This is a genomic window from Microbulbifer maximicatervae (SeqCode), from assembly GCF_052467065.1.
The window spans coordinates 1,699,720-1,930,405 of record NZ_CP174299.1; the positions used below are offsets into that span (position 1 = coordinate 1,699,720).

Annotated in this window: 200 protein-coding genes and 1 tRNA gene (1 of these 201 cut by a window edge); 109 read left to right on the forward strand and 92 right to left on the reverse strand. The window is 49.8% G+C overall.

Annotated features, from left to right (window positions below):
* Positions 1-131: 131 nt before the first annotated feature.
* Positions 132-1,184 carry a PstS family phosphate ABC transporter substrate-binding protein gene (locus tag ACJJI1_RS07560; protein ID WP_282930607.1) on the reverse strand — a complete coding sequence of 351 codons (1,053 nt, stop codon included), beginning with the start codon at positions 1,182-1,184 and terminating at the stop codon, positions 132-134.
* A 183-nt stretch (positions 1,185-1,367) separates the two neighbouring features.
* On the opposite strand from ACJJI1_RS07560, the gene ACJJI1_RS07565 reads away from it, so the two are divergent.
* From ACJJI1_RS07565 to ACJJI1_RS07575, 3 genes are all read left to right on the forward strand, one after another.
* Positions 1,368-1,940 (forward strand): TRAP transporter small permease subunit, encoded by a 573-nt coding sequence (locus tag ACJJI1_RS07565; protein WP_444892395.1) that lies wholly within the window; start codon positions 1,368-1,370, stop codon positions 1,938-1,940.
* Positions 1,937-3,301 (forward strand): TRAP transporter large permease, encoded by a 1,365-nt coding sequence (locus ACJJI1_RS07570; RefSeq protein ID WP_444958987.1) that lies wholly within the window; start codon positions 1,937-1,939, stop codon positions 3,299-3,301. The genes ACJJI1_RS07565 and ACJJI1_RS07570 overlap by 4 nt, the downstream gene beginning before the upstream one ends.
* A gap of 185 nt (positions 3,302-3,486) precedes the next feature.
* A complete protein-coding gene (locus tag ACJJI1_RS07575) occupies positions 3,487-3,876 on the forward strand; it encodes an acyl-CoA thioesterase (protein WP_108735392.1) in 390 nt (129 codons plus the stop codon).
* A gap of 69 nt (positions 3,877-3,945) precedes the next feature.
* On the opposite strand, the gene ACJJI1_RS07580 is transcribed toward ACJJI1_RS07575, so the two are convergent.
* Both ACJJI1_RS07580 and uvrD read right to left on the reverse strand, forming a co-directional pair.
* Positions 3,946-5,079, reverse strand: coding sequence for a TRAP transporter substrate-binding protein (locus ACJJI1_RS07580; protein WP_444934515.1), 1,134 nt, complete (start codon positions 5,077-5,079; stop codon positions 3,946-3,948).
* A gap of 209 nt (positions 5,080-5,288) precedes the next feature.
* Positions 5,289-7,493 carry a DNA helicase II gene (gene uvrD / locus ACJJI1_RS07585; protein WP_282930603.1) on the reverse strand — a complete coding sequence of 735 codons (2,205 nt, stop codon included), beginning with the start codon at positions 7,491-7,493 and terminating at the stop codon, positions 5,289-5,291.
* 139 nt (positions 7,494-7,632) lie between these two features.
* Here uvrD and hexR point away from each other — a divergent pair, with 139 nt between their 5' ends.
* Both hexR and ACJJI1_RS07595 read left to right on the forward strand, forming a co-directional pair.
* Positions 7,633-8,487: a transcriptional regulator HexR gene (hexR, locus tag ACJJI1_RS07590; RefSeq protein ID WP_282930602.1), complete on the forward strand. Its 855-nt coding sequence runs from the start codon at positions 7,633-7,635 to the stop codon at positions 8,485-8,487.
* A gap of 117 nt (positions 8,488-8,604) precedes the next feature.
* Entirely contained in the window at positions 8,605-9,864 is a 1,260-nt protein-coding gene (locus ACJJI1_RS07595; RefSeq protein WP_282930601.1) for a multidrug effflux MFS transporter, read from the forward strand.
* Positions 9,865-9,874: 10 nt separating this feature from the next.
* On the opposite strand, the gene gstA is transcribed toward ACJJI1_RS07595, so the two are convergent.
* Both gstA and ACJJI1_RS07605 read right to left on the reverse strand, forming a co-directional pair.
* Positions 9,875-10,480, reverse strand: coding sequence for a glutathione transferase GstA (gene gstA / locus ACJJI1_RS07600; protein ID WP_413663847.1), 606 nt, complete (start codon positions 10,478-10,480; stop codon positions 9,875-9,877).
* A gap of 114 nt (positions 10,481-10,594) precedes the next feature.
* Positions 10,595-10,990 carry a DoxX family protein gene (locus ACJJI1_RS07605; protein WP_413663848.1) on the reverse strand — a complete coding sequence of 132 codons (396 nt, stop codon included), beginning with the start codon at positions 10,988-10,990 and terminating at the stop codon, positions 10,595-10,597.
* 519 nt (positions 10,991-11,509) lie between these two features.
* On the opposite strand from ACJJI1_RS07605, the gene ACJJI1_RS07610 reads away from it, so the two are divergent.
* Together ACJJI1_RS07610 and ACJJI1_RS07615 are read left to right on the forward strand one after the other, a co-directional pair.
* Complete coding sequence (locus ACJJI1_RS07610) at positions 11,510-12,811, forward strand: cation:proton antiporter (protein WP_444958988.1); 1,302 nt, start codon at positions 11,510-11,512, stop codon at positions 12,809-12,811.
* 13 nt (positions 12,812-12,824) lie between these two features.
* The gene (locus tag ACJJI1_RS07615) at positions 12,825-14,681 is read left to right on the forward strand and encodes a monovalent cation:proton antiporter-2 (CPA2) family protein (protein WP_444958989.1); all 1,857 of its coding nucleotides are present in this window, start codon (positions 12,825-12,827) and stop codon (positions 14,679-14,681) included.
* Positions 14,682-14,695: 14 nt separating this feature from the next.
* Here ACJJI1_RS07615 and ACJJI1_RS07620 read toward each other — a convergent pair whose 3' ends face one another.
* The 11 genes from ACJJI1_RS07620 to glmU all read right to left on the reverse strand — a co-directional run bounded on the left by ACJJI1_RS07620 (position 14,696) and on the right by glmU (position 27,651).
* Entirely contained in the window at positions 14,696-15,046 is a 351-nt protein-coding gene (locus ACJJI1_RS07620) for an AraC family ligand binding domain-containing protein (RefSeq protein WP_444940377.1), read from the reverse strand.
* A 44-nt stretch (positions 15,047-15,090) separates the two neighbouring features.
* Positions 15,091-16,710: a Na+/H+ antiporter gene (locus ACJJI1_RS07625; protein ID WP_444958990.1), complete on the reverse strand. Its 1,620-nt coding sequence runs from the start codon at positions 16,708-16,710 to the stop codon at positions 15,091-15,093.
* A 188-nt stretch (positions 16,711-16,898) separates the two neighbouring features.
* Positions 16,899-17,663 (reverse strand): class II aldolase/adducin family protein, encoded by a 765-nt coding sequence (locus tag ACJJI1_RS07630; protein WP_444959369.1) that lies wholly within the window; start codon positions 17,661-17,663, stop codon positions 16,899-16,901.
* 361 nt (positions 17,664-18,024) lie between these two features.
* Complete coding sequence (locus ACJJI1_RS07635; protein ID WP_444958991.1) at positions 18,025-19,041, reverse strand: zinc-binding alcohol dehydrogenase family protein; 1,017 nt, start codon at positions 19,039-19,041, stop codon at positions 18,025-18,027.
* Between the two features lie 156 nt (positions 19,042-19,197).
* Positions 19,198-20,076: an alpha/beta fold hydrolase gene (locus ACJJI1_RS07640; protein ID WP_444958992.1), complete on the reverse strand. Its 879-nt coding sequence runs from the start codon at positions 20,074-20,076 to the stop codon at positions 19,198-19,200.
* A 24-nt stretch (positions 20,077-20,100) separates the two neighbouring features.
* The gene (gene glmS / locus ACJJI1_RS07645) at positions 20,101-21,930 is read right to left on the reverse strand and encodes a glutamine--fructose-6-phosphate transaminase (isomerizing) (protein WP_444915136.1); all 1,830 of its coding nucleotides are present in this window, start codon (positions 21,928-21,930) and stop codon (positions 20,101-20,103) included.
* A gap of 2 nt (positions 21,931-21,932) precedes the next feature.
* Positions 21,933-22,757, reverse strand: coding sequence for a DeoR/GlpR family DNA-binding transcription regulator (locus ACJJI1_RS07650; protein WP_444959370.1), 825 nt, complete (start codon positions 22,755-22,757; stop codon positions 21,933-21,935).
* Positions 22,758-22,875: 118 nt separating this feature from the next.
* On the reverse strand, positions 22,876-24,081 hold the full coding sequence (locus ACJJI1_RS07655; RefSeq protein ID WP_444958993.1) for a dihydrolipoamide acetyltransferase family protein: 1,206 nt from the start codon (positions 24,079-24,081) through the stop codon (positions 22,876-22,878).
* Complete coding sequence (locus tag ACJJI1_RS07660; RefSeq protein ID WP_444958994.1) at positions 24,078-25,073, reverse strand: alpha-ketoacid dehydrogenase subunit beta; 996 nt, start codon at positions 25,071-25,073, stop codon at positions 24,078-24,080. Before ACJJI1_RS07660 ends, ACJJI1_RS07655 begins: the two co-directional genes overlap by 4 nt.
* Complete coding sequence (pdhA, locus tag ACJJI1_RS07665) at positions 25,073-26,164, reverse strand: pyruvate dehydrogenase (acetyl-transferring) E1 component subunit alpha (RefSeq protein ID WP_444906817.1); 1,092 nt, start codon at positions 26,162-26,164, stop codon at positions 25,073-25,075. Before pdhA ends, ACJJI1_RS07660 begins: the two co-directional genes overlap by 1 nt.
* A 125-nt stretch (positions 26,165-26,289) precedes the next feature.
* A complete protein-coding gene (glmU, locus tag ACJJI1_RS07670; RefSeq protein WP_444958995.1) occupies positions 26,290-27,651 on the reverse strand; it encodes a bifunctional UDP-N-acetylglucosamine diphosphorylase/glucosamine-1-phosphate N-acetyltransferase GlmU in 1,362 nt (453 codons plus the stop codon).
* 226 nt (positions 27,652-27,877) lie between these two features.
* Between glmU and ACJJI1_RS07675 the strand changes: the two genes are divergently transcribed.
* Positions 27,878-31,231: an amidohydrolase family protein gene (locus ACJJI1_RS07675; protein ID WP_444958996.1), complete on the forward strand. Its 3,354-nt coding sequence runs from the start codon at positions 27,878-27,880 to the stop codon at positions 31,229-31,231.
* Positions 31,232-31,302: 71 nt separating this feature from the next.
* Here the strand turns inward: ACJJI1_RS07675 and ACJJI1_RS07680 are convergent, their stop codons facing one another.
* Genes ACJJI1_RS07680 through ACJJI1_RS07700 form a run of 5 tightly spaced genes read right to left on the reverse strand, consistent with a single transcriptional unit; the run spans position 31,303 to position 39,997 of the window.
* The gene (locus tag ACJJI1_RS07680; protein WP_444958997.1) at positions 31,303-32,541 is read right to left on the reverse strand and encodes a glycosyltransferase family 2 protein; all 1,239 of its coding nucleotides are present in this window, start codon (positions 32,539-32,541) and stop codon (positions 31,303-31,305) included.
* Complete coding sequence (locus ACJJI1_RS07685) at positions 32,538-34,640, reverse strand: glycosyltransferase (RefSeq protein ID WP_444958998.1); 2,103 nt, start codon at positions 34,638-34,640, stop codon at positions 32,538-32,540. Before ACJJI1_RS07685 ends, ACJJI1_RS07680 begins: the two co-directional genes overlap by 4 nt.
* Positions 34,641-34,653: 13 nt before the next feature.
* Positions 34,654-37,785 (reverse strand): glycosyltransferase family 4 protein, encoded by a 3,132-nt coding sequence (locus tag ACJJI1_RS07690; protein ID WP_444958999.1) that lies wholly within the window; start codon positions 37,783-37,785, stop codon positions 34,654-34,656.
* Positions 37,775-38,752 carry an NAD-dependent epimerase/dehydratase family protein gene (locus ACJJI1_RS07695; RefSeq protein ID WP_444959000.1) on the reverse strand — a complete coding sequence of 326 codons (978 nt, stop codon included), beginning with the start codon at positions 38,750-38,752 and terminating at the stop codon, positions 37,775-37,777. The genes ACJJI1_RS07690 and ACJJI1_RS07695 overlap by 11 nt, the downstream gene beginning before the upstream one ends.
* 15 nt (positions 38,753-38,767) lie before the next feature.
* Positions 38,768-39,997, reverse strand: coding sequence for an NAD-dependent epimerase/dehydratase family protein (locus ACJJI1_RS07700; protein ID WP_444959001.1), 1,230 nt, complete (start codon positions 39,995-39,997; stop codon positions 38,768-38,770).
* Positions 39,998-40,406: 409 nt separating this feature from the next.
* Between ACJJI1_RS07700 and ACJJI1_RS07705 the strand changes: the two genes are divergently transcribed.
* The gene (locus ACJJI1_RS07705) at positions 40,407-41,753 is read left to right on the forward strand and encodes a methyltransferase (protein ID WP_444895620.1); all 1,347 of its coding nucleotides are present in this window, start codon (positions 40,407-40,409) and stop codon (positions 41,751-41,753) included.
* Positions 41,754-41,778: 25 nt separating this feature from the next.
* Complete coding sequence (locus ACJJI1_RS07710; protein ID WP_282930579.1) at positions 41,779-42,777, forward strand: hypothetical protein; 999 nt, start codon at positions 41,779-41,781, stop codon at positions 42,775-42,777.
* A 78-nt stretch (positions 42,778-42,855) separates the two neighbouring features.
* Here ACJJI1_RS07710 and ACJJI1_RS07715 read toward each other — a convergent pair whose 3' ends face one another.
* Together ACJJI1_RS07715 and ACJJI1_RS07720 are read right to left on the reverse strand one after the other, a co-directional pair.
* Positions 42,856-43,494 carry a glutathione S-transferase family protein gene (locus ACJJI1_RS07715; RefSeq protein ID WP_444959002.1) on the reverse strand — a complete coding sequence of 213 codons (639 nt, stop codon included), beginning with the start codon at positions 43,492-43,494 and terminating at the stop codon, positions 42,856-42,858.
* Positions 43,495-43,609: 115 nt separating this feature from the next.
* Positions 43,610-44,038: a VOC family protein gene (locus tag ACJJI1_RS07720; RefSeq protein WP_282930577.1), complete on the reverse strand. Its 429-nt coding sequence runs from the start codon at positions 44,036-44,038 to the stop codon at positions 43,610-43,612.
* A gap of 239 nt (positions 44,039-44,277) precedes the next feature.
* On the opposite strand from ACJJI1_RS07720, the gene guaD reads away from it, so the two are divergent.
* Positions 44,278-45,672 carry a guanine deaminase gene (guaD, locus tag ACJJI1_RS07725; RefSeq protein WP_444959003.1) on the forward strand — a complete coding sequence of 465 codons (1,395 nt, stop codon included), beginning with the start codon at positions 44,278-44,280 and terminating at the stop codon, positions 45,670-45,672.
* A gap of 1 nt (position 45,673) precedes the next feature.
* Here guaD and ACJJI1_RS07730 read toward each other — a convergent pair whose 3' ends face one another.
* The 19 genes from ACJJI1_RS07730 to rpmH all read right to left on the reverse strand — a co-directional run bounded on the left by ACJJI1_RS07730 (position 45,674) and on the right by rpmH (position 63,446).
* A complete protein-coding gene (locus ACJJI1_RS07730) occupies positions 45,674-46,660 on the reverse strand; it encodes a hypothetical protein (RefSeq protein ID WP_444959004.1) in 987 nt (328 codons plus the stop codon).
* Positions 46,661-46,840: 180 nt separating this feature from the next.
* Entirely contained in the window at positions 46,841-47,260 is a 420-nt protein-coding gene (locus ACJJI1_RS07735) for a F0F1 ATP synthase subunit epsilon (protein ID WP_108735087.1), read from the reverse strand.
* 18 nt (positions 47,261-47,278) lie between these two features.
* Positions 47,279-48,682 carry a F0F1 ATP synthase subunit beta gene (atpD, locus tag ACJJI1_RS07740; RefSeq protein ID WP_282930574.1) on the reverse strand — a complete coding sequence of 468 codons (1,404 nt, stop codon included), beginning with the start codon at positions 48,680-48,682 and terminating at the stop codon, positions 47,279-47,281.
* Between the two features lie 53 nt (positions 48,683-48,735).
* On the reverse strand, positions 48,736-49,596 hold the full coding sequence (gene atpG, locus ACJJI1_RS07745) for a F0F1 ATP synthase subunit gamma (RefSeq protein WP_282930573.1): 861 nt from the start codon (positions 49,594-49,596) through the stop codon (positions 48,736-48,738).
* A 77-nt stretch (positions 49,597-49,673) separates the two neighbouring features.
* On the reverse strand, positions 49,674-51,218 hold the full coding sequence (atpA, locus tag ACJJI1_RS07750) for a F0F1 ATP synthase subunit alpha (RefSeq protein WP_108735090.1): 1,545 nt from the start codon (positions 51,216-51,218) through the stop codon (positions 49,674-49,676).
* A gap of 48 nt (positions 51,219-51,266) precedes the next feature.
* A complete protein-coding gene (locus ACJJI1_RS07755) occupies positions 51,267-51,803 on the reverse strand; it encodes a F0F1 ATP synthase subunit delta (protein WP_108735091.1) in 537 nt (178 codons plus the stop codon).
* A 12-nt stretch (positions 51,804-51,815) separates the two neighbouring features.
* Entirely contained in the window at positions 51,816-52,286 is a 471-nt protein-coding gene (locus ACJJI1_RS07760; protein WP_282930571.1) for a F0F1 ATP synthase subunit B, read from the reverse strand.
* Between the two features lie 52 nt (positions 52,287-52,338).
* Positions 52,339-52,584: a F0F1 ATP synthase subunit C gene (atpE, locus tag ACJJI1_RS07765; protein WP_020413895.1), complete on the reverse strand. Its 246-nt coding sequence runs from the start codon at positions 52,582-52,584 to the stop codon at positions 52,339-52,341.
* A 59-nt stretch (positions 52,585-52,643) separates the two neighbouring features.
* Positions 52,644-53,570, reverse strand: a complete 927-nt coding sequence (gene atpB, locus ACJJI1_RS07770; RefSeq protein ID WP_282930570.1) for a F0F1 ATP synthase subunit A — start codon at positions 53,568-53,570, stop codon at positions 52,644-52,646.
* Positions 53,571-53,619: 49 nt separating this feature from the next.
* Positions 53,620-53,982, reverse strand: coding sequence for an ATP synthase subunit I (locus tag ACJJI1_RS07775; RefSeq protein WP_282930569.1), 363 nt, complete (start codon positions 53,980-53,982; stop codon positions 53,620-53,622).
* 202 nt (positions 53,983-54,184) lie between these two features.
* On the reverse strand, positions 54,185-55,087 hold the full coding sequence (locus tag ACJJI1_RS07780) for a ParB/RepB/Spo0J family partition protein (RefSeq protein WP_444959005.1): 903 nt from the start codon (positions 55,085-55,087) through the stop codon (positions 54,185-54,187).
* Between the two features lie 12 nt (positions 55,088-55,099).
* Positions 55,100-55,909, reverse strand: coding sequence for a ParA family protein (locus tag ACJJI1_RS07785; RefSeq protein ID WP_444926317.1), 810 nt, complete (start codon positions 55,907-55,909; stop codon positions 55,100-55,102).
* A gap of 126 nt (positions 55,910-56,035) precedes the next feature.
* Positions 56,036-56,665, reverse strand: a complete 630-nt coding sequence (rsmG, locus tag ACJJI1_RS07790; protein WP_444959006.1) for a 16S rRNA (guanine(527)-N(7))-methyltransferase RsmG — start codon at positions 56,663-56,665, stop codon at positions 56,036-56,038.
* An 85-nt stretch (positions 56,666-56,750) separates the two neighbouring features.
* Positions 56,751-58,640, reverse strand: a complete 1,890-nt coding sequence (gene mnmG, locus ACJJI1_RS07795) for a tRNA uridine-5-carboxymethylaminomethyl(34) synthesis enzyme MnmG (RefSeq protein WP_444940363.1) — start codon at positions 58,638-58,640, stop codon at positions 56,751-56,753.
* An 890-nt stretch (positions 58,641-59,530) separates the two neighbouring features.
* Positions 59,531-60,907 (reverse strand): tRNA uridine-5-carboxymethylaminomethyl(34) synthesis GTPase MnmE, encoded by a 1,377-nt coding sequence (gene mnmE / locus ACJJI1_RS07800; protein ID WP_444959007.1) that lies wholly within the window; start codon positions 60,905-60,907, stop codon positions 59,531-59,533.
* Positions 60,908-60,986: 79 nt separating this feature from the next.
* On the reverse strand, positions 60,987-62,657 hold the full coding sequence (yidC, locus tag ACJJI1_RS07805; RefSeq protein WP_444892426.1) for a membrane protein insertase YidC: 1,671 nt from the start codon (positions 62,655-62,657) through the stop codon (positions 60,987-60,989).
* Between the two features lie 8 nt (positions 62,658-62,665).
* A complete protein-coding gene (gene yidD, locus ACJJI1_RS07810) occupies positions 62,666-62,899 on the reverse strand; it encodes a membrane protein insertion efficiency factor YidD (protein ID WP_108735100.1) in 234 nt (77 codons plus the stop codon).
* Positions 62,896-63,282, reverse strand: a complete 387-nt coding sequence (rnpA, locus tag ACJJI1_RS07815) for a ribonuclease P protein component (protein WP_413663877.1) — start codon at positions 63,280-63,282, stop codon at positions 62,896-62,898. Before rnpA ends, yidD begins: the two co-directional genes overlap by 4 nt.
* 29 nt (positions 63,283-63,311) lie before the next feature.
* On the reverse strand, positions 63,312-63,446 hold the full coding sequence (gene rpmH, locus ACJJI1_RS07820; RefSeq protein WP_020413885.1) for a 50S ribosomal protein L34: 135 nt from the start codon (positions 63,444-63,446) through the stop codon (positions 63,312-63,314).
* Between the two features lie 511 nt (positions 63,447-63,957).
* On the opposite strand from rpmH, the gene dnaA reads away from it, so the two are divergent.
* From dnaA to gyrB, 4 genes are all read left to right on the forward strand, one after another.
* Positions 63,958-65,589 carry a chromosomal replication initiator protein DnaA gene (gene dnaA / locus ACJJI1_RS07825; protein ID WP_444959008.1) on the forward strand — a complete coding sequence of 544 codons (1,632 nt, stop codon included), beginning with the start codon at positions 63,958-63,960 and terminating at the stop codon, positions 65,587-65,589.
* 33 nt (positions 65,590-65,622) lie between these two features.
* On the forward strand, positions 65,623-66,729 hold the full coding sequence (gene dnaN, locus ACJJI1_RS07830; protein WP_444895604.1) for a DNA polymerase III subunit beta: 1,107 nt from the start codon (positions 65,623-65,625) through the stop codon (positions 66,727-66,729).
* Positions 66,730-66,846: 117 nt separating this feature from the next.
* On the forward strand, positions 66,847-67,953 hold the full coding sequence (gene recF, locus ACJJI1_RS07835; RefSeq protein ID WP_444959009.1) for a DNA replication/repair protein RecF: 1,107 nt from the start codon (positions 66,847-66,849) through the stop codon (positions 67,951-67,953).
* Positions 67,954-67,971: 18 nt separating this feature from the next.
* On the forward strand, positions 67,972-70,392 hold the full coding sequence (gene gyrB, locus ACJJI1_RS07840; RefSeq protein ID WP_444940358.1) for a DNA topoisomerase (ATP-hydrolyzing) subunit B: 2,421 nt from the start codon (positions 67,972-67,974) through the stop codon (positions 70,390-70,392).
* Between the two features lie 258 nt (positions 70,393-70,650).
* Here gyrB and ACJJI1_RS07845 read toward each other — a convergent pair whose 3' ends face one another.
* Positions 70,651-71,544, reverse strand: a complete 894-nt coding sequence (locus ACJJI1_RS07845) for a LysR family transcriptional regulator (protein WP_444959010.1) — start codon at positions 71,542-71,544, stop codon at positions 70,651-70,653.
* A 97-nt stretch (positions 71,545-71,641) separates the two neighbouring features.
* On the opposite strand from ACJJI1_RS07845, the gene ACJJI1_RS07850 reads away from it, so the two are divergent.
* The gene (locus tag ACJJI1_RS07850) at positions 71,642-72,148 is read left to right on the forward strand and encodes an SRPBCC family protein (RefSeq protein ID WP_444892433.1); all 507 of its coding nucleotides are present in this window, start codon (positions 71,642-71,644) and stop codon (positions 72,146-72,148) included.
* A 223-nt stretch (positions 72,149-72,371) separates the two neighbouring features.
* On the opposite strand, the gene ACJJI1_RS07855 is transcribed toward ACJJI1_RS07850, so the two are convergent.
* Together ACJJI1_RS07855 and ACJJI1_RS07860 are read right to left on the reverse strand one after the other, a co-directional pair.
* Positions 72,372-73,052: a phosphoadenosine phosphosulfate reductase domain-containing protein gene (locus tag ACJJI1_RS07855; protein WP_282930558.1), complete on the reverse strand. Its 681-nt coding sequence runs from the start codon at positions 73,050-73,052 to the stop codon at positions 72,372-72,374.
* A gap of 139 nt (positions 73,053-73,191) precedes the next feature.
* Complete coding sequence (locus ACJJI1_RS07860) at positions 73,192-73,638, reverse strand: GNAT family N-acetyltransferase (RefSeq protein ID WP_444959011.1); 447 nt, start codon at positions 73,636-73,638, stop codon at positions 73,192-73,194.
* A gap of 231 nt (positions 73,639-73,869) precedes the next feature.
* Between ACJJI1_RS07860 and ACJJI1_RS07865 the strand changes: the two genes are divergently transcribed.
* Complete coding sequence (locus tag ACJJI1_RS07865) at positions 73,870-76,050, forward strand: TonB-dependent receptor family protein (protein WP_444959012.1); 2,181 nt, start codon at positions 73,870-73,872, stop codon at positions 76,048-76,050.
* Between the two features lie 71 nt (positions 76,051-76,121).
* On the opposite strand, the gene ACJJI1_RS07870 is transcribed toward ACJJI1_RS07865, so the two are convergent.
* Complete coding sequence (locus tag ACJJI1_RS07870) at positions 76,122-77,312, reverse strand: class I SAM-dependent rRNA methyltransferase (RefSeq protein ID WP_444959013.1); 1,191 nt, start codon at positions 77,310-77,312, stop codon at positions 76,122-76,124.
* A gap of 270 nt (positions 77,313-77,582) precedes the next feature.
* On the opposite strand from ACJJI1_RS07870, the gene ACJJI1_RS07875 reads away from it, so the two are divergent.
* Positions 77,583-78,578, forward strand: a complete 996-nt coding sequence (locus ACJJI1_RS07875; protein WP_444959014.1) for a GlxA family transcriptional regulator — start codon at positions 77,583-77,585, stop codon at positions 78,576-78,578.
* Positions 78,579-79,004: 426 nt separating this feature from the next.
* Positions 79,005-80,279 carry a serine hydrolase domain-containing protein gene (locus tag ACJJI1_RS07880; RefSeq protein ID WP_444959015.1) on the forward strand — a complete coding sequence of 425 codons (1,275 nt, stop codon included), beginning with the start codon at positions 79,005-79,007 and terminating at the stop codon, positions 80,277-80,279.
* Positions 80,280-80,345: 66 nt separating this feature from the next.
* Here ACJJI1_RS07880 and ACJJI1_RS07885 read toward each other — a convergent pair whose 3' ends face one another.
* The 4 genes from ACJJI1_RS07885 to glyQ all read right to left on the reverse strand — a co-directional run bounded on the left by ACJJI1_RS07885 (position 80,346) and on the right by glyQ (position 87,275).
* Positions 80,346-83,327, reverse strand: coding sequence for a S8 family serine peptidase (locus ACJJI1_RS07885; RefSeq protein WP_444959016.1), 2,982 nt, complete (start codon positions 83,325-83,327; stop codon positions 80,346-80,348).
* A 302-nt stretch (positions 83,328-83,629) separates the two neighbouring features.
* Complete coding sequence (gene gmhB, locus ACJJI1_RS07890) at positions 83,630-84,181, reverse strand: D-glycero-beta-D-manno-heptose 1,7-bisphosphate 7-phosphatase (protein ID WP_444906790.1); 552 nt, start codon at positions 84,179-84,181, stop codon at positions 83,630-83,632.
* A gap of 56 nt (positions 84,182-84,237) precedes the next feature.
* Positions 84,238-86,319 carry a glycine--tRNA ligase subunit beta gene (gene glyS / locus ACJJI1_RS07895; protein WP_444959017.1) on the reverse strand — a complete coding sequence of 694 codons (2,082 nt, stop codon included), beginning with the start codon at positions 86,317-86,319 and terminating at the stop codon, positions 84,238-84,240.
* Entirely contained in the window at positions 86,319-87,275 is a 957-nt protein-coding gene (glyQ, locus tag ACJJI1_RS07900; protein ID WP_282930551.1) for a glycine--tRNA ligase subunit alpha, read from the reverse strand. The genes glyS and glyQ overlap by 1 nt, the downstream gene beginning before the upstream one ends.
* A 159-nt stretch (positions 87,276-87,434) precedes the next feature.
* On the opposite strand from glyQ, the gene ACJJI1_RS07905 reads away from it, so the two are divergent.
* Entirely contained in the window at positions 87,435-88,322 is an 888-nt protein-coding gene (locus ACJJI1_RS07905; protein WP_444895588.1) for a lysophospholipid acyltransferase family protein, read from the forward strand.
* A 33-nt stretch (positions 88,323-88,355) separates the two neighbouring features.
* Here the strand turns inward: ACJJI1_RS07905 and ACJJI1_RS07910 are convergent, their stop codons facing one another.
* The 9 genes from ACJJI1_RS07910 to def form a co-directional block, all read right to left on the reverse strand.
* Entirely contained in the window at positions 88,356-89,543 is a 1,188-nt protein-coding gene (locus ACJJI1_RS07910; protein WP_444959018.1) for an ABC transporter permease, read from the reverse strand.
* 63 nt (positions 89,544-89,606) lie between these two features.
* The gene (locus ACJJI1_RS07915) at positions 89,607-90,767 is read right to left on the reverse strand and encodes an ABC transporter permease (RefSeq protein WP_282930548.1); all 1,161 of its coding nucleotides are present in this window, start codon (positions 90,765-90,767) and stop codon (positions 89,607-89,609) included.
* Positions 90,764-91,459, reverse strand: a complete 696-nt coding sequence (locus tag ACJJI1_RS07920) for an ABC transporter ATP-binding protein (RefSeq protein WP_282930547.1) — start codon at positions 91,457-91,459, stop codon at positions 90,764-90,766. Before ACJJI1_RS07920 ends, ACJJI1_RS07915 begins: the two co-directional genes overlap by 4 nt.
* Before the next feature lie 46 nt (positions 91,460-91,505).
* Positions 91,506-92,537: an efflux RND transporter periplasmic adaptor subunit gene (locus ACJJI1_RS07925; RefSeq protein WP_108731210.1), complete on the reverse strand. Its 1,032-nt coding sequence runs from the start codon at positions 92,535-92,537 to the stop codon at positions 91,506-91,508.
* 97 nt (positions 92,538-92,634) lie between these two features.
* The gene (locus ACJJI1_RS07930) at positions 92,635-94,086 is read right to left on the reverse strand and encodes a TrkH family potassium uptake protein (RefSeq protein ID WP_282930546.1); all 1,452 of its coding nucleotides are present in this window, start codon (positions 94,084-94,086) and stop codon (positions 92,635-92,637) included.
* 86 nt (positions 94,087-94,172) lie between these two features.
* Entirely contained in the window at positions 94,173-95,558 is a 1,386-nt protein-coding gene (gene trkA / locus ACJJI1_RS07935; RefSeq protein ID WP_282930545.1) for a Trk system potassium transporter TrkA, read from the reverse strand.
* Positions 95,559-95,588: 30 nt separating this feature from the next.
* Positions 95,589-96,896: a 16S rRNA (cytosine(967)-C(5))-methyltransferase RsmB gene (rsmB, locus tag ACJJI1_RS07940; protein ID WP_413663893.1), complete on the reverse strand. Its 1,308-nt coding sequence runs from the start codon at positions 96,894-96,896 to the stop codon at positions 95,589-95,591.
* 2 nt (positions 96,897-96,898) lie between these two features.
* On the reverse strand, positions 96,899-97,846 hold the full coding sequence (fmt, locus tag ACJJI1_RS07945) for a methionyl-tRNA formyltransferase (protein WP_413663894.1): 948 nt from the start codon (positions 97,844-97,846) through the stop codon (positions 96,899-96,901).
* A 75-nt stretch (positions 97,847-97,921) separates the two neighbouring features.
* Positions 97,922-98,428, reverse strand: coding sequence for a peptide deformylase (gene def / locus ACJJI1_RS07950; protein ID WP_282930542.1), 507 nt, complete (start codon positions 98,426-98,428; stop codon positions 97,922-97,924).
* A gap of 183 nt (positions 98,429-98,611) precedes the next feature.
* On the opposite strand from def, the gene ACJJI1_RS07955 reads away from it, so the two are divergent.
* The 9 genes from ACJJI1_RS07955 to ACJJI1_RS07995 all read left to right on the forward strand — a co-directional run bounded on the left by ACJJI1_RS07955 (position 98,612) and on the right by ACJJI1_RS07995 (position 107,334).
* Positions 98,612-99,682: a LysM peptidoglycan-binding domain-containing protein gene (locus tag ACJJI1_RS07955; protein WP_413663895.1), complete on the forward strand. Its 1,071-nt coding sequence runs from the start codon at positions 98,612-98,614 to the stop codon at positions 99,680-99,682.
* A 78-nt stretch (positions 99,683-99,760) separates the two neighbouring features.
* The gene (dprA, locus tag ACJJI1_RS07960; protein WP_444959019.1) at positions 99,761-100,927 is read left to right on the forward strand and encodes a DNA-processing protein DprA; all 1,167 of its coding nucleotides are present in this window, start codon (positions 99,761-99,763) and stop codon (positions 100,925-100,927) included.
* A gap of 127 nt (positions 100,928-101,054) precedes the next feature.
* A complete protein-coding gene (locus ACJJI1_RS07965) occupies positions 101,055-102,497 on the forward strand; it encodes a catalase (RefSeq protein WP_413663897.1) in 1,443 nt (480 codons plus the stop codon).
* 95 nt (positions 102,498-102,592) lie between these two features.
* Positions 102,593-103,801 (forward strand): hypothetical protein, encoded by a 1,209-nt coding sequence (locus ACJJI1_RS07970; RefSeq protein WP_444959020.1) that lies wholly within the window; start codon positions 102,593-102,595, stop codon positions 103,799-103,801.
* Positions 103,802-104,107: 306 nt separating this feature from the next.
* Entirely contained in the window at positions 104,108-104,674 is a 567-nt protein-coding gene (locus tag ACJJI1_RS07975; protein WP_413663899.1) for an L-threonylcarbamoyladenylate synthase, read from the forward strand.
* A gap of 27 nt (positions 104,675-104,701) precedes the next feature.
* On the forward strand, positions 104,702-105,607 hold the full coding sequence (gene hemF, locus ACJJI1_RS07980; protein WP_444911848.1) for an oxygen-dependent coproporphyrinogen oxidase: 906 nt from the start codon (positions 104,702-104,704) through the stop codon (positions 105,605-105,607).
* Between the two features lie 30 nt (positions 105,608-105,637).
* Positions 105,638-106,087: a DUF6841 family protein gene (locus tag ACJJI1_RS07985; protein WP_413663901.1), complete on the forward strand. Its 450-nt coding sequence runs from the start codon at positions 105,638-105,640 to the stop codon at positions 106,085-106,087.
* On the forward strand, positions 106,084-106,917 hold the full coding sequence (gene aroE / locus ACJJI1_RS07990; RefSeq protein ID WP_444959021.1) for a shikimate dehydrogenase: 834 nt from the start codon (positions 106,084-106,086) through the stop codon (positions 106,915-106,917). Before ACJJI1_RS07985 ends, aroE begins: the two co-directional genes overlap by 4 nt.
* 15 nt (positions 106,918-106,932) lie before the next feature.
* On the forward strand, positions 106,933-107,334 hold the full coding sequence (locus tag ACJJI1_RS07995; RefSeq protein ID WP_282930533.1) for a hypothetical protein: 402 nt from the start codon (positions 106,933-106,935) through the stop codon (positions 107,332-107,334).
* A gap of 32 nt (positions 107,335-107,366) precedes the next feature.
* Here the strand turns inward: ACJJI1_RS07995 and ACJJI1_RS08000 are convergent, their stop codons facing one another.
* The 3 genes from ACJJI1_RS08000 to ACJJI1_RS08010 form a co-directional block, all read right to left on the reverse strand.
* Positions 107,367-107,885, reverse strand: coding sequence for a carboxymuconolactone decarboxylase family protein (locus ACJJI1_RS08000; RefSeq protein ID WP_444959022.1), 519 nt, complete (start codon positions 107,883-107,885; stop codon positions 107,367-107,369).
* 85 nt (positions 107,886-107,970) lie between these two features.
* Positions 107,971-108,885: a LysR family transcriptional regulator gene (locus tag ACJJI1_RS08005; RefSeq protein WP_444959023.1), complete on the reverse strand. Its 915-nt coding sequence runs from the start codon at positions 108,883-108,885 to the stop codon at positions 107,971-107,973.
* A gap of 19 nt (positions 108,886-108,904) precedes the next feature.
* Positions 108,905-109,459 carry a gamma carbonic anhydrase family protein gene (locus ACJJI1_RS08010; RefSeq protein ID WP_444959024.1) on the reverse strand — a complete coding sequence of 185 codons (555 nt, stop codon included), beginning with the start codon at positions 109,457-109,459 and terminating at the stop codon, positions 108,905-108,907.
* 65 nt (positions 109,460-109,524) lie between these two features.
* On the opposite strand from ACJJI1_RS08010, the gene ACJJI1_RS08015 reads away from it, so the two are divergent.
* Genes ACJJI1_RS08015 through ACJJI1_RS08025 form a run of 3 tightly spaced genes read left to right on the forward strand, consistent with a single transcriptional unit; the run spans position 109,525 to position 112,714 of the window.
* Entirely contained in the window at positions 109,525-111,573 is a 2,049-nt protein-coding gene (locus tag ACJJI1_RS08015) for a M3 family metallopeptidase (RefSeq protein ID WP_444959025.1), read from the forward strand.
* Positions 111,574-111,608: 35 nt separating this feature from the next.
* Positions 111,609-111,887 (forward strand): YheV family putative zinc ribbon protein, encoded by a 279-nt coding sequence (locus ACJJI1_RS08020; RefSeq protein ID WP_282930528.1) that lies wholly within the window; start codon positions 111,609-111,611, stop codon positions 111,885-111,887.
* A complete protein-coding gene (locus tag ACJJI1_RS08025; RefSeq protein ID WP_444959026.1) occupies positions 111,884-112,714 on the forward strand; it encodes a hypothetical protein in 831 nt (276 codons plus the stop codon). The genes ACJJI1_RS08020 and ACJJI1_RS08025 overlap by 4 nt, the downstream gene beginning before the upstream one ends.
* Positions 112,715-112,925: 211 nt before the next feature.
* Here ACJJI1_RS08025 and ACJJI1_RS08030 read toward each other — a convergent pair whose 3' ends face one another.
* Positions 112,926-114,212 (reverse strand): MATE family efflux transporter, encoded by a 1,287-nt coding sequence (locus ACJJI1_RS08030; RefSeq protein ID WP_444959027.1) that lies wholly within the window; start codon positions 114,210-114,212, stop codon positions 112,926-112,928.
* 953 nt (positions 114,213-115,165) lie between these two features.
* Here ACJJI1_RS08030 and coxB point away from each other — a divergent pair.
* Genes coxB through ACJJI1_RS08050 form a run of 4 tightly spaced genes read left to right on the forward strand, consistent with a single transcriptional unit; the run spans position 115,166 to position 119,354 of the window.
* Positions 115,166-116,311 (forward strand): cytochrome c oxidase subunit II, encoded by a 1,146-nt coding sequence (coxB, locus tag ACJJI1_RS08035; protein WP_444906770.1) that lies wholly within the window; start codon positions 115,166-115,168, stop codon positions 116,309-116,311.
* A 20-nt stretch (positions 116,312-116,331) separates the two neighbouring features.
* Positions 116,332-117,882 carry a cytochrome c oxidase subunit I gene (gene ctaD, locus ACJJI1_RS08040; protein ID WP_282930524.1) on the forward strand — a complete coding sequence of 517 codons (1,551 nt, stop codon included), beginning with the start codon at positions 116,332-116,334 and terminating at the stop codon, positions 117,880-117,882.
* A gap of 3 nt (positions 117,883-117,885) precedes the next feature.
* Entirely contained in the window at positions 117,886-118,458 is a 573-nt protein-coding gene (locus ACJJI1_RS08045) for a cytochrome c oxidase assembly protein (RefSeq protein WP_444906769.1), read from the forward strand.
* Positions 118,459-118,463: 5 nt separating this feature from the next.
* Positions 118,464-119,354 (forward strand): cytochrome c oxidase subunit 3, encoded by an 891-nt coding sequence (locus tag ACJJI1_RS08050; protein WP_282930522.1) that lies wholly within the window; start codon positions 118,464-118,466, stop codon positions 119,352-119,354.
* Between the two features lie 45 nt (positions 119,355-119,399).
* Here the strand turns inward: ACJJI1_RS08050 and ACJJI1_RS08055 are convergent, their stop codons facing one another.
* A complete protein-coding gene (locus ACJJI1_RS08055) occupies positions 119,400-119,639 on the reverse strand; it encodes a DUF2909 domain-containing protein (RefSeq protein ID WP_444911855.1) in 240 nt (79 codons plus the stop codon).
* A 17-nt stretch (positions 119,640-119,656) separates the two neighbouring features.
* Between ACJJI1_RS08055 and ACJJI1_RS08060 the strand changes: the two genes are divergently transcribed.
* From ACJJI1_RS08060 to ACJJI1_RS08100, 9 genes are all read left to right on the forward strand, one after another.
* Entirely contained in the window at positions 119,657-120,433 is a 777-nt protein-coding gene (locus tag ACJJI1_RS08060; RefSeq protein ID WP_282930521.1) for an SURF1 family protein, read from the forward strand.
* On the forward strand, positions 120,420-121,058 hold the full coding sequence (locus ACJJI1_RS08065; RefSeq protein ID WP_444906767.1) for a redox-active disulfide-containing membrane protein: 639 nt from the start codon (positions 120,420-120,422) through the stop codon (positions 121,056-121,058). Before ACJJI1_RS08060 ends, ACJJI1_RS08065 begins: the two co-directional genes overlap by 14 nt.
* A gap of 25 nt (positions 121,059-121,083) precedes the next feature.
* Positions 121,084-122,175: a COX15/CtaA family protein gene (locus ACJJI1_RS08070; protein ID WP_444959028.1), complete on the forward strand. Its 1,092-nt coding sequence runs from the start codon at positions 121,084-121,086 to the stop codon at positions 122,173-122,175.
* 37 nt (positions 122,176-122,212) lie between these two features.
* A complete protein-coding gene (gene cyoE / locus ACJJI1_RS08075) occupies positions 122,213-123,106 on the forward strand; it encodes a heme o synthase (protein ID WP_444959029.1) in 894 nt (297 codons plus the stop codon).
* 7 nt (positions 123,107-123,113) lie between these two features.
* Positions 123,114-123,782 carry an SCO family protein gene (locus ACJJI1_RS08080; protein WP_444959030.1) on the forward strand — a complete coding sequence of 223 codons (669 nt, stop codon included), beginning with the start codon at positions 123,114-123,116 and terminating at the stop codon, positions 123,780-123,782.
* A gap of 20 nt (positions 123,783-123,802) precedes the next feature.
* The gene (locus ACJJI1_RS08085; protein ID WP_444959031.1) at positions 123,803-124,630 is read left to right on the forward strand and encodes a CPBP family intramembrane glutamic endopeptidase; all 828 of its coding nucleotides are present in this window, start codon (positions 123,803-123,805) and stop codon (positions 124,628-124,630) included.
* Between the two features lie 197 nt (positions 124,631-124,827).
* The gene (locus ACJJI1_RS08090; protein ID WP_444959032.1) at positions 124,828-126,024 is read left to right on the forward strand and encodes a dipeptidase; all 1,197 of its coding nucleotides are present in this window, start codon (positions 124,828-124,830) and stop codon (positions 126,022-126,024) included.
* Positions 126,025-126,109: 85 nt separating this feature from the next.
* Positions 126,110-126,346 carry a hypothetical protein gene (locus tag ACJJI1_RS08095; protein WP_444906761.1) on the forward strand — a complete coding sequence of 79 codons (237 nt, stop codon included), beginning with the start codon at positions 126,110-126,112 and terminating at the stop codon, positions 126,344-126,346.
* A 194-nt stretch (positions 126,347-126,540) separates the two neighbouring features.
* Entirely contained in the window at positions 126,541-126,711 is a 171-nt protein-coding gene (locus tag ACJJI1_RS08100; protein WP_444906760.1) for a hypothetical protein, read from the forward strand.
* 86 nt (positions 126,712-126,797) lie between these two features.
* Here ACJJI1_RS08100 and ACJJI1_RS08105 read toward each other — a convergent pair whose 3' ends face one another.
* From ACJJI1_RS08105 to znuC, 3 genes are all read right to left on the reverse strand, one after another.
* Entirely contained in the window at positions 126,798-129,437 is a 2,640-nt protein-coding gene (locus tag ACJJI1_RS08105; protein ID WP_444959033.1) for a TonB-dependent receptor, read from the reverse strand.
* 202 nt (positions 129,438-129,639) lie between these two features.
* On the reverse strand, positions 129,640-130,440 hold the full coding sequence (locus ACJJI1_RS08110; RefSeq protein ID WP_413663923.1) for an iron chelate uptake ABC transporter family permease subunit: 801 nt from the start codon (positions 130,438-130,440) through the stop codon (positions 129,640-129,642).
* On the reverse strand, positions 130,441-131,232 hold the full coding sequence (znuC, locus tag ACJJI1_RS08115; RefSeq protein ID WP_444959371.1) for a zinc ABC transporter ATP-binding protein ZnuC: 792 nt from the start codon (positions 131,230-131,232) through the stop codon (positions 130,441-130,443).
* Between the two features lie 121 nt (positions 131,233-131,353).
* On the opposite strand from znuC, the gene ACJJI1_RS08120 reads away from it, so the two are divergent.
* Entirely contained in the window at positions 131,354-132,256 is a 903-nt protein-coding gene (locus ACJJI1_RS08120; protein ID WP_444959034.1) for a metal ABC transporter substrate-binding protein, read from the forward strand.
* Between the two features lie 55 nt (positions 132,257-132,311).
* Here the strand turns inward: ACJJI1_RS08120 and ACJJI1_RS08125 are convergent, their stop codons facing one another.
* Entirely contained in the window at positions 132,312-132,605 is a 294-nt protein-coding gene (locus ACJJI1_RS08125; protein WP_444959035.1) for a hypothetical protein, read from the reverse strand.
* Positions 132,606-132,939: 334 nt separating this feature from the next.
* Between ACJJI1_RS08125 and polA the strand changes: the two genes are divergently transcribed.
* From polA to ACJJI1_RS08145, 4 genes are all read left to right on the forward strand, one after another.
* Positions 132,940-135,678 carry a DNA polymerase I gene (gene polA, locus ACJJI1_RS08130; RefSeq protein ID WP_444959036.1) on the forward strand — a complete coding sequence of 913 codons (2,739 nt, stop codon included), beginning with the start codon at positions 132,940-132,942 and terminating at the stop codon, positions 135,676-135,678.
* Positions 135,679-136,088: 410 nt separating this feature from the next.
* Positions 136,089-137,057 carry a ribose-phosphate diphosphokinase gene (locus ACJJI1_RS08135; RefSeq protein ID WP_444959037.1) on the forward strand — a complete coding sequence of 323 codons (969 nt, stop codon included), beginning with the start codon at positions 136,089-136,091 and terminating at the stop codon, positions 137,055-137,057.
* Positions 137,058-137,792: 735 nt separating this feature from the next.
* The gene (locus ACJJI1_RS08140; protein ID WP_444915080.1) at positions 137,793-138,251 is read left to right on the forward strand and encodes a hypothetical protein; all 459 of its coding nucleotides are present in this window, start codon (positions 137,793-137,795) and stop codon (positions 138,249-138,251) included.
* A 13-nt stretch (positions 138,252-138,264) separates the two neighbouring features.
* Positions 138,265-138,477 carry a hypothetical protein gene (locus ACJJI1_RS08145; RefSeq protein WP_444915079.1) on the forward strand — a complete coding sequence of 71 codons (213 nt, stop codon included), beginning with the start codon at positions 138,265-138,267 and terminating at the stop codon, positions 138,475-138,477.
* A gap of 75 nt (positions 138,478-138,552) precedes the next feature.
* On the opposite strand, the gene yihA is transcribed toward ACJJI1_RS08145, so the two are convergent.
* Positions 138,553-139,212 (reverse strand): ribosome biogenesis GTP-binding protein YihA/YsxC, encoded by a 660-nt coding sequence (gene yihA, locus ACJJI1_RS08150; RefSeq protein ID WP_444906753.1) that lies wholly within the window; start codon positions 139,210-139,212, stop codon positions 138,553-138,555.
* A 124-nt stretch (positions 139,213-139,336) separates the two neighbouring features.
* Between yihA and ACJJI1_RS08155 the strand changes: the two genes are divergently transcribed.
* The 9 genes from ACJJI1_RS08155 to ACJJI1_RS08195 all read left to right on the forward strand — a co-directional run bounded on the left by ACJJI1_RS08155 (position 139,337) and on the right by ACJJI1_RS08195 (position 147,536).
* A complete protein-coding gene (locus ACJJI1_RS08155) occupies positions 139,337-139,996 on the forward strand; it encodes a c-type cytochrome (RefSeq protein ID WP_444959038.1) in 660 nt (219 codons plus the stop codon).
* Positions 139,997-140,225: 229 nt separating this feature from the next.
* Positions 140,226-140,912 carry a thiol:disulfide interchange protein DsbA/DsbL gene (locus tag ACJJI1_RS08160; RefSeq protein WP_413663932.1) on the forward strand — a complete coding sequence of 229 codons (687 nt, stop codon included), beginning with the start codon at positions 140,226-140,228 and terminating at the stop codon, positions 140,910-140,912.
* A gap of 123 nt (positions 140,913-141,035) precedes the next feature.
* Positions 141,036-142,232: a biotin/lipoyl attachment domain-containing protein gene (locus ACJJI1_RS08165; protein WP_444959039.1), complete on the forward strand. Its 1,197-nt coding sequence runs from the start codon at positions 141,036-141,038 to the stop codon at positions 142,230-142,232.
* A 44-nt stretch (positions 142,233-142,276) separates the two neighbouring features.
* The gene (locus tag ACJJI1_RS08170; RefSeq protein ID WP_444926362.1) at positions 142,277-142,741 is read left to right on the forward strand and encodes an ecotin family protein; all 465 of its coding nucleotides are present in this window, start codon (positions 142,277-142,279) and stop codon (positions 142,739-142,741) included.
* A 265-nt stretch (positions 142,742-143,006) separates the two neighbouring features.
* Positions 143,007-143,486: a hypothetical protein gene (locus ACJJI1_RS08175; RefSeq protein ID WP_282930498.1), complete on the forward strand. Its 480-nt coding sequence runs from the start codon at positions 143,007-143,009 to the stop codon at positions 143,484-143,486.
* A gap of 45 nt (positions 143,487-143,531) precedes the next feature.
* A complete protein-coding gene (locus tag ACJJI1_RS08180) occupies positions 143,532-144,206 on the forward strand; it encodes a hypothetical protein (protein WP_282930497.1) in 675 nt (224 codons plus the stop codon).
* Between the two features lie 359 nt (positions 144,207-144,565).
* Entirely contained in the window at positions 144,566-144,976 is a 411-nt protein-coding gene (locus ACJJI1_RS08185) for an ACT domain-containing protein (RefSeq protein WP_444911866.1), read from the forward strand.
* Positions 144,977-144,990: 14 nt separating this feature from the next.
* A complete protein-coding gene (locus ACJJI1_RS08190; RefSeq protein WP_444906748.1) occupies positions 144,991-145,734 on the forward strand; it encodes a hypothetical protein in 744 nt (247 codons plus the stop codon).
* Between the two features lie 176 nt (positions 145,735-145,910).
* On the forward strand, positions 145,911-147,536 hold the full coding sequence (locus tag ACJJI1_RS08195; RefSeq protein ID WP_444959040.1) for a M28 family metallopeptidase: 1,626 nt from the start codon (positions 145,911-145,913) through the stop codon (positions 147,534-147,536).
* Positions 147,537-147,562: 26 nt separating this feature from the next.
* Here ACJJI1_RS08195 and ACJJI1_RS08200 read toward each other — a convergent pair whose 3' ends face one another.
* Positions 147,563-148,282 (reverse strand): 4'-phosphopantetheinyl transferase family protein, encoded by a 720-nt coding sequence (locus ACJJI1_RS08200; protein ID WP_444906746.1) that lies wholly within the window; start codon positions 148,280-148,282, stop codon positions 147,563-147,565.
* A gap of 356 nt (positions 148,283-148,638) precedes the next feature.
* Here ACJJI1_RS08200 and ACJJI1_RS08205 point away from each other — a divergent pair, with 356 nt between their 5' ends.
* From ACJJI1_RS08205 to ACJJI1_RS08295, 19 genes are read left to right on the forward strand one after another with little or no spacing between them, the layout of a single operon-like run.
* A complete protein-coding gene (locus ACJJI1_RS08205) occupies positions 148,639-149,364 on the forward strand; it encodes a beta-ketoacyl synthase chain length factor (RefSeq protein WP_444959041.1) in 726 nt (241 codons plus the stop codon).
* Positions 149,354-150,139, forward strand: a complete 786-nt coding sequence (locus ACJJI1_RS08210) for a lysophospholipid acyltransferase family protein (RefSeq protein ID WP_444959042.1) — start codon at positions 149,354-149,356, stop codon at positions 150,137-150,139. Before ACJJI1_RS08205 ends, ACJJI1_RS08210 begins: the two co-directional genes overlap by 11 nt.
* Positions 150,136-150,393 carry an ApeE family acyl carrier protein gene (locus ACJJI1_RS08215; protein ID WP_444906743.1) on the forward strand — a complete coding sequence of 86 codons (258 nt, stop codon included), beginning with the start codon at positions 150,136-150,138 and terminating at the stop codon, positions 150,391-150,393. Before ACJJI1_RS08210 ends, ACJJI1_RS08215 begins: the two co-directional genes overlap by 4 nt.
* Before the next feature lie 11 nt (positions 150,394-150,404).
* Positions 150,405-150,659, forward strand: coding sequence for an acyl carrier protein (locus tag ACJJI1_RS08220; RefSeq protein ID WP_413663941.1), 255 nt, complete (start codon positions 150,405-150,407; stop codon positions 150,657-150,659).
* Positions 150,660-150,679: 20 nt separating this feature from the next.
* Complete coding sequence (locus ACJJI1_RS08225; RefSeq protein ID WP_444906742.1) at positions 150,680-151,207, forward strand: COG4648 family protein; 528 nt, start codon at positions 150,680-150,682, stop codon at positions 151,205-151,207.
* 9 nt (positions 151,208-151,216) lie between these two features.
* The gene (locus ACJJI1_RS08230) at positions 151,217-152,923 is read left to right on the forward strand and encodes an ApeI family dehydratase (protein ID WP_444918693.1); all 1,707 of its coding nucleotides are present in this window, start codon (positions 151,217-151,219) and stop codon (positions 152,921-152,923) included.
* Positions 152,916-153,656, forward strand: coding sequence for a glycosyltransferase family 2 protein (locus tag ACJJI1_RS08235; protein ID WP_444918694.1), 741 nt, complete (start codon positions 152,916-152,918; stop codon positions 153,654-153,656). The genes ACJJI1_RS08230 and ACJJI1_RS08235 overlap by 8 nt, the downstream gene beginning before the upstream one ends.
* Complete coding sequence (locus ACJJI1_RS08240; protein ID WP_157953838.1) at positions 153,653-154,576, forward strand: lysophospholipid acyltransferase family protein; 924 nt, start codon at positions 153,653-153,655, stop codon at positions 154,574-154,576. The genes ACJJI1_RS08235 and ACJJI1_RS08240 overlap by 4 nt, the downstream gene beginning before the upstream one ends.
* Positions 154,573-156,132, forward strand: coding sequence for an HAL/PAL/TAL family ammonia-lyase (locus ACJJI1_RS08245; RefSeq protein WP_444959043.1), 1,560 nt, complete (start codon positions 154,573-154,575; stop codon positions 156,130-156,132). The genes ACJJI1_RS08240 and ACJJI1_RS08245 overlap by 4 nt, the downstream gene beginning before the upstream one ends.
* Complete coding sequence (locus ACJJI1_RS08250) at positions 156,122-156,556, forward strand: acyl-CoA thioesterase (RefSeq protein ID WP_444906738.1); 435 nt, start codon at positions 156,122-156,124, stop codon at positions 156,554-156,556. Before ACJJI1_RS08245 ends, ACJJI1_RS08250 begins: the two co-directional genes overlap by 11 nt.
* Before the next feature lie 2 nt (positions 156,557-156,558).
* Entirely contained in the window at positions 156,559-157,173 is a 615-nt protein-coding gene (locus tag ACJJI1_RS08255) for a LolA family protein (protein ID WP_444959044.1), read from the forward strand.
* 4 nt (positions 157,174-157,177) lie between these two features.
* Entirely contained in the window at positions 157,178-159,442 is a 2,265-nt protein-coding gene (locus tag ACJJI1_RS08260) for an MMPL family transporter (protein WP_444959045.1), read from the forward strand.
* A gap of 3 nt (positions 159,443-159,445) precedes the next feature.
* Positions 159,446-160,675, forward strand: coding sequence for an NAD(P)/FAD-dependent oxidoreductase (locus ACJJI1_RS08265; RefSeq protein WP_444959046.1), 1,230 nt, complete (start codon positions 159,446-159,448; stop codon positions 160,673-160,675).
* 35 nt (positions 160,676-160,710) lie between these two features.
* Positions 160,711-161,211, forward strand: coding sequence for an ApeN family LolB-like membrane protein (locus ACJJI1_RS08270; RefSeq protein ID WP_444959047.1), 501 nt, complete (start codon positions 160,711-160,713; stop codon positions 161,209-161,211).
* Between the two features lie 2 nt (positions 161,212-161,213).
* A complete protein-coding gene (locus tag ACJJI1_RS08275; RefSeq protein ID WP_444959048.1) occupies positions 161,214-162,374 on the forward strand; it encodes a beta-ketoacyl-ACP synthase in 1,161 nt (386 codons plus the stop codon).
* 5 nt (positions 162,375-162,379) lie between these two features.
* Entirely contained in the window at positions 162,380-162,826 is a 447-nt protein-coding gene (locus tag ACJJI1_RS08280; RefSeq protein ID WP_413663951.1) for a hotdog family protein, read from the forward strand.
* Positions 162,827-163,555 carry a 3-oxoacyl-ACP reductase FabG gene (fabG, locus tag ACJJI1_RS08285; protein ID WP_282930472.1) on the forward strand — a complete coding sequence of 243 codons (729 nt, stop codon included), beginning with the start codon at positions 162,827-162,829 and terminating at the stop codon, positions 163,553-163,555. It begins immediately after the preceding gene.
* The gene (locus ACJJI1_RS08290; protein WP_444959049.1) at positions 163,555-164,781 is read left to right on the forward strand and encodes a beta-ketoacyl-ACP synthase; all 1,227 of its coding nucleotides are present in this window, start codon (positions 163,555-163,557) and stop codon (positions 164,779-164,781) included. The genes fabG and ACJJI1_RS08290 overlap by 1 nt, the downstream gene beginning before the upstream one ends.
* Before the next feature lie 36 nt (positions 164,782-164,817).
* The gene (locus ACJJI1_RS08295; RefSeq protein WP_444959050.1) at positions 164,818-165,351 is read left to right on the forward strand and encodes an acyloxyacyl hydrolase; all 534 of its coding nucleotides are present in this window, start codon (positions 164,818-164,820) and stop codon (positions 165,349-165,351) included.
* A gap of 54 nt (positions 165,352-165,405) precedes the next feature.
* On the opposite strand, the gene ACJJI1_RS08300 is transcribed toward ACJJI1_RS08295, so the two are convergent.
* The 3 genes from ACJJI1_RS08300 to ACJJI1_RS08310 form a co-directional block, all read right to left on the reverse strand.
* Positions 165,406-165,804, reverse strand: a complete 399-nt coding sequence (locus ACJJI1_RS08300) for an ApeA family protein (protein ID WP_444959051.1) — start codon at positions 165,802-165,804, stop codon at positions 165,406-165,408.
* Between the two features lie 23 nt (positions 165,805-165,827).
* Positions 165,828-166,319 (reverse strand): hypothetical protein, encoded by a 492-nt coding sequence (locus tag ACJJI1_RS08305; protein WP_444959052.1) that lies wholly within the window; start codon positions 166,317-166,319, stop codon positions 165,828-165,830.
* 274 nt (positions 166,320-166,593) lie between these two features.
* On the reverse strand, positions 166,594-167,475 hold the full coding sequence (locus ACJJI1_RS08310; protein ID WP_444959053.1) for a LysR family transcriptional regulator: 882 nt from the start codon (positions 167,473-167,475) through the stop codon (positions 166,594-166,596).
* Positions 167,476-167,599: 124 nt separating this feature from the next.
* On the opposite strand from ACJJI1_RS08310, the gene ACJJI1_RS08315 reads away from it, so the two are divergent.
* Both ACJJI1_RS08315 and ACJJI1_RS08320 read left to right on the forward strand, forming a co-directional pair.
* Entirely contained in the window at positions 167,600-168,376 is a 777-nt protein-coding gene (locus ACJJI1_RS08315; protein ID WP_444959054.1) for a ferredoxin--NADP reductase, read from the forward strand.
* A gap of 139 nt (positions 168,377-168,515) precedes the next feature.
* Positions 168,516-169,079: a lipocalin family protein gene (locus tag ACJJI1_RS08320; protein ID WP_444959055.1), complete on the forward strand. Its 564-nt coding sequence runs from the start codon at positions 168,516-168,518 to the stop codon at positions 169,077-169,079.
* Here the strand turns inward: ACJJI1_RS08320 and ACJJI1_RS08325 are convergent.
* The 10 genes from ACJJI1_RS08325 to ACJJI1_RS08370 all read right to left on the reverse strand — a co-directional run bounded on the left by ACJJI1_RS08325 (position 169,068) and on the right by ACJJI1_RS08370 (position 183,301).
* Positions 169,068-170,759, reverse strand: a complete 1,692-nt coding sequence (locus ACJJI1_RS08325; protein WP_444959056.1) for a hypothetical protein — start codon at positions 170,757-170,759, stop codon at positions 169,068-169,070. The genes ACJJI1_RS08320 and ACJJI1_RS08325 overlap by 12 nt on opposite strands.
* Positions 170,756-172,984: a hypothetical protein gene (locus ACJJI1_RS08330; RefSeq protein WP_444959057.1), complete on the reverse strand. Its 2,229-nt coding sequence runs from the start codon at positions 172,982-172,984 to the stop codon at positions 170,756-170,758. Before ACJJI1_RS08330 ends, ACJJI1_RS08325 begins: the two co-directional genes overlap by 4 nt.
* A complete protein-coding gene (locus ACJJI1_RS08335; RefSeq protein WP_444959058.1) occupies positions 172,977-174,182 on the reverse strand; it encodes a BatA domain-containing protein in 1,206 nt (401 codons plus the stop codon). Before ACJJI1_RS08335 ends, ACJJI1_RS08330 begins: the two co-directional genes overlap by 8 nt.
* A 1-nt stretch (position 174,183) precedes the next feature.
* Entirely contained in the window at positions 174,184-175,086 is a 903-nt protein-coding gene (locus ACJJI1_RS08340) for a DUF58 domain-containing protein (protein ID WP_444959059.1), read from the reverse strand.
* A gap of 5 nt (positions 175,087-175,091) precedes the next feature.
* A complete protein-coding gene (locus ACJJI1_RS08345; protein ID WP_444959060.1) occupies positions 175,092-176,090 on the reverse strand; it encodes an AAA family ATPase in 999 nt (332 codons plus the stop codon).
* 2 nt (positions 176,091-176,092) lie between these two features.
* Positions 176,093-176,818 (reverse strand): DUF4159 domain-containing protein, encoded by a 726-nt coding sequence (locus ACJJI1_RS08350; RefSeq protein WP_444899365.1) that lies wholly within the window; start codon positions 176,816-176,818, stop codon positions 176,093-176,095.
* Positions 176,819-177,032: 214 nt separating this feature from the next.
* Positions 177,033-178,664, reverse strand: a complete 1,632-nt coding sequence (locus tag ACJJI1_RS08355; protein WP_444959061.1) for a TldD/PmbA family protein — start codon at positions 178,662-178,664, stop codon at positions 177,033-177,035.
* A gap of 27 nt (positions 178,665-178,691) precedes the next feature.
* On the reverse strand, positions 178,692-180,023 hold the full coding sequence (locus ACJJI1_RS08360) for a TldD/PmbA family protein (RefSeq protein ID WP_413663965.1): 1,332 nt from the start codon (positions 180,021-180,023) through the stop codon (positions 178,692-178,694).
* A 35-nt stretch (positions 180,024-180,058) separates the two neighbouring features.
* On the reverse strand, positions 180,059-181,690 hold the full coding sequence (locus ACJJI1_RS08365) for a TldD/PmbA family protein (protein ID WP_444959062.1): 1,632 nt from the start codon (positions 181,688-181,690) through the stop codon (positions 180,059-180,061).
* Positions 181,691-181,888: 198 nt separating this feature from the next.
* Positions 181,889-183,301: a nicotinate phosphoribosyltransferase gene (locus tag ACJJI1_RS08370; protein WP_444959063.1), complete on the reverse strand. Its 1,413-nt coding sequence runs from the start codon at positions 183,299-183,301 to the stop codon at positions 181,889-181,891.
* A 736-nt stretch (positions 183,302-184,037) separates the two neighbouring features.
* Here ACJJI1_RS08370 and ACJJI1_RS08375 point away from each other — a divergent pair.
* From ACJJI1_RS08375 to ACJJI1_RS08405, 7 genes are all read left to right on the forward strand, one after another.
* Entirely contained in the window at positions 184,038-184,700 is a 663-nt protein-coding gene (locus ACJJI1_RS08375) for a PspA/IM30 family protein (RefSeq protein WP_444959064.1), read from the forward strand.
* Entirely contained in the window at positions 184,700-185,353 is a 654-nt protein-coding gene (locus ACJJI1_RS08380) for a YqiJ family protein (RefSeq protein ID WP_444918720.1), read from the forward strand. The genes ACJJI1_RS08375 and ACJJI1_RS08380 overlap by 1 nt, the downstream gene beginning before the upstream one ends.
* Positions 185,354-187,063, forward strand: coding sequence for a flotillin family protein (locus tag ACJJI1_RS08385; RefSeq protein ID WP_444959065.1), 1,710 nt, complete (start codon positions 185,354-185,356; stop codon positions 187,061-187,063).
* 120 nt (positions 187,064-187,183) lie between these two features.
* A complete protein-coding gene (locus tag ACJJI1_RS08390; protein ID WP_444959066.1) occupies positions 187,184-187,747 on the forward strand; it encodes a TFIIB-type zinc ribbon-containing protein in 564 nt (187 codons plus the stop codon).
* A gap of 310 nt (positions 187,748-188,057) precedes the next feature.
* Entirely contained in the window at positions 188,058-188,426 is a 369-nt protein-coding gene (locus tag ACJJI1_RS08395) for a hypothetical protein (protein ID WP_444906718.1), read from the forward strand.
* Positions 188,427-188,667: 241 nt separating this feature from the next.
* Entirely contained in the window at positions 188,668-189,639 is a 972-nt protein-coding gene (locus ACJJI1_RS08400; RefSeq protein WP_444959067.1) for a DnaJ C-terminal domain-containing protein, read from the forward strand.
* Between the two features lie 5 nt (positions 189,640-189,644).
* Complete coding sequence (locus ACJJI1_RS08405; RefSeq protein ID WP_413665909.1) at positions 189,645-189,965, forward strand: chaperone modulator CbpM; 321 nt, start codon at positions 189,645-189,647, stop codon at positions 189,963-189,965.
* A gap of 6 nt (positions 189,966-189,971) precedes the next feature.
* On the opposite strand, the gene ACJJI1_RS08410 is transcribed toward ACJJI1_RS08405, so the two are convergent.
* Positions 189,972-190,958 (reverse strand): glycerophosphodiester phosphodiesterase family protein, encoded by a 987-nt coding sequence (locus ACJJI1_RS08410; protein ID WP_444959068.1) that lies wholly within the window; start codon positions 190,956-190,958, stop codon positions 189,972-189,974.
* A 138-nt stretch (positions 190,959-191,096) separates the two neighbouring features.
* Positions 191,097-192,077: a calcium/sodium antiporter gene (locus tag ACJJI1_RS08415; RefSeq protein WP_413663970.1), complete on the reverse strand. Its 981-nt coding sequence runs from the start codon at positions 192,075-192,077 to the stop codon at positions 191,097-191,099.
* Between the two features lie 348 nt (positions 192,078-192,425).
* Between ACJJI1_RS08415 and ACJJI1_RS08420 the strand changes: the two genes are divergently transcribed.
* The 10 genes from ACJJI1_RS08420 to ACJJI1_RS08465 all read left to right on the forward strand — a co-directional run bounded on the left by ACJJI1_RS08420 (position 192,426) and on the right by ACJJI1_RS08465 (position 204,095).
* Positions 192,426-192,677, forward strand: coding sequence for a hypothetical protein (locus ACJJI1_RS08420; protein WP_413663971.1), 252 nt, complete (start codon positions 192,426-192,428; stop codon positions 192,675-192,677).
* 274 nt (positions 192,678-192,951) lie between these two features.
* Positions 192,952-194,031 (forward strand): 4-hydroxyphenylpyruvate dioxygenase, encoded by a 1,080-nt coding sequence (gene hppD / locus ACJJI1_RS08425; protein ID WP_413663972.1) that lies wholly within the window; start codon positions 192,952-192,954, stop codon positions 194,029-194,031.
* A gap of 14 nt (positions 194,032-194,045) precedes the next feature.
* Positions 194,046-194,606: a VOC family protein gene (locus tag ACJJI1_RS08430; RefSeq protein ID WP_252084079.1), complete on the forward strand. Its 561-nt coding sequence runs from the start codon at positions 194,046-194,048 to the stop codon at positions 194,604-194,606.
* Positions 194,603-195,610 (forward strand): fumarylacetoacetate hydrolase family protein, encoded by a 1,008-nt coding sequence (locus ACJJI1_RS08435; RefSeq protein ID WP_444959069.1) that lies wholly within the window; start codon positions 194,603-194,605, stop codon positions 195,608-195,610. The genes ACJJI1_RS08430 and ACJJI1_RS08435 overlap by 4 nt, the downstream gene beginning before the upstream one ends.
* 642 nt (positions 195,611-196,252) lie before the next feature.
* Positions 196,253-196,990 (forward strand): YopT-type cysteine protease domain-containing protein, encoded by a 738-nt coding sequence (locus ACJJI1_RS08440; RefSeq protein WP_444959070.1) that lies wholly within the window; start codon positions 196,253-196,255, stop codon positions 196,988-196,990.
* 616 nt (positions 196,991-197,606) lie between these two features.
* Positions 197,607-198,344, forward strand: coding sequence for a YopT-type cysteine protease domain-containing protein (locus ACJJI1_RS08445; RefSeq protein WP_413663975.1), 738 nt, complete (start codon positions 197,607-197,609; stop codon positions 198,342-198,344).
* Positions 198,345-198,549: 205 nt separating this feature from the next.
* Positions 198,550-200,334, forward strand: a complete 1,785-nt coding sequence (locus ACJJI1_RS08450) for a DUF885 domain-containing protein (protein ID WP_444959071.1) — start codon at positions 198,550-198,552, stop codon at positions 200,332-200,334.
* Between the two features lie 251 nt (positions 200,335-200,585).
* The gene (locus ACJJI1_RS08455) at positions 200,586-201,629 is read left to right on the forward strand and encodes a DUF5700 domain-containing putative Zn-dependent protease (protein ID WP_444959072.1); all 1,044 of its coding nucleotides are present in this window, start codon (positions 200,586-200,588) and stop codon (positions 201,627-201,629) included.
* Positions 201,630-201,888: 259 nt separating this feature from the next.
* Entirely contained in the window at positions 201,889-202,872 is a 984-nt protein-coding gene (locus ACJJI1_RS08460; protein WP_444959073.1) for a glycosyltransferase family A protein, read from the forward strand.
* Complete coding sequence (locus ACJJI1_RS08465; RefSeq protein WP_444959074.1) at positions 202,869-204,095, forward strand: glycosyltransferase family 2 protein; 1,227 nt, start codon at positions 202,869-202,871, stop codon at positions 204,093-204,095. Before ACJJI1_RS08460 ends, ACJJI1_RS08465 begins: the two co-directional genes overlap by 4 nt.
* Positions 204,096-204,179: 84 nt before the next feature.
* Here ACJJI1_RS08465 and ACJJI1_RS08470 read toward each other — a convergent pair whose 3' ends face one another.
* From ACJJI1_RS08470 to rtcR, 3 genes are all read right to left on the reverse strand, one after another.
* Positions 204,180-204,962 (reverse strand): TSUP family transporter, encoded by a 783-nt coding sequence (locus tag ACJJI1_RS08470; protein WP_444959075.1) that lies wholly within the window; start codon positions 204,960-204,962, stop codon positions 204,180-204,182.
* Between the two features lie 88 nt (positions 204,963-205,050).
* Positions 205,051-206,541 (reverse strand): C13 family peptidase, encoded by a 1,491-nt coding sequence (locus tag ACJJI1_RS08475; protein WP_444959076.1) that lies wholly within the window; start codon positions 206,539-206,541, stop codon positions 205,051-205,053.
* Positions 206,542-206,601: 60 nt separating this feature from the next.
* Positions 206,602-208,200, reverse strand: coding sequence for an RNA repair transcriptional activator RtcR (rtcR, locus tag ACJJI1_RS08480; RefSeq protein ID WP_444959077.1), 1,599 nt, complete (start codon positions 208,198-208,200; stop codon positions 206,602-206,604).
* 218 nt (positions 208,201-208,418) lie between these two features.
* On the opposite strand from rtcR, the gene ACJJI1_RS08485 reads away from it, so the two are divergent.
* The 4 genes from ACJJI1_RS08485 to rtcA all read left to right on the forward strand — a co-directional run bounded on the left by ACJJI1_RS08485 (position 208,419) and on the right by rtcA (position 212,505).
* Positions 208,419-209,648 carry an RtcB family protein gene (locus ACJJI1_RS08485; RefSeq protein ID WP_444959078.1) on the forward strand — a complete coding sequence of 410 codons (1,230 nt, stop codon included), beginning with the start codon at positions 208,419-208,421 and terminating at the stop codon, positions 209,646-209,648.
* Positions 209,649-209,837: 189 nt separating this feature from the next.
* Positions 209,838-209,909: transfer RNA gene (locus ACJJI1_RS08490), tRNA-Ser, on the forward strand.
* 369 nt (positions 209,910-210,278) lie between these two features.
* Positions 210,279-211,439 carry a slipin family protein gene (locus ACJJI1_RS08495; RefSeq protein ID WP_444959079.1) on the forward strand — a complete coding sequence of 387 codons (1,161 nt, stop codon included), beginning with the start codon at positions 210,279-210,281 and terminating at the stop codon, positions 211,437-211,439.
* Between the two features lie 46 nt (positions 211,440-211,485).
* A complete protein-coding gene (gene rtcA, locus ACJJI1_RS08500; protein WP_444959080.1) occupies positions 211,486-212,505 on the forward strand; it encodes an RNA 3'-terminal phosphate cyclase in 1,020 nt (339 codons plus the stop codon).
* 201 nt (positions 212,506-212,706) lie between these two features.
* Here the strand turns inward: rtcA and ACJJI1_RS08505 are convergent, their stop codons facing one another.
* A complete protein-coding gene (locus ACJJI1_RS08505) occupies positions 212,707-213,150 on the reverse strand; it encodes an SRPBCC family protein (protein ID WP_444959081.1) in 444 nt (147 codons plus the stop codon).
* A 378-nt stretch (positions 213,151-213,528) separates the two neighbouring features.
* Here ACJJI1_RS08505 and ACJJI1_RS08510 point away from each other — a divergent pair, with 378 nt between their 5' ends.
* Positions 213,529-214,728: an alginate export family protein gene (locus ACJJI1_RS08510; RefSeq protein WP_444959082.1), complete on the forward strand. Its 1,200-nt coding sequence runs from the start codon at positions 213,529-213,531 to the stop codon at positions 214,726-214,728.
* Between the two features lie 96 nt (positions 214,729-214,824).
* On the opposite strand, the gene ACJJI1_RS08515 is transcribed toward ACJJI1_RS08510, so the two are convergent.
* On the reverse strand, positions 214,825-215,502 hold the full coding sequence (locus ACJJI1_RS08515; RefSeq protein WP_444959083.1) for a CHRD domain-containing protein: 678 nt from the start codon (positions 215,500-215,502) through the stop codon (positions 214,825-214,827).
* A 481-nt stretch (positions 215,503-215,983) separates the two neighbouring features.
* Positions 215,984-217,834, reverse strand: a complete 1,851-nt coding sequence (locus ACJJI1_RS08520; RefSeq protein ID WP_444959084.1) for a histidine kinase — start codon at positions 217,832-217,834, stop codon at positions 215,984-215,986.
* A gap of 320 nt (positions 217,835-218,154) precedes the next feature.
* Here ACJJI1_RS08520 and ACJJI1_RS08525 point away from each other — a divergent pair, with 320 nt between their 5' ends.
* From ACJJI1_RS08525 to ACJJI1_RS08555, 7 genes are all read left to right on the forward strand, one after another.
* Positions 218,155-221,925: a nitrate reductase subunit alpha gene (locus ACJJI1_RS08525; RefSeq protein WP_444959085.1), complete on the forward strand. Its 3,771-nt coding sequence runs from the start codon at positions 218,155-218,157 to the stop codon at positions 221,923-221,925.
* Between the two features lie 2 nt (positions 221,926-221,927).
* Positions 221,928-223,475, forward strand: coding sequence for a nitrate reductase subunit beta (gene narH / locus ACJJI1_RS08530; RefSeq protein ID WP_444918740.1), 1,548 nt, complete (start codon positions 221,928-221,930; stop codon positions 223,473-223,475).
* Positions 223,476-223,494: 19 nt separating this feature from the next.
* Positions 223,495-224,217, forward strand: a complete 723-nt coding sequence (gene narJ, locus ACJJI1_RS08535; protein WP_282930423.1) for a nitrate reductase molybdenum cofactor assembly chaperone — start codon at positions 223,495-223,497, stop codon at positions 224,215-224,217.
* 4 nt (positions 224,218-224,221) lie between these two features.
* Positions 224,222-224,911, forward strand: coding sequence for a respiratory nitrate reductase subunit gamma (gene narI / locus ACJJI1_RS08540; RefSeq protein WP_444959086.1), 690 nt, complete (start codon positions 224,222-224,224; stop codon positions 224,909-224,911).
* A gap of 54 nt (positions 224,912-224,965) precedes the next feature.
* A complete protein-coding gene (locus tag ACJJI1_RS08545; protein ID WP_444959087.1) occupies positions 224,966-225,790 on the forward strand; it encodes a peptidylprolyl isomerase in 825 nt (274 codons plus the stop codon).
* Between the two features lies 1 nt (position 225,791).
* Entirely contained in the window at positions 225,792-226,439 is a 648-nt protein-coding gene (can, locus tag ACJJI1_RS08550) for a carbonate dehydratase (protein ID WP_282930420.1), read from the forward strand.
* Between the two features lie 1,136 nt (positions 226,440-227,575).
* Positions 227,576-228,040 (forward strand): PraA/PraB family alkane oxidation protein activator, encoded by a 465-nt coding sequence (locus ACJJI1_RS08555; protein ID WP_444906692.1) that lies wholly within the window; start codon positions 227,576-227,578, stop codon positions 228,038-228,040.
* A 521-nt stretch (positions 228,041-228,561) separates the two neighbouring features.
* Here the strand turns inward: ACJJI1_RS08555 and ACJJI1_RS08560 are convergent.
* Positions 228,562-230,686, reverse strand: partial view of a TonB-dependent receptor gene (locus ACJJI1_RS08560; protein WP_444959088.1) — the 3' portion only. The gene runs 971 nt beyond the window's last position; 2,125 of the gene's 3,096 nt are visible here — the last part of the coding sequence; the start codon falls outside the window, past its right edge — the gene reads right to left on this strand; it ends in the stop codon at positions 228,562-228,564.

Genomic DNA, 230,686 nt, shown 5'->3' on the forward strand with positions numbered 1-230,686 from the left:
GCATTATCCAGACTTTATCCCCGCGTTCCATCACAGGGGGGCGACAATTTGTGAGTCTTCTTATAAAGAACGGCCAAGCCCTTTCGAGCTTGGCCGTCAATTCCCTTTGACAGTACAACTCCAGAATTTTTTTACTTGGCTGCGAGATTACTCAGTGCGTTCAGCTTGCGCACATCAGTAGCAATCTTTTGACGCTTCTCGGTGGGCAGAGGAATCATGCCTTTGTCAGCCAGGTAGCCATCTTCACCCCAAGCTCGCTCATTGGTGAATTCAGCCAGGAATTGCTTAACACCGGGAACCACGTCAGCGTGCTGCTTCTTAACGTAGATAAACAGCGGACGGGAAACTGGGTAGCTCTGGTCAGCGATGGAGTCGAAAGTGGGGGCCTGATCTTCGATCAGGGAGCCCTGTACCTTGTCAGCATTCTGGTCGAGGAAACTAAAGCCGAAGATACCCAGGGCGTTCGGGTTGGCAACCAGCTTGTTCACGATCAGGTTGTCGTTCTCACCGGCCTCAACATAAGCGCCGTCTTCGCGAACGTTGTGACAGATCGCTTTATAAGCGCTCTTGTCTGTTTTCTTCATGGCTTTGATCCAGCCAAACTTCTTACAGCCACCTTCCATTGCCAGCTCGGCAAAAGCATCGCGAGTACCGGAAGTGGGGGGCGGACCCAAAACTTCGATTTTGGTGTTGGGCAGAGCTGGGTTTACGTCCTTCCAGGTCTTGTAGGGGTTGGCTACCAGAGTTTCAGAACCGTCTGGGTTAGGAACTTCCTTAGCCAGGGCCAGGAAGATGTCCTTGCGAGTCAGCTTAAAGGGAGCTGCTTTCTTAGCATTCGCAAGAACGATGCCGTCGTAACCGATTTGCACTTCAACAACATCAACACCGTTGCTGTTACACATTTCCAATTCGGATTGCTTGATGCGACGGGAGGCACCGGTGATATCCGCAGTACTTTCTCCAACACCCTGGCAGAACAACTTCATGCCACCACCAGTACCAGTGGACTCAACGACTGGAGTTTTAAACTGGGTTGCGCGGCTAAAACGCTCCGCCACAGTCGTAGTAAACGGGTAAACAGTAGAGGAACCTACAACACTAATGTAGTCGCGCGCCGCCATAGCAACCTGTGAAGTTGCCAGGGTCAGGGCTGCCAGAGAAGTCGCCAGAATTTGCTTGTTCATTGTGTAACTCCGATGAGTGTTTTTATTTCACGCGGCGATGCTAGGAACAACGGGTGACGATTCTATGAATAAAAGATTACAAAAAGGTTACAGCTGTATTTTTACCCTGCTGGCATGAGAGCGGGCAAAGGGTTAACCTTCGAGCAACATAAATAACAATAAGATGTAAAGAGAGAAGCCCCCATGCGTTTTCTGCTGTGCAGCGCGCAGGCACTCGAGCGCCTGACCAGTCATACCGGGCAACTGCTGTCCTGGTTCACCTGGGCCATGGTCCTGTTACAAAGCTGTGTTGTGGTGATGCGCCACGGCTTCAATACCGGTTCTATCGCCCTACAGGAATCCGTGATTTACCTGCACGGTGCCGCCTTTATGCTGGGGCTGGCCTATGCGTTGCAGACCGATGCCCATGTGCGGGTGGATGTCTTCTACCGCAGGATGAGCGCCAGGGCCAAAGCCTGGATCAATGCAATTGGCTATCTGATATTCCTCTTACCGCTTTGCGTCTTTCTATTTATAAGCAGCTGGCACTTTGTACTGAATAGCTGGTCAGTTTTTGAAGACAGTGCGAACGCCGGCGGCCTGCCCGGGGTATTTTTACTGAAGAGCCTGATTCCTCTGTCCGCCGTCACCCTGGCTCTGGCGGGGCTGGCCCAGTTTATTCGCGCGCTGGTGCAATTGATGCTGCCCCAACAACAGTCCATTCCAATGTCGTCGTCAAAAGCAGTACTGAAGCAGGTAGAAGGGGCCGAAGTGTGATTGAGCTAATCCCCTTTCTGATGTTTGCAGCCGTCTGCGCTCTGCTTATGTTCGGCTACCCAGTAGCTTTTACCCTCGCGGGTACCGCCCTGCTATCAGCGGGCCTGGGTATTGTGTATGGTGTATTTGATGCTGAGTTGCTGCGCGCCTTCCCCGATCGCCTCTACGGCATTATGCAAAACGGCACTCTGGTTGCCGTTCCGCTATTTGTGCTGATGGGGGTAATACTGGAGCGAGCCAAGATTGCCGAGGATTTGTTGGTTAATCTGAGCAAAGCCTTTATGGGGGCTCCCTCGGGACTCGCTATTTCTGTGGTGGTAGTGGGCGCGCTGCTCGCCGCCAGTACTGGCATCGTCGGTGCAACTGTAGTCACCATGGGACTGATGTCACTGCCCACCATGTTAAAAAATGGCTACTCCCCCAAACTGGCCACCGGCACTATCTGCGCCACTGGTACCCTCGGGCAAATCATTCCACCCTCTATTGCCCTGGTTCTACTGGGTGATACCCTCTCCAATGCCTATCAACAGGCACAATTGTCTGCAGGCATTTTCAATCCCAAGCCAGTCAGCGTAGGGGATCTGTTTGTAGGGGCAATTATTCCCGGCTTACTGCTGGTGGCCGCCTATATCATTTATCTATTATTTATTGCTCGTCGCCCCAAACCCGTGGAGAGCAGCGAGCCTCCAGAAGTGGATAAGGCCCAGCTGCTTCGCAGTCTTTTGCCCCCGATTGCCTTAATGCTGATTGTGCTCGGATCAATCATCGTTGGTGCTGCCACCCCTACAGAAGCGGCCGCCGTCGGCGCACTGGGGGCGGCGTTACTGGCATCCAGTCGCGGAGCACTAAGCTTTAAGCGCGCCGGGGAAATCGGCCGCAGTACACTTCAGGTCTCGGCAATGGTTTTCGCCATATTGATTGGCGCTTCATTATTTTCTCTGGTATTTCGCGGTTACAACGGTGAAGAGTTGGTGACAGGATTTTTCCACAGCTTGCCCGGAGGGGTAATCGGCGCGACCCTGTTGGTGATGCTGGTAATCTTCCTGCTGGGCTTTATCCTCGACTTTATCGAAATCACTTTTGTAGTGGTACCAATTGTGGGCCCGGTACTGCTGGCAATGGGCGTCGATCCGGTGTGGCTCGGCATTATGATTGCCATCAATTTGCAAACCTCTTTCCTAACGCCTCCATTTGGGTTTGCTCTCTTTTACCTGCGCGGGGTGGCCCCCAGTTCTGTGGCCACATCGGCCATCTATCGCGGGGTCGCGCCTTTTATTGCCATCCAACTTTTACTGCTGTGCCTGCTGGCGATTTGGCCGGCCCTGGCCACTTGGCTGCCGGGAGTAGTTCAACAACAGTGATCTGCGACATGTGGAGAGCCGTCCATAGACTGAGAGGCAGCACCAACGGCCAAAAACGCGTCTGCGGTCGACTAAAGGCCGAAATTTATTCTGGTCAATTACTGGCCAAATTGTGCTAGAATGCGCCACCATTCCAGTAGTGGAAACCAATAACTCTAACAATCTGTGAGTACCCGATGTCCGCACTGTCAGCTCTCGATGAAGATCCGCAACCCACTGGCACGCTAACCCTGCAAACCCTGGCTATGCCCCGCGATACCAATCCGCAGGGGGATGTTTTTGCCGGTTGGCTGATGTCGCAGATGGACCTCGCTGGCGCCATTCTCGCGCAAACCATGGCGCGCGGCCGTGTCACAACTGTTGCGGTGGGCAGCATGGTTTTCCTGCGCCCGGTTCCGGTTGGCTCAACAGTCAGCTGCTATGCGGAAGCCATTGAAGAAGGGCGCTCCTCAATTCGTACCATGGTTGAAGTTTGGCTGACACGGGTGGATTCCGGTGAGCAGGTCAAGGTTACCGAGGGTGAGTTTGTATTTGTCGCGATCGACGATGCCGGCCGCACCAGGCCGCTGCCCTGATTGTAGATTTCGAGTTCGCCGGCTGTAGAGCAACACAGCCGGCAATATCATCGGCCCAGTGGTTGGGCGCTAATCTTCCTTTAACTCTCTCGCCTGGTAGTAAGCCTCTTCACTGATCTCGTGGTAGGGCTTCACATCCCGTTCAAATTCCTTAAAGGCTTTGTAAACACGGGCAAACTCCGGGTCCCGCTGCGCCGTCTCCTGCATAATTTCGTTGTTGATCTTCTTCAGGTGAGACAGAACATCCTCCGGCAAGCGCTCCACTTTTACCCCGTGCTCTTCTACCAGCTCCTTGAGGGCCCGGTTATTGCGTGCCGTATATTCGTCCAGCATATCCTGGTTAGCTTCACGGGCGGCGACTCGCACTATTTCCTGCAAATCAGCAGGCAGTTTTTCGAACGCCTTTTTATTAACGATAAATTCCAGGATAGAGCCCGGCTCATGCCACCCGGGGTAGTAGTAATACTCAGCGACCTGGTGGAAACCAAAAGCGAGATCGTTGTAGGGCCCCACCCATTCGGTAGCATCGATCACTCCAGTCTGGAGGGCGGTGTAGAGTTCTCCACCGGGAATGGTCACCGCAGTGCCGCCTGCGCGGTTTAAAACCTCACCACCCAGGCCGGGAATACGCATCTTTAGGCCCTTTAAATCCTTCACCGACTCAATCGGTTTGTTAAACCAGCCCGCCATCTGTACACCGGTGGAGCCCCCCGCAAGTGGGATCAGGTTAAAGGGCTCGTAGATCTCCTCCCAGAGTTCGAGACCACCGCCGTGGTGCAACCAACCATTCATTTCCTGGGCGTTCAATCCGAATGGCACTGCGGTAAAAAACTGGGCTGCGGGCACCTTGCCTTTCCAGTAATAGGCCGCGCCGTGTCCCATTTGCGCCGCGCCTTCCGATACAGCACCAAATACGCCCAGGGCAGGTACCAACTCACCGGCACCGTACACTTTGATCCTGAGACGCCCGGCTGACATCGCCTCGACTTTCTTGGCAAAACGCTCCGGCGCACTGCCGAGGCCAGGGAAATTCTTGGGCCAGGTAGTAACTAATTTCCACTCGAACAGCTCTTTATTGCCCTCTGCGGAAAAGTGCTGGGCAGGGCCCATCGCTGCACGGGAAGCTACCAGGGCGGCGAAGGTAATGGCGAGCAGGGCTAAGAGCCCGAGAATGATGGCCGGGTACCAATTGAGTTTTTTCATTGCTACTAATTTATCGTTATTTTTGTATTGTACAAATTATCGGCAGACGCTTTGGTCGCCAACTTAGGTCTTCAGGGGAAGTCCTCTGTGATCTGACCCTGGTATTTTGGATGGATTCCCGCTATCTAACTTTCAATTCTGCATGCCTCTCAGTACCGACATGCTCCGGCACTCAGTATTTAATGCTTAGTGCCAGCTCAAGCCATCACTTAAAGCGGCTGCAACTTGGCCATTGAAAGTATCAGCCTCTTGTCGCCAACATCGTCAAAATTAACCAGCACCCGCATTCGAGGACCCGTTCCCTCAAACTCAATGACAGTTCCTTCACCAAACTTGGCATGGTCCACTCGCCCGCCCAGGACCAGCGGGGGCAAATCATCGAAGTCTGGCGCCGGGTCGGAAAACTGGCCTACCTTGCCGTAGTCCGCCTGATAGAGAGGACGGGAAATTTCGGTCTTCAGGCGCACTTCTTGCACCAAATTAGGTGGAATTTCGCCGATAAAGCGGGAAGGGCTGTTATAGGTTTCACTGCCAAACAGACGCCGGTTTTCCGCGTAGGTAATGTATAGCTTGCGCATGGCGCGGGTGATACCCACGTAGCAGAGGCGTCTCTCCTCCTCCATGCGGCCGGGCTCCTGCGCCGACATCTTGTGGGGGAACAGGTTTTCCTCCACACCCGCCATAAATACCAGGGGAAACTCCAAGCCTTTGGCGGAGTGCAGGGTCATCAGCTGGACGGCATCCTCAAACTCATCCGCCTGACCTTCACCGGCATCGAGGGCAGCGCTATCGAGGAACTGGTTAAGAAGCGGGATTTCCTCCTCATCTTCCTCTCCCTCGGGCAGACCTGCACCGGTAAAGCCGCGACAGGCAGTGACCAGTTCCTGCAAGTTCTCCACCCGTGTTTGACCTTTCTCGCCTTTCTCTTTGCCGTGAAACTCCAACAAACCGCTGTTTTCGATCACATCCTCAGCAATAGCATCCAACTCTTTATCTTCTGCATTCGCTGCCAGCTGGTTAATCAGGTCCAGGAAGCTCTGCAGGGCATTGCCGGCGCGAGCAGCCAATACCCGCTGCTGCAACATCAGCTTGGCCGCCTGCCACAGGGAGCAGCCCTGCTCCCGAGCATAAGAGCGAACCATCTCTACAGTGCGCGCGCCGATGCCACGGGTGGGCGTATTCACCACCCGTTCAAACGCAGTATCATCATCTCGGTTGGTAATCAGGCGTAAATAAGACAGGGCATTCTTGATTTCCAGGCGTTCGTAGAAGCGCTGGCCGCCATAGATACGGTAGGGAACCTGCTCGCGCAAAAGCCCCTCTTCAAGTACCCGGGATTGGGCATTGGAGCGGTAGAGGATGGCGATGCTATCGCGGCGATTACCGTCGCGCACCCAGTCATTGATACGCTCGACAATAAAGCGCGATTCATCCTGTTCGTTGTAGGCCGCGTAGACGGCGATGGGCTCACCCTCTTCACCCTTGGTCCACAACTCCTTGCCTAGGCGACCACTGTTATTGGCGATCACCGCATTTGCCGCGTTCAGAATGGTGGAGGTGGATCTGTAGTTCTGCTCCAGTCGCACCGTCTGCACTTCTCGTAAGTCTGTGGAAAAGTGCTGGATATTCTCGATCTTGGCACCGCGCCAACCGTAGATAGACTGGTCATCGTCACCCACGGCGGTGATATGGCACTGCTCACCGGCGAGTAAGCGCAGCCAGGCATATTGAATCGTGTTGGTATCCTGGAACTCATCCACCAGGATATGGGGGAAGCGCCGACGGTAGTGGGCCAGAATAGCGTCGTTATTCAGCCAAAGCTCGTGAGCGCGCAGCAGCAGCTCGCCGAAATCCACCAATCCGCCGCGCTGACAGGCCTCTTCATAGGCGAAATAGATTCGCACCATGGTCTGCAACCAGGGATCGGCGCCGGCATTGATATATTGCGGACGCAGACCTTCATCTTTCTGCGCGCCAATCCACCACTGGGTTTCACGCGGTGACCACTTTTTATCATCCAGCCCCAGATCTGCCTGTACCCGCTTGATCAGGCGAAGTTGGTCGTCGGAATCCAGGATCTGGAAGTTCTGCGGCAACTTGGCTTCTTGCCAGTGAGCCTTGAGCAGGCGATGGGCCAGGCCGTGGAAGGTGCCCACCCACATGCCAAAGGTATTCACCCCCAGCAGCTCTTCGATACGGGCGCGCATCTCGCGGGCCGCCTTGTTGGTAAAGGTTACCGCCATAATGGAGTAGGGCGAGGCGCCCTCCACCTGCATCAGCCAGGCGATGCGGTGTACCAGCACCCGGGTCTTGCCCGAGCCGGCACCGGCCAGAACCAATTGATTGCCGGGCGCGGCAGCTACTGCTTCGCGCTGGGCGTCGTTGAGGGGGTCTAAAATCTGAGATACGTCCATGGGCGAAGATTGTACCAGAGCTGATGCACAAGACCTGTGTAAATAAACAGGATTTTGCCCTGCCTGACAATGTAATGTCGCTCGCCAGCGGAGGGCACAGCGGCTAAACTGCGCCATCTGGCATAGAGAAGGAAGTCCTGTGAAACCGGCGGAAGTAACGCAACGAATCAGTGAACAACTGTCATCCATGCGCAAATCAGAGCGCAAGGTGGCGGAGTATATTCTCGCCAACCCCGATGAAATCATTCATATGCGCATCGTCGACCTGGCTACTGAAGCCCAGGTGAGTGAACCGACCGTGGTGCGCTTTTGCCGCGCCGTGGGCTGCTCCGGATTCCAGGAGTTCAAGCTGAACCTGGCGCAGCAGCTGGCTTCCAGCCCCAGCTTCGGCCAGATTGCGGTTACGGAAACGGATACCATTGCCGAATACAAGCGCAAGGTTTTCGACTCCACGGTGGATACCCTGCTGAAAGTCCGCGATAGAATTGACGACCGTGCCCTCGAGGCCGCTGTCACTGCGATGGCCGCTTCCAAGCGGGTGGAATTCTTCGGTTTTGGCGCCTCCGGTGCCGTCGCCGCCGATGCCCAGCACAAGTTCTTCCGCCTACAGTTGGCCACCGCTGCCCACTCGGACCACCACATCCAGAATATGTCGGCCATGTCCATGCAAGCGGGGGATGTAGTAGTAGCTATCTCCCAGAGCGGTCGCACCAAGGCGTTACTTCGCTCCATGAGCATGGCAAAAGAGCAGGGCGCTCTGGTGGTTGGTCTGGCACCCAGCGGCTCGCCGGTAGCACAGCAAGCCAGCATCCCACTGGAAGTGGATGTGGAAGAGGATATTGAGATCTATACGCCGCTGTCCTCGCGCATCGCCCACCTGGTGGTAATCGATGTCCTCGCTATCGGCGTAGCCCAGCGCAAAGGTCCTCAGCTACAGGAGCACCTGTTGAAACTGAAACAGGGACTGTACACATTGCGGGAAGACAAGCACTAAACTCCCTGATATCCAAAGCGGGCAAGGGACAATGTGCCCGCCCGTTTCTACCAAAGCCATTTCCCGCCAACTGGGCTTTGCCGGGAAGATCCTTCCAGGCTGTACCTGAGCAACATAATGACATCCATCGCTTCTAACCCGGACGAGAAAGCCCCGCGCTGGCTAGTGGTGTGGCTGGCCGCACTCGTTTCCCTGACACCTTTTTCCATCGACAGCTACCTGCCGGCCATTCCGGCGATGGCGGCGGCCCTGGATACAGAAGTCGAGCGGATGCAGTACTCAGTGTCCAGTTTTCTGCTGGGCTTTGCCCTCGGGCAACTGTTTGGCGGGCCGTTATCGGATCGCTGGGGACGGCGCCTTGTAGGAACTATCGGCCTCAGTATCTATATAGCCAGCTCCCTGTTGGTCCTGTTTACCGATCATGTAGACCAACTGATTATCCTGCGCTTCTGCCAGGCAGTTGGCGGCGGTTTTGCCACAGTAATCTGTGCTGCCATAGTGCGCGACCTACACAGTGGCCGCGAGGCGGCAAAAATTATTTCCCTGATCAGCACTATCATGCTGATTGCACCGCTGATCGCCCCGGTGATCGGCTCTGCACTGCTGGCCGTCGGTGGCTGGCAGAGTATCTTCGTCTTTTTGTTACTGTACGCTCTGGCAATGCTCGTACTAGTACAGCTGCTGCTACCGGAGACTGTCTCCCGCTTTACCCGCGCGCGCCGCCAGATGATGCCGCTAAAGTCTCTCGTGGGCAGCTACGGCCAGGTTTTGCGCAATCCCCGCGCTATTGGATTCCTAATCGCACAAGCCTGTGTCAGCGGTTCGATGTTTATCTACATCACTACCGCGCCCTTTGTGTTTATGGATTACTTCGGTGTTAGCGCGAATCAGTTCCCACTTTTTTTTGGTATCTGCGTACTCGGGCTAATTTGCATGGTTCAGGTGAATATCCGCCTACTGAACTTTTTTGAGCCGCGCAATATCCTGCTGGCGGGTATTGTGTTGCAACTATTGGGCTGCGGCCTGCTGCTGCTGGGAACTATGACAGGTGTCAAAGAACTGACCCTGTGGATGATTCCCCTGGTACTGGTGATGAGTTGTATCGGTATTACCGGTCCCAATGCCGCCGCCTGTTATTTGGAGTTCTTCCCCAAAATCAGCGGTAGTGCCAACGCGCTATACGGCGCCGCTCTTTTTATTACCGGGGGGATACTGGGTGGACTGGCGAGCAGCCTGCACACCGGGACCCTGACACCTATTGCAGGATCTATGGCGGGCTGTGCTTTTGTGGCACTACTCTCTGCACTCTTTGTCGCGAAGGTTCGCCAACCGATCGAGTCCGATATCCCTGCAACCCGGCGCTTTACCCCGCGTTAATGGCAGCTCTTTACACCGGCTCTAAACTTTCCTCCTGAAGCGCCCGCTGCACTGCAGGCCTTTCTTCCATTCTCTTTTGGAATGCTTGAAGCCGGGGCCACCGGGGCATATCAAACTGCTGATGTTTCAGCCAGCGAGAGAGAACATACAGATAAGCATCGGCAACCGTGAAACCGTCTCCCATTAAGTAGTCCTTATCAAGCTGCCCTTCGATATAGTCAAACCAACGGATAAGCCTAACTCGGGAATCCTCCTGCTCTTCTTCTGTACCATGCCAGAACAGTGGTTTAAATAGCTTGTGGACTTCAGCACTGAGGAAGTTGAGCCATTCGAGAAGCCGGTAATGGGCCAGGGTGCCCACTGGTGGCGCCAGTTGCGCGTCGGGCTTTTGCTCCGCCAAAAACTGGACGATTGCCGGACCTTCTGTCAGTACTTCTCCGCCTTCCAGTTGCAGTGCCGGCACGTACCCTTTAGGACTAATCCTTGTAAAGTCGTCGCCGTTTTCCAGCTCGTGGGTTTTTAGATTGACCTTTTGCAGGCCCAGATTGATCCCTGCTTCACAAGCAACAATATGAGGCGATAGAGAGCAAACACCCGGTGCATAAAAAAGCTTCATGGTAATCCTGTAGAGTCATTACCTATATCCCAGCAGTATAGGCCCGGCTTATTTCTCCCCACTGAAGCTCGATTGAAACTGGCTTGAATTCCTCTATACAACTGTTGCTGAAATCTACTTACCACGTATCCAATGGTCCAGGCTAAAGCGACCGGCACCGGCACAGGTAAGAATCAGGAAACCACCGGCAATCGTGATATTTTTCATAAAGCTGGTCATTTCTGTTGCATCACCAGGGGACAGGTGTACCAGGAAGGCCGAAGCGAGACAGAACAGGAAAAGGACAAAAGCAGAAATTCGAGTGAATATCCCCAGTAACACCGCGAGTCCTCCCACCAACTCTATAACGATGACCAGGGGCAAAATGAAGCCGGGTATCCCCATGGAAACCATAAAGGCCTCTGTCATTTCGTAGCCGCCAATTTTATTCCAGCCGGCAAATATAAAGATCAGCGACATCAGCACCCGACCGATCAGCTTTGAGGTGTCGCACAACATCGAATGCTTCACTACTACTTCCTCAATTGCGCATTTATGGGTATGGACTATCAACCAGTGTAGACACTGTCGTGAAAATTCATGAGATAGTCGGTAGCTGCCTTTACTCAGGAGGGATAAAAACCACTAGATTGGCGTGACAATCATCCTTTTTATTTTCAATAGTCAGTAGGAATCTACTAATTGGCAGTTAGAAAGTAGTGAAGTAATGTTTAAAAAGCTAAGGCATTAATGAATTTTAGTGGGTAAGGGAAGTCGATCCGTTTGAGCGCAAAACTGAAAAATGCAGTTGTGTGGCGCCCTAGAGCCGCTACAATTGCGCGCCCATATAAAAGGGAGTTGGCCGCTTGTGCCTGCGCGGCCCGCCCCGGTGTAATCCTGTTGCCCTAGATCCACTCCAAGGGAAATCGAGCAGCCTCTGCACGACTACAATAACGGCACACTCACCATCATATAAATTGCCGCCGGGGCGCTCCCCAAAATGGCATTAAACCATCCGAGAATATTTCAGCGCTGGAGTCCACACACGGCATGGAAGTTTATTACACCTTTTGTTTTCTTGCCGCCGTATCAGTTTTTCTGGGCTTCTTGAACCAATACGTATTGCGCGCCCAAAACACAATCGCTATTACCGCCGGTGCCCTGGCACTATCACTATTGGTCACCGCCCTGGGCAAGTTGGGGGTGGTAGAGTTGCGCACCTGGGCAGATCAGCTTCTGCCGCTGCTCAACCTTGAGGATATTCTGCTCAAGGGAATGCTCGGGTTTCTGCTTTTTGCCGGCAGTTTGCATATCGATCTGTTGGAGCTGCGCAACCAGAAACTGGAGATCGGTCTTCTCGCCATTGTCGGTACCCTCATTTCCACCTTTGTGGTCGGGGCCCTTCTTTACTGGTTCCTGATGCTGATCAATATGCCGGTGGCTTTTGTTTACTGCCTGTTATTTGGTGCATTGATCTCTCCCACCGACCCTATCGCCGTACTGGCAATTATGAAAAACCTGAAGGCCCCGGAGCAGGTTTCCATTCAGGTGGAAGGTGAGTCCCTGTTCAACGATGGCTTCGGTATCGTGATCTTCGCGGTGATTTACGCACTCGCTTTTGAAGGCGGCCAACCCACGGTACCGGCAGTGGCAGAGCTATTCGCTATCGAAGCACTTGGGGGCATATTACTGGGACTGATTATTGGTGGAGTTTTCCACTGGGCCATTTGTTGTACCAATGATCACAGCCTGGAATTGATGCTGACCATGGTTATTCCCACCGCCGGTTTTTCCCTGGCCAATGTACTCGGAGTCTCCGGCGCCCTGGCAATGGTGGTGAGTGGCATTATTATTGGCAACTTTACCCGCGAGCGCGGCTTTTCCCGGGTGAGCCAACACGAGTTGGATAATTTCTGGAGTATCACCGAGGACTTCCTCAACGGTTTGCTCTTCCTGTTGGTGGGCCTGTTCCTGATTACTATCGACCTGCGCCCCTCCGACTACCTGCTGATGGCAGTGGGCATTGTCATTGTTCTTACCGCCCGGGTTTTCGCTGTCGGCATACCCTTCCTGTATTTAAAAAGTCGCCGCAAGTACCACCCCTATACCAACCGGATTTTGATCTGGGGAGGGCTGAAAGGTGGTCTGGCATTAGCGCTGGCGATGTCTATTCCCGCCGGCAGTGCCTTCGTCCAAGGGCAGGACCTTCGCTACCTGTGGGTGGTCATGACCTATGGCGTGGTGCTCTTTTCTATCGTCGTACAGGGCTCTACCATAGCGCCATTGATTCGTCGCAGCCGGGAGTTTTCTGAGCCCGAACGCGACGAGCCCCAACAACCGACAGCCAAATAGCGATAACGATTAAATGGAACACTCCGGCTTCCTTATTGAGGCAGTAATTTTCATGGCTGCCGCAGTGATTGCGGTACCCATTGCCACCCGCCTGGGCCTGGGCTCAGTCCTCGGTTACTTACTCGCCGGTGTGGCCATAGGCCCAAGTGCCCTAGGCTTAGTCGGCGATGCCAGCGATGAAATGCACGTTGCCGAGTTTGGTGTTGCACTCATGCTGTTCCTGATCGGCTTGGAACTGCAGCCGAAGAAATTGTGGAAAATGCGCGGTGCTATCCTCGGCACCGGCAGTGCCCAACTACTGTTTTCCGCTGCGGCCATCGCTGGATTGGTTCTCGCCTTTTCCGAAATGGACTGGCGCTCTTCGGTGGCTATCGGGCTGATCCTGGCACTGTCCTCAACTGCGATCGTATTGCAGTCCCTCAGTGAAAAGGGCCTGCTAAAAAGCCAGGGGGGGCGCGCTGCATTTGCGGTACTACTGTTCCAGGATATCGCGGTTATTCCCATCCTTGCGCTATTGCCACTGCTGGCAGGTACCGCTGCCAGCCCCCATGAAAGCGGCTTGAGTGGTTGGTATTACGCATCGGCAGTTATCGGCACCATGCTGGCTTTTATTTTCGCCGGACGTTACCTGCTCGGTCCCTTACTGCGTCTAATGGCAGGCAGCCAAGTTCGCGAACTGTTTACCGTGAGCGCGCTACTCATCGTATTTGCCGCAGCTGCGGTAATGACCTGGCTGGACCTATCGCCGGCACTGGGTACTTTCCTCGCCGGGGTACTGCTGGCCGAGAGCGAGTTCCGCCATGAGCTGGAAGCGGATATACAGCCTTTTAAGGGCCTGCTGTTGGGTCTCTTCTTTATCGCCGTGGGTGCCAGCCTGAATTTCTCCCTGATCGCGGACAACCCGCTAGTGCTAATCGGATTGGCACTGGCATTGGTGCTGGTTAAATTTACCGTGCTGTTTGCCCTGGCGCGCACCTTGCGAATGTCAAAGGGCGAGGATTGGTTGTTCGCTCTGTCATTGGCGCAAGCCGGTGAATTCGGTTTTGTACTGGTGGCATTCTCTACCCAGCTTCAGGTCCTGAGTGCGAACATCGGCAATCTGTTAGTAGCTCAAATTGCTCTGACCATGGCCCTGACACCAGTGCTGCTGCTGATCTACGAGCAGTTTATCCAGCCGCGGTTTGTCACCGGCCCAGAGGTTCCCGCCAACATAGATACATCACCGCCTGTGGATTCCGGCTCACCGGTAATCATTATCGGCTATGGGCGCTTCGGGCAAATCGCCGGGCGACTTCTAAATGCCTGCGGTTTCAATACCACTTTGCTCGAGCGCAATGCAGAACAACTGGACCTGGTGCGCCGCTATGGTATCAAGGCTTACTACGGGGATGCCTCGCGAGAGGATCTGCTGCGCGCCGCCGGAGCCCAAAATGCAAAGCTGGTTATCCTGACCTTGAGCGACCAGGCCGCCTGTTTGGAAATTGTGGCCCAGCTGCAAAAACACTTCCCCAATGTGACCATCCTCGCCCGGGCCCGCAACCGTATGCATCAATATGCTTTGATGGAAGCCGGGGTCCGCTATATCTTCCGCGAGACCGTGGACTCGGCCCTGACCATCGGCGAAAAGGCGCTGGAACTATTGGGACTCAGTCCCATACAGGCGCGCCGCGCCGCCTTGAAATTCAAGCAGCACGACCAGCGTATGCTGGAGGCACTTTTCCCCTACTGGCGCGATGAGTCCCAGCATATTGCGCAAAGCCGAATCTATCGCGAGCAGCTGCTACAGGCGTTACAACAAGACCGCCGCGACAAGGACCTGCACTTGGATCACTATTGGGAAGAAGCCAAGCCCGAGATGGAAAAACAATAGGCCAGTTATTGGCCCTAGGGGCTGTCATTAAGCACGACAATGGCAGCCCTGCCCGGACTCAGACTCTCGCTGATATGCCCCTCTCCGTGTAAATCATTGGCTAATAAGATATCTCCGGGAGCAAAGATATATTGTTCACCGGAGCTGGTTGTGAGCTTCACCCTGCCTTCAAGATAAAGAATAAACTGCGCCTGCGGGGCACAGTGCCAATCAAAACGCTGCCCCTCACTAAACTCCCGGAACTGCACCTGCTTGGCGGGATAGGGGATTGAGTAATTACCCAGGGGCTCGCGCTGGGGACTGTCTATTTTTCTTTTCTGAAAACGGGACACCCCATTAACTGAACACAGCTCTACAAACTCCATATCAAGTTTTCACCAATTTAAGCGTGTCTATTACAAGAGAAAATTTATTCTTTGTTAATTAAGCTCGCCTCTACCAGATCGACCTCCAAAACCAATTTGCGGTGGAGTTCATCATCAATCTTCCTGGAGACACGCAATTCCAACAGTTGTTCGCGCTCAGCAGAAAGTGCGGCAAGGTGGTAATGACGCTCAACCCTGGAACGCATCCAGATAATATCCTCGCTTTCATCTTCTCCTAGGGTTATGCGTCGCCGATAAATAGCCAAAAGGTGATCCACCGCCTCAAAATCGAGATCGCGATCTTTTTCGCCTCGATCAATATCATGACGCATATTCATTAGTTGATTCACTGCTGCTGTGGCAGCAGATATTCGCGCACCTTTTTCATCACCGATAGCGGCAAAATTGGGGGCTTCGGGTAAACGGCGCAGTAGAACAGGCAATAAAAAACTTGCCAGCAATAAGGAAAGCAAGATAACGCCCATTGCAATAATCAGGGCTAAATCACGGCCGGGCAACGGCTTTCCATCTGTCATAGCGAGGGGAAGGGAAAAGGCTCCCGCCAATGTAATCGCCCCTCTTACCCCAGCGATAGTCAACACGCTAACCAATAAAAAATGGGTACCAAAAGATTCTACTTTCTGCCCAAAACGTGAGAGATATAGTGAGACCCATACCCACACAAATCTCAGGAGAAGTAGTACAACAAATATTGCCAGGACATAAAAAATAATTGTTAAGTCACCGGTGTGGCGCGCGCCGGAGAAATCGGCTCCGGTAATTCGAACCAATTGCTCTCCCAACAAAACAAAAATAATACCGTCAAGAACTGCTTGTACTGTTTTCCATACTGCACGGCGGTCCATCCGTGTAGTCGACATTTCCGCGCCGTGTAAGGTGGTATAGTGAGTCGCAATTCCAGCACTGGCAGCCGCCAAAATACCCGATACCTGTAAAGTATGGGCGGCGATATATGCCGCAAAGGGCACTAATAAGCTCACTAGAACTTGTACAGTAGTGTCCTCACCGCCAATTCTGACCAGCAGGCGCAAAATATATCCACAAGCAAATGCCGCTCCAGCACCAATAACCACACCGCCGATAGCGACCCAGAAAAAACCAGCCAGTGCGTGGGGAAATGAAAAGGTCCCAGTGAGGGCAGCAATCACTGCAAAACGGAAAATATCCAATCCCGAGGCATCATTAAACAGGGACTCTCCGGCGAGGATATGCTCCAGCCGTGGTGGCATAGAAGTTCCACCGTGTACCACCGATACCGCCACGGGATCGGTCGGTGCCAAAATTGCCGCTACTGCAAAAGCCACCGCCATTGGCATGACCGGCACCAGCCAGGAAATAAAATATCCCATACCCACAACGGTAAAAAGCACCAATCCAATAGCCAAGGTAACAATGGCACCGATATCTCGAAACAGGGCGCCTTTCGGTATCCGCCAACCGGCAATAAACAATAAGGGCGGAACAAACAGCAGGAAAAAAATTTCTGGCTCGAGGGGTATTTCGATTCCCAAAAAGCTACCCAGTATTGCTCCCGCAGCAATTTGCAATAGAGGCAGTGGAATAGGTAAAGGCAACAGGCGTGCAATAACCAGGGTAATGGCCACAACTAACAACAGCACCAGCGCAATAACCAGATAGTGCATTACTCGCTACAGTTCCCTGTGACGCCTTATTGAAATAGATCTCTATCGAGCAACTATTGCTGCTCACTCAATATCAGGAAGTTTATGCGAGAATAGAAAACAGGGAATAAATTCTGAGAAAAAGTACCGGCACTTTGCGGCGCTCCAAAAAATTACTCTACAAATTTGGCAGAGTTTTTGGAGTTTCTTTACTCAAACATGTCCGGCTGTTCTTTTGCAATTACATTGTAAAGAGGCTGAAAGCTAAATAATCCCGCCAGTTCAGTTCCCACAACCGCCCGGGTTCGTATTGCCACTTCTGGATCGATCAAAATAGGCTGCCCAGCTGCTTCCGCCAGTAACTGAGCCTGGCAGCTTTTTTCCATAGTGATATACCACCAGGCAGCTTCATCGACGGATTTACCCACCGTCAGTAAGCCGTGATTCTGCAATATCAGTGCTTTGTGGTTACCCAAGGCTTTAGCAAGGGCTGCGCCTTCTCCCATTTCCAATACCACGCCGGAAAAAGTATCCAGCAAACCGTGATCCCGATAAAAGGCACAAGCATCCTGGGTAATGGGATCTAGAAGGCGCCCGAGAGTAGACCAACTTTTCCCATAAAGGGAATGGGCGTGCGCAGCGGCTACCACATCCGGGCGGGTTTTATGAATGTGAGAATGAATAGTAAAGGCTGCGCCATTAAGGTAACCCTCCCCCTCAACCACCTCTCCTTGATGATTGACCAGCAACAGTTGTGACACCGTCATCTGTTTAAAGGAAACCCCCATAGGGTTGACCCAAAAATGATCGTCATATTCCGGGTCACGGACAGTGATATGACCGGCTACGCCTTCATCAAAACCAAATTTTCCAAACAGCCGAAAAGCCGCCGTCAGCTTCCTCTTACGCTCTTCACGAACTTGTTCTGGCGGCTGGGTTGGCTCGCCAAGCAACATATTGATGTCGCCATTCATAACAGCAGCATCAATACCGGTTTTTGTTTTATTTTTTTCTGTCGTAGCCACCTAGCGGCCCTCTCATCTTTGGAAAATGCCGAGGCATGGTTATAGCATGACTTTTATTTTTTATGCGAGGATTAATAACTTAATAAAATGGTGACTGCTTAATGCGGAAAAATATAAAAGTGACTTTGATGTCTTTTCTATCAGTTTATTTTCGCCCGGTAGAAATATAAGAAAAAATTTACTGCCAAATAATGAAAAATAGGTATCTTGTACTTAGTTTCTTTTATCGAATAATTAGTACTGCTTACTCAAAGTAAATTCCTACCCAGATGTCATAGATATGACTCTGGGTAGGAGAGAGTTTACTTTATCAAAAACCTTCTAGGACTATCTTTCCTTTTGCAGCCTGGGATTCGATGAGCTGATGCGCTTTTAAAAGATTATTTGCGTTTATTTTCCCAAAATTCTGCCCCATAGTGGTTTTAATTAATCCCTGGTCAATTAATTCCGCAAGCTCATTCAATAGAACATGCTGGGCAACCATATCCTCGGTAGAAAACAGCGCGCGAGTAAACATAAACTCCCAGTGAAGAGACACACTCTTCTGCTTCAGTGCCATAACATCCAAGGAGACGGGGTCATCAATCAAACCAAACTTCCCTTGAGGTCTGATACTTTTGATAATTTCCGCCAAGTGCTCTTCGGTATTAGTGAGGCTAACAACATAGTCGACGCCATCGATACCCTCGCGACTTAACTGTTCGCTAAGAGACTGCCGATGATTGATCACATGGTGGCTTCCAAGCTCTTCAAGCCAGCTTTTGGTTTCGGGGCGGGAGGCGGTACCTATCACAGTCAAATTGGTCAGACGACGGGCCAACTGGACCATAATCGAACCCACGCCACCAGCGGCACCAATGATCAGCAGTGACTTGTTGTTTGCCCCTTTACCCACCGCAACTTGCAGGCGGTCAAATAGCATTTCCCAAGCGGTAATCGCAGTGAGAGGCAGCGCCGCCGCCTCGGCACAGCCAACCGTCTTGGGGGCAGTACCAACGATTCTCTCATCCACCAGCTGGTACTGGGCATTGCTGCCGGAACGGGAGATATCGCCCGCATACCAAACCCGATCGCCAACCTTAAAGAGTCCCGCTTCCGGGCCTACCGCTTTCACTATGCCCACAGCATCCCAGCCAAGTACCTTCCACTGACCGGTATCCGGGCTGGCCCGCTGCCTCACTTTAGTATCTACCGGGTTAACCGAAACGGCCTGTACTTCTACCAGCAGATCCCGGCCGGAGACTTGCGGTATGGGGAGGCTTATATCCTGTAGCGCTTCTTTATCACTGCTTGGCAGAGACTGTTGATAACCGACGGCCTTCATCATCAGTTTTATCCTTTTCCAATGGGGTAACGGGTGTGAAGGTATCTTAAAAAGGAATATCCACAGGAAAAACTGCCTTCTCGCAGAAGCTGTTTCAACTATTTTTTTAAATTCCAGTAACTATGGATAACTCTATCCACAGTTATCCACAAAACTGAGCTAGGGCAAGGGGAAATGGCTATCTGTGGAAAACTTGAGAAGAAATTTACTCACCAAGGCATTAAATCTTTGTGCTGCTTCCAGAAATAGGAAATGGCTTCCTCCTTCCGCCACGTCAAAGATCTCAAGCCTGGAACCCGCAACTTGCTGGTGAATCCACTGCTGGCACTCTATTGGGTGTGGACTGGCACGACCGAAAGCCACTAGCGTCGGCTTATCAATCCTGGGGATAAAATCCCGCCAGTCCTTTGTTACGTTATCCACAAAAAGCTTTGCAGCCCAGCGACGGGGACACTGCAGGTTAACCGCAACCAGCTCATCCCGTTGGGTTTTCCCCATTAAAGGCGTGACCATAGACATAAGAATTTGGCGGGTGGCCTCAGCACCTTTTTTTCCAACCAAGTTATCCACAAACTGGAAGAGGCTCTCCGGGGTCAGTATGCCTCCAGCTGCCAATCGCTCCGCTTCACTCCAGGCGGGATCTGCCAGTAGACAGGGGGGTTCATCGATTAGCACTAGTGCACTGACCCTATCCCCACCAAACATTTCCAGGTAGCTCCATATCACCGAGCAGCCGGCGGAGTGGCCGAGTAAATGAAGGGGTTCCTGTTGCAGACTTGAGATCAGCTCTTGCAAGTCCTTGGCGAGGCGGGAAATTCGATAGCCATGATTGGGCTTGTCAGACTGACCATGACCACGCATATCCAGCGCGATCACACGAAACTGATCGCTGAGCCCTGCGAGCTGATGTTTATACAACACCGCCCCCTGGGACCAGCCGTGTAGCATCAATAATATGGGGCCGCTGCCGGCCTCTAGATAGCGCAGGGTGACGCTATCAGAGGTAGTAAATTCACACAGCTTTACTCGCTTGTGCATAAACCTTTTGCGGCAGGTGAACGGTTATTCAACCGTGACTGATTTAGCCAGGTTTCTGGGTTGATCCACATCCGTACCTTTTAGCAACGCCACATGGTAACTCAATAGCTGCAGCGGCACGGTGTAGAGAATCGGCGCCAGACTCTCTGGGGAATCTGGAACTTCCACCACGGTAACACCTTCTTCACTGGTAAATCCGGCCTTGGGGCTGGCGAAAACAAACAGTTGCCCACCCCGCGCACGGACTTCCTGTAAATTGGATTTGAGTTTTTCCAGCAGCTCATCATTGGGGGCAACGACAACCACGGGCATATCGCCGTCCACCAGTGCCAGGGGGCCGTGCTTCAATTCACCGGCGGGATAGGCCTCTGCATGGATATAGGAAATTTCCTTCAGTTTTAGAGCGCCTTCCAGAGCAATGGGGAATTCGACACCACGCCCCAAGAAAAGCGCGTGATTCTTCTCTGCAAAGGCCTTGCTGGTGTTTTTAACCACCTTATCCAGACCGGTAAAACTCTCCATAAGCTCAGGTAACTGGTGCAAGGCGCTGACCAGTTCAGCTTCACGCTCCGCCGACAGGCCGTTGACCTTGGCGAGGGCGATACAGAACAGTTGTAAGGCTACCAATTGGGTCGTAAAGGCCTTGGTTGAGGCCACACCAATCTCAGGGCCCGCCTCAGTCATTAGCGATAGCTCAGATTCTCGCACCAATGAGCTATTGGGCACATTGCAGATGGTCATGGAGGCCAGGTAGCCCAGGTCCTTGCCCTGGCGCAGGGCGGCGAGGGTATCGGCCGTTTCCCCGGATTGGGAAATACTCACAAACAGCGTTCCCGGACGCACCACTTTCTTGCGATAGCGCAGTTCACTGGCCACTTCCACCGAGCAGGGAATACCGGCCCAGTCCTCCAGCCAATAGCGGGCTACCATGCCCGCATGGTAACTGGTGCCACAGGCTACTATTTGTACCTGCTGCACCTTGGGCAAAATCTCTTGGGCGCGGGCACCAAGGGCCTGGGCCAACACTGAGCGCTCACCGATACGGCCCGCCAGAGTGGCTGCGACCACCTGGGGCTGCTCGAAAATCTCTTTCTGCATAAAGTGGCGATAGCGCCCTTTATCGGTAGCTTCATGACCGCCGGTCAATTTGTGCACCGGGCGACTGACTTCCTCTCCCAACTTGTCTCGAACTGCGATGCCACCGCGACGTACTTCCGCCACATCGCCCTCTTCGAGGAATATAAAGCGATCAGTCACCTGTCGCAGGGCCATGGGATCAGATGCAATAAAGTTCTCTTCAATGCCCACCCCCAGGACCAGCGGACTACCAGAGCGGGCACAGGCCAAAACTTCTGGCTCTTCATGACTAACAACCGCGAGGGCGTAGGCACCTTCCAGTATATGCGTGGCTTCAGTCACAGAGTCGACCAGGCTGCGGCCCTCAGAACTTAATGAGTGAATAAGGTGAACCACAACTTCAGTATCGGTTTCAGACTCAAACTCATAACCTTTTCCCTGAAGCTCTGAACGCAATTCCTGATGGTTTTCGATAATGCCGTTGTGAACCAGAGCGATATGGCCAGACAGATGGGGATGGGCATTTTCATCGGAGGGAACACCGTGGGTAGCCCAACGGGTATGGGCAATGCCAATATGACCCTCGGCGCTCTCCTCACTCAATTTGGCTTCCAAATCTGCGACCTTGCCCAGGCTTTTGCGCAATTGCAGCTGGCCATCTCCACTGCTTAAGCAGACTCCGGCTGAGTCGTAACCGCGATACTCCAAGCGGCGCAGCCCTTCCAGAAGAATCCCCGTCACATTGCGCTGTGCCAGCGCACCTACGATTCCGCACATAATTATTTCCTCATTAACCCGGGAGTCTTGCCGCCCATTAACATTTCAGGCTGAGCGCCTCTGCTCCTGTCTTCAGCGGCACAAATGAGCTGGATACCCAGCTGCTCCAGTTTTTGGCTCACGGCATCCGCCAGGCCATCATCAGTTACCAGGATATCGACCTGCTCCCAGGACAATTCCAGATTGGGAATCCGCTTCCCCACTTTACTGGACTCCGCCAATACAACCACTTCCCGCGCAACTTCCGCCATTACGCGGGAGAGGCCGATTTGTTCATTAAATGTACAGGTACCGCGTTGCAAATCGATTCCATCGGCACCAATAAAAGCGCGATCGAAGTCGTATCCTCTTAGTACCTGTTCTGCAACCTGCCCTTGGAAGGCCTCAAAGTGTGGGTCCCAGGTGCCTCCGGTCATCAACAGCGTCGGTTCGTTTTCAAGTTCGCGCAGTGCATTGGCCACATGCAGCGAGTTAGTCATCACCACAAGGCCGCGCTTGATTTCAAGCTCAGGAATCATTGCCGCCGTGGTGCGACCGTAATCGATCACAATTCGATGGTGATCCGGTATCAGTTCAGCAGCGGCTCGACCAATGGCCCGCTTGCTCCCTGAGGGCCCTTCTTCATTGACCAACTCCCTCGGCACTGGGATAGCACCACCGTGGCGGCGCAGCAACAAGCCGTGATTTTCCATTGCCGTCAGATCCTTTCGAATCGTAACTTCCGAAGTTCCGAACTGCCGCGCCAATTGCTCGACACTGGTCTCTCCTACTTCATTTAGCATGTGGAGAATGCCGTGGCGGCGCTGTTGGGTGTTGCGTTTGGACATAGGCATACAAGTTTCGTTTCGAAACTTAAAGATAGCAAAACGAAACTAAAGTTCCCACAATTTTTATCAAAAACCATTACTCAACTGATTAGATACCGGTATAGGACTCACCAGGCTGTTAGAGGGACAAAGTTTCCAACATTGTCTGAAGAAAGCGCGCCAACTCTCCACCGGTAACGGCCCGGTGATCGGCACTGATAGAGAGAGGGAGTAGGGGGCGAAGTGCCGGCCATCGATTGACCACCACAACTCCCTGGCACACCCGCCCGGCACCGACAATGGCAACAGTGGGCGGCATGACTACCGGAGTGGCATAACGACCGGCTATGGAGCCGAAGTTGGAGAGAAGTATGCTTGCCCCCTGAAGGTCTCGCTGGGCGATCCCCGTCTCGCGGGCCTGGTGTTTAAAGTCCGCCACCTGCTGGAGCAGATCTTCATCAGTACGCTGGGCGACATCCCTTAGTACCGGCACATAGAGCCCTCGTGGAGAGTCCACTGCCAAGCCAATATTGATACTGCCCTGTGGCACCAGCTTCTCATCCTGATACAGGGCATTGAGGGTAGGTTCCGCCTCACAAGCTTCCTGTACTGCACGAATCAATCGCAGCAGCGCCGGAGCACTACCCCACCAGTTGGAAATATCCGCATCGTCACACAGCGTTATCTGCTTTACCTCATCCCGCGCTCGGCTCATGGACAAACCCATTGCGCGACGTGCAGGCGTCATGACTTCAGACTCAGAATCGAATTGGGGTGCAACGGCTGTAGTTCGTTCAGCAGAAGCGCGGGCAGGTGATGGATGCTGCCCCTTCGCCACAGCTCCCGGCCCCGCCGCAGTGCGTACCTGAGCTTCCGTTACCAGTGCACCCGCTGGTGATATTGACTGTAAATTTACCCCCAAACGCCTGGCCAGGGCCCGTACTCTCGGGGTGGCCAGTCGCTTCAAGCCCATCTCCGGCCCCCGCTCAGCCCCCAACACACCTTGCCCTTGCTCTATTTTTCCCACCACCGTGCCGCTGTCGGCCCGAGGACTAATCTCTTGTTCCGATTCTTCAGCTTGAGTGGGCGGGCTTTCAACTGCGACTTCTCCCTCGGCCATAAATCCCACCAGGGGATCGCCAACATTCACAGTCTCATCCACTGCCGCAAATAGCTTCTCAATAGTGCCGCCCCAAGGAGCCGGCACTTCCACCAAGGCCTTAGCGGTTTCCACTGTCACCAGAATTTCATGGGCGGCTATGGTGTCTCCCTCTTTGACATGCCACTCCCGCACTACCGCATCGGGCAGACCTTCGCCGAGATCCGGAAGGGTAAAAGTCTTCATTGTGGCCCTCCGTTGGCGTAGTCCAGCACTTCCTTTACGGCCGACAAAATACGCGGCATTCCGGGTAGATACTCATCCTCCAGTTGATAGTAGGGCATCACCGTATCGAAACCGGTCACCCGCTGTACCGGTGCCTTTAAAAGATCGAAGGCATACTCATTAATCTGTGCGATCACCTCGGCACCCAGGCCACAAAACCTGGCCGCCTCGTGCACAACGACACAGCACCCGGTTTTCTCCAGGGAGTCTATTACCGTGTGGATATCCAGGGGTTTTAGGGTGGCCGGGTCGATAACCTCAGCCTCTACCCCTTCCTCTGCGAGCTGCTCTGCGGCTTGCAGGGTCTCTTTGAGGGAAGCGCCCCAGGCGATAAGCGTAATATCGCGGCCTTCCCGCAACACAAAGGCGCGATCCAGTGGCAGAGCCTCGCCAGTGTCGGGCACTTCCTGGCGAACGGCTCGGTAAATACGTTTGGGTTCCAGGAAAATTACCGGGTCCGGGTCTCTAATTGCCGCCAATAGTAAACCGTAAGCCCGTGCAGGAGAGGAGGGCACCACAAGGCGCAGACCTGGAATATGGGCGAACAGGGCCTCGGTGCTCTCAGAGTGATGCTCCGGTGCATGGATTCCACCTCCATAGGGGGCCCGATAGACAATCGGACAGGAGAGGCGGCCGCGAGTGCGATTGCGATAGCGCGAGGCGTGGCTGAGGATCTGATCGAGACCGGGATAAATAAAACCCATAAACTGGAATTCGGCCACCGGTCGCAGGCCCTGCACCGCCATACCGACAGCCATTCCGGCAATCATGGTCTCGGCTAAGGGGGTATCCATCACCCGGTCCCGGCCAAACCTGGCCTGCAACCCCTCGGTAGAGCGAAATACGCCACCGTTCAGACCAACATCTTCACCAAATAGAACCACCATCGGGTCTGCTTGCATCTCGTAATCCAGAGCCTGGGTGACAGCCTCGACCAAAGTTATCTCAGCCATTAGCTATCTCCCTGCAACTGTTGATACTGCTCCAGAAAAGGCTCCGGCAACTTTGCATAGAGGTGGTCGAATATTGCTGTAGCGGCATCTCTGGGGGTTTCCCGGTAGATGTGGACCGCTCTCTCCAGCTTCTGCGTCAGCTCCCGTTGCATCTCTTCTTCCTGCGCATCATCCCAGGCACCACAGTTTTCCAGGTAGGATCGCAGGCGCCGCAAAGGCTCTCGGGACCATGCTTCACTGACATCTTTTTTGGGCTGGTAGCGACTGGCATCATCGGCGGTGGTGTGGTCACACAGGCGATAGCTGATCGCCTCGATCAGAGCTGGGCCAGCACCACTGCGCGCCCGCTCCACGGCATCACCCACCGCCTCACGAACGGCAATCACATCGTTGCCGTCTACCTGCAAGCCGGGTATTCCGGCGGCAATAGCCTTCTGTGCCAGAGTCTTACAGGCAGTTTGCTCATCTCGCGGTAGGGAAATAGCCCATTGATTGTTGTTGATAACGATCACTAAAGGCAGGTGCCAATCCCCAGCCAGGTTTATCGCCTCGTAAAAGTCTCCCCGCGAAGTAGATCCATCGCCCCCGGTCGAAACAGCGACGCGCATGGGTTCACCGAAATGCTCATGTTTATATTTCAGGGCAAAGGCTACACCGGCACCGTGCAACATCTGGGTGGCTATAGGCACACTCAAGGGCAAATCTTCGCGGCTATGGCGAAAGTTCTGCCCCCGTTCATCGCCCCCCCAGATCGCGTAGATCTCCTCGATAGTGACGCCCCGCTCCAGAAGAGCGCCTGTCTCCCGGTAATTGGGGCAGTAGATATCCTCTTTGGCCATGGCGGCTGCGAGACCAACACCAATAGCTTCCTGGCCGAGGCTGGAGGGATAGGTGCCAAGTTGACCGGTACGCTGCATTTTTACCGCGCGATCATCCACCATACGAGCCAGCGTCATCTGGCGGTAGTAAGCAATCAGGGTATCCGGGGTGGCAAATTCCGGTAGGGCTTGGGTCGTCTGTCCCTGTTCATCCAAATATTGCAGCGAGGCAATATCAAAACTGGCAAGCAGCTGTAATCTGGGCTTGTGCATCGGGCCATTCCTTTTGTTCCCGAAGCGCAAGTTTAATGGATAGGGTGGCTATCAACAGGCGTGGAGAGGGAAGGCCCGCCGGAATTATAGTTTCCGAGGGGCAATCCAATTACGGTAAGGGTTATTTAGCTTTTCTTGGTCGGACGCTGCCAGCCGTTAATATTGCGCTGCTTGCTACGCGCTACCGCCAACTCTTTGCTCCCCACAGCCTGGGTAATGGTGGAGCCAGCACCCACTGTGGCTCCGGCGCCCACAGTTACTGGGGCTACCAGAGCGGTGTTAGAACCTATAAAGGCATTGTCGCCGATCTCGGTCAGGGACTTGTTCACACCGTCGTAATTACAGGTAATGGTGCCAGCACCGATATTGACCGCTTCGCCCACCAGGGCATCACCGACATAAGAGAGATGATTAACCTTACTGCCCTCACCAATTTTGGCTTTTTTGGTTTCGACAAAGTTACCCACCTTGGCACCAGTGGCCAGCTCTGTGCCCGGACGCAAACGTGCAAAGGGACCAATAGTGCAAGCCTCACCAATCTCAGCGCCTTCGATAATGGAATTGGCCTCTACTTTGGTGCCATCTGCCAGACGACAGTTTTTTAGCAGGCAATTAGGTCCAATTTGTACCCCCTTACCCAGTGAAACTGTCCCTTCGAAAATGCAATTGATATCAATAGAGACATCGGTATCGCACTCCAGGCTGCCGCGAACATCTATACGCATGGGGTCCAATAAAGTCACCCCCGCATTCATAAGACCGGTCGCATGGTTATGCTGCAAAGCGCGCTCCATCTGTGCCTGCTGCGCACGGCTATTTACTCCCGCCACTTCCAGTGGATCACTGGCAATTACGCCCGTTACAGGAATACCCTCACTGACCGAACGACCGATAATATCGGTCAGGTAGTACTCACCTTGAGCATTGTCACAGGACAACTCCGGCAACCAGCGAGCCAACAGTGCTCCAGGAGTCGCCAAAATGCCGGTATTAACCTCACGGATAGCCAGGGTATCCGCATCGGCATCCTTTTCCTCAACGATCGACTGCACACAGCCGCTGTTATCCCTCACGATGCGCCCGTAACCGGCGGGATTTGCCATTTCAACTGACAGCAGGGCAGGTCCGTGATCCGCTGCCGATAGCAGTGATTGCAAACTGCCGGCCCTGACCAGAGGCACATCACCATAGAGCACCAAAACGGTGGCTCCTTCGCGGAAATAGGGCACCGCCTGGGCCACGGCATGCCCGGTACCCAATTGCTGTTCCTGCTCCACAAACCTGACACCACGATCAGCAAAGCGGTCACGTATCAGGTCTGCGCCATGCCCGATTACCACGGTAATCTGTACCTCTCCCAACAACATGGCGGTATCAATTACCCGCTCAAGCATGGGAATACCGCCAATAGGATGCAGCACTTTAGGCAGGTCAGAGTGCATGCGGGTGCCTTTTCCAGCGGCCAAAATCACAACATCGATAGTCATAACGGGTCGATATTCCAATCGTCTACAAAATTTGAGTGCATTGTGGCCACTAGACCCGGTTTACTCAAGCGAACAACAGTTCGCCCCGGGGCCCTGGTATTCAACGCATTAAGATTGCTGCGCCGCTTTGATCCCGGTAATTTACCCCCTGTGAAATCAACCGGTTACTCAACCCAACAAAACAAATATAGCCGCCAAACACAGAATCGGGCGGAGGGATATTTCAATGAACACCACCAAGCAGAACAAGCCGCGCCACCATTTGTTGGCTCTGGCTGTCCTGGCACTGACCCTGCCGATGGGTGCTGTGGCAGAAGCCGAAAGCGCTCTCGAAGCTACCAAAGAAAAGGAAGTAGAAAAGGCGGAAGCCCAATCCTGGGATATCAACAAGCCACCCTACGAATTCAAACCGATCCAGTTAGACACCCGCGAGACCACCTGGAGCAACCTGGATATCAGCCCAGATGGCAAAACCATCCTGTTCGATATGCTCGGCGATATCTACACAGTGCCGGTAGCAGGCGGCGAGGCGGTAGCCCTGACCAATGAAATCGCCTGGAATATGCAGCCGCGCTTCAGCCCGGATGGCAAGACCATCGTATTTATCAGCGACCGTGACGGCGCCGACAACATCTGGTTGATGGATCGCAATGGCGACAACCTTCGCCAGCTCACGACAGAGAAGGAAAACTTGCTGCACTCACCTAACTGGAGCCCCGATGGCCAGTACCTGGTAGCGCGTAAAGGCTTTATGTCTGGCCGCAGTATCCCCGCCGGTGAAATCTGGATGTACCACTACGGTGGGGGTGAAGGTCGCCAACTGAAAGAGCGCATCGGTGGCGATATCGCCCAGAAAAATATTGCCGATCCAGCTTTCTCTCCAGATGGACGCTATGTCTATTACTCCATCGATACCACCCCCGGCACCGTGTGGAAGTACAACAAAAACTCCACCCAGGAAATTTTTGCCATCAACCGCTATGACCTCCAGGACGGTGAAGAGGAGACCTTTGTCTCCGGTCCCGGTGGCGCAGTGGCACCTGTACCATCCCCGGATGGCAGTAAACTGGCCTTCATTCGCCGCCAGGACAACCAGACCTCCCTGTTCCTGAAAGATTTGGATACAGGACTGGAAACACCGGTTTACTCCGGCCTCGAACGCGACCTGCAGGAAATCTTTGGCCCCCATGGCAACTACGTTCAATATGACTGGATGCCCGATGGTGAATCATTGGTCGTTTGGACTGGCGGTAAATTCCTGCGCATCTCCATCAACGGCGACAGCGTCGCACCGATTGCGGCCCATGTGAAAGTTGAGAAACAGGTAGCGGATGCGGTGCGCTTCCCGGTAGACGTAGCGCCGGAAACCTTCGATGTGAAGATGATTCGCTGGGCGCAGAAATCCCCCAACGGCAAGCAGGTCGCTTTCCAGGCATTGGGCAAGATTTATATTCAGGATGTCGCCAGTGGTGAGCGTCGTCGTCTGACCCGCCAGGACGACCACTTTGAGTTCTATCCCAGCTGGTCCCGCGATGGTCGCGAGATCACCTATGTCTCTTGGGACGACCAAAACCTGGGCCATGTGAGGGTAGTTTCCGCTCGTAACGGTCGCGGTAAAAACATCACCAAGCAGCCGGGCCTATACGTTGAACCAAGCTTTTCTCCAAGTGGTGACGCAGTGGCCTACCGTCGCTTTACCGGCGGCTATCTGCTCAGCCCCGAGTACTCCCTGGAACCGGGCATTTACCTGGCAGACGCCGACGGCGACTGGCAGCGCCGGGTCGTGAAGTCTGGCTATGAGCCTCATTTCGGCGCCAGCGAAGATCGTATCTACTTCTCCGAGTACCAAAACGCTGACGGCGGCAAGCGCGTGCTGAAGAGCACCAACCTGGAAGGCAAGGATGAGCGCGAGCACCTGCACGGCGCTGAGATTACTTCCTTCCGCCTGTCTCCAGACGGCAAGTGGGTTGCCTTCACCCAGGACTTCAAAGCCTTTGTCGCGCCCTTTATGCATACTGGCAAATCCGAGGTTATCGGCCCCGATAGCAAAGCAGTCAAAGTCACCCAGGTATCCAAGCGCGCCGGTGAAAACCTGCATTGGTCTGCCGATAGCGACACTTTGGGCTGGGCACACGGCCCCAAACTGTTCGAGCGAGAACTGAAGGACGCCTTCGAATTTGTCGCCGGCGCTCCGGAGGAACTGCCAGAGCCAGTTTCTGAAGGCATCGACCTGAGCTTTGAACAGTCCTTCGACAATCGCGCAGGTCTCGTTGCCCTCACAGGCGGCAAGGTTGTCACTATGCGCGATGCGGAAAACACCCGTGAAATTATCGACAATGGTGTGGTTCTGTTCCGGGGCAACCGTATTGTCGCCGTGGGACCCGCAGCGGAAGTGGAGATTCCCACCGAAGCGAAGCGTATCGATATCACCGGCAAAACCGTTTTACCGGGGCTTATTGACGCTCATGCCCACGGTGCTCAGGGTCGCGAAGAGATTATCCCGCAGCAGAACTGGAACCTGTTCTCCAGCCTGGCATTTGGAGTGACTACTATTCACGACCCCTCCAATGACAGCAGCGAGATCTTCTCCGCCGCTGAAATGCAAAAGGCCGGCCTGATTACTGGGCCGCGTATTTTCTCCACCGGCACCATCCTCTATGGCGCCAAAGGTCCAGGCTACAAAGCCAAGATCAACTCCCTGGAGGACGCTCAGTTCCACGTGAACCGCCTCAAGGAAATGGGCGCCATCTCAGTGAAGAGCTACAACCAGCCCCGCCGCAACCAGCGCCAGCAAGTACTGCAGGCAGCCCGCGAAGCCGGCATTATGGTAGTGCCCGAGGGCGGCGGTAAGTACCAGCACAATATGAACATGATTGTGGACGGGCACACCGGTATTGAGCACTCACTGCCGATCGCCAATGTCTACGGCGATGTGGAGCAGCTGTGGAGCCAAACCCAAGTGGGTTATACACCGACCTTCGTCGTGGCCTACGGCGGTCTCTGGGGTGAGGAGTACTGGTATGACCGCACCGAGGTATGGAAGAACGAGCGCCTGACCCGCTTTACCCCCGATTTTATCGTTAACCCCCGCTCTATCCGTCGCCCCACTGCGCCGGATGCCCACTACAACCACTTTAATGTGGCCCGTCAGGCCAAGCAGCTGCGCGACGAAGGTGTCACCGTACATATCGGCGCCCACGGCCAGCGCGAAGGACTTGGAGCCCACTGGGAGATGTGGATGATGGAGCAGGGCGGTTTTACTCCTTGGGAAGCCTTCCGTGCCGGTACTATCGATGGTGCCCGCTACTTGGGTATGGACGGTGATATCGGCAGTATTGAAGCTGGTAAGCTGGCTGACCTGATCGTGGTTGACGGCAACCCCTTGGATAACCTCCGCCTGTCAGAGAACATTACCTACACGGTAATTAATGGCCGGGTGTTTGAGGCGGAGACCATGAATGAAGTAGGGGCTGGCGAACGCTTGGCATTCTTCCACGAACGCCTGCCTATCAGCGCTATGCCCGCTCCTACGGCAGAAGCGGTACAGGAGAAGATGGAACGCCACCACTGGGTACACTAACCTCAGGCACAAACTGAGATGTAAACAAAAGGCCGGGGACAAACCTCCCCGGCCTTTTTTATTTTAAAGCCCTACCTGGTCCGGCGACGTCCTCCCAGCTTATGCCAGAGAATGGCACGATAGATTGCGACAGGCAGTCTAAAGATTCCCGTAATCAGCCACCAAAATGACTCATAGATGGCAATCGTCTGATCCACTAATGGATGATCCTGGTCGAGCCTTTCTGGATAGTGATCGTGTCGTAATATGCCTCGATGAAACAGAAATCTGCGTAAAGGCCGGCTCAGTCGCCAACTAAAAGACTTGGTTATACGGTTTAAGTTATCGGCGAGAAAGCTCTCAGAGGCTATCTTTTGCTGTGTGAGCAGTTCGAAATAGTGGCTTTTGGACTTATTTTCGTTCTGCCAATCAGTATCAAAATCCATCTTTGTTAGCCAATCGCTTTCCCCGAATCCATCTATCTTGCGCAGATCCGATGTGTATTGAGGGATAGTTATCTGATTTTTAATGATGGCCTTGGAAATACGATATACATCAGCATTCATCCGGTCAGGGTTCTGCAATTCCCGAATCAGCCTTTGCTGAAAGCCTGACCGAAATTTGAAATGGAGAAGATGAGCGCAATTTTTACTGAGAGGAACCGGCGTACATGAGTGGGTTGAACGTAAATATTGAAAACCCGTCCGCCAATAAACCAGCGGAATTTTATAGGATTTAACAAAGTAATCAGAAATACCAGATATTTGCGCTCTGGCTTTGGAGCGAATTTCAAAAAAAGGAAAAGCTAATATGCTTTTTTTCTTAAAGCTTTTATAAGATACATAGTTAGGCGTTGATTCCATTAACTCGGAAAGATTTCTTATATCATATGTATTCCCTTGAAGGTTGTCGCTAAAGAAATCTATTAGTGGAGTATATAGAGCAAAAGCTAATTCACCCTGCATAAGCTGAGTCATAACTTTCAGGGAAGTTTTACCTGAAACTTCAGGTAACCAGAGAAACTCATCAGCATCAACCACAAGAGTCCATTTTCCCTGGCAATAGTTCCGGGCAATTCGGTTAACCCAATCTACACCTGCGTTTGCCTGGGGGTAGCCACAATCAACTTCGTATAGCTGGACATCATTCTGCTTCAGTAGATAGCTTACCGAGTTATCGCTACTTCCCGTATCCACCAAATGGAAACATGTCACACCTAAAGACCGGTAATGGTCAAGAAAAGCTGGGAGAATATCCAATTCATCTCGGAAGATACAAATAAGAGGGAAGCGTGTTTCACTAGCACTTTCAATGTACTTAACTACTTTCAAACTTTCACCCTAGCGAATTTACGCAGCCTTCGAATCGTTCGCTTTAAAAACCCTGGCTTATATTTTCCCCCTTTATTTTTTTTCGCTTCTTTTTGCTGTTTTCTTAGTAGTAGGAGACTTTTCTCTTCCGAGTCGAGCCCTTCAAGGTAAGGACTTATTTGCCTGAAATCTCCTTCTTCTTGAAGGTGATTTCTGGATTTCATAGAATTGTCACCGGTGCGATAGTAATATAAAGGATCAGGATAATAGGATACATTTTCCTTTGCTAAAATTAGCTTGCTATAGAATTCAATATCATCCTTACCTGTTCTATATCTCTCTGTATAACCTCCGTGATCTCTAAACTTAGTAGCTTTTATCAGACACGTCGCATCACCGACTATATTTACTTTCGTTGCCCAAGCTCTAGCTGGCCCCATAAAACGAATTTGAGTTCCGAGCTTACCTTCTGGAGTATTAGGTGCCCCCTTGCCGCTGAATCGGATAGAGCTACAAGTCAGGCAATCAATATCTGCAAAAGTTGCAGCGCTAACCAACTTGTCTACCATTTCCGGCATCATGACATTGTCATCGTCAAAAAAAAGTAGATAATCTCCACTTGCATTTTGTGCTGCAGTATTTCTAGCAGCCCCTACATATCGGTTTTCCTGGTATACAAACTGCCATCCATTCTTCTGATAGTGACTTTCTATAATTTCCAGCGCGTGTAGCGCTTCTTGTGAATGGCTACCATCATCAACCACAATAACTTCTATGTTCTTATAGGTCTGATCTTCAATGCTTTTTAATGCTTGATAGAGAAAGTCTGGACGCTCAAAATGAGTTACGCATATAGAAACTAAGGGATCATGTCTATTGGAAGATCGGGCGTTTTTAATAATTGAATGCTCTTGGCCATGCCATTTATTCCATACATCTAACGACTTCTTAAGCCTCTGGTGTTTTATACCCGGCGCGGGCAGTTTCTTTGCATGTAATTCTAACTTTCTCGCTAAAGCAATATGATTTGGCTTGAAGAGGATTTTTTTTCCATTTTCGTCATCAAGTAATTCTCGAGTACCACCAGTATCAGCAGCAATAAATGGTACTTTAGTTGCAAGGCATTCGTAGACAGAAATCGGAGAATTCTCTAACAAAGCTGGGATCACAGCCAAACGTCCTTCTCCACTCAAATACTCTACAGCCTGTATAGCATTACAATCACTTATAAAGGAGACATCTGTACTCCAATGCTTCTGGTTTTCCTCTATGAATTTTCGAGCATCAAATCGATAAGAGTACCCTCCCAAAAAAGTAATCGATGGTAATCTAACTCTTCTTTTAGCAAGAGTGTTTAATGCATTCACAAAAAGAATAATCCCCTTACGAGGCTCAAGACGCCCGAAAAACACCCATTCTTTTGTCTCTAAGTTACTATTTTTTATGGCTTCATTATCAGGTAATAGATCGTCCAAAAATACATTTGGCCAATAGTAACTGCGCTCAGGCAGGCGGTATTTATTATTTTTCATCCAGCAGACTAAATGCTGACTCCCACAGATCAGAGTATCTGCCATCTCGGCACTTCTACGCTCCATAAATACCCACCCCAATTGCCGTTCCTCTTTAAGGAATTGTTGATTACCTTCGGCAGACCAGAGTGTTGGGGAAGAACCTTTAACAGCAAAATGTATATCTTGGAATGCAATACCAAGACTCTTGGCAAGTAATGCTATATAACCCATTCCACGCCATTCTGAAACATGGACAATATCAAAGCGATCATTTCGCTTGAGCCACTCATAGGCTGCATAGGGCATTGCCATAGTGCGAGCCATTGTCGTTTTAGATAGTGCCTGCGGTGCAACACCATGAAATTCAACATTAAGTTTTGCAAAAAAATTTTTTGTGATTTTCATTTTCACAGGATTTTTTGCTAAACCATTAACGAAACAGATGGTGACTTTGTGACCAGATCTCTGTAGAAAAACAGCCAAATGAAAGTAAGCCGTTCCAATGCCACCATTTTTTATTGGACCAAACATATCCTCCGTTAGGATGCATATACGTTTAGGCTTCTGAACAGCTTCAAGGCGTAAATCCTCGTGAAGCTCTTTCATTATTCAAGTCACCTTAGATCGCAACTAGCATTTGTTTAAGATAACGCAATCGGCCATTTCGTAAGACAAGTCCATTTTCCTTAACACGTACGGTAATCTCTGAGTTTTCCTGCTTTATTTCAGGGGTTAATGAGAACCGGAATCCATACCAAGCTAGTTTCGGGTTTCGAGTACCGAAACGTTCCACATAACGATTCGCCGTGGCTTCAGCTACAATGTTTCCATTCACCTCTAAGACAATCACTAAATTTTTAGCTATATTGCTTCTATCCCATGCCCATCCCTCAAGAACCCGTGGATCGAGTGCAAAAAGCTCTCGTGGTGGAATTGACCCCTTAATAGGTGAGCCAGTATATCCCTTAAATATACGTTGCAAGGTAGTACCTGATTTTTGAATCACAGCCTGAAAACTAAACTTGGGTTTAAATTCAGTTTCATTGATTTTTCCCTGCTCATGGATAATTTTTGCAATATCATGTTCAGGCTCATCCTTACCTTCTACTGTATAATCCTTGTCTACAAACTCTCCTACCTCTGCGTGATCTTGCCCATATAAAGTGGTATCTTCAGTATCTACCCCTTGAATGTTTTCAGGTGTGTTATTTTCTGATTTAGAGAAGAAACTCCAGGTATATTTTTGGTTAAATATCTCCTCAACAGCTACCTCATTAAGTATTGGGCTTCCAGAGATAGCTGCAAATACATTTTTAGAAAGTTTTATAACCCGTATAAAACGGGTGTAAGTCATTTCTTGATCTTCTAAAAGAAACTTAATATTAAATTTTTCACCTTCTTCCCATTTATCTGGAATTGGGAATCTATGTAAAGTAAGTTCATTATCTTGTAGCTCCAAAGAAATTGACTGGGGCTCGCCATTAACGATTAATTGCCTATTTCCCGGACCTTTGGCTACACAGAGCAAATGGGAATTTCTCTCGTCCAAACCAACAACCACCCTCGGATTACGGTTTTTCATTTTACGAGGCCGGTCGGCATGTAAAAGCCACACAGGTTCCTCATCCAAACGATTCTTATCCCGATAAAGTGCTGGTCTTAATTTAGCTCCAATAGGCTGAGCTGAAGGAAGAAGGGCTAGTTTACGATAGGCAATATTATCATTTTCAATCAACGACATTGAGCGAAGGTAGACTGAGTTAGCGTTATTTCGAGATTCTTCCAATTCCTCTAAATAGTAATCACTCCGAAGATGGCACTCAGGAATAACCATCAATTCAAACCCAAATTCTTTGTTCGCCCTTAAAATATATTCTTGTACCAAACCGTAGCGAATATCATAAGGGAGTATTGACCCCACCTTGCTTGATACCAGTTTTGGGATACAAATAATATTTGTGCCTATTGCATTTCCAAAGCTGATCTCAGACACGATATCTCCACCTATCGGCATTACCACCTTGTTTTCAGGTAGAGATAAAAAGCTAGTGATTATGAATTCATGATTTATTTGAAGAGCTTTGCGTAACTCACCACAAAATTTTCCACCTAATCGAGAGGATGTACCATCACAGAGAATGCAAGCATCTAGAGTACTTTCAGAAAGACTTTTTGCCAGTGCAATCCCTGCTGGAAATCCAATGAAATCCACCAAACTACAATTGAGACCGGCTTCCAATAGAAAGTTAGAAGCTCTCTCAGCAATATTTTCAAGATAGGGATCAATTAATAAAAATTTGATGGAGTCGGGTCTATCAACTAAAAGTGCCTCAGAAAATTCCATAACACTCTCAGTATCCCGCAATAGAACAACTACTTCTAGGGTCGGTAGCTCCATCTCATTAGAAACTGTTAAGGTGGGAGAGCCTGTAATCTTAGTGATCGCTTCAGCGCCACCATACTGCTTAAAAAGATCTGCTAAGTAGGCATGAAAACCATACCAAACTTGAAGGTTATAATTGTTATCAAAACTGGAATGCGCAATCCTATGCCCACTCTTCAGTACCTCTTCTAGCCTTTTCGCAAGCTCAAATGCGTAGGGTGCGATAAGACAACTTTCATGGTCTTCTTTTGCGATAAGCTCTGGAGTTCCCCCTACTCGCGTTGCAATAAAAGGAATATTATTCTCCAGTGTTTCATATACTGCCATGGTGGAGTTTTCAATCAGGGAGGGCATTACCGCTATCATATCCCTGGAACATAAAAACGAGAGAGCTTCCGGCTGGTTATAATCTGTGATGCAATTGACTTCAAAACTCCAAGTAGATGCTTTTCGCTCAATATAGTCCGCAACCTTCTCATTGTTTTGATTAGGTAAGGCTTCACCATATTTACCTAGGAAATTAACTCTGGTAGGACAATTCCCCGTCCGCTCAAGTAAATCCAGAGCCGTACAAAAGAGCTCCAGTCCCTTCCGCATTTCCAAACGACCAAAGAAGGTCAATTCGTTAGTGCGAACTATATCACCAGGCTTTCGATTAATGCGTTTATCATCAACAGGAACTTCAGAAAAATCGAGAATATTTGGCTGAACATAAGTTGATGTTGGCAGCTTATAGCCGACATAGCGCATAAAGCAAAGTAGGTGTGCGCTACCACCAATTACCATATCGGCAAATTCAACACATTTCTGCTCAGCAAAACTCGCTGGTAACAGCTCCCTTTTTACCAATGGCTGCATTTGATAATGACGATTCCAGAGGTGCGGGGACGATGTCTTTACAATAAATAAAGTATCTTTAAACGCCAAACCCAATTTCTTAACCATCAACGCATAAATTAATCCACCTCGCCATTCGGAAGTGTGGATAACATCAAAACGTCTCTGTTCAATTAACCAGCGGTATGCCGCACTATATCGTCGCTGCCAACTCTGTGAGGGGCCGATTATTGTTTCATCCGTGTGCACCAAGTAGTGCAGTGAAACACCAAAATTGGAATATTCCTCAACCCAATACTCAGGTGTTTCATTCTCAACTGTTTCACCTTTTAAGTAGAGCACATGTACTTCATGCCCATGTGCTGCCAGTCCTTTCGCTAGGTGATAGTAGGTTGAAGCAATCCCTCCATTTCTCACCGGACCTAGGATTTCTTCTGTGGCTATACAAACTCTGAGCTTCTGGTCCGACTCAAAACCTGCATAAGTATTTAAATCAGGGAATGATTCTACTGAAAATTTGTCAATCTGCATTCTGTAGGGCCCTCTGCGAGAGGCTAGGCTTCAGAACATCCTCCTTATTGACAAAGTAATCCCATGTAATTTGAATACCATCCCTTAATGATACCTCCGGCCTAAAGCCCAAGTACTGTTTTGCTTTAGTAATATCCGTATAGTTATGGCGCACTTCACCTGCCCTGAAAGGGTGGTTAGCTATTTCAAGATCTTCATGGCAGCCTGAGACGTCCCTAAGTAAACTAATTACTTCGTTAATTGACGTCGGCTGGCCGCTACCCAGCTGAAATACCCCATTTTCTCTCTTTTTCAGAGCCCTAATTATTCCCTGGCAGAGATCGCCTACAAAAATAAAGTCTCTAGTCTGATAGCCATCTCCGTAGACATCACAGACCTGTCCTTTCAGAATATTTTTAATAAAGGCTGCTATCACACTTCCTTTGTGAAAGGAAAGCGGACCATAAACATTAGAGAATCGTAAAGAAGTTATTGATAATCCATAACTTTGAGAATATGCAGAACAGTAGGCCTCTGCTGCAGCCTTAGACGCACCATAAGCCGATGCGGGATTCATTGGCATTAATTCATGTACTGGTGGATCAGCTTCTCCAATGATCGCCCCACCTGTAGAAGCATTAATAAGATGTCTAACCTCATACCTTCGCATTGCTTCCAGAAGATTGACAGTTCCCTGTACATTTACTTCAAAATTATAGACAGGGTTATTTATTGAATTAATAACACGTGTATCTGCAGCTAAATGTATAACAGCATCAGCTTGCTTTACAGCTTCATCTACATCCCGTTGGTTTCTAACATCTCCTCTAATAAATTGGTGAGGTATTCCGGCTAATGCTGCGGTAGTGCCAGTGACCTCATTATCTAAAACTAAAATTTCGTCATATAAACTCAAAGTACTGAGATATTTGACTAAATTTGAACCTATAAATCCACATCCACCAGTAATAAGGATTCGCGTAGACATAGCTAAAGCTACCCACTAGGAAATGGTTTCAGTAACTTCACTAGTTTTTTCCCGATAGGAAATATCGGCAAGTTTATTACCTTTTGTCCAATAAGAAACGCAAGGTATTTTTGTATGATCAGCCCGATCTTGATATTGCATTGTTATATCTGTAATTTCTTGCAGAAGACTATCTTTAATACGAATCGGCTGCCATCCAAATGAACGAAGTAAATCATTTTTTACATTGAGATCATTTCTCTCTGCCTCCTTCCTCGGGTTTGGCAGATAACTTATTTCACAGTCTGTCAGTGATTGAACTAATTGTGCAAGATCGGAAAGTGTTTGCGTTTCCGCCATCTGATTGAGAATCAGTGGCCGTTCACCGAGCTCCGGTGGATGTAAAAGTGCCTGCTCAATACATTTGCAAGTATCAGTGATATGGATAAATGCGCGAGTTTGACCACCTGTGCCATGAACAGTCAGTGGGAAACCGACAGTCGCTTGCATTAGAAATCTATTTAGGACTGTGCCGTAGTCCCCGTCATAATCAAAACGATTTATCAGACGCTCATCCAAACTAGAGAGTTCAGTCTGCGTTCCCCAAACAATCCCCTGGTGAAGGTCAGTAATACGAAGCCTGTCATTTTTCGCATAATACTGAAACATCTGCGAATCCATCGTCTTAGTCATATGGTAAATGGAGCCGGGATTAGGCGGATAAACGATAGAGTCTGAAATTTGACGATTATCAACTGTCTCTATTTTTACATCCAAGTAACCTTCAGGTATTGGTATGGGCTCCTCATGGCCGTAACCATACACTCCCATTGTACCTAGGTGAACCAAGTGGATATCAAGCTGCGTTTCTACAATCGCATTGAGAATATTATGAGTACCACAAATATTATTAGCGATCGTATAATTTTTAGTAGCGCTGCTTTTCATCGAATAGGGGGCAGCGCGCTGCTCACCAAAATGAACTATACTATCTGGCTTTTCCTCCTCTAGGAAATTTACAAGATCGTTAAATTTCTGGGAAACATCCAACTCGACAAAGCGAATAACCTTTCCCGTTAACTCAAACCAAGTATCAATACGTTCTCTCAGTTCTCGAATCGGTGTTAATGATTCTACATTGAGCTCACTATCAATTTTTCTTCTAGAAAAATTGTCAATAATAATAACTTCATGACCTAAATTACTCAGATGTAATGAGGTTGGCCATCCACAAAAGCCATCGCCACCGACTATTATCAGTTTCAAAGAGCCACCTCCGCAAGTTTTGCCAACCAGACCGTTGGCAGATCAATTTATTCAGGATTGAGGTGTTATCGTCTGCTGCTTAATTGGATAACGTGAACCTTACAAAATCCAATTTATAACACAGGCTTTCCGGCTTTACCGATTATACGAGTTAGCATCCGCGCCAACTTTTGTAGATTGCACCTTGAATAGTTTTCTCAGAGAAAATAAATTTATTATTTGACAGCTCCAACTTTCACATTTATGAATATTTTCATAGCTTAAGAAAATCAGTGCTAGCTGCGAGCATGTACTCAATAATAAGCAATCTTATTATATTTGATTTAAATCGAGCGCAACTGCACCTATTTGCAGCATGCAAGTCAATATCCACGCCAAAAAACCTGGTTACCATTACTTGGAAAATTAAATGTCTACTTTAGAAATCAATCAGCTGGATAACTTTGAACAAGGGAAGCAAGCTGCATTAGCTGGAGAAATAGACCTGGCGAGAGAGTTATTGCGTCCAATTGCCGATCTCAACCCTTTTCATCCGGCTACTTATTTTCTGTGCTATGCCGAATCAAAAAATGGTTCGATTCTAAATTGTGATAAGTATGCGCTGACCTTCATCTCAAGACATCCACACCATGTAGGCATGAGAATAATCTCCGCTATGCTAAATATAGCTAAAGGAGACATAGATCAAGCTGAAAAAGATATAAAAATAGCAATCAAGTGTAACCCAGAACATAAACGAGCTCTGAAAGTCTTTGACCAAGTCAAACTGATACGAATCGAAAATAATGCCAGGGAAGCGATTGAAATTTTAGACACTTCCCGTTCTCACCCTGCATTTTCAAAACTTTCCCGCTCAAAGGCAGCAAAACAACTGAAGAAAATAGAACCTTTAGAAGATTGGGACAATCATGAATTACAGGCTAAAATCGCATTTTTCCACAACTGCACTAATATACGCCACGCACTAAAGAATTTTGATTCGGATCTCATCACTAGTGCCGTTGAACTCGGCTACTGCTCATGGCCAAGAAAATTACATAAATATGTACAAGGGTGCAATGTTTTAGATGTCGGTTGTGGTTTTGGCGGCTATGCCATGGGCTACCTCTGTGCTGGGGCAAATAGTTATACCGGTGTAGACCCTGCAATGTCTTTAGACTCCAGGAGAGTTCGCAATAAAAGGATAAGAAAGTGGGTTAACGCTCCAATGTCCGGCCAGGACATCATGGATTTGATCCCGGATATTGATCTACGCCAGTGCTCTACCCGCGATCTCGTCGGTATAAAAACCTTTGATACGGTTTGCCTACACAATGTCACTGAGCACCTATTGGAAATAGAAGGTGTGTTTGAAGATATTGCGGGGTTGTTAACCAAAGGAGGGAAAATTATATTTCTGCATCACAACTTTTATGGCTGGAGTGGGCACCATATGCCTCCTCATAATCCATCAGTCTTGGATGAAGGGAATCCAGATCATCTTAAGTTTTGTGATTGGAACCATATTAATATTGTTCGCCATTTGCCACACGACCACTATTTACACACACATCTAAATCGCATTCGAATCGATGAATTACGCGCATTAACACGTAAGTATTTTAATATCGATACCTGGGAACTACAGCCTTCACATAGTAATGTTTTAGAACGTTTAACTCCGGAAATAGAGACCAGAGTAAGAGAAGAAATTCCTGATATTACACTGGATGAAATGAAGACAAATGTTGTTTTTTGTGTAGCTTACGCTAAGTAATTAATTTTCTTTCCGGAGCAAAATAATGTACGAAATTGAAGATGCGGAAATTGCAAGGGGTTGTTATGTACACCCAGAAATATCATTCTCTAAAACTGAAGTCCCCCAGAGCGTATTTGAGACGCCAGGAATGGTTTCGATTGCGGAACGCAAATTACTCTATTCATTGGCGTCAAAAAATTTCCAGCAAAAAGGATATATTGTTGATGCAGGAAGCTTTATGGGAGCTTCTGTAGTTTCTCTCGCGCATGGATTGATGAGTAATTCAAATTTTTCAAACAACGTAAATTCAAATATATTGAATAGTAAGCCTATTAGTAGTTATGAATTGGGTTTTCTACCTAAACCTGCAAATGGTTCGGATCGTGTTTGGGAGTGTGACTCACTGACCTATAAGTTTGGTGAATCTTTTGTTCCAATATTAGAAAATAGTATTTCTCCATTTCAGTCATTGATTGAACTAAATATCGGTGATTTTAATGAGTTTTCCTGGCCTGATAATCCAATTGAAATTTGTTTTATTGATGTATGTAAAACTCAGGACCTAAATAAACATGTTTCAGCAGAGTTTATGCCAAAGCTTATTGAGCGCGAATCATTTTTCATTAATCAGGATTTTTTCTTTGATCGTTTACCATGGATTAAAGTAACCATGGGATATCTTGAAGATTATTTCGACTGGTATGGGCAAGTATTTTCAAGCTCAATCTATAAGTGTAAAAAACCAATTCCTAAGGAAGTAGCTGAATACGACCCATTCACCGAAGCTAGCCTAGAGGAATGCTTGAAGCTCCACGATAATCATCCTAAAGAACATCTAACAGATGCTCATAAATTAAGAATGTGCTTGTCTCGCTCATACCTTATTGCAATGAAAGGGGATAAAGATGAAGCACTAGATTATCTCAAAGTAGTTGAAAGTGATTATGAGCATATGATGGATGAAAATACTTCTATAGACAGAAATGATCGTTTTCGATTCAACAGAGCTGTCCGGCAAATAAAAAGCGGAATTTTTAGTTGAAAACTAGTATTTGGGATAAATCAAAAAGGTCAGGAATATAGTTTCTGACCTTTTAGTTCAAACAAAATATATTTAAATTTAAGCTGGGCTTATATTCATGTCTTTTTCCAAAGCTGCATCAAGTTCTTGAGCTCGTTGAAATGCTTTACGTTGAGATAAACGATTTACATACTCCTGATACTCTTCACGTCCATCTATAGTTCCAAACTGTAACCCCCACCCCAGCTGTGCACCAATATATACATCTGCTGCTGTAAAACGTTCTCCAACAATATACGGGTTTGATTTTATTGCACCAGATAGCGTATCTAGTGCAAGTTTATAATTACCGTAACCCAACATTTGCTGTTTATCTTTAGCCACATCTTCATCAAAGATATATTTATTCACAATGGCGGACTCTAGAGGTCCAGCCGAATAAAACATCCACCGGTAATAATTGGCACGCTCTTCGTTATTTATCGGAGACAAACCTGAATCGGAAAACACATCAGCCAAGTAGACACATATTGCTGCTACTTCAGTTATTATTTTGTTGTCGTGCACTAGTGTTGGAACTTTCCCCATGGGATTCAAAGCAAGATACTCTGGCGATTTCATGTCTTCGCCATATTCAAGTACTTTGGTTTGATAGGGTACTGATATCTCCTCTAACATCCATCGAACAATACAGCCTCTCGACTGAGGATTCGTATAAAAGATGATTTCATTTGCCATGTCAATATCTCGAATTTATGTGGAGACATAAATTTTAGTTAGGCAAGTATGATTTCTTCGAGAGATTTACATGTCAAGTTATTAAGTAAAAGTACTATCTATGTACTTGGATAATTCACTCGGCTAATTCAACAGTTATATTCTCTGGCCCCAAGAGAAAAGCTAATTTTTTATCTTGATACTCCAATATTCCGCTTCTTGTACTAATTCCTTGCTTCGATAAATACTCTAAAGCTTCATTCAAATTATCTACCTTTAAACACAGATGGTTATAACCGGGCCTTGCCAAGTCAATTAGTGATGGATTAGTTTTAACCACTGGATTTCGGTAGTGAAGTAGCTGTATCTCAAATTTCGGAGATGACTGCTTTAGTACCATCGTAAAGTGATCTGCTTCTACATTATCCACCTGGAGATACCGTGACGCTTTCTCGCCAGTTAGAAAATTTTTGAGTAGAAGCTCAAAACCCAGCAATTCAAAAAAACTGACACTTTCCTCTAATTTCGTAACAACTACTGTTACGTGATCAGGATGTTTAAACATGGATTGAGAGCCTTCAATCTAGATTTAAGTACAAGTTTAGATGGAATTTATTAAGTTTTTTCCAAATACAAAATATACAAATCAAATTTCTGTATTTTTAAGTAGATTATTACTCAATATATAAGTTAATTTGTTGTTTTGTATTCCAGCTCTTCTAGAGACAATCGAAATAAATTTGTCACATTATCTTTCAAATGCTAAATATATAGGTTTGCTTATTGTTTTAACGGAGTGAACTGGTGGTCGAAACTTTATCCCTAAGCAGAAGTATAAAGTCCAATATAGCTAAATTATTTTTATTACTCTCAGCTTCTAGCAACTTTGTTTATGCAGAGACAACTATATTTCAAGGTGACATACTTCATTTTACAGCCGACCCGGCGAAGACCAATAAAGCTTATGAGTATATTGAGGATGGCGGATTAATTGTCAAAGATGGAATAATTGCAGGGATAATTTCTGAACAACAAATTTCGGAAAAACAAAAAGAAGCAGAGATTGTAGATTATCGCGGCAAGTTAATACTTCCCGGCTTTATCGATTCTCATATTCACTACCCACAGACAGGGATGATTGCGGCTCATGGCGAGCAATTATTAGAGTGGCTTAAAGAATACACCTTTCCAACTGAACGTAAATTTTCCGATAAAGAACATGCAAAAGAGGTTGCAGAGTTCTTTATTAGTCAGTTACTAAAGAATGGCACAACATCAGCACTTGTATTTGGTACCGTTCACCCAGAGTCTGTAGATGCTCTCTTTGAAGTTGCTCAACGGGAGAAAATGCGACTAATTGCAGGTAAGGTACTGATGGACCGCAATGCCCCAGAATACCTGCAAGATACACCCGAAAGTGCCTATTCCGATAGCAAGAAGCTGATCGAACGTTGGCATAATAAGGATCGATTGGGCTATGCCATTACTCCAAGATTTGCCCCTACAAGTACTCCTGAGCAGCTTAAGCGGGCAGCTAAGTTACTAGATGAATATCCCGATGTGTATATGCATACCCATGTTTCTGAAAATAAAGATGAAATTAATTGGGTAAAATCATTGTTCCCAGAAGCAAATAGTTATCTTGATGTTTATAACATATATGGATTAAATCGCGACCACTCAGTGTTTGCTCATGGTATTTACCTGGATGACCAAGAGATGGAAAGTATGGCTTCAGTAGGTAGCGCTATAGCTTTTTGCCCAACGTCTAATCTGTTTCTAGGGAGCGGATTATTCCCGCTTAATAGAGCTGAAGAAATCAATGTTAGTGTGGGCCTTGGAACCGATGTAGGAGCCGGCACCAGTTTCTCGATGTTAGAGACTATGGATGAGGCCTATAAGGTAGTTCAGCTACAGAAGTCGATTGGAAATAACAATGGTATAACGACACTCTCTCCACTTAAAGCTTTCTACCTTGCAACCTTAGGATCAGCACAAGCACTGGATATCGACGACAAAGTTGGGAACTTTGAAAAAGGAAAGGAGGCAGATTTTATTGTCATTGATTTAGAATCAACTGATTTAATGAAGTTTAGAATGAAATCTGTAAAGACACTTGAAGAAAAACTATTTGCCCTTCAAGTTCTTGGTGATGATAGAGCTATACACAGCACTTATATAATGGGTAATAAAAAATAGTTTATCTGGAGTTTGATATCGCATGACCTATTTTTCTATACTCCTCTTGCACTCGCTCTAGATTGTCAACCCCAAGGTAGTAGTCGTCCTTACCAAAAATACTCTCCCAAACAAACGGATAAATGGCGATAACCTTGGGGTTTGCTATCGCAAAATTATAAGCTTGCTTTGCCTGACTGATTAATTGTGATTCAGAAATACTACCAAAACCTCTATTCGAGGTTTTAAATGCCCTTGGTATTAAATAATATTTAACATCTAAATGTGATGTTTTAACCATTAGTTTTTCTACTAGTTGTTGTTGAAAACTCTCTCCTACATAGTAATTTACAGCAAATAAATTATATTTTTTAGGAACTATTTTTTTGAAATTTGACTTCCTAACTGTTTCATTCATAAATGTAATTGCTCTTTTTGCTTTAGGAAAGCTTTCTTTTACTAATTGAGCAATTTCTTCTAGATATAGCTTTAGTGTTTGATTATTTAATTTTGAGCGATGGAAGGGTTCATCTAGTGGATCGAACGCTATAATAATATCACTAAATGGCTCTAGTCGTTCCTTTGCTAGTTCCCACCGTTCTAAATAATCCGCTCGTTTCCTATAGGTCGGATAACCATCAAAGAATATCGGAGCTATTTGTACCCATACTTTTAGTCCATGACTCCTTGCGGCCTTCATGATATCTATTTCATTGTAATAAACGTCAACAAAAGTTGTAAATTGCGACACCTCAGCAATTTCATCTAAAGTCCACCCGGAATGAAAGAATCCAAATTCCACTAAGTGTTCAGGCACAGTGTTTCCGGGGTTTACATATATAGGCGAAGTGATATTTCCATGAAGTAGCAACGCTTTAGGGGACTTTAGATTTTCAGCTGTAGTAGGTTTGTTGCTTGTTTTAATATAGCCTGCAGTCACTGCGTTAGAGTTAGCAGTCAAAGGTGCTGACATGAAAAGTAAATACGTGACAACTAACATCCATTTCATAGTTGATAGCTTCTTCAATCCATAAACATACAACCATCGCTTGTAACTATAGTCGTTAGAAGGTGTGAGCAGGGTAGGGGGTAGTAAGAGACTTTTGGAGTTTTCCAGAAAAATAAAAAAAGCAGCCGAAGCTGCTTTTTTGTCGCCTGGAAACAGGCCTTACGAGAAGGTAAGAACTGTTTACTTACCGGCCGCCTTGCGAATTGCCTGCAGGGTACGCAGACGCGCTTCGGCTTCGGCCAGCTGGGCTGAGATGCGCGCGTAGTCGACCTCAGACGGCGCCTTGTGCAGGGCGTGTTCCGCTTCTTCGCGGGCCTTCTGCGCGGCGTCTTCATCGATCTCACGCTCGGCTACATCGGCGAGGATAGTCACCATATTAGGTTGTACCTCGGCGTAGCCACCGCTGACGAACAGTACTTCCTCTTCACCACCGGGCTTGATGATGCGCACCGGACCGGCTTTCAGAGCGGTGAGCAACTGGGCGTGACCGTAGGAGAGACCCAGCTCACCCTCGATACCGCTCACAATCACCATCTCTACCAGCCCGGAGAAGAGAGACTGCTCGGCGCTGACAATGTCACAATGTACTGTCATGGCCATAGTATATGCCTCTCTCGATTAGCCCTTGGCTTTGTTGGCTTTTTCCACAGCTTCGTCGATGGTTCCCACCATGTAGAAGGCCTGTTCCGGCATGTGGTCATATTCACCATTCAGGATGCCCTGGAAGCCACGAATGGTTTCTTTCAGGGAAACGTATTTACCTGGTGCACCGGTGAAGATTTCCGCAACGTGGAACGGCTGGGACAGGAAGCGTTCGATCTTACGGGCGCGGGCTACGGTCTGCTTGTCTTCTTCAGACAGCTCGTCCATACCCAGGATCGCGATGATGTCCTTCAGCTCTTTGTAGCGCTGCAGTACAGACTGTACGCCGCGAGCCACTTCGTAGTGCTCCTGACCAATTACCTGTGGGTCCAGCTGACGAGAGGTGGAGTCCAGCGGGTCAACAGCCGGGTAGATACCTTTAGCGGCGATATCACGGCTCAGTACTACAGTGGAGTCCAAGTGCGCGAAGGTGGTCGCCGGAGATGGGTCAGTCAAGTCATCCGCCGGTACGTATACCGCCTGGATAGAGGTGATAGAGCCAGTCTTGGTGGAGGTAATACGCTCCTGCAGAACGCCCATCTCTTCCGCCAGGGTTGGCTGGTAACCTACCGCAGAAGGCATACGGCCCAGCAGTGCGGATACTTCGGTACCGGCCAGGGTGTAGCGATAGATGTTGTCGACGAACAACAGTACGTCTTTGCCTTCATCACGGAATTTCTCCGCCATGGTCAGGCCGGTCAGGGCTACGCGCAGACGGTTGCCGGGCGGCTCATTCATCTGACCGTAAACCATCGCCACTTTGGAGTTGGCTTTGTTTTCCAGGTCAACAACGCCGGATTCAGCCATCTCGTAGTAGAAGTCGTTACCTTCACGGGTACGCTCACCAACACCTGCGAACACGGACAGACCGGAGTGCTCGGTAGCGATGTTGTTGATCAGTTCCATCATGTTTACGGTTTTACCTACACCGGCACCACCGAACAGACCAACCTTACCACCCTTGGCGAACGGGCAAACCAGGTCGATTACCTTGATGCCGGTTTCCAGCAGTTCGGTAGAGCTGGACTGCTCTTCGTAGGTCGGCGCAGCGCGGTGGATAGAGGAGCGCTCTTTCTCACCGATAGGGCCACACTCGTCAATCGGGTTGCCGAGCACGTCCATGATGCGACCGAGGGTTTCCAGGCCAACCGGTACAGAAACCGGAGCGCCGGTATTGCGCACGGACAGACCGCGGCTGACACCTTCGGATGAACCCATGGCAATAGCGCGTACCACGCCGTCACCCAACTGCTGCTGCACTTCCATGGTGAGGTTCTTGTCCTCAACCACCAGTGCGTCGTATACATTCGGAACAGAATCGCGTGGGAATTCCACGTCGATGACCGCTCCGATCACTTGCACAATTTGCCCGTTACTCATTTCCGGATCCTCAGCTTTAAATTCTTTCTAGGCTGACCATTACTGGCAGCGGATTAAACCGCCGCCGCACCGCCGACAATTTCGGACAGTTCCTGGGTAATGGCCGCCTGGCGCGCCTTGTTGTAGACAAGCTGCAACTGATCGATCAGCTCACCGGCGTTATCGGTGGCGCTCTTCATCGCGATCATACGCGCTGCCTGTTCACAGGCTTTGTTTTCAACTACTGCCTGGTATACCTGGGACTCGATGTAGCGAGCCAGCAATCCATCCAGCAATTCAACCGGATCCGGCTCGTAGAGGTAGTCCCACTCGTGCATGAGTTTTTCATCTTCGTCCTTCGGCAGCGGCAGCAATTGCTCAACCTGCGGCTTCTGGGACATGGTGTTGATAAACTCATTGGATACCAGGAACAGGCGATCGATATCGCCTTCTGCGTAACGGTCCAGCATTACTTTAACTGAGCCAATCAGCTGGTTGGCCTGGGGCGCATCGCCCAGATCGCGTACCGCTGCGACAACCTTGCTGCCGATGGCATTAAAGAAACTGGCCGCCTTGTTACCTACCGCGCAGACTTCGACGTCGACACCCTTTTCGGACCACGCCTGCATCTCGCGAATAGCGGCTTTGAACATATTGACGTTCAAGCCACCACAGAGTCCGCGGTCAGTGGATACCAGGATAAAACCGACCCGCTTGGCCTCGCGCTCTTGCAGGTAAATATGCTGGTACTCGGCCGAAGCGTTGGCGACGTGGCCGATCACTGCGCGTATGCGCTGGGCGTAGGGACGCCCCAGTGCCATGCGATCCTGAGCCCTGCGCATCTTACTGGCTGCAACCATTTCCATTGCGGCAGTAATTTTCTGCGTGCTCTTGATGCTGGCAATTTTTGTGCGTACTTCTTTTCCGCCTGCCATAGTGATTTACCTTGTTCGCTGGAAGTTAGATTCCGAAAGAGCGGACACGCCGCTCTCTCGCGCTCTCCAGGGAGTTCTTACCAGCTGCTAGTAGCGACGAACTTCTCGATAGCGGCTTTGAAAGCTGCGTCGATTTCGTCGTTGTAGTTACCAGTGCTGTTCACTTTCTCCATCAGCTCTGCGTGTTCGCTGTTCATATAAGCGAGCAGGGCGGCTTCGAAATCGAGAACCTTGGCAACTTCTACTTCTTTCAGGTAACCCTTGTCGGCGGCGTAAACGGAAACAGCCATGTCCGCGATAGACAGCGGAGAGTATTGTTTCTGCTTCATCAGCTCGGTTACGCGCTCACCGTGATCCAGCTGGGCTTTGGTAGCTTCGTCCAGGTCAGAGGCAAACTGGGAGAATGCCGCCAGTTCGCGGTACTGAGCCAGAGCGGTACGGATACCACCGGACAGCTTCTTGATCACCTTGGTCTGCGCTGCACCACCTACACGGGATACAGAGATACCCGGGTTGATCGCTGGGCGGATACCGGAGTTGAACAGATCGGTCTCGAGGAAGATCTGGCCGTCGGTAATGGAAATCACGTTGGTCGGTACGAACGCAGATACGTCACCGGCCTGGGTTTCGATGATCGGCAGGGCGGTCAGAGAGCCGGTCTTGCCTTTCACTTCACCGTTGGTGAACTTCTCTACGTAGTCGGCGTTTACACGCGCGGCGCGCTCCAGCAGACGGGAGTGCAAGTAGAAAACGTCACCGGGGTAGGCTTCACGTCCAGGCGGACGCTTCAGCAGCAGGGAGATCTGACGGTAGGCCCAAGCCTGCTTGGTCAGGTCATCGTATACGATCAGGGCGTCTTCACCGCGGTCGCGGAAGTACTCACCCATGGTACAACCGACGTAGGGAGCCAGGAACTGCATCGCGGCCGGATCGGCGGCGCCAGCGGCTACTACGATGGTGTGATCCATAGCGCCGTGCTCTTCGAGCTTGCGCACTACGTTGGCAATAGAGGACTGCTTCTGGCCCACGGCAACGTAGACACACTTAACGCCGGTGCCTTTCTGGTTGATGATGGCGTCGATCGCCACAGCAGTCTTACCGATCTGACGGTCACCGATGATCAGCTCACGCTGGCCACGGCCAATCGGGATCATGGTATCAACCGCTTTCAAACCGGTTTGTACAGGCTGGTCAACGGACTGACGGGCAATAACGCCAGGCGCTACTTTTTCTACCGCGTCGGTCAGCTTGTTGTTCAGTGGGCCTTTGCCGTCGATCGGGTTACCCAGCGCGTCTACAACGCGGCCGAGCAATTCCGGGCCAACAGGGGTTTCCAGGATACGGCCGGTACAACGGCACTTCTGGCCTTCAGCCAGCGCCTTGTAGTCGCCCAGGATTACAGCACCAACGGAGTCGCGCTCCAGGTTCAGCGCCATACCGTAAACGCCGCCTTCGAACTCGATCATCTCGCCGTACATCACATCGGCCAGGCCGTGGATGCGGATGATGCCGTCGGATACGGAAACAATGGTGCCCTCATTTTGGGCTTCAGTGCTCACATCGAGATTTTCGATGCGGCTCTTGATGATTTCACTGATCTCAGAGGGATTCAGTTGCTGCATGCTCTGTTCCTCAAGTCCCCGCCGGCTAACGCCAACGGGGAGAGTAATTTAGGAGTTCATCGCCTCGGCGAGCTTGGCCAGACGGCCGCGTACGGTACCGTCGATGACTGTATCACCGGCGCGGATGATCGCGCCGCCCAGCAGGCTCTCGTCCACCGAGCTGTGCAGATGTATTTCGCGTTCAAACTTCGCGCTGAGCTTTTGGCCCAGTGCTTGCGCCTGTGCATCGCTCAAGGCGTGCGCGGAAACAACTTCCACCTCGAGGGTGGCTTCCGCTTGCGCTTTCAGCTCTTCGAACAGTTCGGAAATTTCCGGCAGCAGCTGCAGGCGGTTGTTTTCCGCCAGCAACCGGATGAAGTTCCTTCCGTGCTCGCCGAGTTCGTCTGAACAGATCGACAGGAATTTATCTGCGCGCTCTTCACTGGTGAGCTGGGGATTATCCAGCAGCTCACGCACTTTTTCGTTCTGGCTGACCGCTGCCGCAGTGCTCAGCGCAGTGCTCCAACCACCTAAGTGGGAGGCTTCCTGCGCATAAGAGAATGCAGCTTTAGCGTAGGGCCGGGCCAGTGTGCTGAGTTCCGCCATTGGGTTCCTCGCTTACAGCTCGGCTGCCAGTTTATCGATCAGGTCGTCGTGCGCCTTAGCGTCGATATTGACCGCGAGAATCTTCTCCGCACCCAGGACAGACAGGTCTGCCACACGGCTGCGCAGTTGCTCTTTAGCGCGATTCACTTCCTGGTCGATCTCAGCTTTGGCCGCAGTTTTCAGGCGATCGCCTTCAGACTGAGCCGCTTGCTTGGCTTCATCGAGAATCTGGTTGGCGCGCTTGTTGGCACCATCAATGATCTCGTTAGCCTGATCTTTGGCTTCCTTCAACTGCTCGGCAGCTTTGCGCTTGGCCAGTTCCAGATCTTTCTGTGCGTGTTCGGCGTCAGCGAGACCATCTGCGATCTTCTGTTCACGCTCTTTCATCACGCCCAAAAGTGGCGGCCAAACAAACTTCCAGCAAAACCAGACGAAAAACAGGAAAGTAATCGACTGGCCGATTAGAGTCAGGTTGATATTCACTCCGACACCTCTTGCTCTTTAAATAGGGTTAAGGGCAATTGGAACGGCGTAATTAAACCAGACCAGGAGCTACGGCGAAGATCAGGTACATAGCGATACCAACACCGATCATCGGAACCGCGTCAAGCAGACCAGCCATCAGGAACATCTTGCCCTGCAGAGCCGGAGCCTGTTCAGGCTGACGAGCGGAACCTTCCAGCAGCTTGCCACCCAGAGTACCGAAACCGATAGCGGTGCCCAGGGCGCCCAGACCGATCAGCAGTGCACTTGCGATGTAAACCAGACCTAATGCTTCCATTGTGTTCTCCAAATCAAAGTTAAAGAGTTGTTGTAAAGGTCGAAAAAAGGGTTAAAAACTTATTGATCGTGCTCGTGCTCATCATCGCGATGGTGTGCCATCGCCATGTACACGGTGCTCAATACCATAAATACGAACGCCTGCAGCACGATTACCAGTACGTGGAAGATCGCCCAGCCCATGTGCAGGAGGCCCGCACCAATAAAGCCGAGAACGCCAACGCCAAACACAATCGCGATCAGGATAAAGATCATTTCACCGGCGTAGAGGTTTCCGAACAGACGCAGGCCCAGGGAGATCGGCTTGGCGATCAGGGATACTGCTTCCAGCAGGAAGTTCACCGGGATCAGCAGGATGTCAAAGAACAACTTGCCAGTATGGAAAGGGTGCAGAGTCAGCTCTTTAAGGAAGCCGATGGCACCTTTTTCGCGAATACTGAAGAAAATCATCAGCGCAAACACCGCCAGGGCCATACCCAGGGTGGCGTTCGGGTCGGTAGTCGGGACCACTTTAAAGAAGAGGTGATCGTTGCCGGAGATCTTGGCGGCAGCCATCGGCAGCCAGTCTACCGGTACCAGGTCCATCAGGTTCATCAGGAACACCCACACAAAGATGGTCAGAGCCATCGGGGCAACCATAGTGTTGCGGTGGGGGAAGGTTTCCTTAACCAGCTTGTCGATAAAGTCGGTAACCAGCTCCACAAAGCTCTGGAAGCCTGTGGGCTTGTCCACACTGGCCTTCTTGGCTGCGCGGGCAAACAGGAAGCAAAAAATCAGACCGAGGCCGATAGACCAGCCCAGTGTATCTACGTGCAGGGCCCAAAAGCCCATATCCGCAGCTTCCTGGGAGGAATGCGCCATAGTCCAAGTAGACTCATTCAGCACAGTACCGTCGGCGCGGGTATACCCGGCCGGCAGCTTGCCGTAAGTCATGTTTTGCAGGTGGTGTTGGATATACCCCGTCGCGGTTTGAGCTTCGCCTGCCATAGTTCCTCAACAATCGTAAAAGTAAGAATTCTTTTTTCTTATCCACCGGCTAGCGGACCATGCGCGCTACCAAAATCCACTGCACGATTACACAGAGGACGTAGCTGATAAAAAGCGCCGCAGCATTCAGTGGTTTGACGGTGGCAAACACCGCTGCAAAACCTGCCATGGTCAATATAAATTTGCCGGTTTCCGCGCGGTAGAAATTGCCTACCACGCGATGGGCCGCGCGCGCACCGCTATCGCGAAAGGCGCGCCTGCCAAAATATGCTCCGGGCAGTGCACACAGGGCACCGCCGATAAATACGGAGAGCGCAGTCACCGGTTTACCGCTCAAGTGCAGTGCCGCACTGGCCACCGATATCAGCAGAAGCTGTACTGCGGCTATTCGTAATACCGGGGGTTTTGTCATAGACGGGATAAGCCGACTTTTTTTGCGCTGTCCGCCCAAAATTTGGGCGTGCGAATTATGCGGCAACAGCATCGCCGATTCAACCGGCAAATGTCGTCAACTTATTTGATTTTCAGGAGGTTTTGCACGGAATTACTCGCCGCAGTGAGTATTTGCCAACAGTTATTGCGCGCGCCACTAGGACGCGCATTTCCCTGTGGCCTCAGTCCTCGGCGTAACCCAGGTGGGCCAGGATTCCATCCAGCTCTTCCAGAGTGGTGTATTTGAGTACCAGGCGGCCGTTGCCTTTATCGTTGTGATCGATAGATACGGGCACTCCGACTTTTTCTGCCAGGCGCTCAGTTAGGCGACGGATATTGGGGTCGGGCTTCGGTTTTTCCGGTGCCGGGGCAGCCGGCTGTTGTAAACGGCGTACCAGCGCCTCTGTCTGGCGCACGGTAAGGCTGCGCTCGACCACCTGGCGCGCAGCAGAGCGCTGGGTGGCACCGGATAGACCGAGCAGGGCTTTGGCGTGCCCCAACTCCAGATCGCCACGCTCCAGGAAAGTCCGCACTTCTTCACTGAGGCTTAACAGTCGCAACAGGTTGGTTACTGCGGTACGGGATTTGCCCACCGCATCGGCCACTTCCTGCTGGGTCAGCTTGAACTCATCCTGTAAGCGCTTGAGGGCTACAGCTTCCTCTACCGGGTTCAGGTCTTCGCGCTGGATATTTTCAATCAGCGCCATAGCAATGGCCGCTTCATCGGAAACGCTGCGCACCAGTGTCGGCACTTTCTCCAGTCCCGCCAATTGGGCCGCGCGCCAGCGCCGTTCACCGGCGATGATTTCATAGCTCTGCTCACCGATACCGCGCACGACGATCGGCTGCATAATGCCCTGGGCGCGTATCGAGTCCGCCAGCTCTTGCAAGGATTCCTGTGGAAAATCCCGGCGTGGCTGGTAGCGGCCGCGCTGCAAAAACTCTATCGGCAACTCCTTCAGCTCACCGTCGACCACGGCGGTTTCGGTTTCAGCTTCACCGGTAGCCTCGGCGATCGCGGTGCTGTTTTTATTGCTGATCAGGTGGGATAAACCCCGGCCCAGTCCTTTGCGTTTGGCGGCCATAGTAATTACCCCTTATACGGCTTCCGCCACAGGGCGGCTTTTCTTATTGGAAGATTGATTGGCGGGATGGCGGCGATTGATTTCGCAAGCCAGTGCCAAGTAGGCAATAGCCCCTTTCGAATGGCGGTCGTAATCCAGCGCCGGCTTGCCGAAGCTGGGAGCCTCTGCCAAACGGACATTGCGCGGAATACAGGTTCGATACAGGCGATCGCCGAAAAACTCCTGCAACTGCGCCGACACTTCGCTGGTGAGGCTGTTGCGCGGATCGTACATGGTGCGCAAGATACCCTCGATTTTCAGGTCCGGATTGGCGGCCTGCTGGATCTGGGTGATGGTGTCCACCAGTGCTGACAACCCCTCCAGGGCATAGTATTCACACTGCATGGGAATCAATACGCCGTGAGCTGCACAGAGGGCGTTTACCGTCAGCATATTCAGCGACGGCGGACAGTCGATAATCACGTAGTCGTAACGATTACTCACCGCAGCCAGGGCGCGGCACAGGCGGGATTCGCGCCCCTCCAGATTCAGCAACTCCACCTCTGCCGCAGACAGGTCACCGTTGCCCGGGATCAAATCAAAACCGCTCTCTGTGGATACAATGGCCTGCTCAACGGGTAATTCAGCGGCCAGCACATCGTAACCGGAAACTTCCAGGTCACTTTTATCCACACCACTGCCCATGGTGGCATTACCCTGGGGGTCCAGGTCGATCAGCAATACGCGCCGCTTGTTGGCAACCAAAGATGCGGCCAGGTTGACGCAGGTAGTGGTCTTGCCAACCCCGCCTTTCTGGTTGGCCACAGCAAATATCTTGCTCAAGATTCTTGTCCTTTGTTGTTTCCGGGTGCGTTTGCCCCGACGCCGGCTCGGCTTCGGGCGGCGGCTGTTGTGCCCCACGATAGGGGAGCAGGATTGGGCGGGCGACAAACCCGCCAAACTATCATCTTATTCTGTGCGACAGAGCTGAATCATATGTCGCTCACCGTCGCAGCCGGGCACCGACAACCGGTGCACTTGCTCGACCTTAATGCCTTTTGGCAGAGCGCTCAACTCATCCTCAGGCAGCTTGCCCTTCATGGCATAAAAACGACCCCTAGGTGCCAACATGTGCTCACTGCCATTGACCATATCTTCGATGGAGGCAAAGGCGCGGGACACCACACCGGCAAAAGGCTGTTCTGGCACAAAGGCTTCTACCCGCTCATTGACTACCGTGATATTGGGCAGGGGCAGGGTGCTGGCGACTTGGAACAGGAAGCGGGTCTTCTTGCCGTTGCTGTCGAGCAGGGTAACGGCGCGCTCCGGATGCACAATTGCCAGGGGGATTCCCGGCAGGCCGCCACCGCTACCCACATCGATCAAAGAGCCTTCGCCACAGAGATTTACCACACTGAGGCTGTCGATAATATGGCGCTCCAGCATCTGCTCCGGGTCGCGTATGGCGGACAGGTTGTAGGCACTGTTCCAGCGGGCAAAAAGCGCCAGGTATTCCAGTAGCTGATCCTGCTGCCGGTCACTGAGTACCACCGACATCTGTGCCGCCGCCTCTAACAGGCGCGGACGAAACTGTTCCATTGAGTGAGAAATGGGTCTATCCCCCAGTAGTCCCGCGAAATTCAAACCCCGCAGGGCCTCGCGGGATACCCTGTGGAAAACCGATTTATACCGCTTTTTTGCGCTTTAGCAGCCCGCGCTTTTTCAACTGGATCAACAGCAGGGATATGGATGCGGGCGTCACGCCCGGTATTCGCGAGGCCCGCGCCAGGGTATCTGGGCGGGTCTCTCCCAGCTTTTGCTTAACCTCATTGGACAGACCAGAAATATCGCTGTAGTCGAAGTCCGCCGGGATCGGGGTATCTTCGTAGGCCTGCAAACGCTCAATTTCCTCGCGCTGGCGATCGATATAACCGGCGTACTTGGCCGAAATTTCCACCTGTTCGGCAACCTGCTCGTCGGTTACCGCTTCCCCTTTGAGGCCCGCCACATCCTGATAGCCCAGTTCCGGACGGCGCAGCAGGTCCATCAGGCTGTATTCCCGCGCCAATGGCTGCGGCAGTTTGGTTTCTACAGAGGCGGCCTGGGGCGTCTTTGGGTGCACCCAGGTATCTTGCAGTCGCTGGGTCTCCCGGGCGATCGCCTCGCGCTTTTCACTGAACGCTGCCCAGCGGGTATCGTCGACCAGGCCCAATTCGCGACCTTTTTCGGTCAGGCGCAGGTCAGCATTGTCCTCACGGAGCAGCAAGCGATATTCCGCGCGGCTGGTAAACATGCGGTAGGGCTCTTTAGTGCCGCTGGTGATCAAATCATCCACAAGCACGCCCAGGTAGGCTTCATCCCGACGCGGGGACCAGGCTTCGCGCTCCTGGGCCTGTAGTGCGGCGTTGGCGCCAGCTAGGAGTCCCTGGGCGGCCGCTTCTTCGTAGCCGGTGGTGCCATTGATCTGGCCGGCAAAGTAGAGCCCCTGGATAAATTTGGTTTGCAGGGACGGCAAAAGGTCGCGCGGGTCGAAGAAATCGTACTCAATCGCATAGCCCGGGCGGGTGATATGCGCATTTTCAAAGCCCTTGATGGAATGCACCAGATCAATCTGTACGTCGAAGGGCAAACTGGTGGAAATACCGTTGGGGTACAGCTCGTTGGTGGTCAACCCTTCCGGCTCGATAAACACCTGGTGACTATCTTTGTCCGCAAAGCGGTGCACTTTGTCCTCGATGGAGGGACAGTAGCGCGGACCAATTCCCTCAATCACGCCGGAGTACATGGGCGAGCGGTCGAGTCCGCCCTGGATAATTTCGTGGGTGCGGGCATTGGTGTGGGTAATCCAGCAGCAGACCTGGCGCGGGTGTTGATCGCGGCTGCCCAAATAAGACATCACCGGTGTGGGGCTATCTCCCCACTGTTCCTCCAGCTCGCTGAAATCTACTGAGCGGGCATCAATACGGGGAGGGGTACCGGTTTTGAGGCGATCGACACGGAAAGGCAACTCGCGCAGGCGATCCGCCAGGGCAATCGAGGGCGGATCTCCAGCGCGGCCACCGGCATGGTTATCCAAGCCGATGTGTATACGTCCACCGAGGAAAGTCCCGGCGGTCAGTACCACTGTCTTGGCGCGAAAGCGCACTCCGGCATTGGTGACAACGCCCACAACCCGTTCACCTTCGACAATCAGGTCATCCGCCGCTTGTTGGAAGATCTCCAAGTTTTCCTGTGCTTCCAGGATTGAACGGATAGCGGCGCGATACAGGGCTCTATCGGCCTGGGCACGAGTTGCCCTTACTGCGGGGCCTTTGCGGGCATTGAGGACCCGGAACTGAATTCCGCCCAGGTCTGTTGCAGTTGCCATAGCGCCACCGAGGGCATCGACTTCCTTCACGAGATGACTCTTGCCGATACCGCCGATCGCCGGGTTGCAGGACATTTGTCCAAGGGTCTCGATATTGTGGGTCAGCAGCAGAGTGGAAGCTCCCATACGTGCCGCTGCCAGTGAGGCTTCGGTACCTGCGTGGCCTCCGCCGATCACGATCACATCATAGGTCTTAGGGAATTCCATAGTGGCTGCTACTGGTTACAACTGGGGGCGCACATTTTATAGGCAGTAGGTGTGAGTCAGCAATTGGCTACAAGCATATTCCTGCACTCTAGTTGGTAGACGCTTGTAAAGCTGTAAAAACTGAGACTATCCAGTTCCATGCTATTGGGGCTCTCTCTCCAAGGAAACTTTCTAGAGCTAGCTTTAGAGCAAATTATTTTTTGGCTCTCTTAAGTTTATATAAATGAATAAATGTATTTCTTAGAGAGAGGTTTTTGATTTAGTTGTTTTTATTAGTGTCCGGCAAATCATGTATAAGCAAAAAAAAGTCTTATAAATCAACAGGTTACACTGATGAAAACATGGGCAATAACCCCTTGGCTGAAGGGGGGGCAACCCCGGTAGACGATTGTGGAAAGCCGGGACAACTTTGCGCGCCTCGTGCTGGCGGGAAAGTTATCATCATAGCATTCGTTGCTTACGCAGGTGTTTATCCCCTTTTTTACTCACACCTGGCAATTTCAGGTTTTAGCTTGTGCGTAGAGGGTGATAAGACTTGGGGGTTAATTGTGCGTAAGAGTGAATATTGTATAAGTCTGTGAGTTTTGTTGCTGTATCTATGTGATTTATAGGTGATTGAAGCAAGTGAAAAGATATCCACGGGAAATCCCCGTGGACATGTATAACTCGATCGGCGCCATATCTTATTTTGCAGAGTTTTTTGCCAGATTTTTTCGCGAATCTATTTAATAAGATCGGGAAAAATTGGGGATTTAATTTACCCGCCCTGAAAGTCGGGGTTAAGCCTGTGTAAAAGAAGTGAGAAATATGTTGGGAAGCTGGAAGTAGAGAAGCGGGGGAGGATAAAGTAGCCTCCCCCTTGGGATAACTTGGAAGTTGGGATGGGGCGTTTACTTACCGATACAAAAACTGCCGAAGATCTTGCCGAGTAATTCATCGGCACTGACGGTGCCAGTAATTTCTCCCAGAGCCTGCTGGGCTTGGCGTAAGTCTTCGGCGAGCAGTTCGCCTGCACCGCTAGTGTGAAGTTGCCGCTGGCCCTGATGTATAAAAGCTTGTGCCTGGCCCAGTGCGTCCAGGTGTCGGCGCCTGGCACTGAATGTTCCCTCTCCAGCGCCGCTGAAACCAATACTCTGTTTTAAATGTTCTTTTAACGCATCGAGCCCGGCACCTGTTTTTGCACTGATGGCAATCACTGGCACGCCTTCAGTGTGTGCCTGAAGGCCAGCGTTGTAGTCGGTGAGGTCAATCTTATTCAGTACTAATGTCAGTTTGTTGAGATCTTTTAGCTGACTGGTAAATTCTGGCCAAACTTGTGTGGGGTCCAGGGAGTGGAGCTGCTCTGCATCCATGACAAGAAGTACCCTATCTGCGCCGTGGATTTCCTCCCAGGCGCGTTCGATACCAATTTGCTCGACTCTATCCGGGGCATCCCTTAATCCCGCAGTATCGGCAAACTGGAGGGGCATACCGTCGATATGAATATGTTCACGCAGGATATCCCGAGTGGTACCGGGGATATCGGTGACAATAGCGGCGTCGTGTCCGGCCAGTGTGTTGAGCAGGCTGGATTTCCCTGCATTGGGGCGTCCTGCGATAGCAACTCGCATTCCCTCGCGCATTATCGCGCCCTGACGCGCCTGGGTTTCCACACCCACCATTTGTGCCAGTAGGGTTTCTATATCAGCTGCCACTTTGCCATCGGCGAGGAAGTCGATTTCCTCTTCGGGGAAATCAATGGCGGCCTCCACGTAGATACGCAGGTGGGTAAGGTTTTCCACCAGGTCTTCGATTTTCTCGGAAAACGCGCCTTGCAGTGAACGCATGGCATTGCGCGCTGCCTGGGCACTGCCGGCGTCGATTAAATCGGCGATCGCTTCGGCCTGAGTTAAATCCATTTTGTCGTTGAGGAAAGCCCGCTCGGAAAATTCTCCGGGGCGGGCTTGTCGAGCGCCCAACTCGATAGCGGCTTGAAGTAACTGATCGAGAATTACCGGACCGCCGTGTCCCTGGAGCTCCACCACATCCTCCCCGGTAAAGGAGTTGGGACCGGGGAAAAAGAGCGCCAATCCCTGGTCGATTAACTGCTCTTTGTGGGTAAAGTTCCGGTAGTGGGCAGAGCGGGGCTGGAGGGTTTTTTCCCCGCAGATTTGTTGGGCAATTTGCAGGGCTCTTGTGCCCGACAGTCGGATAACGCCGATACCGCCGCGCCCGGGCGCGGTGGCAACAGCGGCAATAGTGTCGCGATTGAGGCTTTCTTGTGTCATCGGCTGAGTTTACTCGACAGAACGGAAAAGGGCCGCATTAGCGGCCCTTGTTTATTGTGTTGCTGCAGATCGGTACTGGTTAGTACTTACCGGCATCCACCTGTTTATTGATATACCAGGTTTGCGCAATGGTAATCAGGTTGTTGGCGATCCAGTACAGAACCAGACCCGCTGGGAACCACAGGAAGAATACAGTCATCATAACCGGCATCAGCTGCATGATGCGGGCTTGGGTTGGATCGGTGGGAGCCGGGTTCAGCTTTTGCATAAACCACATAGACAGGCCCATCAGTACCGGCAGGATAAAGTAGGGGTCCTTCGCCGACAGATCGTGAATCCAGAAAATCCAGGGCGCGTGACGCAGCTCAACGGTTTCGGTGAGCATCCAGTAGAGCGCGATAAATACCGGCATCTGCAACAGGATCGGCAGGCAGCCACCCATCGGATTGATCTTCTCGCGGCGGTAGAGCTTCATGGTCTCTTCCGCCAGCTTTTGCCGGTTATCCTTGTACTGTTCCTGCAGCTTTTTCATCTGCGGCGCAAACTTGCGCATACGCGCCATGGATTTGGTGCCAGCGGCGGACAGAGGCAGAAGCAGCGTCTTGATAAATACGGTGAGCAGGATGATCGCCCAGCCCCAGTTGCTGACAATATGTTCCTGGATAAAGTGCAGAACACCGAACAGCGGTTTGGCGATCCACCAGAGCCAGCCGTAATCGACGGTCAGGTCGAGGCCGGGAGAGATTTCTTCCAGACGGTAGACATCTTTAGGGCCAGCGTAGAAAGAAGCGCTCAGCTCGCCTTGGGTGGCAGCGGGAATTTGCACTTGAGGTGCGGTAAAGCCCATGCGGAAGAGGCCGTTGGATAGCTCCTTCAATTCAAAAGTATTGCGCTCGTCCTGGGGGGGAATCCAGGCACTGATAAAGTAGTGCTGAACCATAGCTACCCAACCACCTTCGATGGTTTCGCGGGTGGGGCTTTCAGCAATCTCCTCGAAGTCCTGCTTGAAGTAGTTCTTTTCGTTGGTGCGGATGGCAGCGCCGAGGAAAGGCGACATACCGAAACCGGTGTCGGTTGCGGGTTCACTGGCATCGCGCTTAATCTGACCAAACATGGCCGCGGACCAGGGTTTGTCACTGGTGTTATCCACCAGGTAGGCCACTTGGATCAGGTAGTCTCCACGCTTGAAGGTGAAGCGCTTGGTGATATTGGCGCCTTCCTGTTGCAGAGTCAGGTCTACTATCAGGGTATCGTCGCCCTCAACCATCGCATATTCGGTTTTTGCCACCTTGAAAACCGGGCGGCCAGCGGCGCTGTCGGTCCCGTTTTTACCGATAAGGCCACTTTGGGCAATATAGGTATGGTTGCGGGTCTGGTTCAACAGGATCAGGGGTTGGTCCGGGGTATCCAACTTCTCTTGTTGTTTGCGCAGCGCCACTTTGACGATATCGCCGCCACGAGGATTGATGAGCAGATCAAAAACGTCGGTGGTGACACTGATCAGCTTGCTCTCAGTACTGCTGCCTTCATCGGATGCGGGCACCTGGGAGCGAAGTTGGGGAACATCACTGTCGCCGGTGCTCGCGGGTGTTTCGGCGGGTATTTGGCTGACAGTCTCGCCGCCAGTCTGCACAACGGTTTCGCGGTCGAGTTCAGGAGTGTGTTGCTCTTGAAATGCGTTCCACTGGAAGATAAGTGCCAGGAGAACCGCGAGAATTCCGCCGAGCAGCGTATAGCGTTGCCAATCCATCTTGTTACCTAGAGCGTGTTCTTGTGTCTGGTGGGGGGAACCGGGTCCAATCCACCAGGGTGCCAGGGGTGGCATTTTATAAGGCGGCGCAGAGTTAAATAACCCCCTTTTATCGCTCCATGAGTTTCAATGGCCTCTTCAGAGTACCGGGAGCAGGTGGGGTAGAAGCGACATTGGTTGCCTACCCAGGGGCTGGCCAGGTAGCGGTATACATGGATCAGCTTGATCAGTATCCACTTCATGGTCGGGGTTGCGGCTGTCGAGCCCGCTTGGCCAGTTTACGCCAGAGTTTATTCAGTAGTTTCGCCAACTCGGCCTTATCCAGATCTGCGACCCCAGGGCGCGCGAGCACCACGGCATCCAGCGGCGGCAAATCATATTGCTGCAGACGGAAGGTTTCCCGGGTTATACGCTTGATTTGGTTGCGGTCGGAGGCGTTGCGTACATGCTTTTTAGCAATAACGAGACCGAGACGCGGGTGTTCCAAGGAGTTTGGACGGGCGAGGATCAACAGATGAGGGTGTGCGGCGCGCACCTGGTTTTCATTGAATACCAAGCGATACTGCGCCGCATTGAGCAGGCGCAGCGTCTTGGCAAATCCGAAGCTGCTGCGCACCTGCTGCATAAAGAGATATCTCTAAAAGGGAAGAGATCTTATGCAGACAGTACTTTGCGGCCTTTAGCGCGACGGCGGGCCAGAATCTTACGGCCGTTTTTGGTTGCCATGCGAGCGCGGAAACCGTGAGTGCGCTTGCGCTTCAAGTTGCTTGGTTGAAATGTGCGTTTCATAGTCTTGCTACCTGAGACTTTGTGTTCAAAATTTCTCGGGACCTTTCCCGGCCGCGGCCTGGACTCCGGTCCGGCACAAAGCCGGTGCAGACGGAGCTACGCGCTGCGAAGGCCGCGGATTGTATAGAAACCCAGCAGTGAAAGCAACGCGCTAATCAGGGAAATTCTTTTTGTTGGTGTGCGAGTTCACTGTAATTTTTTACGCCAACTAAACAAGTCGTTGAGTCATCAAGGGTATCTCTGAATGCCCACTGATTGACCCCAAGATACCCACAGTTTTCTGTGGATAACTTTCGAGGGGTTTCCAACTCAATTGTCTAATTGTTGTGCAAATCCTTGATTGTGTGGATCTTTTTGCGCAGTTTTTTCAACAGAAGCAGTCTTTCTTGTGGATAACCTAAAGGTGGAAAGGTATACTGCGCCGATCTTATTTGACGGCCCCGGGTGATTTCTAATCCGGCCTTGCCGTCTCTCCTTGGTCTTACCATTTTGGGGTTTTTTGGGGGGTTTCTTGACTGAATCCGTATGGAAGCAGTGCGCGAGCTGTTTACAGGACGAGCTGCCATCTCAGCAGTTCAATACCTGGATCAGGCCGTTGCGCGTCAATCCCGTTAGTGCGGAGGGCGAGTTGCGCCTGATCGCACCGAACCGCTTTGTGTTGGACTGGGTTGGCAATAAATTCCTGAACCGCATTCGCGAGTTGGTGCAACAGTTTGCACCGGGGCGCCCTCTGCAAGTGGCGCTTGAGATTACCGCTCGCCGGCCGGCTCGCTTCCAGCGCGGCCATGTAACAAATAATGCCCCTCCGACACCGGTACCGACACCCGCGCCATCGGCGCCAACTCCGCCACCACCTCCAGTCCAGCCGGCAGTAGTACCGCCACAGGTATCTGTACCACCTGTTGCCACTGCGCCACCTCCGGTGACTTCACCGCTGGGGTCTGGGTTTGGTGCCAGCAGGCCGGTGCCTCATCCCGCGATGGCTGAGGAGGTTACTGCAGAGCAAATGACGACAGGCGAACTGGCCCTGACAGATCTGCGACCACCGGCTATGAATGGTATGGCTCGCCCCGTACCGGAGCAGCCGGCCAGGCAGGTTGAGGTGGAGGGGGCCATCAAGCACGGTAGCTCACTCAATCGCAACTTTACTTTCAAATCCTTTGTTGAAGGTAAGTCCAACCAGCTGGGCCTCGCTGCGGCACAACAGATTTCTGACAATCCGGGCGGCGCCTACAATCCCCTCTTTATATATGGGGGCGTGGGTCTGGGGAAAACTCACTTGATGCACGCGGTTGGCAACGCACTGCTGGAACGCAACCCCAATGCTAAGGTGGTGTATTTGCACTCCGAGCGCTTTGTTGCAGATATGGTGAAAGCGCTACAGCTGAATGCCATCAGCGACTTTAAGCGCTATTACCGGTCTGTTGACGCCCTTTTGATTGATGATATCCAGTTTTTTGCCGGTAAGGAGCGCTCTCAGGAGGAGTTTTTCCATACCTTCAATGCCCTGCTGGAGGGTGGTCAACAGATTATCCTAACCTGTGATCGCTATCCGAAAGAGATCGACGGATTGGAAGAGCGCTTGAAATCCCGCTTTGGCTGGGGATTAACTGTGGCTGTAGAGCCTCCGGAGCTCGAGACCCGAGTCGCTATTTTGATGAAGAAGGCCGAGCAGGTGGGTGTGGATTTACCTCACGACTCCGCTTTCTTTATTGCGCAGCGTATTCGCTCCAATGTGCGGGAGCTCGAGGGTGCCCTGCGTCGCGTAATTGCCAATTCGCAATTTACCGGTCGCGCTATTGACGATGTCCTTGTGCGCGAAGCACTAAAAGACCTGTTGGCCCTACAGGATCGACTGGTCAGTGTGGATAATATCCAGCGGGTTGTCGCTGAATACTACAAAATCAAGGTGGCGGATTTGCTCTCCAAGCGGCGCAGTCGCTCGGTGGCCCGCCCCCGCCAAGTCGCTATGTCCCTGGCCAAGGAGCTGACCAATCACAGCTTGCCGGAGATTGGCGATGCCTTTGGTGGTCGCGACCACACAACAGTACTGCATGCCTGCCGCAAAATACGTGAGTTGCAGGAGTCCGACGCGGATATTCGCGAGGACGTTAAGTTGCTGACACGGTCGCTGACCACTTAATCGAATAACTGACAAAACAAGGCGAAACTACCGATGAAATTCAATGTGAGCCGGGACGCCCTTCTGAAGCCGTTACAACTGGTGGCCGGTGTTGTTGAGAAACGCCAAACACTGCCAGTCCTGGCCAATGTGTTGATGCAGTTACAGGGCCAGGAACTCTCCCTGACCGGTACTGACCTGGAAGTGGAAATTGTCGGCCGTCTCGGTGTAGACGGTGTAGAAATGGAAGGTGAGGTGACCGTTCCCGCACGCAAGCTGCTGGATATCTGTCGCTCTCTGCCCGATGGTGCTGAACTAAAGTTTGAGCGCGATGGCGAGCGCCTGATACTGCGCAGTGGCCGCAGCCGTTTTCAGCTGTCGACTCTGCCCGCAGCGGACTTCCCGAACCAGGAAGAGGCCAGTGCACAGACTCGTTTCGATATCTCCCAGCGCGAGATCCGCCGCCTGATAGAAGCCACTAGTTTTGCTATGGCTCAGCAGGATGTGCGCTATTACCTGAATGGTTTACTGCTTGAATGCCGCCCGCAGCAGCTGCGCGCGGTTGCTACTGATGGCCACCGCTTAGCACTCTGCGATCGCGATGCCCCAGGCCTGGATGTCTCCACGCCTATCCAGGCTATTGTGCCGCGCAAAGGCGTACTTGAGCTGGGTCGTTTGCTTGAAGACAGCGATGCACAGGCACAGGTAGTGCTGGGTAATAACCATATTCGAGTGGTTAGTGGTCAGTTTACTTTCACCTCTAAATTGGTAGACGGCAAATTCCCTGACTACGAGCGTGTGTTGCCGCGAGGCGCGGGCAATGTGGTCTATGCGGATCGCCAAGGGTTGCGTCAAGCCTTCTCCCGAGCGGCGATTCTCTCCAACGAGAAATACCGTGGGGTGCGTCTTCAGGTTTCTGAGGGGCTGCTGCAAATTGTTGCCAATAACCCGGAGCAGGAAGAGGCGGAAGAGCAGATGATGGTGGATTACGTAGGTGAGCCAATGGAGATTGGCTTTAACGTTTCCTATCTGCTGGACGTCACTGGTGCTATTCACAGTGACCAGATCCGTATCAGTCTGGCGGATGCCAACAGCAGTGCTCTGCTGCAGCAACCTGAAGAAGGTGATGCTCTGTACGTGATTATGCCTATGCGCCTGTAAGGCAGCCCACCCATTGCTCTTTTTTGAATGGATTGAGGCTACCTCCCCGCTCGGTGGGGTAGCCGATAAACAAACCGATGCCTGTGCATCGCGCTCTTCACTCTGGGGGAGGTGTCTGTGGCGCTGACCCGTCTTCTCTTGTCTAATTTTCGAAATATCTGCTCTGCCGATCTCAAACTGGGTCCTGGCGTTAATGTGTTTTGTGGTGCGAATGGCAGTGGTAAGACTTCACTGCTAGAGGCGGTACATATGCTGGCAACCGGTCGTTCCTTTCGCTCTCGTCAGCATAAGTCAGTTATTCAGCATGATACTGGTGGGCTTACAGTTTTTGCCCAGCTCGATACAGGTTTTAACTTGGGGGTAGAGCGCCTCGCCGATGGCTCGGGCAGAATCAAGGTTAACCAGGCTCCTGCTGAATCCAGCTCACAGCTTGCTAGTTGCCTGCCACTTCAATTGATAAACAGTGAAAGTTTTTCCGCACTTGATGGTGGCCCCGGCGTTCGACGCCGGTTGCTGGATTGGACAGTGTTCCACGTGGAACATTTATTTGCCCAGGAGTGGAAAAATTATCAAATCGCATTGCGGCAGCGAAATGCTCTCCTGCGTCGTGGTAAAATCGATGAGGCCAGCATCGGCGTATGGGAAGAGCAGTTGGCCATTAGTGGCGAGCGTGTAAACGATCTGCGATTAGCTCAGTTTTCTCAATTGCAGTCTGCCGTTTCACAACTGCTTGGTGAGTTACCAAAGAGCCTATTGAGCCGTGTCGATATGAGTTACCGTCGCGGTTGGCGTAAAGAAGTTGACCTGCGTGGCGCTCTATCTGAATCACGGGAATCAGATGTTTCACAGGGGCATACGCGTATTGGTCCCCATAGGGCGGATATTCGTTTTAGCGTAGCCGGTGAGTCGGCTCACAATATCCTATCTCGCGGCCAACAGAAGATGTTGGTGTGTGCAATGCGCACTGCCATGGCGGAGGTAGTCTGTAGGCTGGGGGATATGCCAGTATTCCTGGTAGATGACTTGCCGGCAGAGCTGGATGACAGTAACCAACAGATTTTTGCGCATTGGGTTGGGCGTTGTGCCAGCCAGGTGCTTGTAACCGGAATTGAGGAGGGCACTACAAGTCGCCCCTGGCGGCAACTAGATGCCCCTTGGAATTGCCCGAAAGTGTTCCACGTGGAACATGGGAAGATCAGTGCCGAAGCTTCGGCCGCACAATAAGTTTAATGGAGCGAATAAATGTCAGAGCAGCAAAGCTATGACTCAAGCAGTATCAAGGTATTAAAAGGCCTGGATGCGGTGCGCAAGCGCCCCGGAATGTATATTGGTGATACCGACGATGGCACCGGTCTGCACCACATGGTATTCGAGGTGGTCGACAACTCCATCGATGAAGCGCTGGCCGGCCACTGTGATGAGATCCGTGTAACCATCCACCCGGATGAGTCCATTTCCGTCTCGGACAATGGCCGTGGTATCCCAACAGAGATTCACCCGGAAGAGGGGGTCTCTGCAGCAGAAGTGATTATGACCGTCCTTCACGCGGGTGGTAAATTTGATGACAACACCTACAAGGTCTCCGGCGGTCTGCACGGGGTAGGGGTATCGGTGGTAAATGCTCTGTCCAAGGAGCTGAAGCTGATTATCCGTCGCGGTGGCAAGATCCACGAGCAGATCTACCACCACGGTGTGCCCCAGGCACCCCTGGAAGTCGTGGGTGACAGCGATACCACCGGCACCACGGTACACTTCAAACCCTCAGAGGACACCTTCAGCAATATCGAATTCCATTTCGACGTGCTGGCCAAGCGCCTGCGCGAGCTGTCCTTCTTGAACTCCGGTGTGCGTATTGTCTTGAAGGACGAGCGCAGTGGTAAAGAAGAGGTCTATGAATACGAAGGTGGTTTGAGTGCCTTTGTGGAGTTCCTCAACCAGAACAAAACCCCGATTAACAAGGTTCTGCACTTCCAGAGCCAGCGTGAAGACGGCATTGCAGTAGAGGTGGCATTACAGTGGAACGATAGCTTCCAGGAAAGCATCTTCTGCTACACCAACAATATTCCCCAACGCGACGGCGGTACCCACCTGGCGGGCTTTCGTGCAGCCCTGACCCGTGGCCTGAACAGCTATATCGAGCGGGAAGGCCTGGGAAAGAAAGACAAGGTGAACACCACTGGCGATGACGCCAGGGAAGGTCTCACCGCGATTATCTCTGTGAAGGTCCCGGACCCGAAATTCTCCTCCCAGACCAAGGACAAGCTGGTTTCATCCGAAGTGAAACCCGCAGTAGAGCAGGAGATGGGCCACCACTTCACAGACTACCTGATGGAGAACCCACAGGAAGCCAAATCTGTCGTCACCAAGATGATCGATGCGGCCAAAGCCCGTGAGGCGGCCCGCAAGGCCCGCGAAATGACTCGCCGCAAGGGAGCGCTGGATATTGCCGGCCTGCCCGGAAAACTGGCAGATTGCCAGCAAAAAGACCCGGCACTATCTGAAATTTACCTGGTGGAGGGTGACTCCGCCGGTGGTTCTGCCAAGCAGGGCCGCGATCGCCGCACCCAGGCGATCCTGCCGCTGAAGGGTAAGATCCTCAATGTGGAAAAAGCGCGCTTCGACAAGATGCTCTCAAGTGCCGAAGTGGGTACCCTGATTACCGCACTGGGCTGTGGCATCGGCAAGAGCGAGTTTAACCCGGACAAGCTGCGTTACCACAGTATCATCATCATGACCGATGCTGACGTAGATGGAGCCCATATTCGCACCCTGTTGCTCACCTTCTTCTTCCGTCAGATGCCTGAGCTGATCGAGCGGGGTCACATCTACATCGCCCAGCCGCCGCTGTACAAGATCTCCAAGGGCAAACAGGAACAGTACCTGAAGGATGAGGGCGCTCTAACCCAGTTCCTCACCAACGCCGCCCTGGAAGGCGCCACGCTGTTTGTGAACCCGGACGCCCCAGGGCTTTCTGGTGCCTCCCTGGAGAGCCTGGTAGGCGAATACCGCAGCGTACTGGCGACAATCGACCGCCTGTCGCGTCTGTACCCCGAGGAAGTGCTGCGCAGCATGATCTACCTGCCCAGCTTGTCTCAGGAAGACCTGCAGTCCCAGGAGAAAGTTGCAGCTTGGAGTGAGAAGCTCCAGGAGAAACTCGGTGACGAAGAAAGTGGTGGAACCCGTCGTCACGAAGTGACGGTTCAGGAGAACACCGAGCGCGGCCTATTCCTGCCCCATATCCATATCGTGGCTCACGGTGTTGGCAGTGACTACCTGATTAACCACGAGTTTTTCGATTCCGCTGAGTACGCGTCTATCTGCGCTCTGGGTGAGAAGATGGTGGGTCTGTTGGAAGAGGGTGCCTTTATCCAGCGCGGCGAGAAGCAGCACCCTGTTGGCAGCTTCCCTGAAGTGATGGACTGGCTGATGGGCGAGAGCCGCAGAGGCTACGGTATCCAGCGCTATAAAGGTCTGGGAGAAATGAACCCGGAGCAGCTTTGGGAAACCACCATGGACCCGGAGAGCCGCCGTATGCTGCAGGTAACAGTTGAAGATGCTATCGCAGCAGACCAGATCTTTACCACCTTGATGGGCGATCAGGTAGAGCCTCGCCGTGACTTTATCGAGACCAATGCTTTGGCGGTAGAAAACCTCGACGTTTAATAGAAGTCGATAAGCCCACAGTAATTTCTTACGTGACCAACATAAGGAATTACTGTGGAGTATTGTTTTCACCTGAAAAACGACTTCCGATAAATTGGATATTTATAATTTTCTCCTTATCAAAAGCCATGTGAAAGCTAAACAGCTGCCCTCTCAGACAAATTTCGATCACAATAAATAGTTAAAAAATCAATCAGCTCAATAGCGTCAGTCGGTTAGGGAGGCTTACTAAATCCGGAAATATACCAATTGCCTCAACTAAAGCTTTCCTACCAGTTTATCTTCCAGGTTCATAAACAACTCCACGATAAACTCCCTAAAAACCTTAAAACGCATGACATTGCGGTGCTCTGGGTTGGAGACTAGCCACAGTTCATGCAGGCTGGATGGGGCTGCCCCAGGGACCCGAACGACTCCTTCAGCACCATCTGCAAGAAAGCAGGGCAGCCTGGCCAGCCCCAGTCCACTCTTAACTGCCTCTAGCTGTATCAAGCCGTGATTAATCTGGTGCTGATAAGGCATCTGTGGATAGGGCGTGTCTTTGGCCCAATTCAATGTGGCGTCATCGCCACTCCAGCCGAGCCAGTGGCCATCGTCAGGTACAGATTTCTCGATATACCCCGGAGAACCGTAACAGCAACTGGGTAGGTCGGCGAGCTTGCGAGCAACAAGTCGATCCGAAACATCGATGTCGCCTTTGGGGAGAATACGAAGTGCTATGTCGGCCTGGTGACTTTCCAAATCGAGAACGTGGCTAGTAACCAGTAGCTGTACGTTGATCTCTGGATACGCTCGTGAGAAGTCATTTAGGTAGGGGATAATTAAGTGCGATGCGACTACATCCGGCATAGTGATACGAACTTCCCCGGAGAGCTGGTTACTCCCCCCCTGTAAATGCTTCTGCGCGGCATTTAGATACTGCTCTGCCGATTGGGCGTAGTCGAGCATCGCTTTGCCATCCTCCGTCAGCTGATAGCCTTTGGAGCTGCGATAAAACAGCTTGGCCTGGAGCTTTTCCTCCAGGGCATCAATACGGCGAGAAACTGTGGAATGGCTGACTTTAAAGTCGTCAGCAACGCTGCGAGCGCTCTTACTCCTGGCTACCGCGATAAAGAACTGGATATCTCCCCAATCGATGGACTCTTTATGCAACACACTGTCCTATTTTGCTATCTTCCGTTGCATACAGTGTCCAGTTAATCTGTCTCCCGTCAATAGCACTCCCGTAGAGAAACCCAGGAGATCAGAGATGAAAGAAGCACAAGTAAACCGAGAAATCGCAATTAACCGCCCAATTGATGAGGTCTGGAAGGTCCTCGCCGTTGATTTTGATACAGCTTACGAGTGGATGACGTTAATCCCTCACTCCTTCGCTAAGGATGGAAAACCCGTTGAAAATGCGAGTGTAGAAGGCCGGGTTTGTGTGCTGACAAATAAGGGACCGTCGGGTCTTGTCGCAGATGAAACTATTACAAGGTTTGATGAGAAAAACTATGAACTGGATGTCTCGGTTGAAACCAAAAATACGCCACCGGGATTCCCCGTTAAAAAGAGTTTATCTCAATTTAAATTAAGCCCCTCTGTTGGTGGAGGCACAACAGTGAATTTCACTGCAAATATGGAGTTAAATGCTTTAGGAGGCGTGTTGAGCCCTGTGGTGAAGAAGATGACTGGCTCTCAATTTGAGCAAATGCTGAAGGACCTGAAAATTTATATGGAAAAAGGAGGTCATCTTGCAAAAGGGGCAGTCGCCTAGCCTATCGCATGATAAGTAATTTAAGGACTCTTCTGGATTTACGCGGAAGTAAATAGAAGAGTCTCCTTTTTGAAAAAAATACAGCGAGTCGGGACTCGCCTATTTGTAATAGATTTTATTATTCGGTAAATACGTAAAAAGTATTTACTTTATAAACGGCTGGGATAGAGGGCCTTGTTAAAGAGATAGGCGAAGTACGCTAGTCCTCGCCGAGTAGTCCATTCTATTTTTCCAACAGCAATCCGCACTCCCGGTGCTCCTCACCTTTAGTTGGATCAAAGTAAATATCGTTATCGGGAAGATCATTCTCGTAAACATACTCTTCCACATCGATTTCCTTCAGGTGGAACATCGGTGCCACTCGAATAGTACCGTGGTTGCCCTGGGTGAAAATATCCAGGTTTTTGCGGTGCGAATTCTGATCGTGGCGGATACCGTTTAGCCATACATCCGGCTGCAATTCCTGCATAGCGCGGTTAAACGGCTCCAATTTAACGGTCCTGGAGAAGAAGTCATGCTCAGGGGTATCCAGTTGCGGGATTCCCCCGTACACAGCGTTGTAGTGGGCCGCGGACATCTTCGGTGAATAGGTGCGCAGGTTCAAATCGAGAGATTTGACCACGTTTTCGATATGGCGATAGGTTTCCGGGGTGTTATAGCCGTGGTCCACCCAAATTACCGGGATATCCGGTTTGGCGCGCGTAACCAAGTGAAGAAAGGCTATTGCCAATGGGCGGAAATTAGTAAAAACCACCGGGTTCTGAGCGTGTTCCATGGTGAACTGCATAATTTCGCTTGGCTTGGCGCCAGCGAAACGAAGGTTCATGGACCCCAGATCCGCATCGTGATGAAAGGTGCGTTCTGGAATAGGCTGTAAAGTTTGGCTGGAAGCGTTGCGTCCCATAAAAATTCAGCGCTCAGGAAAATTATGATGGGAGGCATGCTACCCGGTTCAAGAGTCGCGTAGAAACAATAAAAAGAAGTGATTCAATAAGCTTCAGTTATAAGGGAAAGTCTATTCAATGGGCATAATGCTTCAAATTTTATCTTGCAGATGCCCTGGGGCACTGCATGGAGATTGAATGCTGGCCATACTCCACGTTATAGCTGCGCTCCACCTCCACAAAACCATGCTTTTGTAGAAAGTATCGAGTGCGAAGATTCTCACGAAGTACTTCAGCCTTTAGTGGGTAACGCCGGTCACGAATTGAAGAAATGAGGTTAGTGCCGATTCCACAACCGCTAAATAAAGGACTGACACAGAGGTGGGTGACGGTACCGTCACCAAGCAGCGTGATAAAGGCTTCCGCGACAGCATTGTTGCGATCGGTATAAACCAGGCATTGAGTGGCATCACGGCAGTCTTTACGAAATTGAGCTATACGGTCCACCCAAAACTGGCGGGGTATGGAGGGGTGGGAGTTCGCTGATGCATGTAGCCAAAGTTGCTCCAACCTGTCCAGCTCTTTGAGTTTTGCCTTTCTAATCATGGGCACACCCGAAGCGGATACGTGAGCCCAATGCTAGTCAGATCGAAGAGTAGATCCTAGAAAACATCTGCTTATAAGCAAAACCTTAAAGTTGCAGGCACACCAGCGAAGTTCGTGACGCTAAACAGCAAAAAGAAGAGTGTAAATAAAGTGTAATGGGAATGTTAAAATACAATCATTCGTATTTATAAAAACAATGATTCAAGGTTACAGATAATCCTTGGAGGGTTCATGAAGCACATTCCATTTACACCCCTGGCCTTTACGATAGCCACTACTATTGCTGCGCCGACCTTAGCCGAGCAACAGTTGGAGAGCGTAACAGTAATTGGCGACTCCTCATCTATTTCCAAATTGCCTGGCTCTGCACACTTGGTTGATGCCGACGAGTTAGCTGAGTTCGAGTTTGTAGATATCAATCGCATGATGCGCTCAGTTCCTGGGGTCTACATTCTTGAAGAAGATGGCTACGGATTGCGTCCGAATATCGGGATTCGCGGTGCCCAAGGGGGACGCTCTGCCAAAATTTCCTTGATGGAAGATGGGGTGTTAGTGGCTCCGGCTCCTTACTCTGCACCAGAAGCTTATTATTTCCCCAGTGCGGGCCGCATGAATGCAATTGAGGTGTTGAAAGGCCCCGGATCTCTGCAATATGGCCCATTCACCGTGGGTGGTGCAGTCAATATGTTGAGCACACCTATTCCCACTGCCAGTGAAGGTATGGTGCAACTAGAGGCCGGAGAATTCGGTGAGACCCGTTTGCATGCTCATTATGGTGCCAGTACAGAAAATACTGGCTGGTTGTTGGAAACACAGCAGCAGTATGCAGATGGATTCAGAGAAATCGATAGTGCCGGCAGCGCAGATATTGCTAAAGAAGACTATCTGTTAAAGGGTCGTATCAGTTCCGATAGAGACGCAACTTATCGCCAGCAGTTGGATATCAAGCTTCAGTACTCCGAAGAGGAGTCTGGCATGAGTTATCTGGGCCTAACGGATGCCGACTTTAAGAAAGATCCGAACCGTCGATACGGTATCAGCGCCCTGGATGAAATGCAGAATCGCCACAGCACTATCCAGCTGAACCACAGTATCGAACTGAGTGACAGTTTTGCCCTGCATACCCAGGCTTACTACAACAAGTTTAAACGCGACTGGTTTAAGGTCAGCGAGGGTGACTTGATAGATGCTGTTAATACCGGCGGCAGTGTTGATGGAGTTTTAGACCCTCAAGCGGTTTTGGATGGCACTGAAGATTACACCTTCGGTGTTAAGCACAACAATCGTGAGTACGAGGCCAAGGGCCTGCAGATCAGTGCCGATTGGCGCTTTAATACTGCTTCCGTTAGTCATGAGCTGTCCTTTGGAGTGCGCCAGCATCGAGATGAGGTGGATAGATTCCAGCCTGTTGAAAACTATGAGCAGGTTGATGGCAAATTGGTGTATCTGAGCACAGATATTCCCGATACCGCTGAAGAAAGCAGCAATAACCGTGTTGAAGAAGCGGATGCAACTTCGTTCTTTATCTACGACGATATCCAGCTGAACGATAAGCTGACTCTCACTGCTGTTCTTCGCTACGAGGATATAGAGACCGAGCAGCAGCGTTATAACGACGCTGAGCGTACCGAGAAGGGCAGCTATCGCTCCAATCAGGTGGATGAATGGCTGCCAGGCTTGGGACTTGTTTACCAGGCAAGCGAACAGTGGAGCCTGCTGGCAGGTGTGCACCGTGGCTTCGCCCCTCCCGGCGCAGGTGCAGCCGATGGCCAGGGGCCGGAGTTATCCACAAACTATGAATGGGGTGCTCGCTTCGATAAAGGAAGCCTGAATGCTGAATTGATCGCCTTCTACAGTGACTATGAAAATGCTGTGCAAAACTGCTCGGTGGCGGTGAAATGTCCCAATGGTGCCGAGAGTGGTACCTACCAGTTGGGTGAAGCAGAAATCAAAGGGCTGGAAGCTACGCTTGGAAGTGAGTGGGTGCTCACAAACGGTTGGATACTACCGGTGCGGGCAACCTATACCTTTACTGATGCAGAAATCAGTGAAGATAGTGACGGTAATGACCTGCTTGCCGGCGACAACCTCGAATACCTCCCAGAAAATGTCTTTGCGATATCTGCGGGTCTGGATAGCGGCGCTGCTTGGCGTTTGAACCTGACTGCAGCCTATCAGGACGAGATGTGTGTTAATACCCAATGCAACCGGGGAGATACCGACCAATTTGATTATACCGAGTCACTTTGGGTTGTAGATGCTGCTGCGCATTATGATTTCATGGTTGACCTGACCGGTTACCTGAAAGTGGATAATCTGTTGGATGAGCAGGTTATTATTAGTCGCAGTCCAGATGGCGCCCGTGCAAATCGACCCCGCACTGCCACTTTAGGCATGAAGTATGTCTTTTGACCTGAAGTAGGCTCATCGATCTGAGAACAAGGCCCCGGTCATTACCGGGGCCTTGTGGGGTTCATGAGCACCTACTTATTGGTGTTTCCCCCGAGATGTACAAAGTGAGCTTTTAGGTAGTTGGTTTCCGGAATTGCTGGATGCACAGGGTGATCGGCCCCTTGACCACCACTGGCCAGAATTGAGGCTGGGCGCCCCAAGCGGTGAGCGGCGCCACGGATACAGTCGAGAAGCTCATCAGATTGCAGATGCATAGAGCAGGAAGCGCTTACTAACAGCCCATCCTTTGCCAACAAACGCATTGCGAGTTCATTGATATGGCGATAGGCCGCCAAGCCGGCTTTATGATCTTTCCTCCGCTTAATAAAAGCGGGTGGGTCGAGCACAATCGCATCAAACCTCTCCCCCTCTGCAACCAACCCTTTGAGGACATCCAGTGCTTTACCCTGGATGGTTTTGAGCTTGTCGGCGAATCCATTGTGATCCGCATTGAGCAAACACCAGTCCAAAGCCTGCTGTGAGGCGTCTACGCACACTACCTCTGCCGCACCATTGGCCAGTGCCTGAATACCCCAACCGCCCGCGTAGGAAAACAGATCTAATACTTTTTTGCCGTTGACCCAGCGATTCAATAGCCTGCGGTTTTCCCGGTGATCGTAAAACCAACCGGTTTTCTGCCCCTGGTGTACCGGGGCCAGAAGTGGAACGCCGTTCTCCTCGAACGGGACCATCTCGGGTACATCTCCAAAGGCTACGGTGTGTACCAGCGGCATATCTTCAACTGCGCGCCCCTGATGATCATTGCGCAGCAGGATGCCTTTGGGGTTAACCATCTCCACCAACTTATCCACAATCGTTTGTTGGTAGCGCTCCATTCCCCAATTACTGACCTGGACTACTAAATAATCCCCAAACCTATCCACTACCAAGCCCGGAAGCCAGTCAGAGTCACCGTATACCATCCGGTAGCTGGGGTGGGAAAAGTACCGTTGGCGCTGTTCAAATGCAGTTTGTATGCGCTCACAAACAGTATCTGTGGAAAAGTCAGAATTGCGGCTGACTACTCGTCCACAAATAAGTTGGCTCGGATTCACAAAGGCTGTGCCGAGCAGCTTGCCCTGGCTATCGTGAACTTGGCACTGACTACCCGCATCAATTCCCTTTAATGGAGAGCGCTTAGTGTCCACCTCATTGCTGTAAATCCATAGGTGGCCACGCTTGAGTCGGCGCTCTGCGCCTCGATTCAGTATTAACTCCACCAAAAGGGGATCTCCGTTGATGTGTACAAATTAAGGGCCAATTGTGCGGACAGCTAAGTGAAGGTCAAGCCTGGAAGCTGATGTATGGCTCGTTCGGAGCTTTGAGAACCAATAGTCACCCGAGGGTTACTCATATCCGTCAAAGTTTATACGTCAGTACCGGAGAAAATGACTATCAATTTGGGGTAACAGGGTGTCTAAGCTGGCTATAACTGGCAGAATCTGGCGCCTGTAAGACATTCTTATCCCCAGCCATTGTGGAAAACTGCCGAGATGAATAAGCACCAACAAACACAAAATGGAGCTAGGAAAGTCGCCATGGTGGTCTGCCCGGGTGCTACCAGCCTGGATATCACAGGTCCCCTAGAGGTTTTTGCCTTGGCAAATGACCAGTTGCGCAAACAAGGGCGTTCCAACCAGGATTTCTATGATATTCAGTTGGTGGGGCTTGAGTCTGGTCCGGTTACGACTTCGACAGGGGTTAAGGTTTTTATAGACCTCCCGTTCCATGAAGCTGAGGGGATTCACACCCTGTTGGTGAGCGGCATGCCACCGGACTCCTGTCAGCGCGCATGTGCCAATAGTTCTGTTCTGGAGTGGCTGGCTGAGCAGCAGAAAAAAGTTGCTCGTATTGGTTCAATCTGTAGTGGGGCCTTGATGCTCGCCAACGCAGGCATTCTCAATGGGCGGCGTGCTACGACGCATTGGGCGGATGTTCCTGAGTTGCAGGGATTCTCCCAGATAGAAGTGGATCCGGATGCCATCTTTGTCCGCGACGGTAATGTTTATACGTCGGCCGGAATTACTGCTGGAATTGATTTGGCTCTATCGATGATAGAGGAGGACCATGGGAGGGGCTTGGCACTCAACCTGGCTCGAATTCTTGTTCTCTACTTAAAGAGAGATGGAGGACAGCAGCAATTTAGTGTGCGATTGGAAAATCAGATAAACAGCGATCGTTTTGCAACTTTGATTGAATGGATGTACCAGAATATTAAGAAACCTATAACGGTGGAGAGGCTGGCTCAGGAAGCGGCTATGAGCCCACGGAATTTTGCCCGGAGCTTTGTGCGAGAACTTGGTGTAACGCCTGCTCGATTTCTAGAGCAAATAAGAGTGGAACGAGCTTGCCAATTATTTTCCGAACAAAATCAGTCACAGGATAAAGTGGCAAAACTCTGTGGGTTTCAATCCCAAGAGCAATTGAGAAGAGCCTTTAAAAAGCATAAGGGTATTTTGCCGAGTGAATATCGAAAGCGTTTTCACTAAAAATATAATTATTAATTACTTGCAGCCAATTGTTAATATTTAATTTGGGAGATTTATATTTAGCCTAGTTAAAAAGTAAATGATTCTTTAAATCTCTCCCAAACGGAATTTTTAATAATTGTTTATTGAAGGTTAGTTTTCAACTTTAGAGAAAATTTACTGAGTTGGAGGTAAACCTATGAATACCCTAATGGCGCTAGAGTTTATTAGTTTGCCAATGAAATACTTCTTTATGGAAAAATCTAAAAATAAATTTCGATATTGTTCACCGCTTAGGAAGCATGGGAATAGAATAAAATTTGAGACCTAGGGCCGACCTAAAATCGTGTCGGAATTGGTCGTAAATGTGTCTCCTGCGACACTTTTAATTGTGTCAAGCTTGCTTTTAAATCGGGCAACAGACCTAAAGCTTAATTCGGAGGGGGTATGAGACGTAAGCTCATATTGATGAGCGTGGCCACACTTCTGTGTGGTTTTACTTATATGTTGTGGCCAGTTTATCAATTCTATGCCTGGTCACTAAATGCAGTGCCGTTAAGTCCATTGGGGTGGCAGGCTCTACCTACAAAAGCGCCGTCCACGCAAGAACTTTCCGATATTGGATTGCAGCTTGCCGCAGGGCAATCGCTTAAAGCAATTGAAGATCATCGTGAGAAAATCGGTGCTCCGGCAATTTCTGCGGCAGTATCTGCTTGTGGTGCAGTAGTTTGGGCAGGGGCCGTCGGCTGGGCCGATTTAGAAGAGCGAGTACCTGTTTCTACAGAGACTCGCTTTCGTATTGGTAGCACCTCTAAGGCTTTAACAGGAACCGCATTGGCGCGTTTGGTACAGAGGGGGGCTATTGATCTGGATAAATCTATCTCAAATTATTTGGAACCCTTACCAAACCCCGATTGGGCGTCAATGACCCCGCGCCAATTGGCTTCCCATATGTCTGGCTTGCCACATTATAAAAAGAACTCCGATTGGCTGGGGTTGTATCAAACTCTGGCACTGGATGTTCACTATGAGGATATGTATCGGGCTCTTGGAATTTTTGATGCTAGTGAATTACTTTTCGAACCGGGTACCGATTTTTATTACAGTACTTTGGGCACAGTTCTTCTGGGAGCCGTTTTGGCTGGTGCTGAGGACAAACCTTACCTGGAAGTGATGCATGATGAGGTATTTACGCTTAGCGGAATGAACAGCACAGAGGTATCGCCACTGAATGGTGATATAGAACGTAATATTGCTCGTTTCTACAAAAGTAATGGCTTGTCTGGCAGTGCCCTTCGCCTGCGGGAATGGCGTCCAGTGGATTTAAGTCATCGCCTGCCGGGGGGAGGCTTTATTTCCACACCCAGTGACTTGGTGAGACTGGGGGCTCAGTTCCTGAAAGCAGACTACTTGTCCCCAGGAGTCCGTGAGATATTTTGGGCGCCACAAAAATTGGCCAATGGTGAAGTGAATGAACAAAACTATGCCTTGGGTTGGCGGGTGACTGAAGTAGAAATCCCTGAGGTAGGATTAACAAAAGTGGCCAATCACGGCGGAGTTAGTCGTGGCAGTCAGAGTTGGTTAATGATATTACCGGAATATCAGCTTTCTGTTGCTGTGAATATCAATCGAAAGACAAAAGATTTTTGGGACTTTGGTCGAGTATCCCTAGATATAGCGAGCGCTTTTATTCATCAGCAGAATACACTCAATTGCGAATAAAAAACCGGCCAAACTCCGGCCGGTTTTGACTTTCACTTCTTACCATCAATTATTAGCGTGTGAGGCCTATTGAGTATTAATCATGACCTGAGTTTCGGAAAATTCTTTTTCTCCGTCACCATGAGCCAAAATACCAAGATGGCGGGTATTGGGAGTAATGTTCATCCACTCCAAAGAAACTACCCCAGTTCCGCCAATCTGCGCTTGAGCCGGCGCATCCACTGCGGTATTTCCATTGTCCCCGTTCAGATTAAAATTGAATAAGCTGAAATTGGTGGGGCCGGCGGATGTCGCATAATCGACAACAACGGCTGCATATTGACCGGGAGAGGGGTTAGCCAGGGAAACTGACTCTGCGGAAGTGGCGCTGCCGCTGGTACCGACTTCGGGATAGTTTGGCGCTGGGCCATAAACTTCCAGGTCCAGGTCGTCACTTCCGCTACCGTCGCCCACATCGGCATCATACATAGCGATATGCGCAAGCTCTGTTCCTTCAGGTATATCAAAGAAAATTACTTGAACATCGCCATCTTCAACAGTGGTTGTAGTGGCCTCACCCTCTGCCAGGCCAGTGACATTCACCTGGAAATCACCGTTGTAGCCGAAGCCCACATTGAGTTCGAGGTTGCCATCGGTGCCGCTGCCAGTTAATTGCTGTGGTGCAGCTAGAGGAACAGGCCGAATAGCAATTGGGCTGCGCACACTGATCTGGGAGCCTACGGATTGCCAGGTGAGGTCACCAAAGACCCAAGTATTCATTTCGGCGGACTCTGTGGCGGTGAAGGTCACCTCAAACTCAGCACTCTCTCCCTCCCTGAGGCGCAGCACTTTCGGGTTGATATCTACATCGATACCGAGTGGCGCGTTGACGGATGCCCAATACCAACGCTGGCCGGGGGCGACGCTAGTGACCCGGCGTTTGACGGTCTGGCTGCCGAGGAGGTCGGCGACCCCCATAGAAGCGAGGTTCAGGTCGCTGGAATCGCTAGAGTATCCCAGGGACGTCAAAGCATCACAGGTTGTGCTATCGACCATCTCGGGCTGGAGTTCAGCGCCACATAGGAAGGCGAGATAATCATTGAAGCCCGCATCGTAAACCAGACCCGGTTTAAAGGCGTCACGGGGCACTATGGCACCGGCACCAATATCAAATGGTGTTGCATCCGCTGGTCCGTAAGACTTGCGCAGGTCATTGCGTGCACTCGTCATCAATGCGGACTTGGCCATTGCCGGGCTCCAGTGGGGGTTGGCCTGTTTCAGCATGGCCATTACACCGGCGACATGGGGACTGGCCATAGAAGTTCCACTGAGGGCTCCGAATAGTTCTCCTCCGCTTAACACTGGAGAAATCCCCGCGATAATGCCAACCCCCGGGGCACTGATATCCGGCTTGATAATATCCGGAGCTCCGCCGTTCTGGCCGCGAGATGAAAAGTTTGCGACGCGGTCTTCCCTGGGGATCAATTGAGATGGATCGATAACCCCAGAAACTTCGCTACTGGCTGCGAGAGTTTCGCCCTCGTAGTACGAGATCATCATTCCGGGGATACGGGTATCAGGGGCTGACATGGAAATCGGGTTGATGCGATCGTCTGCAGTACCATCGTTGTAAACGACGATAGCCAAGGCTCCGGCATCGGCAGCATTATTATATTTATCGGTAAAGGAGCAACCCCCACGTCTTACCAGAGCAATACTGCCCTCCAAAGACTCGCTGTTAGTGACTTCGCTACAAGCTTCTAACGGCTCGCTGAGAACAACCTCAGCAGAGACTGCTCCAACCTCTTCCAGACTTACTGTGCCGTTACCCTCGCGTCCTTCGTAAGTGCCGGAAACCGACTCTGGTGAGGATACTTGTAGGGCTAAGCCGAAGCTCTGGTCATCTTCAGAGGCGCCGACTGCGGTTATCCAAGGAACCCCTGAAGGGGTTCCCATGGTCTCTGGGCCTGGTCCGTTATTACCGGCAGATGTGGCGACGAAAATGCCGGCATCGGCGGCAAATAAAAATGCGATGTCATCGGCACCACTAAAGGTGGTACTGGCGCCACCTATCGAGAAGTTAATAACATCCACTCCATCGGCCACGGCTTCATCAATAGCCGCCATGGAGTCGGCGGACGAGCAACCACTATCATCGGGGTCTGGAGCATCCCAGCACACTTTATACACCGCGATGCGGGCTCGTGGCGCCATGCCGGTAAGGGTTTTTCCATCCGGGGTGGTAACGCCATAGTTACCGGCGGCAGTAGTCGCGGTGTGGGTACCGTGCCCGTCTGCATCCCTGGCTGACAGGAATTCGTAATCTGCCAATTCGTTGTTGGTCAGGAAGGCATCGGAAAATGACTTGGCCTTAATCAGCTTATTGTTACAGGTAAACGCAGCGTCGTTGGGGTTGTGGTCGCTGTTGCCGAATTCACAGCCGTTGCCGGTAAAGGATTCTGGAATAGAGCCGTAGGGCACATGGGGTCCCAGGTTGCCCTGAAAAGGTGTAGCTATGTCGGCGACACTCTGGTGCTCTGGATGGATTCCCGAGTCGATAATGCCCACCACTATATCCTCACCGGTAATTCCCCAGAGCCAAGGGCTGGGCATATCTGTGATGCCGAGGAAGTTCGCTGTGGAATCGGTATGGGGCTTCAGTAATTCATCTTCCCAAACACCTTTAACGTCGGCGCGACCGCGCAGAGCAGCCGCCTCTTTTTCGCTCATTACGGCCGCGAAGCCATTAAAAGCGGTGTCGTATTCATGAACAGTACGTGCGCTGGGAATGGTGGATAGAACCTGTTCCCGCTGCGACCGGAGGAAATTGGAATAGTGTTGGTAGCTACTGCTTTGGGGGTTGATTTTGCCACGCTTAGTCGGTTTGGTGGCCGATAAGCCGGGGATGGTACCGCTATAGGAAGACAGAGGCTCGCTGTCCAGTTGAACAATATAAACTTTTTTTGGTTTTTCCGGATTGGGGGCAAACTTACTTGTGGCTGACTCAGCAAATAGGCTGTTGGAAAACAACATACCGGCTGTCAGGGCAGTAAGAATTTGTCTTTTCATTGGAGTATCCCTTTTATTGTTTTGTGCAGGCGGCAACAAAAGGCTTAAAAGAGCTCGTCGCTGGGGCATTACTCCTTTTCCCCGACAGGAATGTTCAGAGCGTCATTCAAGCCTCACCCATCCCTGGCTTGGCACGAATCGCTGATACAACAATGGGCTCGCCCTCCCGCTAGTTGCTTTTAAAGGAATGCGCCATACAGCTCAATAAGTTGGCGCCTGGGTGAACAACTGATCGCAAAAATAGTGCGCCAGGTTAAATATTGGACGCTCGAATCATCTAGCGAAAAGAGAGAGGGAGCGGTTTAGGGGGATAATAAAAACTGAGAAAAATGTGAAAGATCAACAAATACTGAAGTATTAGCCAGGCGGGGGTCGGGCTGCTCGATTAGGTGCTGTAAGGTCTGATCACCTGCACCGGTTTTTACCAGAACGGGTTTACACCCCTTCTCCAACGCCAGATAAAGATCTGCCAGCTTGTCTCCGACCAAATAACAGTCGTGCAGGCTGGTATCAAATTCCGCCTCGATGGCATCCAGCAGACCCGCCAGGGGTTTGCGGCAGCGGCAATTATCTTCAGGGCCGTGGGGACAGTAGAAAATAGCGGCGATTTCGCCACCGGCATCTTCCACCTGAGCACGCATTTTAGCGTGCATTTCTTCCAGGTCATCCAGATCAAATTGGCCCAGCGCCAGGCCACTCTGGTTGGTGGCTATCACCAGTTGATGGCCGGCCTGACTGAGCGCTGCCAGTGCTTCAATACTGCCGGGCAGGGGCTGCCATTCGTCGGCGGATTTGACGAATTTATCGGGATTTTCGTTGATCACCCCGTCGCGGCCGAGAATGATAATTGCCATATTAGTATCTCCCTGATTTGCGAGGCGGGGGTTTAATTCCCCGCCTCTGCAAGTCATTACTTGGCAGGAACCAGTAGGGAAATATCGGCAACTTCGAGGAACAGTGCGCGCAGCTGGGCCAATAGGGCCAGGCGGTTGTTGCGCAGTTGCTCGTCGTCACTCATTACCATCACGTGGTCGAAGAAGCTGTCTACGGTTTCACGCAGGCCAGCCAGACCGGCGAGGCCCTCGGCGAAGAGCGCATCGCTATACAGAGGCTCGACTTCTGTGCGGGCAACCTGTACTGCGGCGAAGAGAGCCTTTTCCGCCTCTTCCTGCAACAGAGCTTCATCAACACTGCTGGGTACAGCACTGTCTAATTTGGCGAGGATATTGGAAACGCGCTTGTTGGCGGCGGCCAAAGCACCGGACTCCGGCAGCTGGCTAAACGCGTTGACCGCGTGCACGCGGTTGTCGATATCCAGCGGGCGCGACAGCTTGCGCGCGGCAACGGACATAAATACTTCGGTGGCGATACCCTGATCTTCGTAACGGGCGCGGAAGCGCTCCAGTACATACTGCAGAGTTTGCTCCACCACCTTGTCATATTCACCCAGGGCGGTGCGCGGGTAGTTGTCGCGGGCCAATTCCAGCAATTCGCGCAGGTCCAGGTCGAGGCGCTTCTCTACGAGAATACGGATGATCCCCAGGCTGGCGCGGCGCAGGGCGAAGGGGTCGCGGGAGCCGCTGGGGGGTTGGCCTATGCCGAAGATGCCGACCAAAGTATCCAGGCGATCCGCCAGGGCGATTACAGTGCCGGTGTCGCTGGCGGGCAGCTCGTCACCGGCAAACTTGGGCATATACTGCTCGTACATGGCCTTGGCCACATCCAACGGCTCGCCGTCATTTTCGGCGTAGTAGTAGCCGGCGATGCCCTGCATATCGGCAAACTCGAACACCATCTCGGTAACAAGGTCCGACTTGCACAGGCGGCCGGCGCGCTCGGCCCAGTCGCCGTTGCTTCCGGTTTTCTCAGCTATGGTGCGGGCGAGGGCGGCTACCCGTTCAGTCTTGTCGTAGACGCTACCCAGGTGCTGCTGGAACACGATTTTGCGCAGTTTCTCGCGTCGTGATTCCAGGCTGGTCTTCTTGTCTGTCTCAAAGAAGAAGGCGGCATCCGCCAGGCGCGGACGGATTACGCGCTCATTGCCGTGGATAACCTGGGCGGCATCCTGGCTCTCGATATTGGACACGGTGATAAAGAAAGGCAGCAACTGGCCATCTTCATCTACTACATGGAAATATTTCTGGTGCTCCTTCATGGAGGAGATCAGGGCTTCAGCGGGTACTTCCAGGAAGCGCTCTTCGAAGCGGCCGGTGAGGGCAACAGGCCACTCCACCAATGCAGTCACTTCGTCGAGCAGATCGTCATCGATGACCGCTTCACCATTGACGTTGTTGGCTTCGGCAATCACCTGGGCGCGAATGGCTTCGCGGCGCTCGGCGAAGTCAGCCATTACGTAGCCGGGTTCGCGCAAAACCTGTGCATAGTCGTGGGCGGAGTGGATCTCCAGCTCGCGATTGCAGTGGAAGCGGTGGCCGCGGCTGGTGTTACCGGCTTTTAAGCCGAGTACTTCACCGTTGACTACCTTGTTGCCAAACAGCATGACGAGCCAGTGCACCGGGCGCACGAACTCCTCGCGGCGCGCACCCCAGCGCATACGCTTGGGAATAGGCAGTTGCGCCAATGCCTTCTCGACAATGCCCGCTAACAGGGATTCGGTTTCAGCGCCTTTTTGCTCGCTGATAAAGGCCAGGCGCTCGCCTCTGTCGGTCTCTTTGCGTCCCAGCTCTTCAACAGTTACGCCGTTGCTGCGGGCGAACCCCTCAGCGGCTTTACTGGGCTTACCCTCTTTATCGAAAGCGGCTTTGACAGCCGGGCCCAGCTTCTCAATTTGTTTGTCTTGCTGCTTATCCGCCAAACCGAATACCGCTACCGCCAGGCGACGGGGGGCTGCGTAGGCTTTAACTTCGCCAAAAGACAACTCGGCGCCTTTGAGGCCCTGGGTAATACCATCGGCGAAAGCGCTCATTAATTTGTGTAACGCCTTGGGCGGCAGCTCCTCGGTGCCCAGCTCTACCAGAAAATCCTGAGCCATTACTGCTTCTCCTCTTGCTCGATGTCTTCCGCCAAAATATCTGCCCGCAGTGCTTCATCTGCCATGGGGAAGCCTAAGGCGCGGCGCGCATCGTAGTAAGCCTGTGCCACGGCGCGGGCCAGGGTTCGTACGCGCAGGATATAGCGCTGGCGCTCAGTCACTGAGATGGCGTGGCGCGCATCCAGAAGGTTGAAGGCGTGGGAGGCCTTCATAACTTGCTCGTAAGCGGGGAGCGGCAAGCCCAGCTCAATCAGGCGTGTGCTCTCGCGCTCGCAGTGATCGAAGGTCGCGAACAGGAACTCCACATCGGCGTGTTCAAAGTTGTAGTGGGACATTTCCACTTCATTCTGATGGAAAACGTCGCCGTAGGTGACGGGGCTGCCATCCGGGTTGCGGGTCCACACTAAATCGTAGATAGACTCGACACCTTGCAGGTACATGGCGATACGCTCAAGACCGTAGGTGATCTCGCCGGTAACTGGGTAGCACTCGAGGCCGCCAACCTGTTGGAAGTAGGTGAACTGGGTAACTTCCATACCATTCAGCCAAACTTCCCAGCCGAGGCCCCAGGCGCCCAGGGTTGGGGATTCCCAGTTGTCCTCAACAAAGCGAATATCGTGGACAGCGGGATCTACGCCCATGGCGCGAAGGCTATCGAGGTACAATTCCTGGATATTGTCCGGGGATGGTTTCATTACTACCTGGTATTGGTAGTAGTGCTGAAGGCGGTTGGGGTTCTCGCCGTAGCGGCCATCGGTGGGGCGGCGGCAGGGCTGTACATAGGCCGCATTCCAGTTTTCCGGGCCTATGGCACGGAGGAAGGTCGCTGGATGAAAGGTGCCGGCGCCCACTTCCATATCCAGAGGCTGTAGAATGACGCACCCTTGGCGCGCCCAATAATCCTGCAGGGCAAAAATGAGTCCCTGAAAGGTACTGAGATCGTATTGCTTGGACACCGCTATCTCCGGATCAGTATCTGCTGTGGGCAAAGGGACGCAATTATAGCGGCAGCGGCTCCTGTGCTTAAAGCGCTATAGCCGCTTCGGAGGTGTCAATGTTCATTCTCGAACTAGATAGCCGTCTCAAAATGGCTTTTGTGGATAGGAAGTAATTCAGTGGATATTAAAGGGCGCCTTGCAGTAGGGGCACTGAAAATCATTGGCAAACTGCCGTTGTCTTGGTCGCGACGCCTCGGTTTACTCGTTGGCAAAATTGCTGTGTGGACGCGCTCCGAGGGGCTGCGTCTGAGCCGTATAAACCTGGAGTTGTGCTATCCGGCCATGGACCCAAAGCAGCGCGAACGGCTCGCCAGAGAGAGCGTGATCAGTACTGCAATGACCGGCTTTGAGATGGCGGCCCTATGGAACACCCCCTGGGCCAAAAGTAAGAATGCGATTGTGGGAGTGCGCAACCAGCACTTGCTCGACGGGAGTGAAGAAGGCAGGACCGGCACAATTGTACTGATGCCGCATACGGGCAATTGGGAAATTTTTGGCTTGCATGTAGGCACCCTGGCTCCCTGCACAGTGCTATACCAGCCTCCCAAAATTGAAGCCTTGGACCCGGTTATTCGCAATGGGCGGGAAGTGACCGGTGGCAAGATGGTTCCCACCAACGTACATGGGGTTCGCTCGCTACTTAAGGCTCTCAAAGCCGGTAATTTTGCCCTGATACTTCCCGATCAGGAGCCGGATATGGGCGGTGATTTTGCTCCTTTCTTTGGCCGCCCGGCCCTGACGATGACCCTCGCCCACAACTTGATTCAGCGCACCAACTGCCATGTGGTGTTTGGTTTCGGCAAGCGCGTTGAAGGTGGTTTTGAGCTGGTATTTGTCCCTGCGGAAAAGGCCATTTATAGCGATGAGCAGAAAGTTTCCCTGGCGGCGATGAATCGGGGAGTGGAGGCCTGTATTGCCCAGGCACCAGAGCAATATCAGTGGGAATACAAGCGCTTCAGGAAACAGCCGGAAGGCAAGAGTAAAATTTACCGCAAGAAAAAGTAGGGGCTCTTCATAGAAGCCCCCCCATAAAATTATTTAAGTCGCGTGCCGGAAAGCGACCACAACCGGCATGCGTGCCGCGCGCCAGGCTGGGAAGAAGCCGCTGATAAAACCGATCACCAGCGCCAATACGGCGCCCTGCACAAACAGGTCTGGGGACATCTCAAAACTGAACACCACCTGGGTAAAACTGCCTCCCAGAGTTGAGGTGTTGAGACCGTCGAAAAACAGGTAAGCAGCCAGGGAACCCAAAAGCCCGCCGGCAACGGCTAAAACCATTGCCTCAGCAATAGTGCCGCAGAACGCGGAGAAGTTGCTGAATCCCAACGCGCGCAGCGTGGCGATTTCACGAGCCCGGTCCGCTACCGAGGTATACATGGTGTTGAGAGCTCCGGCCAGTGCGCCTAGCGCCATCACAGAGCTGATAATCCAGCCAAAAGTAGCGATATATTGCAGCTGTTTACCCTGGCTGGCGAAGTACTCCTGTTCGGTTTGCGCTTCCAGGTTTAGGCGGGGCTCGCGTTTGATGGTTTCCTGAATGGGCTTGAGATCGCCGTCATTCTCCAATTGCAAACGGATTGACTGATAGCTGTTGCCGCGGTTGTAGTGACTTTGGATAATTTTGATATCTGCCCACAGCTCGCTCTCAAATATATTACCCCCTGTGGAAAAGACCCCAACAACTGTCCACAGGTTTTTGCCAAAGCGCACTTCTTTACCGATTTCGAAACCATTAAATTCACGCAATACCCCTTCACCAACAATCATTTCGTTAGTGCCGGGAGTAAACATTCGCCCCTCCACCATACGCATGTTATTGCGCATGGCCATGCCGGTTTCATTGAGACCGCGCAGGGGGATATTGGCTTCGGTGCCGGTGGATTTCTTCAGGCCATCGACAATAACGTAGAGCTCCGGTGATACCAGCGGGCTGTTCGTATCCCTGGCAACACCGGCCGATTCCGCAATCAGGTTGACCTGGTCCTGCAGGATTACAGAGTTGATTTCACTGGCAGACCCCTCTCGCATCAGGATAGCGATCTGGCTGGAGCCGGCCCCACTCATGGTCGCCTCAAATCCCTTGGCCATAGCGAGAAACGCCAGCAGGATTGCGACGACAACTGCCGAGGCAAATACCATGGCCAGTGACATCCACAGGCGTCGACGCAGGCTGCCCAGATTCATCAGGGTTACCGAAACAATTTGTGCAATAAGAGAACCCATAATTTCTTCTCCTTTAAGGCTTCCCCAGTGAAAACTATTGTGTAGTTTCAGTGGGGCACCAGTTTATTGTTGTCGGTTAAATGCAGTTACTATGTTGAGTCGCAGAGCCTGAAAGGCTGGCATCAGCCCGGTAATCAGACCCAACAACAACATAAATAGAATGGCTTGCAGGGCGATATCACCATCCAAAATCAAGTTAGGCAAAAAGCGGGCAAGGAAGGTTTTTACCCCTTCGACCAGCAGCCAGGCTGCGGCCAGGCCGGAAAGGCCGCCGACAAAGGCAATTAACAGGGACTCCGACAGCACCATTCGGAAAATACGGGTGCTGGAAAAACCCAGGGTTTTTAATACGGCGATTTCCCCGGTACGCTCGCGAATAGCCAGCGCCATAGTGTTGCCAACCACTACCAATATGGTGAAAAAGGCAGTAAACACCACAGAAAAAATAATTAAGCCAATATTTCCGATTTGTTCAATAAAGGCTTTATTAAATGCTTTCTCGGTACTGGTATCGGTTTCATTCTGCGAGTTGGCAAAATTATCATCGATAGTTTTTGCGACGTTTTCATTGATAGCGGGATCATCGGTTGTTAGTGCCATCCAGCCAATCCAGTCGCCACCGAAAGTCTGTGTCTCCATAAAATATTTATAATGAAACAATAATTGGCGTGTATCGTACTGTTCCGTATCCCCTTTAAAAATCCCGGAAATCACAAATTCCCAGGTGTAGCCACCATCTTTGTGCGAAAAAATATTGGAGGATAAAGGAATCCTATCGCCCACTTTCCAGCCGTAAATCTGCGCGAGTTTTTCCCCAACCAAAGCCCCTTGCCGATTGTTAAACCAAGCCTGCTTTTGTTCCTCGGGAATAACAATTTCTTCATAGACTTTTAAATAGGATTCTGGATCTACAGCCATTGAAACGACCTGCCGGCTGGGTTCCTGAAAATAACCGCCAAACCAGTTGAGATGAGTTACATGTTTCACTCCCTCGACGGCTGCAACCTTTTGCACATAGGCAATGGGTAGTGACTGGGTAAAGTTAATTCTATTGAATACCACCAGACGATTATCAGCGGATAATTCCACGCTGGAATTTAATGCGGACTTGAGGCTGGTAACCGCACCGAAAATCAAGAAGGCGATAAAAATAGCAAAGCAGGTAAGGAATAGCCGCAAGGGCTTCCTTGTCATATTTTTAAAAACCAAATAAAAATCACTCATGCCACTATTTCCCTCTGCACAAATTGTCCTTTATCCAGATGCAGGGTGCGCTTGGCGTATCTTGCAGCCGCGGGATCATGGGTAACCATCACGATGGTTTTGCCGTGATCGCGGTTTAACAATTGCAGCATTTCCAGTATTTCATCTGCTGTGGCCCGATCCAGGTCGCCAGTGGGCTCATCACACAGAATCAGTTTTGGATCGGAAACGATCGCGCGAGCGATGGCAACACGCTGTTGTTGCCCGCCGGACATTTCACTGGGCATATGTTTTGCCCGATCACTTAATCCCACCAGGGCCAGTGCGGTTTCCACATTGTGGCGGCGTTGTGATTTGGAGAGATTTGTCAGCAGTAGCGGCAGCTCTACATTGCGCTGGGCATTGAGCATCGGCATTAAATTGTAAAATTGGAAAATGAAACCAATATTTCTCGCTCGCCAGCGGGTTAGGGCGCCTTCATTGAGGGAGTCAATGCGCTCGCTGTCAAACCATATCTCTCCACCGCTGGGTTGATCGACGCCGCCCAACATATTTAACAGCGTTGTTTTACCGGAGCCCGAAGGCCCCATAATGGCAACGAAATCACCGCGATCAATTTCCATATTCAGGGATTCAAAAATGGAAATGGTCTCTTTGCCCTTGGTAAAACTTTTGCTGACATCCTTCAGCTGAAACAACACTTCCTCTGACATCTCAAATTCCCTCTTATAAATACTGTTGTGTTTTTATTGGTGTTTGCTAGGGAGCTGCGGCCTCGCCTGCGAGGAAGCCCACTTTAACGCCCATATCCGGCAGGATTCGGGCATCTTTGTCATCGATAGCGATTCGTACCCGGACAGTCGCCTTGGCTCGATCGGCCGTTGGAATGATGGCGATAACGGTAGCTGGGATGTCCCAGTTCGGATAGGCATCCAGGTTGGCGTTAACTTTCTGTCCCTTGGCAACCCGGCCGATAAAGGCCTCGTTCACATCCACTTCGATTTCGAGTGAATTCATATCCACGATGGTACAGATTCCAGTGCGGGTAAAACCTCCGCCAGCAGAGCTGGGGGCAACTATCTCGCCAGGTTGTGCATTTTTTGTCGTGACTACGCCGGCAAAAGGCGCGCGGATAATATGATCTGCCAGGCGTTCGCGCTGCCTCTCAGCTTCAAGAATGGCGACTTGAATATTGGCGCGGGCACTTTTTAAGTCTGCTCGTAACCCCTCTACCGAGGATTCACTTTGGGTGAGCTGCGCTTTGCTGGAATAATTTTTGTCCCGAAGTCCGGCAAAACGCCGATATTGGCGTTCAGCCTCTTTTAACTTCGCGTGAATACTCGCTTCCTTGGCTTGAAGCACTTGAATTTGTGCCTGGGCAAAATCCAGCGCGACCCGCGCTTTGGCATCATCCAAGCGGGCCAGAACCTGCCCCTCCTCGACCTGCATTCCCTCTTCGACATCCACACTACTGATCAGGCCCATTACTTCAGCAGAGACCGTAGCCATGCGCCTCGGTGTGATATAGCCGGAAGCATTGAGAATGGTCTCGTGAAATTTTTCCTCCCTGGGAATCAAGCTGAGAGTCTTGGCTTGAGGTTCGCTACTTTGGGGGAGCACTGGTGTACTGTCTTCTGCAAATAGAGAAGCGCCGGCAAGGCCTATAACTATGCCAGTAACTAGGCCGACAGATGCCGCCAATATAACTTTGCGTGATGGGGAACTGGGTTCGGGCGCTGTTTCCCGATCAATTTTGAGTTGACCGAGCAGCGCACTAGTATCTCTGCTCATACAGCCTGTTTTTATTAGTTACTTCCTGTAAACAGCAACTGTGGCAGAAATTAAAAAATATTGCCACGCGTTAGCGTGGCCATGACATCTTGTGTCGTTAGTGGCGCCAAAAAGCCGGGGTAAGTAGTACTAGCAGAGTAAAAATTTCCAGGCGTCCCATCAGCATCGCCAGGATAAGAAACCATTTGGCGACTTCATTAACCGCACCATAGTGGGCAGCGGCTTCGCCGAGGGCGGGGCCGATATTACTCAGGCAGGAGGCTACTGTCGTAACGGAGGTGACAAAGTCCTCACCGGTGGCGATGACGATAATGGCGAGGATAAAAAAGGATGAAACATAGACCGCAAAGAAGCCCCACACAGCGTCGGTAACTCGATCGGGGACAATTTTGCGGTTGATCTTGATAGGGATAACCGCATTCGGGTGTACCAAGCGATTCAGCTCGCGCATACCGGACTTCATAATCAGCATACCGCGCACCGCCTTAATGCCCCCCGAGGTTGAGCCGGCGCAGGCACCGAGAATACCTAACAGCAAGAGGACGTAGGGTAAGAATACTGGCCAGGCTGAGAAATTTTCCGAGGCGAAGCCGGCAGTGGTGCTGATCGAGACCACCTGGAAGAAACCGTGTAGCAGGCTGTTGCCGGGGGAGAAGATATTCAATATCCACAGGTAACAGCTGATCAGCAGGCCGGCACCGAGAATCAGCATAACGTAGAAGCGGAATTCTGAGTCGCGCCAATAGTGGCTGAGGGTCCTGTTGCGAAAAGCGAAGAAATGCAGACCAAAGTTAATGGCAGCAGTAAACATAAACACGATACAAATAATCATGATCGCGCGGTTGTGGGCGTAGAATCCCATACTGGCATCGTGGGTGGAGAAGCCTCCATTGGCCACAGTGGAAAACGCATGGCCAACGGCGTCGAATACCGTCATGCCGGCCCACCAGTAGCCGATGCCGCAGAGGATTGTAAGAATCACATAAATAACAATTAGTGCCCGTGCTGTCTCGGCAATACGTGGAGTCAATTTGGTATCTTTTACCGGGCCGGGAATTTCTGCCTTATACAGCTGCATACCACCGATACCCAGCATCGGCAGGATGGCCAGGGCGATAACAATTACGCCGATACCGCCAAACCACTGCAACTGCTGGCGGTAGTAGAGAATGGCAGGAGGCAGTGAGTCCAACCCGGTAATCACTGTGGCGCCGGTGGTTGTTAGCCCCGAGATGGATTCAAAAATAGAGTCGGTGATACTCAAGTCAGGCTGTGGGCTGATAATAAAGGGCAGGGCACCGAAGCTGCCCAGTACCAGCCAGAACAAAGATGTCACTACGAACCCGTCCCGGGTGCGCAGGTCTTCGCGCAAATCGTGCACTGGCAGCCACATGAACAGGCCGGTGATCAGAGTGATGACAAAGGCTGCGACAAATGCGCTGTGAGTACCATCTTCATACCATAGGGATACGCCAATCGGCGGCAGCAGAGTCAGGCTGAACACCGTCAAGAGAATTCCAAAAACTCGCGCAATTACCGCAATTCGCATTGGCGCCTATCAGCCTATCGTTATTTGTTGCAATGTTATCTGGACGGCGGAGACCGTTATCGCCGGAAAACGAAAATATTATTTGCTCAGAAAAAGCCAAAACCAACTTGGAACAGCTGTTCTACATGGCGGGTCTGGCGGCGGTCGATAAGGAAGACAATCACGTGGTCATCGCTTTGCACAATGACATCATCGTGTGCCATCAAAACTTCGCTGCCATTTTCCGTTTCCCGTACTATGGCGCCAATCGAGGCGCCCTCGGGTAAGTCGATATCTTCGATCTTGCGCCCCACCACCTTGGATGTGCGCTCGTCACCGTGGGCGATAACCTCAATGGCTTCAGCTGCACCTCGACGCAGGGAGTGGACGTTGACCATATCCCCTCGGCGCACATGGGTGAGCAGGCTGCCGATCGTATTTTGCTGCGGTGAGATGGCAATATCGATTTCACCGCCCTGTACCAGGTCCACATAAGCGCGGTTATTGATCAGCGTCATCACTTTGCGTGCGCCCAGACGCTTGGCCAATAGTGACGACATGATATTAGCCTCGTCGTCATTGGTCAGGGCAAGAAAAACATCGGTATCTTCGATGCTCTCTTCCAGCAGCAACTCCTGATCGGAGGCGCTGCCGTGCAGGATAATGGTGTGGGACAGCTCCTCGGATAAAAATACACAGCGCTCGTGGCTCTGCTCAATAATTTTTACCGAATAGCGATTCTCCAGCCGGGTGGCCAAGCGCAAACCAATATTGCCGCCGCCGGCGATCACCACTCGTTTATAACCGTGTTCCAATCGACGCAGTTCGCTCATTACCGCGCGAATATCTGCTCGCGCGGCAATAAAGAACACCTCATCGCCGGCTTCAATCACTGTATCACCCTGGGGAATAATTGGCCGGTTGCGGCGATAAATCGCAGCAACCCGGGTATCTACCTTGGGCATATGCTCGCGCAAATAGCGCAGTTGGTGCCCAACCAGAGGCCCGCCCTGAACGGCTAAAACAGTTACCAGCTGTACGCGACCACCGGCAAAATCCAATACCTGCAAGGCTCCGGGATGTTCCATCAGGCGGGAGATATACTCTGAAACCAGTTGCTCCGGGCTGATCAGTACATCGATAGGGATGGCCTGGGTATCGAATAATTCCGGGTATTGCAGGTAGGAGGAGGCCCGTACCCGGGCGATTTTGGTGGGGACGCGAAACAGAGAGTGCGCAATCTGGCAGGCCGCCATATTGGTCTCATCGTTATTGGTGACTGCAACCAGGATATCCGCATCCTCAATCCCGGCTTCCATCAGAATATCCGGGTGAGAGGCGTGGCCCAGTACCACGCCGATATCGATGCGGTCGCGCAGTTCGCGCAGGGTTTTCTCGTCGCTGTCCACCAGGACAATATCATTGCGCTCGGAGGCCAGGGCCTCCGCTAGAGAGCCGCCCACCTGGCCGGCGCCGAGAATGACAATTTTCATATCGGATGAGACTCGCGACTAGCGACGTCGTTATTCAGCTTTGCTCAGCAGAGCGTAGTAGAAACCGTCACCGCCGCCGGTTTGGGGTAGAAGCTGCATACCGGCAACTTGTTTCTCGCCCCAGGGCTTATCGTTTAGCAGTTCAGGGGTATTGTCGCTCGCATCCTCTGTCTCCGCAATGAACGCTGCGACGACTTCGCTGTTTTCCGTCGGTAGGCTGGAACAGGTGGCGTAAAGCAACTGCCCACCCGGTTTAACCAGGGGCCACAGAGCGCGCAGGATCTTGCCCTGCAAAGCCACTAACTCGGCAATGTCTTCTTCCCGGCGCAATAGTTTGATATCCGGGTTGCGGCGAATTACCCCGGTTGCCGAACAGGGTGCGTCCAGTAGTATCTGGTCGTATTGCTGCCCGTCCCACCACTCATTCGGAGACGTGGCATCGGCACAAATAAGCTCGGCACTCTGCCCGTTGCGCTCGAGGTTTTCCTCGACCCGCACAAGGCGGTCCTCCTCAATATCCAACGCGCTCAGCTGAATGCTGGATTCCTGCTCCAATAAGTGGCAACTCTTGCCTCCAGGTGCCGCACACGCGTCCAACACCCGGGCATTTTCCTGCGGCTGTAACAGCAGCGCCGCTAATTGTGCGGACTCATCCTGAACACTGACCAAGCCCTCGGCAAAGCCCGGTAGCACTGTGACTGAAACCGGCTCAACCAGGGTGATACCGACCGGGGAAATAGTACAGGGCTCGGCGGAGAGGCCGGTTTCATCGAGCTGTTGTAAATAGTCCTCGCGCGAGATCTTGGCAGTATTTACCCGCAAGGTCATGGGTGGGTTGGCATTGTTGGCGCGGAAGATGTCTGACGCCTTCTCAGGCCAGGCGGCTTTAATCTGCTGCTGTAACCAGGCCGGGTGCATAGAGCTGAACTGTGGATTGCCGGACAGCTTGCGCTGAAGCTGCTCACTGTTGCGCAGGGCGTTGCGCAGCACCCCGTTGATCAGCCCGGTCGCTCTGTCCAGACCGAGGCTGCGCGCGGCATTGACGGTTGCAGATATGGCGGCGTGATCGGGTATGCGAGTGTACTCGAGTTGGTAAATGCCCAGCAGGATCAGTGCATTGATCTCGATATCCGAGACTTTTTTACGCAGTAACTTGGCGGCGATCAATTGCAGGCGCGGTGCCGTGCGGGCACTGCCGTAACAGAGCTCCCGCAACAGAGGGCGGTCGCGCTCCTCGACTTTGTCCTCGGCGGCAGGCAGAAGTCTTGCCAACGAGCCACGTTCTTCCAGCAGTGAGGCGATAACTCGGGCGGCCTCGGCGCGTACATCTCTGCTCATAATTATCCCAGTTTGGTACCCGGGGCGAACTGCTCCCGGTAGCCTTTCAAAATTTCTGCTGCGGGAAGCGCTTTTTTACCCGGTAGCTGTATTAATTGGAGGCGCAGGGCCTCCCGGCCGCAGGCCACTAAAATACCTTCGTCGTCACTGGAGAGAATGGTACCGGGCTGATCACTGTGGCAGCCCTGTTCGATGGCGGCGCTATAGATACGCAGGCGCTGCTCGCCCTTCTTGTCCCGATAAGTACTCCAGCACACTGGGAAGGGGTTAAAAGCGCGTATCAATCGATGCAGTTCAGCAGCGGGACGCTGCCAGTCGATCTGCGCCTCTTCCTTGGTAATTTTGTTGGCGTAGTTAGCCTGGGTATCGTCTTGTACCTGAGGGTTGGCACTGCCACTTTCCAGTAGAGCCAAGGCCTGGAGGAGGGATGGGCCGCCGAGTTCCGCCAGCTTGTCGTGCAAACTGCCACCGGTATCGGACTCAGTAATCGCGCAGCGGCTTTCCACCAAAACTGGGCCGGTATCCAGGCCCGCCTCCATTTGCATAATGGCGACACCGCTCTCGCTGTCACCCGCTTCCACCGCGCGTTGGATCGGTGCCGCACCGCGCCAGCGCGGCAACAAAGAGGCGTGCACATTGATACAGCCCAGACGCGGGGTATCCAGCACCACCTGCGGTAGTATCAGGCCGTAGGCCACCACCACCATAATATCCGCTCCAAGGGCAGTGAGCTCCGCCTGGGCCGTCTCGTCGCGCAGGCTCAGGGGTTGGTACACCGGGATATTGTGGGAGAGTGCCAGCTGTTTCACCGGGCTGGCGAGCAATTTCTTACCGCGCCCAGCCGGCCTGTCCGGTTGGGTGTAAACGGCAATGACATTGTGCTCGCTGTCGAGCAGCGCTTGCAGGTGCACGGCGGCAAAGTCCGGTGTGCCGGCAAAAATAATATTCACTGACTTGCTCTCAGGTAATGGGGGTGGGAGAGCTGCCGTAAGGCGGCAGCTCCAGGCTCCTGCGGCTGGCGCAGATCAGGCGCGGCGGCGCTGGGATTTTTCCAGCTTGGAGCGGATGCGGTTGCGCTTCAGTGGCGAGACATAATCCACGAACAGCTTGCCGTCCAAATGATCGACTTCATGTTGGATACAGACCGCCAACAATCCCTCGGCCTCAAGGGCAAAAGGTTCGCCATTGCGGTCCAGGGCTTTAACACGCACTTTGCGCGGGCGCTCCACCGTTTCGTAGAAACCGGGAACTGACAGGCAGCCCTCGTCGTACTGGTGGATCTCCGGGTCCAGCACTTCGATCTCGGGGTTGATAAACCCGAGTGGTTCATTGCCGTCTTCAGAGATATCCACCACTACAATGCGCTCCTGCACATTGACTTGGATGGCGGCGAGGCCGATGCCGGGCGCGGCGTACATGGTTTCAAACATGTCGTCGAGCAATTGGCGGTGGGCGTCGGTCACTTCAGCGACGGGTTTAGCGACTTCGCGCAGGCGCGGGTCGGGAAATTCCAGTATCTCGAGTTTAGCCATAACACCTGTGACAAACTTCTAGTATTCGTTGAACGTGCGCTGATAACATTATGATCGCGCTCAAAATTTACCGAGTGGACCCCTGTTTTTGCTGGCGCTATGCGCCCGGGTCCGGTCTCGCTCCCTTCACGGGAGTGGCCCGGCGCTGAGAATTATAGCGATAAAGAGCATAGGAATGCTTCCATGAAAAAAATTATCCTGGCCGCGATCTCGATGTTAGCGGTTGCCCTTGGTGTCGAAGCACAGGATCAGGTTCGCCTGAACCCCAGTCACCCCGACGCTTATGTGGTGCAAAAGGGCGATACGCTCTGGGATATTTCCAGTCAGTTTCTGGTGCAACCCTGGTACTGGCCGGAGATTTGGCAAGTGAACCCACAGGTGGAAAACCCCCACCTGATTTATCCAGGAGATAGCCTGCGCCTTGTTTACATCGATGGCCAGCCACAATTACAACTGCAGCGCGGCCCCCGGGCGTATCAACTATCCCCGGGGATTGATGGTAATCGGTTGTCGCCCTCGATCCGTCGCGAGGCGGTAGAAGACGCGATCTCGGCGATTCCGCTGGATGCGATTAATGCTTTCTTATCCCGTACCCGTATTGTGGAGCCCGGTGCTTTTGAAGGTACTCCTTACATTGTTTCCGGCTCCGATGACCACATTCTGATGGGAGCGGGTGACACCATCTATGCGCGCGGTAATTTTGGTGCTCCACTGCCGTCTTATGGCATTTATCGCCCCGGCCCGGTCTATACAGACCCTGTATCCGGTGAAGTCCTCGGTCGACAAGCCCTCGGTGTAGGTTCTGTCGACTTGCTGCAGTTGGACCCAGACAACAACCCGAACTTTTCCGTTGCGACTATGGGCGTGCGCAGTACTGCCCGTGAGGTTCGCCTCGATGATCGGTTGATGCCGGTGGAGGAGCGCTCAATTGAAGCCCTGTTCCACCCCAGCGCGCCCACTATCGCTATCGATAGCCTGATTCTAGGAGTCGATGAAGGGGTTACTCAAATTGGTAAATTTGATGTCGTAATTCTCAATGTCGGTGATCGGGATGGACTGCTGCCGGGTAATGTCCTGGCGATATACAAAGCGGGTTCAACAGTGCGTGACCGTATTGCTGGTGACGTAGTGAAGCTTCCGGATACCCGCGCTGGTGAGTTGATGGTGTTCCGCACCTTTGAAAAAATGAGCCTAGCCCTGGTACTGGACGCTCGTCGCCCGCTGGCAGTGATGGATATGGTGCGCAACCCCTAAGCGATCCCAGAAAATCTCGCGGCAGGTGTTGCTGTTTGCCCTGTCGCACAACTATCAAAACAGAAAATGGTAAGTTGCATGGATGCATTGACCGCTACTATGGCGTTGCTGCGTCTCGAGGGAATTGGCCCGGCTCGCTACTGGCAATTACTGGAGCACTTTGCCACTGCCGAAGAGGCTCTCCAGCAGTTTCCTCAACCTCTTCTGCAAAAATTATCACCGCGGGCTCAAATCCAGTGGCGGGAATTTTCCAGCCGATCTGCCGCCAGTGAACTCGCTGATTGGGTTGAGCGTGAGCGAGCCCGCTGCGCAGACCTGGGCGTGCAGCTGATTTGTCACAGCGATCCCGACTATCCCGCCCTTTTATCGGAGACCTCGCGCCCCCCGCCTGTGCTATATATCCGTGGTGAAAAAAGCGCTCTAAATCTACCGCAGGTAGCGATGGTGGGTGCCCGTCGGGCGACTGTGGCGGGTCTGGATAATGCCCGGGCCTTCGCCGCGGAATTAGCCGGTTCCGGATTTGCTATCACTTCCGGGCTGGCTCTGGGCGTAGATGCCGCAGCTCACCGAGGGGCGCTGCAGGGAGCGGGCTCCACGATCGCAGTTTTGGGTAGTGGAGTTGACCGTATTTATCCAAAACACAACCGCCCCCTGGCGGAGGATATTCTCTCTGCAGGCGGTGCTCTAATAAGCGAATTGCCTCTTGGCAGCAATGCTGAAGCGAAGAATTTTCCTCGGAGGAACCGGATTATCAGTGGCCTTTCAATGGGGGTATTACTGGTAGAAGCAGCAATGCGCTCAGGTTCTCTGATTACGGCACGTTTGGCGCTGGAGCAGAATCGAGAGGTTTTTGCGATTCCAGGTTCTATCCACAATCCAATGGCCAGGGGTTGCCACCACCTGATTAAAGAAGGTGCGACACTGGTTGAAACCAGCGCAGATGTAGCCGGTCAGCTCGGCGGTTTACTGGCAGAGCCCACACCCACTGAACTCCCCCCCGGTAAACCACTGCCCGAGCTTCAGCAACATATCATCAGGGCGCTTGCCGGAGGGCCTCGGAGTATCGAGCTATTGTCTCGTGATACCGGGATTGAGGCGGGTGAATTGATGGCTGTATTGATGGAATTGGAGTTACAGGGCCTGGTGGAGCAACTCACAGGGTCTTACCAGTTAACAATGAAGGGCAGCCGTTATATGGATGGGAAAAAACTGGCTAAAACCTGTGAGGAGTCAGTGAGTCTCTAAAGGTCTTACTGGGAAGTTACGAAGAGAGTTAACCAGAAACTCCTTGTTGATGGTGTAGCCGCCGATCAATTCGCGCTGCTCTGGAGCAGCGTTAATACTCAGTGGATTCCAAAAGTGGAGTCTAATTATGGCGGATAAACCCAAACTCACCACTGATGCCGGCGCTCCGGTTCCCGATAATCAAAACAGCCTTACAGCGGGGCCAGATGGCCCGCTATTGATTCAAGATTATCAGCTTATCGAAAAACTGGCCCATCAAAATCGTGAGCGTATACCCGAGCGGGCGGTACATGCCAAAGGTTGGGGCGCCTATGGGGTTTTGAGGGTAACCGCTGATATTTCTAACCACACCTGTGCCCGGGTTTTACAGCCGGGGGCAGAGACCCCACTGTTGGCCCGTTTTTCAACCGTGGCCGGTGAATTGGGTGCAGCTGATGCGGAACGGGATGTTCGTGGTTTTGCACTGAAGTTTTATACGGAGGAGGGCAATTGGGATTTGGTCGGCAACAATACGCCGGTCTTTTTTGTACGAGACCCCTACAAATTTCCGGACTTTATTCACACACAAAAACGGCATCCACGCACTCACTTGCGCTCCCCCACGGCCATGTGGGATTTCTGGTCGTTGAGCCCTGAAAGCCTTCACCAGGTGACCATACTATTCTCCGATCGTGGTTTACCCATATCTCCATTGCATATGAACGGTTATGGCTCCCATACCTTCTCCCTGTGGAATCACAGTGGAGAACGCTTCTGGGTCAAATTTCATTTTAAGACTCAGCAGGGACATAGGTACTTCACCAATAAGGAGGCGGGAGCAGTGATTGGACGCTCGAGGGAGAGTTACCAGGAGGCGATGTACAGTGCGATAGAAAATGGGGAATGTCCGAAGTGGACATTCCAAATTCAGGTCATGCCCGAGGCAGACCTTGGCAAAACAAGCTACAACCCCTTTGACCTCACCAAGGTTTGGCCCCACGGTGATTACCCACCTATCGAGGTGGGAACCATGGAGTTGAATCGCAACCCGCAAGACTATTTTGCAGAAATCGAGCAGGCAGCTTTCTCTCCATCCAATATCGTACCGGGTATCAGTTTCTCGCCGGATAAGATGCTGCAGGCGCGTATATTCTCTTATGCCGATGCACATCGTCACCGCTTGGGAACTCACTATGAGAGTCTTCCAGTGAATGCACCGCGTTGTCCTGTCCATAATTATTATCGGGATGGTGAAATGAATAGTACGGGTATCCGCAGTGGCAATCCGGATGCCTTTTATGAGCCGAATAGTTTTTCTGGGCCAGAGGAGGACCCAAAAGCGAAAGAACCCCCGTTACCAATATCCGGTGCGGCAGATAGATATGACCACCGCAAAGGTAATGACGATTACAGTCAGGTTCGAGCGCTCTTTGATTTGTTCGACGATGAACAAAAACAGCGCTTATATAACAATATTGCAGAAGCGATGGCGGGTGTACCGGATGAAATAATTCAGCGACAATTGGCACACTTTTCCAAGGTGCATCCGGACTATGCCGCGGGCGTCAAGTTAGCGATGGTCAGCAACTGAATCTGGTGTTTTGATACGTAATTCATTTGCTTGCCTTTTGTGTTAAAAATATATCCTGCTGGATTGGTATTTAATACTGTATTAAAGGCATGCTTATGAACAAGATCAAAGTAGCTTTATCCCTTATTTTTCTAGTTTTGGGAGGCTGCTCTACACAAATAAAAAAAACAGATATATCTATTTCTCAAGAATTTTCAGATGAACAGTTACTTAGTGGTATATATTTTTGGAGTTCCCCTATAACTAACTCTGATTTGCCTGATATTGATATCCTGGCATTGAATAATGATATGAGGTTGTTTTTAAAATCGATAAGTACCAGAAAAAAAAGTGATAGGTTGGATGCTCTGATAAATAAATTGCAGAGCCAATATTTTTCAATTCTCTACGATGCAGATGCCACGCTCAATGCTGCACAAGTTTTTGATCAGCAGAGAGGAAATTGCATGGCTTTTAGTGCCTTTTTAGTTGCAATGATTCGTGAACTTGGGATGGATGCTAAATTCAATGAGGTTTTTGTTCCAGAAGTGAGATATTTGGAGAGCCAACAGACCTTTATTTACCAGCACATTAATGTTGTAGCTGATACTGGTAGTAGACAACGCATATTGGATTTTAACTTTACGGATTACAATCCAGAATATAATCAAAAAGAGCTGGAAGATAAGGCAGCTTTTGCAAAATTCTATAGTAACCTGGCTATGGAGTTTCTTGCGGATCGAGATTTTAAAAACGCCTTTCTTTATATTCGAAAGTCAATGTTACTGGCGCCAGAGGAAGCAGATCTTTGGAATAATTTGGGGGCTATATATCGTTCAGCGGGTTTGGTCAAACAAGCAATTAGTTCTTACGCTATATCGTTGAAGATTGATGGAGCAAACTTGGTTTCGTTGAGCAATCTGGAGAAGGTTCTCCGAGCTCAGGGTGACCTTCAAATGGCAAATGTTCTGTCAGCAAAACTACATGATTATAGGCAGGAGGACCCCTACTATTGGTACGGTCAAGCGCTTACAGCTTACGAAGATGAGTTGTATGAATTGGCGGCCAATAAGGCTGAAGATGCAATTTCGATAAAGAAGGAAGACCATCGTTTTCATTTTCTACTGGGAATGGCGCGTCTAAAGTCCGGAGCCAAGGGTTATCAGCGTAGTTTTAAGAAGGCTTTGGCGCTGTCTGAGAATAGTCGAGATCAAGATCAGTATAGGAGGAAGCTAAAATCGTTAGGTATCCCCGAGCTGGAGAGGACTAGATTTCGGGAGCGTCGGCGACTGATAGTGCTGGGAAGCTGGTGGTGGCTGAATTGAAGGTTAGGCGCCAATATGCCAGCGAGAACCATGAAGTACTTAAGCTTGGAAAAAAGCGGATGGATGTTTTTTGAGCAACTGGGCTAGGCCATAAAGCAATATCTTGTGTCAATCAATGCAATCCGCTAGATTGCCAGCGTCCTTCCGCTTCGATAGTAAAGAGAGTTGAATTGAGTGAGCCTTGTGTTGCGACTTCAATGGATTCGGACTCCCATCTGCCTGTAGTGGAAGTTGTTCTGGAGACATTCGACATTCCCTATCAACAAGATTTGCAACTGCATAAAGGGAAGTAAGACTAGCGTTAAAATGAAGTACTCACCGCTTTCCGTAAAACAGGCTGCCCGCGCCCTGGCAGCGGGTGGTGTTATTGCCCATCCCACTGAATCTGTATGGGGATTGGCTTGCGACCCCAATAACCTGCTGGCTGTCAGGCGCTTGCTACAACTCAAGCATCGCCCACTTGAGAAGGGTTTGATCCTGGTCTCCGGTGACAGAAGACATTTTGATCCGCTCCTTAGAAACCTTAGTGATCAGCAAGAGGAACAGCTGGATTGCAGCTGGCCGGGACCGGTGACATGGCTCGTACCCCATCGGGGCTTAATTCCCGCCTGGGTCTGTGGAGTACATAAATCTGTGGCCCTGCGCTGCACCGATCATCCGTTTACTGCTGCGTTAACACGCGCCTTTGGCGGTGCTATCGTATCCACTTCAGCAAACCCGGCCGGGTCTCAGCCCGCCCGTAATAAGTACCAGGTACTGCGCTATTTCGGCCGCGACCTCGACTTTGTCGGCGGCGGCTCGACCGGCGGCCGCAGCGCCCCCAGTGAAATTCGCGATCTGCAAAGCGGCCGTGTGCTGAGGGCGGGTGCCTAACCTCAAACAGAGACGTAGTTTTCGCCTATGAGTGATATCGATACCAAGGAAGTAAAGGCCTATCTACTCGGCCTACAAGACCGTATTTGCAATGCCCTGAGCGAAGAAGACGGTCAGTCATTTCGTGAGGACAACTGGGACAGGCCCGGTGGTGGCGGTGGTCGAACTCGAGTGCTGGAAGAGGGGAATCTGATCGAAAAAGGCGGAGTGAACTTTTCCCATGTTTATGGGGATGGACTCCCGCCTTCGGCCACGGCTAATCGCCCCGAACTGGCCGGTTGTTCTTTTGAAGCAATGGGCGTCTCCCTGGTCATTCACCCGCGCAACCCTTACGTGCCCACTAGCCATGCAAACGTGCGTCTATTTGTGGCGAAAAAGCCAGGAGCTGAGCCCATCTGGTGGTTTGGTGGTGGCTATGATTTGACCCCGTATTACGGCTATCACGAGGATGTCGTACATTGGCACCAAACGGCCAAGCAGGCCTGTGACCCTTTTGGCAGCGAGGTATACCCTCGCTTTAAGCAGTGGTGTGACAAATATTTCTACCTGAAGCATCGGGATGAAGCTCGGGGAGTCGGCGGACTCTTTTTCGATGATTTTAACGAAGGTGGCTACGACAATGCTTTTGCGCTTATGCGCGCTGTTGGCGATAGTTACTTGGAGGCTTATCTACCCATTGTACAGAAGCGCAAAGAGGCTGCTTACGGTGAGCGCGAGCGTGAATTCCAACTCTACCGCCGTGGGCGCTATGTGGAATTCAACCTGGTCTTTGATCGTGGCACTCTTTTCGGATTGCAAAGTGGTGGACGTACAGAATCCATTCTGATGTCCTTGCCGTCACTGGTGAGCTGGAAGTATGACTGGCAACCAGAGCCGGGATCTGCGGAAGAGAAGCTATACACTGATTTTCTGCCACACAGAGACTGGGTATAGCCAAGCAATTTGTCACAATGGAGGTTTGTTGTGCACCCATCGCGATTGGAAGGAATCAACTCCCTGTTTCTCGATTACAGGCGGCATTTTGAAACGGGAGATGTTGAGCAGATTGCCGACTTTTATCGTTTCCCACTGCACTACTACCGGGAAGATGGCGTAAAGCTCACCGTAGAACGGGATGAGTTTATCCAGCAGGTGGTTAAGCTCCTCAATGCTTATCGACGCCTTGGTGTCTGTCAGATTCTCGGCACTGTTACCGAGGTGATAGAGCTGAATAATTACAGCACCCTTGCGAGCTTGCGCTGGACCTTGCTACACCCGCAGGGGGAAGAAAAAGCGGTAGAGCTGTACAGCTCACAAACCCGCTATTTAGTCACCGAAGCTGCCGACGGCCTCAAAATTGACGGTTTAATAATTGTCGATGAAAGTGCCAAGATTCGTGAGGCAGCGAGAGAGCGCAAAAGGGCGGAATCATGAGTGACCGCTATGCGGTAGTGGGTAACCCTATAGAGCACTCCCTCTCACCGGAGATACACCGAGCCTTTGTCACGCAAACAGGCGAGGATATCGACTACAGTAAGCTGCTTGCCCCCCTGGATGGCTTTGTTAATTACGCGCGAACTTTTTTTGCTGAGGGTGGTTGTGGCCTCAATGTGACGGTGCCCTTCAAGCTGCAAGCATTTGAGATGGCGGATAACCTGACCGAGCGGGCTGCGTCAGTGGGAGCGGTGAATACCTTGGCACTGGCCGAAGGTGGAAAGATTCTAGGCGACAACACCGACGGGACCGGCCTGGTATTTGATATTTGCACCAACTTGGGCTGGGAAATCAAGGATCGGAAAGTTCTCTTGCTGGGAGCCGGCGGAGCCGCCCGGGGAGCACTGCTGCCAATCCTTGCGGAAAAACCAGCACATTTACATATTGCCAACCGCACCGCAGAAAAAGCGGTACAGCTTGCGGCAGAATTTTCCCAGTTGGGCGAATTAAGTGGTGGCGGCCTGGAGGAATTGAGAGGCTGCTACGACCTGATTATCAATGCGAGTTCCGCAAGCCTTGGCGGTGTGCTGCCGCCGCTTCCTGAAGGCTGTGTCGCCAGTCATGGTAAAGCTTACGACATGATGTACGCCGCCGAGCCAACGCCTTTTTTACAATGGGCGCGTGGACAGGGCGCAGAGAGTACTGATGGCCTTGGGATGTTGGTAGAGCAGGCCGCTGAGTCATTTTTACTGTGGCGCGGTGTACGTCCTGAAACAGCGCCGATCATGGCCAAGTTGCGCCGGGACCTCAATCAGACAACCGAAAATTAAAAGAGAGAAAGCGTTGTGCGTGATATTGTGCGAAACCTGTCGATTTGTTTTGCTGTGGGGTGTTTCGGTGGGCTCTGCTATGCCGTGGGGCTATGGGCCATGGGGCGGTATGGCTTCACCCAGTTTCTAGGGGTAGATTTGGCGCCATCCCTGAGCAATGCCTACCTGTACCAGCGCGTAGTTTGGGGTGGAGTTTTCGGGTTGCTGTTTTTGTTGCCTTTGCGCAACGCCTGGTTAATACGGGGCTTCCTCTTATCCCTGGTGCCGGCAGGGTTGATGTTGTTGTATCTTCTGCCGCAGAGAGGTTATGACTACGGTGCTCTGGTACTGGGACAAATGACGCCCCTGGTTATCGTTTTGGCTTGTGCCATTGGCGGCATAGGTGCATCGGCACTGCTGCGTCTACAGGGTAAATAGTGAGGAGGCCTTGGTTGCCAAGGCCTACCACATCACTGTTTAAATTCGATCTCAACCAAGCTGCAGCTTTGGGTATATCCCATAGCCCGCTTGATCGTGGGGAAGACTGACGCGGTAGCGACGCTGACCCCCAGCTCGATTCTCTGCCGGTTATCCAGTTGTGCACCTATCCGTTCGTTGAGAACAGGGTCGATTGTTTTGTAGCTGGCCACGGCTGTTGCAAAATCAAAAATGTCCTGCAAGTTCTCAGACAGGCCGCTGCCGCCTTGGATACAAGCTTTCACCAAGTGGGGTTCAACACCAGCCTCTAGGGCCATACGCACATTCAGTTGCAGGCACATGCCGCAATCAGCTACTTGCATTGCCGCTATTTTACTCACCCAAAAAACATCAATAGGTAAAAACTCCCTGTGCATGGATAGGGGCTGAAAATTTCTAAATTTTTCAAAGCCTTCAGGAGAGCCCTGAAGAAACTCGCGCAAGTAGTCCATGTCATAGCGGTACTTTTGGGAGAAGGCCTCCATTTCTTGGAGATATTGCTGTTTGGACATAGTTTGGCTCCTAATCAAGTCGGATTGAGTCACAGACCATCGGCCTACAACGCCAAGTCTTATGTAAAAGCCTGATAGGTAAAAATTAGTTTCTATCGGATATTTCGATAGGTGGGCTGTAAAAGTTACCGTAGAGTCGCCGGGCCTCTCGGGCGAACCATTGCGCAGCTAAGCCTTGTGGCGTCTGCTTGGACCAGAGCAGATCCACACCGAGGCTCCAGGTATTGAGAGAACCGGTTAAGTTGAGCTCAACCAACCTGCCGCTTTTTAAAAAGGGGCGGGCCAGTTCGTAGGGCGCATTGACCCACCCAACCCCCTTACATGCCAGATCCAGGGCCTGTAGCAGAGAATCACTTCGCCAAGTCTGCGCAGAGAGCTGCCAACGGTACCTTTGGGATTCTGGTGCTGTGGTGATCTGTCGGTGCTGGGCCGCTTCATTCAATGAGGATTGTTTTTTCTGGGCCAGGGGATGTTCCGGACAGGCCAGGCTAAGTACCCGCTGTTGTCCCAGGTTACTGGTATCCAGCGAGCTGGGATAGGAATCCCTTGAGGTGACAAAGGCAAAATCGGCTTCACCATGTGTCACCTGCTGGACCGCTTCCTCCCCAGTAACACTGCCGAGCTGAAGCTCAGTATGCGGGAAGCGCTCGCTGAAAGTTACCAGCATATCGTTGAGTCGATCCGGCATTACCAGCTCTTCAAATAATATATTGAGCTGGGGCTCCTCTCCCCGCTGGAAGGAATTTGCCGCCTGTTGGAAGCGCTGCAACTGCCCCAACGATTGACGTGCTAATGGCAGTAATGCCAAAGCGGCGGCGGTGGGTTGGGGATATTTCCCTTCGCGGTTAAATAGAGTCAGCCCCAAATCGAGCTCAAGATTTTGAATCAAGCTGCTTACAGAAGACTGAGCCCGGCCCACTTCGCGAGCAACCGCCGAAAAAGATCCGACTTCACAGGAGCGCACAAAAATATGCAGCTGGTCCATATTCAGGTTAAGCATAGCGGGGAGCCGGCAGTCACTATGGTTGCTGTTTAAGGAGATACTGATCTTTCAGTTTCACGTAGTTTTCAGCGGAATACTTAAAGAAAGCCTTTTCCTTGTCAGACAGGGGGCGCGCCTTTTTGCAGGGGGCGCCTACATAGAGATAACCACTCTCCAGGGTTTTACCGGGCGGAACCAGTGCTCCGGCTGCCAGTACGACATCGTCCTCAATAATGGCTGCGTCGAGAACAATAGATCCGATACCAATTAAGATCCGGTTGCCGATGGTACAACCGTGCAGGCAGGCTTTATGACCGATAGTGACATCTTCGCCAATAGTCAGCGGCCAACCGTCGGCGTTGAATGGTCCCGCATGGGTGATATGGAGAACAGCCCCATCCTGTACACTGGTTCGCGCGCCGATTCGGATCTTATGCATATCACCGCGCACAACGGCCATGGGCCATACGGAGCAATCATCCCCCAGGGTAACGTCACCAATGACTGCGGATTGCGGATCGATATATACGCTGTCGCCAAGTTCTGGAAACTTCTCGCCGTGGGAATCATCGTGGCTGCGCAGTGGGGACATAAATAAGCTCCTGTACAATGAATCCTCTATCATAGCTTTATCCTAATTCGAGCACAGAGTCTTATATGTCCAATCCACTGTTGAATATCCCGCTGCTGCCGCCTTTTGATAATCTCGAGCCCGAGCAGGTGGAACCCGCCATCGCCGAACTGATTAAAACGTGTGAGCAAACCCTTCAACAGGGATTGGAGACCCCCAGCTGGGATAATACGCTGGTGCCTCTGGAGCAGGCGGAAGACCAGCTAAATCGAGCCTTCTCCCCAGTCAGTCACCTGAATAGCGTTCTAAGTGGCCCCTGGCGGGCGCCCTATGAGGCCGCTTTAGCCAAAGTGACGGCTTACTGGACAAAGCAGGGGCAAAATCGTGAACTTTACGACCTGTACCTCCAATTAATGCAGTCGCCCGAGTTTGTAAACTGGCCACAGGCACGCAAGAAGTCTTTGGAGCTGGGAGTCAGAGACTTTGAACTCGGTGGTGTAGGCCTTGAAGGAGAGGCCCGTGAAAAGTTTGCCGTTAACAGTCAGCGTTTGGCGGAGTTATCCAGCCAATTTGCCAACAATGTCCTCGATGCAACCAATGCCTGGACCTGGCATACAAATGATGAAGCTCAGCTTCAGGGGCTTCCTCAAACTGCTCTTGCCGCTGCACGGAATGCAGCTGAGGCAAAAGGCCTGGATGGGTGGCTGATTACCTTAGAGGGGCCCAGCTTTCTCGCTGTTATGACCCACGCTGAAAATAGATCTCTGCGTCGGGATGTCCATTTGGCTTTTGTTAGTCGCGCATCCGAAGTTGGTCCCCAGGCAGGTGAATACGATAACTCCGAAGTGATGGAGGCAATTCTCGCATTGCGCGCTGAACAGGCCAGTTTACTGGGAATGAGCAGCTATGCGGAGTTGTCATTGGCCAGCAAAATGGCTCCAAATACAGAGCGGGTTTTGGAATTTCTACAGGATCTGGCAGAACGAGCCAGGCCAGCTGCCCAACGAGAAATGGCTGAGCTGAAAGCGTTTGCTGCAGACCAACTCAGTATTGAAGAGTTGCAACCATGGGATGTGGCCTGGGCCGCAGAAAAGCTCAAACAGCAGCGATACGCCATCAGCCAAGAGGAATTGAGGCCCTATTTCCCTTACGCCAAAGTCGTTGACGGCCTCTTTACTGTAGTGGACAAATTATTCGGAATCACAGTTGAAGAAGATACCAGCGTTGCTACTTGGCATGCCGACGTGCAGTTCTTTTGGCTGCTGAGAGATGGCGAAAAGATAGCTGGTTTCTATTTGGATGCGTTCGCGCGTGAGAAAAAGCGTGGCGGGGCCTGGATGGATACAGTAAGTAGTCGTCGCCACACGCTCAACGGACTCCAGTTGCCTATAGCTTATCTGGTGTGTAATTTCAGTCCGGCTGCAGGTGATATCCCCTCACTTTTAACCCACTCGGAAGTAACCACTTTATTCCATGAATTCGGCCATGGCCTCCACCATATGCTGACACAGATTGATGTGGCAGCAGTTTCTGGTATTAATGGTGTCGCTTGGGATGCGGTGGAAATGCCCAGCCAATTTCTGGAAAATTGGTGTTGGCAACCCCAGGCTATTTCCATAATTTCTGCACATTTCGAAACTGGAGAGGCCCTTCCCGAAGCTTTACTGAATAAAATGCTGGCAGCGAAAAATTTCCAGTCTGCCATGTTTACAGTACGCCAGTTGGAGTTTGCACTTTTTGATTTTCGCCTCCATGCCAGCGAAGAGGCATTGACCGCCGATAAAGTTCAGGTTTTACTGGATCAGGTACGAGCAGAGGTTGCTGTTGTGCCTATCGCCGCAGAAAACCGCTTCCAAAATGCTTTTAGCCATATTTTTGCTGGTGGTTATGCCGCAGGATATTACAGCTATAAATGGGCAGAAGTGCTTTCAGCAGATGCTTTTTCTCTATTTGAGGAAGATGGTATCTTTAATAGAGAGACGGGAAATAAATTTCTGCACAGTATTTTGGAACAGGGTGGTAGCCGTGATGCGTTGGAGCTGTTTGTTCAATTCCGTGGACGAGAGCCGCAAATTGATGCCCTATTGCGTCACTCTGGTATCGAGCAGCAAGAGCTGAATATCAGTCCTGTGTAACGGATAAGTCAATCATGAAATATTGAGTAGTAGTCATGATGAAGAAAGAAGATTCGGCTGAGTCTGGTAAGATCGTTAAAAAACGCTTTATTGCAGGGGCTGTGTGCCCCCGCTGTAGCGAAATGGATAAAATTATTAACTATCACAAGGATGGGAAAAATTATAGGGAATGTGTTGCCTGTGGGTTTAAGGATGAAATTCGATTGCAGTCAGCGCCAACAGAACTGTCTACTCGTGTTAACCAAGATACAGAGAAAGATATTCACGAGGAGCCAGTGAAACTTATCCAACCCACAAGTAGCCGTAAAAAGTGAAAAAAATATTTTTTATACTGGTGGTTTTTATTGCGGTTGCGATCATAGGTCTCTATGGCCTTGATCGCCATCGAAAAAATACAGAGCAGCAGAGAGAACAAGTTGCCTACCTATTGGCGAGCTGCGTGAATCAGGGGATACTTACGTTATTCCGTTTACAAGCTAATGACTGGAAAGCCCATCCAGATTTTTACATTGAAGAGGAAAATAGGTTGGGAGTGGCTGTAAAAGCTTTACCCGATCAAATCCTTAAAGGAGAATCTTTTGAAAAGTGGAGACATGCAATAAAGATTTGTGACAAGCTCACAAGGAATAGCAATTTGCAACATGTCACTATTTTTCGCCCCCTGGGCGATTTCTCCGAAAAGGAGATCTCCAATATATATACCTTGAAAGATCGCGGTGCTCTGCGGAAGCGGGAAAAGACTATTCACGCACTGTATGAATCAGCAGAAGCTGCAGCTCGCTATATGAAAGACCTAAAGCGAGATATCAACACGCAATTAAAAGCCTTTCGTTTTTCAGATAAAGAGCGCGAATTAACTCTTCAAAAAATCAGTTCGCAGGTTTTAGATAATTACCAACAAGGTAATTTTTCCAAAAAGCAGGCAGATACCTATCTGGAAAGAGTATCCCTTTTTTACAAAACCATGGCTGAGAATCCAAAGTCCTACAGTGTCCGAAACGGCAGCCTATATTTTTATAGCCAAGAATTAAAGCAGAAGGTTGAAGACCTATATGGCGCTGTTATACAGGGAGAGGGAGTGTTTTATGGAAATTTTAAGCAAATTCTAGTGCAAAAACAGGTACAGTCTTCAAGCTATTAAAAATATGAGCGGGTTTTATTATTTGTTGCTTTGCCCGCTCATTATTTACCAACCTGAGATTATAGCTTTAAATGTGTTTGTAGCATCATAAGAGATTTACTATTTTGATAGTGAGTAATCCTGACTGAAATAGTTAATTTCTCAATCGCAAAATTTGTCATATTCTGTTATTTATACATTAAAAAATAACTCTAAATATCCTGCCACAGTTTTACTGTAATTTACGTATCCAGGAATTGGTTACAGTGTAGTATTGAAAATATACTACGAGTCCTAAAGATCGTGCTCCGATCCACAAAAACAAGCTGAACCATATGCCTGTATTCCCCCAATTCCTTGTAAACCACCAGGCGGGAAAGAAAACCAGTACTGAGGCTATAAACATAGTATTACGCATATCGCGACTTTTCCCAGCACCAATAAAAACACCATCGAGCTGATAGCTCCAAACCGCTAATAAAGGTAGTGCACAGAGCCACCAATATACCTGTTCCGCTTGGTGGATTACTGGTTTGATATCTGTAAATAAGGATAGAATCAAGGGTTTCCCTGAAACTAGTACCAGCGTAATCAGGACAGCGCTTCCCAGGGCCCACAAACCTGCACTGCGAACGGTATTTCTGAATAGAGCCGTTGATCTCTTTGCCATGGATTCCCCAACCAAGGCCTCGGTAGCATGAGCAAAACCATCCAGGGCATAGGAAGTCATCATTAATAACTGTATAAGAATAGCATTTGCAGCAAGTACATTATCACCTTGGGCTGCCCCTTGTGCAGTAAAAAAAGTGAGTGTTAGCAAGAGCAAACAGGTTCTTATAAATAAGTCTGTATTTATCTTTAAAAGATTGATCCATGGGGATGAATCGATCCAGGGGAGAAGTTTCTTCTGCCCAATTTCTTTGTGTATATAAGACCAGATATCAACATGAACCCTGGTAAGAAGATATAGACCCAGTAGAAATGCAAAAATATCAGCGAGTACGGTTGCCGCTGCTGCACCTTTTGCCCCTAGGCCCAGGCCAAGGATAAATAGGAAATCGAGGGCTATGTTCAGAAGATTGGCAGCGAAAAGTATATATAGAGGCGCACGGCTATCTTGTCGACCAATAAAAAAACCCAGAATGGCAAAGTTTGCCAGAGCCAGGGGGGCAGATAACAGACGTATTTGTAGGTAGGCCAGTGCGTGGGGTTGTGCTTCCTGACTGGCATTCATCCACTCAACGATATAGTAGATTAAAGGAGAGGCAACAATAAACAGAGTGATTCCCAACCCCATGGCAAATACTAGTGCACGTACTAACCATTGAATCCCAAGATCTGTACTCCGAGCCACCAGTCCGGTAGTACCCATGCGCAGAAACCCAAATGCCCATAGAAGCATCGACATTACGCTAGCCCCGATAGCTACACCGGATAGGTACTCTGCAGATGGGAGGTGACCAAGAATTGCGGTATCTACTATCCCGAGTAATGGCACTGAAATATTACTCAGTATCATTGGCCAAGCCAGATTCCAGACGCGAGACATAGGTTGGGATTCAAGTTTTGTAGAAGAAGGCATAAGTCATAACAACTAGCGGATAGATTGGCTTCTAGCCGAAATCGGAAAAAGAAAAGCTGTGCAGGCGGATTCTACCAATGGTAACAGTACAGAGCTGATAAGATCCTTTTCCTAAATCGGTCTCCCAATACTGCTATTAGCAATTCATTTCGTAACGCTTACAAAATCGAAACGAAATATTTGGCGGAAAAATCATTTTGATTGAGTGTAGATAGTACAGGATTCTGTATTGATCTGCCTGATAATCCTCAAGCTTATCGAAACTAATCTGCCTTGGTTGTGTGAAGCAGTCAGAATTTAGTATTAGAGATTAAAAATCGTTGCCAATCTGTGTAAAAGTAATCAGGGGCACTTGAACCCGAGGATTTATACTTCTCTTGGCAGCATTATTAATGCTTGATTAGTTGTCATCTTTCACCAAATAAATTGCCATGTCTCTATTTGGAGCGACTTTTTTTCTACTTGTGGAAAAGTATCCTATCAAAGTGGTTAAATTTATTTGTTAATCACCGAATTTTTTCACAAAGCGACAACGTTATTCAAAAATGATCCCGATTGACTTTTTCTTGTCGATGTGTTCCTTTTGTACCTGCAGTAGTTGCGACAAATAAAGAAACTGGTTGTTGGTTGTACCTTTCCGGACGACGGCATCTGGAGTAAAAAATCTTTTACTAAGAATAACAAGTTGCACTGACGGCAGTAACGCGAGGTGGTCTCCTCGCCCAGTGTATGTAGTCTTGTGTTACTACAGTATGTCCACAAATTTTGTGTGGAATTAATCCTGTTAGGCAGTTGATACAGGTAAAATTCGCTTATCCGTGAAGGCCAGTGGCCAAAATAAAAATTACGGGTTTCCCTGAGAGACCCGCAACCACGGAGATCTGTAGGCGATGTTGAAAGGCTTTGATCGGCTGTTCGCCTTGCTGGCTACTTCGCTATCTGCACAAGCGGTGTTAGCGAATGAGCAGGACGTTGAGCGCTGGGGGGTTAATATGCCCCAGGGGGTGACAGAAGTCGCCCAGACCACCTACGAGCTACACATGCTGATCTTTTGGATTTGTGTGGCTATAGGGGCATTGGTGTTCAGCATCATGTTCTACAGCATGTGGCGGCACCGCAAAAGTAAGGGATACCAAGCGGCCCAATTTCATGAGAGCACGGTTGTGGAGTTGGTGTGGACTATTATTCCCACCGTCATCCTGATTCTGATGGCGATTCCGGCCACCAAAACGCTCTATGATATTTACGATACTGAGGAAGAAGATCTCAATATCGTAATCACCGGTTATCAATGGAAGTGGAAATATGAATATCGGGGCACTGATGTTTCATTCTTTTCCAGCTTGTCCACTCCCAAAGCTCAAATTGATAACCTTCAGCCTAAGGGTGCTAACTACCTCCTAGAAGTCGATGAGCCCCTGGTTGTTCCTATCAAGAAAAAAATACGCTTCCTGATTACTGCCAATGATGTGATACATGCGTGGTGGGTCCCAGATCTAGCTGTTAAAAAAGATGCTATCCCCGGTTTTATCAATGATGCCTGGACGCGTATTGAGGAGCCGGGAATATATCGCGGACAGTGTGCTGAATTGTGCGGAAAAGACCATGGCTTTATGCCTATTGTTGTGAAGGCAGTGCCACAGGCGGAATACGATGCCTGGCTGAGTTCTCGTGCAGCAGAAGCCATAAAAATGCGTGAACTTACAGCGAAGACATTTACCTTCGAAGAGCTTTTTGCTCAGGGTGAAAAAGTCTATACACGCACATGTGCCGCCTGCCACCAGCCGAACGGGCAGGGAGTACCCGGAGTATTCCCGCCGATTGCTGGATCAAAAATTGCTACCGGTCCCCTCAATGGCCACTTAGACATCGTTATCGACGGTTCCGCGGTAAACCCCGCAATGCAGGCTTTTGGTGAACAGCTATCAGAAGTGGACCTGGCTGCGGTAATTACTTACCAGCGAAACGCTTTCGGCAACGAGATGGGTGATACGGTCCAACCCGTAGATATCCTCAACTTTAAGAATAAGCAGTAAACGCCCGGAGGAATTTAAGAATGGCACATGGTCCTCAACCCGGTATAAAGCGTTGGCTCTATACGACCAACCACAAAGATATAGGCTCTATGTATTTGTGGTTTAGTTTTGCGATGTTCCTACTCGGCGGATGTATGGCATTGGTTATACGCGCTGAATTATTCGAGCCCGGTTTGCAAATTGTACAGCCGGAATTTTTCAATCAAATGACCACAATGCATGGTCTGATCATGGTATTTGGTGCAGTTATGCCGGCTTTTGTGGGGTTGGCTAACTGGATGATACCAATGATGATTGGTGCGCCAGATATGGCACTGCCAAGAATGAATAACTGGAGTTTTTGGATTTTGCCCTTTGCTTTCGCAATGTTGGCATCGACCTTATTTATGGAAGGGGGTGCGCCTAATTTCGGTTGGACATTTTATGCGCCACTTTCAACGGAATATGCGCCACCCAGCGTAACTTTCTTCATTTTTGCCATTCATATTATGGGTGCCTCGTCCATCATGGGTGCGATCAACATTATCGCTACCATTTTGAATATGCGTGCTCCTGGTATGACCTTGATGAAAATGCCGTTGTTTGTATGGACCTGGCTGATCACTGCTTACCTTTTGATTGCGGTAATGCCGGTGTTAGCCGGAGTAGTGACCATGATGTTGATGGACATTCATTTTGGCACAAGTTTCTTCAGTGCAGCCGGTGGCGGTGATCCGGTTTTATTCCAGCATGTGTTCTGGTTCTTTGGACACCCGGAAGTCTACATCATGATTTTGCCGGCCTTTGGCATTATCTCTGCAATTATTCCCACCTTCGCTCGTAAGCCTCTTTTTGGATACAGCTCCATGGTATATGCCACCGCAGCAATTGCATTCCTGAGCTTTATCGTATGGGCGCACCATATGTTTACTGTGGGAATGCCGATTGCTGGTGAGCTGTTCTTTATGTATGCCACAATGCTGATCGCTGTACCTACAGGAGTGAAAATCTTTAACTGGGTTTCTACCATGTTCCGGGGATCCATGACGTTTGAAACCCCGATGCTTTTTGCAATTGCATTCATCATCCTTTTCGCCATCGGTGGATTCTCTGGTCTGATGCTAGCGATTGCGCCTGCAGACTTCCAATATCACGATACGTACTTTGTGGTTGCCCATTTCCACTATGTGCTGGTTCCTGGTGCAATCTTCTCAATTACTGCTGGTGTTTACTATTGGTTGCCTAAATGGACTGGCCATATGTATAGCGAAGTTATGGGCAAGGTACATTTCTGGCTGGCATTTATTGGTCTCAATGTAACTTTCTTCCCAATGCACTTTGTTGGCCTGGCCGGTATGCCACGTCGGATACCTGATTACGCACTGCAATTTGCGGATTTCAATCAAATATCCAGTATCGGTGCCTTCCTATTTGGCGCTGCACAAATAGTATTTTTGTTTAATGTGGTTCGAACTGTAATGGGCGGGAAAAAAGCATCTGATCAGGTTTGGGATGATCCTGAAGGACTGGAATGGACGGTTGCTTCCCCGGCCCCATATCACACGTTTAGTACGCCACCGGTTGTACGTTGACCTATGAAAGTTGGAGCAAATGCAAAGGTAACTATCAAGCTGCTGGCCGTGGCGACCAGCATGCTGGTATTTGCAATTTTCATTATGCCGCCTATTTACGATGTCTTCTGTGAAATCACAGGGCTCAATGGTAAAACCGGTGGTCGTTATGAAGCTGTGCCAGCTGCGATTGATAAAAATAGGCTGGTCACAGTGCAATTTGTGGCAAACAATAATGAAAATATGCCATGGGAATTTCGCCCGAGTGTGATGTCTTTGAAAGTACACCCTGGAGAAATTAAAGATACTGTTTTTATTGCAGAAAATAAGACATCTAGGGATATGGTTGGTCAGGCAATTCCCAGTATGGTTCCTTTCAAAGCTGCTGAGTACTTTCATAAAACAGAGTGTTTTTGCTTCAACCAGCAAGAATTAAAAGCGGGAGAGACTGCAGAATTACCACTACGTTTTATTGTGGATCCAGATCTTCCCGCAAGTGTTAATACTGTAACGCTTTCCTATACGTTGTTTGATGTAACGGAAAGGTTTGCCAATAAAACCGATAAGAATGATATCGACCCCGAGCGAGAGGGATAAAAATTATGGCTAGTGAAAGCAGTTATTACGTGCCCGAACAATCCAGGCTGCCAATTTTTGCGACGATAGGTCTATTCCTAATAGCGTTTGGCGCAGCAAATTGGATTAATGGAGGAAGCTCTTATATTTTCTTCACCGGTGCGTTAGCGATGGCCGCAGTTTTGTGGTTTTGGTTTGCTGCCGTAATCAAAGAGAATATGGCAGGGCTCAACAGTGAACAGTTAAAGAGATCATATGTTTGGGGGATGGGCTGGTTTATATTTTCTGAGGTGATGTTTTTTGCTGCGTTCTTTGGAGCACTTTATTACATACGCAATTTTACAGTTCCCTGGCTAGGTGGTGAAGGTGATCGTGGAATTTCCAATATGCTTTGGGAGGGATTCGAAAGTAGCTGGCCCCTATATGTGACTCCTGACGCCGCAGCAAACGGAGAAACGGCAAAATTTATGGGGCCTAAAGATGTGATAGACCCATGGCACTTGCCACTATGGAACACCATCATACTTCTCACCTCCAGTGTAACTGTACACTTCGCACATGTTTTCCTGAAAAAGAATCAAAGAAAAAATTTCAATATATTACTGGCAATCACTGTGGCATTGGGTGGGGCGTTTATTTTTCTACAAGGTAAAGAATACTACGAAGCCTATCAACACTTGGGGTTAACACTTGAGTCAGGAATCTATGGTACAACATTCTTTATGCTGACCGGATTTCATGGTGCCCATGTCACACTCGGTACAATTATGTTGTTGATCATGTTGTTAAGGTCTGTGATAGCCAATCATTTTAGACCTGATGATCACTTCGGCTTTGAAGCAGCAAGTTGGTATTGGCATTTTGTCGATGTAGTTTGGGTCGGGCTGTTTATATTTGTATATGTTCTAGGTGCTTAATGTGGGCAAGGCTTTCTATCGTATAAATAGAAAGCCTTTGTTTTCTTAATATTTATCAGCCCAAGGTGCCGTTTTTGCCAAAATGCCACTTTCAAAGCCGTACCAAATGGCAAGAAGTAAGAGTGACGCTAGGAGTATTCTAATACCTAATGCGTAGAGTGTGCGCTTGGATTGAGGTGTTCCCATATCTCTAAGTAGAAAAAAAAGTGCACTTGAAAGACTTGCAAGTACGGAAAGGAATAGGACAACAATAACAATCTTTAGCCACATTTTATTATTTTCCATTATTTATGTAGTTGCGCATGATAGTAGATATTCCATCAGCTTCTGCGAAAGATATCAGTTTACCACTGATTCGCAATTGGCCCATCACGATATTTTCTCTGGGTGCATTCATCCTTTTTATCTTTTTAGGATTGTGGCAGCTTGATAGGGCAAAGCAGAAAGTCGAACTTATACAAAAGGTAGAGAGTAGGCTCTCTCTGCAACCGCAGGAAATTTCAAATCTAAGTTCTTATCAAGAGTATGCGTCTGTAACTTTAGCGGGAGTTTTCCAGAAGGAAATATATTTTCTGGATAACCGGACCAGAAACGGTCGTGTGGGCTATGAAGTACTACAAGTATTTTCAACAGAAAATACTGATTGGCTTGTCAATAGAGGTTGGATTCCCTCTGCTGGCGACCGAGATAGCTTACCTGAAGTAACAGCTTTACTTGATGTGAAATCACTTCAGGGCTACTTATACCCTATCGATACTGAATCCTACTCGAATGTTAGTATAGACCCGGTTTTCAAAAATAGAATTCAACAAATAAATTCAAATTTCATTGAGGCTATCGGTTTAGTCAACAATAGATGGTCGATCCGTTTGTTTGCGGATTCAGGTGCAGCTTTAATTACTGATTGGAATTTTTTCAATAGTGGCCCTGAAAAACATCAAGCGTATGCTTTCCAGTGGTTCACGATGGCAATAGCTATCTGGCTTTTATGGGCTTATTCAGCCACAAATATTATTTTTAGATTACGTCGTAGATTGAGTAGAAGTTTGAAAAAGGAGTTTCAAAATGAAATCAAATAGTCAGCCAGTTTCACCTGAAAGAAATCTGAGCAAAAGGAAGCCAGCGAATAAAATCATTCAAGGACTCTCAGTGCTAGCATCCGTCGTACTCCCAATTACAGCTGCCTGTGTCGTTTACTATACGGGCTTAGGCATGCCTAAAGAGACGATTAATCAAGGTGAATTATTGCAGCCCCCATTTGATATCACTGAAATAAAAATCACCTTTCAAGGACAGCAGCAATCCCTGGCACAAGAGGGAGAATCAAAATGGCGCTATCTAATATTAAGTGACAGTGATTGTGGCAAAGATTGTGAAGATCTTTTGTATATAAGTAGGCAGGTTCATATTCGGCTGGGGGAAAAAGCTCATAGGGTTGAGAGGCTACTCGTGGTTGGTGATAGTTTGGATGAAAAACGACAAGAACAAATACAAATTGAGCATCCGAAACTAAAAATAGTGAATTTGGATGATGAAAACTTTAAGCAGTTGGTACAGAAAACTGATCATGACGGTGTGACTTCAACCAAGGCGTTGCTGGTTGATCAGGAGGGTTATGCAATGATGGCCTATGATCGGCAGCATAGCGGAAACCAATTGCTTAAAGATATAAAAAGATTATTGAAGTACTCCTACGAGCAATAAGATTAGAATTTGGAGATTTTCAGTAATGTCTAAACAAGAAACCCCTAAGAATTGGCGACATATCATTACCTGGGCGGCCTGTATACTAGCTGTCGTAGTTGTTGTTCTAGGTGCATTTACTAGACTGGTGGATGCCGGTTTGGGCTGTCCAGACTGGCCTGGTTGTTATGGTCATCTCACCTGGCCGAATGATATAAAAGAAATTAAGACGGCCAATATGATTTTTCCGGACTCCCCGGTAGATGTTAGTAAAACTTGGCCGGAAATGGTCCATCGATACTTTGCAGGAACTTTACTTTTATTCGTTGTATTGCTCACTTATCTTGCTTGGAGAGATCGGCAAGCTCCAACCTTTAAGCATACACATATTCTTTTAATTATTATTATACTGCAAGCTGCTTTTGGGATGTGGACGGTAACCTTGAAGCTTTGGCCGCAGGTAGTCACTGCTCATCTATTAGGTGGAATGGCAACGTTATCTATGTTGTGGATTCTCTGTGAAAGGTTGGCTGATAAACCTAGACAATTACATGGTAGGCATTTACCGGGAATAAGGCGATTACGGCTACTTGCACTGACTGCAGTTGCAATAGTAATTCTACAGATTGGACTCGGCGGTTGGACCAGCTCTAATTACGCAGCTTTAGCCTGTCCAGATTTTCCAACTTGTCATAACCAATGGTGGCCACAGGCAAACTTTGCGGAAGGCTTTAATATCTTTCAACAAATTGGCCCAAATTATTTAGGTGGTGCATTAGAGAATGATGCACGTACAGCCATACATCTTGCCCATCGTATAGGAGCACTGATTACAACAGCAATTGTACTGATTCTTTCAGTTTTGGCTTGGAGATCTGAATTGAGGGGTTGGTCATCATGGCTTACCGGGGTACTACTTCTTCAGGTCAGCTTGGGAATAGTAAATGTTGTTATGTCTCTACCATTAGGGATTGCTGTGGCACACAATGCTGGTGCAGCTCTTCTACTTCTTAGTTTGCTAACTTTTTGTTATCGAATATACACAATGAATGTCGTCATTATAAATAAACAAGAGGTAGTCGATGTGGAAGTAATAGAGCGGGGAGATGGTTTAACTACCGAACCCAATCTTAATTAGATACAAAGCGAATATAAATATAAAAATAGGTGCGAATATGGCCATAAACTCCGCGGGAATACATCAAATTCAATGGCGGGACTACTATGAGCTTACTAAGCCTCGAGTAGTTATGCTTATGCTGTTAACTTCTGTTATTGGAATGTTTTTAGCTGTTCCAGGAATGGTCCCGCTAGATATTTTAGTATTTGGTAATTTGGGAATTGCATTTTGTGCGGGTAGTGCTGCGGCAGTGAATCATTTAGTTGATCGTCATATTGATACAAAAATGGCTCGTACTAGTAATCGCCCGATTGCGAAAGGACGGGTTGAGCCAGTTAAAGCGGTTGCTTTTGCTCTTATCTTGGGTGTGACAGGAATGTTTATCCTGTTGTTTTTTGTCAATGCCCTTACCGCTTGGCTAACCTTAATATCTCTTCTCGGATATGCGGTGATTTACACCATGTTTCTGAAACGCGCCACACCACAAAACATTGTTATAGGTGGGCTTGCAGGAGCCGCTCCGCCCTTACTGGGATGGACTGCGGTTACTGGGGAAGTGCATGGGCATGCATTGTTGTTAGTATTGATTATTTTTGCTTGGACTCCTCCACACTTTTGGGCCCTTGCAGTACATAGAAAAGAAGAGTACGCAAAAGCTGATGTTCCCATGTTGCCGGTTACACATGGGATACCCTATACAAACCTAAATATAGTTTTGTATACCTTTATTTTACTGGCCGTTAGCCTATTGCCCTTTGCCACCGCGATGTTTGGGTGGTTATATTTACTGGGAGCTGTCGTACTTGGGTTTGGTTTTGTTTATTGGAGCTTTGTAATGCTCATTGGAAAAAAACCCAATGCTGGTATGGAGACTTTCAAATATTCAATAATTTATTTAATGGCACTATTTTTTATCATGCTATTAGATCATTATTTAATTGAAGTGTGAGGGAAAAGTGGAAAATCAATATTCTGCCATTGATAAACAGAAACGTGGAATTAGAATTACCGTTATTGCTCTTCTAGTATTGATTCTTGCTGTGCTTGCTGGATTTATACATAAGCTCGGACAGCCTCGTATTATTACTGATGAGGAACTTAGAATTAATGGCACTGTAAAACTGCAGAGACCAAGAATCATAGAAGATATACAATTATTGTCTGATGACAGTAGAGATTTCTATACTAAAGACTTCCAAGGTAAGTGGACTCTGGTATTTTTTGGGTTTACTCACTGTCCAGATATCTGTCCAACAACTCTATCTATACTTAATAATTTTTATAAAACTTTAGACGAAAGTACCAGAGCATCTACGGAAGTAGTACTCGTATCGGTTGACCCAAGTAGGGACAAGCCGGAGCAGTTGGGGCAATATGTCCGTTATTTTAATTCTGAATTTCGTGGTATTACCGGTGATTTTTTTAAGCTGAAGAAATTTGCCACTCAGCTAAATGTACCTTTTAATAAAGTTTCTCTTGTTGAGGGCGGTTATACTATCGATCATGGATCTCAAGTTGTATTAATTAATCCTAGAGGACATTATCACGCCTTTTTTAAGGCACCTCTAGATCCTGCGAAAATGAAGTTGACCTATCGTTCAATACGAGCGACCTTTAATGGATAGTGAAGGAATCGCATGAGCTATTGTTATCAAATAAGATATTAATTCTGGGCCAATCAATGCAAAATGAAGTTGCTGCTTTAAGGAGAAGAGGAGATCAGACACCATCTGGTATGGTGAGTCCTTGGGCTGCACCTATCTTGCTATCACTTTGTATAATTCCTTTTGGCTGGAGTGGGCTTATAGCCCCCTTAATCTGGATTTTCCTGCGAGCAATAGAGTCTACTAGCGGTTGGCTGAGAGCGCTGTCTTTTCTTTCTGTAGCTCTTTTAATGCTAATATCGGGGTTAAATTTGCTTCCTGGCAGTGAACATATCCAGGTATTGCCACCCTATACAGATGCAAGTGGTAATATTATCTATGCCAGTATAAACAGCGGTAAAGCAGTTATTGCTATTGCCTTATTGGCTTTTATGTTGCGCATGAAGCAGACCTTCCGTTTTACAGACTTACCCTATCTTTTATTGGCTATATTTACTCCCGTTGCATTGGGTCTACTCCTGTATACGCCTTCGATAAAATTTACTGGCACTATCGCCGTTGCGGTAATGATAAACTTAGTAATTGTTTGCATTTCTGAAGAGGGGTTCTTCCGGTGGATATTACAGCGGGGTACCGAAGAACTATTAGGGCGCTGGCGCTGGTTATCCGTACCAGTTGTAGCTACGGTGTTTGTGCTTCTCCATGGAGGTTGGTCAGCAGATATCTCCGCAGTTCTATTATTGATAGTCGCCTCAATCTGTTATGCATTGATTTGGACATTGCGGCAGAATTTTTGGATATGCGTAATGACGCATTGGGGGGTAAATCTTTTGCATATGCTCTTGTTGCCTTACCCGTTACCCGGCTAGGCCATATATCATCTGCTTTGGATCATTGTTTTATTGTTACCCCTAAGATTCAGCCAATCTGCAGTTATAAGAAAGACAACGATTTAATCTTTGTAGATTAACAAATCAAAGTAATGTATTTAAGAAATGTGGTTCTAGATGAGCACCATCTACGGTAAATTTTCTAGATATATTCATACAAATAGGGAGATTGTCATTTGAAAAATTATTTTTTAGTTGGAACATTATGTGCACTAACTTGCAATCCTGTATTTGCAGGTGAAGGTAAAGATCTGGCTCAAGAGCTGGTTCAAGAGTATTTGATTGTTGATGGACATGTAGATGTTCCCTATCGTCTCGAACAAGCTGAAGAAGATGTTGGACTTAGCACGGATAAGGGAGACTTTGATTACCCTCGAGCTAAAGCAGGTGGACTAAATGCCCCCTTTATGTCTATTTATGTCCCAGCAGAAAAGGAGGATGAAGGTATTGCCAAATCGTATGCAGATACTTTGATTGATAAAGTGGAGGCAATGGTCAAACAGCACCCGGATAAGTTTGCAATACCTAAGTCAATAAATGATCTACAAAAGCAAGTCGATGCCGGCTTAATTTCATTACCTTTGGGTATAGAGAACGGGGCTCCTATTGAGGGGGATCTTGCCAATTTAAAGTATTTCTCTGATAGAGGGGTGAGGTATATTACCTTAGCCCACTCAAAGAGCAATCATATCTCTGATTCCTCGTATGATAAAAACAGGCCCTGGGAAGGCTTGAGTGCATTCGGAAAGCGCTTGGTACGAGAGATGAATCGGATGGGAGTAATGATCGATATTTCCCACGTATCAGATGCAGCTTTTTGGCAAGTTGTTGATTTATCCGCTGTTCCTGTTATCGCTTCACACTCTTCGGCAAGGCATTTTACGCCGGGATTTGAACGAAATATGAATGATGAAATGATAAAGGCGTTGGCTGACAACGGCGGTATCATCATGGTGAATTTTGGCTCTACTTTTATTAGTGGTGATTCACTGAATTCATATCGTGAAATAACTGATCAGGTTGAGAAATTTGTTAAAGAAAAGGATTTACCTAAAGATAGTAAGGAAGTTGAGGAGTACTCCGATAAGCTTTCAACTGAGAAGTTCATTTTTGCAGATTTGGAAGATGTTCTTGATCATTTCGACCATATTCGTGATTTAGTGGGAGTGGATCATATAGGCATTGGATCGGATTTTGACGGTGTCGGAGATAGCTTGCCCGTCGGCTTAAAAGACGTCTCTCAATATCCTAATTTGGTTGAAGGCCTGCTGAAGCGTGGGTATAGCAAGCAGGATATTAAAAAAATTCTAGGCGGAAATTTAGTTAGAGTTTGGCAAGCTAATGAAGATTACGCCAAGCGCAATAAAGGATGAGACTCACACTCCTCTAACCATCTGAGGCTGCACTATTCTGTCAATAATGTTCAAACGGGCAAAGCCCGTTTGTTTTGTATTATTAATGCAGAAAATACTTTTGGCCGGTTATTTTCGATCTAAGAAAGTACGATTGATAGTGGGTTGGACTGGACTGTCGATTGCCGGTATTTTCTTTTTATGGGGAATTTTAGGATTTCTTTCATTTATTCCCTCAATGCTGGACGTTTTTGGCGTATTGTGGATGCGGATTCCAGCTGGTATTACAGTTTTTGGTTTGCTGATGGCGGCAATTGGATTCTGGGAATTTGATGAAGATTAGAGGATATGGTGCGTGCTCAAAGTATCAGATTTCTTTATCTTACTGGCAGTTTTAATCTCTTTGATATTATCCGCGAGTTTGTGGTTTAGCGGTTATAAGGAGCAAGGAATTTTTACCGCACTTTGGGTTCCCACTATTCTGACACTGGGCATCTATTTCAAAGTGACGGCTTTGCTAGCTCGCAGGAGATAGTTGTGCCTGAAATTTATCTGTTATTGATTGGAGTGGCGGTTTCGCTTTTTGAGTTAATAGGAATTCTACTGGGCATTCGTGAGTTTCGAAAGGCAGGGCAAGAATTGACTAAACAGCGTATTTCTTTGGAGTCGGCAGCAATAAGAGTGCGGAAGAATGGCGTAGAAAAATGATTGTCGTCCTTAACTGCTCTTAGTTAGGAAATACAAAGGGGAAGCCTGATGCTTCCCCTTTGTAATTTTTATGGTTTACTAAAAACTTAGAAGCTATAAGTCATCTTGCCGTAGATAAAGCGACCACGGGGATCGTGTTGTGACTGAACATAACCATAGAGGTCTCCGTCGCCATCCCCGATAGCGAAGGGCGGTTCTTCATCGAAGACATTATCCGCACCCAGGCTCAACACCATATTCTCGAAGCCGGTATAACGGGCCTGCATATTCATGGTCAGGAAAGAGTCTACGGTGCGGGAGTTATTGCTGTCATAGTCGAGTGTCCCGTCGAAATCGATATCCGGAGTATCCTCGAACTCACCAATGTAGCTGAGCCCGGCACTAAATCCGAAGGTGTCAAAGGTCCAGTCAGCGGTAGCGTTCCAACGGTGTTGTGGATACTCGTATTCACCGGCCAGATCGCGGGTGATAAATGCGTCGCCGCTGGAATTCAGTTCAACACGCTCAAATTCTGCCAGGTAAGAGTAATCCAGGCGCAGGCCAAGCTCTCCGCCCACTAGCTCAAATCCGCTGTAGACAATACTTAGGTCGACGCCCGATACGTCCTGTTCACCAATATTGGTGAAGCTGCTGTCGATAGATTGCAGGGCGCCAAGGGTTTCACCATCAATCGGGGTATCGCGGCGGCACACGGTGCTGTCTTGATCCCAGCAATAGAGACTGTAGATATAGCCGAAGGGGACCTCGTCAATCTTACCTTCCTGGGTGATATTCCAATAATCCAGAGATAGTCGCAGGTCTTCTATGGGCTCGTAAACAGCGCCGATGTTGAAGGATTCTGACTCCTCTGCATCCAGATCCGGGTTGCCGGAGAAGACAATGGTGTAGTCGGTCTTTGCACAGTAGGCATCGTTAACTTCACAGCCATAGGTATCAGCGAAGAATAAGGACTCTTGTGACGGGCCTAAGCCGACCTGCGCCAGGGAAGGCGCGCGGAAACCGGTACCCCAAGAGGTTCGGAAGGATAGCTGGTCGGTTACTGTCCACAGCAGATTTGCCATTGGATTGGTGGTGCTGCCAAAGTCGCTGTAATCATCGTAACGGGCGGCCACAGTCAGATCGAACCTGGCAGGAAGGGGGATAGCAACTTCCACATAAGCTGAGGAGATATCCCGGCTGGCACTGGCGGATACGGATTCGGTACCGAAGATCAAACCGCGCTGGAACTGGTCATCAGGGATATCGGAAGCCTTTTCCTCCCGGTATTCCAGGCCTGCGGCCATAGCGATGGTGCCACTGGCGGTATCGACTAAATCTCCATTGACTGAGAAGTTATAGCTGGTGAGGTCGGACTTACCTTGGCGGACCAGGCTGGTGGTGATGGCATCAATGACCGAGTCCGGGTTCTGAACCCCGCCAAACGGATTGTAGTTACCGGCATTAATCTGCTCCTGTAACAGGTCCGTACGCACCCAGCCCTGGGAGCGGTCACCGGTCTGGGTGGTTTCACTGCGGGAGCGCTGCACAGAAGCCTCCCAGTCCCAGTCGGCGACAGAGCCGCGCAGGCCGAAGACACCGCGCAAGTTATCGGTTTCGATATCCCACTGGCGGGCGCCTGCATCCACGGTACGATAGCGGTAAATATCCACATCTTCGCCGAATGGGTTATTGGGATGATCTGCCAGTACATAGAGACCCGCGTCGCCATCGAGGGGAGTAGGTGCACCCTGGGCTACGGAGGTATTGTGCTGAACAGCGACCTCGCTAAAGAACTCCACGCCTTCGGCCAACTGGGTATGGCCCAGCATTAATAGACCTGTGCGCTCAGCTTCGGGTGTGATCAGGGTCCAGGGGCCGTAGTCATAGACGCAGACTTCACCGGTATCGCGCTCTTCGGGACAGCTGGGGTCGGAAACAAAGGTACCGCCCACATTGAAGCTACCGGGATAGCCCCTGGAGGAGCGGAAGTCCATACCGCCACGGCCGGATTGGTTAGCGGTATCCAAACCACTGCGTTCGGTGCTGGATAGGCGGCTGTTTTTATGGTGGTCAAAAATAACAGTCAGGTTTGAGTCATCCCCATTGATGCCCCAGACGGCGGACATGGATTGCTCGTCATAGCCATCGGCACCACCGTAATCTACGGATACCTCAGTACCTTCAAAGTCCCTACGTAACACCAGATTGACCACACCGGCAACGGCATCGGAACCGTAAATTGCGGAGGCGCCATCCTTTAGGACTTCGACCCGCTCAATCGCGGCAAGGGGCACACTGTTGATATCCACAAAGTTGGTAGTGATGCTCTCGGCAAATGCGCTGATAGCCACCCGGCGGCCATTTACCAGTACTAAAGTGGCGTCGGCACCCATACCGCGCAGGCTCACAGCGGCAGCCCCGTTAGCGGTAGAGTCCTGGTTGTTACCCCGGGTTGAGAAGGTGCCATTACCTGCAGCGGGGTTTTTCTCAAAAAGCTGCTGCAAGTTCGTGTAGCCGGACTTTTCGATGGCATCGCGATCCATTACCTGGATCGGGGTAGCTGTTTCAAATTCAGCGTTGCGACTAATACGGGAACCCACAACGGCTACTTCTTCCATCGCCTGATCCTCGGCGGCAAAGAGTGTTTGTGGGCTAGTGGCAGCGGTTGCCGCCACTATGGCTGTAGTTAATACCTTGCGACGAAGAGAGAACTTTTCCATATCGTTGTGCGTCCATTTTTTTGTCATTATTGGTGACCGGCCTAATACGGCTGGTCGTCGGGCAACACTAGCAACGACGGAAAATTGACACAATTAGCTAGCGGCTAACCATCAGCTTATTGCGATAAACGGTGACGGGCATCTCACCAATAGGTAGATTTAAGCGACAATTTGCGACAAATAACGAAATAAAATAAGAAATTAGGATGAGATTAACCTGCGGCTACCTTCAGCTGGCTCGCAGTTGTGAAGTGAGGAAGAACAGTGCTGCGGCCAGAACAATGGAGGGGCCCGCCGGTGTATTCCACAGGATAGAGGCAAGAAGACCGAGTACTACCGCTAAGCATCCCAGCAATGAGGCCAGCACCGCCATACGCTCCGGAGTGTGCGACAGTTTTCGCGCGGTAGCTGCGGGAATAATCAGCAGGGCGGTAATTAACAGAACCCCGACAACTTTCATTGCGATCGCGATCAGTATTGCCAGCATCAACATCAGAGCGATTCGCAATCGCTCGATAGGGACACCTTCCACTGAAGCCAATTCCTCGTGCAGGGTGAAAGCCAGTAACTGTTCCCACAGGAAATAAAGCAGTCCCAGGATTGTGGCGGCGGCAATGGCCATTAGTACCAGATCTTGGCCACTGACCGCGAGTAAATCTCCCAGCAACAGAGATAAGAGATCCACCTTAATCTTAAAGAAACTGACGGTGACAATCCCCAGTGCCAGCATGGAGTGGGACAATATGCCCAGCAGGGTATCTACAGCGAGCTTTTGGCGCTGCTGTAAATACATCAGCAGCAGTGCCAGTACACAGCAAGTAATACCGACAGCCACCGTTGGCATAATCTGAAGTACAAAACCCAGCGTCACTCCAAGAAGGGCTGAGTGAGCCAGGGTGTCGCCGAAATAGGCCATGCGTCGCCACACGGCGAAGCAGCCCAAAGGGCCGCTGACAACAGCGACCATAAGGCCGGCGGCGAGGGCGTACCAGAGAAATTGGCTGTGCAGTAATTCGCCGAAATCGACCACTTATTTTTGCTCTTTGTTTTTAGTATTTGTGTGAGTGTGTTGATGATTGCAGCTGCTTGCGGGCGCAATATCTCCACTTAATTTATGTTGGTGGTTATGTTGGTGGGTATAGGGGGCGACCTTGTCCCCAAATAATTCCAGATAGGCAGGGTGGCGGCTTACTTGCTCCGGGTGTCCGTGACAACAGATATGCTGGTTCAAACAAAGGACCCGGTCGGTTGCAGCCATAACTAAATGAAGGTCGTGGGAAACCAGTAACACACCGCAGCCGAGCTCGTCGCGCAGAGTGGCAATTAACTGGTACAACTCACTTTGACCACCGATATCGACTCCCTGCGTGGGTTCATCCAGGACAAGCAGCTGAGGTTTGCGCGATGCGGCACGAGCGAGTAAGACCCGCTGCATTTCTCCACCGGATAGATTTGCCAGAGAGGCGCCTCTAAGCTGCCCTGCGCCCACCCTGTCCAATGCCGACTGCGCTTGCTCGGGCTTCATGGTCGATTGGCCAAGTTGCAAGAAGCGTTCAACTGACATGGGCATTGAGCTATCGATATGAAGCCGCTGGGGCATATAGCCAATACGCAACCCAGCTTGTCGCCACACGCGGCCCTGGGTCGGCTGGCTGAGCCCCAACAGAAGGCGAAGGAGAGTGGTTTTGCCGGCTCCATTAGGGCCTATTAAGGTGACAATCTCCCCCTGGGACAATTCGACTGTAATATCTTTAAGTAACTGTCTGCCGCCCACCTGAAGGGCGATATTGTCAGCTGTGATAAGCGGCTGGGGTGGATTCAGAATTCAATCTCCGCAGGGAAGTCTTTAAGATGTTTGCTTCCATACCTTCTTTACCGGATATGGACAACCAGGCTGGCAGCTTGGCGCTGGTTGTGATTATATCGCAATTTTTCGCCGCCTAATGTCTCTGATGTATCCCTTCAAACGTCTTTTTACAATCTCCACGGTGCTTCTATTCGGGCTCTTTCTCCCGGCTTGTAGCAAACCGGAATCCGATAGTGGTGGAGAGCTGGTCGTCAGCGTGCGCCCTTTAGCCCTGATCGCCCGGGAAATAACCGGTGAGGATATTCCTGTTCGGGTGCTAGTTGAGGGAGCAGATCCTCACCATTATGCCCCTTCGGTTTCCGATCGGGCTGCACTTGAGCGCGCCCTACTATTGGTGTGGCTGGGGCCGCAAATGGAGGGGGTGTTGGCAAAACAGGCAGCGCTGTTACCAGCGGGCCGGCAAATGCAGCTGCTGGATATAGAGACCCTTGAATATGAGGGTGCCAGTGTTACCGACCCCCACCTCTGGTTGCGTCCCCGCAATGCGGCAATAGCTGCGGCGCAGATCGCTGAGCGCCTGGCACAATTACAGCCGCAGCAGGCGGAATTGTTTATGGGGCGTGCACGGCAGTTTTCCAGTTCGATGGCCAACTTGCAGAAAGTACTCGATCGGGCCTTGTACGGGTATCGTGAAGTTCCCATCGTTGTTACACACGATGCCTATGGCCACTTTTTTGGTTCCGCAGGAGTGAAAACCCACGCCCTGGGCGATGGCAGTGGCGGGGGCTATGGTGCCAAGGCAATGCTGGATTTGTCACAGATTGGTGACGGCTGTCTATTTGGAGATATGCCGGCTAATGAACGAGATCAACAGTTGGCAGAAAACTTGGGGCTGCGTTACGCCGCTTTGGATCTGCTGGGAGATAAATTGAGTGAAAATGCTGATTACAGGGAATTGATAGAGTCCCTTTTGTCTCAAGCCCGCACTTGCTTGAGTCAGGTTCCCGACCGCAACAAGGATAAATCAGAGGCTCCTTGAGCGTACCCAGTATCCCGCCTGCCCAGGTAGGGGGCGGGATCTGGTAGGGTGGCTTCTAGGAACGATTGGTTATTTGCTGTAGTTTCTCTACCCGGGCAGCATCTCTTTCCGCTTGTTTTTGCAGTTTCTCCAGCTGCTGTTTTTGTCTCTCCAGTAAATCATTTTCTCTCTCGCGGATAGCCTGCCTGAGTATTAACTCATGGCCTTCTACCTCAGCCTGCTGTGAGTGTATTTCATCAGTCGTCTCGGCTTCAGCGGTATGCTCTCCACTGCAATCCGAGCCGGCACTTGCCGAAATGGCAAAGATACTTGCGGCAAACAACAGGGTGGCACGCATCACTCCTCTCATCTTTCGAATCCTTCCTTCAACATCGGGTGGCACAGTTTTTTGGAAATAAAAGATCCCTGACTGCCTGGGGGCAGCCTGTGACAATTTGATTTCCGGGGAGTAGCGAACGCATAAGGTCGCTACCGGCAAGACTAGCCAAGCCTGGAGATTTGGTGAGATCGATGCGCCGATAGTTTTAATCGGCGGGGTAAGTCGAGTGGGCTTTTGTGCAGAGGTTGCCTACGGTGTCTGGCGGGAAAGAATCAGTAAGCGGAAAAACAGAGCGAAGGGCGTTATCCTATCGGCCTGCCGCGCGTCATGAACGCCAAACTAAGCAAGCAAGAATTCATCGTCTATGAGTAAACAAAACACCTCAGCCGCCCCGTTGATTTTGGTGGATGGTTCCTCCTACCTTTATCGCGCTTTTCACGCGCTGCCGCCATTGACCACCAGCCAGGGTAAGCCTACTGGTGCGGTGCGCGGTGTGATTAGTATGCTGCGCCGCCACCTCAAGGAGCATCCAGGCAGTCCTGTAGTGGTTGTTTTTGATGCCAAGGGCAAGACTTTTCGCGATGAGATGTTTGCCGAATACAAATCCCACCGCCCTCCTATGCCAGATGACTTGCGTGAGCAGATTCAGCCCATTCACGACATCATCGACGCTATGGGATTGCCGCGCTTGGTGGTCGATGGTGTTGAAGCTGATGATGTGATCGGCACCCTGGCGCTGGAGGCCCAGAGTCAGGGGCAGCAAGTCATAATCTCCACCGGCGACAAAGACATGGCGCAGCTGGTGCGTCCGGGCGTTACCTTGGTTAACACCATGTCCAATACCGAAATGGACAGCGAGGGCGTGACTAAGAAATTTGGTGTAGGTCCAGAACTGATTATCGATTTTCTCGCCCTGATGGGAGATAAATCAGACAATATCCCCGGAGTTCCTGGTGTGGGCGAGAAAACCGCTCTGGCACTGTTACAGAATCTGGGAGGCTTGGAGACCATTTATTCCGACCTGGATGCCATTGCACCGCTGGGGTTCCGTGGCTCAAAAACCCTCGGCAAAAAGATGGCGGAGCACCGCGAGGCGGCAGAACTCTCCTATAAGCTCGCCACTATCAAAACCGATGTGGAGATGCCTTATCACCCCCAGGAACTGCACAATTCAGAGCCCAATACAGAGGCACTGGTTGAGCTATTCACGCAGAATGAATTTCGCGGCTGGTTAGAAGAGCTAACCAGTGAAGAGGCTGAAGAAGCCATGGCGGAAGCCGTTGAGCGCGATTATGTCATCGTCACAGAAATGTCGGAGTTCGATGCCTGGCTGGAACAACTGAAGGGTTCAGACATCTTTGCCTTCGACACGGAAACCACCAGCCTCAATTATATGCAGGCAAAATTAGTGGGGGTGTCCTTCGCGGTGGAGCCCTATCGTGCAGCCTATGTTCCCCTGGCCCACGACTATATGGGTGCACCAGAGCAACTGCCGTTTGACGAAGTACTGGCCAAACTCAAACCCCTGCTGGAAGATCCACAGCAGAAGAAGGTGGGGCAGAACCTGAAGTACGACAGTCATATCCTGGCCAACTACGATATTGAATTGCGCGGCATCGCACGGGATACCATGTTGGAGTCCTATGTTCTGGACAGCACTGGCAGCCGTCACGATATGGACAGTCTCGCACTCAAGTACCTGGGGGAGAACACGGTTCACTTCGAGGATATTGCCGGTAAAGGCGCCAAACAGCTGACGTTTAACCAGATCGAGCTGGACAAAGCGGGCCCCTATGCGGCTGAAGATGCAGATATCACCCTGCGTCTCCACAATGAGTTGAGTGCGCGTCTGGAGCGAGAGCCAACTCTGGTAAAGGTACTCGATGAAATTGAGATGCCCCTGCTACCAGTTCTGGCACGTATGGAGCGTAACGGTGCTTATATCGATGCCAAGATGTTGGCGGAGCAGAGTGCTGAACTTGAGCAGCGAATGCGAGAGCTGGAACAGCAGGCTTACGAAGTAGCCGGCGAAGAGTTCAATCTGGGCTCCACCAAGCAGCTGGGGGGGATCCTGTTTGAAAAGCTGCAGATTCCAGTGATCAAGAAGACCCCCAAAGGTGCGCCCTCTACCGCCGAAGCTGTATTGCAGGAATTGGCCCACAACCACGAGCTGCCCGCACTGATAATGCAGTATCGCGGCCTGGCCAAACTGAAGAATACCTACACCGATAAACTGCCAAAAATGATCGACCCGGGTAGCGGTCGTGTACATACCTCTTATCACCAGGCAGTAGCTGCTACCGGGCGCCTATCCTCCAGTGACCCTAACTTGCAGAATATTCCTATTCGTACAGAGGAGGGGCGCCGTATTCGTCGGGCCTTCACCGTTGACCCAAGAATCAATGGTGGCAGTGAGATCATCGCTGCGGACTACTCCCAAATTGAGCTGCGTATTATGGCTCACCTGTCTGGGGACAAAGGTTTGGTGGATGCATTTGCTCAAGGCGCAGATATTCACCGCGCGACGGCGGCAGAAGTCTTTGAAGTAGCTCAGGATAAGGTGACTGATGAGCAGCGCCGGCGGGCCAAAGCGATCAACTTTGGTTTGATTTACGGCATGTCGGCTTTTGGCCTGGCCAAGCAGTTGGATATCCCCCGGGCTGACGCCCAAACTTATATCGACCGTTACTTTGAGCGCTACCCGGGTGTATTGCGCTATATGGAGGATACCCGTGCACAGGCCGCAGAAAAGGGCTATGTGGAAACCCTGTTTGGACGCCGTCTCTATCTGCCGGAAATTAACTCACGCAATGGCATGCAGCGCCAAGCAGCAGAGCGGACCGCAATTAATGCGCCAATGCAGGGTACTGCCGCCGATATTATCAAGCGGGCCATGATCGCTGTAGACAGCTGGCTCAGGGAGAAGAAGCTGGCGACCCGGATGATTATGCAAGTACACGATGAATTGGTTCTTGAAGTACCCAAGGATGAGGTCGAAATTGTGGCCGATGGCATTGTTGAATTGATGCAAGGCGCGGCAGAACTCCACGTTCCCCTGATTGTGGATCTGGGCCAGGGCCGAGATTGGGATCAGGCGCACTAATTTGACTGAAGAAACCATCTAAGAATTGAGGGTAGGGCGCGCTGCTCGGAATGATTTGGCGCGCTCTTGTTGGTACGGATGAATAAAATGCCAATTTTTGTGTTTTGTTAGGCGTTTTTACAATCTTTTTGAAATTCCGTGGAACTGTTCCGGCGACAGCCCCTCTAAAAAGGCAAGATCGTTGGAATGCGTCATCATCCCCCAAGGAAGTCAGATGTTTGCCCCGGTACTCCCCCAAGTCCGGGGCATTTTTTTGCCTGTCTTTCAGCCCTGACCCTCCCTATCTACCCAAGCCGCAACAACTGCAACACCCGCAGTACTCCAGATCCTAAATTCCACTGTCCATACTTCTATTAAAACGTGGGCAAGGCGCTTAGCGAGTGTGAGGCGCCAGGCAGGGTACTGAGCTTATGAGCCGCATTAAGTTATTCAGTCTCGATGTGGGAGCAGACTTCGCAGGACGTGTCGCCGCGAGTCTCGGTGAACCGGTATCTCGCCATGAAGAGCGTCAATTCGATGATGGCGAACACAAAGTTCGGCCACTGGATGATGTGGAAGGGGCGGATGTTTTTCTGGTCCAATCCCTTTACACCGATACCAGCAGCTGTGTTGACCAGAAACTTATGCGCTGCCTGTTTTTCATTGGGGCGCTTCGCGATGCCGGTGCCGCGAGAGTGACTGCGGTCATCCCCTACCTTTGCTATGCACGAAAAGAGCGGCGAACCAAATTGCGCGACCCCCTGCCGAGTCGCTATCTGGCCAGTTTTCTGGAAGCCGCCGGAGTGGATGTAGTCGTGACTATGGATGTTCACTCCCTGGCGGCCTTTGAGAACGCATTCCGCTGTCGCACCGTTCACCTGGTTTCCAACCCCCTGTTGATTGAAGTGGCGCGAATGCGTCTGTCCGGAGACCCCGGTCCCCTGGTTGTTTTGTCTCCAGATGAAGGAGGGATAAAGCGTGCGGAAAAATTCCGTTTGGCCCTTGGGGATCAGTTGGGGGTACCGGTGGCTAGCGCATTTGTGGAGAAGTATCGCAGCGGTGCTCTGTTGAGTGGGGGAACTTTGATTGGGGAAGTTAAGAATGCCACGGTCATTATCGTCGATGACTTACTTGCTACTGGCCACACAGTTACACGGGCAGTGGACGCGGTGATAAAAGCGGGAGCGAGGCGGATTTTGGTGTTTTGTGTTCACGGACAATTTAGTCGCGATGCCCATACAGCAATGGCGCGCTTGCCGGTGGAATCAATTGTGGTGACTAATTCTCTTCCTCAGTCGCAGCTGCGAGGAAACTGTGAGTGGGTAGATTGTGCGCCGTTGATTGCAGATTGTATTCGCCGCCTCCACAGCAATGGGCCAGTGGCTGAGTTAACAATTTGATAAAAATCGACCGCCTTTACATAGAAGAACGTATGAGGCGCCAAAACACGTATTTTGTTTACACTTATTTACCAAAGGGGCGGGAACCATCGGGCTTAAGAGCCTATCCAAGTAATCAGTTCATTGTTGCTCCCTAACCCCAAAGCGTTTAGCTTTTTCTACCCCGGATGGTCCCCAACTCCGGGGTTTTTTTATGTCTTTCATAGAGTTCTGCAGTTTCATCCATCGGGATACCTGTCCTTTCCTTTTTGAGTTAAGACCTTAAATCGTTTTATGAGCCGCTCAGCTACTTTAAGTTTTCGTATACGGCGAGCAGGCCCTTAGATTGGCTCTCCCCGAGACTCCCGCAGAGGTTTTTCACAGTTACCTCTAGGTCCCACGACTACATTGCCTGTTATCCACTTCCGGCATAATCGATTTTGGGGGCATGGCGTAGGGCTAACCCAAAGGCTCAAACATGCGCTTGGGAAGAATGAAAGTTCAGCCTAATATCGATGCAGGTAAAGAAATTTTGGGATGAAAAGAACCCTCAGGCGTACCCGTCCCCCTGGGTGCGTCTGACAAGTGCCCCACCCCAAGGGCACTGTCCCCTAGCCGGCAGCCCCCATCTGCCGGCTTTTTTTATTTCAGTAAATGATGCCATCACAGCAGAAAGCAAAAGTTGCTTGTGAATGCGCTTGCAAATGATAATGGTTCGCATTATCTTTAAGTTAAATCAAATATGGGGGGTTATCGGTGAATTTACGTTACTTGTGTGCCAACCATCGCCAATGGTTGATCGCTGACACGGATCGTGCGGAAAAGGCGTGGCTCGATTGGATTGAGCGCGGCAAGCTTTTGCTTGAAGAGTGCAATTACGCCGAAGCAATACCTTATTTGGGATGCGCCTTCGATCTGGCCAGCTTTCTTCTGGAAAAGCAGTGGCCAACTTATGCCATTTCGGCAACGCGTTTTAGTGAAAGCGCTATCTGGTTAATGGCTGCCTACCGGGAGCTGGGTGATGAAAAACTTCGAAACTACATACTTGCCGGCGCCAGCTCAGTACTCGCCCGCGAGTTGGGCGATAGCCATAAGCAAAGGGTTGCGGCGGATTGCATCAGCTCACTCTACCCCGGAGAGACACAGCAGCAGGTACGCGAGTTCTCCACAGCCAGAATATCCGCCTGTATCAATGGTGGAAACAGAGTGCACTGAGGGGAATGAAAAGATGAATGCCAATGGCAATTCCCGTCTGCTGACGATTGCCATACACGAAGAAACCCTTGCCGCTCTTCTCGCGCAGAGGTACTTACATGCAGAGGAATTGCATTGTTTAACTCCGGGGGCACGCCGACGGCTGCACCGGGTACTGCTTCGCTCCCTGATCCCCGAACAGAAGCGCAAAGCAGCGGCAACTGGTGTGCCCGGAGTTCGCTTTTAGGAATTTTCTCCGGTGAGAGATAAATTGAAGTGCTTGTATTGCTCGGGGGGCGCTGCCCCCGGGTTCTCGGCTCGTTCAATCTTCAGTGGGGGCGGCTTCCTCTGGGATTTCCAGCCACTCATTGAGCTTGCGCTCGAGTTTGTCCAGGCCTGTTTTTTTGGTCGATGAGAAGATCTGCAGAGTGACCCCGTGATTGAGTCCCTGCTCCTTGAGGGTCTTCTCTACTGCAAAGCGAGTGTTGTTGGCTGGACCATTCTTCAACTTGTCGGCCTTGGTTAGTAGGATGTGCACTGGGAGCTCGGCCTCTACTGCCCAGGTGAGCATATGCAGATCGAACTCCTTGAGGGGTTGGCGAATGTCCATTAGTAATACGAGTCCACGCAGGCACTCTCGCTTCTCAAGGTAGGTGGCCAGATGGCGCTGCCACTCATCTTTCATACTTCGGGCGACCTTGGCAAAGCCATAGCCGGGCAGATCCACCAAGCGCTGCTGGTCGGAGAGGCGAAAGAAGTTGATCAACTGGGTGCGTCCCGGTGTTTTAGAGGTACGCGCCAACTTGTTGTTTTCCGTGAGCGCATTGATGGCACTGGACTTCCCCGCATTGGAGCGACCGGCAAAGGCCACCTCGGCACCAAAGTCCTCCGGACACTCAGTCAGGGTGGGGGCACTGGTGAGAAATTGTATGGAACGGTAGTTCAGTTTTGGTGGTTGGGCTTTAAATTCTGAATTTGACATCGTATAAGTCTGTTTATTCGGTACACTCGCTTGGCGCGCAAGTATATAATGCCGCCGTTTTCGCGTCGCAGGACTATCGGGGGCGGTGCGAAACGCCATCTCTCAGCGCGCAACGGGACGACGTATGAACAGCATTATCAAGAACACTGCTCTGGCACTCGGTTTAGTTTTCGGCTTGGGCGCCGTGCCCTTGGCGCTGGCTGCGGGTGACGCTGCTGCGGGCAAGGCAAAGGCCGCTCAATGTGCAGCCTGCCACGGTGCAGACGGTAACAGTATTGCTCCGGCTTTTCCAAAGATTGCCGGACTCGGTGAAAAATACCTGTTTAAGCAGTTACAGGATATCCAAAGCAAAACCCGCGATGTGCCGCAAATGATCGGTCAGTTGGACAACTTCAACGATCAGGACCTGCAGGATATCGCCGCTTACTTTGCCTCGCAGCCAATGCAGCTGACCGGATCTGAGGCTATTTCCGTGATGCTAAACAACGGTGAGAACGTCGACGGCCTGATGCTTGGACGTAAAATCTACCGTGGTGGCAATATGGAGACTGGTGTTCCCGCATGTATGGGATGCCACTCACCTGCTGGACTGGGCAATGCACCGGCCGGTTACCCTCGTCTGGGCGGTCAGTATCCAGAGTACATCGAAGCCCAGCTGAAAGCATTCCGTGCGGGTACCCGCAACAATGACGGTGAAGTTCGCACTATGCGCACCGTGGCCAAGCAACTCTCCGATGCAGAGATCAAGGCGCTGGCCAACTATATCGCAGGCCTGACTGACTAATAGTCACAGGGTTTGAGTACACTGAGGCCGGTCTGTAACCGGCCTTTTTTGTGCCTGTCGCCTGAGCATAAAGCCGCTTTCCATAGACGTACTAGGCAGTTTTTGCAGTGTTTCCTTGCACGAGGGTCCGGGAACTTAAATAATCTGCGTTGTCTATTGTGTCCTCAGTGGCTCGACAGCCCGCCGCTAGATGGCGTTCGCACCACTAAATAAAAGTTGGAGAAGACTTATGAGAGCATTTCTCGCCCCGATCACGATGGTTTTTGCTGTAATGTTCAGCCTCGTTGCCTGCGCCCAGGAAAGTGGCGAGTTCAAAGCGGGCCAGCACTATGAAGTATTGCCGCAGGCTGTACCACAAAAGAGCAACGACAAGATCGAAGTGACTGAGATGTTCTGGTACGGCTGTGCCCACTGCTTCACTTTTGAGCCAACTCTGGAGCGCTGGAAAGAAAAGATGCCCAGCGATGTTGCGCTGCTGAAATTGCCAGCAATTTGGCAGCCGGTTATGGATGTACACGCTCGTCTTTACTACGTAGCAGATTCCATGGGTGTTCTGGAAAAGATGCACACGCCTATCTTTAACACCATCTACACTCAGCGCCAGATGCTGGCTGTCCGCGAAGGTCGCAACTGGGTGCCTGACTTAAAGGCTATCGAGGCTCTGTTTAACAAGCATGGTGAAGATGGTGCCAAAGCTGCGAAGCTGATGAATTCCTTCGCTATCAACAGCAAAGTTAAGCAAGGTATGGCCAATCAGCGCGCTTACAAAATGACTGGTACCCCGGAAGTTGTTGTTGCGGGTAAATACCGCATCAGTTCCTCTTTCCCCGGATATAAAGGTAAGAGCAATGGCCAGGAGCTGATGCTGCAAGTGGCGGATTACCTGATTGCCAAAGAGCGAGCGGATCGCGGCTAAGCTTTCCGATTGAAGAAACCCCGCCTCGAGCGGGGTTTTTTATTTCTACCCTAAGAAAGGTGCCCCGCAATCTGTCGAGAGGCTCCTAACATCGATCAACCTTGCCCGATCCGGAAGCCACTAATGGGATTCAAATGGATTTTACTGTTTACCCTCCTAGCTGGCTTAATCGCACCTGTTTCAGCCCAGAACACGTCAAGCAGCAATACTGTGGCCGCTCAGGCCAGCAATCTTCTCTCCTATATAGCGGTAGACTACGGCGACGCTGTAGAGAACGGGCAGCGACTGGACACTCCTCTGTATGAACTACAGAAGCAACAGGTAGAAGAAGTACTGCGTCTGGTCACTCAACTCCCCGATCGGCCTGGTCGGCAGGGTTTGCAGAAAAGCCTCTCGGACTTGCGTAAGGCGATTGAGGATAAGGATTCCAGCGCAGAGGTGCGCCGTCGAGCCAATGCAATCGCCGATCGCCTTGCTGCTTTGTATCAGCTGCAGCGGTCACCCAGTTACTCTTTGCCCTCGCCGGGTTTTATGATGCCTGTTTATCAGCAGCGGTGTGCCATCTGCCACGGTGTCGACGGTGAGGGTAGTAATGAAGGCCCAGCCCTCAATGATCTTGAGAGAATGGCGGGGTTCAGTCTCTATGATCTTTATAACACCCTGGACCCAGAAACTGACTCTATTCACACAGTCGACATTGATGGAGACTTGACCGGCCTACAGCGCTGGGCATTAGCGGTGACTGTCGCTGCTTTTCCAGTGGCAAATCAGTTGCCACCCTCTTCCGACTTGGCGACCCGTTACCCCGGCTTACTGGGACTGCCGGGAATGGCGACCACTAAACCGGCGGAACTTGATCCAACTCTGCAACAAGCATTGATGTGGTGGCGCGGAAACCCCCATCTTGTACGCACTCTGATCCCCCCTCTTATCAGCGCAATTGGCTTGCTGCAGCTGGCGGAGACGGACTATCGAGGAGGAGATATAACAGCGGCATACGGTAAGTTAATGCTGGCTTATCGTGATGGGTATAGGCCGTTACGACAGGAGCTGCTGATTCGTGACAAGGTACTGGTGGAGCAGCTTCAGGTCCAATGGCAGCAATTGCGGGGTGACTTGATTGGTGATGCCAGTTCTACAGAAGTTATTGCCGCGTTTCAAAATCTGCGGGCGGATCTCAATCTGGCCCACTCCAAGTTGGAGCCACCAGCGATGGGGGAGGGGCGATACCTATGGACTGCCGCTCTGTTTGCTTTGGCAATCGGTTTGGGGGCGCTGCTCTGGTGGGGACTGCGAAGACAAAAGCGAACTAGACTTTAAAAAGTTTTGTCCGCCATTTCCCGGCGCAGTAGTGAGGCCATACCATGTCAAAATTAGTTGCCACTGCCTTCATGATGTTACTGGCCCTGGATTGCCACAGTTCTGAGCCTCTGGATGCATTTCCAGAGGAGGTTGATGGCAAGTTACGTCACGTTATCAAGCTGCCCAAGGTTGTCGATGAAAGTCGCTTTAGGGTTGAGTTGATACCGGGAAAAAGCCAAGTCGCGGAATGCAACTTGCAAAGCTTTAGCGCCCCATTGCGCAAGGACATACTCCCAGGCTGGGGTTACCCCTTCTATGTCCTGTCCGACCTGACCCCGACCACAGATACGCAAAAGGTCTGTGCCCAAGGCAGTGAATCCCGGCGATTTATCACCGTGCGCGGTGATGGCTTGATGCTGCCTTATAGCAGTAAGTTGCCAATGGTTATATATCTGCCTCAGGGCGTGCAGTTAAAGTATCGGGTGTGGAGAGCAGACAAGAATTTTTCCGAAGCAAAATCCAGATAGTTGGACTACCGGTAAAAGTGACTTGCCATTCTTTTTGTGAATTTGTCGTAAATTTGAATATTTTTAAGGTTTAACCTGCCACCGTTGTAAATTGCGTCTAGCCTTACTTTTCGAGGGATGTGAAAAATAGTGCCTGAGCGTTTTTTCACGCCGATAAGTGAGGCTTTAGCCCCGTAATCGGAAAGGAAAATTGGCGACTTCCCCAGTCGTCTTTTGAATAACCCGCCCCCTGTAATGCACTGGGGCCGATACCGTAGGGCAGCGCATGAAGTTTTTGCGTCTTTTACCAAAGCGGCATTTTATCAAGCCGGTTGTTCCATTTGTCACAGCAATTTTCCTAGCGATACCAATGTGGGCCTCGGCGGAGTCCGCCCAGCAAAAGTGGGCGGGAAATTGGCTGGTTGTGAGTGAAGGCGATGATCAATTAGTGTGGCAACTGCATGCCGATGGCTCCGGATATGCCTATGGATTTAATGCCAAAGGTCTATTGACCCATGGTTTTGCCATTAACTGGCAATTGGATGGTGACCGGGTGCGAGTTAAAACGGGAACCTCGGTGCGCTGTAAGGGCGGGGTTGTATCTGTCGCATTTCGAGATTGGAGCCGTGCCACCCTCCTATTTGCAGTGATTGATGGCCGTCATTGGCTGCAGGCGGGCGGTGGACTTCTGAGCTTTCAGCGTCGGTTGGCTGATTGGCGAACCCCCAAGGCCGGTGCAAGTTGCCCGGATATTGTCAGTCGCTAGCAGCTTACTTCCGTGCGAACGCTATTTAATCCGTGCGTGGAAAAGATGAGTAGTGGGTGGGAATGGATAAAATTCTATCTCTTCCTGCCACTGCTAATTTTTGTCGTAAGTGCAAATGCCAGTGAAGAGAAACGAAAAACACTCAATGAAGGCTGGCATGCAAAATCACGCTACGATGCCAGTCAATGGGTTGGGGCCTGGCTGATTTCCCGCGATGGTGAAGCGCGGCATGTGTGGAGTCTCAAGCCCGATGGCACTGGGAGATCCTACGCTTTTTTAAGGCAAAATGGAGAGATGCAATTCGTATTTGGATACGATATTAATTGGTATTTTGATCCATTTACTCAAATGGCCAATATAAAGACCGGACGCAGAATTATTTGCAAGCGAGGGAAGATTTATCCCTATTTTCTCACTCTAAAATCCTACGAAAGCGACTATGCGGTAAGGGGAAAGTTTGCCTGGCAAACAACATGGACAGAAGTGAGTATTGGGCGAAATCGCCTGCATAAATCCTATGTAGTTTTTGTAGCTCCCCTGTCCGCATGGCATGATCCAGATAGAGATTCACCCTGCCCCAAATTTCCCCGTGTACGCCTGGAAAAGGATATTGACGCGGTGCTGAAGAGCTGGGAGGTTGAACAGGATTCGTCGGAAGTGGATACAACTCCGGCACCCAATGAACCGGAATTTGATGGTGAAGAGCTGAGAAATCCGTAACTTCTCACAGTCATTGGGTCTACTTCTCTCAATAAGAAATAATCCCATCAATATATTTTTAACTTTCCACCAGCTAAAATCCGACTTCTCTAAGCTTCAGGAAAAATCTTAAAAAGATTTAGTTATTAAACTGCCAGCTCTGTTAGGAAAATAATTCTAAAAAAATGCGTGATCTTACCTTTTCCAAATTAAAATATGCTGCCGGGTAATAGAGAGCCCACGAAAAGTAGTTTTAGAGTTGGATTATTTTCACCTGAAGACAGGTATTAATCAGAAAGATTGATCCAAAAGCAGTGCGACCGTGTAGAAACCGGTCGTATTAATCAGGTTGGAGAAAACTTCCAGACGGCAAAGAAAGCATGAAAGCTGATCTATCCGTAGTGAGAGCATTGAGAACTTTGTATCCCAAGCTGCACGATGAAATCTATGTGTTTTGTCAGGTTTCAGATAGTCGGTTTACAGATATTTTGTCAGAGAGTTTGTGTTTCTTCCGAGAAGGTGAGGGAATGAGTGTGATACTGCCTCAACGTTCGGCTCGGCAATTAGATATTGCCGCAAGCGCCCCCTTTCGCCAAATCACTTTGCAGATCCTGGCTGGTCTTGATGCGGTGCGGGTTATTCCTGTGGTCGCCCAGGAATTAATGGAGGCTGGAATAGATACCAGCGTGGTATCCACACTACACCGTGACCACATTTTTGTCCCTGATGAGCGCGCGGAATTTGCAGTAAAAATTCTGCGCGGTATTCGAAATCGAGTTCAATATAGCTGATATGTAGCCTGCCAGTGCGTATCAACTATCCCCCCACAGAGCCCCACGGCGAGATTCGCCAACTGTTGCCTAATTTTTTTTATGTTCCCGGAACTATCAAACTAGCGCCGGGGGTCACTATCAATCGCAATATGGGAATCGCTCGCTGGCAGGATCACCTTACCTTGATTAATCCCATCAGATTGCGTCCACAGCAGGAGGAAAAGTTAAAAGATCTCGGGCGTGTGAGTCACGCGATACGGCTCGGCTATCACCATGGGCGTGATGATCTCTACTACAGAGACCACTTTGATCTTACCTTTTGGACACAGCGCGGCTCCGATTTTTATCCGCCAAAAGCAGATAAGGTGTTGCGACAGGAGGATGTTTGTCCAATACCGGGGGGGCGCTTTATTGTCTTTTCCCAAAGTCAGTTTCCAGAGGCCGTATTGTGGCTCCCGTTTAGTGGCGGACTACTGGTCAGTTGTGATGCCCTGCAGTACTGGCAGTCATGGAATGGATGTACCTGGTTTGGGAAAAACCTGCTGAGGTTTTCTGGTATCCGCCGAGGTATGCAGATTGCTCCCTCCTGGAGAGCAAGGGTGACACCAAGTGATAAAAATCCCAGGCTGTGGTTGAAGTACGACTTCGAACAAATCCTAAGGCAGCCGTTTTTGCACTTTCTTGCGGCTCATGGAGATTTTTGTGCGGATAATGCCTACGAGAAAGTAGCTTATGCGGTTGGACAAGCGTTCCCCGGTTTGGGGAAGGCTGCATAGATGAGTTTAGCGAGCACAGTCAGGGCGCAGCTCACTGGGCCTCAGCTTAGATTGCCCTAAATCGTGGTAAGATGGGCAATTGCTCGACGGTCCACAAGCACCTGTAGTGGTGCGATTTCAAATGACCTGTCCGTATCAACAATCACGCTTTGTATTCCTGAGAAGTAGCACTCCCCATGAGAGTTAAAAATCTATTGGGTGCCCTGGCTATGGCACTATTGGTGGCTTGTACCACCTCCAGCATTAACAGCACTGGCCCCATTGCAGATAGTGATTACATCCGTAGAGATATCAATTTCCTTGCATCAGCGGAACTAGAGGGTCGCGATACCGGTAGCGAGGGTTATCGCCAAGCGGCACAGTATGTGGCTGGCCAATTTAAAAAGATGGGGCTGATTCCAGCAGGGGAGCAAGGTTACTTCCAGGAAGTGCCTTTTCGCAGTGCCAGTTGGGATGGGAGTGATCCTGAATTTGTCTTAGAGGGCCAGAACGATGAAATCGCCATGCAATTTGGCGAGGACTTTCTAGCATCGCCCTCCGCACTGAGTGAGCGCTCGCAGATCAATGCCGAGTTGGTATTTGTCGGTTACGGTATTGAGGCTCCGGATTTTGGCATTAATGACTATCACGGCCTGGATGTACAGGGAAAGATTGTCGTTGTGTTAGCAGGCCGGCCGCAGAGCTTGCCCAGTGAAGTGGGGGCTCACCACTCCTCTCCTCGCACCAAACGCCAGGTTGCCGCAAAACATGGCGCTGTGGGTTTTGTTCGCCTGTATACGCCTGAGCGGGAGAAACGCCGCCCATTTGACTACTATGCGAAGCACCGTTTTGACGACACTTTTGACTGGGTGAAAAAGACTGGTATGCCCGGTAGTGCAATCCCGGGGATGCACCCGGGAGTTATGTTGAGCATCACTGCAGGCGGCAAGCTGTTTGATGGCGCTGAGCGCAGTCTTGAAAGTATTTTTGCCGATATCGAGCAGGGAAAAACTCCAGAAGGCTTCCCCCTTAGTTACCGTGCAAAAATGAGCAGCAGCTCTAACCACAAGCGCGTAACCAGCCCGAATGTAGTGGCCGTTTTACCGGGAAGTGATCCACTCCTGAAAGCTGAATATGTTGTTTTTTCCGCACACCTGGATCATGTTGGAAAGAAAGAGGACGGCGAGATTTACTACGGAGCCCAGGATAACGCTGCCGGTATCGCGGTGATGTTGGAAACCGCACGTCTTTTTGTTGAATCTGGGCAAAATCCTCGAAGATCACTGCTGTTCGTTGCTGTTACCGCAGAGGAAAAAGGTTTGCTGGGATCGGATTATTTTGCTGAGTACCCCACGGTGCCACTGGAATCGATCGTAGCCAATATCAACCTTGATATGCCCATGCTGCTCTATCCATTCCGCGATATTATTGCTTTCGGTGCTGAACATTCATCTTTGGGGCGAGTTGCGGAGGAGGCTGCAAACCGTTCCGGGCTTAAACTCAGTCCCGATCCTATGCCGGAGGAAGTTATCTTCGTGCGCAGTGACCACTACAATTTTGTCCGTCGCGGAGTGCCCTCAATCTACTTGATTACCGGAAGGGAGGCAAAAGACCCCAGTGTGGATGGTACTGCTGCACAGATGGCTTTCTTCCGCGAGCGCTACCACAAGCCAGGGGATGCTGCGGACGAGCAGATTAATTATGAGGCGGCTGAGCAATTTACCCAGGTAAATTACCTGATTGCCCGGCAAGTTGCCGATGCCGACAGTCAACCATATTGGTACGAAGGTGATTTCTTTGGGGATTTATTTTCTAGGGATTGAGCGGTTTGAACACCCTGGGAGCAACCCTAACTGAAACCATTGATTGGCTTCAGGATAGTACTATCGCTTGTTCTCCCGCAGTGGCTAGCTCTAAATGTGCCTATTGGGTTTACGACAGAGGTGGCTTGATTGTGTTTAACCGCAAGGCTTAGGTAGGCTCCAGGCTTCGGCTGTCCTGTCCACAATAGGTAATTCTTGTACGGATGGTTCAATTGCTGAGGTCGGTTAATTACAGGAGCTGAGGCCAGCAGCTGCCCCAAATCGACACCAGAACATTTAGCTAATGCTTCTTTGGCGGTCCATTTAGTGAGGAAACAAGCAGCTACTTGCGATGTTGGGAGCGAGTTTAGTTCGGTTATCTCCGCCTTGTGGAAGTATTGCTTAGCCATGGCCAACCAATTCCTTTGGTGGGACTCATTTTCGCAATCAATACCTACTGGAGTTTCCGCTATTGCTACGGCAACAAAGTCATCGGAATGGCTTATGGAAATATGACAAAGGGGTTTTCCTCTAACCATAGCAATGGTCGGTGCTTCAGCCTCAACTGTAATTTCCCAAGGTGAATACTCGTATTGCTCCGCAATTAAAGTGCGCAGTAATATTCGCCCGGCCAGGAACTGGGCTCGGCGTTTAATACTGTGTATTTTCTCCAGCCGTGAGAGCTCAGTGCTTCCCAGCAGGTGAATGGAATCTCCCTGCCAGTTTCCTGACCAGCTATTGAAGGAAGAGCAGGTAAAGTAAGGCATTTGATAACCCCTAAGAATTTGTTCCCTTTGGAAGCGATGGAATCTGGTCGACTTAAAAAACCTTCACTTTAACGGCTGGGGGGCTGTGCAATACAAGTTTCCCATGGCAAATGTGTACCATAGTACGAGAGAATAAGTGGCCGGAAAAGCCCGTGTATTTCACTGTAATCTAAGGCCGCGCATCGACCTATAATTCAGCGCTTTTACTGGCGGCTATTGGTCATTTTGTGTACCATTCCCGCCCTGTCTCTGGTCGCGCAATACCTATTAGCCAACTAAAAATAATGGTGGGAAAGGCCAGCTTCAGCTTTTTGATTTTGGGGGATGGAGCTCTGCTCCAGAGTTAATGTTTGGTTATGGAATTTGTTGTCAGTAATTGGCGAGCATGGTGCTCGGGAATATCAGATCAATCGGATTGGCAGGGTTGGCGTAGAGGAGAAAAGCAGCTTGGTGGAAATAGCCAGGCGGATGTGTCTTTTCTTCCTGCAATGCAGCGCCGTCGGTTGAGTCCGCTGGCTAAAGCCGTTTTTAATACCGCTTTTCCGCTATTAGAGCAGGAAGATATTCCTTTACTGCTTTGCTCAGTGCATGGCGAAGCAATGAGGACTTATTCCTTGTTACAAGGCGTTGCAGCAAGTGAAGACCTATCGCCAACTGCATTTGGACTTTCTGTACACAACGCAATTGCAGGACAGTTCTCTATTGCCTGTAAAACCAGGTCTCCAGCACTTGCTTTAGCTGGGGGGGATTTTCCTATGCAGTCGGGTTTTATAGAGGCTGCTGGTCTACTCCAAGAGGGTGATGAGGAATTGCTTTTAGTGTTCTGTGAAGAAACACTACCTGAGATTTACTATCCCAGCGCTGAGAGCTCAACATATATTTGCGCAACGGCTATGCGCTTGGCGAAACATAAATCTAGTGATACAGATATAAAACTATCGTTAACTGCCAGTGAATGTGCGGGAGCTGAGTCAGTATTTGCAGAGCCTGATTACCAGCTTCCGTTGATTAGATCTTTGATTGATCGCGAGGGGCGTATACCTGTTTCAGAGAGATGGGAGCTACAGATCAATGCCAGTTAACTTATTGCCGGCAAAGAAAAAAGACAAGTATTGGCTAAGGTTGGTCGCTACGGCGATAGCATTTAGCCTGTTCGGTATCGGTGGATTGATACTGCGGTTTGTTCTGTTCCCACCATTAAAGGTGATCTATCGGGACGCAGAAGTTCGAAAATGCAAGGCTCGTTTGTGTATCCACAACGCTTTTCGATTGTTTATTGGCTTTATGCATATCACGGGAATCTACACCTATCAATTTCGTGATGAACAAAAGTTAGCTAAACCAGGCCAATTGATATTGGCAAATCATCCATCGCTTATTGATGTGGTATTTCTAATATCCCGAATACCGAATGCCAACTGTATTGTAAAAGCCAGTTTATTTAGAAACCCGTTTATGCGCGGCGCAGTAATGACTGCAGGCTATATACCTAATGATGACCCGGAACAGATTATCGAACTGGCTTCGAAATCACTACAAAAAGGGGAATCAGTAGTTCTCTTTCCAGAGGGAACTCGCTCTGTACCAGGACAACCGTTTAGGTTTCAGCGTGGGGCAGCCTACATGGCGTTACGCTCCGGGGTGACCCCAACTCTGGTAACAATACGGTGTAATCCACCGATGCTGATGAAAAATATTCCTTGGTACAGTATTCCTCTGAGTCGACCACATTTTCAATTCGATGTGAATGAATCAGAGAGTTTTATTCAAGTAAAAGAAAAAGATGAAACACCACAAGTAGCCCGAGAGGTTACTCAAGAATTAAAAGCATTTTTTACCGAGGAGTGTGCTGCGTGAAAGAGTTAGTTGAAGAGCTTAAAGTTCTGATTATTGATGTATTAAATCTGGAAGATATTACTCCAGAAGAAATCGTAGCAGATGAGCCCCTTTTTGGAGAGGGCTTGGGGCTGGATTCTATTGATGCACTAGAGTTAGGTCTTGCTCTGCAAAAAAAATACAACATATCAATAGATGCAGAAAGCGAAGATACAAAATCGCATTTTGCTAATGTGAATAGCCTGGCAAATTTTGTCAGCAGCCGCCGCGCATAATAGAGGTATTTATGTTGAATAGCAGAGAAGAAATTTTACCAAAATTGACCGAAATTCTGGTTGAGATGTTTGAGGTCGATGAGGCAGATGTAAAAGAAGAAGCCCACCTCTCTGATGATCTTGATATAGATAGTATTGATGCTGTGGACCTAATTGTTCGCTTGAAAGAAGTAACAGGAAAGAAAATTGCACCTGAAGAGTTCAAAAGTGTAAGAACTGTTGGAGATGTAGTTGGTGCAATTGAAAAGGTAATGGCAGAGAAGTGAGTCGATTCGCGCAGCTAATATTGGTCATTATTCTGACACTGTACCCTATGGCAATTTACTTTGGCATAGAATACTTGTCTTTAAGTAGTATTCTGTTACTGCTGTTGATAGTTGCGGTTTTAAGGGTATTGTTTGGCGGCGCGAATAAGGCGATTGGCACCAAGTTAATGGCTGTGGCCTTGGCTTTTGTTGTTGGGGTTTCCTGGTTAAGGGGCGACTCAAACGGACTTCTTTGGTATCCAGTACTTTGTAATCTGATTCTATTTTCACTGTTTTTTTACAGTTTGAGTCAACCGCAAACATTAGTAGAACGGCTTGCTCGCCTTACGACTCCAGATTTACCAGCTGAAGGTGTCCTATATACACGAAAGGTTACCAAGGCATGGTGTCTATTCTTTTTAATTAATGGAAGCCTCGCACTGGCAACTGTTTTAAACGGCGATATGAAAGTCTGGACTCTTTACAATGGCCTTGTTTCATATGTGCTAATGGGAATTATGATGGGTGGTGAATGGCTACTGCGTCGTCGCGTCCAAAATAAGGTGTGAGTTAAGGTCGTGGACAAAGTACAGTTTGAACAGGTGTTTGGTTACTCGAATGACCAAGCAGTAGTTAGCTATTCAAGTCGTGGGGAAATTTCATTCGCACAATTTAAGCGTGAATTGGCATTTGTTGAGCGAAAGCTAAAAAAATCCCTAAACGAAGCTGGGATCAAAAAAGCTGCCATTTTCTGTGAAGATAGTTACGAGTTTAGTTTACTTTTTTTTGCCGCTATGTCTTGTTGTGAAGTTGTTGTTATTCCGGCAAATAACAAGCGATTTACTCAGCAAAAACTGGGTGAGCAAACCCTATTACTGGGCAGCTGGGAAGACAGCTCGGCATTTACTATAAATATTCCGGATCAATATAGCGAAGAGCTATCTGTTCCCAGTTATTTTGATGCTGGTATTCAATTATTCACATCAGGAACCAGTGGTGAACCACAAACCGTTGATAAAACCTTATATCAATTGCTCAATGAGGTTAAGGCCCATAATCTGAAGTGGTCATCCCGGGTGGTTAATACAACTACTTTGGCAACAGTAAGCCACCAGCATATATATGGCTTACTGTTTAAATTACTGTGGCCGCTAGCCAGCGGGCGTCGATTTGTTAGTAAGACTTATGTGGATATTGTGGGATTACTCCAAGACGCCCAGAAATGGGGGCCTGCCGTGTGGGTTGCAAGCCCTGCACAGTTAAGCCGCCGTATTTCTTCCTGGCCATGGGAGTTAGGAAAGTCCTTAGTGGATATCTTTTCTTCTGGGGGGCCTTTACTGGAAGGAGATGCAAAGGCGATTGATCAGTTGTGTGGAATCCAGCCCATAGAGGTCTATGGAAGCACTGAAACCGGGGGGATTGCCTGGCGTAATCAATTGCGTCAGAAAAGTTGGAGTCCACTAAAAGGAGTGAACATTGCAAAAAATAGCGATGGGTTACTCAAAGTCTCTTCTCCGTGGTTACCCAAGGAGTTTATTTGTCAGGACAAAGTACTAATAAGTACAGACGGTATGTTCGAACTTAAGGGGCGGGCTGATCGCATTATTAAGATTGAAGAGAAAAGAATTTCTCTTACACAGGTTGAGTCCCTACTAGTTGGTAGCTCATATATTGTAAAAGCCAATGCACTTGTCCTGGAGCGTAAAAGAAAAGTAGTTGCCGCTGTTGCCACACTTACGGAATCCGGGAAAGAACTATTGCAAAAGAAAGGAAAGGCTTCTCTTGTTCGTAAACTTAGAGAAACCCTGGCCAAGGATCTTGATGGCGTGGCTGTGCCACGTTCTTGGCGTTTTGTTGATGAAATTCCCACTAACTTACAGGGAAAAATAACGAGAGACCTGCTAATGCAACTTTTTGATGAAATTCCGGCAGCAATGGTGCCACAGATTATTAGCAGCGAAATATTAGATAATACTCGTCAAGTTAATTTTACGGTTAATGACGATTTGCCTTGCTTGGATGGTCATTTTGAAGGCTCACCGGTAGTGCCGGGAGTGGTACAGCTGGATTGGGCTATGCATTTTGGCCGCCCACTTGTAAAAGCCGGCAGTACGTTTACCCAAATGGAAGTGATTAAATTTAAGCAGTTAATGATGCCCGGTGATGCTGTCACTTTATCTTTGGAGTTCAGCCAGGAAAAGAACAAATTAAATTATTCTTTTCGAAACACTCAAGATGGCAATATAGAATATAGCAGTGGTAGGTTGTGCTTCAGCCATGTCTAACTTTTGTTTTGTAATACCCGTTTATAATCATGAGGGGGCGATCGCACAGACGCTGGCATCTCTGGATGGCTTTAACCTGCCTTACATTCTGGTAGATGATGGCTGTGATAAACCCTGTAGAATTGAACTACAACGCTTAGAGCAGAGCTATGGTCCCCGGGTTCACTTGGTTGTTCGCCAGGCTAATGGTGGAAAAGGTGCTGCGGTAAAAAGTGGTCTGCGAGCTGCGAAAGAGCTTGGATATAGTCATGGAATTCAAGTCGATGCCGATGGTCAACACAGCCCCGCTGATATACCTCAATTCCTAGAGAAAAGCAGAAAGTGCCCTGATTCACTGATTTGTGGCTATCCGCAATACGATAAATCAGTACCTAAAGTTCGTTTGTGGGGACGCTATCTAACTCATGTATGGATCTGGATTAATACTCTTTCTCTGGAGATTAAGGATTCCATGTGTGGGCTGCGTTGTTATCCCTTATCTCGAACTGTAGATTTGTTAGATAACGAGTATACCGGTGATCGAATGGATTTTGATCCAGAGATCTTGGTACGGTGGTATTGGAGCAAAGGCGGTCTCTGCCAGGTACCTGTTAATGTGAGCTACCCAATAGATGGCGTTTCCCATTTCCGGGGATTTGAGGATAACTTCCTTATATCGGCAATGCACACCCGTCTATTTTTTGGCATGTTGGCCAGAACTCTGCGTGTTTCGACAGTAGGACGAAAAGCGTGAGTAATTTACACTGGTCAAAATATCGGGAACAAGGTTTTTTCCTGGGTATCAAGTTCTTATTCTGGTTGCATCACTGGTTGGGTCCGATTGCCTTTAAAGTTGCGGTATACCCGGTAGTTTTATGCTATTACCTAAAAAATCAGAGTGGCCGCAATTCGATCCGTGAGTACTTGGAATTATTCGCTAAACGCTACCCATCTAGCGGTATAGAACCGAATTGGAAAACCGGATTTAGAATTTTTCTTAATTTTGCTAACAGTGCTAGAGAAAAGCTTGAAGCCTGGTTTGTGGGTATCCCGGATAGTCAGGTAAATTTCCCGAAAAGAGCGGGTCTTCACCAGTTGGCGGCTAGTGGCCAGGGTGGATTAATAATTGGCTCTCATCTCGGGAACCTGGAGGTTTGCAGAGCGCTTGGCAGCCTGACAAAGGTACGGGTAAATGTGTTGGTGCATACAAAGCATGCGGTGAAATTTAATCGCATGATGAAGATGCTCAACCCCCTGAGTCAAGTACGGCTTATTCAGGTGACAGAAGTAACTCCCGCTTTAGCGATGCGACTCTCCGAGGCTGTTGAGGCTGGGGAGCTGGTTGTTATTGTCGGTGATAGAACACCTATTAACTCTATGGGGCGCACCTGCGAGGCAGAATTCCTAGGGCGAAAAGCGCCTTTTCCCCAGGGGCCTTATATTCTTGCTGCGCTGCTCAAGTGCCCGGTGTACACACTTTTCTGTCTGCGCAGTACTTCCGGATACGATATTTATATGGAAAAACTCTGCGATCGCGTTGTGATGAAACGCGGTGACAGAGAGGGGCATATTCGCTCTCTTGTCGAGGAGTTTGCGCGACGGTTGGAACGCTATTGTCATATAGCACCTTTGCAATGGTATAACTTTTACCCGTTCTGGGATCAGCAAAAATGAATTCAGCAGTATTACAACGAACCCAAGTAGTCTTTGATGGCACAGATCTATCTATTGATCAGGTAAACACCATTGCAGCTGGCCGTGGCGATATCTCTCTATCTGATGAAGAGGGCTTTGTCGCAAGGATAAATCGCGGTGCCGAGTTCCTGGATAGCCTTTGGCAGAAGGAAGGTGTGATCTACGGAGTAACCACTGGATATGGTGATTCCTGTACCGAAAGTATTCCAGCAGACCTGGTGGAAGAGTTACCTCATCGATTATTTACCTTCCATGGTTGTGGAATGGGGGAAGTCTTTACTCTTGAGCAGAGTAGAGCGATTGTTGCTGCCCGGATTGCCAGCCTTGCAAAGGGCAGTTCAGGGATCCGATATCGGCTGTTGCAGCAATTGGTTTTGTTACTTCAGAAAGACATTATTCCGGTAATTCCCCAAGAGGGTTCTGTGGGAGCCAGTGGCGACTTGACCCCACTGTCTTATGTTGCTGCGGTTTTGTGCGGGGAGCGCAAAGTTTGGTACCGAGGCCACCAGAGAGATACTGCTGAGGTATTCGATGAATTGCAGATTGAGCCATTAAAGCTATACCCAAAAGAGGGTTTGGCGATAATGAATGGCACCGCCGCAATGACTGGCTTGGCGTGCTTAGCCTACAAACGGGCAGAGTATCTAGCACAGCTGAGTGCTCGTATTACCTCCATGATGAGCGTTGCGTTGGATGGCAATGCCTATCATTTCGATAGCGCGCTTTTTGCAGTGAAGCCTCACCCCGGTCAAAACCAGATTGCAAAGTGGATTCATGACGATCTCAATGTTGGTGCTGCTCCAAGACAAAATAGCCGATTGCAGGATCGCTATTCACTTCGGTGCGCTCCCCATGTAGTGGGTGTGTTACAGGACTCTCTGCCCTGGCTCCAGCAGTTTATTCATAACGAACTAAACAGTGCCAATGATAACCCGATCATTGATGGTGAAAACGAGAGGGTGCTTCATGGTGGGCACTTCTATGGTGGGCATATAGCCTTCGCCATGGATAGCCTGAAGAATGCGGTAGCAAACCTCTCTGATTTACTGGATCGACAAATAGCCCAACTGGTAGATGTTAAGTTCAATAATGGACTCCCGGCAAACCTATCAGGTGTAACCGGGCCTCGAAGATCGATTAACCATGGCTTTAAGGCTGTTCAAATTGGTGCGAGTGCCTGGACTGCTGAAGCACTAAAGCAGACCATGCCCGCAAGTGTTTTTTCCAGATCAACGGAGTGTCATAACCAGGATAAGGTCAGTATGGGCACCATTGCTGCCAGGGACTGTATCAGGGTATTACAGTTAACGGAGCAAACAACCGCAGCGGCACTGATGGTTGCTTGGCAGGGCATTCAGCTTCGAGTTTGTAGTGGAGGAGTGGATTTGGAAAAATTATCTACCGCTCTTAATACCACAATCAGGCAGATAGGAGATGAATTTTCTTTTCTGGAGGAAGATAGAGAGCTTGAACAGCCATTGAGAAAATTCGTTTCGTTAATTCAGCAAAGACATTGGCGCTTATATGAAAACTAATAAACCTATGCGCCCTGAAAAATGGACGGCACAAGTTGAACTACAAATTCCTTTCCACGATGTGGATATGATGGAGATAGCTTGGCATGGGCATTATGCAAAGTACTTTGAAATAGCCCGATGTGCATTGTTTGATCAGTTGGAATATAACTTCCAACAAATGAAGGAATCAGGTTTTGCCTGGCCGGTCATAGATTTGCGCGTACGATATGCAAAGCCTTTACGATTTCAGCAGTGGATTGTTATTCGCGCTGAGGTTTCTGAATATGAAAATCGATTTAAGATCAATTATACGATAACAGATAGAGATACCGGTGTACGCTTAACAAAAGGACATACCGTACAGGTAGCTGTCGAAATAAGCAGTGCCGAAATGCTGTTTGCATCGCCTCCAATTTTGCTGGAAAAATTGGGGGTAAATTAGTGATGACTGCCAAGCGTTTGGTTTTATTTTTTATTTGCTTTCTATTTTCCACAGTAACTTCTGCTTTGACTTCAGAGCAGCAGGCGGTTTTGCGGGAGATAGAGAAAAATATTGTGTCATCTCCACAGATGCTTGGCACTTTTTCCCAGACAAAGAGGCTGCCCCAGTTGCCCAGGCCTCTGGTTTCTTCAGGCATCCTGGCTATTTCTGAAGAGTTAGGATTAAGCTGGCGAATAGAGAATCCAATAGAATCCCATCGAATATTTAAGCTAGATGATGCTGATTCTGGGAATCGGGTCAGTAGCAATATTGTAGGAAATCATGTGGCTGATCCTCTATTAAAGATTATCAGTGGTGATTTTAGCGAACTGGATCAGACTTTTACTGTGGGACCACAGATCGCAGAAGAGCAATGGAGAATTAACTTAATTCCCAAGCAAGAGGCTTTTAGAAAGGTAATTGAATCGATAGAAGTCGTGGGAGACAAAAAGATTCGGAAAATAGTACTAGCTGAAGCCAACATGGCAATTACTGAAATAGATATTTTGAATTTACATTCAGTTGAAGCTAATAACAGTCAACTACTGAGTGAATTCTCAGAAGATAACCAGAAATAATCTCATGTCACGTCGAGTTGTTATTTGGCTTTCCTTTGTTAGTGTAATTATTGGGATAACTGTATTACGCTATCAATCCAGCTGGCTACAAACAGATATTTTGTTATTAGCTGATAATAACTCCGACTCGGTAAGTAGTGCTGACATCCAGAAAAAAGTCAGTCAGCAATTACAGGGAAGTTTAATTTGGGTTTTAGTTTCTGAAGGAAAAGAATCACATCGTCTGGCCAGGCATACCCAAGAGTTGGCGCAGAAACTAAAGGCCGCAAAATCTTTAGAGTCTGTTGAATATCGTTGGGCCGACTCTGAAAGCTATAAAGAGGAGTGGGAGCTGCTCTTTCCTCTGCGCCAACAGCTACTCAGCCCTGAAGATAGGGCGTTATTAGACGCTACGCCAGAGGAACTTATACAGCGTCAATTGAGTAAATTATACGGGCCTGACGGCGCTGGAATTGATTTGGAGAAAGATACTTTCTCAACTTTTCGCAATTACTTTACCGCTGATATTGGAGTTACTCCACAAGTCTTTAATGGAATTCCGGTACATACAGAAGGGCATAAAGTTTTTACCCTGCTTTATACGCTGGCCGCACCAGTTGATTTGACTGGAGAGAGCGATATATCACTTCTTTCTTTACAGTCAGAATTAAAGCAATGGGCTCAAAAAAATGGTTATTCGCTGCTGGTAGCTGGAGCCCCCCTGCATACAGAGTATGCTGCTGCTATGGCGCAGGATGAAATACGCCTGATTGGCTCCCTTTCGATCCTTGCTATTTGCTGTTTATGTATTGTTGTCTTTCGCTCATTAAAACCTCTACTAGCCTGTACATTCGCAATTCTATGTGGCGTGGCCAGTGGTATATCTGGTGTTATTATTATTTTGGGCCAAATTCATATACTGGCTTTTGTATTTGGTACAACGGTTTCTGGATTGGCGATTGACTACGCATTTCACTTTATTTGTAATAGATTGAGGCTGGGCAAGCCAAAAGATAAGGATATATTACCTGGGCTATTGCTGGGCTTGATATCAAGCTGCTTGGCATTTTTCTCTCTTGCATTAACACCTTTTCCGCTTTTACAACAAATAGGGGTTTTTGTCGGCTGTGGTTTAATAGGGGCTTGGTTGACTGTAATCCTGCTATTCCCACGCTGGATTAATATTAAGCATAGGCCTTTATCGTTTTCCAGTCAGTTTCCTAAACTCAATATTAGGTACTACCTGTTTCCATTGGCTGGGCTGTTGATGTTTGGATCTGCGGCACTTCAGAAAATTCAATTTAATGATGACCTAAAACTATTTTACCAGCCTCCAGAATTTCTTACACAAGATGAAATAGAGCTAAATTCTCTGATTAAATCCCGGCCAGACTCCCGTTATTTTTTGGTTTTTGGTGAAGATGAACAACAAGTATTAACACGAGAATGGGAACTTAGAAATCAACTAGGCTATTTAGTAGAAAAGGAAATTATTAGTGGTTTTCAGGGGGTAACTAACCGGATACCTCCAAAAGAGGTTCAAGAAGCTGACTGGAAGTTATTGTCGAAGTTTTACAGTGGGGATGCTGTCAGGTCTTTTTATCAGCAATTGGGTTATTCTGAACAAGATATTAACCAGCAGTTAAGTTCTAAAATACAGCCATTCAATACCTTTAATTTCTCTGAATGGTTGCCAGTTGCAGGTCGGCAATATAAAGGACTATGGTTGGGTTGTGAAAATAATCACTGTTATTCTGTGGTACGTATTTATGGCTTAAAAGAAGATTTGTCATCTTTAGAGTTACTGCCTGGAGTAACCTATGTTGATACTACCAGAAGTATCTCTAATGTTATGTCACAACAGCGTGATCTGTTGCTGCAATTACTGCCATTAATATTCATTGTTGTATTTCTGGTAACTGCAACTAAAACAGGAATAAAACAAGCCTTAAGTATAGTTGCACTTCCATCCAGCGCAGTACTAGGCACCCTGGCGATAGTGATTTTACAGGGATCAGCAATTAATTTATTTCATGTTGCGGCTTTATTACTTGTCTTTGGTATTGGTATAGATTACGCAATATTTAGCCATACAAGCAGGAAGGCTGAGCAGCATTATACCCTGCTGGCGATAGCTATGGCTGGGTTAACAACTTTTTTAGGGTTTGGTTTGTTAGCATTGTCTGGCACACCGGCGATAGCAAATTTTGGGTTAGTCCTGGCTGTGGGCACAGTATTAACTTTGTTGTTGGCATTTTTATTTTTTTGTACACGGGGTAAGGGATATTAGCCAATGAAAGAAATTAAGTCTGACGTTGTTATTATTGGTGCCGGTCCTGCCGGAGCTATCGCAGGTGCGTTATTGGCTAAAAAAGGTTGGCAAGTTTCGATAGTTGAGCGGGAAGAATTTCCTCGCTTTTCTATTGGTGAAAGCCTACTGGCTCAATGTATCGAGTATCTTGAAAAAGCAGATATGTTAGAAGCTGTGAAATCAGCGGGCTTTCAATATAAAAATGGTGCTGCTTTTGAGTGGGATGGTGCTCGTACATCATTTGATTTCCGGGAGAAGTTCTCCCCTGGGCATGGCACCACCTTCCAGGTACAGCGAGCTAAGTTTGATAAAATCCTGGCTGATGAAGCAGAGCGCCAGGGTGTTAAGGTCTATTATCGCCATTCTGTAGTGTCAGTTGATATTGCTGAGAATAACGCAAAGTTAATTGCCGAGAATGACGGCGAAAACCTGGTTTTCCAGGCACGCTTTGTATTGGATGCCAGTGGCTTTGGCAGAGTTTTACCGCGATTACTTGATCTCGATCGTCCGTCAGAGTTTCCTGTTCGAGAATCCGTATTTACACATGTTGAAGACAATATTGATGATAGCCATTTTGACCGGGATAAAATCTTAATCACTGTGCATCCCAGTGAGCGGGATATTTGGTACTGGTTGATTCCCTTTGCAGATGGAAGAGCTTCTATTGGGGTTGTAGGTGAGAAAGAAAAGATTTCGACCTGGGGGCAGGATCCGGAACAGATATTGAAAGGGGCTATTGCCTCCGCCCCCGAGTTGGCAAAAACTCTGCGCAATGCAAAATTCGATACGGAAATACAACGTATTCGCGGATATTCCAGTGATGTGACCAAACTGGCCGGCCCAGGTTTTGCGCTTTTGGGGAATGCCGGAGAGTTTCTAGACCCGGTATTTTCATCCGGTGTTACCATTGCAATGAAATCCTCAGAATTAGCAGTTGAGTGCCTGCATCGCCAGCTCTCAGGGGAAGCGGTTGATTGGGATGAAGAGTTTGTTGAACCCCTGAAGCATGGTGTGGAAGTTTTTAAAACCTATGTCAAAGCTTGGTATGACGGTCGTTTCCAGGATGTAATTTTTTATCAAACCGACCAAAAAGAAATAAAAGGCATGATTTGCTCAATCTTGGCTGGTTATGCATGGGATAAAAAAAATCCGTTTGTTGCCGCTGCTGAGCGTCGATTGAATACACTGGTAGAAATATGTTCCGCCAAGTAATACTGTTTTTGAGCTTTCTTACTCTGGTGGGATGTATGTCCACAGGGGGGAGGAAAGAATATCTGCAAAGTTGGCCTTTGGCCCCTCTATTGAGCGAGGGACCGCGCCAGCTCAATCAACATTTACGCATTGTCTATCAAGGCGATGAGTATGAATTGATGGTGGCTACTTTCCACACTATGGAGAGTTTAAAGATATCTCTTCTCAGCCCTGAAGGGATAAGCCTGCTGGATGTTACATACGATGGTAATGAGGTCAGCACCCATTACCACATGAGTAGAGCAGAGAGAGTGCCACCAGAGAAATTGCTGGCAGATATCCAGTTTGTATACTGGCCAATTGCCCAGCTTCGTGAAGTATTGCCCGTAGGCTGGAATTTGGACGAGGCTATTGTCGAGGGAATTTACACGCGAAAACTCTCACGCAATGGTGAAGTGAATTCAGTGGCTCGCTATAGCAGTAAAGATATTTGGAAGGCCCAAATTGAGCTGGAGCACAAACTACTGGGTTATAGGTTAAGCATTAGGAATTTCTAAGTATGAAAAATTTCTATCTTAATCATATGGGGATCATCTGCACCCTGGGAAATACTGCCGAGGCAGTAGCTAATTCCTTGTTCGGTGATGAGAGTTCTCATATGCAGGTCGATGAAACCTATTTGCCACAATACAGAGGGAATCTGGGTATTGTGCAGGGGAAGCTGCCTGATTTACCGAGTTCATTGCAAGATTACCACTGCCGCAATAACCAGTTGGCTATGGCTGTGCTGACTCAAATTGAAAGTGCAGTCGCTGAACTAATAGAAAAACATGGTGCGGGCCGAATTGGCGCTGTGATGGGAACCTCAACCTCGGGAATAGACTCAGGTGAGGCCTACTTAAGTGGTGAGAAAGAGACCGGATATAATTATCGGCTTCAACAGCAAATGGCTGGTTTGAGTACCTTTGTTGCGAAGTACCTGAGAATCCAAGGCGTTCAGCTCACTGTCTCCACAGCTTGCTCGTCCAGTGCCAATGCTTTTGCCAGTGCCCGGCGCCTTATCTCAACTGGTACTTGTGATGCCGTTGTTGTTGGCGGTGTGGACTCCCTCTGTGGCATGACAGTCCGGGGTTTTCATAGCCTGGGGGCACTTAGTGCTGGCCAGACCAATCCTTTCAGCGTTAATCGGGATGGTATTAACCTCGGGGAAGCTGGAGCAATGTTTGTGCTGAGCAAAGAGCCTGGTCCTGTGGTTCTATCCGGTGTTGCTGCCACGTCTGATGCCCACCATATGTCGGCCCCAGACCCAGAAGGACGTGGTGCGGAAGCCTGTATGCGCGGGGCTCTGGAGAATGCTGGCTTGGATACCGCCGACATTGATTACCTGAATCTTCATGGTACGGGAACGCCACATAACGACTCTATGGAGGCTCTAGCCGTTGAAAGAGTGTTTGGAAGCCAGCTACCGTGTTCTTCCACAAAACCTCTCACCGGGCACACGCTGGGTGCTGCAGGCGCTCTTGAAGCGGCTTTTTGTTGGCTTGCCTTACAATATGATCAACTTCCCCGCCATCAGTATGATGGCCACTATGATCCGGAGATAGTGCGACTGAACCTGTATCAAGGCCACGAGGCTCCTGGAAAATTGCGCTATGTAATGAGTAACTCTTTTGCCTTTGGTGGGAGTAATTGCTCGGTAATCTTGGGCAGTCAGAGGTAAAATAGATGCACAAATATACTGCTGAAGAACTGGTTCCACACAGTGGAAATATGTCACTCCTCGATGAAGTGATCTCTGTAGGTGAGGAGCAGCTACAGGCAAAGTTGCGAGTTCGTGATGATGGAATATTTTCCCGCAACGGTCGTGTTCCCGCTTACGTGGGCATTGAATATATGGCCCAATCCATCGCAGCTTTCTCCGGATATCATGCAAAAGAACAGGGTAAAGACGTTCGCCTGGGTTTTTTACTGGGTACTCGCAAGTTCCTGTCAAATATCGAGAGTTATCGCTGCGGGGAAGAATTAACAATTGATGTCCAGCGCATTCTCCAGGCTGAAAATGGCATGGCGACATTTGAGTGTGTGATAACCGGCTCATCTATCGAGCAGAGCGCGCGGCTTAATGTTTATCAGCCGGATAACGTAGAACAGTATTTGAAGGAAAGAAACTAAATGTCAGAGTGGGTTTTAGTTACCGGTTCCAGTCGTGGTATTGGCCGGGCGATTGCACTTCAGTTAGCTGAAGATGGCTACGATATTGTTTTACATTGCCGCAGCCGCCGTGATCAAGCAGAGGAAACAGCAGAAGAGATTGCTAAGTTAGGGCGAAAAAGCAGAATTTTGCAGTTTGATATTGCCGACCGGGAGCAAGCACGGGATGTCTTATTGGAAGATGTCGAGAGTAATGGCTGCTACTACGGCATTGTGTGCAATGCTGGTGTTACTGCTGACAATGCTTTCCCTGCGATGCCTGCTGAAGATTGGGATTCTGTTGTACACACCAATCTGGATGGTTTCTACAATGTTTTACACCCCTTAACCATGCCAATGGTCAGGCGCCGTGCGCCCGGCCGTATTGTCGTGATGACTTCTGTATCCGGTATTGCTGGAAATCGCGGCCAGGTAAATTACTCCGCATCCAAAGCGGGTTTGATCGGTGCGAGTAAGGCATTGGCGTTAGAGTTAGCCAAGCGAAAGATTACCGTAAATTGTGTTGCTCCGGGCCTCATTGACACCGATATGTTGGATGAAGACTTGCCCGTTGAAGAAATTTTAAAAATGGTGCCTGCCCGCAGAATGGGTAAACCAGAAGAAGTGGCGGCAACTGTAGCGTTCCTGATGCATGAACGTGCTGCTTACATTACCCGTCAAGTTATCTCAGTAAATGGTGGTCTCTGCTAATGAAGCGCGTGGTTGTTACAGGAATGGCCGGAATATCCCCTATCGGCCAAGGTTGGGACTCGGTTAGTCAGGCTTTACAGAGCGGTCTTTCAGGCATTTCCTACATGGAAGACTGGGATAAGTATGAGGGGCTTGAAACCCGACTGGGCGCGCCGGTAAAGGACTTCGAAAAACCGGCTCACTACAACCGTAAACGTGTGCGCAGCATGGGGCGCGTTTCATTAATGGCGGTTCGCGCCAGTGAGATTGCGCTTGAGGATGCGGGATTGTTGGATGACCCCATTCTCAAAAGTGGTGCTGTCGGAGTCTCCTATGGCTCGTCAGCAGGTACTCCGTCAGCAGTGGCTGATTTCGGCAATATGTTGATAAATCACCGAACCGACGGCCTCAATGCGACCAGTTATATAAAAATGATGTCCCATACGGCGGCGGTCAATATTGGGGTATTTTTCGGCTTGTGTGGACGGGTTTATACCACAAGCTCCGCTTGTACCTCTGGAAGCCAGGGGATTGGGTATGCCTATGAGGCAATTCGCAATGGTAGCCAAACCATTATGGTGGCCGGTGGTGCAGAGGAGTTGTGTGCAACTGAGGCTGCGGTCTTTGACACCTTATATGCGACTTCAACAAAGAACGACACCCCTGAATTGTCTCCTCGTCCCTTCGACCGCAACCGGGATGGATTAGTTATCGGCGAGGGCGCCGGTACACTTATCTTGGAAGAGTATGAGCACGCGATTGCCCGTGGAGCCAGGATTTATGCAGAGGTCGTAGGGTTTGGAACCAACTCTGATGGCAGCCACGTTACCCAACCTCAATCGGCAACTATGCAGGTGGCATTGCAGCAGGCAATAGCACAGGCTGGGGTAGAGACTAGCGAAATAGGTTATGTCAGTGCGCATGGCACAGCTACGGACCGAGGCGATATTGCGGAAAGCCACGCAACCCGTAATGCATTTGGGCGTGCAGTACCCATAAGTTCTCTTAAGAGCTATACCGGTCATACGTTGGGTGCTTGTGGCGCACTGGAGGCTTGGGCAAGCATTCAGATGATGCGTAATGGTTGGTTCCATCCCACGATTAATTTGGCTGAGATTGATTCTGACTGTGCGGAATTGGATTATATCCAGGGCAGTGGAAAGCACATCGATACTGAGTATGTGATGAGTAATAATTTTGCCTTTGGCGGAATCAATACATCTTTAATATTTAAAAGACGTATTTAATTTTCCTCTTAGAGAGCTTTAATCTAGGGATAGCATATGAAGTGGGTACTGGCTGTAGTTTCGACAATTCTTTTGGCTCAGCCAGTTACTGCTGATGAACTCCTAGTGAGTTTTGGCGGTGGCCCGCAGCCTGAATCAGGTCAGAATAATAAAACCTACGGGATAGATTACTCCTTTAAAACTTTTGAAAAGAGTTACCGTCAGCATATTGATATAGGTGTTAGCTATACAGAGCTAACTACTGATGCCGATGAAAATAAACGTATAAGAGCGTTTTCCATCTATCCTCAATTAAATTTATATCCCAGGCAAAGAAGTTGGGGGCAACCTTATTTCTTTGTTAGAGCGTTGGGTCCTAGCTATATTTCCAGCAACCAATTGGGAAACCGTCGTCAGGATAATAACTTTTCTTTCCAGGCACAGGTTGGATATGCTGCGCGAATTAACTGGAGAGGGAAAGAAGATCTGGTGCTAATGGTTTCCTGGAAACACTTCTCCAACGCCAACCTGTTCAGTGACAATGATGGAATAGATGTTCCGTTTGTTATTAATTTGGGCATGAAAATCTGATTTCCAGTTAAGATAGCTCCCCAGTAGTCACAGCTACTGGGGATATAAAAGCTATCAAATGGACAGTTCTTTTATAATTGCGTCATTCAAATTTCTAACCCAGCGATTGTAGTTTCTGTGAATGGTGTAATATTTTTCACTATAGTCAAGCATATCGCTGTCTTTATAGGTGATACTATAACTACTAAGGCTATATATAATATCTGCTTCAGCATGATGCTTGCGAACGTTAATGGTGGCTAATATTTTCCCAGGAGCAACTTGTTGACAAGTCCAGTTTCTCGCGATACACCCTGCAATAATTGATGTTTTAATTGAATCTTGAGTTTGAGCTGACCCGTCAAGACGATCGGGAATTAGTCTACTTTCAATATTCATAACCGGATTACTTGTACAGCCAGATACTATTAATGCAAAGGCTGCAATAGATATAGATTTAATAATATAATTCATGAAATTTCCTTATTGGGGTGAAGCTAAATTTTATGGTTTCTAGAGATCCACTTGGCTACGTCATTACCAAGGGTGTGAACACAACGTTCGAGAACACTGCAGGAGCTTTTGAATTTATAAAATAAACCTCCACTTGAATTTCTGGTGGTCTTGAGAGTATCTATCAAGTCGCCGTTTTTGTAGAGTTCAGCCTCAATTGAGACTGATTTTTGATGGCTACCTGAAATATATCTTCCGCTATATGCATTGAGAATTGTTAATTTAAGACTGTATCCCTCTGATTGAATATCCAACTCTGGGTCTAGTGAACTGGCAAATCCATGCTTACCAAGAAATTTCTTGGTTGAGCTAGCAAATTGATAACCAAGGTTGTTACACTCATTAACTATATTGGATGCAATTAATCCTTCATCGTGATATTCGGCTTTTTTATTGATGGAAATCAGGCCATCTCCATAAGCGGATAGTGAGAGGCTGAAAACAGCACCAAACAATAAAATTCCTTTAATCTTCATATAATCTCTTTGTAAGTAAGGAGCAGACCACTTAAATAAAAATAGATAAAACTATAAGTTGGGGAGGTCGTCTTAGGTTGCGTAATTTACCAAAATAAGTAGATAGGTAGTAGATCCTGGATTGATGGTAGAGGTGGATAAGAATTCATCATACGCAAAAAGCAGGGTTAGCCCATACGGCTTAAAGACTGAAATGATGTAACTTTACTGATTTCAAGCAAACTAGATAACCCTATGATTTAAATGCAAATTTTCTCAAATAATTAATCTTTTTTTATCCTGCTGAGTCACATAATTCCATCCATCGTTTAATTCCGGCGCTTCTGTATTTTTGTCGATGCAGGACAAAATAGAACTCTCGATGAAAGTCTCTATGTGGTACGGGTAGCTCAATAAGCGATCCGCGCTTTAAAGCATCAGTTAATGAAACACGGGAAAGGCAACTGATTCCCAGCCCCGCTTCTACGGCTCGCTTGATCGCTTCTGTATGTTGTAATTCCAATAGGATATGTAGTTGTGGCAATAGCCCTGCCATGGCTCTCTCAAAAGTCTGTCGCGTTCCAGAGCCCGACTCCCGGGTGATCCAGGTCGCACCGATCAGGTCTTTATCGGCGAGGCGCTTGCGGCTTGCCAGAGGGTGGTTGGGTGCACAGAAAACAACCAGCTCATCATGGCGCCAGGGAATGATTTCCAGATCCGGGTGATTGATCTCTCCTTCAATTAATCCCAGGTCCAATTCAAAATTGAGCACCCTCTCGGCAATCGCTGCGGTATTGGCAACTTCCAGTTGTACTTGAGTACCGGGCTGCTCTTCCATATAACGAGCCATCACGCTGGCTGTCAGGTAGTTGCCAATAGTTAGGGTGGCTCCGATCTTCAGGCTTCCCAGTTCCCGGTGAGTGGCCAGTGTCTGCTCAAGTTCCTGGGCTCGCTCCAGGAGTTCTTCCGCCCTTGGCCACAATTGCCGTCCCAGTTCATTGAGACGCAATCGCTTACCGGTGCGCTCGAACAGGCGCAACTCAAACTGCTGTTCAAACTCTTTCAGCGCTGTGGAGGCTGCGGACTGGGACATACTCAGGCTCTCCGCAGCACGACTGACATTCTCGTGATGGGCACAGGCAAGGAACACCTCTAACTGGCGGAGCGTGTAGCGCAAAGGGATATCTCCAGTTGATCGTTAAAATAGATAAGGAATATCGAAATATCCCACTTTGCCAATAGATCTTCTAGGGCTAAAATTCAACTATCAAGAGACTCGTGGAATAACCGGTTTTAAGTTTATGTCCAAATTGAATATAGAGAAGGTGTTGGAAGTCCATCACTGGAACGACACACTGTTTAGCTTCAAGACCACCCGGGATTCGGGTTTTCGCTTTGAGAACGGACATTTCACAATGATCGGATTGCAGCAGGACAATGGCCGTCCGCTGCTGCGCGCCTACTCTATTGCCAGTGCCAACTACGAAGATGAGTTGGAGTTCTTCAGTATCAAGGTTCCCGATGGCCCCCTGACCTCCCGCCTGCAGAAGATTAAGCCGGGCGATGAGATCTACGTGAGCCAAAAACCCACCGGTACTCTGGTGGCGGACCACCTGCTGCCGGGCAAACGCCTGTGGTTGCTGTCTACGGGTACTGGCTTGGCACCTTTCATGAGCATCATCAAAGATCCCACGGTCTACGAGCGTTTTGACCAGGTAATCCTTACTCACGGTGTTCGCTATGTTTCTGAGCTGGCTTACCAGGAGCAGATCGAGAACGAATTGCCGGAGCACGAGTACTTTGGTGAGATGGTGCGCGAGCAACTGCTTTACTACCCAACCGTGACCCGTGAGCCCTATCGCAATACCGGCCGCCTGACTGATCTCATGCTGTCCGGAAAGCTTTTCACCGATCTGGGTGTGCCCAAGCCGAATGTTGAGGAAGATCGCTTTATGCTGTGCGGCAGCCCGGCAATGCTGAAGGATCTCACTAATATCCTTGATGACTGGGGATTCAAGGAGACCCGAGCAGGTGTGCCTCACGAGTATGTGATTGAGCGCGCTTTCGTCGAAAAATAAGTTGGCCAGTCCAGCGAAAAAAAAACCACCCTCGGGTGGTTTTTTTATGGGTGAAATACAGATTCCCGAAACTATCCTGACCTTGTGAAACCCCTGCCTTCTATTCTGACTTGATGGGGAGCTTGCTGGGAGTGGCTAGATGAAGCTGTTTTCACTGGGTGTATTACTGTTTTCCTTTCTCTGGCTGGGTGCCTGTACACGGGTGCCGGAGGGAGTTGAGCCTGTCCAGAACTTCCAGCTACAGCGATATTTAGGCCACTGGTATGAGATTGCTCGATTGGACCACTCATTCGAGCGCGGCCTGACCCAAGTAACTGCCGACTACAGTCTCAACCATGATGGTTCCGTCGCGGTGATCAATACCGGCTATTCAAAAGCGCGTGATGCCTGGCAAATGGCGGAGGGGAGGGCCGAGTTTGTCGGCCCGAAAAATGTGGGCCATTTGAAAGTCTCTTTTCTTGGCCCCTTTTACTCATCCTATATCGTGATTGCTCTATCGGATGACTACCAATACGCGATGGTATCTGGCTACGATAAATCCTATCTGTGGATATTGTCCCGCACCCCAACCATGCCCAAGGATGTGTTGGAGCAGTTTTTACAGAAGGCCAAAGCTTTGGGGTATCCCGTCGACCAGATGATATTTCCCAAGCAAGAGGCTAAGCCGGGAAATAAACCTACGGCAAAGCCCTCAGGGTCGTGATCTATTCAAAAGCCTGCGTTCCCGCCACCAGCTTATACACACTAGTAACAGCAATATAAGGGCCGGCCATTGGCGCCCCAACAAAACCCTATTTGCGTGATTATTTGCTTCTGGCCCCAAACGTGCGGCAGCCATTAGTTGGGTCTCCCTGGCATTCAGGGACTGCTGCCATAGAGGCCAGTCCTCTTTGGCAAAGATATAGAAGTCTAGTACCGACTCCCCTTCCAATTCAGTCCAAAGCTGGTGCCAACCTGAATTTTGGGGCCAGAAGCTGTAGCACTGACCCTGGGAACTTCTGCTTGCGGCGATTCCTTTGGTAGAGCGGGAGCTATCTTGAAACTCTGATAAGAATGGACTCTGATCAGAAAAAAGTGGGCTGCATAGGGTGATGCGTTCTTGTGTACGCGGTAACTCATTGGAGAGGATTACTGGCTGCTGACTACCCAAATGCTTGAGTTGGTAATCAATAATGGACTTCCACAGGCTGGCGAATTCAGTAGTAAAGCCACTGGTTAGCCAGCGATGGCTGTCACTAAATAGGATAAACCCCAGGTGTTGTGTCTCAGTCGAACGCCCCCAGAAAAGTGGGGGCTCTCCATTGCCCAGTAAAAAGTCGTAGGAGCCGGGCTGTGTGACTTTGAAGCCAAGATTACGCAGTGGGGGAATCTCCGGATTGTCCGCTTTTTGGTAGCCAAAGCCGGAATGTAAGTGGGTGGCTTCTTCCTTTTGTAGAGGCATGGATTGGGCAGCAGCGTATTGGAGAAACTCTTCAGAGCTATCGTCACTGACTAACCACAACAGTGACTTTGTAGTGGCCAGTTCGTTGAGCTGACGCTTTTGCAGAGCAGAAAATTGTGGCCACAAACTGCTGTCGAGTATCACTAAATCGAAGGGACTTTCATTCGTGAATAAATCCGCAGACTCGGTAAGTGGAAGGCCGTTGAGAGTTTCTTTTCTACTAATTTCAGGTGCCAACTGGGTCATCACTTGTGCTGTTACACCGGATTGGCGCAGCCAGCGAGAGAGGGCGGCCGTCTCAAAAGAGGGGCGTGCCAGCCACAGTAACAATTTGGGTTGGAGCGGTTCACGCACCAGGATGGGTAAAGGATCTGTATGGGTTTCGCCGGCTTCGCTTTCCGTCCGTACTCGGTATAGCTGGGGGCCTGCGAGTTTTGGAGTGGCAGTGAGTTGTGCCTGAATTGCTTCTCCCACTTTCAGCTCAAGACTGTCTTCAATATGGCCGTAGGGATTGAGCAAACTAATTTTTACGTTTTCATTCAGTGACTGGTTGTTGTGAACCTTTAACTTTAAAGGATCACCCAGGGTAATTCGCCGCTGCCAGTCCAATTCCCAGCGGCCATCAGATTCCTGGATCTTCGATAACTCCAGGCGCACTGGTGCCAGGTCTCGCAGTTTGTCGCGGCCGAGTGGCTCCCCATTGAGGGAGATATTTTCCACACCATTGAGATTTATTGGATGTGAGCTCGCCAGCTGTTTGCTGTCGATAGAGATATTGCGCTCGGTGGGAAAGATTGCCGGCGGCTGCCAGAGCATCCAGGCACTCAACCAAATCGCCAGTTGCAGGCCATAGTCGAACGGCTTGGCACCTCGGCGGTGCAATAGTACGAGTGATGCTAAGCAGGCCAACAGGCACAGGCCGGGTATCAAGAAATCAATCACAATGACTTCTCCCCTTGCTGATGTAGCCAACGATTGAAATGGCCGTCGGCCTCAGCTTGCAAAGGCAGTGAAGGCGCAGACTCAGGTACTGGTAGTAGCTGATAGAGCAGCTGGCTCAGGGAGTCAGTGCAATCAACACAGTTCGGTTGTTGGTGGCGCTGCTGGTATAAACGCAGCTGTTTGGCGAGCTCCAGGCCAAGATCTAATGATTGCTCTGTGGCTAGCTCATTTATCTGCACTAGCAGATCGGTATCGAGTTCGGCGCCAGAGTCTACTTGGGCCATTAGGGCGAGCACCTGTGCTCTTTGTTTTTGTTCAAAGGCACTGTCGACAGTTTCTGGCGCTACGTCTTCCCGTTCACCGCTAAGCCGACGGCTTTCGTCTATGGGCGGCGCCTCGAAGCCGACTCTCTGTAAGTAAATACGCGAAGCCTGCTGTACTTCTTTGATAAAGCGCAGAGCCCGGTGCTGATGGGGCAGGGAGGCTTGGGGCTCTATAACCGACAGGTCGCGCCAGGAACTCCACATGGCATTCAGTGCATTGCGCAGTAGCTCCTTGGTTTGGGGATCAAACAGGGTGGCATGCTCTGAGCTGTCATGCTGATGCCCGGCAGAAGCAGCTATGCGCTCTGCCTGTTGGAAATGGGAGTCTCGCTGTGCAAAGGGAGTGGTATTTTCTTCGCCATGTGCCTGGTGCTCACCTTGTTCTGTATGATCGTGGCCATGGCCGTGTTCGGCTTCTTCTTTATCATCGTGCTTCTCGCTATCTGCGCCAGAATGCTCCGCTTCCGAATCCTCTTCGCCGAGAAAGCGGCCGTAGCGCATGCGCAGCAAATTCTGTTCATAGGCTAAACCCTCGGAGCGCTTGCGAAACTCCTGTGGATGCAGCTGCTCTCGCTCGGCTAGCAAGGCCTCGGTGTCAATAATCAGCTGGCGTTGGCTGCGGAAGTACTCCGGTAATATCTTAATCGCCATCCCCTCGCTGTCACTCAGCCCGAAAATCTCTTCTTGCGGCCAGCGCAAGATAAAGTGTTGGCTTTTGGCAACGTTGGCGCTGGGCTCGCGGTTATCCCTGGCCTCCAGATACCAGTAGAGTTCATCTCCCGCTTCCATGGAAAACTGGTGGATGGGCAGGAGGAAATCGTAGCGAGCTGCTTTCTTATCTTCCGAGGAGTTTGTTGATAAAGCAGTGGATTGCAAACTGGTGAGTGCAATACGCTCTTCGCGAAAACGTAAATTTTCCCCGGTGCCGCTGGCGAGGGTGACCAATAAATCTGCAGAGCTCACCTGGTAATCATCATTAATGATTACTTTTACGGGAATACCCTGGGTGCTTCCTTGAATGGTATCGACGCGCAGGCTGGGTGCCTCAAAGGTAAACTCCGGAGCATTGTCTTTTTGCACCCGAATATTATGAATTTCCGGCAATAGCATTTGGCTCTCCGCGAGTTGCACTGAGAGCTGGTAAAAGTCTGCTTTAGCGATTGTGCGTTGTAATTGCCATTTTTTACTGGGTAGATCACCTAGTGGAGAAAAGGCGAAGCACTCAGTTTCGGCCAGCATTTCCAGCCCTTGCACCGGTTGATTCAATTCAAGTAGCCACTCGACCGCAGACTGCTCCGGCACATCGACTTGTAGGGATTGGTTGTTGGCTGTGAGCCCAGTGTAGGCGGGCGGCTGGATATGGGTTGCCGCGCGTGTTATGGCGAGCTTTTCGGCAACGGGAATAGCTGTATTTTGTTGCGTGGTCTCGGTTTTATCCCCAGTGAAGTGAGAATTGCTCAGCACAAATAACAACAGTCCCAGGCAGGCACCGAAGGCATTTGTCAGGGTACTGCGGAGTTTTTTTGGACCGAAAGACGACCGGTCGCCACTTTCCAGCAGTTGTTGCAGCTCTGTTTCGATACGCGTGCGCTGTAATTGCTGCAATGGACTTAGGTTGGTTTTCTGTTGGCTAAGCAACTGGCTGCTGTCTTGCAGCTGTGGATATTGTCCATCCAACTGTCGACATAGGCTTTCAGGGCTAGGGCGCCAGCTGCGATCCAATAGAATTGCTACAACAGTAATTCCGAGCCAGGCGAGCAATAGCCACTGTGGCCAGCCGAATACAAAAATGCCCAAGCCAGCCAGAAGGCTGAGGCCAGTGGCAAGCCAGAGATAGGGCCGCAGGGCTGTCAGTTGCCAGCGCCTGCGCACAGCGTTAAGGGTGGACTCCCGCTTATCCATGGTCGGCCTCCCCGTTACTATCGGTTGCCATGATGACTGCGGGTCGCGATAGGACAATTAGGCGTTCAAAAGCCAGAAGTAACAGTAGGGCGGCTATTAACCAGGGTTGCAGTTGTTCAATACGGCGGTTTTCTACCTCGCTGTCTTCTACAGGAAGGCCTGCCACTACTTTATTGGCAGACCAGTGGCCACGATTTTGGTGTTGCAGAGCCCAGTCTTGCCCAGACCAGTGCTGCCATAAACGTTCAGGTAAATCTGCGCGGCGATAAAAGGCCTCGCTGTACCAGTCACTTTCGTAGCGCAGCCAACTTCCCCGTCCCACTGAGGCCGCTTGAGCTGACTGGCTGTTATCCACAGCAACGAAGTTGAGATTATCGGCAGGGGGGATGCTGTTGTCGGTGATTAACAGGCTGCCATCTGAAACAAATTCCAGCACGGCTTGTGGCAGGGGAGCGGGGCCCGTGTAGATCAACCAATCTGCCTGCTCGGCATTGGGGGTCTCTTCTTGTTCCTGAATATGCACCGATAGTCCCGGCATATTGCCTTGCCAGTCTTCCAGCACAGGCGCCCACCAGCTGGGCGGTTTGCCCATTAAAGCGATACCTGGTAATACCGGGCTCGTAGCTGTGGATGTTTTGTCGAGGCCGTGCCACTGCCAATGGGGACTGACTCTTAGTGCCTGGTGGGATGCTGGAACTCCGTTGTTTATCAACAGGATATGAGCCCTGCGCAAATCCGCCCGGCGTGATAGTACCGATAGAGTTTTCCACAGGTCCACATTTTGTGGTGGGGGTGAGGTTACTGAGGGTGTTTCTGGGGATAACCACAGCACTTTATAACCTTCCCCGACAAGCTGTGGCAGTGAATTGTGGATAAATGTATTCGCTTCGCCCGCCCCAATTCTGGGGTCTACCAGTATCACGCCCTCTTGGGGATAAATTTCCCGTTTAATCAGCGGCTGTGCCAACAAACTTACTAGCAGGGCGACGATTAGCAGGCGCAATAGCAGCAACCACTTGTTATCCACAATAGGGCGGCGCGCGCGACTCTGTGAATATCTTTGTATCCATTGCAGCGCAGCAAAGGAGATCTGCTGTGGATTACTTCGGCGCAGCAAATGAATGGCGATAGGGATAATCAGGGCTGTGAATAGCCATAGCCACTGTGGGGATTGAAATAAGTTATTTATCCACAACATCTCAGCACAACCTGCCGTGCAGTTGAATAAATTGCTGCAATGACTTTTCCACAGGCTGCTCGATAAGGTCGGTCTGCAGTGAGCACTCCTGTGTGGCAAAGCGTGCTTTTAACTCGCTCTGTGCTTGAGCAAAAGCATCCAGGTAAGACTGGCGTTGCCGCTCGGCGTCCACTTCTAAAGTTGCGGGAGTACTGGCGCTTACTTCTGGATTGAGCAGCTTTAGCTCTCCGTCAAAAGGAAAAGTCTGTTCTGCCTCAACTAACAATTGCAGTGGCAGGCAGGGGCGGCCGGCGGCATGCAAGCGTGCGGCAAAATCGCCGATCTCATTGCCCTGTTGAAAAAAATCACTCAGCAACACCACCTGACAGGGGCGTTCAAAGTATTGCCACAGCGGCGCCAGTTGAGTGTGATCTGGCCAGTGGTCGCTGGCGTCGAGTTGTTGTAGCTGAAGGGCGATTTGACGCTGGTGGCTCTCGCCCTGGCCTTCAGGCACATAAACCGTCCGGCTGCTGTTAAACGCCAATAGGGAAAAGCTGTCTCCCTGGGCGTTGAGCAGCCAGCACAGGCTGGCAATCCAACACTTGGCGTAATGCAGTTTATTCAGGCTGGGCTCGACAAAGCTTGCCTGGCCCAGGGAGGCGCTGCTATCGAGCACAAAGCACACGTGCATACGGCTCTCCTGCTCGGTCTCGCGCACATAGTAGCGATCGCTGCGGGCGAACAGTTTCCAGTCGATATGGCGGATGGAATCACCCGCTTGATAGCCTCGGTATTGGTGAAATTCCAGGCCGGTGCCACGGCGCTGGCTGTGTTGCACACCGAGCATCACGCCCTCGGCAATATGCCGCGACAGCCACACCAGATCGCGACAACTGGCCAGGGTTTTGGGGGACAGGTATTCCACGCTGATCAGTCCCGGCCCGGTTCCGGCACCGCTGTCAGTAATTCATCAATCAGCTGTGGCATCTGCACGCCATCGGCCTGGGCCTGGAAGCTGAGCAGCACCCGGTGGCGCAGTACCGGCAATAACAGGCTGCGGATATCCTCGCGGGTGACGGCGAGGCGTCGCTGCAGCAGGGCGCGGGCCTTGGCGGCGAGAATCAGAGCCTGCCCCGCGCGGGGGCCGGCGCCCCACTTGATCCACTGTTGCAGGGTATCGCTGCCGCTGCTTTCCATACGGGTAGCGCGCACTAGTGCCGCCACGTAGCGGTACAAATCGTCGCTTACATGAATTTCCCGCACCAGTTGCTGCATTTCCCGCAGTTGCTCCGCATCCAGGCTGGGACTGGGTTTGACCCTGCTGGCACCGGTGGTGGAGCGCAGGATTTCAACTTCATCCCGCTCATCGGGATAGTCGATATGAATATTTAACAGAAAGCGGTCCAGCTGAGCTTCCGGCAGTGGATAGGTACCAGCCTGTTCGATGGGATTTTGTGTGGCCAGTACGAAATAAGGATCGGGCAATTTCAGTGTTTTACCGCCCACGGTTACCGAGCCTTCCTGCATGGACTCCAGTAGGGCTGCCTGGGTTTTCGGCGGTGTGCGGTTAATTTCATCGGCGAGCAGGATATTGGTGAAAACCGGGCCCTGCTGGAATTTAAAAAAGCGCTTGCCAGTGCTGTGATCCTCTTCGAGGATCTCACTGCCGAGAATATCTCCGGGCATTAAATCCGGGGTGAACTGCACCCGCTTAAAATCCAGCGCACTGGCATCGGCGAGGGTTTTTACCAGCAGGGTTTTACCCAGCCCCGGCACCCCTTCGAGTAGGGCGTGGCCGCCGGCCAACAGGCAGATCAGCATCTGTTCCACTACGGGTTTTTGGCCGACAATCACCCGCGCAATTTCCTGTTGCAGATTGTCGAGGCTGTGCAGTTGTTCTTCGATACTATTTTCCAGGGTGGTCAGCATAATCAGCTCGTCAGTGCGTAAATAACAATGTTCACCGCAAATTTTGTGTTATCGATGGCGAGCCAGCGTTTGTTGCGGTAGTCGTAGTCCCATTCGCAGCCGAAATCCTTGTTGCTGTAGAGCACGGCGATACGGCCGTTAACAACAATGGCTTTCAGGTAGTCGTGTACCAGATCATCACCCCAGCCATTTAATTCAAAGCTGGTTACCGGCAATTCATCGAATTGAAAGAAACAGCGGTAGAGGTCGTGATCGTCCGGGAGCTTTTGCAGGCAGTCTTCGCCAAACAGCTCGGCCATTTGCGCTTCGAAAGATTTGGCAAAGAGACCGTCGATATCGTGGTTGCAGTCGTCGACAAATACAAAGCCACCGCGATTGACGTAATCGCGAAAATTCTTTGCCTCTTCCGTGGTGAATTGCACCAGCTTGTGTCCGGCCAGGTAGCAGAAAGGCGCCAGCAGCATTTTCTTATCGGCCAGCGGCACTATGTGCTCTTTGGGATCAACCCTGAGATTGGTGTATTCCACCAGTGAATTGAGCAGGTTGGAAGGCATGCGCTGATCCACATCCCAGTCACCGGACTCGTACATCAAGCGGGTGAAATAAAAATCGTAGTGCTCCTGCGCACTACCCGGTGCGGTATTTTGTGCGCGTGTGCCCAGCGGCAGCGCTGCGGCGCAGCTACCCAGGATCAGGCGCTGGAGAAAAGCCTTGCGGGTGAGGGACACGGGATAACTCTGTTACTGCGTTGGTTTTTATTGTTGAGAGCAAAGGAAAGAAGGTGCTCCGTTCGAGACACGCTGTAAATACATCCCTGTACGCTCGTAATCGGCATCCATGCCTCATACGGTCTCGAACGGAGCACCTTCTTTCCTTCTACCCATTTATTTTCAATGCTGGGAACTGACTGGTTTGCTGGTCAGCTCCCGCCTGGATCAACGGCTAGCCCAGCTTGCGCTTGGTGTTGATTACATTGATACCGTCGAAGCGTGCAGTGGAACTACCGTGGGATACCGCACTGGTTTGCATCGGCTGTCCCTTACCGTCAAAGAAGGAACCACCCAGGCGGTAATCATCTTTGTCGCAGACCTGCGAACAGGCATTCCAGAATTCCTGGGTGTTGGACTGGTAGGCGACATCCTCCACCATGCCGGTAATCTTGCCGTCTTCAATCTCGTAGAACAGTTGTCCACCAAACTGGAAGTTGTAGCGCTGCTGATCGATGGAGAAGGAACCGGCACCCACAATATAAATGCCTTTCTCCACATCCTTGATCATATCGTCGACGCTCAGCTCCTCCTTGCCAGGCAACAGCGAAACGTTGGACATGCGCTGGAATTGCACGCTGGACCAGCTGTCGGCGTAGCAGCAGCCGTGGGATTCCTTTTGCCCCAGCATATGTACCTGGTCGCGGGTGGCCTGATAGTTCACCAGCACACCGTCTTTTACCAGATCCCAGTTGCGGGTCTTCACGCCTTCATCGTCGTAGCCGACGGCGCCGAGAGAGCCGGGCTGTACCTTATCGGCAAATAGGTTGACTTTGTCGCTGCCGTATTGGAATTTGCCGCTGCGCCATTTATCGATAGTGGCGAAAGAGGTACCGGCAAAATTGGCCTCGTAGCCGAGCACGCGGTCCAGCTCCAGTGGGTGGCCGACGGATTCGTGGATGGTGAGCCAGAGGTGGCTTGGGTCCAGCACCAGGTCGTACTTGCCCGGTTTGACCGATTTAGCCGTAAGCTTTTCCTTGGCTTGTTGCGCCGCCAGGCGTGCGTCTTCGGCCATATCGTAGGAGTCGCGGTAGAGCACTGTCTGTGCTTGGATCTTGTCTTCGGCGCGGCCATCCAGGTATTCAAAGCCGCGTCCTACCGGCTGGCTGAGGCCCTGGCGGGTACGGAAACCGCCAGTTTTCTTGTCCACTGCGGTGACCGAGAAGGGCGCCCACAAACGGTGAACATCCTGGTCGATATAGGAGCCGTCGGTAGAGGCAAAATACTTTTGTTCATTCACCAGGTACAACATGGAGTTGATATAGCTGGCGCCGGCATCCATAGCGGACTTGTTCACGTCCATTAACAGGTCCACCTTGTCGGCCAGGGGGATCTGCATAGCGTTTTTCTGGATGGGTGTCTGCCAGCTCACCTCGCCGTGGCCTTTTACCGGAGCCAACTGTACGGGCTCCTGCTGGTACTTGGAGTTGGCCTTGGCGGTAGCTACTGCCTGGTGGGTGGCGCGAGCGACGCCATCGGCTGTCAGGTCATTGGTGGCAGCAAAGCCCCAGGTGCCGTTGGCAATAACCCGAATCCCCATGCCGATAGATTCGGTGTTCACCACGTCCTGCACTTTCATCTCGCGGGTGATCACGTATTGGTTCAGGTAGCGACCAATACGCACATCGGCATAAGTGGCGCCGAGTTTAGTGGCGGTATTCAGGGCGACATCGGCAAATTCTTTTTTTACCGAGAGATCAATACCGCTTTGCGTCAGTTTGCTCTCGGCGACCAGATTGCCGGACAGCGGCAACATGGAAACACCCAGGCCGGCACCGCTGAGCTGGAGAAATTTTCTTCTTTCCATTTCGTTATCCTCGATGGGTGCTGGCTGTTATACGGCGTCGGAAAGGCTGCTGAAGGTGAAGTCGCGCACTTTCAACGCGGGAATCATGGCGGACATGCCCCACATACCCACTCGCTGGGGGACGCCCATATCTTCGATATTGTTGAGCATGATTACCGGGCTCTCGTTGAAGCGGAAGTTCTTCACCGGGTATTTGATCTTGCCGTTTTCGATATAGAAGGTGCCGTCGCGGGTGAGGCCGGTGAGCAGCATGGACTGTGGATCGACCATACGGATATACCAGGTGCGGGATACCAAAATACCGCGGCGGGTATTTTTGATCAGTTCTTCGGTGGTTTTATCGCCGCCGATCATAATCAGGTTGTTGGGTTCGGGGACCACTTCGCCTTTGCTTTGCTCGGCCCAGTAGCGGCTGCGCGCCAGGTTTTTCACTACGCCGTCTTTCACCCATTCGGTGCGTCCCAGCTGCATAAAATCACCGTCGGTCCAGGGTTGAGCCGGCACATCGAGACTGGTGGGGTCGGAGTAGAAATTTACGCGCTTGTCGAACATCTTCTCGCCGGTCCGGTTGCCGCCGCCCTTTTTGCTCATAAAGCTGCGGCCTTCGTCGGCACTGCGCGCATCGAAGCCGCTCATCATGTAACCCACCAGGCCGGACACCGCATTGGGCTCAAGGATCACGGTGTACTTGCCCGGTTCCAGGGCACGGGCTTCCTGGGACAGGACCGCTTTGTCGATGGCGACAGAGGAGGTGCTGCCGGTATTCATTGCACCGAAATCGGTAACGTCACTTTCGGCCCAACCAGAACCCAGGCCATTCTCGGTGCGCATAGTTACAGTGAAATTGGCAGAGGTAGAAGCGTGGTAGCCGAACAAGCCTTTACTGGTGGCGACTGCCGCAAAAGAACGCTGGTCTTCCAGGTAACCTGCGGCAACCACTTTCTTTTCCTTGGCTGCAATAATGGAATCTGCCGCAGCCTTGGCGCGCTGGTCTGGAGTGATATCTGCAGTGGACTTGGCGAAGCCGTCTACGCTGACATATTTCTGCGGTCCCAGCATCGGCATGGCTTCCGGGTTTTCCGGAGATAGCTTGGCCAACTCTTCGGCGCGACGCATCACTTTTTCCAGGGAGGCATCACTGAATTCATTGATAGTGGCCACACCGGATTTCTTGCCGAAACGGGCCTCTACGGCCAGCTCGATATCATTGACGATACCACTGGTGGAAACGCTGTTGCGCGCGTAGCGAATATTGCCGGTTTCGCTGCCGGCCAGCTGCGCGCTGGCTTCATCGGCGCGGCTGTATTTTAAAACCTTGTCGAGAATACGCTTCGCTTCACTTCTACTCAGAATGGCCATTGCCTTTTCTCCAATTACTTATTCTTGTGCGCCGCTCAGGAAATCTTGCGCTTGGTATTGATTACATTAATTTGGTCAAAACGGGTGGTGGAACAGCCGTGGGAGACTGCGCTCACCTGGCTCGGCTGGCCCTTGCCATCGAAGAAGGTTCCGCCCAAGCGGTAATCACTGCTGTCGCAAATCGCCGAGCAGGAATTCCAGAATTCCTGGGTGTTGGACTGGTAGGCGACGTCTTCAACCTGGCCGACGATCTCACCGTTTTTGATCTCATAGAACAGCTGCCCGCCGAATTGGAAGTTGTAGCGCTGCTGGTCGATGGAATAAGAGCCGCGTCCGACGATGTAAATGCCTTTTTCCACATCGCGGATCATGTCTTTGGCTGAGTACTTCTTCTCGCCCGGAGCCAGGGAGACATTGGGCATGCGCTGGAACTGCACACTGGACCAGCTATCGCCATAGCTACAACCGTGGGATTCCTTTTGGTCGATCATATGCACCTGATCGCGGGTAGCCTGGTAGTTCACCAGGATGCCGTCTTTTACCAAATCCCAACGCTTGGTTTTTACCCCCTCGTCGTCATAGGCGACGGCGCCGAGGGAGCCCGGTTGCACCTTGTCGGCAAACAGGGTGACCTTATCGCTGCCGTACTGGAATTTACCGCTGCGCCACTTATCCAGGGTGGCGAAGGAAGTTCCCGCATAGTTGGCCTCGTAACCCAGCACGCGGTCCAGCTCTAATGGGTGACCCACAGATTCATGGATGGTCAGGCACAGATGCGAGGGTTCCAGTACCAAATCGTACTTGCCCGGATCGATGGACTTGGCTGATAGCTTGGCTTGGGCTTGCTCGGCTGCAAGCACTGCATCCTCGGCCATATCATAGGAAGCTTTGTAGAGCGTGGTCTGCCCGCGAATCTTGTCTTTGTCGTGACCGGCCAGGTATTCATAGCCTCTCCCCACTGGGTCACTGAGACCGTTGCGAGTCTTGAAAGCACCGCTCTGCTTATCAACAGCGGTCACCTGCATAGGTGCCCAGAGGCGATGGACATCCTGGTCAATATAGGAGCCGTCGCTAGAAGCAAAGTACTTCTGCTCATTGACCAGATACAGGGAAGAACGGATATAGCTTGCCCCAGCTTTGAGTGCCCCATTGTTAACATCCATCAGGAAATCGACTTTTTCACTGATGGGGACCTGCAGGGCATTTTGTTCGATAGGTGTCTGCCAGGAGACCTCGCCCACCCCTTTTACCGGTGCCAAACGCACGGGCTCAGTTTGGTACTTGGCATTGGCCTTAGCTACGGCAACTGCTTGGCGCGCGGCAAGGGCGACGCCATCCGCTGTAAGGTCGTTGGTGGCGGCGAATCCCCAGGTACCATTGGCGATCACACGAATACCAGCGCCAAGGGATTCTGTGTTGACGATATTCTCCACGTTGGTTTCGCGGGTCATAACATACTGGTTCAGATAGCGGCCGATACGCACATCGGTATAACTGGCCCCGGCCTTGCGCGCGGTATTCAGGACTACATCAGCCAGGTGTCTTTTATGGGAGCTGTGCATGCCCTCATTGAGCAGCTGCTCCGCGCTGACATGAATGCCCTGTAGAGGCAACAAAATACCACTGGAGCCGACGCCGGCGATCTTGAGGAATTTTCTTCTTTCCATTGGCTACCTTTACCCCACGAGAGCACGAGCACTCTCTGCGGGTACTTATTGTTATTACGACTGACGCTGGAGGCCTTATGTGCACGGAGGTCAGACTTTGGATACGCACAACTAACAGGACCAACCTAAAGTTGTAAAGTACTCGCTCGGTAAAGTGAAGTTTCGTAGGGGTAAGACGTTGTGAGGGTGGAAAGGGATTCAAAGGGCAGCATTTCTTCGAACTTTGTCGAAAGTAATATCCTTAAGCAGGATACCGTTGCGGTAAACGGGCCTCAGCAGGTTAGCCTCTGATTTTAGGTCGCTCTGCACAATAGTTCGAAGTGCACCATCATCGCCGCGAATCAAGGCAAGGCGGCCCCCCTTGGACCTTTTCTCGGGTCCGGTTCTCGGATTCTTAAAAATATCGTACCAACTGCCATTGATACAGATAGCGCTTGCTTTCATTGCAAATCCCATCATATCGCGGTCAACTTTTTGTAGTAATCCTCCACCCATACCAAAGGTCAGATTTTCTGTGCTTTGGTTGTTTTCTTTCATTGCTTGGAGAATTTTCGGGATTACAAAGCGGGTGATACCGTCTCCTTGTATAACGCGAATAAAGGGGGGTAGTAATCGATACCCTTTTTTATTCTTCTGCGAGCCAAATATCCGCATCAATCTTTCTATTGCTTCTATCACGACTTCCTCTGGGTCGCCGGAGTCAGGCCTTATTACTAATGTGCCGCCACTGTGAGTAACTTTATCCTTTAATTTTTTTCCCCAGATATTCTCTATAGCATTCCACAAATCGTAGCTATCGCTGACAACAGCCACAGTTTTTCCTTCCCCAGAAAATTGCTCAAGTATATTATGGTAAGCATCTTCCTCATGCTGTTGTCCCCAAGCGATAATAGTGCTGTGTTCAGCGGCGGGAATGGAAGCTCCAGGTACAGCGGCGTTGTAAAATTTTTTTGCGGCTAATATTCCGGATATCGTATCAGTCCCCTTAAAATTAACTAAGTGAGCCATACCTCCCAGCATCGCTGTTTCGAGACTGCTGGCTCCCCGAGCCCCGAAATCATGTAAACGATATTCCAGCGTATCCAGATTTTCCGCTGTTTCAAATAAATATTGTGAGATAATTTTCTTTATTTCGCGGCTCTGGGTAGCTACGGTTGATGGATACCAGATGCTCCGTAAAAGTGCGGTCTCAATATAAGTGGTGAGCCAAAAGCAGGAGGGGCAGGTATTAACAATCTGAGCTAAAACATTGGTTACTGGAATTACTTGTCCTTCTTCTATCGCTGTAATTTCAAAGGGCATTAAACCATTGTGGTCGTTTAAAATATGATTCCATCCATCACGGTTAAATGGCAGTCCATGGGGTTTTAAAATATTTTCAGCTTCATCAATTTGATGAAAACTGATGGGGGTGCTCAGGTATTGCTTGATAAACGCCTGCAAGCCAAAGAATACCGTCGACGCAAATTCACCGCCACGACACTCTACATAACTACTAATATGTGATGTTCCTGGGGGGTACTGCAGATAATGACTAGTTTTATAGCTATCGACATTGAGAATAGGATTTCCCAAGCACTCAAAGGATGAATTAGAGCCGGGCGCGTTCATATTTTCAAAACCATAAGTTGGCGTCGATTTTATGTCACTATTTGCCTGCTGTTATAGCGTGTAATTGATTTTTGAATTATATGCCAACCACAATGTTCAGTTTTACAGCGCTAATAGCTGCTACTTTAGCAAAGCATAAAAGCAAGCGACCCACGTTTAAAAACTTGTCATCCACTCATTTTATCTCCTATTGATTGACCTACTCTATTGGTATGTGTACATTTATATGCATGTGAGGCAAAGGAACGTCATGCTCAATGGACTCCAGTAAATTTCGGCGTGTTTACCGGCGGATGACTATGCCTACCATGGTGTCGATCGATCACAGTAGCGCTGTCACACAAAGTAAAAAATGCGTAAATTGGTTGCTGTAGAGAGAGGTTCGACAGAGCAAAAAAAATCTGCCCGGTCATAACTTTCCTATGTAGAAGCGTTCCTTCCATTAATGACTTGTCGTTTGGGAAAAAGTCATCGCAGTTTACTAATTTGAATGATATTGGAATTGCTCGTAGAGAATACGGCATTGATATAATTTAGTATTGATTCCAATCCTATTGAGCTACTTATAAAAACTCTGCTGCAGATTCGTAATACTTTGCAGAAAAATTGTCTTGTCGTCACAGCAGGAAAACATAAACAGTATCCATGGTGAGAGATTGGATACTGTTTCGACATCACTTGAAATTTGTAGCTAATGATAAGGTGGATTCTTGTATTTGGGAGCAGGAGATAAGTTATGAGTGAAGGGTTTATAAAGCGCATATCACGTTTAATCTCTGTGTCCGCCAATGCCGTCGTGGACTCGGTTGAAGCCACTGCACCAGAGTCAGTGATGGAGCAGGCAATTCGGGAGGTGGATGATGCAATTGCAGATGTGCGAGATCAGCTAGGGAAAGTTGAGGCATCCAAGTATCTAAATAGTAGAGCGTTAAGCGATGAAAATGCTCGTCATAAGCGTTTAGCTGAACAAATTGATATTGCTATAAATGAAGGTCGTGATGATTTGGCTGAAGTCGCCATTGCCAAACAAATGGATATTGAGGCGCAACGTCCAATCTTAGAAAAAGCGATCAATGAAAATGAGATAGAAATAAAGGAACTAGGTTCCTATATTCTTGCCCTGCAAGGTAAGAAACGTGAAATGCGTGAACAATTACAAGAATTTATTGCAATCAATAAAAAGGTAGATAGTAGAGTTACTGCGGATGAATATGGCAGGGATAGAAAGCCAAAAGCCCAGGTAGAACAAGCTACCGATGTATTTAATCGAGCAGTAGGTAATACAGCTATATCGACATTTAACTCTGGGATAGATTCCAGCAAATTAGCAGAACTTGAGGAGTTCGCGCGAAATAATCGTGTGAAAGAACGTTTAGCCAAGATTAAATCGGGGGGCTGATGATATTTTTATTGCAAGACCAAAACCTGATCTTTACCGGTGCGCTGATTTTAATGTTTATGATAGCGCTTCTTGAAGGCGTCATGACATTGATTGGTGTTGGTATTTCAGATTTACTGGATAATTTATTACCAGATTTTGATGTTGACGTGCCAGATACAGGGTTGTCTGGGGGGATGACTAAGCTGCTTGGGTGGTTGCGTTTCGGTGAAGTTCCTGCACTTATACTGTTAGTAACTTTTCTGGTTAGCTTTGGAGTGACCGGCCTAGTAGCCCAAATGCTCATAGAGTCTCTTGTTGGATATTTATTGCCGGGTGGTTTACTTGCTGTGGCAGTCTTTTTTCTTGCGCTACCTCAAGTACGTTTTGTTGGCAACATTATGCGGCGCTTTGCTGTGGGTGATGAATCCGAGGCCGTTGAGAGAAATTCCTTTATTGGCCGCGTAGCGATTATTACGATCGGTAAAGCAGAAATCGGTTCACCAGCAGAAGCGCGTTTTAGTGATGAATACGGAACTACACATTATGTGATGGTGGAACCGGATGAAAGTGAAACATTTAATCAGGGGGATAAGGTGTTACTGGTTGAAGAGCTGGGAGCACATTTTCGAGTAACTCGCCCCAGCAGTATACATCTTATGGAGAATAACTAAATGGAGAGTCTAGAAGTGATAGGAAACCTACCGGTTATGGTATTTATTGCCGGGGCTGTACTAGTGGCCTTAATTGTTATTGGAACTATTTTTGCGCGCCTGTATACGAGAGCCTCAAAAGAGCGCTCATTTGTGCGTACCGGTATGGGTGGTCAAAAAGTCATAATGAATGGAGGCGCATTGGTATTACCAGTTCTACATGAAATTATTCCTGTAAACATGAATACTTTGCGCCTGGCGGTTTCCCGTAAAGAGCAACAAGCGCTGATCACTAAGGATCGTATGCGTGTTGATGTACTTGCTGAGTTTTATCTGCGGGTAAAGCCGGATGTAGATGCGATAGCCAATGCCGCACAGACTTTGGGGCTGCGCACTTTAGACCCCGAAGCTTTAAAAGAAATGATCGAAGGTAAGTTTGTTGATGCGTTGCGTTCGGTGGCAGCTGAAATGGAAATGGCTGAATTGCATGAGCAGCGCAGCCAGTTTGTGCAGAAAGTTCAGCAAGTAGTTTCCGAGGATCTATTGAAAAATGGATTGGAACTTGAGGCTGTATCCCTGACTGGTTTGGATCAAACTCATAAAGAGTTCTTCAATCAGGATAATGTGTTTGATGCTGAGGGCCTTGCCAGTATGACCCGCTCTATTGAAGCGCGTCGTAAAGAGGTCAATGACGTTGAGCAGGAAACTATGGTGCAGATCGAGAAGAAAAATCTCGAAGCTGAACGCCAGAAATTGGAGATCGATAAAGAGAAACGCTACGCATATCTGGAGCAGCAGCGAGAGCTGGAAAATCGCGAAGCTGCACAGAAAGCGGATATGGCTCGCGAGCAGGCTGAGCAGGAGCGCGCCGCACGCAAGGCTGAAATTGAAGCCCAGCGCGAAGTGAGCCAATCCCAGATCGCTGCTGAACAGGCGACCAAGTTGCTGGAGATTGAAAAAGAGCGCCGTTTGAAAGAGCAGGAAATCGAGGGAGATCGGATCCTTGATGAACAGCGTATTTCCAAAGAGAAGTCGGTAGAAATTGCTGAACAGGAACGCGCCATTGCCGTTGCGGAGAAATCCAAAGAGCAATCCCTTGCTGACCAACAGGCAAACGTGGCCCGGGCTGAAGCCGTAAAAGCCGAAGAACAAGTCCGTACTGCCAAGGATGTTGAAGTTGCCGAGCGTGATAAGCGCATTGAAATTATTGAGGCGCAAAAAGTAGCAGAGCGCCAGGCGACGGGCATTAAAGTAATGGCGGATGCAGAGAAGTCAGCAGCAGAAGATAAGGCTGAAGCATTACGTTTACAAGCTGCTGCGGAAGCTGAAGCAATTCGCATTAAGGTTGAGGCTGATCGTGAGAAATATGCGGTGGATGCCGAAGGTCAGCGTCTGATGAATGAAGCCTATAACAGCCTCAATGAAGCCCAGATCGCACTTAAGAAGGTGCTCAGCTTGCACGAAAATCTGCCCAATATTATCCGAGAAAGCGTTAAGCCAATGGAGAGTATTGAGGGTATGAAAATTATCTCGGTTGAAGGTCTAAATGGTGTTGATGGCCGGGCAAGCAGCGGCATTTTAGATGGCGACACTGAATCCAAGGGCCAAAGCTTGCCTGAGGCCCTGGTGGGTAGCGCTCTAAAACATCGGGCTATGGCGCCGCTGGTAGATTCGCTCTTAAAAGAAGCTGGAGTTGGTGACCTGAATAAGACCACTGAGATTGATAGTTAGAGCAACGTACATTTTTTAAATTATATAGTACAAAACTCACTATTATTTTGGAAATAAATAATTCTTATAGCCCGGATCTAAATAGGTAGATCCGGGTTATTTTTTATTAAGGTAAAAAATATGAAGCGCTGTACCAGCTGTAAAGATGGCGTTCTTAAACCAGGATTTATCGAAGAGTTATTTCGTGGATATACTTGTTCTTCCTGTGAGGGTAACTGGATTCTTATTGAAGATTACTTAAGCTGGAAAAGACAAAATCCTGAATACAAATTTCCAGAAGATATTAGTAATCTGAATGATGTGGTCGCCGAAGATACTAAACGAGCTATCTTGTGCCCGGTGTCTGGCTCCATAATGCAAAAGATAAAAATTATTGCTAGTAGTGAGCACCGTATTGATTACAGCACTGTTGTCGGTGGAGTTTGGTTAGATAAAGGCGAGTGGGATTTACTAAAAGCTGAAGGACTTGCTGGCTCACTTAACTTTTTAGTTACTCATGAATGGCAGAAAAAGATCAGGGAGAACAAGGCCCAAGAGACTTTTTCTGAAATGTATCGGAGTAAATTTGGCGATGACTTATATGATAAAGCTAAAGAAGTTCGCAAGTGGCTTAATTCAACCGAACAGAAAGCAGATGTTTTGGCCTATTTAAATGCGGAAGATCCTTACTCTGCTGAACGTTAACGCCTAATCAATATGTCCTGTTCCAGGGAGGCTGACTAACGTGGCTTCCCTGAAATATTAGCTCCATTGTACTCTCATGTAAAAACAGATTTATTTTCAATCGATCATATCCGGAAAAATTACAGATTTAATTTGGTTACATTGTTTTTTTGAATTAATGGAATTTAATTGTCTTGATTTGATAACTGGTTAGCTTATTTTTATGGCGTATTTTTGGAGTCGTATAGGAAGCGCAACTGTTCAATGATAACCTCAATTTCGTTGTTTACTTAAAAAAATAATAGAGACATTTAAATTTAAGGTTAGGTATATGGATATCAAAAAATTATTACTGGCAAGTTTACTATTAGTGGGTGCATCTATTTCGTTGCCTGCGCTATCTGCTAATCTTGTGTGTCAGCTCAATGTAAAGTCTGGAGGTCAAGTTTTTGGCAATGGCACCTCTAGCTGCACGGGGATAGACTTTAGTTTTGGAAATTCCACCTCTGGTAAATGGACTATTACGAATATAACCAAGTCTATTGATCGAATAAATTGGATAAAAGGTTGTAGTTCAGGCCTCTCATGCAGTGTGACAGTAAGAGCCTATTCAACAAATCAAGGCCAAGCATATATTCACTATGTTGATGGCAGTATTGAGTATGTGAGTGCTGATATGTGGTATGAAACAGGTCATTAACCTGTGGTATTTGGCGCCGAATTTAATTCGGCGTCAAATATAATATATGTATTGCGGTATGCCTGCTGGACTTAAAGTATAAATGCGCCATATTGAAGTTTAATAATTATCCTCAGTGTCTTCACCCTAATGCTGTTTGTTCCGCATCCTAATGACTCTTAAATTAGGTTGGCAGATTTACTCATCACTGACATATTCTTCTGCTAGTTAATTAAATTATGCATGGCAAAATGGACCATCTTTGGCTTTTATTAAAGCCATGGAATACAAGGACTATTACAAAATACTCGGCCTGGATCGGAGTGCGGATCAGGCACAGATTAAGCGTGCCTATCGAAAATTAGCACGTAAATATCATCCGGATGTCAGCAAAGAGGAGGGCGCCGAAGAACACTTTAAGGAAGTAAATGAGGCCTATGAAGTATTGAAGGACCCAGAGAAGCGAGCTGCTTACGATCAGCTCGGCAGTGGTTTTCAGTCTGGCCAGGATTTCCGACCACCCCCCAATTGGGACCAGGGTTTTGAGTTTCACGGTGGTGGATATACCGAAGCTGATCCTGAAGCTTTTAGTGACTTCTTTGAAAGCTTGTTTGGCCGCGGCGGGTTTCGTCAGGCTTATGGGCAAGGGCAGCGCCGCTCTTACAGTGCCCAGGGTGAAAATACCTATGCCCGCATCACAGTAGATCTCGAAGATAGTTATCGTGGCGGTACACGCCAAGTAACCTTAAAGCACTCGGTATTGGGTGCAGATGGGCGACCGCAACTGCGTGAGCGCACTCTTAATATAAAAATTCCCAAGGGGATCACTGAAGGGCAACAGATTCGCTTGGCTGGACAGGGTGAGCCTGGCATTGGAGAAGGTAAGCCTGGTGATCTCTACCTGGAAATTGCTTTCAACTCTCATACCCTTTTCCATACAGAAGGTAAAACGGTTTACCTGGATTTGCCTTTGGCTCCCTGGGAGATAACGCTTGGAGCCAAGGTTCAGGTACCCACTCCCGATGGTCCCATTAAAGTGACCATTCCAGCAAACAGCACCAATGGTAAAAAACTGCGCCTCAAGGGCCGCGGTATCCCGGCAAAGCAGCCGGGGGATATGTATATAGTGATGCAAACTGTTACGCCGCCAGCCACTACTGATAATGAACGCGAGGCATACCGTCAGTTTGGCGACGCATTCAACTTCAATCCCCGCCAGTCCATGGGAGGATAATTGTGATGCCTAAAAAGGTTGAGCAGCTTAGCGGTGTTCTCCTGGATGAAGAGAGTGAGTTAACTTTGAGTGAACTGTGTCGGGCTTGTGGTGTACCGGCGGAGCGCATTATTGCCTTGGTTGAGGAGGGAATTATTGAGCCGCGTAGCAGGGAAGTGCAGTGGCGCTTTAGCGGAATTTGTGTGCGCCGTGTGCGCCGGGTTTACAGCCTGGAGCGAGATCTGGGGGTAAATCTTGCCGGCGCTGCATTAGCGATAGAGCTGCTGGAAGAAATAGAGCGTCTTCAGGCGCATCTGGCACGGCTGGAGAAAGGTCGAAAACGCTAAGGTTATCTATTGTCTTGATTTTAGATATGGGCCAATCAGCTCGATCTTCTCAATCCAAATAGCTCCGCTATATCCTTCGGGTAGAAAACTGAGCTCTTCCAGTGTGTAAATACCGGGCAAGCCCCGCTTGCCATTTTTATGGTCCACTGCCATCACCAAGCTATTGGCTTTGGCCACTCGTTCAGAGTAGCGATTGGGCCAGCCCCACAAAGCCCATCGCCAAGTATTGGGTGCAACAACAATACTGTTCCGGCAAGACTCGGGAAAGTAGCCACTCCAACCGAACAGTGCATATTGCAAAGCACATTGTTTGGCGCTTGTCTTGCTGAAGGCCAATGCATTTGGCCGCAACTGCCGTATCCTTTTAATTGGGCGATCGCCACCGTAGACCATGAGCCGGGAATTAATAGGCAATTGGTGTTGCCGAAGATAGTTATCCAATCGTTCTGCTTCTGTTAGATCATTACTCTTAATATTGATCAGAAACTGCTTGCCGGGAAAGTACAGCAAGACCTCTTTTAAAGTGGGAAGTAAACCCACCCCCTGGCCACGAAAGGGAAATGTCTTGCCGCCATCAAAGGTATAGCCGTAACCAATATCCAGCTTCTTTAAGTCCTTTATGGACTGTTCCCGGGTGACACCTGTTCCATCCGTGCGGCAGTCTATGGTCCAGTCGTGAAATACCGCGAAGTCGCCATCAGTGGTGGGATGGACATCGATTTCGATAATGTCCGCGCCATGAGAAAAGGCAGCTTCCATAGAGGGAATAGTGTTTTCCAGATAGCGGTGTTCCGGGGTATAGATACGGACTGCGGTGCATTCGTCACGGGTCAAATTATCCCGGTTGTAAGTTTGGTAGACGCCGCGATGGGCAATCAGGATCGGTTCCCCTTGCTGGGCTGTCGCCAGCCAAGAGGCATTGAGTAGGTAAATTGCACCGAGTCCAAATAGGGCTGTTAGCGCTACGGTTTTGCCAATGGTGCTTCTCTTCATCAAGCTGCTCTGCACTTTTCCTTGGTAGGTGTTGCAGATATTAGTCAGTTTTTGGGAAGAGAAATGGGCGCAGAGGTGGCGAATTATGGTGAATTCAGGCAGTAACTATAGGGTGGTGAGGCACCACCCCGAATATTATCAGAGTGCGGCTTTGGTGATGGTTCCTACCAGGTAGCCGGTATATACGAGGTAAGCCATTAGCAGCGCGGAGCCTTCCCAGCGATTGATTCGGCCCTGGCCTTTGAAGCCGTAGGCAAAAATAAACAGGGCAATTGTGAGGCCCAGAACCATCGGCCAGTCTCGGGACAGCACCTCGTGGGGTACGTTGTTCATGGGAGCAATGGTGCCGGCAATGCCAACCACCGCCAGCAGGTTGAACATATTGGAGCCGACAACGTTACCGATGGCGATATCGTGCTCACCTTTTCGTGCGGCCACTAAAGTTGCGGCCAGTTCCGGCAGTGAGGTTCCCAGGGCAACAATAGTCAGGCCTATCACCAGATCACTGACCCCCAAAGATTCGGCAATGGTTACTGCTCCCCATACGAGGATTCGGGAGCTGACAATCAATAGTACCAGCCCCGCTACCAACCAAAATATGGCAGTTCCGAGTGGCATAGGGTTGTCTTCCAGCTCAGTTTCTACTTCTCCCTCAAGCTGGTCACCTTTATTGCGCATGGCAGAAAAGATACTCCAGCCGATCAAGGCGAAGAAACCGAATAACAGAACAATACCCTCCCAGCGCTCCAAGCGGTCATTCCACAGGAAGGCACCACTGAGCAGGGTGATTGCCAGCAGCAGTGGCAGCTCTTTACGCACAATCTTTGAGTGTACCGATAGTGGGATCAGCAGGGCACTGAAACCGAGAATCAAACCGGTATTGGCAATATTGGAACCGTAGGCATTACCCAGGGCGAGGCCGGGGTTGCCATTCAAGGCGGCAATGGCTGAGACCACCATCTCCGGAGCGGAAGTACCGAAGCCGACAATCACCATGCCTATTAACAGTGTGGGCATGCCGCAATGTTTAGCAGTGGCGGCAGCTCCATCCACAAAACGATCGGCACTCCAGACCAGCACAATAAAGCCAGCAATGATGGCAGCAGCGGCGAGAAGCATAGGGGGTCCTCAATAAATACATTCAGGCGGGGTTTTTACCCGACAAACGGGGGCCGATTGTACCGGCTCTGACAAATACAAAAAGGTATTCAGTTATTTGGATGGGCTGTCAGGAGCAAATTAACGTAAATGTCCCGTCAGTCAGATGGTTTCGCTGCCAGTGTGGGCTACAGTCAATGCATGGCCCGGTAAATCTGCAGGGTGATAATGGGATGGCGCGCCTAATCGCAAAATCCCTGAGCTGGTGGAGATGTCGGGTAAATCTACGCGGGTCGCACAAAGCAATGCGCGGCAGATTCCGCGATATCCATGTCACCGGCCGCTAAGCCGGGTATTTAGGAGGCCTTTATGAGACTCAAAGCTTCAATTGGGATACTGGCCGCGGCGATGGTTTTGACCCTGTCTGCCTGCGAACAGCGCAAGAAAGATGAAGGGATGGACGGCAATAAAGGAATGGGCACCGCTGAAACCGGTTGCTGCCAGCATGCCGAAAATGCCTGTGCTGGAGATGTGAGCAAATCCCAGTGCGACCAGATGACCGGCAAGTTTCACAAGGATCATATGTGTCGTACCGATACCGGTAAATGCACGCGTAAATAAGGTCGGCTGTGCACGGGTGTGGCGCAACCACTGTGTCGCACCCGGCTCCCGATTACTCTCCCGATCCTGTCCAAGGACCCGTTGCCAGCTGGTTATTCTCCCAGGCGCCAGCTTTGGAGGCTGGTGACTAAAAGCACTCTTCTAGTACTCATTTTTTAGCTGATCCAGAGTTCCTTGACATTAGTTACATCTGCAACTAACTTCGTTTGCGCTTTAAATCCACAATCCGCAGCCCCGCTTTGAAGTGCTGCGATGATAAGAAATGGAGGACCGCATGGCCGACTTATTTGAAAACCCGATGGGACTTAACGGCTTCGAATTCGTAGAGTTTACAGCGCCGGAAAAAGGCATCCTTGAAACCGTTTTTACCGCCATGGGCTTTGAGAAAATCGCCCGTCACCGCTCCAAAGCAGTGGAGTTGTGGCGCCAAGGTGATATCAACTTCATCACTAACTACGAGCCCGACAGCCACGCCTATTACTACGCCCAGGAGCACGGTCCCTCCGCTTGTGGCCTTGCCTTCCGCGTAAAAGATGCCAAGTTCGCCTACGAAGAGGCCCTGCGTAAAGGTGCACAGCCTGTTCATGTGAATACCGGCCCGATGGAACTGCACCTGCCGGCAATCAAAGGTATTGGCGGTGCGACCCTATACATGATTGATCGCTACGAAGATGGTGAGTCCATCTACGATATCGACTTTATCTGGGAAGAAGGCGTAGAGCGTCGCCCTGAAGGTTGTGGTTTCCACACTCTGGATCACCTTACCCACAACGTGTATCGCGGCCGTATGGATTACTGGGCCAAGTATTACGAAGACCTGTTCAACTTCCGCGAGATTCGTTACTTCGATATCAAAGGCGAATACACCGGCCTGCTGTCCAAGGCGATGACTGCACCGGATGGCAAGATCCGTATTCCGCTGAACGAAGAAGCAGCTGGTGGTGGCGGCCAGATCGAAGAGTTCCTGATGAAGTACAACGGCGAAGGTATCCAGCATATCGCTTTTGCTTGTGATGACTTAATTGCCTGTTGGGATCGCCTGAAAGAGCGCGGCATGGAGTTTATGACTCCGCCGCCGGACACCTACTACGAAATGCTGGAAGAGCGCCTGCCTGGGCACGGTGAACCTACTGAAGAATTCCAGAGCCGTGGCATCCTGCTGGATGGCACCACTGAGGGCGGCCAACCACGCCTGCTGCTACAGATTTTCTCCGCTAATATGCTCGGCCCGGTATTCTTTGAGTTTATCCAGCGCAAGGAAGATGAAGGGTTTGGTGAGGGTAACTTTAAGGCCCTGTTCGAATCCATTGAGCGCGACCAGCTCAAGCGTGGCGTCATTAAAGAAAAGGAATAATAACGGAGGCTTCAATGGGCATTAAGCGCATTCACCACGTGGCGTATCGCTGTAGGGACGCCAAGGAGACAGTGGAATTCTACCGCGATCTTCTCGGCATGGACTTCCAGCTGGCCATTGCCGAAAACGAGGTACCCTCAACCGGTGAGCCGGACCCTTACATGCACGTCTTTATGGATGCGGGTATGGGGAATGTGCTTGCCTTCTTCGAAATCCCCAACTCCCCGGAGATGGGGCGCGATGAGAACACACCCAAATGGGTGCAGCATATCGCTTTCGAAGTGGAGTCCATGGAAGAAATGCTTGAGACCAAAGCACGACTGGAAGCGGCCGGGGTCGACGTACTCGGCCCTACCAATCACACTATCTTCCAGTCGATCTACTTCTTCGACCCCAACGGCCATCGTATCGAGCTGGCCGCCAATACCGCCAAGCCCGGTATGCACAAAGAGCTGAAGCGGGTTGCTGAGGATATGTTGGAAGAGTGGTCGCGTACTAAAAAAGCCCCAAGGCACGCCGCCTGGATGCATGGGGAAGAAGAATTTGTGGAAAAAACTGAAGGGGAGGCACAGTGAAGTTAGCCAGCCTTAAATCCGGCCGCGATGGCCAATTGGTTGTTGTTAGCGACGATCTTACCCGTATGGTGCAAGCTGGCGATATTGCCCCCACCATGCAGAGTGCGTTGGACAATTGGGCATCAGTCAGCAGCGAGTTGGAGAAGCTACACGAACGCCTGCAAAGTGGCGAGATTCAAGGGGAAACCTTTGACCAAACTCTGTGTGCTTCGCCTTTACCGCGCGCATATCACTGGGCCGACGGTAGTGCTTACGTGAATCATGTTGAGCTGGTGCGCAAAGCCCGCGGTGCCGAGGTGCCGGAGAGCTTCTACAGCGATCCGCTCATGTATCAAGGTGGTTCCGATACATTCCTGGATCCACGCGAGCCGGTAAAGATGCCGCAAAGCAATGGCTTTGGCATCGACTTCGAGGCAGAAATTGCCGTGATCACCGACGATGTTCCTATGGGGGTGTCCGCTGAGGATGCGCTGTCACATATCAAGTTGGTAATGTTGGTCAATGATGTATCCCTGCGCGGATTGATACCTGCGGAACTGGCCAAAGGATTTGGTTTCTACCAGTCCAAACCCTCTAGTGCTTTCTCCCCTGTTTGCGTAACCCCTGAACAGCTGGGTGAAAACTGGAGCGAGGGTAAATTGCATCTGCCACTGGTTTCCCATCTGAATGGTGAGAAGTTTGGCGAGCCCAATGCCGGTGTGGATATGACCTTCCACTTCGGGCAACTGGTCGCCCACGCGGCCAGAACTCGTCCACTTTGCGCAGGCACCATTATTGGCTCTGGAACGGTGTCCAATAAGTTGGATGGCGGCCCCGGTAAGCCTGTAGCAGAAGGCGGTGTTGGTTACAGCTGTATTGCCGAGATTCGCATGATTGAGACCATCCAGAATGGCTCTGCAAGCACGCCATTTATGGACTTTGGAAATACCATTTCCATCGAGATGCTCGATGATCAAGGGCAATCTATCTTTGGACGTATTGAGCAGACTGTAGAGCAGGTTTAACACCGCTTAGCCAAACCTCGACCGAATTTTATCCCCTGGAGTTAGCGACCTAGGGACAGATTTTGGTCGAGGCATCTTACCTACCACTTTGCTGTTGAATCATTCCTGCCTAAATTTTTCACAACCAACTTAGTAGTGCTGTATTGAGTGGCTAAAAGTGTGCTGGCAAAGAGACTGGCACAGGCGTTGTTGTTTAGTTTTCTATGCAATTTAATGCATAGCTTTTTACTTGCACACCTACTCTAGCAGTTTGTTGTTACAAGCCACTTTTTTAAACTGATGAGTTTTGTAAAAGTATACTTTCTATAAATTGCTATGCGTCCTATTTGAGATTAAGAATGATAAATATTTATAAGTAAAAATAACTTCTTATCTCTATTTTGTCTTCGCAGTTAGAAACGGCTAAATATTGCTTGTTGCCAGATTATTTTTGGCTAGTAGATTTCAACAAAGTAGGATTCATGCAAGGTTAACGCTAGATAAAAAAATAGTGCCAGAGTCGATTTAAAAAGCGCTTTTATACTCTGTTGGCCCTGGAACTTTTCTGGTTCAATGCCCGCCCAATTCACAGGCGCTACAAATTTTCAGTTTTTAAAAAAGGATTTGTGCAGCGTTTTTATCTCATAAAATGAGGGATCGAATATGCCTATTTGGGTCGATAAAACCGTTCTCGCTGTAACTGGAACACGCGTAAACCCCGTACAACAATCTGTAGCCAATCATCGGGGTCAACTGACATACAACTTCAGCCAGTGTAAGGATCCGGTAAAAGCACAAATCACTATTCACGAAGATACTTCTGGCGGTGTTTGTGAAGCGCTTTCCGCCTTTTGGATCAAGCATCACTCTGATGGAGGGAGCTTGTGGGATTGGTTAATGCCAGCGGGTGTACTGGATGAGCAACACTTATTTCACGTAATGACCCTGCAACAGGCGGGCACACAGAATAACCAGGACAGAACTACAGAAGCCTGGCTGAGCACACAAAATATCTTCCCTACCAGTCAAAATGTATTTGGTGGAGCTTTTCCGAATGGCCGGGGAGGAAATACTATCCGGGGTATTCACAATCCCCGTAGAGCGCAAGGCCAGAGTGGCGTTTTCTCTCCCAATGCTTTGGCCAGGGAGATTATTTTGGATCATACGGGTGGTGCTGGATGCTATAAGAAGATAGGCCTTGATGGCACTTTTGCAGGTCATGCAATGGCTGCCTGGGTTGCGCAGGACATTACTTTTTTTGACCCCAACTTTGGTGAATTCTGGTTCGAATCCAGAAATTCATTCTTTAATTGGTTTACCCAATCATTTTGGCATAACTCTATGTATTCAGTAGGGCTAAGCGGTGGCTATGAAGTTCGCTCTTACGCTCGCCGCACATAAATTGGCAGTAGCTATTTTTAGTGGTTAGCAATCCACTACCAATTTTTTCCTCTTAGCCCTTCCCCCATGGGCGCTCGGCAGCCGGGTTCACCCGGCTGCCTTTTTTAATTTTTATCACTTCTACCTATTTCACTTCTTATCATTGACTCATTTTCAAGTCGTAATTATCTGGAGGTAATAAGCTCTATCTCTAGAAAGATAAAACCAATTGTCGCCAACTACAAAAAAATATTTCCATTTAGATAGTTTCCATGTCATAGGTCAATTTTTTTGCACCCAAAATAGTACCAGAGTCGAATTAAAGGACCTGTGTAATCTGACTGGCAAGCGTAGCTGGGTCTGTTCTAACATGGAATTAATCGTAAATAGCCATGATATTCTTACTCATAAAAAATAGTGCCAGAGTCAAATAAATATTTTCGCCTCAATCTATTTCGAACTGCTATCTATGGCCTGAGAAAAGAGTGCCAGAGTCGATTTTAAAAAAAAACGGACACCTATCTGCTCTGTAATTTTTCTGTTTCAATCTAATGCATATACCGGAAAGCACTTCTCAGAAGCAGTTAACTAATCGCTGAATAAGTGTTTCTACATTGTGAATACAGGGGAGATGGACATGCCGATTTGGTTTGATAAAACAGTACTTGCACTTACCGGGACAAGGGTTGGTCCTGTTCAGCGATCTGTGGCCCAGCACGGTGGCACACTTCAATATAATTTCAGTCAATGTTTGGATCCGGTGAAGGCACAGATCACCATACACCAGGATACTGCTGGCGGAGTCTGTGAATCCCTGAGTGCCCACTGGATTAAATTTCACGCAGAGGATGGAAGCCTTTGGAATTGGCTATTCCCCAATAATACATTGAGTGAGCAACATCTTTTTCATGTGATGACCTTGCACCAGATTGGTGGAAATGCACCAAACCAGGATCAGGTCTCAGAGACGTGGCTGCAATCTCACAATATTCTGCCTCTTCAGAATAATGGCGGTGTGGGTATCGCTGGGCCAAATGGTCAGCGCCAAATTCACGTGGTCACAGGCCCTCGTTTAGATCGTGGGCAAACTACTATGCGCAACTCTGCAGCGCTTGCCGATGAAATTATTAGGGAGCCGACGAGAAGCGCTGGCTCTTACAAGAAAATCGGTATTTCAGGTAAGGTGGGTGCCCACGCCATGGCAGCCTGGGTTGCGGAAGATGTGTTGTTTTTCGACCCAAATTTTGGAGAATTTTGGTTCCCAACCAAGAACGCATTCCGCAACTGGTTTGTAAACTCTTTCTGGAATACATCTATGTATGCCATTGGTCTGAGTGGGAGCTATGACGTGCGCTGTTATGCACATGCCACCTAAGTTGCCAGCCAACTGATTGACCGCTTGGTGGAGGAAATTATACTCCTCCACCCCGCTTGTGGCGGTATGTCTATTCCGCTGAGTCACTATTATCCATCCTTCGTGTATAGTGCTGGTACAAGCTTGCCACGCCTACTCTGTAGGGTAACTAAAAGAGCAAGCTCTGTTGTTCTTTTTAGATACCAACAGCACTACGGAGCCAAGGGTGAAATTCAAGAGATCACTTACCTACTACCTCAAGTCCTTAACAGGACCGCTTATTGCCACTAGCCTATTGATGCCCTCAGCCTGGGCAGCAACTGCTACAGAAGAGCTTCAAAGTGTTCTTAAGGATCACTGGCAATACACGCTGAGAGAAGACCCGATTACTGCCGGGCGAGTTGGCGTTTCCGATTACAATCGAGAACTGCCCGGGGTAACTGCAGAGGATCGTCAACGTCGTATAGAGGCTGAGCAGGCCTTTATCCGGCGCCTTGAGGCTATCGACCAGAGTAAGTTAAGTGCTTCAGACCGCGTCAATAGTGAGCTTCTCTCTTGGGTTCTTGCCAGCTCAGTTGAGGAAGAGGAACTGTTTCTCGACCGAATTCCTCTAAACACCTTCTCAAGTTTTTACGCAAGTGCACTTGAGGCAAATAGTGGTTTGGCGATGAGGGATACCGCCGACTACGAGGACTATATTGCCCGTATCGGTGAATTTGGTCGCTACTTCGATGAGAACATTGCCAATATGCGCGAAGGTATTCGCTCTGGCTTTGTGTTGCCCAAAATCGTTGTAGAAGGTATAGCGCCAACTGTTCGCGCTCAAGTATATAAAGATCCCAGTAAAAGCAGCTTGTATAAGCCTTTTGCTGAGATGCCGAAAACCATCGCGCCCGATGAGCAGAAGCGTCTGCGAGAGCAGGGCTTAGCTGTGATTAAGCAAGTAGCTATTCCCGCATTTGGACGGGTAGCGGATTTCCTTGAGGGCGACTACCTAAAGGCGGCCACAAAGACTTTGGGTGCTGAACAGATGCCTGGTGGTAGCGACTACTATCGCCACAACATCCGCTACTACGTGACCCTGGATCTGGACCCTGCGGAGATTCATCGCACGGGCCTTGCTGAAGTGAAGAGAATCCGTGCGGAAATGAAAGCCCTGATCAAGGCGTCAGGCTTTAAGGGCGGCTTTACAGAATTCACCCAATTCCTGCGCACAGACCCGCAGTTTTATGCCAAAACACCGGAACAGCTGCTCAAGGAAACGGCCTATATATCCAAGCGTATTGACTATGTATTGCCGGAGTTCTTTAACTTACTGCCGCGTACTCCCTATGGCGTGGTACCAGTTCCCAGTGAAATAGCACCTAACTACACTACGGCCTCCTATAATCCAGCCGCCATTGGCGGTACTCGCGGTGGTGCCTACTGGTTGAATACTCACGGGCTGGACCAGCGTCCCTTGTATGAGCTACCTGCTCTTACCTTGCATGAAGCTGTACCGGGCCATCATTTACAAAATGCTCTCTCGCAGGAGCTTGAGAATGTACCGGACTTTCGTCGCAACCTTTACCTGAGCGCTTATGGAGAAGGTTGGGCCCTTTATTCTGAGAGGCTGGGTAAAGAGATGGGACTGTACACCACTCCCTACGAGCACTTTGGACGCCTCAGCTATGAAATGTGGCGTGCCGCACGCCTTGTGATTGATACTGGTATTCATTCTCAGGGGTGGTCACGACAGCAGGCATTAAACTTTCTTTCCAATAATACATCCCTCTCTCCGGCTAATGTACGTGCAGAAGTAGATCGCTATATATCCTGGCCGGGGCAGGCGCTATCTTACAAGATGGGGGAAATTAAAATTCGACAGCTGCGAGCTATTGCGGAAAAAGAGCTTGGCGATAAATTTGATTTGCGATCGTTTCACGATGCACTGCTAAGTAATGGTGCTTTGCCTCTTTCGATGCTGGAAGAACAGATGCAGCGCTTTATTGAAGAACAGAAGTCTGCCTAAGCCTACCCTGAATCCCATTCACTACCTGTGGGTGGGATTCAACCTTTTCAATATGTCCTCTGTCGTAAGCAAAACTTTCTTTTAGATAGCTGAAAATACAAGCTCCTTTAGTGGCACAAACTGCAATATTTTTGTCTCATATTTGGAGTGGAGGTTGTGTAGGCAATAAAGGTCTAATAATCACACAATATGTATTTTTTAAGATTGAATACCTGGTTATTCTTTCCTTTTACATTTTTATGAGAGGTAAAATGAATATCTTTAAGTGGGTGATTTTTTTAGGCTTGTCTCTGATAAGCGTTATGGCTTTTTCCTCAGCGAAAGTAACAGATAAAATAACAATTGATTTTGAGAGTGCTGATAGATTAGTTGATATTTTATCTGGAGACAAAGTATCTGATAATCAATTAGATAAGCTGATGAGTTTACAGGGTATACAAGCAACGATCCATCAAACCTCAAGATTTGACAATAAGGCCAGTGCTGAGTCATTTCGGTCTAGTTTGATCGATGTTGTTGAAGGTAATCCAGTTAAAAATGATCCCTTTAGATTTCAACAGTTAAATGAACGATTGTCCGAAGTCGAAGATATTCTCAAGATAATAAAGCGCAATCCTCAGCAATATTTAAATAGTGTAAAGAGGGGAATTGGTGATTATTCTCCTAAAGATATTTCCTTTGATACCAATATTTTTATGGTAGTCGGGGGAACTTCTGACGGTTGGGCCCAAGATGATAACTTTTATATTGCGCTGCAGTATTTTAAAGGAGATTATGAAGGTTTACTGACACTTTCAACGCATGAGTTATATCATGTTGCTCAGTCCAATTTTTATGGAAAGGGAAAAAATCCAGACTCTAATTGTGAGAAAATCTTAAATCAAACCCGTCTGGAGGGTATAGCCTCTATTGTGGGTTCTCCATTAAATGTTACAGACGGAAAAGAGTACACAGAATGGTTTAAGAAAAAATTTAAAAGAAATTTACAGCGAATAGATAGTAACTTTGTTTTATTTGAAACAATGCTTTTTCGTGCATGCATTGACTCAAGTTTAGACTTTGACAAAATCTATCATTTGGGTTTTTCTGCAGTATGGGATAGCCCGCTGTATTTTGTAGGTTTCTATATCGGCAATAGAGTCGAAGAGTTAAAGGGCAGGGATTACCTGATTTCACTTTTACAGGAATCACCTTCAGCTATGTTTAAAGCTTATATCAAGCTTTATAAAGATGAGGAAAATAAAGATTTAATAAAGTTCGATAAACCGATTGAAGATATTATTCTTGCCATATAGCACCTAATCAAAACTCTAAGAGTTGGTTCTGGAAATTCTAGGCGCCTTGAGTAGGCGTCTAATTCTCTTGTTACATACCCTGATCTTCCCGAAAGCATCTAGCTTAAGCAAATTATCGATTAATAAGTTTGAAAAAAGGTGTATAGCTGTCTACTTTAAGTGGTACAGCCTTTATCAGACTTGATTATATTCAAATTAATTTACTTATTGTGTTTACATTTAATTCTGCTGCTTTGAGAGAATTATAAAGAGAATTTGTATGCCTAACAGTAAAGTTGGGGTGGTGATACCAACATACAATGAAAACAATAATATTGTTAATACGTTGAACTCTATTGTTCATAATAATACGACTGATGTAAAAATTTACTTATCTGACGATAATTCCTCAGATACCACGGTCGGGTTGGCCGCTGATTTTCTTCAGAAAAATAGAATCCCATATAAAATTATTTTAAACGATGGTAACAATGGGGCAGGCTATTGTAGGAATAGTGCTCTCGATCAAATAGCTGAACCGCTGACTTTATTTTTTGATGCCGATGATCTAATCCTCCCAAATATGTTGGATCGAGCTGTTTCAATTGCTACAAAAGTTAACAGTGATGTTTTGTTGATGGCCTATCAGTGTAGATTTCCGGGAAGCACTATTAATCTCGGTATGGCAGGTGATGACAATTTTATTTTCTACAGAGCGCTTAGAACCTTTGGTAACAGGACTTTTTCCACTTTTGATCATGATAGCATTCTATGTTTAACACCCTTTCCTTGGAATAGATTGATTAAAACCAGTTATGCAAAAAGGGTTTCCCTTAGATTTTCACAAACGCCTGTACATAATGATGTGTTAGCACATTGGAATTTGCTCACAAATGCTAAATATATTGCATTATTTGAATCCCCTTTTTGTATTCATAATGTAGATTCCACAGGAAATAGGCTGTCAAATATTTCAGATGCACGGCGTACATCTGTATTACAGGTTTTTGATGAGGTTGAAGACTTCTTTAATAAGAATATTAATCTTAGAGATAGATTTTACCACTTGTATGTCAAAAGCAAGTTAGCATTGTTTAACTGGTGCTGGCGTAATCTTGACGAAGAGTATAGGGGGAGCTTTCAATCTCAGTTTACAAGATCTTTTCTATCATTGAGTAATGCGGATTTGAGAATGCTCTTTGACAAAGATCCAGATACTGCTAATTCTGTATTAGATTACCGAACTTCAGTGGTATGCGCATGATTTCGATTGTCGTTATTTCAAAGTCTAGCGGTGTCTATCTCAATACCTGTCTGCAGAGTATTATTCGACAGCAGTACAAGGACATAGAGATACTTGTTCTTCATTTTTGCGAAAATGATGAGCGAAGCCGGATTAATAGCTTTACAGGTTCAATGCCCAGAATTCGAAGTATTCATATTCCGAGTACTTCACAGATTGATGACCAGCTAATTTTTGAATTTGGAGTAGAAAATACTTTAGGAGAGTATGTTGGATTTATCGATGAGGGAGATTGTTGGTACCCTACATTGATTCCTAAATTACAGGATATAGTCAATAGTGAGAATCCAGATGTAGTATTTTTTAGCCATAATAAACCCCTACAAAAATTCTCAGAATCCATTGGTGATAAATCCAGGTTTGTTTTAAAAATAAATTCTATAAATGTCAGGAGGTTTTATCGCAGGGACTTTGTTTGTGGAAATAAACTATCCGAATTTATTTTGGGTTCCTGCGTTAATGGTCACTCTCTACATTGGATAACAACCGTCAAGGCTAAATCAATATTAGTTTTGCCAGATATTGGGTCGTATAGTTTAGTCAACATAGATGAAAAGAAAAGTGATCTAATGGTTCAGCGATTGGTGAATCAATACCACTTTGTATTTGACTACTTAACAAAAAATGCTAGAGATGCGGATTATAAGAATGATCTTCTGGGATGTTGGTTGCTGTATTTGATAGAATTACGACCGCTTTATGGTGATAAAAAAGTAATTTCTCTATTAACCAAATCAAAATTAGTCGAAAAATATACAGAAAGAGAATTTAATGAAGCTTTGGGCAATCTGAAGTTGGACAGAGATAAGCAGAGTTTGGTGAAAGAGTGGTATTCTGACTGCAATAAGATGGATAAATATTTAAATCTATTTTATAGGTTGCTACCATCAAAGCTATCTAGCTATATACGACAAAATGGTTTTAGATACTCCATGAGCAGAGGTTTTCAAAATACTTATTATCGACTGCCTGACTGGGTAAAGTCACTGATAAACTTTACCAGGAAACGAGCCAGGAGAAGAGTTTCCAATGATGAATTGCTAGAGAGATTAGAATATCTAATAAAACAGAGCCGGTTTGAGCAGTATATGTCGATAATCAATGAGGATTTTGAGAGCAAGCTATCGAATCAAATCACCGAGATCAAGAAGGAGTTGATGGAGCTTAAAAAAGAAGTTCATTAAAGATCTTTTTAGATGCTCCATAAAACAATCCAAAGTCTCAATGTTTAATCTGATCTTTCTGAGTTCCAGCCACCTCCATACCCTTCAGAAGATATAATCTATCCATCCCATAGAGTGGATATATTTTATTAACATTCCACCACACATAAGAACTACCATTCCCCGTAAATAACCAGGGTTAATTTTAAATAGAAAATGAGATCCCAGCCAGGCACCTATAACTTGTCCAATCATCATTAAGATTCCCGCAACCCATAAAATTTGACCGGCAAATAAGAATACGATTAAAGATGCGATATTAGTGGAAAAATTGAGAGGTTTTGCATTGGCCGTGGAGGTTAGTAAATTCTGTCCTCTACAGGCAACGCCTGATAAGGCAAAAAATGATCCAGTTCCGGGGCCAAACATACCATCATAGTAACCAATAAATGGGATTACGCCATATTGGTATTTCTTTCTTGAGATCTTGGGTTTAGTACTACTATGAGTAAGGGATGGAGAAACTATAAAATAAATAGCGATAAATAAAAGAACAGCAGGGATAATAAATGACAAAACATCAGTATTAATGAACTGTACTGCTATTGTGCCCATGGCTGCGCCAATAAAGGCAAATAGCATTAGATTTTTAATTCCATCCCAACTGATCTTGTTGTTTTTAAGCATCATGTAGGTAGCAGTTGCAGTACCAATACTGCCTTGTAATTTATTGGTGCCCAAGGCAGCTAGTGGCGGGACGCCACTAAGAATAAGGGCCGGTACAGTTATCAGGCCGCCCCCACCTGCTAGTGTATCAAGTAGGCCCGCAATAACAGCGACGAAAAACAATATAAACAATAACTCTACAGAGAGGCTAGCGAACTCCAAGAAGGTATCTCCTTTCGCTTGGTATTATGGTAGATAGTGAATAGTACCAAAAATAATTTTTTAGTCGGTTTGCACCGGAATTCCAAAATTAATAAATCGATTTTTTTCCATGCCACCACATTAGGAAATTCTCTCCCACTGAATATTGGGGCAGGGAGTGGCGGCTTCTTTTAATCCCCTGTTCCTGTTCCATCTCGGTTACTTTTAACTTGGCGGCTTCAAACCATGCCTCAGGATTATTCACTCCCTGATTGAGGGCTTCACCGTAAAGCGCGGAACTAAACCAGGTGCGCTCGGAATCATCGCTACATCCAAAGGAGCTGCGATCCGCAGCGGCCGAAGTAAAGATGACCCGATTGGGGCTATGTAGGGCTTCTACCCATTGACCGGAAAAGCAGGCTGAAACAACGATCCACTGGTACTGGGCGTTAATATTGTCCAGCAATCGTTGCCCATCTTTCAGTGAGAAATCATTTAGGGGAATCTCCCCCTCGGCAATTTTGAAATCTCCATTTCGAGCACCATGGCTGACCAGGTGTATGAGAAGTAAATCTTCTTTGGGGTCCATTAATTGATCAATAGCATTGAGGCTTTCCTGGATACTGGTGCGGGTAGCCAGGGGGAAACCGTATCCGCCGCCGTTACTGAGGAGCAGCATACGTTGGTCAATGCTAAAGGCTTCATCGAGGCGCTCTGCCACCCAGTTCAGCTCCCTGGCAAATACTGGAGAGGTACCGTCACCACCTATCAGTAGGGTGTAAATATCGCGTACGCCGGGCCGCTGTGAGGGGAGGGCGGCTATGGCGCTTTGTAAGCGCTCACTCTCACTGTAGAGCCTGGCTTCTGCTTGGGCACCGGGAATATCCGTCTGTGCGCGCCAGGCGTCTTCGCTGGGGTAATAGGTACCCCCGGAGAAATAGGCAGACTCCTCGACAGTGTTTCCTTCAGCATCCGTACTTATTCGTACGCCTTCTCCTTCTGCTTCTCCATAGCGGAAAGTAGCACGGATGATCGTACCGTCGGGCTGTGTGAGTTCACCTTCGCCGGAATAGGAGCCGTACTCGAAGCTGCCGGTATAGAGATAGCCATCGCTATCTGAGTAGCTGCCCTGTATTAAGTATCCGTATTCAAAGGCACCCTGATAAAGGCTGCCATCTTCCGCAGTGAGTTTGCCTTCGCCGTGGGGATCAAAGTCTAAAAATTCACCATGATAGCTCCCATCTTCATCCCAATTTAAAGTACCGCTTTGCAGCTCCCCTTCACGGAATTCTCCCGCCCACTCAGTTTCATCACAGTTGTAGCGGCCTTTGCCATGGAATTCTCCGTTTAGGAACTCCCCTTCGTAGCTACAGCCATCACTTCCAGTTAACACACCTTCACCTGTCATACGACCTTCTCGAAAGTCGCCACGATAATGGCTGCCATTGGGCCATTCGAGCTGACCCTGCCCATGAAACAGACCGTTAAGCATCTCGCCTTTGTAAACAGAGCCATCTGGCAAGGCGGTACCACCTGCGAACTGGGTTGGCTCACAGGCGCTGAGTAAGAAAATAAACGGAGTTAAATAGATGTATCTCATTCCATGATCCAGCGCCCGGCTTTTGGAATCAGACTAACAAAAAAAGATGCCAGAGGGCCTCTATGTTTTATTCAACTGGTCGAATTTAAGACCGTATTTATCTAAAAGTTGGCGTACCCGGTGTGAGTCGTTGTTGGATTTTTTTGAGGTGCGGCTCACTTGAAATAATTTGCGTCCGGCCTCTGCCATCGAATTGGACTCTGCACAAACCTGAATTAGCCCAGCTAGTTTGATTTGCTCGTAGTAATCCATCTGCTCGATGTGGTCACGCCCCAACAGTGTTTCGATACGGGCAAGGGGTAGCGATGAATCTGTTAGTGGGTTTTGCCATTTAATTCGCAACCTATGGATTTCCTCTTCCACTACCTGAGTCGTGATACGCCCACCGTCGGCGAGGGTACCCATACGCAGGATACTGGCGTTAAGGTCGCGAAAGTTCGCCGACCAGCTGGCCTCGCGGGAGCGCCCAAAACTCAGGTACTTTTCCCGTGCTGCTCTATTAAAGCTGACAAGATGCCCGGATTTCCTGGAGAAAGCCTCCAGCTCAAAATCTATATTGGGTTCCAGGTCTTCAATACGCTCTCGTAGAGAGGGCAGTCGGTAGGTCCACAGATCGATACGGGCGAGCAGGTCCGCGCGAAATTTACCTTCTTGGCAGAGCTGTACCAGATCCCGGTTGGTACCGGCGATCAGCTGGAAGTGACTGCTTACTTCCTTATCAGAGCCGAAAGGCATAAAGCGTTTGTGCTCAATCGCACGCAATAACATGGCCTGCTCATCCAATCCCAACTCACCGATTTCATCGAGAAACAGTAGGCCCTTATCTGCTTCCATTAGCAAGCCTGGACGGTGGGTGGTGGCACCGGTATAGGCGCCTTTACGATGGCCGAACAGGGCGGACATGGCATTTTCGCCGCGCAGGGTGGCGCAGTTAACGGCTACCAGGCCACCCTCCAGCTTGCCCCGCTGCTTGCGTAGTTCAAAGACACGCTGGGCCAGCTGGGATTTACCTGCCCCTGTGGGACCGGTAATTAGTATGGGGGCGTCGGAGCGAATCGATACCTGCTCCAGCTGCTCGATCATCTGGTTAAAAGCGAGATTGTTGGTCTCGATTCCCCCCTTCAGATAGGTGGTGCCCTCCTGGTGTTCCCTCTGGAAGCGCGAGGCAATCTGGTCGTATTTGGACAGATCCAAATCGATGATTTGGTATTCGCCCGGCAAGCTACTGTTCTTTCTCGCCGGGGAAGTTTGCAGCAGACGTCCGGGGAAATACCCCGCCTCTGTTAGCAGGTACAAGCAGATCTGCGCTACATGAGTACCGGTGGTGATATGCACCAGGTACTGCTCGTCATCCGGCTTGAAGCTATAGGCGCGGGCGAAATCCAGCAGATTGCTATACACGCTCTCGAAATCCCAGGGGTCATTGAAGTTCACCCGGTGGTGGACCACCTCGGTCTCTGGAGACACCCGCGCAATATCTTCTGTGACCTGGTCAGCCAGGTTTTTTGAGTGGTTGTCGAAAAGGAGCTCCAGCCGATCGATCAATAGATCATCGTGCTGGCACATGGAAATGTTTGGGCGCCACTTATCCCAGCGCTTGTCGCCTTTGCCGCGCCGGTCCTTGCTGGTACCGAGAATACTGATAGCGATTGTCTTCATGCTATCTAAAATATGATTTAACTATCAGAAAAGATAGAAATTTATGAATTCCTTATCTCAAAAAATCTCCTAAAAATTCCTGAGAAAAAAATAAATCGTTTAAAAACAATAATTTACAAGTATTTTTCAACTGTCCGCAAAAGTTGGCACTCAATTCGCTATATCAATAACTAAACGAAACGTATGAATACCAAGCGCGGTTTCAAAAGGAGTGGAAGATGAAACCAATGCCATATGAAGTAATGCAGGCAGGTGGGGTACCGATTAAGTCCTGGACCCTGGGTGTGCCTTTTGAAGATGAGGCCAAAGCGCAGCTCAAAAATATCTCGCAGATGCCATTCGTCCATAAATGGGTCTCGGCGATGCCTGATGTACATCTGGGCAAAGGCGCCACTATTGGCAGTGTGGTCCCAACTCTGGGGGCAGTAATTCCCGCTGCCGTAGGGGTGGATATTGGTTGCGGCATGATGGCGGTTCGCACCAGCCTGACGGCGGCGCAACTGCCGGACAACCTGGCTGGAGTGCGCAGCGCCATCGAACGCGCCGTGCCCCACGGCCGCACTGGCCGACACCGGGGAAGAGGGCGGGACAAGGGGGCCTGGGAGAATCCACCGGACGATGCACTTGCCGGTTGGGCGCCTCTAGCCGCCCAGTTTGAACTGCTCAAAGAGAGGCATCCGGTATTAAAAAATACTAATAATATCAACCACTTGGGAACGCTTGGCACAGGCAATCACTTTATCGAGATGTGCCTGGATGAACAGGGTAGCGTGTGGTTGATGTTGCATAGTGGTTCTCGGGGAGTGGGAAATCGAATAGGTACTTACTTTATTGAGAAAGCCAAGCGGGATATGGAGCGCTGGCATATCCACTTACCGGACAGTGACCTGGCCTATTTCCCGGAAGGTACCGAGCACTTTGATGACTATGTGCAGGCGGTGGAGTGGGCGCAGGAGTTTGCCCGTATCAATCGCGAAGTAATGATGGTGCGAACTATTAGCGCGGTGAAGCAGGCCCTGGGGATGGATTTTGAGGCACGGATGGAAGCGGTGAATTGTCACCACAATTACGTTTCCCGCGAGCATCATTACGGCAAAGATGTGTTGGTGACCCGGAAAGGCGCTGTAAGAGCGCGTGCCGGCGAAATGGGTATTATTCCCGGTAGTATGGGGGCCAAGTCATTTATTGTGCGGGGGCTGGGTAACGAAGAAAGCTTCTGTAGCTGTAGCCATGGGGCCGGGCGAGTGATGTCCCGTACCAAGGCCAAAAAGCTGGTCTCCCTGGAAGAGCATCGCGCGGCCACCGCCGATGTGGAATGCCGAAAAGACGAGGGCGTGATCGATGAAACCCCATCGGCCTACAAACCTATTGAAAAGGTTATGGCAGCACAGAAAGACCTGGTGGAAATCGTCTACACCCTCAAGCAAGTGGTTTGCGTCAAAGGTTGACGCGTTTTAGGCCAGGGATCGGCCGAACTAAAGCAATTGCTAAAGCATGCAGGTTGCCGGGCGAATTTGCCGGGTTGCCGCAACCGAGTTTGAGGCCTTTAGCCCGTCAGCGGAGCCGGTTCTGAATTCCGGCCCGGCACCACCGCCTATGGCGGCAGGTGTACCCACGGGATAGAAGTTCAAACGCCTACTTTGTAGCTCATTTGGTAGAGCAGTCGATAACTTATCGATTGGTAGCAGGTTCGATTCCTGCCAAAGTCCCATCGTTATCCAAACGACCTGGAAAGAGGCGAGAGCCTGGGGTTCGACTCCCCATTAAAAATCTACCTGGGGTCCGATAGCCTCCCAATACGGTAAATAGGATTTAGCGATTTACTGCGGAGGCATTCTGGCAACTGTGTCGTTAATCGTGGGTCTGCCCTGTGCGATCCAGCGGCAAGATTTATGATTGTGTCTCCAGGCCAAGGATTTTGGCTGCAGGCTCAGGGGGAGCCAAGTGGGGAAAATCGTAATTCCTCTGCCGCTGGGCCCCGCTCGGCACAAACGGTTTACCACCTGTCGCTGGACGGGCCCCACCCTTGCGGCCCAATGGGGTAGCGCAGTATGGAAATGGAATAAAAGATAAGAACCATGATATCTCTGTTCAAAATATGGAAGAACGTGGATGTTGCGGATAGCGAGCGAGTGTTGCTATTTCGCCGCAACCGTTTTGAAGGGGTGCTGCCACCTGGCAGCCATCGTATATCCCTATTGTCCGGTGATGTACGGGCAGAAACTTACGATATTACCGATGTGGTATTCGGTGAAATCAAAGCCAAATTTTTGTTAAACACCTATGGTGAGATCCTTGGTGAATACCTGCAATCCTATGAATTGTCAGACCATCAGGTGGGATTGTTTTACCGGGATAATCACTTGGTCGATATTTTGCCACCGGGTACTTTTCGCGCTGTGTGGAAGGGTGGTGAATCCGTGCGGGTGGAAATCGTGGATATCTCTGAGGAATACGCCATCGATAAAAAAGTCCTGGGCTTACTGGGGCGAGGTGTACGTGCTGGACAAATGCGCACCGCCCTTCAGGCCGTAAACTACAACGAGATTCCCGATGAGCACGTGGGCCTGTTAATGGTCAACGGTAAGTTAGAAAAGGTGTTACAGCCCGGCTGTTATGGCTACTGGAAATACAACCGCTCTATCGAGGTCAAGGTACTGGACTTGCGGTTGAAAACCATCGAAGTTAGCGGCCAGGAAATTCTGACCAAGGATAGGGTCAGCCTGCGTGTCAATTTAACCGGCGCTTACAAAATTACTGATGCAAAAAAGGTGGCGCTAAAGCTCAGCGATAGTACAGGCTTTATTTATCGCGAATTGCAGCTGCACTTGCGCGAGGCCGTGGGTACCCAAACCCTGGATAGCCTTCTGGCTGATAAGGACAGGTTGAATATAGTGATTGCGACTGGCATCCGCGACAAGCTGGCGAAATATGGTATCGAGCTTACCAGTGTCGGGGTCAAGGATATTATTTTGCCCGGCGATATGAAAATGATCCTTAATCAGGTTGTAGAAGCACAGAAGGAATCTGAGGCAAATCTGATTAAGCGCAGAGAAGAAACCCAAGCAATGAGATCTCTGCACAATACCGCCAAGCTGATGGATAACAACCCGGTACTGTTGCGCTTGAAAGAACTGGAAGCTTTGGAACGGGTCAGTACCCGCATCGATAAAATTTCCGTATATGGTGGTCTCGATGGGGTGATGAATGAGTTGGTGAAGTTACGCCCTACGGCTTAAAGGCGCCATTCACCAAAAAAAGATGTAAATTTTAAGGAATTAAACAGTGATTGAGATAGACGGCGCCCAGGGGGAGGGCGGCGGACAGATTTTGCGGACTTCCCTCACTTTGTCTGTTTGTTTGGGAGTACCGGTCCGAATTAAGAATATTCGAGCGGGTCGTAAAAACCCCGGTTTGTTGCGCCAGCACCTAGCCTGTTTGCGAGCAGCCAAAGCAATTAGCCATGCCGAAGTTAGCGGCGAACAATTGGGTGCTTCGGAAATAACTTTTGCACCGGGAAAAGTGCGTCCCGGTAAATACCACTTTCCTATTGGCTCGGCCGGTAGTACCAGTTTGGTGTTTCAAACCGTCTTGCTACCGCTGTTATTGTCCGATGGTGTCAGTGAGCTGTGTCTTGAAGGCGGCACTCACAATAAAAAGGCTCCCAGCTTTGATTTTATAGCCCAGGCATATTTGCCCCTATTGGCTCGTATGGGCGCCGGTGTGGAAGTGGTCCTGGATGATTATGGTTTCTACCCTGCTGGGGGTGGCTCATGGCGCACACGTATCCAGCCGCTATCGCAGTGGTCAAAACTGGAGCTGACAGAACGGGGTGAACTTCTGGATGCTGAAGCTGTGGCGACCTCGGCCCATATTCCTGCTCATGTGGCCCAGCGGGAGTTGGCGCAGGTACGTAAGAAGTGCGAATGGCGATCGGAGCGTCTGCATCAAAGGCAGGTGAAGTCCCAAGGGCCTGGCAATGTACTTTCCCTGCGTCTGCAATCCCAGCAAGTGACTGAGGTGTTTGAGGCTATGGGGGAGCAGGGTGTTAGCGCTGAGCGCGTTGCCGATCGCGCGATTCGGCAGATGCAGCGCTATATGCACGCCGGCGTGCCAGTGGGCGAACATCTGGCCGACCAGCTAATACTCCCATTGGTGCTGGGGGCCGGTGGAAGCTTCACTAGCCTGAAGCCGAGCCTCCACCTCTTGACCAATATCGAAGTTGTGCGTCAGATAACAGGAGTGACCATCGGTTTGAACCAAGTGGGAGAGGATCAGTGGCGAGTAGTGGTTGAGAACTGCTAAGAGAAAAGAAAGCCCGATGTTAGGTACAAGGGGCTGGGTTGCCCCAGCCCTGAGATATTGCCAAAGGCGTCGAAAAATTGTTTAAAAACAATAAGTTAGAGTTTTAGTGTTCTCTGTAGATGCAGCGGTAAACCGGAAGGCGATTAAAAGCCCTGCTTTCACACCTCTTGTTCCCCTCATCTGCGGGGTCCTCCTATCTCACTAATAGCTATTTGGTTTGCCTGTCCCATCTTTGAGGTAATCCTGAAGGCTCCCTGGCAAATAGTAATCCCATCCGCTTTTGCACATCTTCCAGCATTTCATCTCCGGTGAGAGACCGATATGGGTAAAGGTGAGGCGGGTACCACCGGGTTCGTTAGCAAATTCAAAGCGAAGAGTACTGCCTTGCCATTCTTGGGGATCATCAACCTGCTCAGAAACCATATTAGACTCTATACACTCAAGTTCGATTAACTTCTGCGGTACCAAAGCTTTGGCGCGAAATACCCAGTAGGACTCGCCACCAAATCCGGTCTTGGCGGTATCACCCACTGCCAGGAAAGGGCCGCTAGTTGGCGTCCACCATTGGGACATCTTTTCAGCAACTGCCCGGTAAGCTTCTTCCTGAGTGACAGGGCTTAAGAAAGAGGTGGTGTAGTCAGGCATGATTGTCTTTCCCTTTTGTTTTCATTGCTGGAGCGAATTTGAATATAACTTTTAGCAGCTGGCATTACTTTTACAAGTTTTTAAGCCCATTAATTTTTCTGGTAAATATGAAAACTATTTCGTTTTTTGTTAGTAGCCGCCAGCTTTGTATTTTCAACTGCGCTTAATCAATATTCTTTCCTGTAAGAAATTTTTATTCATAAACCTCCGGTAAATCTTTCTAAAAGCGAGGCATCAATCTGATATACATCAATAAATCGCTGGGTACTACGCCTGCATAATTCACTCGCACTGGGATAACTGCTGTGATCGGTAATAGTTTCGATCATATTTGTGCAGTTGCCTTCCACCCAAAATATTTTTGCAAAGGAACGGCGAATGAAACAACAGAAATTGTCCACCGTAATCGCGGTCATCATCCTTGGCATTTCCGGCTCTCAGGGAATTGCAGCAGAGAATGAAAGCGCCACACTCACTGATGCACTGACTTCAGGGCAGGCGGGGGTAAATCTTCGCTACCGGATAGAAAATGTTGATCAGGACAATATGGACGATGTTGCTATTGCCTCAACCTTGAGAACCCGCCTGAATTGGACCAGTGGCAGTTATCGTGGTTTTGATGCGTTTTTTGAAGTGGATAACATTAGTGAAATTGGCAATGACAATTACAATTCCACAGTGAATGGCAATACCGAGCACCCCGTCGTTGCCGACCCCCAGGGCACTGAGGTTAATCAAGCCTATTTAAAGTACAGTGGTTTCAACTCCATGGTGATTGCAGGTCGACAGCGCATTAACCTGGATGATCAGCGCTTTATCGGTGGCGTGGGTTGGCGCCAGAATGAACAGACGTATGACGGCCTGCGTTACCAATTTGGCGGGGAAGGGGAGTTACAGCTGGATTACAGCTATATCTACAACGTAAACCGTATTTTTGGTGAAGACAGTGACTTATCGGACCTGGATGGGGATATTCAACTATTTCATGCCAGCTATCCACTGGTAGAAGCGCATAAGTTAACTGCCTTCTTCTACAACCTGGACCTGGATAATGCTGAGAACTTCTCATCCCGTACTTTCGGTGCCGCTTACCGGGGAGATTTTGGCCTGTTCGAAACTCAGCTGAGTTATGCCCGCCAGGAGGATATCGGCAATAATCCCAGTAATTTTGCAGCCGATTATTATCTTGCTGAAGTTGCCGCACCATTGGGGCCGGTAAAAGGCAAGTTGGGTTATGAAGTTCTGGGTTCTGACGACGGTGTGGGTTTTAGCACACCACTGGCGACACTACACAAATTCCAGGGCTACACAGATAAGTTCATTGAAACTCCAGCGGATGGTGTTGAAGATTTATATCTCGGTGCCAGCCTGGCGCTTGCCGGGGGAGATTTGGGAATTACTTACCACAGTTTTGAGGCCAATGAAGGTTCAGCAGATTACGGGACTGAGTGGAATATCAGTTACGGTCACGAGTTTAATGAATATTTCTCAGCGTTGGTAAAATACGCAGCTTACAATGCAGAAGATTACAGTGAAGATACCGATAAGCTCTGGTTGATGCTTACAGCAAAATTCTGATTTTTGTTAATTAACAATTTTTAGGTAGATATAAAAAAGCTGGGCTTGTATATAACGAAGCCCAGCTTTTTCTTGTCTCAGCAGTAAATTTGTAATCTACTTATCCATTGTTAGCAGGCCGGAAACCTCACCTTTGGGGTCCAGCTGGGTATGCAAGTTAACAAAGACCTTCCCATCCATTAGCGCCTTGCGATAGGGCTCCTCCACCATCCACTTGCCCATGATATATCCACTGGTGCCTTCAGCACATTTTTTTGTCAGGCCGTGCTTGCCCTTGTCAGTTTTAGTCTCTGGCCAGTCGGGAACCATACCCGGGTGATTGGGCATTCCGCAGATAGTTTGAATAATTGGGCCACTGGGTTTACCCGGCTTGCAAATAGGGGGCTCTTTGCCATCGCCTGCACATTGCATATGGAAGTGCGACATTGCCACCCCGCCCTTTGATAGATCGCTGTAACCCACCATAAAGTGCAGCATATGTGACTGTTTGTCGTAGGCGCCAATAAAGAAGCCATCGGCATCTTTGGGGGTTTGCGGATTCACCTTCTTGCCGAGCATATTCTCATTAGCGGTGGTTAAGTCAGATTTAAAGATGGTGAACATCTTGTCATTGCCCGCTTTGGACCAGGCTTTCTCACCACCAGCCCCATGCTTGGCAGCTGATGGATCTTTCTCTTTTTTGTTATGGCTATCGGAAACCGTGAATGCAGAATAAGCCAGCAGAAATACTGCCAACATTAAGAAAGTGGCTCTGGGCAATGAACTCAGTTTCATAAACCTCTCCTCTCTATTAAATCGATATAGTCATTGCTTGATGGAATGGTTGGATGCCAGGCCATCGAGGAGGCTGATATTCACCAATGTCATCGGTGTGAATCACGGGATAGGCTAGCGATAAGTACTTGTAGCATATGGGCTCGCGGTTGGCCCTTGGGGGTCAATTTAAGAGTCAGTATTTTTGACGATAGCTACTTGGGTGTTGGAGGAGCTTCAGGATGGAAGAGCGTTTGGATAGGTAATAAGGTCGTTGAAGATAGTTACTACCGGGGTGGAAGGAAAGAATACACCGCACTCGAGACACGCAGTGAATACATCCCTGTAAGCTCCTAATCGGCATCCATGCCTCATAGGGTCCCGAGCGCGGTGTATTCTCTCCTTCTCCCTTTTTAGTAATAAAGATACTGGCGGATTTCGAAAGATAGGGGCGGCAATTATTTGCTCGCCCCAAGTGACCTTCGATAAAGGTAGAGAGATATCACCCCACGTCTTTCCACACCAATTCCCGCTCGCGGGCGTAGAGGGGAATAAAATTGAAACGCACTTCGGTGCCCCCTTCGTCGCGGCGGCGGATATTCAGATTGCCATTCAGGTTGCTGGCGCGCTCTTGCATGATCGACATACCGAAGTGATTGCGTTTCTCCGGCGCGTTGCTGATACCGATGCCATTGTCGAGGATGCGTACATTGAGGGAGTGGTTGTCGGCCTGGGTCAGGCTGATCTGCACCATATCGCCCTGGGAGTGGTACACAGCGTTTTGCGAGGCTTCGCGCACCAGTTGTAACAGGTGAATTTCCTCGTGGGGAGTTAGCGGCACTTCGTCCAGATGGTAATCCAGCAGGACATTCATTTGCGGGTGCTGCTCGCGGTAGGCGAGGATAGATTGCTCCAGGATACTGCGCAGGCCGCCGGGTCCTATTTGCAGTCGGAAGGTGGTGAGCAGTTCGCGCAGCTGACGGTAAGAGGAATCCAGGCCTTCTTTCAGTTCGGTAATAATCTCTTCCACCTTGGACTTGTCCACCTGCTCACTGCGATTGGCGCGGTTGAGTCGGGTAACCTGAATTTTCAGATAGGACAGGGATTGGGCCAGGGAATCGTGTAGCTCCCGGGCGATGATCGCGCGCTCGTCCAGTAGGGCAACACGGCGCTCCTGAGCCTCCCGCTCATTAATGGCGATGGCCGCAGTGACACTGTCGGCAAAGGTAGCCAGGCGCTGCTGCTGTTCTTCATCGAGATTCTCGCCTCGGGGCAGGGTACAGGTGAGTACGCCGTAATTGCGTTTGTCCACTTCCAGTGGGAATCGGTACACGCGCTGTTGGTCTTCATCGGAGGGGCCGCAGGTGTTTACGCAGATATGGCATTCACTGCCTGTGCACTGGGTGTTGCCAAGCCCCTGAACCAAGTGTTCATAGGGCGCCTCGCCCTCCGGGGTCATCAGGCACAGATCCAGGTTATCCAGGCTGGCGACATTGGCGAACTCTCCCAGCCACTGGCCCAACTCCGCCCCTGTGAGCGGGCCCTCGCTGATCCGTCGTGCCAAGCGGTATTGGAAGTCCAGGGCTTTATGGCTCTTCTGTAACTGGGAGGTTTTCAACTCCACGCGGTGGGCAAGATCCCGGTGGGTCGCGTGAATTTCATCGCTCATGTAATTGATGGTGCGCGCTAAAACCCCCAGTTCGTCCTCGCTGTTAATCTCCAGGCGGTTTTGGTTGAAGTCTCCCTGGGCGATGCTCAGGGAGCGATTGGTCAGTTGCTTGAGAGGCTGCTCCACAGAGCGGTGCAGTATGCACAGGGAGAGATACACCAGGGTCACAATGGCAAACAGTGAGCCCACCTGCACCAAACGCAGCAGGCTTATTTTTTCCTCGGCGATGGTCTGATAATCGAACACCAGTGTATCCACATCACCGATAAAGGGCTCCAGGCGGTTGGCTAACTGCAAGGAGTCCATAGAAGTGCGCCCGGCGGCAATGGACTCCAGCAGTGGGCGGATTTCTCCCTCCCAGCTTTCGATTACCTTGCGGTAATTGCGCGCTGCGGGCAGGTTATCGCTGGCAGTGAAGTCGGAAATGCTGAGGACCCGGGTCAGGCGTGCGGTCACCTCGTCTGCCAACTCAGCTGTGGTTTCGACATCCCCAGAGGGTGCAGTGGCCGCAAGTCGGTAGTTCATAGCCCGCAATGAGCCGGCCAGATTGACGGCGGCGGCATCGTTTTCGGCGGCATCGGAGATAATATAGGACGCCACCATAGAGCTCAGTGCTACCAGCACAGTGAGTAGCATCAGGGTGCCGATGCGGTAGACGATGGACTGTCGAATTCGGTTCAGCATATCGGATTCACTTCGCCCTGGGGCGGTTGTGGATGGCTGATCTCTATTGTGCCGTCCATTGGCGCACAAAGTTGTGGGTACCACTAAAGATCGCCAGTTTTGCACATAATTTAACCTGGCGCCTGTTTTTTACACAGAGGCCCTGTTATTGCTGGGATAGGACTCCACCATAACGACCCCCTGGAGTCGTTTCCCTACCTATTCGGGGGTAGTTCGCCGCTTTTCTACCCCTTTTTGGTCAGGTGATCCCGCCGTCCCTCCCTTTTATATTCCCGGTAAACCGATGCTTTAACCGCATGCCGATGCCCTGGGAGTACCGCATGAGCCATTTCCTGGACCGACTGAAATATCTGAAGAAACAAAAAGAGCCCTTTTCCGGAGGACACGGGGAAAAGACGAATGACGACCGCAGCTGGGAAGATGGCTACCGTCGTCGCTGGCAGTTCGACAAGATTGTGCGCTCCACCCACGGGGTGAACTGTACCGGCTCTTGCAGCTGGAAGATCTACGTCAAAGACGGCCTGGTCACATGGGAAACCCAGCAGACCGACTACCCGCGCACCCGCCCGGACCTGCCCAACCACGAGCCGCGTGGCTGCCCCCGTGGTGCCAGCTACTCCTGGTATATGTACTCGGCCAACCGCCTCAAGTACCCGAAGATCCGCAAACGTCTGGTAAAACTCTGGCGCGAAGCCAAGTTGAGACACAGCGATCCGGTGGAGGCCTGGGCCAGTATTGTCGAAGACCCGGCCAAGGCGCAGTCCTACAAAGAGCGCCGCGGTATGGGCGGCTTTGTGAGGATCAAGTGGGATGAAGTTAACGAGCTGATTGCCGCTTCCAACGTCTACACCACCAAGAAATACGGTCCCGACCGGGTGACGGGCTTCTCGCCGATTCCCGCCATGTCCATGGTCTCCTACGCCGCTGGTGCCCGCTATCTGTCTCTGATCGGCGGCAACTGCCTGAGTTTCTACGACTGGTATTGTGACCTGCCGCCCGCCTCACCGCAGGTCTGGGGTGAGCAAACCGACGTACCCGAGTCCGCCGACTGGTACAACTCCAACTACCTGATCGTATGGGGCTCCAATGTGCCTCAAACCCGTACCCCGGACGCGCATTTCCTCAGTGAAGTACGTTACAAGGGCGCCAAAACCTGTGTGGTCACCCCTGACTACTCAGAGTGCTCCAAGTTTGGCGACACCTGGCTGGCACCGCGCCAGGGTACCGATGCGGCTCTGGCGATGGCCTTCGGCCATGTGATCCTGAAAGAATTCCACGTCGACAAGCCCAGCGCCTACTTCACCGAGTATGTGCGCACCACCACCGATATGCCGATGTTGGTGACCCTGGAAGAGCGCGACGGCAAGCTGGTACAGGGCCGATTCCTGCGCGCTTCTGACCTGGCGGACAACCTCGGCCAGGATAACAACCCGGAATGGAAAACCATCGGTGTTAATCACGATGGCCAGCTGGTTTCCCCTCAGGGCTCCATGGGTTATCGCTGGGGAGAGCCCTCAGCGAAAGAAGGCCGTGGCAAGTGGAATATTGAACAGCGCGATGGTCGCAGTGGCGAAGAGTTGGAGCTGAAACTCAGCCTCAAAGACTGCGCCGATGAAATCGCCCAGGTCGCCTTCCCCTATTTCGGCGGCCAGACCCACGAGCACAACTACTTCCAGCATACCGAACACGATGAAGTGATCGACTACAAGGTGCCGGTGAAGCTTGTTCAAAACAAAGATGGCGAGATTTTAAAAGTAGCCAGCGTCTATGACCTGACCCTGGCGAACTACGGTGTCGAGCACGGTCTCGACGACCCCAACTGTGCTCAGAGCTACGACGAAGACAAGCCCTATACCCCCGCCTGGCAGGAAAAGGTGACCGGTTGTCGTCGTGAGAATGTCATCCAGGTTGCCCGTGAGTTTGCCAACACCGCCGACAAGACCCGTGGACGCTCCATGGTAATTCTGGGGGCGGGTCTCAACCACTGGTACCACATGGATATGAACTACCGCGGGATCATCAATATGCTGATGATGTGTGGTTGTATCGGCCAGAGCGGCGGTGGTTGGGCCCACTATGTGGGACAGGAAAAACTGCGTCCGCAGACCGGCTGGACCCCACTCGCGTTCGGTCTCGACTGGCAGCGTCCACCGCGCCATATGAACGGTACCTCCTTCTTCTATAACCACGCCAGCCAATGGCGCTATGAGAAGCTGGAGATGGATGAAGTGGTTTCGCCGCTGGCCGACAAGAGCAAGTGGCAGGCTTCCATCATCGACTACAACAGCCGCGCCGAGCGCATGGGCTGGTTGCCCTCCGCGCCGCAGCTGGGGATCAACCCCCTGCAACTGACTAAAGATGCCGCCGCCGCCGGTATGTCTGCCAAAGACTACACGGTGCAGCAGCTCAAGCGCGGTGCGCTCAAATTCGCCAACCAGGACCCGGATAACCCGCAGAACTTCCCGCGCAATATGTTTATCTGGCGCTCCAACCTGCTCGGCTCCTCTGGTAAGGGCCACGAGTACATGCTGCGCCACCTGCTCGGTACCAAGCACGGTTTGATGGGCAAAGACCTGGGTGAAGAGGGCGGCAAAAAACCAGAAGACGTGGCCTGGCATGACGCCCCCAGCGAGGGCAAAGTGGATCTGCTGGTGACACTGGACTTCCGTATGTCCACCACCTGTCTCTACTCCGACATCGTATTGCCGACGGCCACCTGGTATGAGAAGGACGACCTCAATACCTCAGACATGCACCCCTTTATTCACCCGCTCACCAAGGCGGTGGACCCGGCCTGGGAAGCGCGAAGTGACTGGGAAATTTTCAAAGGCATAGCGAAGGAATTCTCCAAACTGACCGATGGCCACCTGGGGGTGGAAAAGGATCTGGTGACTCTGCCGATCCACCACGATACCCCCGGAGAAATCGCCCAGCCGTTCGGTGTACAGGCTTGGTGGAAAGGCGAGTGCGACCTGATCCCCGGCGTTACCGCGCCGAGCATGATTGAGGTGGAACGCGACTACCCCAACACCTACAACCGCTTTACCTCTATCGGCCCATTGCTGGAAAAACTCGGCAACGGTGGTAAGGGCATCAGCTGGAATACTGATGACGAGGTGGACTTCCTCAAAAAGCTCAATCGCACTTGGAAAGATGAGACTGCCCGCGATGGCCGCGCCCGTATCGACAGTGCGGTAGATGCTGCGGAGATGATCCTGTCACTGGCCCCTGAAACCAACGGCCAGGTAGCCGTGAAGGCCTGGGAAGCCCTCGGTGAGATTACCGGTCGCGATCACACCCATTTGGCCAAGCCCAAGGAAGACGAAAAAATTCGCTTCGCCGATATCGTGGCGCAGCCTCGCAAGATTATCTCCTCGCCCACCTGGTCTGGCCTGGAAGATGAGCATGTGAGCTACAACGCCGGCTACACCAATGTGCACGAGTTGATCCCCTGGCGCACCATCACCGGCCGCCAGCAGTTCTACCAGGATCACGAGTGGATGCGTGACTTCGGCGAGAACATGTGTGTGTACAAGCCGCCGATCAACCTGAAAACCGTGCAACCGGTGTTGAACCAGAAGCCCAACGGTAACAAGGAGATCCTGCTGAACTGGATCACCCCGCACCAAAAGTGGGGCATCCACAGCACCTACTCCGACAACCTGCTGATGCTCACCCTGTCTCGCGGTGGACCCATCGTGTGGATGAGTGAGTACGACGCCAAGTTGGCAGGTATTGAAGACAACGACTGGATCGAAATCTTCAACGTCAACGGCGCCATTGCTGCCCGCGCAGTGGTATCTCAACGAGTGCCCGACGGTATGGCCATGATGTATCACGCCCAGGAGCGCATCGTGAACACACCGGGAGCGGAAACTACCGGCACCCGGGGCGGTATCCACAACTCCGTAACCCGCGCGGTGATGAAACCCACCCATATGATCGGTGGCTACGCCCAGCAGTCCTACGGCTTCAACTACTACGGCACTGTGGGCTGTAACCGGGATGAATTTGTGGTGGTCAGGAAAATGAACAAGGTCGATTGGCTGGATGGCGAAGACGTCAAAGAGCCGACGCGAGAGGAGGTGTAGCAATGAAAGTTAGAGCCCAGATAGGCATGGTGCTGAACCTCGATAAATGTATCGGCTGTCACACCTGCTCGGTGACCTGTAAAAATGTGTGGACCTCCCGCGAGGGGGTTGAATACGCCTGGTTCAATAACGTCGAAACCAAACCCGGTGTTGGCTACCCCAAAGAGTGGGAGAACCAGGACAAATGGAACGGCGGCTGGACCCGCAAGAAGAACGGTAAATTGCAGCCGAAGATCGGTGGCAAGCACCGCGTACTAGCCAACCTGTTTGGCAACCCGGATATGCCGGAGATCGACGACTACTACGAGCCGTTCGACTTCGACTACCAGAACCTGCACAAGGCACCGGAGCAGAAACACCAACCGGTAGCCCGCCCGCGCTCGCTGATTACTGGCGAGCGTATGGAAAAGATCGAATGGGGCCCCAACTGGGAAGAGATTCTCGGCACCGAATTCGAGAAGCGTAAAAAGGACAAAAACTTCGAGCAGGTGCAGGCCGACATTTACGGTGAATTTGAAAACACCTTTATGATGTACCTGCCGCGCCTGTGCGAACATTGCCTCAACCCGGCCTGTGTTTCTGCGTGCCCCAGCGGTGCCATCTACAAGCGCGAAGAAGACGGCATTGTTCTGATCGATCAGGACAAATGTCGCGGCTGGCGCATGTGCGTATCCGCCTGCCCCTATAAGAAGATCTACTACAACTGGAAAACCGGTAAATCTGAGAAGTGTATCTTCTGTTACCCACGTATCGAGGCGGGTCAGCCAACCATCTGCTCCGAGACCTGTGTGGGCCGTATTCGCTACCTGGGCGTGCTGCTCTATGACGCAGACCGCATCGAGGAAGCCGCTTCTGTAGAAGACGAAAAAGCGCTCTACCAGGCCCAGTGCGATATCTTCCTCGACCCCAGCGATCCCAAGGTCCAGGAAGCTGCCCGCGCTGAAGGTATCCCCGAAGCCTGGCTCGAAGCTGCGCAGAAATCTCCGGTGTACAAGATGGCCATCGACTGGCAGATCGCCCTGCCGCTGCACCCGGAATACCGCACCCTGCCCATGGTTTGGTACGTGCCACCCCTGTCTCCGATCCAGAACGCAGTACAGGCCGGCCAAGTGGAAACCGTTACCGTGGGTCGCGGCGCCGAGATCCCCGATCTCTCCACCCTGCGTATCCCGCTGCAATACCTGGCCAACCTGCTCACCGCCGGCGACGAGAAGCCAGTGGCCCGTGCCCTGGAGCGCATGATTGTGATGCGCGCCTATATGCGTGGCATCCATGTGGACGGCATTCAGGAGCGCGAATTGCTGGAAGAGGCTGGCCTGACCGTAGCCCAGGTAGAAGAGATGTATCGCTACATGGCATTGGCCAATTACGAGGATCGCTTCGTGGTGCCCTCAAGCCATAAGGCCTACGCGGAAAACGCCTACGACATGAAGTCCTCTTGTGGTTTCAGCTTCGGCAACGGCTGTAGCACCGGCAACGACAGCACCAATATTTTCGGTGGCAAGCAACAAGCGGTGCGCGAAGTAATACCCGCCAAAGTAGTCGACTAAGGTCGAGCGGAGAATACCGATGAAAGTACTAAACCTGATCGCCCGCCTGCTGGATTACCCGTCCGATGAGCTGGTGGCGCACCTGGATGAGCTGACCAGCTGGTTGGCTGAATCCGAGGATCTGGATGCTCCGTTGCGCGACAAGCTGCTGGCATTTATCTCCCATTACGAGCGTATGGATGCGCTCGATTGGCAGAGCGAATACGATGGTCTGTTCGAGCGCGGCCGCGCTGTATCCCTGCATATCTTCGAGCATATCCACGGCGAATCCCGTGATCGCGGCCAAGCCATGGTAGACCTGACCGCGCGCTATCGCAGCGCCGGCCTTGAGCTGAATGAGCGCGAACTGCCGGATTACCTGCCCACCTACTTAGAGTTCTGTGCCACCCAGGGGGAAGCAGCCTACGGCTGGGTTCACGATATTACCCATGTCATAGCCCTGTTGAGCGCGCGCCTGTCCAAGCGTGAGAGTCCCTACCACCTGTTGATGGATGCGCTCTTGCAGATGGCAGGGGTATATGTCGATCTCACAGCACTCAAGGAAGAAGTCGCCAACGAAGAACGTGACGATACCCCCGAGGCGCTGGACAAGATCTGGGAGGAAGAGGCCGTTAGCTTTAGCGGCGCCAACAATTGCGACCAGTCAATAACGCGGCCCAGCAATGCGCAGCTGCGCGACGGCCAGCCCCTTAACTGGGCCAACGCCGCGCAGAATTCTGCCCAGCCCGCACCACAGGAGTAACAAGATGAACTATCTGAATACGCTGCTCTTCGCCATCTACCCCTTTGTCGCCCTCACGGTATTTCTGGTGGGTAGCCTGATCCGCTACGACCGGGACCAGTACACCTGGCGCACCGGCTCCAGTCAGTTGTTGGAGCGCAAACAATTGCGCATCGGCAGTTACCTGTTCCATATCGGCGTGATCGCTATTCTCGCGGGCCACTTTGTCGGCCTACTCACACCCAAAGCGGTGTGGCACTTCCTAGGCATTGAAGCTTCCACCAAGCAGGTGATGGCAATGGGGATCGGTGGTTTCTTCGGGGTGATCTGCTTTATCGGTCTCACCATTCTGGTGAAGCGCCGCCTCACCAACAAGCGCGTACGCGCAACCACTTCCAAAATGGACTTGGCCATACTGCTGATGCTCTACGCGCAATTGATCCTCGGCCTGATCAGTATTGTGGTATCTGCCGGCCATATGGACGGTGCTGAAATGCTCAAATTGATGGCTTGGGCTCAGTCCATTGTCACGCTGGATGGTGCCGGTGCAGCTGCTGCAATCAGCGGAGTGAACATCATTTACAAGCTGCATATTTTCCTCGGCATGACACTGTTCCTGCTGTTCCCCTTCAGCCGCTTGGTACACGTATGGAGTGTTCCGGTGCAGTACTTCCGCCGCAATTACCAGGTAGTCCGCGCCAAAGCTGCGCGCTAATCCCTGCAACTATTAAATGGCCCGCCATGAGCGGGCCCAGTGTGGAGTTGAGTCATGAATACATTACTGGCCACTGATGCTGCCGGCGGCGAATTTGAGATGGCCGAGGTAGTGGCCGTTAACGGAACTGAAATCCCCGCTGACCTGATCTACCAAGAGATGCAGTACCAGCCTGCAGATTCTCCGCGTCAGGCGATCTACTGCGCCGCACGCGCTCTGGTTATCGGCTGGCTGCTACGAGATCGAGCTGCAGGGCAGGGTCTCTGCGCTGCCGACGAAGACTTGCACAGTGAGGTTTTCGATCGCGCAGTCTCAGATCTATTAAAAGGCGAGCTACAGGTGAACCCGGCAACCGACGCCGAGTGCCGCGCTTACTTCGAAGCCCACCCATATAAGTTCCGCTCCGATCCCCTCGCAGAAGTACGCCATATCCTGATCCCGGCTGCACCGGATGACTCCGAGGCCTGCGCCAAGGCACGCATCGCAGCCGAGAATATGCTGGAACAGATTCGCGCCGACTCCAATCCACTGCAATCTTTCGCTCGTTTAGCCCAATCCCACTCAGCCTGCTCCTCCTCCGAAGCCGGTGGCAGCCTCGGCCAAGTAGGGCGCGGTGATACCGTTGCCTCCTTCGAACGCGCAGTGTTCGAGCAGGGCACCGGTTTGGTAGCGGAACCCGTGGAGACCCCCTACGGTGTGCACCTGATTTATGTGGAGCAATGCGAGCCGGGCCGCCCACTGGAATACGAATATGTCTCGGAGCGCATCGAGGAATACCTGACCGAAAAACGCCGCCGCCAGATGACCAGCGACTACCTGCAAAAAATGGTGAAAGCCGCGCAAATCTCTGGCCTGGATTTATCGGGGGAGGCCCACTGAGGTGGCAGAGATTCGCCAATTGTTCGCGCGCAATCGCGCCTGGGCGGAGGATAGGACGGCACAGGACCCGGAGTTTTTCCAACGCCTGAGCCGCCTGCAAGTACCCAAGTATTTATGGATCGGCTGCTCCGATTCCCGCGTGCCCGCCAACGAGATTGTGGGCATGGCACCGGGGGAGTTATTCGTACACCGTAATATCGCCAACGTGGTAGTACACACAGACTTTAATTGCCTCTCGGTACTGCAATACGCCGTGGAAGTACTCAAGGTGGAACACGTGGTGGTGTGTGGCCACTATGGTTGCGGTGGCGTACAGGCCGCCATGGGCCACAGCGAATGTGGCCTGGTGGATAATTGGCTACGCCACATCAAGGATGTCTACGCCCGCCACCGGCAAGAGCTGGAATCTCTCGATAAAGAATCCCGCTCAGCGCGCCTTTGTGAATTAAATGTGATGGCACAGGTACAAAACCTGGCCATGACCAAAATAGTCCAGCATGCCTGGGACCGAGGCCAACGCCTCAGCCTGCACGGCTGGATCTACGATATTCGCGACGGCCTGATTAGAGATCTGGGAATGCGGATGGATGATCGCGGCCAGGTGCCGGAGATTTACCATGTTTATGGTGAGGTGCAGGAGGAGGGGTGAGTTTATAACTGCTTTATCCCCTTCGAGACCATAAGTATAAATAGCGCAGTTGCGTTTAAATATTTTTAGAAATGCAGCGTTTGATTCCACTTCGCTTCTGCTAAAGCCGACGGCTATCAGCATCAGCTGGGGCGGAGCGATACCGCCGTATCTTTCCAAACTGCAAAGAGGGTAACCATAAATACCGTTATCCTCAATCACAGGTTCGACTCATGCTTATCTCTATTTCTTCTAACTCCCAATACTGCACTGAGTGCAAGGCACAGCGACTAATTCCCTAATATGATAAATAAAGAGCGGTTTATTACTGACAGGGCCCTCAAATAGCAGAACTACCCAAGCTGCGAAATAAAGCCAATGCACTCAAGATCGCGGGATACTGGCGTAATAAGAGCTAGAAATAGATTTTGGTGAGGAGATAATCTGTTGGCAAAAAAAAGAAGGCTAAACCCTAGAACGAGCTGAACAACTTTTAGAAGTACAAAACCAAATTGATCATTTGAACATCAATTTGGATATATGAGTCATACGCTAAAATCTCTCTTTCATCTACTCTGCTCTTGCCGCTCCTCGTAGCACTCTGCTTTTCCTAAAACGCTACTTTCTATGCCACTTTATCGCGTGAGTTCTATCTGATTTTCGAACATCGATAGGAGACAAAAATATTTATCTTAAAACCTTCGATTACTGAAAGCTCGATATTTAAAAATTATTCAAATTTAGCAACAAGAAATTAAGGATAAGTAGACAAAGATAAAGAGTTTTACGCCCCCAGATTGTGGCTTACTTATTATAAATAAATATATTCACGAATAAATGAAAATCATTAAGTAATTTATAAATTCATAAGATTAATAAACACTCCCGATATTTATCCTCATGAAAAAAATATAACTAAAACTGGCATCAAATACCATGTTTATCAAAGTTTGTATCCCTCCGAACTGACGAAGAAAAGCGTCTTATAGGAGTGGAGATAAGAGGACTTGGAAGTTGAATATTACTGCAGTTTAAGTGGGCCCAATTTTTTTCTTCTCCAGCGATGATTAATGTAGATGCATTACCCGTAAGGGATGAATACTCAGCGTATTCATGCTTCTACCTATTCTAATTACTAAAAATAGGAAATAATGAACATGAAAAAGATCCTTACCGCGCTCGCCCTGGCAATTGTTAGCACTGGTGCAGCCGCTGACACCTGGTCTCCCCAAGGTACCATTGGCCTGGCCAATGTTGGTGATATAAAAGTATCTAAGGGTATAAACCTTACTTGTGGTCTATCCGGTAGTTCTACTACAAATTCATCAGGTAACGCCTCTGTGGGCAGCTTGTCACTGAATACTGGTTTTCTTTGTGGAGCAGTAAGCTTTACCAATCTGCCCTATACATTGGTAGGTAATGCAGGGAATACCGTAACCCTAAAAGATGTAACTGTTGCAGCTATTACCGGCAATTGTTTTGGTGATATTACCGGTAGTTTTAACCAATCTACTGGAGAAATTACTTTCAATGCCGCGGTACTCCCAAGCGTTGGTATTGGTAGCGATTGCAAAATAACCGGTACTATCTCCACAAATCCCCAGGCATCTTTCGTGCCATAAGTAACCTTTAATAGGTCAATATCTAAAGTAGAGTAGTCAGAAAGTACTGGCTGCTCTACTTTTTCCCCGTCTGTATATTCATAAAAAAACAATATATCTGTTTCTAAAAATCAATCATTTTCTGCAAAAAATTCTTATCCTCTTTTTTTAATATGCCTGTCATTAGTTGACCCGCTCGCTTTATTAACTCGGCACGTTAATAATGTACCAAATGTAGAGCTATATAGTTTTTACCCAACTATTTGTTTTTAGATTGTATAAACTTGCATTTTTAGCTCAAAGTTACTTTAGGCCTTAATAAGAAGACAAGGCAGGGAGACTAGGGTATTCCCAAAATAAAGTACAATTGGGAGGTGTGTGGCTAGTCCTAGCAAACAATCATCAACCGCCCGCTATACGATTGGTCGATGATTTATATGAGTGAAAAGAAGGTTAGAAATGGAGGTGTTTTCAGGTATAGCCAGTCTGAAACACCAGTAAGACACCATAGAACTATTAGTGTCTTACCGGCAATATAAAAATCAGAAACGCTTATTTAGACTAAAGCCTATAATACGCGGATCCAGGGTGAATACATTGGTAGTAAGGCCGGAGTCATCACTATTGGTAAAGGCGCTTGTGATAGGCGTATCATCAAAGATATTTTTCACATATAACTGCATTTGCAATTCTGATTCCGGATGGGTTAGGGTTGCTGATGCATTGAAGTTATCCCAGGCTTTTAAGCGGTCATACTCGGTATTATAAACCCGCGCATAACTCTCAGACTGTCGATAGTAATCGGCACGTAAAGCTAATTCCCAATCTGAAAGGGGAATGACATGCTCCACTGCTAAGTTAAACGTTAACTTAGGAGCATTTGGTAGTTCATTGCCACTTAGATCAGCAGAAAAACCGCGCCCGCCATTGGGGGCATCAGTAAGTGGATTATATTCGCCCAGATCGTAACCGAAAAGAGCCAGCATTTGATCCCATCGGAAATTTGGATTTTCAATAGAATCAGAGTAAACGCCCCATTGCTGTGAGCCCGCACATAATGCCCAAAGGGGGACTACACCAAAAAATCCTTCCAAGGCAGTCATAGCAGCTTCTACATATTCTACCGGAGCAATACAGTTGGAGGGTACCTGTAAGCTAGGCCGCAGAACTGTCCAGTCTTCATTTCCCTGGGTGCGGTCCATAACATCTATAGATTCCTCCCCTTCTGCTATGCGGGTTCTCAAGTAACCCACATTCATATTCATCCTGGTGCTCTCTGTCATTTGCCATGCCAGCTCTAACTCCAATCCCATACTTTCTGCATCAAAGTTTTCATTTAATGCGATACGATCAACAATCTGGGAAACCTGGTAATCGGTATAGTCGTAATAGAAAGCTGTTGCATTTAAGTTTAAACGGCCATCAAGCAAAACATTCTTGGTACCAAACTCAAGGGAATTTACAAATTCAGGTTCAAAAGTATTAGGTAAATCTTGGTATTGAACCCGCGCTGGATCAATCACCGCACGTGGTGGGTTAGAACCGCCTCCTTTATAACCGTGGGCAAAAGAAACGTAGAACATAGTATCATCGGTAAAGGGAGTATCTGCTCGCCAGTCTAGCACTGCCCGCCCGGTATACTCTTGCCAATCCTGAGAAAACTCCTCACCCTCAGGATATCCCATATTGGAATAACCACCTGAGCTGCGACCTGAATAAGTATCACCATCTTCATAATAATTACCAAGTAATAACTGGCTAGGTACAGGATTTGTGGTCTTTTCATCATTGGTATAACGTAGACCAGTGGTAAGTTTTACATCGTCAGTAATTTGCCAATATGCCTCACCAAATACAGCCCAGGAACTAGTTTCTACCAAATTACGGCTAAGAAAATAATTATGACCCATTTCATCTACATTGTTTAACGAATTAGGGTCTACATATATACAGTCATCCCCAGATAAATCTGTGGCGGGGTCAATGCAATTTATCGGAATGATATTGCCATCTTCATCGTATCCCCGACTGTAAACATATTCAGAAATCATGGTGAACATGTTATTAAAAACAAAGTAATCATCCTGGGTTTCAAAATTGAGGTAGTTTGCACCAACGGAGAAATTCCAGGGGCCATCAAAAGCTGTTTGCAAACGGAACTCCTGACTCCACTGTTCATTATCAGAGCGGCTTATATCTACTGCCAAAATACCATCAGAGGCACCGAGTTGTGGGTCGGTATAAATTCCTCCAGGTGTAGGGCCTAATGCCCAACTATCACCAAGTTCTGCTGAGTCAGTAAAGACCGCGCCGGTTGTAAAACGATTATAGTCCTGAGATGAGTAGTAATCGTCCTTAGCATAGGTAGACTGAGAATAAAATGTCAGAGTATCAGATAAAGCCCATTCAAAATTCAGTTGTACTAAATCATTTTCTGCACGAAATACCGGGTCAAAACTAGTGGATATTTCACGTAAATCACGTGATTGATCAACCCCACTGTAGGGATTTGGGAGGTTTGTGAGACTACCATCTTGAAAAAGATTTGGGTGGATAAGCATTGTCGGTGCAACTATATAAGCAAGGCCAGCCCCATTGGGTGCACTAAAAGCATCACTACTATATAGCGAGCTAGGCAAACAGCCCTGACTTGTCATTGCTTGAGTA

Bases quoted from the DNA above. Each gene is read 5' to 3' on its own strand.
- ACJJI1_RS07560 (WP_282930607.1), bottom strand. From the start codon at position 1,184: ATGAACAAGCAAATTCTGGCGACTTCTCTGGCAGCCCTGACCCTGGCA.
- ACJJI1_RS07565 (WP_444892395.1), top strand. From the start codon at position 1,368: ATGCGTTTTCTGCTGTGCAGCGCGCAGGCACTCGAGCGCCTGACCAGT.
- ACJJI1_RS07580 (WP_444934515.1), bottom strand. From the start codon at position 5,079: ATGAAAAAACTCAATTGGTACCCGGCCATCATTCTCGGGCTCTTAGCC.
- uvrD (WP_282930603.1), bottom strand. From the start codon at position 7,493: ATGGACGTATCTCAGATTTTAGACCCCCTCAACGACGCCCAGCGCGAA.
- ACJJI1_RS07595 (WP_282930601.1), top strand. From the start codon at position 8,605: ATGACATCCATCGCTTCTAACCCGGACGAGAAAGCCCCGCGCTGGCTA.
- gstA (WP_413663847.1), bottom strand. From the start codon at position 10,480: ATGAAGCTTTTTTATGCACCGGGTGTTTGCTCTCTATCGCCTCATATT.
- ACJJI1_RS07610 (WP_444958988.1), top strand. From the start codon at position 11,510: ATGGAAGTTTATTACACCTTTTGTTTTCTTGCCGCCGTATCAGTTTTT.
- ACJJI1_RS07615 (WP_444958989.1), top strand. From the start codon at position 12,825: ATGGAACACTCCGGCTTCCTTATTGAGGCAGTAATTTTCATGGCTGCC.
- ACJJI1_RS07620 (WP_444940377.1), bottom strand. From the start codon at position 15,046: ATGGAGTTTGTAGAGCTGTGTTCAGTTAATGGGGTGTCCCGTTTTCAG.
- ACJJI1_RS07625 (WP_444958990.1), bottom strand. From the start codon at position 16,710: ATGCACTATCTGGTTATTGCGCTGGTGCTGTTGTTAGTTGTGGCCATT.
- ACJJI1_RS07630 (WP_444959369.1), bottom strand. From the start codon at position 17,663: ATGAATGGCGACATCAATATGTTGCTTGGCGAGCCAACCCAGCCGCCA.
- ACJJI1_RS07635 (WP_444958991.1), bottom strand. From the start codon at position 19,041: ATGATGAAGGCCGTCGGTTATCAACAGTCTCTGCCAAGCAGTGATAAA.
- ACJJI1_RS07640 (WP_444958992.1), bottom strand. From the start codon at position 20,076: ATGCACAAGCGAGTAAAGCTGTGTGAATTTACTACCTCTGATAGCGTC.
- glmS (WP_444915136.1), bottom strand. From the start codon at position 21,930: ATGTGCGGAATCGTAGGTGCGCTGGCACAGCGCAATGTGACGGGGATT.
- ACJJI1_RS07650 (WP_444959370.1), bottom strand. From the start codon at position 22,757: ATGTCCAAACGCAACACCCAACAGCGCCGCCACGGCATTCTCCACATG.
- ACJJI1_RS07655 (WP_444958993.1), bottom strand. From the start codon at position 24,081: ATGAAGACTTTTACCCTTCCGGATCTCGGCGAAGGTCTGCCCGATGCG.
- ACJJI1_RS07660 (WP_444958994.1), bottom strand. From the start codon at position 25,073: ATGGCTGAGATAACTTTGGTCGAGGCTGTCACCCAGGCTCTGGATTAC.
- pdhA (WP_444906817.1), bottom strand. From the start codon at position 26,164: ATGCACAAGCCCAGATTACAGCTGCTTGCCAGTTTTGATATTGCCTCG.
- glmU (WP_444958995.1), bottom strand. From the start codon at position 27,651: ATGACTATCGATGTTGTGATTTTGGCCGCTGGAAAAGGCACCCGCATG.
- ACJJI1_RS07675 (WP_444958996.1), top strand. From the start codon at position 27,878: ATGAACACCACCAAGCAGAACAAGCCGCGCCACCATTTGTTGGCTCTG.
- ACJJI1_RS07685 (WP_444958998.1), bottom strand. From the start codon at position 34,640: ATGAAAGAGCTTCACGAGGATTTACGCCTTGAAGCTGTTCAGAAGCCT.
- ACJJI1_RS07690 (WP_444958999.1), bottom strand. From the start codon at position 37,785: ATGCAGATTGACAAATTTTCAGTAGAATCATTCCCTGATTTAAATACT.
- ACJJI1_RS07695 (WP_444959000.1), bottom strand. From the start codon at position 38,752: ATGTCTACGCGAATCCTTATTACTGGTGGATGTGGATTTATAGGTTCA.
- ACJJI1_RS07705 (WP_444895620.1), top strand. From the start codon at position 40,407: ATGTCTACTTTAGAAATCAATCAGCTGGATAACTTTGAACAAGGGAAG.
- ACJJI1_RS07710 (WP_282930579.1), top strand. From the start codon at position 41,779: ATGTACGAAATTGAAGATGCGGAAATTGCAAGGGGTTGTTATGTACAC.
- ACJJI1_RS07715 (WP_444959002.1), bottom strand. From the start codon at position 43,494: ATGGCAAATGAAATCATCTTTTATACGAATCCTCAGTCGAGAGGCTGT.
- ACJJI1_RS07720 (WP_282930577.1), bottom strand. From the start codon at position 44,038: ATGTTTAAACATCCTGATCACGTAACAGTAGTTGTTACGAAATTAGAG.
- ACJJI1_RS07730 (WP_444959004.1), bottom strand. From the start codon at position 46,660: ATGAAATGGATGTTAGTTGTCACGTATTTACTTTTCATGTCAGCACCT.
- ACJJI1_RS07735 (WP_108735087.1), bottom strand. From the start codon at position 47,260: ATGGCCATGACAGTACATTGTGACATTGTCAGCGCCGAGCAGTCTCTC.
- atpD (WP_282930574.1), bottom strand. From the start codon at position 48,682: ATGAGTAACGGGCAAATTGTGCAAGTGATCGGAGCGGTCATCGACGTG.
- atpG (WP_282930573.1), bottom strand. From the start codon at position 49,596: ATGGCAGGCGGAAAAGAAGTACGCACAAAAATTGCCAGCATCAAGAGC.
- atpA (WP_108735090.1), bottom strand. From the start codon at position 51,218: ATGCAGCAACTGAATCCCTCTGAGATCAGTGAAATCATCAAGAGCCGC.
- ACJJI1_RS07755 (WP_108735091.1), bottom strand. From the start codon at position 51,803: ATGGCGGAACTCAGCACACTGGCCCGGCCCTACGCTAAAGCTGCATTC.
- atpE (WP_020413895.1), bottom strand. From the start codon at position 52,584: ATGGAAGCATTAGGTCTGGTTTACATCGCAAGTGCACTGCTGATCGGT.
- atpB (WP_282930570.1), bottom strand. From the start codon at position 53,570: ATGGCAGGCGAAGCTCAAACCGCGACGGGGTATATCCAACACCACCTG.
- ACJJI1_RS07775 (WP_282930569.1), bottom strand. From the start codon at position 53,982: ATGACAAAACCCCCGGTATTACGAATAGCCGCAGTACAGCTTCTGCTG.
- ACJJI1_RS07780 (WP_444959005.1), bottom strand. From the start codon at position 55,087: ATGGCCGCCAAACGCAAAGGACTGGGCCGGGGTTTATCCCACCTGATC.
- rsmG (WP_444959006.1), bottom strand. From the start codon at position 56,665: ATGGAACAGTTTCGTCCGCGCCTGTTAGAGGCGGCGGCACAGATGTCG.
- mnmG (WP_444940363.1), bottom strand. From the start codon at position 58,640: ATGGAATTCCCTAAGACCTATGATGTGATCGTGATCGGCGGAGGCCAC.
- mnmE (WP_444959007.1), bottom strand. From the start codon at position 60,907: ATGACACAAGAAAGCCTCAATCGCGACACTATTGCCGCTGTTGCCACC.
- yidC (WP_444892426.1), bottom strand. From the start codon at position 62,657: ATGGATTGGCAACGCTATACGCTGCTCGGCGGAATTCTCGCGGTTCTC.
- yidD (WP_108735100.1), bottom strand. From the start codon at position 62,899: ATGAAGTGGATACTGATCAAGCTGATCCATGTATACCGCTACCTGGCC.
- rnpA (WP_413663877.1), bottom strand. From the start codon at position 63,282: ATGCAGCAGGTGCGCAGCAGCTTCGGATTTGCCAAGACGCTGCGCCTG.
- rpmH (WP_020413885.1), bottom strand. From the start codon at position 63,446: ATGAAACGCACATTTCAACCAAGCAACTTGAAGCGCAAGCGCACTCAC.
- dnaN (WP_444895604.1), top strand. From the start codon at position 65,623: ATGAAATTCAATGTGAGCCGGGACGCCCTTCTGAAGCCGTTACAACTG.
- gyrB (WP_444940358.1), top strand. From the start codon at position 67,972: ATGTCAGAGCAGCAAAGCTATGACTCAAGCAGTATCAAGGTATTAAAA.
- ACJJI1_RS07850 (WP_444892433.1), top strand. From the start codon at position 71,642: ATGAAAGAAGCACAAGTAAACCGAGAAATCGCAATTAACCGCCCAATT.
- ACJJI1_RS07855 (WP_282930558.1), bottom strand. From the start codon at position 73,052: ATGGGACGCAACGCTTCCAGCCAAACTTTACAGCCTATTCCAGAACGC.
- ACJJI1_RS07860 (WP_444959011.1), bottom strand. From the start codon at position 73,638: ATGATTAGAAAGGCAAAACTCAAAGAGCTGGACAGGTTGGAGCAACTT.
- ACJJI1_RS07865 (WP_444959012.1), top strand. From the start codon at position 73,870: ATGAAGCACATTCCATTTACACCCCTGGCCTTTACGATAGCCACTACT.
- ACJJI1_RS07875 (WP_444959014.1), top strand. From the start codon at position 77,583: ATGAATAAGCACCAACAAACACAAAATGGAGCTAGGAAAGTCGCCATG.
- ACJJI1_RS07880 (WP_444959015.1), top strand. From the start codon at position 79,005: ATGAGACGTAAGCTCATATTGATGAGCGTGGCCACACTTCTGTGTGGT.
- ACJJI1_RS07885 (WP_444959016.1), bottom strand. From the start codon at position 83,327: ATGAAAAGACAAATTCTTACTGCCCTGACAGCCGGTATGTTGTTTTCC.
- gmhB (WP_444906790.1), bottom strand. From the start codon at position 84,181: ATGGCAATTATCATTCTCGGCCGCGACGGGGTGATCAACGAAAATCCC.
- glyS (WP_444959017.1), bottom strand. From the start codon at position 86,319: ATGGCTCAGGATTTTCTGGTAGAGCTGGGCACCGAGGAGCTGCCGCCC.
- ACJJI1_RS07910 (WP_444959018.1), bottom strand. From the start codon at position 89,543: ATGGGTTCTCTTATTGCACAAATTGTTTCGGTAACCCTGATGAATCTG.
- ACJJI1_RS07915 (WP_282930548.1), bottom strand. From the start codon at position 90,767: ATGAGTGATTTTTATTTGGTTTTTAAAAATATGACAAGGAAGCCCTTG.
- ACJJI1_RS07920 (WP_282930547.1), bottom strand. From the start codon at position 91,459: ATGTCAGAGGAAGTGTTGTTTCAGCTGAAGGATGTCAGCAAAAGTTTT.
- ACJJI1_RS07925 (WP_108731210.1), bottom strand. From the start codon at position 92,537: ATGAGCAGAGATACTAGTGCGCTGCTCGGTCAACTCAAAATTGATCGG.
- ACJJI1_RS07930 (WP_282930546.1), bottom strand. From the start codon at position 94,086: ATGCGAATTGCGGTAATTGCGCGAGTTTTTGGAATTCTCTTGACGGTG.
- trkA (WP_282930545.1), bottom strand. From the start codon at position 95,558: ATGAAAATTGTCATTCTCGGCGCCGGCCAGGTGGGCGGCTCTCTAGCG.
- rsmB (WP_413663893.1), bottom strand. From the start codon at position 96,896: ATGAGCAGAGATGTACGCGCCGAGGCCGCCCGAGTTATCGCCTCACTG.
- def (WP_282930542.1), bottom strand. From the start codon at position 98,428: ATGGCTAAACTCGAGATACTGGAATTTCCCGACCCGCGCCTGCGCGAA.
- ACJJI1_RS07955 (WP_413663895.1), top strand. From the start codon at position 98,612: ATGAAAAAAATTATCCTGGCCGCGATCTCGATGTTAGCGGTTGCCCTT.
- dprA (WP_444959019.1), top strand. From the start codon at position 99,761: ATGGATGCATTGACCGCTACTATGGCGTTGCTGCGTCTCGAGGGAATT.
- ACJJI1_RS07965 (WP_413663897.1), top strand. From the start codon at position 101,055: ATGGCGGATAAACCCAAACTCACCACTGATGCCGGCGCTCCGGTTCCC.
- ACJJI1_RS07970 (WP_444959020.1), top strand. From the start codon at position 102,593: ATGAACAAGATCAAAGTAGCTTTATCCCTTATTTTTCTAGTTTTGGGA.
- ACJJI1_RS07975 (WP_413663899.1), top strand. From the start codon at position 104,108: ATGAAGTACTCACCGCTTTCCGTAAAACAGGCTGCCCGCGCCCTGGCA.
- hemF (WP_444911848.1), top strand. From the start codon at position 104,702: ATGAGTGATATCGATACCAAGGAAGTAAAGGCCTATCTACTCGGCCTA.
- aroE (WP_444959021.1), top strand. From the start codon at position 106,084: ATGAGTGACCGCTATGCGGTAGTGGGTAACCCTATAGAGCACTCCCTC.
- ACJJI1_RS08000 (WP_444959022.1), bottom strand. From the start codon at position 107,885: ATGTCCAAACAGCAATATCTCCAAGAAATGGAGGCCTTCTCCCAAAAG.
- ACJJI1_RS08005 (WP_444959023.1), bottom strand. From the start codon at position 108,885: ATGCTTAACCTGAATATGGACCAGCTGCATATTTTTGTGCGCTCCTGT.
- ACJJI1_RS08010 (WP_444959024.1), bottom strand. From the start codon at position 109,459: ATGTCCCCACTGCGCAGCCACGATGATTCCCACGGCGAGAAGTTTCCA.
- ACJJI1_RS08015 (WP_444959025.1), top strand. From the start codon at position 109,525: ATGTCCAATCCACTGTTGAATATCCCGCTGCTGCCGCCTTTTGATAAT.
- ACJJI1_RS08020 (WP_282930528.1), top strand. From the start codon at position 111,609: ATGATGAAGAAAGAAGATTCGGCTGAGTCTGGTAAGATCGTTAAAAAA.
- ACJJI1_RS08030 (WP_444959027.1), bottom strand. From the start codon at position 114,212: ATGATACTGAGTAATATTTCAGTGCCATTACTCGGGATAGTAGATACC.
- coxB (WP_444906770.1), top strand. From the start codon at position 115,166: ATGTTGAAAGGCTTTGATCGGCTGTTCGCCTTGCTGGCTACTTCGCTA.
- ctaD (WP_282930524.1), top strand. From the start codon at position 116,332: ATGGCACATGGTCCTCAACCCGGTATAAAGCGTTGGCTCTATACGACC.
- ACJJI1_RS08045 (WP_444906769.1), top strand. From the start codon at position 117,886: ATGAAAGTTGGAGCAAATGCAAAGGTAACTATCAAGCTGCTGGCCGTG.
- ACJJI1_RS08050 (WP_282930522.1), top strand. From the start codon at position 118,464: ATGGCTAGTGAAAGCAGTTATTACGTGCCCGAACAATCCAGGCTGCCA.
- ACJJI1_RS08055 (WP_444911855.1), bottom strand. From the start codon at position 119,639: ATGGAAAATAATAAAATGTGGCTAAAGATTGTTATTGTTGTCCTATTC.
- ACJJI1_RS08060 (WP_282930521.1), top strand. From the start codon at position 119,657: ATGATAGTAGATATTCCATCAGCTTCTGCGAAAGATATCAGTTTACCA.
- ACJJI1_RS08065 (WP_444906767.1), top strand. From the start codon at position 120,420: ATGAAATCAAATAGTCAGCCAGTTTCACCTGAAAGAAATCTGAGCAAA.
- ACJJI1_RS08070 (WP_444959028.1), top strand. From the start codon at position 121,084: ATGTCTAAACAAGAAACCCCTAAGAATTGGCGACATATCATTACCTGG.
- cyoE (WP_444959029.1), top strand. From the start codon at position 122,213: ATGGCCATAAACTCCGCGGGAATACATCAAATTCAATGGCGGGACTAC.
- ACJJI1_RS08095 (WP_444906761.1), top strand. From the start codon at position 126,110: ATGCAGAAAATACTTTTGGCCGGTTATTTTCGATCTAAGAAAGTACGA.
- ACJJI1_RS08105 (WP_444959033.1), bottom strand. From the start codon at position 129,437: ATGACAAAAAAATGGACGCACAACGATATGGAAAAGTTCTCTCTTCGT.
- ACJJI1_RS08120 (WP_444959034.1), top strand. From the start codon at position 131,354: ATGTCTCTGATGTATCCCTTCAAACGTCTTTTTACAATCTCCACGGTG.
- ACJJI1_RS08125 (WP_444959035.1), bottom strand. From the start codon at position 132,605: ATGAGAGGAGTGATGCGTGCCACCCTGTTGTTTGCCGCAAGTATCTTT.
- polA (WP_444959036.1), top strand. From the start codon at position 132,940: ATGAGTAAACAAAACACCTCAGCCGCCCCGTTGATTTTGGTGGATGGT.
- ACJJI1_RS08135 (WP_444959037.1), top strand. From the start codon at position 136,089: ATGAGCCGCATTAAGTTATTCAGTCTCGATGTGGGAGCAGACTTCGCA.
- ACJJI1_RS08145 (WP_444915079.1), top strand. From the start codon at position 138,265: ATGAATGCCAATGGCAATTCCCGTCTGCTGACGATTGCCATACACGAA.
- yihA (WP_444906753.1), bottom strand. From the start codon at position 139,212: ATGTCAAATTCAGAATTTAAAGCCCAACCACCAAAACTGAACTACCGT.
- ACJJI1_RS08155 (WP_444959038.1), top strand. From the start codon at position 139,337: ATGAACAGCATTATCAAGAACACTGCTCTGGCACTCGGTTTAGTTTTC.
- ACJJI1_RS08160 (WP_413663932.1), top strand. From the start codon at position 140,226: ATGAGAGCATTTCTCGCCCCGATCACGATGGTTTTTGCTGTAATGTTC.
- ACJJI1_RS08165 (WP_444959039.1), top strand. From the start codon at position 141,036: ATGGGATTCAAATGGATTTTACTGTTTACCCTCCTAGCTGGCTTAATC.
- ACJJI1_RS08170 (WP_444926362.1), top strand. From the start codon at position 142,277: ATGTCAAAATTAGTTGCCACTGCCTTCATGATGTTACTGGCCCTGGAT.
- ACJJI1_RS08175 (WP_282930498.1), top strand. From the start codon at position 143,007: ATGAAGTTTTTGCGTCTTTTACCAAAGCGGCATTTTATCAAGCCGGTT.
- ACJJI1_RS08180 (WP_282930497.1), top strand. From the start codon at position 143,532: ATGAGTAGTGGGTGGGAATGGATAAAATTCTATCTCTTCCTGCCACTG.
- ACJJI1_RS08185 (WP_444911866.1), top strand. From the start codon at position 144,566: ATGAAAGCTGATCTATCCGTAGTGAGAGCATTGAGAACTTTGTATCCC.
- ACJJI1_RS08195 (WP_444959040.1), top strand. From the start codon at position 145,911: ATGAGAGTTAAAAATCTATTGGGTGCCCTGGCTATGGCACTATTGGTG.
- ACJJI1_RS08200 (WP_444906746.1), bottom strand. From the start codon at position 148,282: ATGCCTTACTTTACCTGCTCTTCCTTCAATAGCTGGTCAGGAAACTGG.
- ACJJI1_RS08205 (WP_444959041.1), top strand. From the start codon at position 148,639: ATGGAATTTGTTGTCAGTAATTGGCGAGCATGGTGCTCGGGAATATCA.
- ACJJI1_RS08210 (WP_444959042.1), top strand. From the start codon at position 149,354: ATGCCAGTTAACTTATTGCCGGCAAAGAAAAAAGACAAGTATTGGCTA.
- ACJJI1_RS08220 (WP_413663941.1), top strand. From the start codon at position 150,405: ATGTTGAATAGCAGAGAAGAAATTTTACCAAAATTGACCGAAATTCTG.
- ACJJI1_RS08235 (WP_444918694.1), top strand. From the start codon at position 152,916: ATGTCTAACTTTTGTTTTGTAATACCCGTTTATAATCATGAGGGGGCG.
- ACJJI1_RS08245 (WP_444959043.1), top strand. From the start codon at position 154,573: ATGAATTCAGCAGTATTACAACGAACCCAAGTAGTCTTTGATGGCACA.
- ACJJI1_RS08250 (WP_444906738.1), top strand. From the start codon at position 156,122: ATGAAAACTAATAAACCTATGCGCCCTGAAAAATGGACGGCACAAGTT.
- ACJJI1_RS08255 (WP_444959044.1), top strand. From the start codon at position 156,559: ATGACTGCCAAGCGTTTGGTTTTATTTTTTATTTGCTTTCTATTTTCC.
- ACJJI1_RS08260 (WP_444959045.1), top strand. From the start codon at position 157,178: ATGTCACGTCGAGTTGTTATTTGGCTTTCCTTTGTTAGTGTAATTATT.
- ACJJI1_RS08265 (WP_444959046.1), top strand. From the start codon at position 159,446: ATGAAAGAAATTAAGTCTGACGTTGTTATTATTGGTGCCGGTCCTGCC.
- ACJJI1_RS08270 (WP_444959047.1), top strand. From the start codon at position 160,711: ATGTCCACAGGGGGGAGGAAAGAATATCTGCAAAGTTGGCCTTTGGCC.
- ACJJI1_RS08275 (WP_444959048.1), top strand. From the start codon at position 161,214: ATGAAAAATTTCTATCTTAATCATATGGGGATCATCTGCACCCTGGGA.
- ACJJI1_RS08280 (WP_413663951.1), top strand. From the start codon at position 162,380: ATGCACAAATATACTGCTGAAGAACTGGTTCCACACAGTGGAAATATG.
- fabG (WP_282930472.1), top strand. From the start codon at position 162,827: ATGTCAGAGTGGGTTTTAGTTACCGGTTCCAGTCGTGGTATTGGCCGG.
- ACJJI1_RS08290 (WP_444959049.1), top strand. From the start codon at position 163,555: ATGAAGCGCGTGGTTGTTACAGGAATGGCCGGAATATCCCCTATCGGC.
- ACJJI1_RS08295 (WP_444959050.1), top strand. From the start codon at position 164,818: ATGAAGTGGGTACTGGCTGTAGTTTCGACAATTCTTTTGGCTCAGCCA.
- ACJJI1_RS08300 (WP_444959051.1), bottom strand. From the start codon at position 165,804: ATGAATTATATTATTAAATCTATATCTATTGCAGCCTTTGCATTAATA.
- ACJJI1_RS08305 (WP_444959052.1), bottom strand. From the start codon at position 166,319: ATGAAGATTAAAGGAATTTTATTGTTTGGTGCTGTTTTCAGCCTCTCA.
- ACJJI1_RS08315 (WP_444959054.1), top strand. From the start codon at position 167,600: ATGTCCAAATTGAATATAGAGAAGGTGTTGGAAGTCCATCACTGGAAC.
- ACJJI1_RS08320 (WP_444959055.1), top strand. From the start codon at position 168,516: ATGAAGCTGTTTTCACTGGGTGTATTACTGTTTTCCTTTCTCTGGCTG.
- ACJJI1_RS08330 (WP_444959057.1), bottom strand. From the start codon at position 172,984: ATGGATAAGCGGGAGTCCACCCTTAACGCTGTGCGCAGGCGCTGGCAA.
- ACJJI1_RS08335 (WP_444959058.1), bottom strand. From the start codon at position 174,182: ATGTTGTGGATAAATAACTTATTTCAATCCCCACAGTGGCTATGGCTA.
- ACJJI1_RS08345 (WP_444959060.1), bottom strand. From the start codon at position 176,090: ATGCTGACCACCCTGGAAAATAGTATCGAAGAACAACTGCACAGCCTC.
- ACJJI1_RS08355 (WP_444959061.1), bottom strand. From the start codon at position 178,664: ATGGAAAGAAGAAAATTTCTCCAGCTCAGCGGTGCCGGCCTGGGTGTT.
- ACJJI1_RS08360 (WP_413663965.1), bottom strand. From the start codon at position 180,023: ATGGCCATTCTGAGTAGAAGTGAAGCGAAGCGTATTCTCGACAAGGTT.
- ACJJI1_RS08365 (WP_444959062.1), bottom strand. From the start codon at position 181,690: ATGGAAAGAAGAAAATTCCTCAAGATCGCCGGCGTCGGCTCCAGTGGT.
- ACJJI1_RS08370 (WP_444959063.1), bottom strand. From the start codon at position 183,301: ATGAACGCGCCCGGCTCTAATTCATCCTTTGAGTGCTTGGGAAATCCT.
- ACJJI1_RS08375 (WP_444959064.1), top strand. From the start codon at position 184,038: ATGAGTGAAGGGTTTATAAAGCGCATATCACGTTTAATCTCTGTGTCC.
- ACJJI1_RS08380 (WP_444918720.1), top strand. From the start codon at position 184,700: ATGATATTTTTATTGCAAGACCAAAACCTGATCTTTACCGGTGCGCTG.
- ACJJI1_RS08385 (WP_444959065.1), top strand. From the start codon at position 185,354: ATGGAGAGTCTAGAAGTGATAGGAAACCTACCGGTTATGGTATTTATT.
- ACJJI1_RS08390 (WP_444959066.1), top strand. From the start codon at position 187,184: ATGAAGCGCTGTACCAGCTGTAAAGATGGCGTTCTTAAACCAGGATTT.
- ACJJI1_RS08395 (WP_444906718.1), top strand. From the start codon at position 188,058: ATGGATATCAAAAAATTATTACTGGCAAGTTTACTATTAGTGGGTGCA.
- ACJJI1_RS08405 (WP_413665909.1), top strand. From the start codon at position 189,645: ATGCCTAAAAAGGTTGAGCAGCTTAGCGGTGTTCTCCTGGATGAAGAG.
- ACJJI1_RS08410 (WP_444959068.1), bottom strand. From the start codon at position 190,958: ATGAAGAGAAGCACCATTGGCAAAACCGTAGCGCTAACAGCCCTATTT.
- ACJJI1_RS08415 (WP_413663970.1), bottom strand. From the start codon at position 192,077: ATGCTTCTCGCCGCTGCTGCCATCATTGCTGGCTTTATTGTGCTGGTC.
- ACJJI1_RS08420 (WP_413663971.1), top strand. From the start codon at position 192,426: ATGAGACTCAAAGCTTCAATTGGGATACTGGCCGCGGCGATGGTTTTG.
- hppD (WP_413663972.1), top strand. From the start codon at position 192,952: ATGGCCGACTTATTTGAAAACCCGATGGGACTTAACGGCTTCGAATTC.
- ACJJI1_RS08430 (WP_252084079.1), top strand. From the start codon at position 194,046: ATGGGCATTAAGCGCATTCACCACGTGGCGTATCGCTGTAGGGACGCC.
- ACJJI1_RS08440 (WP_444959070.1), top strand. From the start codon at position 196,253: ATGCCTATTTGGGTCGATAAAACCGTTCTCGCTGTAACTGGAACACGC.
- ACJJI1_RS08445 (WP_413663975.1), top strand. From the start codon at position 197,607: ATGCCGATTTGGTTTGATAAAACAGTACTTGCACTTACCGGGACAAGG.
- ACJJI1_RS08455 (WP_444959072.1), top strand. From the start codon at position 200,586: ATGAATATCTTTAAGTGGGTGATTTTTTTAGGCTTGTCTCTGATAAGC.
- ACJJI1_RS08460 (WP_444959073.1), top strand. From the start codon at position 201,889: ATGCCTAACAGTAAAGTTGGGGTGGTGATACCAACATACAATGAAAAC.
- ACJJI1_RS08465 (WP_444959074.1), top strand. From the start codon at position 202,869: ATGATTTCGATTGTCGTTATTTCAAAGTCTAGCGGTGTCTATCTCAAT.
- ACJJI1_RS08475 (WP_444959076.1), bottom strand. From the start codon at position 206,541: ATGAGATACATCTATTTAACTCCGTTTATTTTCTTACTCAGCGCCTGT.
- rtcR (WP_444959077.1), bottom strand. From the start codon at position 208,200: ATGAAGACAATCGCTATCAGTATTCTCGGTACCAGCAAGGACCGGCGC.
- ACJJI1_RS08485 (WP_444959078.1), top strand. From the start codon at position 208,419: ATGAAACCAATGCCATATGAAGTAATGCAGGCAGGTGGGGTACCGATT.
- ACJJI1_RS08495 (WP_444959079.1), top strand. From the start codon at position 210,279: ATGATATCTCTGTTCAAAATATGGAAGAACGTGGATGTTGCGGATAGC.
- ACJJI1_RS08505 (WP_444959081.1), bottom strand. From the start codon at position 213,150: ATGCCTGACTACACCACCTCTTTCTTAAGCCCTGTCACTCAGGAAGAA.
- ACJJI1_RS08510 (WP_444959082.1), top strand. From the start codon at position 213,529: ATGAAACAACAGAAATTGTCCACCGTAATCGCGGTCATCATCCTTGGC.
- ACJJI1_RS08515 (WP_444959083.1), bottom strand. From the start codon at position 215,502: ATGAAACTGAGTTCATTGCCCAGAGCCACTTTCTTAATGTTGGCAGTA.
- ACJJI1_RS08520 (WP_444959084.1), bottom strand. From the start codon at position 217,834: ATGCTGAACCGAATTCGACAGTCCATCGTCTACCGCATCGGCACCCTG.
- ACJJI1_RS08525 (WP_444959085.1), top strand. From the start codon at position 218,155: ATGAGCCATTTCCTGGACCGACTGAAATATCTGAAGAAACAAAAAGAG.
- narH (WP_444918740.1), top strand. From the start codon at position 221,928: ATGAAAGTTAGAGCCCAGATAGGCATGGTGCTGAACCTCGATAAATGT.
- narJ (WP_282930423.1), top strand. From the start codon at position 223,495: ATGAAAGTACTAAACCTGATCGCCCGCCTGCTGGATTACCCGTCCGAT.
- narI (WP_444959086.1), top strand. From the start codon at position 224,222: ATGAACTATCTGAATACGCTGCTCTTCGCCATCTACCCCTTTGTCGCC.
- ACJJI1_RS08545 (WP_444959087.1), top strand. From the start codon at position 224,966: ATGAATACATTACTGGCCACTGATGCTGCCGGCGGCGAATTTGAGATG.
- ACJJI1_RS08555 (WP_444906692.1), top strand. From the start codon at position 227,576: ATGAAAAAGATCCTTACCGCGCTCGCCCTGGCAATTGTTAGCACTGGT.